Raw genomic sequence first — 225,105 nt, 5'->3', positions numbered from 1 at the left:
CGCGTGGTAGATCGGCGACGGACGGCCGACGAAATGCTTCAGCTCGCGCTCGAATTCGGCGACAAAATCGGGATCGTTCTGGAATTTCTCGTACGCCGCGCGCAGTTCGTCCAGCGCGTGAATCAGCGTCTCGGCGACGAACACGCCGCCATACGGGCCGAAGTGGCCGCGATCATCAGGAAGGTTGTACATGGTGTCACTCTCGATCGGTCGGTGCGTGCCCCCTGTTCCTGGGGGCCGCCACACCGGCATGCATCACCCGGCGTCCGCTTCGCGCACCGCGCGCACGAACGCCGCCATTCGGGCGTGATCCTTCACGCCCTTTGCGCCCTCCACTTCGATGCCGCTCGAGACATCGACAGCGAAAGGACGCAGCTGGCGGATCGCGTCACCGACGTTTTGCGCGTTCAAGCCACCACTCAAAACGGCCCGACGCGCGAGCTCTGCGGGAATAAGTGACCAATCGAAGACCTTGCCGCTGCCGCCGTAGTCCGGCACGAGAGTGTCGAACAGGAGGCCGCGCGCTTTCGAATAATGAAGTGCCGATTCTACCAAATCGGCCGACTGCGTCGAGGGGCCGACGCGCACCGCGCGCAGCCACGGCAGCCGCGCCGCGCGGCCGAGCGCGTCGCATTGCTCGGGCGTTTCGTCGCCGTGGAACTGCAGCAGCGTCAGCGGCACGTCGCGGACCACCGCCTCGATCTCGTCGGCGCTCGCGTTCACGAACAGGCCGACGACCGACACGAACGGCGGCGCGAGGCGCGCAAGTTCCGCCGCCTGCGCGATCGTCACCGCGCGCGGGCTCTTCGGGTAGAACACGAGGCCGATCGCGTCGGCGCCGAGCGCCGCCGCGTGCAGCACGTCGTCGGGGCGCGACAGGCCGCACAACTTGATGCGCGTGCGCGCCGGCGCGGGGGGGATAGAGGCGTGGTCCGTCATGTTTGTGGATCCAGATCAGCCCAGACGCCGCTCCACGGCACGCTGCCGAGCTGCGCGGACGGGACGGCGAATTCCGCCGGGTAGCCGACATGGGCGAGATACAGCCCGTCGGCCATGAATGTGGGCGCCGCGCGATTGCGGTCGCGCCCGGCCAGCACGTCCGCGATCCATTCGGCCGGATAGCGGCCGCGACCGACCGCGACGAGGCAGCCCATCAGGTTGCGCACCATGTGGTGCAGGAACGCGTTGGCCCGGAACCGGAAATGCAGGAAGTGGCCGGCGCGCCGGATATCGATCTGGTACAGGTGTTTGACCGGCGTCTTCGACTGGCATTCCGACGACCGGAACGCCGAGAAGTCGTGCTCGCCGATCAGGTGCGCCGCAGCCGCGCGCATCGCGTCGTCGTCGAGCGGCGTGTGGATCCAGCCGGTACGCCCGTCGAGCATCGGCGAGCGCACCGGATGCACGTACAGCGCGTAGTAGTAGGTGCGCTCGAACGCCGAGAAGCGCGCGTGGAACGCATCCGGCATCGGCTTCGCCCACTGCACCGCGACCGTCGACGGCAGGAACGCGTTGGTGCCGCGGACCCACGAGAAGTCGGCGCGGTCCAGTTCGGTATCGAAATGCACGACCTGCCCGAGGCCGTGCACGCCGGTGTCGGTCCGCCCCGCCACCGTCGTATGCAGCGGCGTCTGCGCGAATTCCGCCAGCGCGCGCTCGAGCACGTCCTGCACGGTCTTGCCGTGCGGCTGCGACTGCCAGCCGCAAAACGCGGCGCCGTCGTATTGGATGCCCAGCGCGATCCGCATCACGCCTCGTCCGCCAGTTTCGCCAGCAGCGCGCGCGCGTCGTCGCGCGTCGCGGCGTCGTTCGCGTCGACCACTTCCTGAAGCAGCGTCCGCGCGCCGGCCAGATCGCCCAGCTCGACGTACTCGCCGGCGAGTTCGAACTTGTTGCGCGCGATGCGCGCCAGCTCGTCCGGCGTGAGCGCCGGCAGCGCCGCGCCGGGCGCGGCCGGCAGGTCGAGATCGAAATCGAGCTTCAGCGCGCCGAACTGCGCGCCGCCGAGCGGCGCAAACGCGGCGGCCGAGGACGTCGCGCCCGAACGGCCGTGCAGGGTCGCGCCGCCATCCCATTCCGGCTCGTCGTCCTGCTCGGCAAGGTGTTCCGGGGTCGGATCCACCGCGCCGATTGGCGGACGCGGGACGGACAGACCGTTAGTTGCGCTCTTGTCGTCGTCAAAAAGCCCAGCCGTCGGGGCCGCTTCGGACTCCGGCAGCGGCACTTCGTCCGACACGCGCGGCGGCAACGGCATATCGAGACTGCCGAGCGCGGTAATCGCGTTCTGCATGAGCGCTTGTTGCGCGTCCGCGGCCGGGGCGGCCGGTGTTTCGCTCGGCTTGTCGGCTGGCGGGTCGACCGGGGCATTGGCCAGTGTGTCGGCCGGCTGCTCGTCGTGGACGGCGTCCGCTGCTTCCGCCACCTCGCCCGCCTCGTGCGCGTGCGGCGTGGAATCGGCATGGACAGGCTCGGCGGACGGCGGCGCCACCTGCGCGTCGCGGGCTTCGTGCGCCGCGACCGTCTCCACCGCCGCGGCGGTCGCGGCCGCCAGATGCACGTCGGCCGCCGCATCGCGCGACACCGGCGTCTCGGGCTGGATCGGCAGTTCCTCCACGACCGACGGCTTCACGTCGGCGTCGCCGGAAACGCTGCGCTCGGCGCCGGACGCCGCCTCGGCAGCGTCGCGCCGCGCGTTGCGACGCTTGCGCCACATGAAACCGGCCACCAGCAGCGCCGCTGCCGCGCCGGCCGCGGAAACCGGGCGCCAGTCGACCTGCCCGGCTGCACCGGTCGTCGCCGCCGGCGCGACCGGACGCACCGGCGGCGTCTGCGGTTGCGCGGCGCTCGCTGCACTGCCGGTCGCCGCGGCCTCGCTGGCTCCCGGCGCAGCGGCGGAAGCGCCTGCGTCGCCAGCGGCCGAACGCGGCGCGGACGGCGCCTGCGCACGCCCTGCATCGGCCGCCGCGCCGGTCGCGGCCGGCTTGCCGATCCCGTGCTTCTGCAGTTCCATCAGCACGCGATTCTTCAGTGCGAGCAACTGCTGCAGACTGGACGGACGCGCCTGCGACGCAGCCGCCGCCGGCGCCGCGCCCGTGGCGGCATGCGAGCCGGCCGCCGGACCACCCGTCGCCGACGGCGCAACCGCTTCACTGGCGGACGACGGCGCGGCCTGGATCGAGCCGCTCCACACGTGCGGCCCGCTCGCGCCGGCTTGCTGCGACGCCGGTTCGGCGCCAGGCCCGGATGCGCCGTGCGCGGCGGACGCGCCGACGGCGGCGGATGCGCCTGCCATTGCCGCCGCCGCATGCGCGTCGCTAGTCTGCGCCGGATGAGCGGCGGATGCCACGGGCGCGCCCTGCGCCGCCGACGCCGGATGCGACGCCGATGCGGGATGCGTTGCGGAAGCCGCGCCGGCAGACGCGGCCGTCGCCCCCGAAGCCACCGGCGCGCCGGACGCGAGCGCCGCGCCCGTCGCATCGAGCGCCGGCACCGTCAGCGTCGCGCCGAGCTTCAGGCGGCTCGGATCGCGCTTCATGAACGCCTGCGGGTTCGCGTCGAACAGCGCGCGCCCGGCTCGGGCGATCACGCCGGGATCGTGCGACTGCGTGGCCGCAATCGCGATGTCGTTGAGGGACTGGCCCGGCTGGACCGTGATCGTGAGCGGCGCGGCAGCGCCGCCGGCGGTCGCCGCGGCGTCGCTGGCGCCGGCCGCCCAGGCCGGCGCGACGGCGCCAAGCGCGAGGATTGCCAGCGCGCCGCACACGGCGCGCGACAGACGGGACTGACGCGGAAACAAGGAAATTCGGGACATCGTTGGCTCTATCGCCACGCTGGCGCGCGGCTCGGATTCGCGTTTGGAAGCGTCAAAAAAAGTCGCCGCAGAAATGCAAAAGCGCCGCGCAAAACGCGACGCTTTCCGCTGGTCTGCGCGTCGTAACCGTGTAGTTTACTTCACGCGCCCGGATTCGGGCCGAATTCGTCCCCGGTTGCCCCACGCCGGGCACGCGCACACGCGGCGTTTCAGACGTCGCCCGACACGGCCCAACGGCGCAATCGAGGCCGCCCCGCCTGCCTGCGAAGCCATCGCCCGCTCCGCCACGGCATCCTCAACGCCACGACGCCGCGCCCAAACGGTTCGCAAACAAAACTTCATCGATTGCGACAATTCCCTACATCAATCTCCCACCGGGAACGAATCGACCGGCTTATACTTCGCGACGCATCCTCTCCTCGTGCCAAAGGAATCGATGCAAGAAAGCCCCGGCCGCGCAAGCGGTTCGGGGCTTTCACGTTTTTGCGCCGGGCATTTCGCGCCCGACCGGCGCCGCATCGCACGCGCCGCCCCAAGCCGCCAGCAAAAAACCCGCAGCCCGAGAATAAAGCGTCATCGCCGCTCTCAATAATTCGCCGCGCTTGCCGTTAATCAAATCACGGCCAAAAACTCAAATAAATTACGCCGCCACACCCAAATCACATTCAAAACAACTTCAATCGATCGATAAGAAGGCAATTCCGCTCTCTAATCGACGAATTGACCATTCATCCGATCAAATCCACCAACCAGCAAGGCTTTCAAGCCCATCAGAGCGACTCCCCATTCTCTAAAAAATTACCTTTCGTTTGCAATTCAGCCACATTACACAAATTTGCACAAATTCGAGAGCGATCGCCATTACGATCAACTTCAAATAAGAATCAGCGCAATTCGGCCATTGCGATCGGCCGGACTGACGCGACGAGATTTCAGGGAGAGTTTTACCGCGCAGTCGCACGACTGCATTCATTTACCAGCTCGTTACGGGGACCGAACATGGGCTATCAGCAGGGCTTAAGCGGGTTGGCCGGGGCGTCGAACAATCTCGACGTGATCGGCAACAACATCGCGAACGCGAACACGGTCGGCTTCAAGCAAAGCCGCGCGCACTTCTCCGACATGTACGCGAACTCGGTCGCGACGTCGGTCAACACCCAGATCGGCATCGGCTCGGGGCTCGCGTCGGTGGACCAGCAGTTCGGCCAGGGCACGATCAATACGACCGGCAACGCGCTCGACGTCGCGATCAACGGCAACGGCTTCTTCCAGATGTCGAACGACGGCGTGGTCACGTATTCGCGCGACGGCACGTTCCATCGCGACAAGAACGGCTTCATCGTCGACTCGCACGGCCGCAACCTGATGGGCTATAACGCGACCGCGGGCGGCGTGATCAACACCGCGGCGACCGTGCCGATGCAGGCGCCGACCACCAACCTCGCGCCGACCGTGACGACCAAGATCACCGGCCAGTTCAACCTGAACTCGCAGGACAAGGTGCCGGCCAAGACACCGTTCTCCGCGACGGACGACACGACGTACAACTACTCGACGTCGATCCAGGTGTACGACACGCTCGGCGGTGCGCAGCAGGTCGACATGTATTTCGTGAAGAGCGCGACGGCCGGCCAGTGGGAAGCGTACGCGGGCGTGAAGGGCCAGCCGACGACCGACCTCGGCAAGGTGACGTTCAGCCCGACGGGCCAGATCCTGAGCACGACCACCCCGGGCGGCGTGGGGACCCCGTCGCTCGGCAAGTTCCCGTTCTCGATCACGACCAGCGACGGCTCCACGACGCCGCAGAACCTGACGCTCGACCTGACCGGCACGACCCAGTACGGCGGCAAGGACGGCGTGACCAACCTCGCGCAGGACGGCTTCGCGAGCGGCACGCTGACGACCTTCACGATTGGCGCCGACGGCAAGCTGAGCGGCAACTACTCGAACGGCAAGAGCGCGGTGCTCGGCCAGATCGCGCTCGCGAACTTCAACAACCCGAACGGCCTCGTGAACCTCGGCGGCAACCAGTACGCGGAGTCCTCCGCGTCGGGCGTGCCGCAGATCTCCGCGCCGGGCAGCACGAACCATGGCGTGCTGCAGGGCAGCGCGCTGGAAAACTCGAACGTCGACCTGACGGTCCAGCTCGTGAACCTGATCACCGCGCAGCGCAATTACCAGGCGAACGCGCAGACGATCAAGACGCAGCAGGCTGTCGACCAGGCGGTGCTGAACATGCGCTGACGCGCACATGAAAAACGCGCCGCGCCGGACCGAGACATCGTCACGGCCGGCGCGGCGCGTTTGTTGCGTGGACCATCCGGCCCGCGGGCCGGATGCCCCTGTCGGGCTTACTTGTCGAGCAGGATGCGCAGCATGCGGCGCAGCGGCTCGGCCGCGCCCCACAGCAGCTGGTCGCCGACGGTGAACGCCGACAGGTATTCGCCGCCCATCGCGAGCTTGCGCAGGCGGCCGACCGGCACCGACAGCGTGCCCGTGATCTTCGCCGGCGACAGGTCGCGCATCGACGCGTCGCGCTCGTTCGGCACGACCTTCACCCAGTCGTTCGCCGACGCGAGGATGTCGTTGATCTCGTCGAGCGGCACGTCCTTGTTCAGCTTGATCGTCAGCGCCTGCGAGTGGCAGCGCATCGCGCCGATCCGCACGCACAGACCGTCGACCGGAATCGAGCCCGGCTCGCCCATCGCCGGCTTGCCGAGAATCTTGTTGGTTTCCGCGCCGCCCTTCCACTCTTCCTTCGACATCCCGTTGCCGAGATCCTTGTCGATCCACGGAATCAGCGAGCCCGCGAGCGGCACGCCGAAGTGGCTCGTCGGCATCGCGTCGCTGTTCATCGCAGCCAGCACGCGGCGGTCGATGTCGAGGATCGCCGACGCCGGGTCGGCGAGTTGTGCCTGCACCGCGCCGTTCAGCGCGCCCATCTGCGACAGCAGCTCGCGCATGTTCTGCGCGCCCGCGCCCGATGCGGCCTGGTAGGTCATCGCCGTCATCCAGTCGACGAGGTTCTCGCGGAACAGGCCGCCGAGCGCCATCAGCATCAGGCTGACCGTGCAGTTGCCGCCGATGAAGTTCTTCGTGCCCTTGACGAGCGCGTCCTTGATCACGTCGAGGTTGACCGGGTCGAGGACGATGACCGCGTCGTCCTTCATCCGCAGCGACGACGCCGCGTCGATCCAGTAGCCGTTCCAGCCGGCCGCGCGCAGCTTCGGGAACACGTCGTTCGTGTAGTCGCCGCCCTGGCACGTGATGATGACGTCGCACTTCTTCAGCTCGTCGACGTTGGTCGCGTCTTTGAGCGTAGTCTCGTTTTTCGCGAACGACGGCGCCTTGCCGCCCGAGTTGCTGGTGCTGAAAAACACCGGTTCGATCAGGTCGAAATCGCCCTCTTCCTGCATGCGCTGCATCAGGACGCTGCCGACCATGCCGCGCCAACCTACGAGACCTACGTTCATGACTAACCCTTTGAATGGAGCTTCCCCGCCATTTCCGCCCCCGGCGTGACCGCGCGGGGAAACAGGCGGGCACGACGGACGATCAGCGTTTAATGATCGTTTTCGTGGTGATGGTTTTCGTGATGACGATGGCGCGCGTAACCGCACGGGCAGTGTTGCCGTGGGGTTTCAGGACCGGGGAGATCAGGGAAATCAGCGCCATCGCACGAGTCTACACAAACCTGTCTGGCCGCACAACGGCCAATCGGGCGCGAACGGGGCCGTTCGATCCGGCCCCGTTCGCGCTTCCTGCTTCAGTCCTGCAGCGCCGCGATCACCGCGTCGCCCATCGCAACCGTGCCGACCGGCCGGCAGCCCGGCGTCGCGATGTCGCCGGTGCGGTAGCCCTGCTCGAGCACCTTTTTCACCGCGCGCTCGATGCGATCGGCCTGCTCCGCGCGGTTCAGCGAGTAGCGCAGCAGCATCGCGGCCGACAGGATCGTCGCGAGCGGGTTCGCGATGCCCTTGCCCGCGATGTCGGGCGCCGAGCCGTGCGACGGCTCGTACAGGCCCTTGTTGTTTTTGTCGAGCGACGCCGACGGCAGCATGCCGATCGAGCCGGTCAGCATCGACGCCTCGTCGGACAGGATGTCGCCGAACATGTTGCCGGTCACGACCACGTCGAACTGCTTCGGCGCCTTCGCGAGCTGCATCGCCGCGTTGTCGACGTACATGTGCGACAGTTCGACGTCCGCGTACTCCTTCGACACGTCGATCATGATGTCGCGCCAGAACTGCGACGTTTCGAGCACGTTCGACTTGTCGACCGAGGTCAGTTTCTTCTGGCGCTTCTGCGCAGCCTGGAACGCGACGTGCGCGATGCGGCGCACTTCCGGCTCCGAATAGCGCATCGTGTCGAAGCCCTCGCGCGCACCGGCGAACGGGCCGTCGGGCGCAGCGCGCACGCCGCGCGGCTGGCCGAAGTAGATGTCGCCGTTCAGCTCGCGCACGATCAGGATGTCGAGGCCCGCGACCAGTTCGGCTTTGAGCGGCGACGCATCGACGAGCTGCGGATAGCAGATCGCCGGGCGGAAGTTCGCGAACAGCTCGAGATGCTTGCGCAGGCCGAGGATCGCCTGCTCGGGGCGCAGCGCGCGCTCGAGCGAGTCGTACTTCCAGTCGCCGACCGCGCCGAACAGGATCGCGTCCGCTTCCTTCGCGAGCTTGAGCGTCGCGTCCGGCAGCGGATGGCCGCTCGCCTCGTAGCCCGCGCCGCCGACCGGCGCTTCCTCGAGCTCGAACGTCTCGCCGAGTGCGTTCAGCACCTTCACCGCTTCCTTGACGATTTCCGGACCGATGCCGTCGCCGGGCAGCACTGCAATCTTCATGCGTTATTCCTGACTGGGTAGGTTGTATATGCGGAGCGGCGCACGCGCGGCGCGCGCCCGCCCGAAGGATGACGTCAGCCGACCAGCTTGTTGTTGAGCCACGGCTGCTTCGCGAGCCGCTCGGCTTCGAACTGGCGGATCTTGTCCGCGTGACGCAGCGTGAGGCCGATGTCGTCGAAACCGTTCAGCAGGCAGTACTTGCGGAACGCGGCGACGTCGAATGCATATTCGCTGCCGTCCGGCGCGCGCACGACCTGCGCGTCGAGGTCCACCGTCAGCTGGTAGCCGTTGAACGCGACCGTTTCGTTGAACAGGTGATCGACCTGCTGCTCGGTCAGCACGATCGGCAGCAGGCCGTTCTTGAAGCAGTTGTTGTAGAAGATGTCCGCGAAGCTCGGCGCGATGATCGCGCGGAAGCCGTACTGCTGCAGCGCCCACGGCGCATGCTCGCGCGAGCTGCCGCAGCCGAAGTTCTTGCGCGCGAGCAGGATCGACGCGCCCTGGTAACGCGGCTGGTTCAGCACGAAGTCCGGGTTCAGCGGACGCTTCGAGTTGTCCTGGCCCGGCTCGCCGTGGTCGAGGTAACGCCATTCGTCGAACGCGTTCGGGCCGAAGCCGGTGCGCTTGATCGACTTCAGGAACTGCTTCGGGATGATCGCGTCCGTGTCGACGTTCTCGCGATCGAGCGGCGCCACGACGCCGGTATGCACAGTGAATTTTTCCATGATCCGTCTCGTTACCCCAGCTTGCGAATGTCGACGAAGTGGCCTTCGATCGCCGCCGCCGCCGCCATCGCGGGGCTGACGAGGTGCGTGCGGCCGCCCGCGCCCTGCCGGCCTTCGAAGTTGCGGTTCGACGTCGACGCGCAGCGCTCGCCCGGCTCGAGACGGTCGGCGTTCATCGCGAGGCACATCGAGCAGCCCGGCTCACGCCATTCGAAGCCGGCGTCCGTGAACACCTTGTCGAGCCCTTCGTGCTCGGCCTGCGCCTTCACGAGGCCCGAGCCCGGCACGACCATCGCGAGCCGTACGTTCGGCGCGACGCGGCGGCCGAGCTTCTTCACGACGTATGCGGCCGCGCGGATGTCCTCGATGCGCGCGTTCGTGCACGAGCCGATGAAGATCTTGTCGACCTTGATCGCCTCGATCGGCGTGTTCGGCTCGAGCGCCATGTAGGCCAGCGCGCGCTCCATCGCGTCGCGCTTGACCGGGTCCTTCTCGCGTTCCGGATCGGGCACGCGGCTGTCGATCGACGTGACCATTTCCGGCGACGTGCCCCACGTGACCTGCGGGACGATCTCGGCCGCGTTCAGCTCGACGACGCGGTCGAACTGCGCGCCGTCATCCGACGTGAACTGGCGCCAGTACTCGACGGCCTGGTCCCATTCCGCGCCGGTCGGCACGAACGGACGGCCCTTCAGGTAGTCGATCGTCGTAGCGTCGACGGCGACCATGCCGGCGCGCGCGCCCGCTTCGATCGCCATGTTGCAGACCGTCATCCGGCCTTCCATCGTCAGCGCGCGGATCGTCGAGCCGCCGAATTCGATCGCGTAGCCGGTGCCGCCCGCGGTGCCGATCTTGCCGATGATCGCGAGCACGATGTCCTTCGCAGTGCAGCCGCGCGGCAGCGAGCCCTCGACCTTCACCAGCATGTTCTTGCTCTTCTTCTGCAACAGCGTCTGCGTCGCGAGCACGTGCTCGACTTCCGACGTGCCGATGCCGTGCGCGAGCGCGCCGAACGCGCCGTGCGTCGACGTGTGCGAGTCGCCGCACACGATCGTCATGCCGGGCAGCGTCGCGCCCTGCTCCGGGCCGATGATGTGCACGATGCCCTGGCGCAGGTCGTTCATCTTGAACTGCGTGATGCCGAACGCGTCGCAGTTCGCGTCGAGCGTGTCGACCTGCAGCTTCGAGACCGGATCGGCGATGCCGTGGCTGCGGTCCGTCGTCGGCACGTTGTGATCCGACACGGCCAGGTTCGCGCTGATGCGCCACACCGGGCGGTGCGCGATCTTCAGCCCTTCGAACGCCTGCGGGCTCGTGACTTCATGCAGCAACTGACGGTCGATGTAGAGCAATGCCGTGCCGTCGTCTTCGGTGTGGACTACGTGGGTATTCCACAATTTGTCGTAGAGAGTCTGTGCCATGGGTATGCGGGGTCGTTGTGACTTACAAGCCTTGCGGATGCGGTCGATTATGCCACGCAGATCGCGCTCCGGCGCACACCGTATGAGAAAAAACCCAATAAAAACAGCAGCTTGGCTGGTAGTGGCAATACCTGTATCAGCATTACCCGGTTCGCGTTGCCCGCGGCCGGGCCGCGCGCCCCGCGAAAAAAGACGGCGCGGCAAGCCTGCTCGCGCCGTCGCAACCGGTCGATGCCCGCTCGCGTCCGCTTCACCCCGCGACCGGCGTTTCCTGCAGATGCCGCCACACGATGCGCCCGCCCGCGTCGCGTCCGAACACGGCCGTCGAACGACGGACCGTGCGCCGCCCCTCACCGTCCGTCTGCGTCTCGCGGTAGCCGATCACGGCGAAATCGCGCGACGTGTGAATGTCGGTCAACGCGTCGATCTCGATCCGCAAGCCGGGACGCGCGCCGTGGCCCCGCGCGAACAGCGCCTCGACACCCGCGTGATCGAGCAGCGTCCCCGTCAGCGCAACCATCGAAAACGCCGGCGAGAAACGGGCGAGCAGCGACCGGAGCCTGCCCGGTTCGGCATCGCCCGACAGCCAGCACTCGATGTCGACGTGCGCGTCGACGACTTCCTGGAAAAAGGGATTCGACAGATTCATGACATGACCTCAGGATCGTTGGGAAACCGGTTGCGCGACCGTCGCGGGACGTGCTGCAAGCCGCGCGACGAGCCATAGCGGGATCAACGTCAGCCCTGCCGCGAGCGCGAAGCTCTGCCGGTAAGGCAGCAGCGCCGGGCCACCCGCGTCGAGCGACAGCAGCCCGTTGAACGCGCTGCCGAGCACCGCGACGCCGACACAGAAGCTCAGTTGCCGGTTCAGGTTCCATAGCGCGCTCGCGTCGCCCATGCGCTCCGCCGGCACGTCGACGAACGCCGCGCTCTGCGCGGTGCTCGTGCACAGGCTGGCGCCGAACCCCATCGCGGCGAACGCGGCCACGCGCCCCGCTTCGAGCGCGGCAAGCGGCGTCGCGAGCAGCACGATGCCCGCGCAGTCCACCGCGATGCCGGCGACGAACAGCGGCTTCGCGCCCCAGCGCGGCAAGCCCCGGCGCGTCGTCGCGATGGCCGCGAACGACGCGATCGCCCACGGCGCCATCAGCGCGCCCGCATGCGTGGCGCTCAGTCCGAGGCCGTTTTGCAGATACAGCGCGGCGACGAGGTTGACGCCCGCGAATACCCCCGGCACGCACAGATAGATGACGACGCCGACGCGCAGCAGCGGCTGCGCAAGCAGGCCGAGATCGAGCAACGGCGCGGCGGCACGGCGCGCGTGCATCACGTAGCCGATTCCGGCGGCGAGCGCGGCCGCGAGCGTCGGCATCGCGAGCCGGCCCGCGCCGGGCTGGCCGGCGAAGGTCAGGCCGAACAGCAGCGCGACGAGCGCCACGGCGCTTAGGGCGAAGCCCGGCCAGTCGAGCGGCTCGGGCCGCGCGCGCACGCCGTCGGGCGGCAGCCACGCGAACGCGAGGCCGCAGGTCGCGGCGGCGAGCGGCAGCATGCCGGCGAAGATCGCCCGCCACGACACCCGGTCGACGACGATGCCGCCGAGCGCCGGCGACAGCGCGGGCACGAGCAGCGCGACCATCATCACGACCGACGTCAGATGCGCGCGCGCGTGCGGCGGGTACGCGCGATACGCCATCGCCTGCCCGACCGGAATCAGCAGCCCGCCGCCGAGCCCCTGGACCAGGCGCCACGCGAGCAGCGCGCCGATCGACGCGGACAGCGCGACGCCGAGGCTCGCGCATCCGAACAACAGCAGCGACGCCGACAGCACCCGCCGTTCGCCGAACCGGCGCGCGAGCCATGCGCCGAGCGGGATCACGACGGTCAGGCCGAGCACGTACGCATTGCCGACCCAGGCGAGCTGCGCAACCGACGCGCGCAGTTCGCGCTGCAGCGCCGGATACGCGGCGTTGAGCATGAACATGTTGGCGAGATCGATCGCAAAGCCGAGCAGATAGACGGCGGCGATCCTGGAGCGGTCGGACATGTCGGCGGAACTCGAACGAAACGCCGCAGTGTAAGGTCCGAAGGCCACGCGGATAAGGCCGGCGACGCGAACGGTCCGGTCGAAAAATTTTGACAATCCGCGCGCGCCACCGCGCATTCCCGGTACCCTTCGATCCGGATAACGTATTTCGCACGGAGATCGACACAACCATGGTGAGCCTGGATCGCTTCGCCGTCTTCCGCGCCGTGGTCGAAGCGGGCTCGTTCACGGCCGCCGCGGCCGCGCTGAACCAGGCGCGCGCGGCCGTCAGCTTCAACATCAAGCAGCTCGAAGCCGAACTGGGCGTGACGCTCCTCACGCGCACGACCCGCCGGGTCGAACTGACCGACGCGGGCGAACGCTTCTACACGCGCTGCCTGCGCGTGCTCGACGAAGCCGAAGGCGCGATCGACGACGCGCGCGGCGAGCACGGCGGCATGCACGGCAGCCTGCGGGTGGCGTCGACGGTCGAATATGCGTCGATGGTCGTCGCGCCTGCGCTGCACGCGTTCACGCAACAGCATCCCGCGCTGCGGGTGCGGCTCGAGACGCATACGTCACCGGTCGATCTGGTGCGCGACCGCTTCGATGTCGCGATCCGGCTCGGACGCGCGGAGCAGTTCGCGGACCTGCCGTATCGCGGCGTGTGTCTCGGCAGCTACGACGTCCGGCCGGTCGCGTCCCCCGCGCTGCTCGCGACGGCCGGCGCGGCGCGCATCGATACGCCCGATGCGCTCGCCCGCCTGCCCCAGCTCGGGCACAGCCAGCTCGAGCGTGTCGCCGCGTGGCCCCTCGTGGGCCGCGACGGCAGCGAGCACGTGTTCCGGCCGAGCGCGAAGCCGCGGCTCGTCGTGGACAACGCGTCGGTGCTGCGCGAGCTGGCCCGGCAAGGCAGCGGCGTCGCGCTGCTGCCGGAATGGCTCGCGCGCGACGATCTCGCGCGCGGCGTGCTGGTCGATGCGCTGCCGGGCTACCGGTTTCCGCAGCAAAGCGTGTACGCGCTGTACGTGTCGACGCGGCACGTGCCGCAGAAAGTGCGCGCGTGGGTCGATTTCATGAAGGCGTACCTGAAGAAAGCGCACTGACGCGGCGGTGTCGGGACGACCCGACATCCTGCGTCAGGTCAACGCTTCACCCCGTGCGCACCGGACGCCGCGTCGACCGCTTCGACGGACCGGTTCAGCCACAGGCCGATCTCCATGCCCTCGTAGCGCACCAGCCGGCTCTTGCAGAATCGCCGATAGCCCCACCAGATCGCGACGAACAGCGGAAAGGCGGCGTTTCAGCGTCATCGTCGACGGCGCGGCCGCCACTTCTGTCGCTTGCAATGCATCCATGTCGTTCACCCTGGGAAGATCCGATTTTTTTATTCGGGATGCAAATTAACTGGCCTGCCTTTTTGCGTCGGCTGCTTGCGGATCCGGATTCGAAGCGGTGCGCGGCGACACGCCCCTCGGCGTTACACGCCGCTGCGCTTGATTACCTGCAGCTCCGCCGTCGTGACGATCTTCTCGATCCTGAAGCGCTTGCTCTCGAGCCATGCGTTCGCGATCCGTCGATACTCGTCGAGATCCTCGCAAGCAAGCCGCACGAGAAAATCGAACGTGCCGCTGACGAGCCAGCAGTCGAGCACCGCCGGGTTCGTGCGCATCTCCTCCTCGAACGGCGTCTGCGAGCGCCCGTGATCGGCGAGCACGATCTGCGCGAGCACGACGATCGACTTCTTGTCGCGCGGCGCGTGGATCACCGCGCGGTAGCCCGCGATGATCCCCAGCGCCTCGAGCCGCTCCACGCGAGCCTGGCATGGCCGCGGCGTCAGGTTCACGCGCTCCGACAGCTGCCGGTACGAGATTCGTCCGTCATTGCGCAGGATGTCGAGGATCCGGAGATCGATCTTGTCGAGCTGCATCTTCTTGTCGGGCATCCGCGTTCGCTCCGGTCGGGTGATGGCTGGCGCGCGCCGCCGCTCCGGCTTCGCACGCGCGCCCCATTATCCGGCCGAACCGGACCGCCTGCCATCCGGTCAGAACCGCAGCGACAGGCAGGTCAGGCCGCCGTCCATCTTGCGGAACTCGCTCGTGTCGATCACGTGCAGCGGCAGGCCCAGCGGTTCGAGGCTGGCATGCACGCGCGGATAGCCGGCCGGCGTGATCAGCGCGTCGTTCACGCGCAGCGTGTTGCCCGCGTACTCGTCGGCCGGCGCGACCACGATCCTGCGGAACCCCACGAACGCGGCATGCCCGGCCAGCGCCTCGTTCACGAGCAGTGTGTCGTCGCCGACGCAGTTGACGGCCGACTTCAAGTGCAGCCCCTCGCCGACCGGCACCGCGACGACCGTATAGCCATACGGCGCGACCAGCGACGCGAATGCCGCGATGCCGTCGGCGTCGGTACGGCCCGTCAGCCCGATATGGAAGCGCTTGCCGACCAGCATCACGTCGCCGCCGTCGAGACGGCCGTCGCGCATCGGCAGCAGGTCGCGATGCGCGGCGAGCGGCGCTTCGATGTGGTCGATTTCGCCGCGCCGCGCGGGCGCACCGGGACGCGTGACAACCGCGAATTCCGGCGTGACCACGGCGACATCTTCGACGAAGTGCGCATCGGGAAACGCGTCGAGCGGCGGCAGCTCGACGAGCGCGACGCCGAGCTTGCGCAGCGTGTCGCAGTACGCGTGGAACTGCGTCAGCGTCCTGTCGTAATCGGGTGCGCCGAGCTGCGCGGTCGTGAGGCCGGCGGCGCAGGATGCGGCCGGGCGGCGAACGATGGCTTGCGTGAACTGCATCGACTCCTCCTTGGTCATGAGCCGCGGCCGGCGCGAAGCGCCGCGCTGCCGCCCTGTGTTCCGGATCATTATCGGGAGTCAAAATAGGCCGGTTGCGTCGATTTCCGCTGCGCGGACAGCCGATTGCGTCGAATTGATACAGGCTCACAGCCGATTCGGCGGTACGCTGCGCGCGCCCGGAATCGCGACCGGCGCCGCATGCAACCACGCGCCGATTCGCCCGATTGCCGATCCGGATTTCGATCTTTTTCGTCGATTGTTTTAACGGTTGAATCGCGACGCGAAACACCCGGAATACCAATTGCCGCGCATGTCATTCGTCTTCAGAATATCGATCGCTGCACCGGACGATTCAAACCATACCAACCGCGCGCCGTAGCGCTTCGGAACAAAGAGACCTCCAGTGGCATCCGACAACCTGACCCTCAGCTTGCTGCGCGTGCTGCGCTATCGCACGCCTGCCGGCATCCCGTTCGACGAGCTTGTCCATCTTGCTTACTCGAACCTGCCCTCACGATCGCGAGACGGTGACGAGCCGTCGGTGCGCACACAAATAATGCGCCTGCGCCATGCCCGCATGATCCTCGACGAGCTGATGGGGCTCGGCATCGTCGTCGAGCGCGGGGAAAACGGCCTGCTGGCACTGGCCGCGTCCATTCCCGACGAGCGGATCGACGGCGGGAACGGCAACCGTCCGCCGCCCGGCAATGACGCCGGCGCGGGCGACGGCGACGGCGACGACGGCGGCAGCGGTCTGGGGCAAGTGCTCGCGCATCCGATCCTGTTCGCATATTCCGACGAGGATTTCGATCAGGCGCTCGACAACGCACTGGAGCGATTCGAATGACCAAGGTGATCAATTCGCTGTCGATGCTGTCGCTCAAGTGTGCGTACAGGACGTTCGACCTGTCTTCCGGCCTGGGCCACGTCAGCATTCGCGATCAGATCGTGCGCGCGAAGCTGCTGATTCGCGACCTGCACCAATCCGAACTCGCCCCCAAGCGGATCCTGATCATCGGCGCGGGCGTCGCCGGCGTATGCGCGGCGGTCGAGGCATCGCGGTCCGACATCGAGGCGCTCTGCATCGACACCAATTCGCGACCGTTCGAACTGCAACACAAGACGTCGCATCGCTACGTCGGCCCGTACATGTACGAGTGGCCCGCGAACATCTGCCGCCCGCAGGATTTCCCGCCCAAGGACTGGCCTCACGACGAGATTCCGTGGGCAGCATTCGCGAGCATGATGGGCTGGGAAAGCGCCGAGCCGCTTAAATCCAGCGACCTGGCCGACCGGCTGACGAGGTGGCTCGAATGGTGGCTCGGCAACGGGGCGACCGAGTTGCGCGGCGGCCCGCCGCGGTTCCTGATGAAGGTCGATCCCGCCCACGTCCGGACCTGGGTCAAGCAATTCGTATCGACCCGGAGCCCGCTTCCACTGGACCTGGACGGCATCGAATGGCCCGGCACGGCCACGCGCCATGTGAAGGACTTCGTCCCGGATTTCGTGATCCTCGCGGCCGGCATGGGCACCGAACGGACCGCGCTCAACAAGAACGTGAAGGGCCTGCCGTTCTGGAAGGATGACGAGTTCAGAGCGCCGAAAACCGCCAATCACGACGTAGGCGTGTTCGGGGCGGGCGATGGCGCGCTGCAGGATTTCCTGCGCGCGCTGACGCGCTACGATCATCCGCTCCAGTTCATCGACGAACTCAATGCGGATCCGGTCATTCATGCGGCCTTCGAGGCGCAGCATGAATATCTGATGCTGGTCGAACACCAGAACAGGATGATGGCGGCCTGGACGCACGGCGGCGAATATCTCGCCGAACTGGATCGCCGTTGCTTCCGCGTGGCCGATGCGCTGTCGAAACAGTACGCGGTGCGCCGCGCCGTCGCGCGAGGTTTGCGAAAGGGTTCGGGCAGCGTCAGCCTGTATTGCCGGGAAAGCCACTTCACCAAGGCCTACCTGCTGAATCGCTTCCTGGTCTACCTGATCTCCCGTTCGCAGCGAAACGGCTCAGACGAATTCGACGAATGCATGGGGTTCTCGATCAATTTCGAACACGAGGTGAAGCATGCGTTGCGCTCGGGGGGAAAGTACCTGATCGACATCGAGCATCGCAACGAGACGGCGCGGTACGACTTCGACCAGATCGCCGTCCGGCACGGCGTCAACCAGGACACGACCGCCGTCAAGCAGATGCTCGGGCTGAAGAATGCCGCGCTCGCCACGAGAACGACGCTGAGCCAGTTGCCGCTGCCGTTGTTCTGCGACAGGAACTGAGTTCCTCGGCCCCGGCGCGACGCGTCGGGGCCGCCGTCGCCCACCGCCGGTCGCCCGGGCCTCACCGGCCAAACCCCATCTGCAGGCGGCCCAACGGCGTCAGATCCCCCTCCCCGCCGCGCCCGTCGAACCCGACCTCGAAGTGATCAGCCGGAAAATCCGGCGGGCTTTCGCCGCGCAGGAACGCCGGCCACTGCCGCCGCAGATACGCGTCGTTCTTCGCGCATCCCGGCGCGGCGGCGATATACATCACGTTGCTGTCGCCGCTGCCGCGATGCGCATCCTCGACCGCGTGCACGACGTCGCCATGCCAGAACACCGCATCGCCCGGCTCCATGTGCGGAATCGGCACCAGCGCGTCGAGCAGCAGCGCGTGCCATTCGGGCAGGATCGAGAGCGCGAGGCCGGGGCGCGCGCCGCACAGGTCGTCATCGGCCACGTCGTCCTGCAGCGCGCGCAGCACGACATAAGCCATCGCGTTCGCGACCGGAATGAGCTGCAGCGTGCCGTCGCCGGGCCCCTGCGGGGTCAGCGCGGTCCAGCCCTGGAACGTGCGGAACATCGAGCACACGGCCGGCGACGGAATCTCCTCGACATCCGGGCGGAACGCCGCATCGAACGGGTCGTACGCGCGCCAGTTGCCGGCCAGCACGTGACGGTAGACCTGCCGGAAGTTCGCGCCGAGCCAGCGCTCGACGGAACCGCCGTCGACGTGCGGCGACAGCCCGAGCGACGTCGAGCCGGGCGGCCGGCGGCGAATCCGGTCCGCATAGGCCGGCACCTGCTCCGGATCGACGTGCGCGCGTGTGCCGTCCGCATGACGCCACAGCCGGTTCAGGAACACCCGCGCCTGCGTGAGCGCCGGCGACTGGCGCGCGGCCACCTGCGGTTTCGACCAGTAGACGCCGTAGATCTGCGGCTTGCCGGACGCGAGGTTGCCGAAGTAGCGGTCTTCGGCACGCGCGTGCAGCCGGTCCGCCAGGCGATTCGCGTCGAGATAGGCGCCGATCTCGTCGTTCCAGTCGCGTGCCTGCTGCGCGTCGAACACGCCGCGGATCACGCATGCGCCGCGCGCGCGGATCGCGTCGATCGCGTGCGGATCGACCCTCCCGTTCGCGATGTGCGCGAACGGCAGCACCGGAATCACGTCGTCGCCGTGCGCGTGCGCGCGGCGAATCGCATCGACCTGCCGCGCGATGTCGCCCTCCAGTGCGCGAAACGCGGTTGCATGGCCGGGCAGATCCGCGCGCAGCGTGAGTTTCGCGGCGCGAATCGCGGCCGGCAGATCGTCGATCGTCAGTGGCATCGTTGTCTCCGTTCTTCTGGTCGGGATGTGACGCCAGCTTAGGGCCGCCCCATCCCGCCGCTTGCCGCGATCCGGTCAACTATCGATACAATCCTGACAACCGGACATCACGCCGGCCGGTGGCAGACCACGCAGAGCTTGTTGCCGTCGGGATCGCGGAAGTACGCGCCGTAATAGTCGGGGTGATAGTGCGGGCGCAGGCCCGGCGACCCTTCGCAGGCGCCGCCGTGCTGCAGCGCAAGCGCGTGACAGCGATCGACGAGCTCGCGCGTGGCGGCGACGAATGCGATCGTCTGGCCGTTGCCCGGCGCAGGCGGGCCACCGTCGAGGGGCCGGCCGAAGAAGAACAGCGGACGGTCGGCGTCGGCCGGCATCCAGCCGCTCCAGCCGTCCGGTTCGCGGAATTTCAGCCGCAAGCCGAGCGCGTCGAACAGCGGCGCATAGAAATCGTAGGCGCGCGCCAAATCGCTGACGCCCACGCAAACGTGTGAAAACATCGGCTTCGCTCCGTCGTGACGATCCCGCACGATCATGCCACGGCGCGACGCATGCCGTCGCCCGGAGGTTGCGATGAAACCGCAATACGAGCACGTGACGTTCGCGCCCGGCTGTTCGATCCGGGTCTATCACCGCAAGCTCGCGCGCATCCCGTTCGAATGGCATCGCCATCCGGAGTACGAACTGACGCTGACGCTCAACAGCCGCGGCAAACGCTTCATCGGCGACCACATCGCGAGCTATGCGGACGACGATCTCGTGCTCGTGCCGCCGAACCTGCCGCACACGTGGTCGTCGAACGGGCGCATCGATCCGGACGCGCCGCAGGTCGCGCTGGTGGTCTGGTTCGACGGCGACTGGGTGCGGCGGCTCGTCGATTGCTGCCCCGAATACGCGCCGCTGCCATCGCTGCTGCGGCGCGCGGCGCCGGGCCTGCGCTTCGGCGTCGACGCGGCCCGCGCGATGCGGGCCCGGCTGCCTCGGTTGCTCGATCCGTCGCCGCGCGAACGACTCGCCGCGACGCTCGACACGCTCTCCGAGCTGGCCGAAGCCGGCGGCGAACCGCTCGCGACCGCGCACGCGTACGACCGGCCCGACGAACGCATGCCCGCTTCCGACGCGCCAGAAGCCGAACGCCTCGACCGCGTGCTCGACGTGATCGACCGGCGCTTCCACGAGCCGCTGCGCGTCGACGCGCTCGCCGCCGTCGCGCACATGTCCGAGCGCACGCTGCAGCGGCTGTTCGTCCGGCATCTCGGCGAAAGCGTCGGCCGCTACGTGCAGCGCCTGCGGATCGCGCATGCATGCCGGCACCTCGTCGGCACCGATTGGCCGATCGCGACCGTCGCCGCGCGTTGCGGGATTCCGAACGCCGCGAACTTCAACCGGCAGTTCCTTGCCGCCCGCGGAATGACGCCCGGCGCGTACCGGCAGTTCTTCCTGCGTCACGGCCATCCGCCAGCGGACGACGCGCCTGCGGATCTCGCCACGCGCCCGCCGTCGCTGGAGCGCGCGGCCACGACGGCAACCACGCCACGCAAATGAAAACACCCCGGCGGGCAAACCCACCGGGGTGTCTTGGCATGGCGATCGCCCGACGCGAACGGCCTGCCGGCCATCCGCGCCGCACACGGCTTAGCGTGCGCTGATCGGGCTCGCTTCGCGCGGCGTGTCGCCGATGAACAGCTGACGCGGACGGCCGATCTTCTGCTCCGGATCCGCAATCATTTCGTTCCACTGCGCGATCCAGCCGATCGTACGCGCCATCGCGAAGATGCACGTGAACATCGACGTCGGGATGCCCAGCGCGCGCTGGACGATGCCCGAGTAAAAGTCGACGTTCGGGTACAGCTTGCGCGACACGAAGTACTCGTCTTCCAGCGCGATCTTCTCGAGCTGCATCGCGAGCTTGAACAGCGGGTCGTCGTGCAGGCCCAGCTCGTTCAGCACTTCGTAGCACGTTTCGCGCATCAGCTTCGCGCGCGGATCGTAGTTCTTGTACACGCGGTGACCGAAGCCCATCAGCTTCACGCCCGAGTTCTTGTCCTTCACCTGCTTGATGAACTCGGGGATGTTGTCCGGCGAGCCGATCTGCTCGAGCATGTTCAGCGCGGCTTCGTTCGCACCGCCGTGCGCCGGGCCCCACAGACATGCGATACCGGCCGCGATACACGCGAACGGGTTCGCGCCCGACGAACCGGCCAGACGGACCGTCGACGTCGACGCGTTCTGCTCGTGGTCGGCGTGCAGGATCAGGATGCGGTCGAGCGCGCGGACGAGCACGTCGTTGACCTGGTATTCCTCGCACGGGTTCGCGAACATCATGCGCATGAAGTTCGCGCTGTACGACAGATCGTTCTGCGGATACACGAACGGCTGGCCGATGCTGTACTTGTACGCCATCGCGACGAGTGTCGGCAGCTTCGCGATCATGCGGATCGCCGACACTTCACGGTGACGCGGGTCGTTGATGTCGAGCGAGTCGTGGTAGAACGCCGACAGCGCGCCGACTGCGGCGACCAGGATCGCCATCGGGTGCGCGTCGCGACGGAAACCGCGGAAGAAGAACTGCATCTGCTCGTGGACCATCGTGTGCTTCGTGACGGTCGCGACGAATTCCTTCTTCTGCGCTTCGTTCGGCAGTTCGCCCTTCAGCAGCAGGTAGCAGGTCTCGAGGAAGTCGGCGTTCTGCGCGAGGTTGTCGATCGGATAGCCGCGATACAGCAGCTCGCCCTTGTCGCCGTCGATATACGTGATCGCGGAATTGCAGGATGCCGTCGACATGAAGCCGGGGTCGTACGTGAACTTGCCGGTCTGGCCGTACAGCTTGCGGATGTCGATCACGTCCGGGCCCATCGTACCCTTGTAGATCGGCAGTTCAACGCTCGGCGAGTTGTCGCTGAACGATAGCGTGGCTTTTACATCAGACGGAGTCATGGCACATCCTCAATCGAAATATAGAAACGGGATTCGATAACGGGCGCAACGCGGTTAGACGTTGCGCAGCATCTCCAACAGCCGGTGTACTTCCGGGCTGTCAAGGTCGCCTTCTGGTTCCTTGCGCGCGAGGAGCAAGTCCATCAGGTCGTTGTCGCTCAGATCGAGCAGGCGCGTCAGCGCGCCTACGTCTGCATCGGTGAGGTCATGCTCGTATCGGCTGAAGAAGCGATCGAAGATCAGATCGTTCTCCAGCAGACCCCGCCGCGCGCGCCAGCGGAGGCGCGCGCGGCGGTGCGGGTCGGCTTGATGCGCGGTGTCGCTCATCTCAAACCGCACGGCGGACCATCAGTTCCTTGATCTTGCCGATCGCCTTCGTCGGATTGAGGCCCTTCGGGCACACGTCGACGCAGTTCATGATCGTATGGCAACGGAACAGACGATACGGATCTTCAAGGTTGTCGAGACGCTCGCCGGTCGCCGTGTCGCGGCTGTCCGCGATGAAGCGGTAAGCCTGCAGCAGGCCGGCCGGGCCGACGAACTTGTCCGGGTTCCACCAGAAGCTCGGGCACGACGTCGAGCAGCTCGCGCACAGAATGCACTCGTACACGCCGTCGAGCTCGTCACGTTCCTGCGGCGACTGCAGGCGCTCCTTCTCGGGCGGCGGCGCGTCGTTGATCAGGTACGGCTTGATCGAGTGGTACTGGTTGAAGAAGTGCGTCATGTCGACGATCAGGTCGCGCACGACGGGCAGGCCCGGCAGCGGGCGCAGCACGATCTTCTGCGGCAGGTCGTTCAGGTTCGTCAGGCACGCGAGGCCGTTCTTGCCGTTGATGTTCATCGCGTCCGAACCGCACACGCCTTCGCGGCACGAACGGCGGAACGACAGCGTCTCGTCGACGGCCTTCAGCTTGACCAGTGCGTCCAGCAGCATGCGCTCGTGCTGGAGATCCAGCTCGTACGTCTGCATGCGCGGCGCTGCGTCCTTGTCCGGATCGTAGCGGTAGATTTCAAAAATGCGTTTTGCCATTTCAGATTCCTTAGACTCGGCTTAGAACGTGCGCGGCTTCGGCGGCACGGAGTCGACCGTCAGCGGCTTCATTTGTACCGGCTTGTAGTCGAGGCGATCGCCTTCGCTGTACCACAGCGTGTGGCGCAGCCAGTTCTCGTCGTCACGGTGTTCGTAGTCGCTGTGCGCGTGCGCACCGCGGCTTTCCTTGCGGGCTTCCGCCGACACCATCGTCGCGCGTGCGACCTCGATCAGGTTCTCCAGCTCGAGCGCTTCGACGCGCGCGGTGTTGAACACCTTCGACTTGTCCTTCAGGTGGATGTTGGCAACCCGCTCCTTCAGGCCGGCCATCTCTTCGACGCCTTCCTTCAGCAGCGCCGACGTGCGGAACACGCCTGCGTGCTTCTGCATCGTCGAACGGATGTCGTTCGCCACGTCCTGCGTGTATTCGCCCGACGACGACTTCTCGAGCTTGTTCAGGCGCTCGAGCGCGCGGTCGGCCGCATCGGCCGGCAGCGGCTTGTGATCGCGCTGGTTCTTCACATGCTCGACGATGTGGTTGCCCGCCGCGCGGCCGAACACCACGAGGTCGAGCAGCGAGTTCGTGCCGAGGCGGTTCGCGCCGTGCACGGACACGCACGAGCATTCGCCCACTGCGTAGAAGCCGTTGATCGGCTCCTTGTGATCGCGCGACGTGCCGACGACCTGACCGTGGATGTTGGTCGGGATGCCGCCCATCTGGTAGTGGATCGTCGGGACGACCGGAATCGGTTCCTTGATCGCATCGACGTTCGCGAACTTCAGCGCGATTTCGCGGATCGACGGCAGACGCTTCATGATCGTCTCGGCGCCGATGTGCGACAGGTCGAGCAGCACGTGGTCCTTGTTCGGACCGACGCCACGGCCTTCCTTGATTTCCTGGTCCATCGAGCGGGACACGAAGTCGCGCGGCGCCAGGTCCTTCAGCGTCGGCGCATAGCGCTCCATGAAGCGCTCGCCGTTCGCGTTGCGCAGGATGCCGCCTTCGCCGCGCACGCCTTCCGTGATCAGCACGCCCGCGCCGGCCACGCCGGTCGGGTGGAACTGCCAGAACTCCATGTCCTGCAGCGCGATGCCCGAGCGGGCCGCCATGCCGAGGCCGTCGCCGGTGTTGATGAACGCGTTGGTCGACGCCGCGAAGATCCGGCCTGCGCCGCCCGTCGCGAACAGCGTGGTCTTGCCTTCGAGGATGTAGACGTCGCCCGTTTCCATTTCGAGGGCCGTCACGCCGAGCACGTCGCCTTCCGCGTCGCGGATCAGGTCGAGCGCCATCCATTCGACGAAGAACTGCGTCTTCGCCGCGACGTTCTGCTGGTACAGCGTGTGCAGCAGCGCGTGACCGGTACGGTCGGCGGCCGCGCAGGCGCGCTGGACCGGCTTCTCGCCGTAGTTCGCGGTGTGGCCGCCGAACGGGCGCTGGTAGATCGTGCCGTCCGCGTTGCGGTCGAACGGCATGCCGAAGTGCTCGAGTTCGTACACGACGTTCGGCGCTTCACGGCACATGAACTCGATCGCGTCCTGGTCGCCGAGCCAGTCGGAGCCCTTGATCGTGTCGTAGAAGTGATAGTGCCAGTTGTCTTCGCTCATGTTGCCGAGCGATGCGCCGATCCCGCCCTGTGCGGCGACCGTGTGCGAACGCGTCGGGAACACCTTCGACAGCACGCAGACCGACAGGCCCGCGCGCGACAGTTGCAGCGCCGCACGCAAGCCGGAGCCGCCCGCGCCGACGATCACCACGTCGAACTTGCGACGCGGGAGGGAAGTTTTGATTGCAGCCATTCTTTACACTCTCCAGAGAATCTGCGCGGCGTAGCCCGCACATGCGAGCAGCCAGACGATGGTCAGCGATTGCAGCAGCAGGCGCACACCGACGGGCTTCACGTAGTCCATCCAGATGTCGCGCACGCCGACCCACGCGTGGTAGAAGAGGGAAAGCAGCGTCACGAAGGTCGCGAGCTTCATCCATTGCGCGGAGAAGATCGACGCCCAGCCTTCGTACGAGAAATCGTGCGCGCCGAAGAACAGCACCAGCAGGATGACCGTGTAGACGGCCATGATCGTGGCCGTGACGCGTTGCGCGAGCCAGTCGCGCAGGCCGTAGTGCGCGCCGACGACGAGGCGCTTCGAGCCGATTCGGTTGTTGGCTGCCATTTTCTTAGAATGCTCCGAACAGTTTGAGGGCCATGGCGATCGTCAGCGCGATCGAGACGACAAAGACGACGACTGCCGTCCGCTTGCCGCTTTCCTTCGTGACGGCGTCGTGATTGACGTCCATCAGCAGGTGGCGAATGCCGGCGCAGAAATGGTGGAAGAACGCCCAGGACAACGCGAGGACGATCAGCTTGACGACGATGTTGGAGAGGAAGGCCTTGAAGACTTCGAAGCTGAGCTCGGAGGTGAGACTCTGGTCGAAGAGGAACAGCAGGAACGGCAGGAACAGGAACAGCAGCGCGCCGCTGACTCGATGGAGGATCGACAATATCGCCGCCAGCGGCATGCGATATTTCATCGTGATATCGCCGAATCCGATGTTCCGGTATTCCGGCCTCGGCTTTCTTACTGCGTCAGTCATGCTAGACCCCTACTTATGTTGTGACACTAATCCGCGATTTTAGCGCCTTTTCATATCGCGCTGCAGCGAAAACCTGCTCAGAAGCGTTACGCAAACGCGAACAAAGGCGGCCCGAAACGTGCTTCGCGGACAGTGTGGGGAGCGCGAATGCACGGGACACGAGCCGATACCCGCATCGTCAGCTCAAGTCGTTCTGATAGTAATACCCGGTTGTGACATACCAGCCGCGTCGCACTTCCACCGGCCGGTCACCATATGTATAGGACACGCGCTCGACCGATAGCAACGGGAAACCGGGCGGCACGTGCAGCAGGTCGGCCACCGCCGGCTCCGCCGCCACCGCGCGGATCTTCTCCGACGCACGGATCATGCGGGTGCCGAACTCCGTCTCGAACATCGCGTAGAGCGGCCCCTTGTACTCGCTGAGCCGCTCGAACGTGAGACCGCGGAACATCGCGCCCGGCAGCCAGATCTCGTCCAGCACCGTCGTCTCGCTGTCGAACTCGAGCAGGCGGCGCACCTGCACCACCGGATCGGCCGGCTTCAGGTCGAGCTGGCGGGCGATCTCGGCCGGCGCTCGCGTGCGCCGGCACTCGAGCAGGCGGCTCACGTGCGGGTGCTCCGCGCCGTCGTCGGCCAAAAGGCGCAGGAACCGGAATTGCGCGCGATCTTCATTGTGCGTCGCAACAAACGTACCCTTGCCCTGCCGGCGAACCACGAGGTTTTCGGCAGCCAGCTCGTCGATCGCCTTGCGCACGGTGCCCTGGCTGACCTTGTAGCGGCCGGCGAGCTCCACTTCGCTCGGAATGATCTCGCCCGGCTTCCATTCGCCCGACTCGAGACTCTGCGTGATCAATGCCTTGATCTGCTGGTATAAAGGGCTGAACGTCGGCGACGGCGAAGGCGCGACCTCGCCCGCGCCCGGCTGCCCTGGGCCGCCTGCGCCGGTCGGATTCGCGTTGTTCGCCTGGTTCGATGTCATGGCGCGCATTTCATCACAAACCGCGCTTTTCCGTCCACTCAAATTCCGCAAAACATCTGTCTTATATAAGACATATGATACCGTTTGACTTTGCGCCTTTCGGCTCCTAAACTCCGGGGCGAGCAAGGGTTCGCGGGTGGCAAAGCGCGTCCCCGGCCACGTGCCTCGGCCCGTCTCCAGGTCCACCGCGCATGCAACCGCGAGTCCTCCGCCCTGCTTCAAAGCAACGCTTCGCGTAACGCGCATAGAATGGCGTTTTCCGGAGCGTCCCACGCTTCACCCGTCCTGGAGATTTTCAATGGCTAAGCCCGCAAAGCGCGTTGCCGTCACCGGCGCCGCAGGTCAAATCGCTTACTCGCTGCTGTTCCGTATCGCGAACGGCGACCTGCTCGGCAAGGACCAGCCGGTCATCCTGCAACTGCTCGACCTCCCGCAAGCCCAAGCCGCCGTCAAAGGCGTCGTGATGGAACTGGACGATTGCGCGTTCCCGCTGCTCGCGGGCGTCGTGATCACGGACGACCCGAAAGTCGCATTCAAGGACGCCGACGTCGCACTGCTGGTCGGCGCCCGTCCGCGCTCGAAGGGCATGGAGCGCAAGGACCTGCTGTCGGCGAACGCCGAGATCTTCACGGTCCAGGGCGCTGCGCTGAACGAAGTCGCAAGCCGCGACGTGAAGGTGCTGGTCGTCGGCAACCCGGCCAACACGAACGCGTACATCGCGATGAAGTCGGCGCCGGACCTGCCGAAGAAGAACTTCACGGCAATGCTGCGCCTCGACCACAACCGCGCGCTGTCGCAGCTCGCGGCCAAGTCGGGCAAGCCGGTCGCGTCGATCGAGAAGCTCGCGGTGTGGGGCAACCACTCGCCGACGATGTACCCGGACTTCCGCTTCGCGACCGCCGAAGGCGAATCGCTGCTGAAGCTGATCAACGACGACGTCTGGAACCGCGACACGTTCATCCCGACCGTCGGCAAGCGCGGCGCGGCGATCATCGAAGCGCGCGGCCTGTCGTCGGCGGCGTCGGCGGCCAACGCGGCGATCGACCACGTGCGTGACTGGGTGCTCGGCACGAACGGCAAGTGGGTCACGATGGGCATTCCGTCGGACGGCTCGTACGGCATCCCCGAAGACATCATCTACGGCGTGCCGGTCGTGTGCGAAAACGGCGAGTACAAGCGCATCGAAGGCCTGGAAATCGATGCGTTCTCGCGCGAGAAGATGGACGGCACGCTGGCCGAGCTGCTCGAAGAGCGTGACGGCGTCGCCCACCTGCTGAAGTAAGGCGCCGGCCGAGCCGCCCGCGGGCGGGCTCGGCTGCGGCGCGGGCCGGCGGCATGCCGCCGGCCCGCTGCGCCCCCGATCCGATCCGGATGCGTTTTGCCGCCGGTGCGCGCTACGCGCCGCGCCGGCCCAGAACGCGCCCGCATCCGATTTTTCCACGCTGGTCCGCCTCCTGGACGTAGAAAAGATGTCCGCGCTCACGCCTGCAGAAGTGTTGTACGACGGTGCGTCCCCGCCCGCGATCCTGCCATGCTGCGATCACTACGCCGGCAGCGAGAAGCTGATGCGCAAGTCGCTTGCGCTGCAGGCCGAGATGGGCCCCGTGTTCGACATCACGCTCGACTGCGAGGACGGCGCGGCCGTCGGCCAGGAAGCCGCGCACGCGGAGCTCGTCGCCGGCCTGCTCGGCAGCGCCGACAACCGCTTCGGGCGGGTCGGCGCGCGGATCCACGATTTCTCCCACCCCCACTGGCGCGACGACGTGCGCATCATCCTGCGCGCGACGCAGGCGCCGGCCTACATCACGCTGCCGAAGATCGCGAACGCCGCCGACGCCGCCGAGATGTGCGCGTTCATCGAAGGCACGCGCCGCGAACTCGGCATCGCGCGGCCGATTCCGGTCGACGTGCTGGTCGAGACCCACGGCGCGCTCGCGCACGCGGCCGCCCTCGCCGCGCTGCCGCTCGTCGGCACGCTGAGCTTCGGCCTGATGGACTTCGTCTCCGCGCATCACGGCGCGATTCCCGACAGCGCGATGCGCTCGCCCGGCCAGTTCGAGCATCCGCTCGTGCGCCGCGCGAAGCTCGAGATCGCCGCGGCCTGCCACGCGCACGGCAAGACGCCGTCGCACAACGTGACGACCGAGGTGCGCGACATGGGCGTCGTCGCGAACGACGCACGCCGCGCACGCGACGAGTTCGCGCACACGCGGATGTGGAGCATCCACCCGTCGCAGATCCGGCCGATCGTCGACGCGTTCGCACCGCGCACCGACGAAGTCGCGCTCGCCGCCGAAATCCTGCTGGTCGCGCAAGCCGCCGACTGGGGTCCGACACGACACGGCGACACGCTGCACGACCGCGCGAGCTACCGCTATTACTGGTCGGTGCTGCGCCGCGCGCAGGCGACCGGCCAGCCGGTGCCTGCCGGGGCGGCGCCGCTGTTCGGCCCGGCCGCCGCGGGAGACGCGCGATGAGCACGCGCCGCCGGCCGGCTGACACACGGATTTCATGCATTCGCCGGGGCGCGAGCCGATCGCCGGTTTGCGAAACGACAAAAAACGTAACGGAGCCTGAAAACCTGAAATATGCGCGGCCAAATAGGTGAAAATAGCGGCCGCTGCGCGCTTCCGGGGCGCGTGCAGTTCAACCCGGCCGGCGGCCCGACGCCACCGGCCATGTCAACTGATTATCGAAAGGTTCTGACTCCATGAAGAAACTCCTGATCGCTACCGCCATCGGCGCCTTGTCCGCCACGATGCTGGTCTCGGCTCCGAGCGCGTTCGCCCAGGGTACGGCTACGACGACTGCAAAGAAGGCAACGGCCAAGCGCCCGGCGCCGGCCAAGCGCATCATCCCGCGCAGCAAGAAGGCACAGGCGCGTGCCGCGGCCAAGGTCGACACGGTGCCGGACGGCGCAGTCAAGTGGGCGTGCAAGGACGGCCTGTCGTTCGACCTCGCCGGCGACATGAAGCGTGACCAGATCGTCACGGTTCACTGGGCGAAGAAGAACTACAAGCTGCCGCGTCAGGCAACGACGACGGGCGCCGACACGTTCTACGATCCGGCGAACGGCTTCAAGCTGGTCGTGATCCCGACCAAGGCAATGCTGTTCAGCGACGCGAACGGCGGCGAGCGCCTCGCGGACGAGTGCGTGACGCCGGAAATGGCGCAAGGCACGCCGGCGCCGACGCAATCGAACGAGCTGAAGAACAACTAAGCCGTTCACCCAGGCCCCTCGATGTCCGCCCCGATCTCCAACGTCCGCCCTGCCCCGGATCCGGTGCTCGTCGACATCGTCGACTACGTGCTGAATGCGGGGATCGACAGCGCGCTCGCGCTGGAGACCGCGCGTCATTGCCTGATCGACACGCTCGGCTGCGGACTCGAGGCGCTGTCCTACCCTGCCTGCACCAAGCTGCTCGGCCCCGTCGTACCCGGCACGATCGTGCCGAACGGCGCGAAGGTCCCGGGCACGTCGTTCCAGCTCGATCCGGTCAAGGCCGCGTTCGACATCGGCGCGACGATCCGCTGGCTCGACTTCAACGACACCTGGCTCGCCGCCGAATGGGGCCATCCGTCCGACAATCTCGGCGGAATCCTGGCGACGGCCGACTGGCTGTCACGCACCGCCGTCGCCGCCGGCAAGGCGCCGCTCGCGATGCGCGACGTGCTGATCGCGATGATCAAGGCCCACGAGATCCAGGGCTGCATCGCACTCGAGAATTCATTCAACCAGGTCGGGCTCGACCACGTGCTGCTCGTCAAGGTCGCATCGACCGCCGTCGTCGGCCAGCTGCTCGGGCTCACGCGCGACGAGCTGATCAACGCGGTGTCGAACGCGTTCGTCGACGGCCACGCGCTGCGCACCTACCGGCACGCGCCGAACACGGGCTCGCGCAAGTCGTGGGCGGCCGGCGACGCGACGTCGCGCGCGGTGCGCCTCGCGCTGATCGCGAAGACGGGAGAAATGGGCTACCCGTCGGCGCTGACCGCGCAGACCTGGGGCTTCTACGACGTGCTGTTCAACGGACAGCCGTTCCGCTTCCAGCGCCCGTACGGCACGTACGTGATGGAGAACGTGCTGTTCAAGATCGCGTTCCCCGCGGAATTCCACGCGCAGACGGCCGCCGAAGCGGCCATGCAGCTGCACGCGCAGCTCGCCGCGGCCGGTCGCTCGACCGACGACATCAGCCGGATCACGATCCGCACGCATGCGGCGGCGATCCGCATCATCGACAAGCAGGGGCCGCTCGCCAACCCGGCGGACCGCGACCACTGCATCCAGTACATGGTCGCGGTGCCGCTGCTGTTCGGGCGGCTGACGGCGGCCGACTACGAGGACGCGGTCGCCGCCGACCCGCGCATCGACGCGCTGCGCGCGAAGACGGTGTGCGTCGAGGACCCGCAGTTCGCGAAGGATTACCACGATCCGGACAAGCGATCGATCGCGAATGCGCTGACGATCGAGTTCGCGGACGGATCGAAGCTTGCCGAAGTGGCGGTCGAGTATCCGATCGGCCACCAGCGACGCCGCGCCGACGGCATCCCGCTTCTGATCGAGAAATTCAGGACCCATCTCGCCCGCCGCTTCCCGGCAAAGCAGCAACAAGCGATTCTCGACGTGTCGCTGGACCAGGCAAGGCTCGAAGCCATGCCGGTCAATGAGTACGTCGACTTGTATGTGATATAGCCGTCATATGCAGGACTATTTGTTTCCTAGACTTGAACCCAGGAAAATCACCATGGCCCACAATCTCCACAAGACCCTCAAGGAATTCGACAGCGGTTCCGGCAAAGGCAAGTTCTACTCGCTGCCGCAACTCGGCAAGGAACTGAAGACGAAGATCGAGCGCCTGCCGGTGTCGATCCGGATCGTGCTCGAGTCCGTGCTGCGCAACTACGACGGCAAGAAGATCACCGAGGAACACATCGAGCAGCTCGCGAACTGGCAGCCGACCGCCAAGCGCGTCGACGAGATTCCGTTCGTCGTGTCGCGCGTCGTGCTGCAGGATTTCACGGGCGTGCCGCTGCTCGCCGACATCGCGGCCATGCGCGGTGTCGCGAAGCGCGCGGGCAAGAACCCGAAGAAGATCGAGCCGCTGGTCCCGGTCGATCTCGTCGTCGACCACTCGGTCCAGATCGACTACTTCGCCCAGAAGGACGCACTCGACCTGAACATGAAGCTGGAATTCCAGCGCAACAACGAGCGCTACCAGTTCATGAAGTGGGGCATGCAGGCATTCGACACGTTCAAGGTCGTGCCGCCGGGCATCGGCATCGTCCACCAGGTGAACCTCGAGTACCTCGCGCGCGGCGTCCACAAGAAGAAGGACGCGGACGGCACGGTCTTCTACCCGGACACCCTCGTCGGCACGGACAGCCACACGACGATGATCAACGGCATCGGCGTGGTCGGCTGGGGCGTGGGCGGCATCGAGGCGGAAGCCGGCATGCTCGGCCAGCCGGTGTACTTCCTGACGCCGGACGTCGTCGGCGTCGAGCTGAAGGGCCAGCTGCGCGAAGGCGTGACGGCCACCGACCTGGTGCTGACCATCACCGAAATGCTGCGCAAGGAAAAGGTCGTCGGCAAGTTCGTCGAGTTCTTCGGTGAAGGCACGAAGACGCTCGCGCTGCCGGACCGCGCGACGATCGCGAACATGGCGCCGGAATACGGCGCGACGATGGGCTTCTTCCCGGTCGACGAGAAGACGATCGACTACTTCAAGGGCACGGGCCGCACGAAGGCGGAAATCGCCGCGTTCGAAAATTACTTCAAGGCGCAGGACCTGTTCGGCATTCCGAAGGCCGGCGACATCGACTACACGAAGACGCTGACGCTGGACCTGTTGACGGTCGCGCCGTCGCTGGCCGGCCCGAAGCGTCCGCAGGACCGCATCGAGATCGGCCACGTCAAGTCGACGTTCACCGACCTGTTCTCGAAGCCGGTCGCGGAAAACGGCTTCGCGAAGAAGGCCGCCGACCTCGACGCGCAGTACACGACGAGCAACGGCGTGGACGTGAAGAACGGCGACGTGCTGATCGCCGCGATCACGTCGTGCACGAACACGTCGAACCCGAGCGTGCTGCTGGCTGCCGGCCTGCTCGCGAAGAAGGCCGTCGAAGCCGGCCTGACCGTGGCGCCGCACATCAAGACGTCGCTCGCCCCGGGATCGCGCATCGTCACCGAGTACCTGACGAAGACGGGCCTGCTGCCCTACCTGTCGAAGCTCGGCTTCGAAGTCGCCGCCTACGGCTGCACGACCTGTATCGGCAACGCGGGCGACCTGACGCCGGAACTGAACGAAGCGATCGTCAAGAACGACATCGTCGCGGCGGCCGTGCTGTCGGGCAACCGCAACTTCGAAGCGCGTATCCACCCGAACATCCGCGCGAACTTCCTGGCATCGCCGCCGCTGGTCGTCGCTTACGCGATCGCCGGCAACATCACGCGCGACCTGATGACCGAGCCGGTCGGCCAGGGCAAGGGCGGCAAGGACATCTACCTCGGCGACATCTGGCCGACGAGCGACGAAATCCACGCGCTGCTCAAGTACGCGCTCGATCCGAAGAAGTTCGAGGACAACTACGCGAAGCTGACCAAGAAGGGCGACCTCTGGAGCAAGATCGAGGGCGAATCGGGCCAGGTCTACGACTGGCCGAAGTCGACGTACATCGCGGAACCGCCGTTCTTCGGCACGGAATTCTCGATGCAGCCGGCCGACCAGATCGTCACGGTCAAGGGCGCGCGCGCGCTCGGCATCTTCGGCGATTCGGTCACGACGGACCACATCAGCCCGGCAGGCTCGATCAAGGAAGACTCGCCGGCAGGCAAGTGGCTGAAGGAGAACGGCGTGCAGAAGGCCGACTTCAACAGCTACGGCTCGCGCCGCGGCAACCATGACGTGATGATGCGCGGCACGTTCGCGAACGTCCGGATCAAGAACCTGATGATTCCGGCGAAGACAGACGGCACGCGCGTCGAAGGCGGCCTGACGATCCACCAGCCGAGCGGCGAACAGCTGTCGATCTACGACGCGGCGATGAAGTACATCGACGCCGACACGCCGACCGTCGTGTTCGCGGGCGAAGAGTACGGCACCGGCTCGTCGCGCGACTGGGCGGCGAAGGGCACGCAGCTGCTCGGCGTGAAGGCCGTGATCGCACGCAGCTTCGAGCGGATCCACCGTTCGAACCTGGTCGGCATGGGCGTCCTGCCGCTGCAGTTCAAGGGCTCGGACAGCATCCAGTCGCTCGGCATCACCGGCGACGAAACGTTCGACATCGAAGGCCTCGGCGACGACTTCAAGCCGCAGCAGGACGTCACGCTCGTGATCAACGGCAAGAACGGCGAAACGAAGCGCGTGCAGGTGCTGCTGCGCATCGATACGCCGATCGAAGTCGATTACTACAAGCACGGTGGTATCCTGCCGTTTGTGCTGCGCTCGCTGCTCGCAGCGTAAGCGCTCCGCTTTTGCAGGTGCCGCACCGCTTCGGCGGCTGCGGCCGATTTGGAAGCCCGGCCTCGCGCCGGGCTTTTTTTCGCCCGCACGCCAAATAGAGCACTCGCTCTAAAGTGGGGGGCCGGACGCGCAACCCGAAAGCCGCCTGCAAGACTGCGCCGCGCGCTGTTCCACCATTCGGCACGCCCCGCCCCTTTCAGACGGATTTCCCCATGCGCCGGCGGCGTCGAGACGCCGTACCAGAAAGCTTGCCGCAAGCCCCGACCACATAGTGCGACGCAGCACCGCGAACGCGGCGCATCGCCCTCGCAGCCGGTCGATGCGGCGCGCGCCGTCGCAACGCGCGCCCCTCCGCCCGCACGGCTGCTGCGTCTGCCCGAACGACACACGCGCTGCCCGCCGCCACGCGATGCACCCGTGAATCGGTTCCGCAGCCTGCCCCGATGCGCCACCCTCCACGCCTGCGCAGCGGGCCCGCCTTGTCAGAACTGACAGCTGATGTTTCTCTCAGCTACCCGAAGCGTTATGGCGTCCTACGCTCCACTGCGCTCGCGGCCCCACAAGGGCCGGGGGTTCCAACAACGTCGTCCCTCCTCAAAAGGACACCCGATGAAAAGGAACACCTGGTTTTCCCTGCCTCTGCCGTCGCCCCGCCGTCTCGCCTGCGCATGGCCGCTCATCCTTGCCGCCGGCGCGGCACACGGCGCGACGGACTGGGTCGACACACACACGAAGGCCTTCCTGACCGGCCCGCAGTTGATGGCGCGCAGTGCGGCGCCGTCGCTCGAATTGGCAGCGGGCGAAACGACCAGCGTCGTGATCAGCCTGAATCTACGTAACGCCGCGCAGCTCAAGCAGCTCGCGCGCGACGTCAACCGGCGCGGCAATGCGCAGTACGGCAAGTTCCTCACGCATGAGCAGTTCCTCGCCCACTACGCGCCGACCGACGCGCAGGTCAAGTCGGTCGTCGACTATCTGCGCAAGAGCGGCTTCGTCGATATCGAGGTCGCGCCGAACCGGCTGCTCGTTTCCGCGCGCGGCACCGCCGGCACGGTGAAGACCGCGTTCAACACGTCGCTCGTGCACTTCCAGTACGCGGGCCGCTCGGGCTTCGCGAACGCGTCCACCGCGCAAGTGCCGCGCGCGCTCGGCGACGTCGTCGGCTCGGTGCTGGGGCTGCAGAACGTCGCGCACGCGCATCCGCTGCTGCGCGTCGGCAACGTCGCGAAGCCGACGGCGCTCGCCGCGGGCACCGCGACCGGCCACTATCCGAAGGAATTCCCGGCCATCTACAACGCGACCGGCGTGCCGACCGCGGCCGGCGTCGCGGTCGGCATCATGACGATCGGCGGCGTGGCGCAGACGCTGCAGGACCTGAAGACCTTCACGTCCAGCAACGGCTATGGCGCGGTCTCGACGCAAACCGTCCAGACCAACGGTTCCGGCGGCAACTACAGCGACGACCAGGAAGGCCAGGGCGAATGGGATCTCGACAGCCAGTCGATCGTCGGCGCGGCTGGCGGCAAGGTCGGCAAGCTCGTGTTCTACATGGCGGACCTGAACGCGTCGGGCAACACCGGGCTCACGCAGGCGTTCAACCGCGCGGTGTCGGACAACGTCGCGAAGGTGATCAACGTGTCGCTCGGCTGGTGCGAGACCGACGCGAACGCCGACGGCACGCTCAATGCCGAGGAGCAGATCTTCACGACGGCGGCTGCGCAGGGCCAGACGTTCTCGGTGTCGTCCGGCGACGAAGGCGTGTACGAGTGCAACAACCGCGGCTATCCGGACGGCTCGAACTATACGGTGTCGTGGCCGGCCTCGTCGCCGCACGTGCTCGCGATCGGCGGCACGACGCTCTATACGTCCGGCGGCGCGCTCTCGAGTGAAACCGTGTGGAACGAAGGGCTCGACGGCAACGGCAAGCTGTGGGCAACGGGCGGCGGCGTCAGCACGATCCTGCCCGCCCCGTCGTGGCAGTCGGGCAGCAACCGCCAGCTGCCGGACGTGTCGTTCGATGCCGCGCAGAGCACCGGCGCGTACATCTACAACTACGGCCAGTTGCAGCAGATCGGCGGCACGAGCCTGTCGGCGCCGCTCTTCTCCGGCTTCTGGGCGCGCATCCTGGCCGCGAACGGCACGGGCCTGGGCTTCCCCGCGGGCAACTTCTATAACGATATCCCGACGAACCCGTCGCTCGTTCGCTACGACGTCACGTCGGGCAACAACGGCTACCAGGGCTACGGCTACACCGCCGGCCAGGGCTGGGACTACACGACCGGCTTCGGCAGCCTGAACATCGCGAACCTCAACCAGCTGATCAAGGCAGGCGGCTTCTGAGCGATGTATGCAAGGCCGGCGCGCGGGGAGATTCACCGCGCGCCGGCTTTTTGTTTTCTTGCTTCCCTGATTCTTCGCATTGACGCAACGGACCGACCGAGCGCCCCGGCAACTGCGGCCCCGCCGTCACTTCGTCGCCCGCTCCGATGCGACCGCCACGCCGGCGCGATGCGACGGCGCGAACATCCGCAGCCCGCTCACGACGCTCGCGGCGCCGGCAAAGCACGCGCCGAGCACCAGCGCAAGCGTCGGCCCATAGCGGCCCGCGATCCCGAACGACAGCGCGACGAGCGCCGCGCCGGTCGCCTGCCCGGTCAGCCGCGCGGTCCCGATGATCCCGCTCGCGCCGCCGCTGCGCTCGGGCGGCGCGCTCGACATCAGCGCCTTCAGGTTCGGCGACTGGAAAAAGCCGAAGCCCGCGCCGCACAGCATCATCCGCCAGCCGATGTCGAGCACGTGCGGCGCCGCCGGCAGCGTGGCGAGCGACGCCATGCCCGCGCACAGCAGCGCGAGGCCGACCGCGCCGAGCAGCCCGGGCGGGTAGCGGTCCGACAGACGCCCCGCGAGCGGCGCCGCGAGCGCGACGACGATCGACCAGGGCGTCATCAGGAAGCCCGTCTCGACCGCGCTCCGATGCAGCACGGTTTCGAAATAGAACGGCAGCGACACGAACGCGAGCCCCTGCGCGGCAAACGCGCAGACCGCGGTCAGCGCGGACAGCGCAAACACGGGCCGGCGAAACAGGTCGACCGGCAGCATCGGCGCCGGATGCCCGGCCTCGCGGCGGATCAGCAGGAAGCCGAAGCCGAGCGCCAGCGTGGCGGCGGCGAGCACGACATGCAGCGGCCCGCGCTGCGCGGCCTCGCCGAGCGCGAAGATCAGCGCGGCGAACGCGACGACGTTGAGCAGCGCGGCCACCGGATCGAATGCGTGGCGGCCGCGCGCCGTCTGCGGCAGCGACGGAATCGCTACTGCGAACGCGCACAGGCCGAGCGGCACGTTCACCGCGAACAGCCACGGCCAGGCGGCGACCGACAGGATCAGCGACGCGATCGTCGGGCCCACCGCGAACGCCACGCCGACGACGAGCGCGTTGAGACCGACGCCGCGCCCGAGCCGGTGCGCGGGATACAGGCTGCGGATCAGCGCGACGTTGACGCTCATGATCGCGCTCGCGCCCAGGCCCTGCACGATCCGCGCGGCCGTCAGCAGCGGGAGCGTCGACGCGAGTGCGCAGCCGAGCGACGCCAGCGTGAAGACCGCGAGACCGGCGATGTACACACGCTTATGGCCGACGATGTCGCCGAGCGCGGCGAACGGCAGCAACGTCGCGACCATCGCGAGCTGGTACGCGTTGATGATCCACACGGATGCGGCGGGCGCCGCGTGCAGGTCGGCGGCGATCGCGGGCAGCGCCGTGTTCGCGATCGCGGTGTCGAGCGTCGCGAGCGCGACGGCCAGCAGCACGGCGGACATCGCGCGCCAGTTGACGGCCGGCTCCGGGGTGCGGGCGGCGGAAGCGGTTTCGGACAAGATGTGACTCTGCTGACGAGCGACGCGATGCGATGCGTCGCGGATGGACCGGCTCGACAGCGCGCGCGTCGTCCGGAACAACCGGTGCGCGCGCCGCCGCGTTCCGTATTGTTGCAGAGCCGCATCGATCCTGCAGGCGGCCGCCTCAATGGTCAGCCAAACGAAAGCCGGTCCACCTTCACTTCGTCACGTCGTCACGTCACCGCCCGCCGCGCATTGCGTCCGCGCAGCCACTCGAGCGCGAGCAGCAGACTCGTCGAGAAGAGGATCAGAATCGTCGCGAGTGCGGCGATCGTCGGGCTGATGTTCTCGCGGATGCCGGTGAACATCTGGCGCGGCAGCGTGGTCTGGTCGGCGCCGGCGAGGAACAGCGTGACGACCACTTCGTCGAACGACGTCGCGAACGCGAACAGCGCGCCCGACATCACGCCCGGCGCGATCACCGGCAGCGTGACGCGAAAGAACGTCGTGACCGGATTCGCGCCGAGCGACAGGCTCGCGCGCACGAGGTTGTGGTTGAAGCCCTGCAGCGTCGCGGCCACCGTCGTGACGACGAACGGCACGCCGAGCGCCGCGTGCGCGCAGATCAGGCCCGTGTAGGTGTTGGCGAGGCCGAGCGGCGCGAAGAACAGGTACATGCCGACCCCGACCACGACGACCGGCACGATCATCGGCGACAGCAGCACCGCCATCAGCAGCCCCTTGCCGCGGAAGTCGGCCTTCGTGAGCCCGATCGCGGCGAGCGTGCCGAGCACGGTCGCGACGACGGTGGCCGACGGCGCGACGATGAAGCTGTTCTTCGCGGCCATGCGCCACTCGTCGGACGCGATCAGGTTCTCGTACCAGCGCGTCGAGAAGCCCGGGATCGGATAGACGAGGAACGTGCTCGACGAGAACGACAGCGGCACGATCGCGAGCACCGGCAGGATCAGGTACAGCAGCGTCAGCACGACGAGCACGCGCAACGCGACGTACCACGCGCGCTCGACGAACGACATGTGCGGCGCGAACAGCGGCCTGGCGAGCAGTTTCATGTTGGAATCCCCTTCCCTGTTTCCCGCGGCTCAGCCGAGGCTCACGTTCGAGCGGGTGAAGCGGCCGTAGACCGCATACAGCACGAGCGTCGCCGCGAGCAGCAGCCCGCCGAGCGCGCACGCCATGCCCCAGTTGATCGTCACGTTCGTGAAGTACGCGACGTAGTAGCTGACCATCTGGTCGTTCGGTCCGCCGAGCAGCGCCGGCGTGATGTAGTAGCCGATCGCGAGGATGAACACCAGCAGCGCGCCCGCGCCGACGCCCGGATAGGTCTGCGGCACGTACACCCGCCAGAACGCCGCGAACGGATGGCTGCCGAGCGACACGGCCGCGCGCTGGTAGGTCGGCGGGATCGACTTCATCACGCTGAAGAGCGGCAGGATCATGAACGGCAGCAGGATGTGCGTCATCGAGATGTACACGCCGACCCGGTTGAACAGCAGCGCGAGCGGATGCGAGATCAGCCCGCTGCCGATCAGCGCCTTGTTGACGAGCCCTTCGCTCTGCAGCAGCACGATCCATGCGGCGACGCGCACCAGCACCGAGGTCCAGAACGGGATCAGCACGAGGATCATCACGAGATTCGCGCGCCGCTCCGACAGCGTCGAGATCCAGTACGCGAGCGGATAGCCGAGCAGCAGCGCGAACAGCGTGACCGCGAAGCCGATCACGAGCGTGCGTCCGAAGATCGCCAGGTAGATCGACTGGTCCGGATCGGCGGGCACGACGTGGCCGAAGCCGTCCTGCTTGTGATCGAGCGACGCGAGCAGGTAGAACGGCGAATACGCGCTGCCGTTCTTCGCGATCGCCTGCCAGTACGCGGGGTCGCCCCAGCGCGCATCGAGCTCGACGAGCTTCGCGCGCTGCTGCGCGGGCGCGAGCGCTTCGCCGTTATCGCCCTTGAGCGGCATCGCGCGCGCGGTCTTCGCGACGAGCGACCGGTAGCCGGGAATCTCGGTGTTCAGGCGCCGCGCGAGCGCGCCCATCGCCTCGCTGTCGGCCACCCGCGTCATGTCGGCGGCGAGCGCCGCGTACGCGGCGTCGGCGGGCGGCGTCTTGCGGTCCCAGCCGGACAGCGCGGCGACCGTCTTCGGCAGCGCGGCCGCGATCTCCGGATTCTGCACCGCGCGCGTCAGCAGCGCGCCGATCGGCACGACGAAGATCAGCAGCAGGAAGATCGCGAGCGGCGCGACCAGCAGCAGCGCCATCGTGCGCTTCCTGGCCTCGGCGGCCTTCAGCTCGCGTTTGAGCGTGGCGGTCGACTGCGTCGACGGAGAAGAAGCGATCGTCATCGTATTCAACGGGTCTCTCCGGCCGGACCGGAGTCCGGCGGCATGCCGCGCGACGCATGCGCATCGCGCGGCCGGTTGCGTCAGGACTGCGACGCGCTTACTTCGACGCCCACGCGGCGAAACGCTGCTCGAGCTCGTCGCTGTGATCGGTCCAGAAGCCGATGTCCTGCAGCACTGCGTTCTTGCCGTTGGCCGGCGAGTTCGGCAGGTTCGCGAGCGTCTTCGCGTCGAGCGACTTGATCGCGGCGAGGTTCGCCGGGCCGTACGAGATGTGCTGCGCGTAGTCCTGCTGCGGCTTCGACGTCAGCGAGTACGCGATGAACTTCTCGGCGAGCGCCTTGTTCGGCGTGCCCTTCGGAATCGCCCAGTAGTCCAGGTCGTAGATGCTGCCGTTCCACACCACCTTCAGGTTCTTGCCTTCCTTCTGCGCTGCGCTGATGCGGCCGTTGTACGCGGTCGACATCACGACGTCGCCGGCGACCAGGAACTGCGGCGGCTGCGCGCCCGCCTCCCACCACTGGATGTTCGGCTTCAGCTCGTCGAGCTTCTTGAACGCGCGATCCTGGCCGGCCTTCGTGCCGAGCACCTTGTAGACGTCCTTCGGCGCGACGCCGTCGGCCATCAGCGCGAACTCGAGGTTGTAGCGCGCACCCTTGCGCATCCCGCGCTTGCCCGGGAATTTCTTCACGTCCCAGAAATCGGCCCAGCCCGTCGGCGCGGCCTTCAGCTTGTCCGCGTTGTACGCGAGCGTGGTCGACCACACGAAGAAGCCGACGCCGCAGGTCTGCGGCGATTCCGGAATCAGGTCGGATTTCTTCGCGATCTTCGACCAGTCGAGCTTCTCGTACAGCCCTTCGTCGCAGCCGCGGTTCAGGTCGCCCGATTCGACCTCGACCACGTCCCAGTTGACGTGCTTCGCCTCGACCATCGCCTTCACCTTGGCCTGCTCGCCGTTGTATTCGACGGCCGTGACCTTGTTGCCCGTCGACTTCTCGAACGGCTGGTTGAACGCGACCTTCTGCGCATCGCCGTTCGCGCCGCCGAAGTTGACGACCGTGATCTCCGCCGCCGACGCGGATGCGCCGAACACGGCCAGCGCCAGCGCGAAGGCGGTGCGGCGCGCGGTAAAGCTTGCTCGATTCATGATGGTTCCTCTCGTGGTGGAAGTGCGCCGTTGTTATGGACGACGTGCTGCAGAAAACCGTGAAGCCGTGTTCAGGCGAACACGCGCAGATGCTCCGGCGCGAACGCGAGGCCGACCGGCGCACCGGGCGAGAACGCGTCGAGCGCGCCGGTGCCGAGCGGAACCTTGACGAAGCATTCGTCCTGCCCCGGCACCGCGCAGCGCATGCGCACGTGATCGCCGAAATAGATGAGGCTGCGGGCCTCGCCAGCCAGCAGGTTGGCGGCAGCACCGTTCGCGTGGCCGTTGCCGTGCTGCAGCGCGAGGCTCATGCGCTCGGGACGGATGCATGCGACCGCGGCCGCACCGGCCGTGGCGTTGCCGATGTTGCGGCCGACGAGCTTCGTGCCGTCGTCGAGCCGGAACTCGCAGAACTCGCCGTCGACGCGTGCGACCGTACCGCGCAGCCGGTTGCTGTCGCCGATGAAGTTCGCGACGAATTCGTTGCACGGCGATTCGTACAGGCGGTCGACGGTGTCGAGCTGCTGCACGATGCCCTTGTCGAACACGGCGACGCGGTCCGACATCGTCAGCGCCTCGCCCTGGTCGTGCGTCACGTAGACGAAGGTCACGCCGAGCTTCTCGTGCAGCGCCTTCAGTTCGTACTGCATGTGTTCGCGCAGCTGCTTGTCGAGCGCGCCGAGCGGCTCGTCCATCAGCACGAGCTTCGGCTCGAACACCAGCGCGCGGGCCAGCGCGATGCGCTGCTGCTGGCCGCCCGACAGTTGCGACGGGTAGCGCTTCGCGAAACGTTCCATCTGCACCATCTTCAGCGCATGCGCGACGCGCTCGGCGCGCTCGCCGGCCACCAGCTTGCGCACCGTCAGCGGATACGCGACGTTCTGCTCGACGGTCAGGTGCGGAAACAGCGCATAGTTCTGGAACACCATGCCGATGTTGCGCTTGTGCGGCGGCACGTGGTTCAGCAGCTCGCCGTCGAGGCGAATCTCGCCGCCCGTCGGAAACTCGAAGCCGGCCAGCATCATCAGGCAGGTCGTCTTGCCGGAGCCGGACGGCCCGAGCAGCGTCAGGAATTCCCCGCGACGGATGTCCAGGTCGAGCGATTTGACGACGAGCGTCTCGCCGTCGTAGGTCTTCCGCACGCCGCGAAAGCTGACGATCACTTCATCGGTCTTCATCGTGGCTGTCCCCTTGCAACGCGACACGCATTATTGAGATGCGACTCACTATACGGCGGACACGGTTCTACAATAGGGAACCATTTCAATATTCCTAGTAGGACCACTTTGGATACCGTGATCCTTGCCGACTGGCTCTCCGCGCGCCTCGACCGCGGCTCGTCCGAGCCGATGTATCGCCAGCTGCTGCAGCTGATGCAGCAGGCCATCCTGACCGGGGAATTGGGGCCAGGAACCAAGCTGCCGAGTTCGCGAACGCTCGCCGCCGACCTGTCGATCGCGCGCAATACCGTGCTGCACGTGTACGACCAGCTGACGGCCGAAGGCTACGTGCTGACGACGACCGGCAGCGGCACCTATGTCGCCGACACGCGCCCGGACGCCGCGGCGATGCAGGCGCCGGGCAGCCCGCCTCCGTCACCTTCCGCCGACGATGCAGCGGCGCAGCAGGACGACGCGCAGGGCGGCCTGTCGATGCGCGGCCGCCAGCTGATCGAACATGCCGGGGTATCGCGCCGTCAGTGGGGCGCGTTCATGCCGGGCGTGCCGGACGTGTCGGAATTCCCGAGCCGCACGTGGAGCCGCCTGCAGGCGCGGCTATGGAAGGAAGCGAACCCGGAGCTGCTGACCTACGCGCCGGGCGGCGGCTACCGCCCGCTGCGGCGCGCGCTTGCCGACTACCTGCGCGTCGCGCGCTCGGTGAAATGCTCGCCGGACCAGTTGATCATCACAACGGGGATCCACCAGTCGATCGATCTCGCGGTGCGCCTCCTGTCCGACATCGGCGATCGCGCGTGGGTGGAAGAGCCCTGCTACTGGGGCGTGCGCAGCGTGCTGCAGGCGGCCGGGCTGACGCTCACGCCGGTGCCGGTCGACCAGGAAGGGCTCGACCCGCGCGTGAGCGACCTGCAGCATCCGCCGCGGCTCGTGCTCGTCACGCCGTCGCACCAGTATCCGCTCGGGATGGTGATGAGCCTCGCGCGGCGCCGGATGCTGCTCGAATATGCGCGGCAGCACCGCTGCTGGATCATCGAGGACGACTACGACAGCGAGTTCCGCTACGGCAGCCGCCCGCTCGCGTCGCTGCAGGGGCTCGACGACGGCGGCCGCGTGATCTACGTCGGCAGTCTCGGCAAGATGCTGTTCCCGGGCTTGCGAATGGGCTACATGGTCGTGCCGGAGCACCTGGTCGACACGTTCCGCACCGGGCTGTCGGAACTGTATCGCGAGGGGCAGCTGATGCAGCAGGCCGTGCTCGCCGAATTCATCATGGACGGCTATCTGACCTCGCACGTGCGGCGGATGCGCACGCTGTACGGCGAGCGCAGGCAGCTCCTGATCGACGCAATCCACGCCCGCTTCGGCGACGCGCTGCCGGTGATGGGCGACGAGGCAGGCCTGCATCTCGTGCTCGGCCTGCCCGACGCCTGCGACGATCGCGAGGTCACGCAGAGCGCGTTCGACGCCGGCGTGATCGTGCGTCCGCTCACGAGCTACTACAGCAGCACGGACGCCGCGCGGCCGGGCCTGCTGCTCGGCTATGCATGCGTCGCGCACGAGAGCATCGGCCCCGCGTTCGACACGCTCGCGACGACGATCGAGCGCCACTTGCCGCGGCAGGCGACGCGCGCGGCATAGGGCCGCTTCACGCCGCGCACGTCACAGCTACTGCGGGGCCGCGGCGCCGCGATCGAGCGACGCCGCGCGCAGCGCGTCGCCCGGTTTCGTGAATAGTCGCTGACGCAGCGCCGCGATCTGCGCGTCGCGCTCCTGCGGCGGCAGCCCAAGGGCGGAGATCTGGTCGCGTTGCGCCGCATAGTCGGTGTAACGGCGCTGCCACGCGTCGTCGTCCTGCTGCATGCGCGCGGCACGCTCCGCCACCTCCGGGCCGAGCGACTGGGTCAGTTGCGCACGCATCGCGTCCGGCGTCGCACCCGACTTCTGCAACTGCGCGATCTGCGCGATCGCGGCCTGCTGCTGCGCGACGCGCTGCCGTTCGGCGCGTGCGCCGGGCGGCAGCTGCTGGTCGAGCGCGGCAAGGCGCTCGGCCTTCTGCGCGTCGGTCAGCGTGCGATCCTGCGCGATCTTCACGCGCGCGAGGTCGAAACGCTGCCGCCACTGCTCGTCGCCGAAAAACGGTTCGTTCCAGTCGCCGAGCGTGCGCCGCGCGATCGACGCGCGCTGGTCGAGCGCGAGTTCCAGCGCGCCGATATCGGACTTGTCGGCGACGGCGCCCGCGGCCGGCAGCTTCGCCAGTTCGGCCAGGTACGTGCGGTACCGGTGCCAGACGTCGAGCGCTTCGGCCTGCGCAACGGTGCCGTCGAGCTGCGCGGCGATCTCGCGCGCAACCAGCGCGTCGAGCGCGGTCGCGCTCAGGTCGCTCTGCGCGCTCAGGCAATAGTCGAAGAAATCGCGCACCGCGCGCGCTTTCGCCAGATGGCCGCCCGCCTCGAGCGGCAGGCGCGGCGCGCTCGAGCCTGCCAGCGACGACGGCAGGCCCGCGCTAGCCGCGTCCGGCGGCAGCGCCGCGGCAGCGCCGCCGGACGTCGTCGCGTCCGCCGGCGCGCGCGCGGAACCCGCGTCATGACGCAACGCGGCGCCGCGCCCGATCCACACGCCGCCCGCGACGACCAGCGCCACGACGGCCACCGCTCCGGCGCGCCGCCACCGCGGCGCGCGATCGTCACGTGCGGCCATCGCTTACACGCCCGCGAGCTTCAGCCGGTTCGCATGCGTGCGGATCACCGCGACCGGGTCCTCCGCGTACGCGCCGCGCACGCCCAGCAGCTGGTTGATCTCGTCGACGTGGTTCCACTTGTAGCTCGTGCTCAGCACCTGCCCGAACAGCGCGCTGCATTTCGACACGACGCCGTCGTTTTCGCCTGCGCCGCGGTTGACCATCACCGTGCCGCTGCCGAGCAGCGCGAGCGTCGACGCGTCGAGCGCATTCGCCGGATCGACGACCGGGATCGTGCTCGTATCCTTCGCGCCCGTCACGCCCAGCACCGAGAACGTCGGCTGGATCGCGGTGCCGGCCCACGAGTAAAGCAGGTGCGTGTTGCCGCCGACCGTCTCCGTCGGCGCACCGCTCTGGCACGAGCCGGGCGCGCCGAGCCCCGCGCTCGGGAAGTTCTGGTTATAGGTCGCGGCCCGCGCCGTGGTCAGCGTCTGCAGCGCGGCGAGCGCATCCTGGTTGGTGTTGTGGGTGCTGCTTGTCAACATCCCGAACACGTTGACGAACGCCGCAATCACCGTCGACGAAAGACCGGTCGGGTCGTACGCGAGCACGCCCTGCACGAAGTCCGCGAATTCCGAGCCGCGGTGCGGCGTGCCGATCGTCGTCACCGACGCGACCAGCTCCGGCGCGACGGCGGCGACATAGCGCGACGACAGGCCGCCCTGGCTGTGGCCGATCAGGTTGACCTTGGCCGCGCCGGTCTGCGCAAGCACTTGCTTCACTTGCGCGAGCAATTGCTCGCCGCGCCCGTCCGGGCCGTCGTCGCTCTGGTAGCCGGACAGGTTCGCGACGTACACGGTCGCGCCGTGCTGTTGCAGGTCCTGCTGGATGCCGTAAAAGTAATCGAGCACGCCCGCGTACTTGTCGGTACCCGTCAGCCCGTGCACGAGAATGATCGGATAACGCGTCGTCGCGTAATCGTCGGCCGGCGCGGTCGCCGCCACTGCCGCACGCGTCGTCGCGGCCGTCACGAGCGCGGTCATGCCCGCGAACGGCGCGGCGCTCATCGCGCAAGCCACTGCCCCTGCCACCACCCTGGAACGCATTGATCTGGCCATGCTTGTTCTCCTGTTTTTATCCTGCTGGTGCGAGAGAGATCGTCTCGGCGCGACAGGCGCCCTCGTCCGGCCCGTGCGTCGAATGCGGGAGTTAAGCACGGCTGACGAACGTTTGCGCCCCCTTTAGACACGGCTCTCTAGTCGGTTGACGCGGGCGGCCGAAACCGGCGGGCCGCCGCCCGCGGTTGCGCATGCTGCGCTGCACACACAGCATGCGCACCGTTCACATCTTCGCGCTGACGCGCACCCATGCCGTGCGCCCCGGCTCGGTCACGGGCGTGTTGGCCGCGTAGCCGAAGCCCGCGTTGCCGGCGAGGTTCAGGTGCTCCGTATAGGCCTTGTCGAGCACATTGTCGATGCCGACCGACACCTGCACGGTCTTGCTCACGTTGTATTGCGCATGCAGCGACAGCACGCCGAACCCGGCGCTCGGACCGAAGTCCTTGCCCACCACGTTGCCCTCGTTGAGCGCGTAGCGATGCTGCGATGCAACGACGCGCCACAGGCCGCCCGCCGACCACGCGCCGCGCGTGTACTCGACCCCGAAGCGCGCCTCGAGCGGCGGCATCTGCGGCAGCGGATCGCCGGTCGCCACGTTGCGCCCCCACGCATACGCGAGCGACGTCTCGACGCGCAACGGCGCGACCGGCCGCCATGCGACGCCGGCCTCGCCGCCCATGATCTGCGCATTGACGTTGGTCGCCTGCGTGGTCGATCCCATCATGCCGGGCACGTAATTGAACAGGATGAAGTCCTGCACGTAGCCCGCGTACGCCGACACCCATGCATCGAGCCGTTCGCTCCGGTACTGCGCGCCGATGTCGAGCTGCGTGGTCTTCTCGGGCTTGACCGCCGAGAACGCATTGACCGCGCCGGCCGGCCCGCGCTTCGCGGAGAACAGCTCCCAGTAGTCGGGAAAGCGCTCCGCATGGCCGATCCCCGCGTACCAGGTAACCGGCAGCGCCGCGAGATCCCGCTCGTAGCGGAGGAAGCCGCTCGGCAGCACGCGCGAGCGGTCGTCGTCGAACGTCGGATTCGGCTTGCCCATCATGCCGCCCGTCGTCGGGCGCTTGTCGCGCGCGCTCGCATAGTCGACGCGCGCGCCGCCGATCACGCGCGACACGTCGCTGGCGTACCAGGTCAGCTCGCCGAACGCGCCCGTGTTCCACATCGTCGTCTGCGCATTCCACGGCTTGTCCGCATAGTTCTGCCGCCCCATCGCCGAGCGCGAATCGAGCCGGTTCGACTGCGCGTCGACGCCCGCGACGAGCGTGAAGTCGTCGCCGAAGCGGAACGTCGCCGCGGCCCGCGCGCCGAGCGTGCGGCGCCGCACTTCCGACGCCATCCGCATCGGCATGCTGCTCGTCGGGTCGGGCGCCCGCAGCGTGTAGTTATCCATCACGTGATCGGCTTCGTTGTAGTACACGCGCGCCTCGATGCGCTCGAGCACGTCGCCGATGTGCTGCTTGTCGAACGACAGGCCGAACGTCTCGCGGCGGAAATGCGCGCCGTCCATCCCGCGCCCCGCGTAGCGCGCATAGCCGTCGCCGCCGCCGGCCGTCAGCTCGACGCGCGTGTGGTCGTCCGGCGTCCAGCCGAGCGCCGCGTCCGCGTTCCACTTGTCCCACTGCGACGGCACGGTGCGGCCGTTGCCGTCCTTGTAGTCATCCGAATGCGCATGATTCGCGGTCACGCGGCCGTACACGTCCGGCGTGCCGGCCGTCACGTCGATGTTCTGGTCGTTGCGCCCATACGAGCCGCCGACGACGCTGCCGTCGAAACGCATGCCGGGCTTGTCGAAGCGCCGCGTCGTGCGCTCGAACAGCACCGTGCCGGCCGACGCACCGGGGCCGTACAGCACCGTCTGCGGCCCCTTCACCACGGTGAGCTTGTCGTAGCTTTCCGGCGCGATGTACGACGTCGGCGCGTCCATCCGGCCCGGACAGGCGCCGAGCGTCGGCATGCCGTTCGCGAGGATGTTCAGCCGCGAGCCGAACATGCCGCGCAGCACCGCGTCGCCGTTCGTGCCGCCGCTGCGGATCGACGCGAAGCCTGGAATCGTCTTCAGGTAATCCGCGCCGTCGCTGGCGGGCAGCGGCTGGCGCGGCGTCTTCGGATTCGTGACGACGACGAGCGGCGTTCTCAGCGGCGACGCGACGACCTCGACGGGCGGCAGCAGGTCGGCTGCGCCGGCCTGCACGGCCGGCCCCGCATCGTCCGCGCGCGCGGCGGCGGTGGCCGCGCAGGCGGCTGTCATCGCGCTGGCGGCCAGCGCAGGCATCGTGAGTTTCAGCATCAGCGGCAGGCGCCGCGACGTGGTGTGACGGGTAATACGCGTGGCATTGCGCGGCGCCGATTGCGCGCGCAAGAGGAAATGCATCATGATCGAAAGCCCGAGTGACGCCCTCCACGCGATCGACGGATCGCACGGATGGCGGCGGAAAGATGAGAACGGAAAAAAACGCGTCAGGCGTTCTCGGGCGGCGCGCGTGGATACGCGCGCGGATAGCGGTCGACGCTCGCGGCGACGGCAACAGGCGTGGCTGCGGACGTGGAGGAAACGACAGAGAGATGCGCCGGCGCGGAGGAAACGCCGCCGATCGCCGGGCTGTGCGTGAAGAAGCCGCAGTAGCCGCACGCATCGAGATGCAGCGCATGGTGCGCACTGCCTGCACCGGATGCACGATGGCCGCCATGCTCTGCACTGCAGACGACCGCATCGGGCGTCGACGCCTCGGCGACGCGCCACTGCGACACCAGCGGTGCGACGATCGCGAACCAGATCGCGAGCATGCCCAGCCAGGCAGTCAGTGTGCGATGTCGGTTCGGCATGCGTGGTGTCGAGTAAGCGGAATGTAAATCAGACGGGATGTTACAGAATGTTCAGCACAATGGCCAGCCTGCGTATGCGCAAGCGAACCGGGGGCGCATGGTTGTTCACGCAACCATGCGCCCCCGGGGCGTCGTGCGGCGGGCCCACCCGCGGATCAGGGCGCCATGCGCTTCAGCACGCCGTCCCGCAGAAAGAAGTGGTGGTAGAGCACGGCCAGCGCGTGCAGGCCGATCACGAAATAGAACGCGTTGCCGATCAGCTCGTGTGCATCCTTGATGGTCGGCCGCAACGCCTTGTCGGGCCCGAACAGCGTGAACGAGATGCCGAGCCAGTCGAGCGAGACCGGCTTGCCGCCCAGGTTGATCATCATGATGCCCAGCAACGGCTGCGCGATGATGAACGCGTACAGCGCGACATGGGTCAGTCTCGCGAGCCATTGCAGCAGCGCGGGCTGCGGCACCGGCGCCGGCACGCGGCTGACCGCCCGCCAGACGATCCGCAGCGCCGACAGCACCAGCACGAAGGTCCCCGCGGTCAGGTGCACGTTCATCCAGAACACGCGGCTGTCGCTGCCCTTCGGCCCGCGGATCTCGATCGCCAGATAGGCGAGCGCCACGAGCAGGAAGATGACCCAATGGAAGAAGATGGCGGGGCTGCTGTAGCGCGCCTGTCTCGCGAGGATGTTTCTCATGCTCGGTCTCGTATCGTATGCGGGGGGTGGGACAGTTGCCGCGGGCCGGCCGGTGCAGCGGCATGCTGCAGCGATTGTAGCGGCACGGGCGGCGGGTTTCGACGGGCAGGATCAAATATCCGACGATTCGGTCGCGCCCGCATCGCGCGACGAGGGTGCGAAATCGTGCGCCGCGCGGATGCGACTGTGGCACGATGGAGTTTTTAGCGTCGTCGTCGTGCAGCACCATGAGCAAAGCGTTCTTCGTTGCAGCCTACCGGCTGACGGCCGCGTTGCTCGCGCTTTCGACGACGCTGCACGGCATTGCAGGCCGCTTGGACATGCCGATGTTTCACGTCGGCAACTACCTCAGCTACTTCACCCAGCTGAGCAGCCTGTACGCGGCCGCGATGCTGTTCGCGGGGCTCCGGCGGGCGGCTCGCATGGGGTCCGCGCGCTACGAGTCGATGCGCGGCGCGGCGGTGCTGTACATGCTGATCACCGCGATCGTCTACGAGCTGCTGCTCGCGCGGCCCGACGCGCTCCTGCACATCACGCCGGCCTACCACAACTGGGTGCTGCACCGGATCGTGCCGCTCGTCGTGCTCGGCGACTGGCTGTACGTGGAGCCGCGCTCGCCGATCCCGTGGCAGAGCGCGGTGACGTGGCTCGGCTTTCCGGTCGTCTACCTTGCGTACACGCTGCTGCGCGGCGCCTGGGAAAACTGGTATCCGTACCCGTTCGTCGACCCTCGGCCGCACGGCTATCTGCCCGTCGCGCTGCAATGCACGCTGATCGCGCTTGGCTCGACCGCCCTCGCGCTGGCGATCCGCTGGCTCGGCAACCGGTCGAAACCGGCCGCCGAAGCGCCGGTGACGAAGGACGGATGAGCGACGGCCGACGCATGCGCACGCTGCGGCGTGCACGCCCCGGCCAGCCCGGTCAGCCGCCGTTCTTCGGCAGGAAGCCCAACGGATCGACCGCCTTGCCGTTCTGCCGGACTTCGAATTCGAACGTCGCCCGCCCGCTCGCATCGGTGTCCATCTCGGCGACCGGCTGGCCGGTCCGAACCGCGTCGCCTTCGTTGACGAGCAGCTTGCCGTTGTGGCCGTAGGCCGTGATCAGGCCGCTCTCGTGCTTCAGGATCACGAGCGGACCGTACGCCTTGACGCCGGACCCCGCATAGACGACCCGTCCGTTCGCCGCGGCGCGCACCGTCCGGTCGGGCCCGGACGCGGCGATGACGATCCCGCGCGTCTTGCCGGCCGAGAACGGCACAACCACGACGCCGGTCGCGGGCCACGCCAGTGTGCCCGGCTGGGCCGCAGCCGCGGTCGCCGGCGGCGTGAGCGACGTGGCGGCGGGCGGCGGCGCAACGCGCAGCACCTGCCCGGGCCTGACCGTATCGGTCGGCGCCATGTGGTTCCAGCTGGCGACGTCCTGCGCGCGCTGGCCGAACGCGCCCGCGATGCCCGCGAGCGTGTCGCCCGGGTTCACGCGGTAGTAGCCCGCAATCACGCTGCCCGTCGTCGCGGCCGGCGTCGACGGCCGGTACGGCTGCCAGGTATCGGTCCACGGCGTCATCGTGCAGCCCGTCAGCGCGACGGCCGCCGCGGCCAGCGCCAACTGCGGCAGCCAGCGTTGCGGGGAAAAGTGGATGGGATTATTTTCTCTCAAGCGTACCTCCCGGATTTGCCTCATGCGCCGCCCACCGCCCTCCGGCGTGCGTTGCACGGTGTCCGGCGCGGCGGCCGGACCAACCAGTATCCGACCGCGGATGCGGCCGGCAGTTTCCAAATCGGGAACGGCGCGCGGGTTCGTGAGCCCGTTTTGCGTCGTCCCAACCGGCAAAGATACCATTTGCGGCGGTCGGGGCTGCGTCCGGCGCCTCCGACCGGCAACAGTCTTGCGGTGCGCCAGGGCGCCCCGCGCGCGGGCCGGCCCGTTCGCGATCCGCCGCCTATACTCACGGATGCCCTGCCCGCCCGTCCCAGTGAGGAGCCCGACGATGAACAACGCGACGTTTCTTTCCGTGCAACTCGACGCCGAGGATTTCGCCGGGTCCAGCAGCCTCGTCGAACTGCTCAACCGGCACCTGCTGTTCGCGGCCGATGTCGCCGAAGCCGCGGATGCGCTCGTTCAGTTGGCCAGCGTCACGCACCTGTCGGGCGGAACGCGCCGCAGCGTCGAGCTGCCCGTCGCGGCGATCGAGCGGCTGCGCGACGCGCTCGACACGCTGAGCGGCTGCGACGAAACCTGGCTGATGGCGCTGGAGCCCGCCGACAAGCTGTTCAAGGAGATCGGCCGCGGCAAGCGGCCGCTGCACTGACACGGCGCGCGCCGTCGCGGCGCAGTCGCACCCGACAAAAGAGAACAGCCCATCGTTCCATATCGTGGAACGATGGGCTGCGGGAGACAACCGGGACGGGGGGATCGAGCCCGGCGGGCAGCCGGTCGCGGCCTCGCGACCGCGTCGATCAACGACCCTTGTAGACCGGCGCGCCGTCGGCGACGCGCTTGATCCCGTTCGGCCAGCCTGCGGCCGGGGTGCCCGACGGCGCGCCCGATTCCTGCTGGGCCGCCGGCTGCGCACCATAGCCGCTCGTGTCGGCCGCGGCGGTGTTCTGCTGCGGATGCACGCGCGCTTCGGCGGCGAGGATGCCTTCCGGATAGTTGTTGCGGTCGTTGCCGAGCTTGTAGCCGGCCTGCTGCAGCGCCGACAGTTCGGCCTTGACCTGATCGCGGGTGACCGGGCCGTTGTTTTGTTGGGCGAACGAGACGGCCGGAACAGCGAGGACGGCAGCGGCAGCGAACGATGCGATCAGCGATTTCATGACTTACCTCCGTGATTTTTTGCTCCGCCGCACACACCATGTCTGCAGCGATGGAACAGAGTCTAGTCCCGAGATCACTTAGGGAAAACCATGAAACCGCGAAAACACTGTTTCGCCGAAACCAACAATGTCACGATCTGGCGCGAAAAAACTCTATCGATACGATAGATTTTCGCAACAATTGCCGCCCTCGCGGGTTCGTTACGACCAGTTCGCGTGGAAGCTGCCCGGCTTGTCGGTGCGCTCGAACGTATGCGCGCCGAAGAAATCGCGCTGCGCCTGCACAAGGTTCGCCGGCAGGCGTTCCGAGCGGTAGCTGTCGAAGTACGCGACCGCCGACGCGAACGCCGGCACCGGCACCCCGGCCCGCACCGCCGCAATCACGACCTCGCGCAGCGACGCCTGGTAGTTCGCGGCGATGTCCTGGAAGTACGGATCGAGCAGCAGGTTCGCGAGCGCCGGATCCTTCGCATACGCGTCCGTGATCTTCTGCAGGAAGCGCGCACGGATGATGCAGCCCGCGCGGAAGATCTTCGCGATGGTGCCCAGATCCAGGTTCCAGCCGTATTCCTCCGACGCGGTGCGCATCTGCGCGAAGCCCTGCGCGTACGAGATCACCTTGCTCAGGTACAGCGCGCGGCGCACGGCCTCGACGAACGCGGCGCGATCGCCGGCGAGCGGCGTCGCGGACGGCCCCGACAGCACCTTGCTGGCCGCCACGCGCTCCGTCTTCAGCGACGACAGCACCCGCGCGAACACCGACTCGGTGATCAGCGGCAGCGGCACGCCGAGATCCAGTGCGTTCTGGCTCGTCCACTTGCCGGTGCCCTTCTGCGCCGCGCGATCGAGGATCACGTCGACCAGGTGCTTGCCGGTTTCGTCGTCCTTCTTGGCGAAGATCTTCGACGTGATCTCCATCAGGTAGCTGTCCAGCTCGCCCTGGTTCCAGTCGGTGTAGACCGCGCCCAGCTCGTCGTTCGTGAGACCGGCGACGTCCTTCAGCACCGCATAGCTCTCGGCGATCAGCTGCATGTCGCCGTATTCGATCCCGTTGTGGACCATCTTCACGTAGTGGCCCGCGCCGTCCGGCCCCATGTACGCGACGCACGGCTCGCCGTCCGCCGGCGCCTTCGCGGCGATCTGCTTGAGGATCGGCTCGACGAGATCGTACGCGTCGCGCTGGCCGCCAGGCATGATCGACGGGCCGCGCAGCGCGCCCTCTTCGCCGCCCGACACGCCGGTGCCGATGAAATGCAGGCCCGATTGCGCGAGTTCCTGGTTGCGGCGGATCGTGTCGGTGAAGTGCGTGTTGCCGCCGTCGATCAGCACGTCGCCCTTCTCGAGCAGCGGCTTGAGCGCGGCGATCGTCGCGTCGGTCGCCGTGCCCGCCTTCACCATCATCAGGATGCGGCGCGGCGTTTCGAGCGACGCGACGAATTCCTCGAGCGTGTAGGTCGGCACCAGATTGCGGCCGGGGAATTCGGCGATCAGTTCGTCGGTCTTCTCGCGGCTGCGGTTGTACACCGACACCGCGTAACCGCGGCTCTCGATATTGAGTGCGAGATTGCGACCCATCACCGCGAGCCCGATCACACCGATTGCTTGTTTGCCCATTAGTCAATTCTCCGGAAAAAACAGGGCGCGACCCAACCGGGGCCGCGCGCACAGGCGAAAGGATAAGGGAAACCCGGCCGCGATGCGCGGGCAAGTGTCATTGGTCGGCGTGCGGCAGGCGCCGGAACACGACGCTCAGGTTGTTGGCGGGCATCTCGACGACCTCGCTGCAGTCGAGCCCGCGATCGAGCCCGAGCGCGACCACCGCGTCGAGATCGCGCACGCCCCACGACGGGTCGCGGCTTCGCAGCTGCGCGTCGAACGCCGCGTTCGACGGCGCGGTGTGCCGGCCTGCGCGGCGATACGGCCCGTACAGGACCAGCACGCCGCCCGGCCGCAACACCCGCGACGCGCCCGCGAACAGCGCTTCGGCGCACGCCCACGGCGCGATGTGAATCATGTTGATGCAGACGATCGCGTCGAGCGCCGCGAACGGCCACGCCGCGTCGCGCACGTCGAACGCGAGCGGCGCGTCGACGTTCGGCAGCCCCGCATGCGCGACCCACGCGGCGATCGAGCGCCGCGCCTGCGCGTCGGGGTCGCTCGGGTGCCAGCGCAGGCCGGGCAGCCCGGCCGCGAAATGCACGACGTGCTGGCCGGTGCCGCTGGCGATTTCGAGCACGTCGCCGCTGGCCGGCAGCACGCGGCGCAGCACGTCGAGGATCGGCCCGCGGTTGCGCTCGGCCGCGGGCGCGGACAGCCGCAGCGATGGATCATCAGGGGTTATGCCGGTCATGGTGCGCAACGCTCCGTTTCGGAATCGGCAATGCCCAGCCGCGCGTTCAGCGCGTCGAGCGCGGGCGCGCAGGGCGCCTCGACCTTCAGCGTCAGCATCGGATCGGCGCGCGTGTGGCCGAGATTGAGCGCGGCGACCGGCTTGTGCTGCGCCTGCGCCCACACGCAGAAACGGTAGCCGGAATACACCATCAGCGACGAACCGACGACCAGCAGCGCGTCCGCCACGTCGAGCGCCGCGGCGGCCACGGCCACCCGCTCGCGCGGCACGTTCTCGCCGAAGAACACGACCGCCGGCTTGAGCAGGCCGCCGCACGCCGGACAAGCCGGGATGCGGAAGGTGTCGAGCGCATGCCATTCGAGATGCGCATCGCCGTCGGCGGCGGGCTGCGCCTGCGCGCCCAGCAGTTCGGGGTTCTCCGCTTCGAGCACGGCCTGGATCGCGGCCCGCGCATGGTGTGCGCCGCAATCGAGACAGGTCACGCCGTTGATGCCGCCGTGCAGTTCGATCGCGTCGTTGCTGCCCGCGCGCTGATGCAGGCCGTCGACGTTCTGCGTGACGAGGCGCTCGATCCGGCCGGCCGCGCCGAGTCGCGTGAGCGCGACGTGCGACCGGTTCGGCCGCGCGTTGCCGACGACCGGCCAGCCGATCATGCTGCGCGCCCAGTAGCGCCGCCGCGCCGCGTCGGAACCGAGGAATTCGTGAAGCTGGATCGGCGCAGACCGCATCCACTGTCCGTTGCGGTCGCGATACCCGGGAATGCCGGAATCCGTGCTGATGCCCGCGCCCGTCAGCACGAGCAGGCGCGGATGGCGCTCGACGAACGCGTGAAGCGCATCGAGCGCTGGCGGATCGATGGAAACGGCGGAAGACGGGCCGGGCGCGGCGGAATCGGTCATGAGACGGCGACGGATGAGCGGGCGGGATCGGCCGGCCGGGGACGCGCACCGGCCAGCCTGCGTCCGCACATGATACCGAACCGCGGCGCGCTCCGTGCCGGCGCTCCCCGACATGTCCGAACCGCCCGCCACAAAAAAAGGCGCCCATCCGCCAAAGGGTGATGGGCGCTTGAACAATTGATCCATCGGGGTTGTGGATCAACTGGAAACCTGGCGTTGCTACGTCCGCGAAGCCGTGCCTGCGGGACGATCCCCGGTCAACGCCAATTCTCTTGTGTCAGATGTGTCAGAAGCGTCGTTGCGCGCTGACTTCCCTCCCTGCTCGATCCGGCTGCCCGGATGCCTGACCGGCGATGCGACGGCCGCACGCGACCCGGCGGCTCTGCGGTGCGAAGCCGCGGCCGGAAAGCGTTCGTCCTGCCTGCACGTCGAATTGACCGTTCATGTCGTGTCGATCGCCGTTTCGTGTCCCGATGCCTTTCAAGGCGTCTCCCTGCGGCCTGCACGTTCGGTTTCGGTTTTGAATCACGCCGTCCCGCCTTCGTGCATCGCGGCCTTCGAGTCCGCTGCACCGTCCGCGAATGCCGCATGCGGCGCATGAGACCCATACCTCATTCATCAGGATGACAAATCAAATTGCCTGCACGGCCATCCGTCGGCCGACGCCGGTTCCTGCCTTCGGTCGCCGCGGGCAAACCGCAGCGGGCCGATCGACCTCGTTCGCAACGTGTGCGCGTGGCGGACGAACGGAATGGACGTGGATGATCGGACGGGGTTGAGTGCCGAACGTGATCAGGTCACTTCGAGCACAAGCGGAACGGGCAGCCGAGATATTCGGCGATTCATGCGTGCAACATGGCGCGTTGCGATTTGATCTTTTTTCATTCTCTTGTCCCCGATTGAAATGCTCCCTGACCGCCGGGGCGCGATCGTCGGAGCCAGCTTCGTCGACGGTCGCGGTGACGGCACGAACCTATATGCAAGGACCGCACCATCCGGCGCAATGCCGCGCCGGGCGGGGATCCTTGCCCGGCGGGCGCGGCGCGCGCACGGTCGACCGGTGCGAATGTTTCAGGATTGAAACGCGGGGGCGGGAAAACTGTTGCGAGAACAGCGGGCGTCGGCGGCAGTGGCGCGACACTCCGCACATCACGACGCAGGCTTACAATTCTCCGACCGCCCCGGCGGCGCGTAGCTCCCACGTGCGCGGGCACCGCACAGCGATCCATACGCGATGCCCCCACGACGCCCCTTCAGTCAGGAACAAAATGACCCCGCCCGCCCCCAGTCGCTCCGGCATTGCGCCCCGCGTTTTCTCCGAAGGCCGGCTCTCGATCGGGCTGACGCTCCCGCTCCTGCGCAGCGGCGACGTCGTCGCGGACTTTCACGAACAGCTCGAACTCGCGGCGCTGGCCGACACGCTCAGCTTTCGCGCGTTGTGGGTCCGGGACGTGCCGCTGAACAGCGCCGACTATCCGGACCCCGTCGGGCATCTCGACCCGTGGGTCCTGCTCGGCGCGCTCGCGACGCACACGCGGCACATCGCGCTCGCGAGCGGCGCGATCGTGCTGCCGCTGCGTCATCCGCTGCATATCGCCAAGGGCGCGCTGTCCGTCGGCATGCTGTCCGGTGGGCGCTTCATCCTCGGCCTCGGCTCCGGCGACCGGCCGCCCGAATATGCGGCCTTCGGCGTCGATGCCGACGAGCGGCGCGAGCGATACCGGCGTCATTGGGACGTCGTCGCGGCCGCGGTCGGCGCCGCGTCGCGCGTGATCCCCGACCACGCGCCGCCCGATGCGCCCGAATTCACGCTGCTGCCGCGCGGCGCCGACGCGGTGCCGATGCTCGCGGTCGGCTCCGGCGGGCAGAGCGTAGACTGGATCGCGCGGCATTCGATCGGCTGGATGACGTATCACCGCGAACCGGACGCGCAGCGCGCCCGTCACGCGATGTGGCGGGCCGCCGTCGACCGGCTCGCGGAGCCGGCCTTTCGCGCGTTCGGGGTCGCGATGCGGCTCGACCTGAGCGCGGATCCGGATGCGCCGGCGACGGCGCTGCCGCTCGGCTATTCGGCCGGCCGGCGCACACTGCTGCGCGTGCTGCAGGACATGCGTGCAGCGGGCACGCATCACGTCAGCCTGAATCCCGGTTCGAACCGGCCGGTGCGCAGCGTGCTCGAGGAACTTGCCGAGCATGTGCTGCCGGCGTTTCACGCCGGCGAGTGAAGAGGAACGCATTGCATCGCGCGCGAGACTGCATGACGTGATTCGTGCGCCGCGAGACGCTGCGTCATCGCGCTCACGCGATCCCGCTTACGGCCGTGTCGCCCATCCGGACGGCTGCTGCGTCGCCCCGTTGGCGTCGATCGCGTGGATCAGGTAGTCGACGAACGATGCGATCCGCGACGAAATCGCCGTGTTCCGGTAATAGACCGCATTCACCGGCTGCCGCACGTCCTGCGTCTGGCGCGCGAGGAGTTGCACGAGCCGCCCCGCTTCGCGATCGTGGACGGTCATGAAGTCCGACAGGCAGGCGATGCCCGCACCGTCGAGCGCGAGTTGCCTGAGCGTCTCGCCGCTCGACGACCAGATCGTCGGCTCGATCCGATACGGCTCGCCGTCCGCGCCGAGGATCGGCCACACGTTCAGCGACTCCGGCTGGTTGAAGCCCAGCAGCGCATGCTTTGCCAGATCCTCGACCTTGCGCGGGTGCCCGTGCGCGTCGAGATAGGCGGGGCTCGCAAGCAGGCGCAACCGGCTGTTGCCGATGTGCCGGCTGTGCAGCGTCGAATCCTTGAGCCGGCCGATCCGGATCGCGACGTCGGTGCGCTTTTCGAGCAGGTCGATGATCCCTTCGTTGCTGTTCAGCTCCAGCTCGACCTGCGGAAACCGCTCGCGATAACCGCGCACGAGCGGCACGATCACATGCAGCATGAACGGCGACGCGGCGTCGACCCGCAGGCGCCCCGACGGCTTCTCGCGACGCGCCGTCATCTGCTCTTCCGCGCTCTCGACCGATTCGATGATCGCGCGCGCATTCTGCAGGAACGCCTGCCCCTCTTCGGTCAGTTCGAGCCGCCGCGTGGTCCGGCGCAGCAGCGTGGTCTTCAGCTTTTCCTCGAGCCGCGCGAGCGTGCGGCTCGTCGCCGACACGGTGAGGTCGAGCTGCTGCGCGGCCGACGTGATCGAACCGGTGTCGACCACGGTCGCGAATGCCTGGAGTTCGTCGAGCGTGACTTTCATTGTTGACCTGAAATCAAAACAATCTCATTTATAGTGCATTTTTTGTGCAAAAGTAAAGGAGGCACGCCGCGTTCAGTCGGGCTCTCTAACGTAGTAGATATCCCATTCCGCGTCTGCGATTTTCACGAAGCCATGCTGCTGGTAAAAGCGGTTCGAATCGCTGCCGCGCAGCGCGCCGACCTTGACCGGCAGCGCTCGCGCATCGGCGTCGGCAAAGATCGACGCGAGCACGGCCGAACCGATTCCCTTGCCCTGGTGCGCGGGCAGTATGTACAGGTGTTCGAGTGCCAGATGCTCGTCGGCCGGCCTCACCACAAGGAAGCCGACGGTTACGCCGTTTGCGAGGATGAACCGGCAGCAGGCAGGATCGAAGGACGACAGGAAACGCGCGCGCGCACGCTGCGGATCGAATCGGCCGACGCGCTCCAGGCTTTCGCGCATCGCGGCGATGCGTATCTGCACCAGCGTCTCGGCATCGTCGTGCGTCGTACTTGCGTATGTCAGTTTCATTCGCCAGCTCTCTTGTCGACCTGTCAATGTGCGATTGACCCGATTCCGGATCCGGCGGAAATTGTCGGCGATTCACGCGCTCGCGTCGACCATGATTAGCATTTCTATATATTCATGTCAGCCGGCGGGCATCGCCGAAAGTTCGCATCGCGCGGCGCGAATCGTCCGGCCGCGCGACGCAGCCGAATCACGCGTCCGGCAGAATCACCACCTTGCCCTTGACCTGCCGGTTCGCCATCCGGGCGATCGCGTCGGCCGCGTCGGCAAGCGGCACGCGCTCGGTGATCACCGGCCGCACCTTGCCCGCCGCAAACCATTCGGCAAGCAGGCGCATGTTGGCCGCGTGCTGCGCCGGGTCGCGGCGCACCGCATCTCCCCAGAACACGCCGAGGATGTCGCGCTCCTTGAGCAGCGCCAGGTTCAGCGCGATCTTCGGAATCTCGCCGGCCGCGAAACCGACCACGAGATACCGGCCGCGCCACGCGGTCGCGCGCAGCGCCGCCTCGCTGTATGCGCCGCCCACCGGGTCGTAGACGACGTCGGCGCCGCGCCCGCCGGTCAGCTCGTCCACGCGGCGGCGCAAGTCCTCGGTCGCGTAGTCGATCGTCTCGTCGGCGCCCGCGTCGCGGCACAGCGCCAGCTTGTCGGCCGTCGATGCCGCCGCGATGACGCGCGCGCCAAGCGCCTTTGCGATCTCGATCGCCGCGAGCCCGACGCCGCCCGCCGCACCCAGCACGAGCAGCGTCTCGCCCGGCAGCAGGCGCGCGCGCTGCTGCAGCGCGTGCAGCGATGTGCCATAGGTCAGCACGAACGCCGCGCCCTGGTCGAACGCCATCCCCGGCGGCAACGCGGCGACCTGGCGCGCGTCGGCCACGCACTGTTGCGCGAAGCCGCCGTGGCCGGTCGACGCGATCACCGCGTCGCCGGGCCGCCACCCGCTCACGCCTTCGCCGACCGCGTCGATCACGCCGGCCAGTTCCGCGCCGGGCGAGAACGGCAGCGCCGGCTTCGCCTGGTACAGCCCCTGCACGATCAGCGCATCGGGGAAATTGAGCGACGCCGCCTTCACGCGAATCCGCACCTGGCCCGCGGCCGGTTCGGGAATCGTCACGTCCTCGATCCGCAACTGGTCGATCGGACCGAATGCGGTACAGAGCAGTGCTTTCATGCTTTTCTCTCTCCTTGCGCGGCCCGGCGAGCCGCTTCCTGTTCCTGCAACTGGCGCCACTGGATCTTGCCCGTGCCCGACTTCGGCAGCGCATCCACGAATTCGACGATGCGCGGCGCCTTGTATGACGCCATGTGCTCGCGCGCCCACGCGACGATCGCGTCTTCGGTCAGCAGCCCGCGCCGCGCCGGGTCCGCCACGACGACCGCCTTGACCGTCTCGCCGCGATACGGGTCGACCGAGCCGATCACGCAGACCTCCTGGATGTCCGGATGGCCGTACAGGATCGCCTCCACCTCCGCCGGCCAGACCTTGTAGCCGGACGCGTTGATCATCCGCTTGAGGCGATCCACCATGAAGAAGTAGCCGTCCTCGTCCATGTAGCCGAGATCGCCGGTGCGCAGGAACGCTTTCCCGTCGATCTCGACGAACGCGTCGCGCGTCGCGTCGGGGCGCCCCCAGTAGCCGCGCATCACCTGCGGGCCATGCACGACGATCTCGCCCGTCTCCCCGCGCGGCATCGTGTCGAACGTGACGGGATCGACGACCCGCGCGTCGACGTCGAACACCGGAATGCCGAGGCATTGCCGCTTCGGCCGCTGCGGCGGATTGATGTGAGTGGCCGCGATCGTCTCCGACAGCCCGTAGCCTTCGATGTAGTCGATACCGACGCGCTCCGCGAGTCGCTGCGCGACCGCATCCGGCATCGCCGCGCCGCCGCCGCTCATCCAGCGCAGGCTCGACAGGTCGAATTCGTCGAGCCGCGGGTTCCACAGGAAGTCGACCGCCATCGTCGAAATCGACTGCCAGTTGGTCACGCGGTAGCGCTCGATCGCCCACGCGGCCGCGTCGCGGTCCCAGCGCGGCAGCACGACGACCGTCGCGCCGCTGTACAGCGGCGCGTTCATGCCGCCCTGCATGCCCGTCACGTGGAACAGCGGCAGCACGGACAGCATGGTCGCGTCCTGCGTGCAGCCGAACCATTGGACGCCGCCCACGGCCGTGCACATCACGCTGCGATGCGTATGCATGCAGCCCTTCGGCTTGCCGGTCGTGCCCGACGTATAGGGCATCACGCACAGGTCGTCCGGTCCGGTCGTGAGCGGCCCCGGCGCGAGCTGCGCGGCCAGTACGTCGCGCCAGTGCGCCACGCCGGGACCGCTCGCGTTTCGCGGCGCCGTGATGAAATCCGGCGGCGTGAGGGCCGGCGGCCGCTTGAGGTAATCGCCGTAGGTCGCGACGACGACGTGTTCGAGCCCGCTCGCGCCGACGAGCGGCCGCACGCGCGGATACAGGTCCTGCGCGGCGAACATCACGCGCGCGCCGCAGTCCTCGACGTAATGCTGCAGTTCGTCCGTCAGGTTCATCGGATTGATCGGCACGACGACTGCACCGGCGCGCAGGATGCCGTAGTAGGCGATCATCCATTGCGGGCTGTTCTGCATGTACAGCAGCACCCGGTCGCCCGTGCGCACACCGTAGCGTTGCTGCAGGAAGCCCGCGATGCGCTCGGCCTCGTCCTTGAACTCGGCGAACGTGACCGCCGTGTCGTAGAAGACGATGAACGGCTTGTCGGGATAGCGCGCCGCCGCCACCTCCGCGTTGTGGAACAGGTTCGTTTCCGGCAACGTCAGATGGCCGGGCAGATGCGCCGGCCAGTTCGGCGACCTTTCGATGGGCATGGTTCGGCTCCTGTTTCAGTGGCGGGTGTGATCAATCGCAGCGCGGACGCCGCGCGGACAGCCGGCCGCCGCGTCCGGGCGGCCGAGCGCATCCTGCACGGCGGCGCCCGCGCGCGCGCCGGACGCTTTCCGGTAGAATCCTCGCAGCCCGCCGCCCGGCACTCGCCGGCCACGCCGGGCCACCTCCATCCCGCACCGCACACGCATGGGTAATCCGAAGCGCGACGCCATCACGCTGCTGTCCGCCCCCAACGAAGACCATCCGCAATTCATCACCGCGCTCGCGCGCGGGATGGCGGTGCTGCGTTGCTTCACGCGCGGCGAGCGCTTTCTCGGCAACCAGGACATCGCGCGGCGCACGCACCTGCCGAAACCGACCGTGTCGCGCGTCACGTTCACGCTCACGCAACTCGGCTACCTGCATTACTCGGCGGAGCTGGAGAAATATTCGCTCGGCATCGGCGTGCTGAATCTCGGGCACGCGTTCCTGCAGAGCAACGAGGTCGTCGACATCGCGCGCCCGTTCCTGCAGTCCTATGCGGAGTACACGCAGGCGGCCGCGATGCTCGGCGAGTTCGACGGCAAGCAGATGATCCTGCTCGACGTGTGCCAGGGCGATCCGCTGTTCCAGCTGCGGTTCGAACCCGGCTCGCGCGTTCCGCACGGCGCGACCGCGCTCGGCCGCGCGCATCTCGCGGCGCTGCCGGACGAGCTGTTCGAGCGCTATCTGCGGACCACCCGCGCGAGCAGCCCGCCGGACCAGTGGCCGCAACTCGAGGCCGGGATCGTCGCCGCGCGCGAAGACTACGAAAAGCTCGGCTTCTGCCTGTCGCTCGGCGACTGGATGCCGGACCTGTTCGCGGTCGGCGTGCCGATGGTGTCGGCCGATCGCTCGCGCATCCTCGCCTTCAGTTGCAGCGGCCGTGTGTCGACCGTCACGCGCGCGCGCCTGGTCGACGATTTCGGTCCTCGGCTCGTCGCGCTGCGCGACGAAGTGTTCGCGCGCGTCGGCGGCCATTTCTAGTTGACGTGCTGGCATCGGCGCGCGCTCAAAACCACCCGTCGCGCATGTCGAGCGTCGTCGTGTCGACGCTCGCGAGCAGGTCGAACTGCGCGTCCACCTTCGGCAATTCCCAGCGAAAGAAGTAGCGTGCGGCGGCGCGCTTGCCGTCGTGGAAGTCATCGGTGCGCCCGTGCGCGGCAAGCGTTACGTCGAGCCACAGCCACGCGACGACGAGATGGCCGAACGCCTCCAGATAGACGCTCGCGTTTGCGAGCCGCACCTGCGGATCGCCGATCGCGCCCAGCTGGCGCGTGACGTCGCAGAGCCTGGCCCAGCGCCGCACCAGCGCATCGGCCTGCGCACCTGCGTCGCCGTCCATCATCCGTGCGCGCGCGGCAGTCGCCGCGATACGCGCGTCGAGCGCGCGCAGCGCGGCGCCGTCGTCCTGCATGACCTTGCGGCCCAGCAGGTCGAGCGCCTGGATGCCGTGCGTGCCTTCGTGGATCGGGTTGAGACGGTTGTCGCGATAGAGCCGCTCGACCGCGTAGTCACGCGTGTAGCCGCAGCCGCCGTGCACCTGGATCGCGAGGTCGTTCGCGGCGAGGCACCACTGCGACGGCCAGCTCTTCGCGATCGGCGTCAGGATGTCGAGCAGACGCGCGGCGTCGGCGCGCGCCTCGGCATCGGCGTGTGCGCGTCCGTCGTCGACGAGCCGCGCGCAGTACAGGATCAGCGCGAGGCCGCCTTCGACATAGGCCTTCTGCGCGAGCAGCATCCGTCGCACGTCCGGATGTGCGACGATCGGCGCCTGCGGCGCGGCGGCATCCTTGCCGGCCGGCCCGAGCGGACGCCCTTGCGGCCGGTTGCGCGCATAGTCGAGCGCGTGCAGGTAGCCCGTGTAGCCGAGCGCCACCGCGCCCGCGCCGACGCCGATGCGCGCCTCGTTCATCATGTGGAACATAGTCGCGAGGCCGTGATTCGGCGCGCCGACCAGATAGCCGATCGCGCCCGCGCGGCCCTCCGGACGATACCGGGTGCCTTCGCCGAAGTTCAGCAGGCAGTTGGTCGTGCCGCGATAGCCCATCTTGTGGTTCAGCCCCGCGAGCACCACGTCGTTGCGCTCGCCGCGCGTGTCGCCGGCGCCCAACAGATACTTGGGCACGATGAAGAGCGAGATGCCGCGCGTGCCGGGCATCAGCCGGCCGTGTTCGTCGGGAATCTTCGCGAGCACGAGGTGGACGATGTTCTCCGTCAGTTCGTGCTCGCCGCCCGAGATCCACATCTTGTTGCCGGTGAGCCGGTAGCGCGGGCCGAGCGGCGAGTCGCACTCGAAGTCCGCGCGCGTCGCGATGTCGGACAGCGACGACCCCGCCTGCGGTTCGGACAGGCACATCGTGCCGGAGAAGCGCCCTTCCAGTTCGGGACGCGCGAACGCGTCGATCTGCGCGGGGCTGCCGTGCGCGACGAGCAGGTTCGCGTTGGCGACGGTCAGGAACGGATAGGCCGACGTCGCGATGTTCGCGGCCTGGAAGAACAGGAACGACGCGGCTTCGACGAGCTTCGGCAGCCGCATGCCGCCGAGCGCCTCGTCATGGCACGCGGCGATCAGGCCGGCGTCCGCGAATGCGCGCACGGCCGGCTCGACTTCGGGAATCAGCGTCACGCGCGCGCCGTCGAAATGCGGTTCCTCACGATCGCCGCGCGCCGCGTGCGGCGCGAACAGGTCGGTGGCAATGCGCTCGCTGGTGTCGAGCACTGCGTCGAAGGTCTCGCGATTGTGCTCCGCGTAGCGCGGCAGCGCCGCAAGCGCTTCGGCATCGAGCCATTCATACAGCAGGAACGCGAGATCGCGCCGCGACATCAGCAGGCTCATTGCGCGGCCTCCTGGCGTGCCGGAATCGCTGCAGACCGTCGCTCCCATCGTGCGCTACGGGCATACGAGTCGGCATGCATGCGCTCGATCGGGGCATGTTCCATCGCTTGTCTCCTGTCGGGCGGCACAGTGGCGTGCCGCCGCGTAGTTCCGTCTGGCAAAACTTATCGATTGGCTTTGCGACTAGAAGTGCTGTCGAAAAAATTTAGCACTGTCGTTCGAAAACCGCAACGCTCGAATCGCGGCAGTGAAATTTACGTTTCCGCAATAATTATGCCGACTCTCTTGGTTGGCCAGCCGGATGCGGCCTGCATCAAGACTTAGTTTTGCCTGTCGAAACTCATGCGCGGTCACTGCGCCGCCGATCACCGTTGCTCGCTGGGCACATCGTGCGGATCGACTCTGGAGAGCCTGTTACGCAGCAGGCCCCCTGCGAAGGCAGTCGCAATCAACGACAGATAGCCGATGACGAGAAAATGTCGCCACGTATCGAGCACGGCGCGGTGCGCGACCAGCACCGCGTCGGGTGCCGGTACGGCGAGATTTCCCGGCGCGATCGCACGCACCATCTGAACGAATCCCGCCGCCGACAACAGCGGCAAGAAGACGAGCATGGCCAGCAGCACAAACTTCGCGCGACGCAGAAGCGCGTGGCGGCGCAAATGAAACCACAGCCCAAGACTGCCGTGCACCCACCCTGGCGCGAGCAGTGCGATCTGCAAGCCCTGCGTGCCGCTCGTGAGCAGCGACACGATGACCCGCTCGTAACTGGGTTCGAAACCGTAGAACGATGTGGCGACGCGCGTTCCGACCACATGGCGTATCAACAGCATGGGCAGGCTGAGTCCCGCCCAGAGGCGCAGCCATTCGGCGGGCGGCAGCGCCCAATGCCGTCGGCTGTAAATGGTGCGAATCGCCAGCGCAAAATGCAGGCCGGCCGCGCCGTATAGCAGGATCGTCCCAGGCAGGCTTTGCCAGAGTCCGATCGCCAGGGCCAGGCCGCGCTCCGCGATATCGATTGACCAGATGCCGAGCGCATGATTGACCAGGTGAATGGAAATATAAAGCCACAGCAAGATGCCCGAACCGAGCTGCAGCCTTCGTGCGGCCTGTCGTATTCCTCCATGCCCCGATGCCGGCTTTCCGGCATCGGGGCCATTCGCGGGCTTCATGAAGCGCAACGGCCGGCGCGCGCTGACGCCATCCCGGACCAGGGACGATCGCAGCCCCCCGCTCACGCCGGGGTCGCCCGCGAAGTCCCGTTGCGGTTGGCCTGGAACATTCCCGGCCGGCCTCTTCTCGTCGCTCATCGGCGTATCCCCCAGTGCTCTCGGCGCCTGATCGACATACCGGAGAGCGGGCCGATTTATTCCAGCGATGTGCGGCGTCCCGCGCATGAAGTTCGCGCCCAACGCGTCCGTCGCGCGTGTTGACGCATCTGCCATGTGCCGGCACTGCGGACTGCATCGACAGGAGGGCGCGTCAAGTTTTGTACAAGCCCGTGGAACTGCCGGAATAAGTGACGACCGTTCCGGGTATACCGTCGTGTGAGCACGCCGGATGACGACTGCAGCGTATCGGTTCCCTCACATTGAAGCGCGCAGAGAAAAGGAGACCGCCGTGTCCAACGTTCTGTCCCACTGGATTCTGATCGGTTGCGAAACATACGACGAGTAATGGAACCCGCTCGTGTTTCCGCACGCCTCCCGCTTCAAAGTCATCACCTTCTCTTCATCTATATCGGAGTCCAAAGTGAATAAGCGAACCATGATTGCTTCCCTGATTCTCTTCGCCGGAGTAGGCATTGCCGTCAGCGCGCCAGCTCAAGAAAAGACCCGAGCGCAGGTACGCCAGGAACTGATCGAAGCTCAGCACAACGGCCTGAATTTCATCACCGACACATCGTACCCCGTCGTTGCACCGATCTTCGAACAGCAAGTCAACAGGCTCAAGCAGCAAAACAACGACAGCGGCATGGGCGCCGCCATGACAGGCGCAAGCGATACCGGCCGCGCCAAACGGCAAGCGCCTCCGTCTGATCCACCGGCCTGCGTCGGACCGGTCAGCTTCTGCAATATCTATTCCGGATCCTGAGCCGCACGCCACCGTTCCTCTCAGCCCATTGAAGACTGAGCGTTCGATTGAAAGGAGTCCTATCATGAAAAAGATCGCCTTGTTGGCACTGACGCTTGGCGTCGTCATCAGTTCCACCGCGACCTTTGCACAGTCCGCGTCCGCCCCGCTCACCCGAGCACAGGTCCGCGCCGATCTCATCCGGCTCGAACGGGCTGGGTACAATCCAGCGGTCAGCGACGAGGCGAACTATCCTGCAGATATCCAGGCTGCGGAGGCAAAGGCAGCCGCCCAAGATGCTGCCAGCAGCGATCAGAAGGTGGCGACTGAATCGATGGGTGGAATGCCGGAGCACGGCGCATCGGAGGCCGGGAAGCCAACGGCGGGGAGTCCGGTGCGGTCCATCTACTCCGGACATTGAGCTTGTCGCGCTCGGGGCGACGTCGCGAGATCGCCCCGGCGCCGCGGCTCAAGGATCAGCCTCGAGGCATCTGCGCCGCCCTCGACAGCACCCGCACGGGTACCGGGTCATCGCGGCCTCTTACGCGCGCGGCAAGCTGCGGCAGACCCGCGGCTGAAATGCCGGCATGCTCGAAGACCAGGTCCGAGACGATCGCCTCGCAAGCGACCTCCTTTGTCAATTGCTCGAGTCGCGACGCCACGTTCAGCGGATCGCCGATAGCGGTGAAGGTGACATGCTCGCGAAAGCCGATCTCGCCCATGACCGCGCGACCGCAATGCAATCCGATGCCGAACCGGATCTTCGCTTTCAACTGCTGCTCGAGCGCGGTGTTGAGCGCGTCGATATTGGCCGCCACCAGCGGCACCGCGTCGAGCGCCTGGCGGCAGGCGGCGGCCGGATCGCTGCTCAGGCCGAATATCGCGAGCACCGCGTCCCCCAGGAACTGGTTCGGCAGGCCGCCGGCCTGGACCACCGCGGAGCTGACTGCGCTCAGGAAGCGGCTGACCACGAACAGGCTGTCGAACGGCAACTGCGCCGCTGCAAGATTCGTGGAATCTCGCATATCCACGAACATGAACGCCGCGAATCGCTCTTGCGGCATGACATCCCGCTGACGCCGCTGCAGGAAGGCGGCAGAGGCCGCCGGCGGCACCAGTGGCCACACGGAGAGATCGTGGGTTGGCCGCAACTGGCAGGCAAGGCGCACGGCCTGCGGATCGGCGCCCAGCCGCTCCAGCACGCGACGCTCGGCGTCGCCAGGCTCGGGCAGCGGCGTATCGCTGAGTACGCGCACCCTGCACAACGTACATCGGGCGCGCCCGCCGCAACTGCTGGCATGGGGAATACTGGCCATGCGGCTTGCCTCGAGCACCGAGAATCCGAGCGGCGCCCGTATCTTTCGTCCATCCGGATACAGGATGCTGAACCGTCCCGCGCGGCGTTCACGCGCCGCGCGCACCAGTCTCGCACCGAGCACCAGCAACAGCGCCCCGCCATCGAAGGTCAGGAAGTCGTTGCGCAACTCGGCGAGCCACCGGTCCTGCGATCCGGTGCCGACCTTTGCCGGCCGAATCGCCTCGGCACGCCAGACCGGGTCCCGCGCGAGCCCGACCACTTCCCGTCCGCCCTGCAGGAAGCCGAGCAGCGCGAGCACCGGGAGCAGAACGGCAGCGCTCAGCAGCACGCTCCGCCATGCGCCAAACCACGGCTTCAATCGCAGCCAGAACCAGACGCCGTAACACCCATGCACCCATGCGACAACCAGGAGCGTCAGCTGCACGCCGCCGAAGAACGGCGAATCGATCCAGAAAGCGTACAGCAGCTGCGCATACCCCTTGTTCAGGCCGAACTCGGCAAAGGCGATCCGCGTATTCACAAGATGGTTGGCGAGCAGCGGCGGGATGCACAGGCCGAGCACGAGTTGCGCCAGTTCGGCCGGCGTCCAGTGCAACGAGCGCCGTTCGTATAGCGCCCATAGACCGAGGAAGAAATGCGTTGCCAGTGAGCCATACAGCGCGGTCGTTCCAAGCCACCCCTGCCAGATGAACTTCTGTACGAGCAGATCGCGCTCCATCCACGCGAGCGAGATGTTCCCCAGCGCATGATTCACCAGGTGCGTACCGACGTAGGTGAACACGACCAGCCCGGTGGTCAGCCGGATCGATCGAATACCCACCTGCCGCAGCCGCTGCCCCATGGGGTCACTCCTTTCCACCGCATCGAGTTACCCCTAAAGCTACCCCCGTTGAACGGCGGAAATCAACGGAGCCGATCCATCATCCGGAGAACCGGGAATGCTCGGAAAGGCTATTGCAGCAAGGGTTTCGGAACCCCATGGCGGAACACTACGGATTGCGGAAGAAGGAGATGGTGGGCCCGGCGGGGTTCGAACCCGCGACCAATCGATTATGAGTCGACTGCTCTAACCGCTGAGCTACAGGCCCTGATGAGGAGAGAAGCGAGGCGTACTGCACGCCACCCGGGCAAAGACGCCGGGCCGGCATTGTATCAATAAAAGGGACAAACGCCACCGGTACCGTATCGATACCGGTGGCGTTCTGAGGGGAAACGCTGGAGATCAGTTCCCTTCGAGGAACGACTTCAGCTTGTCGGAACGGCTCGGGTGACGCAGCTTGCGCAGCGCCTTCGCCTCGATCTGACGGATCCGCTCACGCGTGACGTCGAACTGCTTGCCGACTTCCTCGAGCGTGTGATCGGTGCTCATCTCGATACCAAAACGCATCCGCAGCACCTTCGCCTCGCGCGGCGTCAGCGAATCGAGCACGTCCTTCACGACGTCGCGCATGCTCGCATGCAGCGCGGCATCCGCCGGCGCGACCGTGTTGTTGTCCTCGATGAAGTCGCCGAGATGGGAATCGTCGTCGTCACCGATCGGCGTTTCCATCGAGATCGGCTCCTTCGCGATCTTCATGATCTTGCGGATCTTGTCTTCCGGCATCTCCATCTTCTCGGCGAGCGTTGCCGGATCCGGCTCGAGACCGGTTTCCTGCAGGATCTGCCGCGAGATGCGGTTCATCTTGTTGATCGTCTCGATCATGTGAACCGGAATCCGGATCGTGCGCGCCTGGTCCGCGATCGAACGCGTGATGGCCTGGCGGATCCACCACGTCGCATACGTCGAGAACTTGTAGCCGCGACGGTATTCGAACTTGTCCACCGCCTTCATCAGGCCGATGTTGCCTTCCTGGATCAGGTCCAGGAACTGCAGGCCGCGGTTCGTGTACTTCTTCGCGATCGAGATCACGAGACGCAGGTTCGCCTCGGTCATCTCGCGCTTCGCCTGACGCGCCTTCAGTTCGCCCGCCGCCATCTGGCGGTTGGTTTCCTTCAGGTCCTTCAGCGGCAGCACGACGCGCGCCTGCAGGTCGAGCAGGCGCTGCTGCTGTTCGCGGATCGCCGGGATGTTACGCGACAGCACCGCGCTGTACGAATGCCCTTCGGCTGCGACCTTCTCGGCCCAGTCGAGATCCGTCTCGCTGCCCGGGAAGCGCGCGATGAATTCCGAACGCGGCATCCCGCACTTGTCGACGACGATGTGCAGGATCTGACGCTCGACCTGACGCACCTCGTCCACTTGCGCACGCAACGTGTCGCACAGGCGCTCGACGGTACGCGCGGTGAAGCGGATCGTCATCAGCTCGGTCTGGATCGTTTCCTGCGCCTTCAGGTAGGACTTCGACTTGTAGCCTTCCTTCTCGAACGCGCGGCGCATCTTGTCGAACCATTCGCTGATCTGCGCGAACTTCTCGAGCGATGCGCGCTTGAGGGCTTCGAGCTGGGCAGCGTTGGCGGTCGCCTGCGCGGCGCCGTCATCGTCTTCCTCTTCCTCTTCTTCCTCTTCCTCTTCGGCGTCCTCGTCCTCGTTCTCGATCTCTTCCGCTGCCTTCGCGGAGAAGCCGTCGGTGTCGGTGTCCGACGCATTCGGATCGAGCAGGCCGTCGACGAGTTCGTCGACGCGGCTCTCTTCGTTCGCGACGCGCTCGGCCATCGCGAGGATGTCGGCGATCGTCGTCGGGCACGCGGAAATCGCCATCACCATGTGGCGCAGGCCATCCTCGATCCGCTTCGCGATCTCGATTTCGCCTTCGCGCGTGAGCAGCTCGACCGTGCCCATTTCGCGCATGTACATCCGGACCGGATCGGTCGTCCGGCCGAATTCCGAATCGACGGTGGACAGTGCGACTTCCGCTTCCTCTTCGACTTCGTCGTCAGACGATGCCGCCGGTGCGTTGTCGTTCAGGAGCAGCGTTTCCGCGTCCGGCGCCTGCTCGTAGACCGCCACGCCCATGTCGTTGAACGTGCCGATGATGCCTTCGAGGGCTTCGGTCTCGGTGAAGTTGTCCGGCAGATGGTCGTTGATTTCGGCATACGTGAGGAAGCCGCGCTCCTTGCCGAGCTTGATGAGCGCGCGCAGCTTCACGCGGCGCTCTTCGAGCTCCTCGGCCGTGCCGGGCGTGCTCGTCGCGAACGCTTCTTTCAGCAGCGCCTTTTCCTTGGCGCGCCGATCACGCACCTTGGATTTGCCCGGGGCAGCCGCAACAGGCTGCTCGTCGCTCTGATTTGCGTCGTCATCGACGGATACTTCGTTCAGCTTTTTCGTCATGGAGTTCGCCGTACCGGCTAAATCGACTCGCGGCTGCTGGACGACAGCCGGTTGAACCGTGGGTGCATGAGTAGTACGTACTGCCGTTTCGTCCGCCGCGGCAGCCGTGTCCCTTGCGCTTTTCGCACTTGCCCGCTTCGCCGCCGGCTTGGCCGGCCCGGAGTCGGGTCTGGCGGCAGCCCGTGTTCTGGCTGCCTGCGCCGGCGCAGCCTGAGCAGTGCCGGCCGCGGTTCTTTTTCTTGCAGTGGCCGTCGTGGCGGAAGACATCGTCCTGGCGGAAGAAGCAGACTTGGCCGCTGTGACCTTCTTGGTCGGCTCCGTCGAGCCCTTGCCTGTTGCTTTCTTTCCGCCTGTCGTCTTTGCCATCGCGATTCTCGCCTCTGCTTAGAAAACAAACCGCTGGAAACCTTATATTATAGCACGCTGGGGAGCCCTCTCTTAGCGCCCCGGCGGCCCTACAGCCCGAGCCGACGCTTCATGTCAGCCCGCTGCTGATTCAATTCCGTCAATTCAGCCAGCTCCTCGGGTGTGAAGGTGGATTGCCGCGAAAGCCGGTCAAGCCGGTCGCAACATGCGTCATAGCGCATCTTGAGCACAGCCGCCTGAAGCTCCTCCCCCGCGATCCGTTCCTGGTCACGCTGCCGCTCGGACACCGTTTCGTCCTCCGGATTCTGTAACAGCAGATCGCGGACGTTTTCATCATAGTCCAGAATTTCGCGGAAGATTTCCTCGTAAGTCGCTGCGTTCGAGGACATCCTCAGCACATCCGACAACAATCGGAACTCCGCCCCGTCGCCCAGCGCACGCGCATGGTCGACGACTTCGCCGAACAGCTCGCCGATGCGCGGCAACGTCCGCAGCGTCGCAACCTGCTCGTCGTCGAGCTGCACGGCGACCCGCGGATGCATCACGAGGTTGCGCAACGCACGCTTCTCGTTGTCCGTCACGCGGCGCCGATCGCTGCGCGCGGGCGCCTTGCGCGGCGGCGCGTCGATCCGCGTATCGACGTCGGACAGCCCCGCGACCTCCTCGAACGGAATGTCCAGCCGGTCCGCGAACATATGCATGATCTGCGCGCGCAGCGCGTTCGCCGGCAGCGCCTGCAGCAGCGGCTTCGCGTCGAACAGCGCCTTCGCGCGGCCTTCCGGCTGGTCGAGCGCCTTGCCGGCGATCGCCTCGTTCAGCAGGAACTGCGACAGCGGCATCGCCCGCTCGACCTGCTCGGAAAACGCATCGGCGCCGAATTCGCGCACGTAGCTGTCCGGGTCGTGCTCGGTCGGCAGAAAAAGGAACCGGATCGTCCGGTTGTCCGCCGCGTGCGGCAGGCACGCCTCGAGCGCCCGCCGCGCCGCGCGGCGCCCGGCCGCGTCGCCGTCGAAGCTGAAGATCACCGTGTCGGTCTGCCGCATCAGCTTTTGCACGTGAATCGGCGTGCACGCGGTGCCGAGCGTCGCGACCGCGTTCGGGAAACCGAGCTGCGCGAGCGCGACGACGTCCATATAGCCCTCGACGACGAGCACGTACTTGCGCTCGCGGATCGCGAGCCGCGCCTCGAACAGCCCGTACAGCTCGCTGCCCTTGTTAAATAGTGGTGTTTCGGGGGAATTCAAATACTTGGGCTCGCCGCTGCCCAGCACGCGGCCGCCGAAGCCGATCACCTGCCCCTTCACGTTGCGGATCGGGAACATGATCCGTTCGCGGAAGCGGTCGTAGCGCCGCGCGACGCCTTGCGCGTCGGTCTTCTCGCTGACGATCACGAGCCCGGACTCGACCAGCGCCTCGTCCCGATAATTGGGAAACGCCGTTTCGAGGTTTTGCCAGCCGTCCGGCGCATAGCCGAGACCGAACCGGGCCGCGACCTCGCCGGTCAGCCCCCGTTTCTTCAGATACTGGATTGCCGTGGGCGCGCCACGCAGCTGCTTGCGGTAGTAGTCGCACGCGGCGGCCATCACGTCGGAGAGCGCGGTCGCCACCGATTTCGATACGGCCGGCTGCGACGGATAGTCGCCGCCGCCTCCACCGCCGCCGCGCATCGGCGACGGCTCGTGCGGCACGGTCAGCCCGACCGACTGCGCGAGCTCCTGCACGGCTTCCGGGAACGTCAGCCCCGCATGCTCCATCAGGAAGCCGATCGCCGTGCCGTGGGCGCCGCAGCCGAAGCAGTGATAGAACTGCTTGGTCGGACTGACGGTGAACGACGGGCTTTTCTCGTTGTGGAACGGGCACAGCCCCATGAAATTGGCGCCGCCCTTCTTGAGCTGCACGTACCGGCCCACCACGTCGACGATGTCGACGCGGTTCAGCAAATCCTGCAGGAACGAATGCGGAATCACCGTGGGATCGAGCGGAAAAAAGACATGCGTCGGCCCGGCGCGCACCATCGACGCGCGCCGGGCACGGGGGTTTTACTTCGAGAGCGCGGCCTTGACGAGCGCGGAAACGGCGGTCATGTCGGCACGGCCGGCGAGCTTGCCCTTCAGCACGCCCATCACCTTGCCCATGTCCTGCGGGCCTGCAGCGCCGGTCTGCGCGACAGCGGCCTGGACTTCGGCGGCCACTTCGGCCTCCGACAGTTGCGCGGGCATGTAGCCGCTCAGCACCGTCAGCTCGGCCTGCTCCTTCGCCACGAGATCGTCGCGGCCCGCGGCCTGGAACTGGCTGATCGAATCCTTGCGCTGCTTGATCATCTTGTCGATCACGGCCGTGACGGCGGCATCGTCGAGCGTGATCTGCTCGTCGACCTCACGCTGCTTGATCGCGGCCAGCAGCAGGCGAATCGTCGCAAGGCGCTCGGCTTCCTTCGCGCGCATCGCGGCCTTCATGTCTTCGCTGATCTGCTCTTTCAAACTCATCTTTCACCCGGAGATGGAAACGTGAATCCGACGCCCGCCAGCGGGCGTCAACACAAAAACCCGCTTGGGACTCTGTCTCAAGCGGGTTGCTCGAATCCGGCATCGGCGACTCGCAGGGAACCGCCGGTGCGCCGCTCAGCGAACCGCGCGGCGCTAAATCGTTCAGTACAGCTTTTTCGGCAACATCTGGCTGCGGATGCGCTTGTAGTGACGCTTCACCGCTGCCGCTTTCTTACGCTTGCGCTCGGCCGTCGGCTTCTCGTAGAACTCACGCGCACGAAGCTCGGTCAGCAGACCGTTCTTCTCGATCGTGCGCTTGAAGCGACGCATGGCAACTTCGAACGGCTCGTTTTCTTTAACGCGAATGATCGTCATGACCCGACACGTAAAAAAGTTTGCAGGGAAAGATTTTTGAGTATAGCAGACCCTTTACACAAAGGCACTACCGCGTCAAGCGCCGCGTGAAAACTCCGCGGCCGCCTGCCCGGCCGCCACGCCGGAGGCCCACGCCCACTGGAAGTTGTAACCACCCAGCCAGCCGGTCACGTCCACCGCCTCGCCGACGAAGAACAGGCCCGGCACCCGCGCGCTCATCATCGTCGCCGACGACAGCTCGCGCGTGTCCACGCCGCCCCTCGTCACCTCGGCCTTCTTGTAGCCCTCGGTGCCGTTCGGCGTCAGCGTCCAGCCGCCGAGCGCCTCGCCGACCTGCCGCAGCGCCTTGTCCGGCAGGTCGGCGAGCCGTGCGTCGGCGGCCACGCGATGCGTGTCGAGCCACGCGTGCGCGAGCCGCGACGGCACCCACTCGGCGAGCAGCGAGCCGACCTGGCGCTTCGACGCGTGCTTGGCCTCGAGCAGGTCGGCGACGACGTCGCGCTGCGGCAGCAGGTCGACACGAATCGGCTCGCCGGGCTGCCAGTAGCTCGAAATCTGCAGGATGCCCGGCCCCGACAGCCCGCGGTGCGTCAGCAGCAGATCCTCGACGAATTCGCCGCCGCGCTTCCGGTCGCCGGTCGACACGCGCACCTCGAGCGACACGCCGGACAGCGCGGCGAACGGCGCCCAGTCCTGCTGCGCGAAGGTGAGCGGCACGAGTGCGGGCCGCGTATCGACGAGCTTGTGACCGAACTGCTTCGCGATCCGGTAGCCGAAGTCGGTCGCGCCGATCTTCGGGATCGACAGGCCGCCCGTGGCGATGACCAGCGCGCGCGCCGCGATCGGGCCCGCCTGCGTGTCGAGCGTGAAGCCGTCGGCCGGCGCATGGCGCACCGCGTCGACGACGACCGGCCGGCGCCACGCGATGCCGCCGGCGTCGCACTCGTGCTTCAGCACGTCGATGATCGCGTCGCTGCCGTGGTCGCAGAACAGCTGGCCCTTGTGCTTTTCGTGCCAGGTCACCCGATGGCGCTTGAGCAGCCCGAGGAAATCGCGCGGCGTATAGCGCGCGAGCGCCGAGCGGGAAAAATGGGGATTGGCCGACAAGTAGTTGTCGGGGCCTGCGTACAGGTTCGTGAAGTTGCAGCGGCCGCCGCCCGAGATGCGGATTTTCTCGGCGAGGCGCGGCGCGTGGTCGACCAGCACGACGCGGCGGCCGAGCTGCCCGGCCACCGCCGCGCTCATCATGCCGGCGGCGCCCGCGCCGATCACGGCGATGTCAAAAGTTTCCATGGCGCGGATTGTACCCGGCCCGCGCCGCCGCCAGCGGCGGGGAGCGCGCGCCTGCTATACTTTTCGGTTACGTTGACATTCCGGCGACGCCGCGCGATGCGCGCACGCCCTGCCCCACACCATGCTCGTTCTCGGCATCGAAAGCTCCTGTGACGAAACCGGCCTCGCGCTCTACGACACGCAGCGCGGGCTGCTGGCGCACGCCCTCCATTCGCAGATCGCGATGCACCGCGACTACGGCGGCGTCGTGCCCGAGCTCGCGTCGCGCGACCACATCCGCCGCGCGCTGCCGCTGCTCGAGGAAGTCATCGCGCAAAGCGGCACGCGGCGCGAGGACATCGACGCGATCGCCTTCACACAGGGCCCGGGGCTGGCCGGCGCGCTGCTTGTCGGCGCGAGCATCGCGAACGCGCTCGCGCTCGCGTGGAACAAGCCGACCGTCGGCATCCACCATCTCGAAGGCCACCTGCTGTCGCCGCTGCTCGTCGCGGAGCCGCCGCCGTTTCCGTTCGTCGCGCTGCTCGTGTCGGGCGGCCATACGCAGCTGATGCGCGTGACCGACGTCGGCGTGTACGAAACGCTCGGCGAGACGCTCGACGACGCCGCCGGCGAAGCGTTCGACAAGACCGCGAAGCTGATCGGCCTCGGCTACCCGGGCGGCCCGGAAGTGTCGAAGCTGGCTGAAACCGGCACGCCGGGCGCCGTCGTGCTGCCGCGCCCGATGCTGCACTCCGGGGATCTCGACTTCAGCTTCAGCGGCCTGAAGACCGCCGTGCTGACGCAGATGAAGAAGTTCGAGGCCGCGAAACTGACCGGCGACGCGCTCGAGCGCGCGAAGGCGGACCTCGCGCGCGGTTTCGTCGACGCGGCCGTCGACGTGCTCGTCGCGAAGTCGCTGGCGGCGCTCAAGAAGACGAAGCTCAAGCGCCTCGTGGTCGCGGGCGGCGTCGGCGCGAACCGCCAGTTGCGCGCCGCGCTGTCGGCTGCCGCCGTGAAGCGCGGTTTCGACGTGCACTACCCGGATCTCGCGCTGTGCACCGACAACGGCGCGATGATCGCGCTCGCGGGCGCGCTGCGGCTCGCGCGCTGGCCCGAACAGGCGAACGCCGACTATGCGTTCACCGTGAAGCCGCGCTGGGATCTGGCGTCGCTCGCGCGCTGAACGCGCCCCGCCCGCGTTGCGCACGCGGCTTGCACAAGCAAAAAGAAAAGGCCGCTCGAACCCGAGCGGCCTTTCTGCTTTAAAAGGCGAAGCGGCGCGTTACGCGGCCTGCCGCTTGTCGCGCTCGATCAGCGCATACGCGCTGTGATTGTGGATCGACTCGAAGTTCTCCGCTTCGAGCACGTAGGCCACGATGCGCTCGTCGGCATCGAGCCGCTGCGCGACATCGCGCACCAAGTCCTCGACGAACTTCGGGTTCTCGTACGCGCGCTCGGTGACGAACTTCTCGTCCGGACGCTTCAGCAGCCCCCAAAGTTCGCACGACGCCTCTTCCTCGGCCATCCGGATCAGCGCCTCGACCGGCACGTCCGCCGCGAGTTCGGCATCGATCGTCACGTGCGAGCGCTGATTGTGCGCGCCGTACTGCGAGATCTTCTTCGAGCACGGGCACAGGCTCGTGACCGGCACCAGCACCTTCAGGAACAGCCGGGTCGCGCCGCCGCGGCTTTCGCCCGCGAGCGTCACTTCGTAGTCCAGCAGACTCTGCACGCCCGACACGGGCGCCGTCTTGTTCACGAAATACGGGAACGTCACCTCGATGCGGCCCGCTTCGGCTTCGAGCTTCTCCAGCATCGACGCAAGCATCGTGCGGAACAGCCCGGTCGTCAGCGGCGCGCGATGCTCCTCGAGCAACGCGACGAAACGCGACATGTGCGTGCCCTTCTGTTCGGCCGGCAGATGGACGTCGAGGTTCCAGAGACCGACGGAAGGCTGCACGTCGCCGCTTTCCGTGCGCACCGTCAACGGATGCCGGACCGCCTTCACGCCCACGCGCTGAATCGGAATCTGACGGGTATCCACCGTGCTCTGCACGTCGGGCATCACGAAGGCGGGATTCATCTGGTTCATCTTGTTCAATCCTTTTAAGCCGTGCGCGGGACTTCGCGCGCGCTGCCGCAAACGGCAGGCCGGAAAAACAACATGGGCCCGCAGGCCCATGTTTTCCGCATCAATGAAAGACCGTGCTGCGCCAGTCGCGTCGACACCGCCATCTGGCGGCGCCGGCTTACGCGACGCGCTTGGCCTGGTCGGCGACGTCGGCCGCCGGATCCAGGAAGCGTTCACGAATCGATTTCGCGATGCCCGCGCCGTCGAGGCCGCATTGCGACAACAGCTTCGCGTGGTCACCGTGATCGATGAAGCGGTCAGGGAGGCCCAATTGTAGTACGGGTCGGATAACCCCACTCTCCATCAGGGCTTCGACGCATGCGGAACCCGCGCCGCCCATCACGCAGCCTTCCTCGATCGTGACGAGCGCATCGTGCGTTTCAGCCAGCTCGCGCACGAGCGCGGCGTCGACCGGCTTCACGAAGCGCATGTTCGCGACGGTCGCATCGAGCTCCTCGGCAGCGACGAGCGACGGCGCGACCATCGTGCCGAACGCGAGGATCGCGATGCGCTTGCCTTGCGGCTGCGACGTTTGGCGACGCACTTCGCCCTTGCCCAGCGGGATCTCGGTGAGTTCCTTCACCGTCGCGACGCCCGTGCCCGCGCCGCGCGGATAGCGCACCGCGGTCGGGTTCGGCTGCAGCAGCGCGGTGTGCAGCATCTGGCGGCATTCGTTCTCGTCGGACGGCGCCATGACCGTCATGTTCGGAATGCAGCGCATGAACGCGAGGTCGTATGCGCCCGCGTGCGTCGCACCGTCCGCGCCGACGAGGCCCGAGCGGTCGATTGCGAACACGACCGGCAAGTTCTGCAGCGCGACGTCGTGGATCAGCTGGTCGTACGCGCGCTGCAGGAACGTCGAGTAGATCGCGACGACGGGCTTCAGCCCTTCGGTCGCGAGGCCGCCCGCGAACGTCACCGCATGCTGCTCGGCGATGCCGACGTCGTAGTAACGATCCTTGAAGCGCTTCTCGAACTCGACCATGCCCGAGCCTTCGCGCATCGCGGGCGTGATGCCGACGACGCGCGAATCGCGTTCGGCCTCGTCGCACAGCCATTCGCCGAACACTTGCGTGTAGGTCTTCTTCGCGGGCGTCGCCGACGGCTTGATGCCTTCCGCCGGATTGAACTTGCCCGGGCCGTGGTACAGCACCGGGTCAGCCTCGGCCAGCTTGTAGCCCTGCCCCTTCTTGGTCACGACGTGCAGGAATTGCGGACCGCGCAGTTCCTTGATGTTCTGCAGCGTCGGGATCAGCGAATCGAGATCGTGACCGTCGATCGGCCCGATGTAGTTGAAACCGAACTCCTCGAACAGCGTCGCGGGCACGACCATGCCCTTCGCGTGCTCCTCGAGCTTGCGCGCGAGTTCGAGCACCGGCGGCGCGACGCTCAGCACACGCTCGACGCCCGCGCGCGCAGCCGCATAGAAGCGGCCCGACATCAGGCGGGCGAGATGACGGTTCAGCGCGCCGACCGGCGGCGAGATCGACATGTCGTTGTCGTTGAGGATCACGAGCAGCTTCGCGTCCTCGCTCACGCCGGCGTTGTTCATCGCCTCGAACGCCATGCCGGCGGTCATCGCGCCATCGCCGATCACCGCGATCGAAAAGCGGTCGTCGCCGTTCAGCTGGCTGCCGATCGCCATGCCGAGCGCGGCCGAGATCGACGTGCTCGAGTGCGCGGTGCCGAACGTGTCGTATTCCGATTCCGAGCGGCGCGGGAAGCCCGAGATGCCGTCGAGCTGGCGCAGCGAGTGCATCTGGTCGCGGCGGCCCGTCAGGATCTTGTGCGGATAGGTCTGGTGACCCACGTCCCAGACGATACGGTCGTTCGGCGTGTTGAACACGTAGTGCAACGCGATCGTCAGCTCGACCGTCCCGAGGTTGGACGACAGATGGCCGCCCGTCTTCGACACGCTGTCGAGGACGAACGCGCGCAGCTCGTCGGCGAGCGGTTGAAGTTGGCGGCGATCGAGACGGCGCAAGTCGGCCGGATCGTCGATAGTTTTCAGCAAGTCGTACATCGTCGTTCCATTGTAGGAAATCAAACGCGCCCGCATTCTGTTGCACGCACCGTAGCATGTGCGCGGCGGCGGGCTTTCGCGTCAGCTGACCCGGTTCACCACCAGGTCGGCCAGTTCGGCGAGACGCTGCGCGCGCGCGCCGAAAGGTTGCAGCGCGGCGTGCGCGTCGGCGCGCAGTTGCGCGGCCAGTTCGCGCGACGCATCGAGGCCGAGAATCGACACGTAGGTCGGCTTGTCGTTCGCTGCATCCTTGCCGGCCGTCTTGCCGAGCGTCGCCGAATCGGTCGTCACGTCGAGAATGTCGTCGACGACCTGGAAGGCCAGGCCGACCGCGGCAGCGTAGACGTCGAGCGCGGCCATCGCGTCCGCGGACGGCGTCTCGCCCGCGAGCGCGCCCATCCGCACGGCGGCGCGCAGCAGCGCGCCCGTCTTCATCCGGTGCATCGTCTCCAGCTGCTCGCGCGTGAGCTTCATGCCCACGCTCGCCAGGTCGATCGCCTGCCCGCCGGCCATGCCGATCGAGCCGCTCGCCAGCGCCAGCTCGCGCACGAGCGCGGCTTGCTGCACCGGCGTCAGCGCGTCGGCGTCCGTCAGCGCGACGAATGCCTGCGACTGCAGCGCGTCGCCGACCAGCAGCGCGGTCGGCTCGTCGTACTGCACGTGCACGGTCGGCTTGCCGCGCCGCAGCGCGTCGTCGTCCATGCACGGCATGTCGTCGTGCACGAGCGAATAGACGTGGATCATCTCCAGCGCCGCCGCCGCCGCATTACGCGCCGCCTCGGTGGCACCGGTCAGCTCGCCCGCTGCATGGCACAGCAGCGGGCGCACGCGCTTGCCGCCCCCGAGGACCGCGTAGCGCATCGCTTCGTGGAGTTGTGCGGGCACCACAGTTTCGGCCGGCAGGTAGTGGCCGAGTGCATCCTCGACACGGTCAAGCACAGACCGCATCCATTGTTCGAATGTCATAGATCGTCGTCTTCGCCGTCCGTGGCGGCCGCTCCGGCCGAAAGCGGCTTCAGGGCCGCACCGTCAAGCACGCGCACCTGCTGCTCTACTTTTTCGAGCTGCTGTTGGCAAAACGCAACAAGTGTCGCCCCACGGCGATAGGCCGCGAGCGAATCCTCGAGGCTCAATGCGCCGCCTTCCATCCGGGCAACCAGCGCCTCGAGCTCCGCGAGCGCCATCTCATAATTGTCCGGCAACGGCTCGGTGCCATTGCCGGGCGGCGTGGCGCCTGGGGATGCGGTTTTCGCCATGGACAAAGTGTCAAATTTCAAAACAAGTCGGACATTCTACGGCAAAAGAGAATTTTCCGACCTGCCGACTTGGTGCGTCAGGCGCGCGCTCCGGCCCCGCCTTGGGTGCAAATTGTGCTCCTCAGGATGGACGCCCGACAAAAAATTGACACAAATCAGGCACTTAATACTGGCCTTGCCGAGGGAACCGGGTATAATTCCCCGTTTCCCTAAATCGATTTTTCGATGGTTGGGTTGTTCACTGCTTTCACGCTATCACCGGGAGTGGGAATGTCCAATCTGAGCGATGCGCTTCAGTTGAAGTCGGCTCATAGCCAGCTTCCAGTCACTGCATACTTCGATGAGGCGCTGTTAGCGCGCGAAGTCGAAACACTCTTCAAGAAAGGACCTCGCTACGTCGGGCACGATCTGATGGTGCCCGAGGCGGGGGATTATTTTGCGCTGCCGTCCGAAAAGGAAGGCCGCGTGCTGGTCCGCAACCCGGCGAACCAGGTCGAACTGCTGTCGAACGTGTGCCGTCACCGGCAGGCGATCATGCTGAACGGGCGCGGCCACACGCAGAACATCGTGTGCCCGCTGCACCGCTGGACGTACGACCTGGAAGGCCAGTTGCTCGGCGCACCGCACTTCCCCGACAAGCCGTGCCTGAACCTCGGCAAGTCGCCGCTGCAGAACTGGCAGGGGCTGCTGTTCGAGGCGGAAGGCCGCAATGTCGCGCGCGATCTCGCGAACCTCGGCACGAAACACCACTTCGATTTCTCGGAGTACCAGTTCGATCACGTCGAAGTCCACGAGTGCGACTATAACTGGAAGACCTTCATCGAGGTCTACCTCGAGGATTACCACGTCGTCCCGTTCCACCCGGGCCTCGGCAGCTTCGTGTCGTGCGACGACCTGAAGTGGGAGTTCGGCGACTGGTACAGCGTGCAGACGGTCGGCGTGCACAACGCGCTCGCGAAGCCGGGCAGCGCGACTTACAAGAAGTGGCACGAGCAGGTGCTGAAGTTCCGCAACGGCGTGCCGCCGGAGTTCGGCGCGATCTGGATGGTCTACTACCCGGGCCTGATGATCGAGTGGTATCCGCACGTGCTCGTCGTGTCGTGGCTGATTCCGCGCGGGCCGCAGAAGACGACCAACATCGTCGAGTTCTATTATCCCGAGGAAATCGCGCTGTTCGAGCGCGAGTTCGTCGAGGCGGAACGCGCGGCGTACATGGAGACGGCGATCGAGGACGACGAGATCGCGCTGCGCATGGACGCCGGCCGCCGCGCGCTGATGGAGCGCGGCGAATCGCAGGTCGGCCCGTACCAGAGCCCGATGGAAGACGGCATGCAGCACTTCCACGAATTCCTGCGCCGCCAGCTGGGCGACATCTGACGCCGGCATGCTGTTCAAGCATCACGATGCGTGACGAAAAGACGGGCTGCGACCCGTCTTTTTTTGTTTAGACTTAGAACATCAGGCCGTTTGCTCAATCAGGAGCCGTCATGCCACATACTCATTACACCACGCTCATCTCCGCGGCCAATCTCGCCGAACGCCTCGCGGTCGCGCCCGCCAGCGTCGCGCTGTTCGACTGCCGCTTCGATCTCGCCGACACCGGCGCAGGCGAAGCCGCGTATGCAGCCGGACACATCCCGGGCGCGCAGTACCTGCATCTCGATCGCGACCTGTCCGGCAGGAAGACCGGCACCAACGGCCGCCACCCGCTGCCGACGCGCGACGCGCTCGTCGCCACGCTCGTCAACCGGGGGCTGAAGCAAGGCCAGCAGGTCGTCGCATACGATGCGCAGGGCGGCTCCTATGCGGCGCGCCTGTGGTGGCTGCTGCGCTGGCTCGGCCACGATTCGGTCGCCGTCCTCGACGGCGGGCTGCAGGCGTGGCAAGCGACCGGCCAGCCGCTGACGCCCGAAACGCAGCATCCGTCGCGCGGCGACTTCCGCGCGCAGTCGCCGCTCGAATCGACGGTCGATGCGCAGGCCGTGCTCGCGAACCTGACGTCGCATGCGCGCCTCGTGATCGATGCACGCGCGGCGGACCGCTATCGCGGCGAGAACGAAACGATCGATCCGGTCGGCGGCCACATTCCGGGCGCGCGCAACCGCTTCTTCAAGGACAACCTGGCGGCGGACGGCCGCTTCAAGACCGGCCACGAGCTGCGCGAGACGTTTTCCGCGCTGCTGGCCGGCACTGAGCCGAACCTCGCGATCCTGCAATGCGGCTCGGGCGTGACCGCCTGCCACAACGCGCTCGCGATGGAAATCGCGGGCCTGCACGGCGCGTCGCTCTACCCCGGCTCGTGGAGCGAATGGTGCGCCGATCCGTCGCGGCCGGTCGCGACCGGCCCGAATCCATAAGCCATCTGGCGGGCGCACCTCGGCCGCCGCGTTCCGTTTACATCACGCCGTACTTGTGGAACCACGCGAGCGCGCGCTTCCAGCCATCCTCGGCATCGGCCTTCACATAGCTCGGCCGGTAATCCGCGAAGAATGCGTGACCCGCATCGGGATACACGACGATCTCCGACTCGCGCGCGAGCTTCGAGTCGCTCTTCAGGATCTGCGCCCGCATGTCCGCGAGCGATGCCTGCGTGATGTTCGTGTCCTTCTCCCCGTACAGGCCGAGCACGGGCACCTTCAGCATCGACGCATGATCGACCGGATTGAACGGCGTCATCTCGTCGGTCTTGCCTTCGACGAACCCATACCATGCGATCGCCGCGCGCACGCGCGGATTGTGCTCCGCATACAGCCACGCCTGACGGCCGCCCCAGCAGAACCCCGTCACGCCGACGCGCGACAGGTCGCCGCCGTTCTTGCCCGCCCACGCGAGCGTCGCGTCGAGATCCTCGGTCACCTGCCGGTCCGGCACCTTGCTGACGATGTTGTCGATCACCCCCTGGATCGTCGGATACTTCGACACGTCGCCCTGCCGCGCGAACAGGTCGGGCGCGATCGCCAGATAGCCGAGCTTCGCGAAGCGGCGGCAGATGTCGGCGATATGCGCATGCACGGCGAAGATTTCGTGAATCACGATGACGACCGGCAGGTTGGCCTTGCCCTGCGGCTGCGCGCGGTACGCGGGCACGCTCGCGTCGCCCGAGCGGATCTCGACCGTGTCCACGTCGAGCCCGGCGCTGTCGGTCGTGATCGTCTGCGCCGACACCGGCAGCACCGCGGCCGCGAAAGCGCCGCCCAGCGTGGCCTGCATGAACCGGCGTCGCGAGAACGGAATGTGGGGAACCAGGCTGTCGACTTCGGGTTTCAACATGAATATGCACTCCTCGATTGAGCGCCGCCGGCACACCGACGGCTTCGGCATGACGGGGCATCGCGCCGGCCCGCGACGCGGTTGCCGCGGCAGTCCGCACACGGCCGCAAGCGGAAACCTGCACACGATGCCCAATAATCCGTTGTCACGTCAACCGTCCGAACGCAAGAATCCATCTCGATACGCGCAATCGACGCACTCGGCACGCGTCGCCGGAACGACCAAAGCCGGCTGCGTGCGCACGCTCCAAAACGGCGACGGGCGGGGAATCCGCTCGTCGCGCATTCCCCGCCCGTCAGGACCGCATCACGCCGTCGTCAGTGCAGCTTGACGCGCGGCAGCGTCGTGCGCCGCAGCCAGTGCGCGACGGTATCGAGCATCATCCGCGGATAGCCGTGCAGCGCCGCGATGTGCAGCCGGTACAGCGACATGTACATGAAGCGCGCGAACAGGCCTTCGATGAGCATGTTGCCGCCGATCAGCCCGCCCATCAGGTTGCCCACCGCGCTGAAGTGGCCGAGCGACACGAGCGAGCCGAGGTCGCGATAGGTGAACTCGGGCAGCGGCCGCCCCTCCAGCCGGCACGCGATCGCCTTCATCAGGAAGTTCGCCTGCTGGTGCGCGGCCTGTGCGCGCGGCGGCACGTTGCGTTCGTTGCCGGGCCACGCGCATGCGGCGCAATCGCCGAGCGCGAACACGCTGTCGTCGTTGGCGGTTTGCAGCGTGCGGCGCACGTCGAGCTGGCCGAGCTTGTTGACCGGCAGGCCGTCGAGCTGCGCCAGCACGGCCGGCGCCTTGATGCCGGCCGCCCAGACGGTCAGGTCGGCGCGCACCGACTTGCCGCTCGCGGTGCGCACCACGCCCGGCGCGACTTCGGTCACGCGCTCGCTCAGCATCAGCCGCACGCCGAGTTTTTCGAGCAGCTCGGCGGTCGCGGACGACACACGCTCTTGCAGCGCCGGGAGAATCCGCGGGCCGGATTCGATCAGCACGATGCCGACGTCGTGCCGCGGGTCGAGCTTGTGCAGGCCGTACGCGGACAGCACCTGCGCGGTATTGCGCAGCTCGGCCGACAGCTCGACGCCGGTCGCGCCACCGCCGACGATCGCCACCTGGATGCGCGGCTCGGCCGGCGCCGACGGGTCGCCCGACACTTCCGCCGGTGCGGGATTCTGGTGCTCGGCGCGCATGCACGCGGCGATCAGCCGCTTGCGGAACCGCTCGGCCTCCGCGACGGTGTCGAGTGCGATTGCATTCTCCTGTGCACCTTGCACGCCGAAGAAATGCGTCGTACTGCCGATCGCGATCACGAGGGTGTCATAGTCGAGCGTGCGCTGCGGCAGCAGTTCCTCGCCGTCGCTGTCGTTGACGGGCGACAGCGTGATCCGCTTCGTCGCGCGGTCGAGGCCGATCAGCGCGCCCTGCTGAAACTCGAAGCCGTGCCAGCGCGCCTGCGCCGCATATTCGAGCTCCTGCGTGAAGGGGTCCATGCTGCCGGCCGCCACCTCATGCAGCAGCGGCTTCCAGATATGCGTCGGATAACGATCGACGAGCGTGACGAGCGCCTGCGCGGGACGGTTGCCGCGCGCGCCATACCGATCGCCGAGCCGTGTCGCCAGTTCCAGGCCGCCCGCGCCTCCGCCTACGATGATGATCCGATGCATCTGATTCCCCCTTGCTGTTCAAAACCGGCTGCGACCGCGCGATACCGAGCGCGGCTGCGTGACTCCGTGGCGAACCAGTTCGAACATCATTGATGTGCAGTTCGAACGACATCCACGCACCCGCTCCCGGCGCACGAAGCGCGCCTCGCCTCGCCGCCAGGCGATGCCTGACATGCATTGTCCGGGAGCTTGCGCGTTGACCACAAGCAAACAGTTTCAAGAAGTGACGTCTCTGCAACAATATGTCGCACGTCACAGGGGGCGCGTAGTGGCGCCGGTCAGTGGGCCTCTTCCCAGTTCGCGCCGGCGCCGACCTCGGCGACGAGCGGCACCTTCAGCTTCGCGACGCCGCACATCATTTCCGGCAGTTTCTCGCGCACGCGCGGCAGCTCGGCCTCGGGCACCTCGAGCACCAGTTCGTCGTGCACCTGCATGATCATCCGCGACGCGAGGCCGTCGCGCGTGAGCCAGTCGTCCACCGCGATCATCGACAGCTTGATCAGGTCGGCCGCGGTGCCCTGCATCGGCGCGTTGATCGCCGCGCGCTCGGCCGCCTGGCGGCGCGGGCCGTTGCCGCCGTTGATCTCCGGCAGCCACAGGCGGCGGCCGAAAACGGTTTCGACGTAGCCCTTCTCCTTCGCGATCGCGCGCGTGTCCTCCATGTATTGCGCGACGCCCGGGTAGCGCGCGAAATAGCGGTCGATGTACAGCTTCGCCGCGTCGCGCGTGATGCCGAGGTTCGACGCGAGGCCGAACGCGCTCATCCCGTAGATGAGCCCGAAGTTGATCACCTTCGCGATCCGGCGCTGGTCGGACGTCACTTCGAGCGGCGTCACGCCGAACACTTCCGCCGCGGTCGCGCGGTGAATGTCCTCGCCGTTCGAGAACGCGCGGAGCAGCGACGCGTCGCCCGAGATGTGCGCCATGATCCGCAGTTCGATCTGCGAATAATCGGCCGACACGATCTTGTGGCCCGGCGGCGCGACGAACGCCTCGCGGATCCGCCGGCCTTCGGCGGTGCGCACCGGAATGTTCTGAAGATTGGGATCGTTCGACGCGAGGCGGCCCGTGACCGCAACCGCCTGCGCGTAGTTCGTGTGCACACGCCCCGTTTCCGGGTTGACCATACGCGGCAGCTTGTCGGTATAGGTCGACTTAAGCTTCGACAGCCCGCGATGCTCGAGCAGCAGCTTCGGCAGCGGGTAATCCTCGGCCAGCTTCTGCAGCACCTCTTCATCGGTCGACGGCGCGCCGCTCGGCGTCTTCTTCACGACCGGCAACTGCAGCTTCTCGAAGAAGATCTGGCCGATCTGCTTCGGCGAGCCGAGATTGAATTCGCCGCCGGCCAGTTCGTACGCCTGCGCTTCAAGCTCGATGAGACGCGTCGCAATTTCGGTGCTCTGCGCCTGCAGGCGCGCATCGTCGATCAGCACGCCCGTGCGCTCCATCTTGCGCAGCACGATCGACACCGGCATCTCGATCTCGCGGTACACGCGCTCGAGGCCCGGTTCGCGCGCGACCTGCGGGTACAGCGCGTGATGCAGCTGCAGCGTGACGTCCGCGTCCTCGGCCGCGTATTCGGCGGCCTGCGCGAGCGCCACTTCGTCGAAGCCGATCTGCTTCGCGCCCTTGCCCGCCACGTCCTCGTACTTGATCGTCTTGACGCCCAGATGACGCAGCGCGAGGCTATCCATGTCGTGCGTGCGGTGCGATTCGAGCACGTACGATTCGAGCAGCGTGTCGTGCTCGATGCCGTTCAGTTCGATCCCGTAGTTCGCGAGCACCTGCGCGTCGTACTTCAGGTGCTGGCCGACCTTCTTGCGGTCGGCCGATTCGAGCCACGGCTTCAGGCGTGCAAGCACTTCGTCGAGCGGCAACTGCTCGGGCAAGTCGGGGCCGCGGTGCCCGACCGGCAGGTACGCGGCCTTGCCGGGCTCGACCGAGAACGACAGGCCGACGAGCCGCGCGAGCATCGGGTCGAGCGACGTCGTCTCGGTGTCGAACGCAGTGAGTGCGGCCGCGTCGATCTTCGCGAACCACGCGTCGAACTGTTCCCAGGTCTGGATCGTGTCGTATTCGCGGACGATGTCCGCCGCCACCACCTGCGCCGGCTCGCCGTCCGGCGCGTCGGCGCCGCCGCCTTCGGCGGGCGCGCTGTCGATCTCGCGCAGCCAGGTCTTGAATCCGTAGCGCGCGAAGATGTCGCGCAGCAGGTCGCGCGCTTCGCCGTCGGTCGCGAGCGTCGCCTCGATCGATTCGAGATGCGGCGCAAGATCGCAGGCCGTCTCGACGGTCACGAGCTTGCGGCCGAGCGGCAGGAAGTCGAGCGCACGGCGCAGGTTGTCGCCGACGACGCCCTTGATCTCGCCCGCGTGCTCGATGACGCCGTCGAGGCTGTCGTACTGCGTCAGCCACTTCACGGCCGTCTTCGGCCCGCACTTCTCGACGCCCGGCACGTTGTCGACGGTGTCGCCGATCAGCGTCAGGTAGTCGATGATCCGCTCCGGCGGCACGCCGAACTTCGCGACCACGCCGTCGCGGTCGAGTATCTCGTTGGTCATCGTATTGACGAGCGTGACGGCATCGGTGACGAGCTGCGCGAGATCCTTGTCGCCCGTCGACACGACCACCTTCATCCCGTGCCGCTCGGCTTCGCGCGCGAGCGTGCCGATCACGTCGTCGGCTTCGACGCCCTCGACCATCAGCAGCGGCCAGCCGAGCGCGCGCACGGCGCCGTGGATCGGCTCGACCTGCAACGCGAGATCGGGCGGCATCGACGGACGGTTTGCCTTATAGTCGGCATAGAGGTCGTCGCGGAACGTCTTGCCCTTTGCATCGAACACGCAAGCGCTATACTCTGCACTGACTTCCTTGCGCATACGGCGCAGCATGTTGATGATTCCGTAGAGCGCTCCGGTCGGCTCCCCGCCAGGGCCACGCAAATCAGGCATCGCATGGTAAGCCCGATACAGATAGCTCGAACCGTCAACCAATAGCAGGGTCTTACCTTCCAGATTTCGTTCTTCAGGCATTATGAACAAGAGAAAAGTGATTCCGAGTCTGCGTTCGCTCGCAGATCAAGAACGCGCGACGGCCAAGAAGGCGCGCGCATCGTGGCAGATGTTCACGATTATGGCAGAGTTTATCGAGGCGACCGAGTACCTGTCGGAGATCCGACCGGCCGTCAGCATCTACGGTTCTGCCCGTCTCAAGCCCGATACGCCGCACTACAAGCTCGCGGTGCAGATCGCGCGCAAGCTGTCCGACGCCGGCTTCGCGGTGATCTCCGGCGGCGGCCCCGGCATCATGGAAGCGGCGAACAAGGGCGCGCACGCCGGCAAGGCGCCGTCGGTCGGCCTCAACATCGAGCTGCCGCATGAGCAGGCCGGCAACCACTACCAGGACATCTCGCTGCGCTTCCGCCACTTCTTCACGCGCAAGGTCACGTTCGTGAAGAACTCCGATGCGGTGATCGTGATGCCGGGCGGCTTCGGCACGCTCGACGAGCTGTCCGAAGTGCTCACGCTGATCCAGACGAAGAAGTCGCGCCTCGTGCCGATCATTCTTGTCGGCAGCACGTTCTGGCAGGGGCTGCTGCAGTGGTTCCGCGACCAGTTGATCCCGAACGGCCTCATCAACGCGGAAGACATGGACCTGATGCAGGTGATCGACGATCCCGACCAGGTGCTCGACGCCGTGCTCGCGTTCTACGAGGACCGCGGCGAAGAGGAAGGCGAGGAAGCGCATCCGCCGCGTCCGGAAGAAGACCGGATGTTCTATCTGTAAATCGCCCGGGCCGAGCCTCGCCACCAGGGCTCGCCGGGCACGTGCTGCCGGAATGCCACGTCCGGCAGCGTGCGATTTGCGTCATTTTGTAACGCCGCGTGAAGCCGTTCGGCGCGAAAACGTCAAATCCGGCTGCCGTTCGCCGCATGCTGCGCTACAGCAAATGCAGTATTGCGGCGCGCCACTGTCAAATCACCTCATCCCGCCTGGCCCTGCGTCGGCGACGCGCCGCCAATCTGCGGTAACAGAACCCGTTCGCTTTTCCCGCCGCGCAACGGCACACTGCGATCCAGTGGTGCGCTTCGCCGCGCCGCGAACTCCACACCATTCGGGAAAACAACATGAAACGCTCGCTGCTCGCCACCGCCCTCGCCGGTTTCGGCGTCTCACTGTCCGGCATCGCCCATGCCGTGAACGTCGACGTGAACATCGGCACGCCCGCCCCGGTCGTCGTGGCACCCGCGCCCGTCATGGTCGCGCCGGCGCCCGCGGTCGTGATCGGCTGGCACGGCGAACGCTACTGGGATGGCCGACGCTACTGGGAACGCCGCGAGTGGGAAGATCACGAGCGCCATCGCGGCCACGGCGGCTACCACTGCCCGCCGGGACACGCAAAGAAGGGCGAGTGCTGAGTCGCCGTTGACGTGCGGGCGCCGTGCGCGCCCGATGCGTCAGCAAAAAGGCGCCCGAGGGCGCTAATGCCGTTCGGTTAAGCAACTGAACGGCATTTTTGCTTTGGGGAAAGAAGGTGTTGATCTGGCGCTGCCCAACGAGGCCGTCCCGTTTGTCACCAAGAGTGCCGTGGCGCAGGCGCGCCAACGTGTTTGCGAAGCCCCGCTGGCATGGCTTTTCGAACGAACAGCATGGGCTGTGGACCACGCAGGACGCGGCACGCCATACCTTCAAGGGATTGAGTCCGTGGGCGATGGACGGCACCTCACTGCGCACGGCCGACAGCCCGGCCAATCGTGAGCACTTTGGTGCGCAACGCTACGCCAGCGGCAAGGTGACCAGCTATCCTCAAGTACGAGCGGTGACGCTAACCGCCACTGTCTGGCCGCTCGAATCTTGTGCGGCCTGACGATGAACGGGTGTAACCGCCACTTCCAGATTCCGGCCAAATCCCAACTCAGTGGGAGGTCGTCGATGGTACGACGGACAATGCGATGGTGCGCATACGCGTGTCCCCGCAGACGCGCAAACAATCCGCCGAATTGCCGGAGTTCTGGCAGGTTCGCGCGATCCGCACCATCGATGCGCGCGGCCGTGAGCAGATGCTGCCGACCTCGCTGGACGATCGTAAACGCTTCAAACCGGCCGACATCGTCCCTGCTATGAGCGCCGCTGGCAGGTCAAAACCAGTTACCGGGAACTGAAGCAGTCGATGCTCAGCACGGAACTGACCTTGCGCAGCCGGACCGTCGAAGAGGTATACGAGGAAATTTGGGGCGTGTTGATTGCCTAAAACCTGATCCGTCGCGAGATTGCGAGCGCCGCATGGCAATCGAAGCTCGACCCGACCGACATCAGCTTCGTACGGGCCTTCCACGTCATCCAGCACGAAATGATGTGGGCTACCGTGCCCCCGGCATTCGGCAAAATACCCGCGTGGCTCACCCGCCTGCACGCTCACCTTGCGCTCGAGACCGCTGAAAAACGACGGGGGCGTAAATGCCCCCGTGTGATTAAAGCCCGACCTTAGCATTACTCCGCTCGGCACATCAAAGATGTCTTAACTGAACGGCATTACGGTCACAGTGTCGGGTTTTAAACCGGAGATCGACGAGACCGCGTGGCTCGTGAAGAAGGCAACGCACACGATCAACGGTAACGGTGGATTCACGACCGCGCTCGACCTCGAAATGCGCGACGATCCGACGATCGAGCGGCACCGGTCGCATTTCAGGAAAAGCAGTAAATGAACTCAGACTAAGATCAGCTCGGTTTTGCCCCGAACCAGTGCCCGATCTGATCGCTTCTCAAGTAATAGAGCTTCACCCCATTCAGAACACGTTCTTCACTGTCCCCACCCTCCTTATACTTCGTCACCATATCCATGATTTTGGGTGACACGGATTTGACGGATGTATCAGGAATAGCAGCAGTCAACGCCGCGGCAGCTACCAGTATAATATTTGCTGCCGTATCGGCGGTCCCATCGCTACCAGCAATGAATGTGACTTCGAGAAGCTTCCCCGATTTTTTACTGACACGGCCAATCAATCCCATTCGCTCGTCAAAATCTGCTCGGACCGAATCCACAGTGCTTCCGCTCTTTTTGTTGGTGAATCGAGCCCGGAAAGGTAAGTCCATTTTTTTCATGAGCTTATCGAACTGACCAGCGTACTGATCGGGGGTCACCCCCAAATCTCGAGCATCGGATTCGCTGCCTCCTTCATCGTCCTTGCCGTCCGCGCTAGATGAGGCGACTACCTTCGAAGCCGCCACCGCCGACTGCGCCGTTTGTTTCTCTCCGGACACGTTGCTGATAGGAGCGTCATGGGTAGACGCAGAGGAAGCCGCTGTGGCGCGCGGCGATGCTGTACTGCTCACGGCTTCCTTCTCGGGAGAGAGTGCCCCAAAGAAGATCATCGACACGATGAATCCGACAACGCCCGCCCCAAGATGGGACGTAAATGCACCGCGTCCTTTGCCTCGCCAGAACTTTGCAAGATACCGCCAAATGACACCCCAGATCAGGATCGTCGCAACAAACAAAAGTAACGCTTTCATAAGTTCCCCGGAATATATGGCGCGAATGCGCGCCTGTTAGAAATTTGTATCGGCGGCAAGCAGGATGAATCAGTGTCGTGCCGAGCCTACTTTCTCCCATGCCGCACCATCGGCGGCAACTGCGCACTGGCGACGCGTACCGGCTTGCATGACCACGCTGCCAAGTGAATAGCGATTGCCGCCGTATTCGCAATGCGGTGTCGTGGCAGCCGCTACGCGCTGTACTGACTGACCCGGCCGGAACGCTTGACGTACAGTGCCGCTGCAACCGCAACCGTCGCGGCTACCGCAATTGTTACCGCACGCCGCTGGCGGTCACTGATGTACCGCTTCGCCTTCGCCCCGTTGTGAAGGTGGTTATTGACGTTAGCTTGCGAGTTACTGTCCTTCACATCGCGGCCGGCAATTTGCCCGACCTCACCACTGCACTTCTGATCCATCGCTTTTTTCTCTCCAACGGCTGGCCCTGCCGTTACAACACCACCTATTTAGCTCGGTTCCTTGCCGCGCTTTTTCCGCGCTCGCTTCGTACCTACATTAATTGTGAAGGGGCTCTCCACGTCACGACTGACCTGCCGGTCGATGCTCGCCCCGTTGAAATCTTGCTGATACGTACGCGACGCCACATCCGCCGCAAGTGCCGCAGCACGTACCGCGGCGGGAGCCTCACGGTATCGGCGCACAAGGTCGGTTTCGTTAACGGACAACTCGGAAATGTTGTGCTTCCCTGTAAGGACGTAAAGCACGTCTACGCCATGAGAAGCAACCGCCTCCAGATATGTGGCATCGGGACGCCTAGATCCACTTTCATAGTTCAGTTGCGCGTCCTTGGACACCCCACCCAAGGCGGCGAAAGCTGTCTGGTTCATCCCAAGACGTTGTCGCTCTTCTTTGAGCCTTCGCGAAAAAACGGTCAATTGGCCACCATATCGACTTACAGGTAGTCAAAAGACCGCCATTCTGCTATTGCGCAAGGTTAACGAAGGGAAGTATATCCCCATGTTTCGCAAGATAGTCCCGATCACGCGGTCACCACGCGGCGTGCTGTCAAGCAACCCCGCCCCCATGCGACTCATGCCGGATGAGCGCCCCGCACTCGAAGAACTGTCCGCTGCCCAGAGTCGGTCAACGTCCAGCGTCGCACGTCTGATCTACCTCTAAGGGGTCGAGCGATACCAGGACAAAGCTACCGGCACAACTACACAAGCGCACGTAAATCCCATTGTGGAACGTTGAGCCATGCGAAATCCCGCCCTCATCGAGCCCGCGATGCGTCATGCCCTGCATAGTCCGAAGCGTCACGAAATGCAAACTGCCCTCGGTTGGGACGACTCCGAGGTCAGCCGCTTCCTGAGCGGGGGGCAAGGCGTCGTCATTGACAAGATCGACACGCTCGGCGGCAGTCGGCTTCGTTCTCGTCACCCGCAAATATCTCAACGCCGTTGCCACACCTGGCGAGTGCCGGCGTGCATTGTGAATGCGCACGACGCGGCGACGGCGAGTGCCGCCCTGGGAGGACCGTATGCGAATCCTGAACCGCTGCCGCACTGCCGCGCGCGACCACGCGTAGCAGCCGCGAAATGTCCCAAACGTTCCGGGAAGTCACTTACCAGTACAACAACGTTGAGTGCGACCACATCTACGTTGTGAACATGGAGTTCGCACGCACCCTGTCGCCGTCCGCGCCCCCGGATCTGCCGCTCAACCTGCCGCTCTCGCAGAACGTGCGCGAACGCCTCTCGCAACAACTCGAGCTGCCCGCCTAGCGCCCTAAACAACTTCCCCTGCTTTCCGCTCGCATCGTGCCTATACGGCGCGAGGGGCCTTTTTTGCCCAAAATAAGGAGATCAGCATGACCATCCTCGCTTACGCCACCGTCGTGATGCCGTTCGATCCGCCCCGCCTGTCGCTCGACAAGCGCCGCGAATACCTCCGCGCACTGTGACGTGCAGACGTCGATCCAGTCTTGCTCGTTGGCACCGCCCCGCGCTCGGCTGCCGTTGGGACGCTGACGCCTGCATGCCCGTCCTGACGCCGATCGTTCTGCACTGAACCTAGCACGTGCCCCTCACCGACATCGATCTGCGCACGACTTGCCACCGCCTGCGCATGATCGGCGACTTCGCTAGGTCAAGCCGAGCAGCAGCAACAAACACAAGGCATTGCTGTCGCATGATCTTCGTGCATGCTGTTCGGCGTGGGCTTTGCGACCGAAATCCCGCGCGTGATATCGGCGCGGCCAGGGAAATGAAACGGAATCGCTACATCACGGACGACGCGCTGAACGCAGTGCGGGCTGCCATCGTTACCGGTGCCGACTACAAGAAATCGTCCCCACGGTCGATCCTCTGTCTGATCGACCTGGCGTACCAGACTGCTCAGCGTATCGGCGACCCTCTAGCGCTCAACTGGCAGAACGTGTCCGATGAGGGGATCTCGTTTCATCCAAGCAAGACAGTCAACAGCAGCGGCGTGCGTCTGTTGATTGAGATGACGCCCGATCTACGAGAAACGCTGGATCGTGCCCGCGGCGGCAAGATCACGTCCATCGGGCCAGTGATCTGCACACATGCCGGAGGCCGCTTCACCTACATCGGCGCGTACTCGGGATGAAAACGGGCTTGCCAGCGGGCACGATCGGCGTATGAGAAAAACTGCGAAGAGAAGGGAAGCACACCGGATCCGAAGTAGCTGATCGGCATGCATTTCCACGATCTGCGAGCGAAAGCGCTGACCGATCCGAAGCGCCAGCAGGGGGCAGCCGCAGCTCAATCACTGGCCGGCCACACGACCGAAAGTATGACGGCGCACTACACGAAGTCGCGCGAAGTGGAACGCGTCCGGCCAGTGCCATTGAAGCATGCAAGTTAGACACTGACGCTCATGTTAGACAAGAAGGCTCCCCGAACTTCCCGGGGAGCCTTATACAGCAAGGGTCTGTTACTGGAACGCCACTTCCGCGAAGCTCCGCAGCTTCCGACTGTGCAGCTTGTCGAGCCCGTTGGTCCGCAGGATCTCCATCGCCTTCACGCCGATCTGCAGGTGCTGGTCGACCTGCGCGCGATAGAACTGATCGGCCATGCCCGGCAGCTTCAGCTCGCCGTGCAGCGGCTTGTCGGACACGCACAGCAGCGTGCCGTACGGCACGCGGAAGCGGAAGCCGTTCGCGGCGATCGTCGCGCTTTCCATGTCGAGCGCGATCGCGCGGCTTTGCGACAGCCGCTGCACCGGCTCGCGATGATCGCGCAGTTCCCAGTTGCGGTTGTCGACGCTCGCGACCGTGCCGGTCCGCATTACGCGCTTCAGTTCCGCGCCGTCGAGCTGCGTGACGTCCGCGACCCCGCGTTCGAGCGCGAGCTGCACTTCGGCGAGCGCCGGAATCGGCACCCACAGCGGCAGGTCGGCGTCCAGCACGTGATCCTCGCGCACATAGCCGTGCGCAAGCACGTAGTCGCCGAGGCGCTGCGTGTTGCGCAGGCCCGCGCAGTGGCCGAGCATCACCCATGCATGCGGGCGCAGCACCGCGATGTGGTCGGTGATCGTCTTCGCGTTCGACGGCCCGACGCCGATGTTGACCATCGTGATCCCGCTGCCGTCCGCGCGCTTCAGGTGGTAAGCGGGCATCTGCGGCAGACGCGGCGGCGCCGCGCCTTCCGACGGCTCGCTGCCGAGGTTCTCGTTGTACGTGACGAGATCGCCCGGCTCGACGAACGCGCTGTACTGGCTGCGGTACGCGCGCACTTCGGGATCGTCGCTTTCCGTCATCATCATGCGGCCGAGCTTCACGAACTCGTCGATGTAGAACTGGTAGTTCGTGTAGAGCACGTAGTTCTGGAAATGCGTCGGCGACGTCGCGGTGTAGTGGCGCAGCCGGTGCAGCGAGAAGTCGACGCGCGCGGCAGTGAACAGCGCGAGCGGATGGGGCTCGCCCGGCGCAGGCTCGAACGTGCCGTTGACGATGCGATCGTCGAGATACGACAGGTCGGGCGTGTCGAACACGTCGCGCATCGCGAGCAGGCTGTCGCGGTCGAGCTCGCCTTCGAGGTGGATGCCTTCGGGAAACGCGAAGTGGATCGGAATCGGCTGCGACGACACGCCGACCTCGATCTTGACCTGATGGTTCTTCGCAAGCAGCCGCAGTTGCTCGCGGTAGTAGTTCGCAAAGAGATCGGGGCGGGTCACCGTCGTCTCGAACACGCCCGGGCCGGCGACGAAGCCGTACGAGCGGCGCGAATCGACGTGCGTGTTGACCTCGGTGCGGACCCGCACGAACGGATAGCACGCGCGCACGTGCTCGGTGATCGGTTCGTGGCGGCGATAGCGCGCGAAAGCGTCGCGCAGGAAGCCGGCGTTGGCCTCGTAGATCGCGGACAGCCGAGCGACGGCGGCGATCGGGTCGTCGAATCCTTCGACGGGCGGGCTTTCCGGGGTCAGCATCCGGTGTCTGCGGCTCAAATCGTTCTTCATGTTCATCACCTCGTCTGATCAACCGACATTACCACGGAACCTTGTCACGCAGACGGTCGCGCCCGCCAAGCCGACAGCCGGATGGCGCACAGTATTTGCTAAAATTGAGCGGTTAATCGGGAGAGTCACAATGAAGCCGCTCATTCTCATCGCCGCTGCCGCCGCTTTTGCCGTCGCCAGCGTCGCCTACGCCGCCGGCGGCACGCCGAGCGCCGACGCTCAGGCCCAGGCCGATGCCAACGAAGCCGCCGGCCTGCCGGATCTCCGGAAGATCAACCGGCCCGGCGCCGAAGTGACGTCGAAGGTCGATTTCGCCGACATCCGCCGCACGCCGAGCTTCCACGAAAAAAGCAAGAACGGCACCGAAGTCACCGAATATCGCGATCGCGGCAAGCCCGTCGAGATCGACGTGAAGTCGAACTTCGGCACCCGCTACCAGATGAGCGCATCGCCGGACACGTCGCCGAAGCCGCACGACGCGAGCATTCCGATCACGCGCCTGCCGTCGATCAACCTGCACTACTGACGCTCCGCCCGCGCCGCGCCGGCCCCGGCAGCGGCGCACGGGCTCTCCCTCGCTTCCCTTTTCGCGACGCACGCGGCACGCGTGCCCGCCCAACCTGACTCGACGTATCTCGCATGGCTGTTTTCACCGCTGTTTCCGACTCCGATCTCGCGCACTGGATGCGCCACTACGCGCTGGGCGACGTCGTCGCGTTCCGCGGCATTCCGTCCGGCATCGAGAACAGCAACTTCTTCCTGACGACGACCCGCGGCGAGTACGTCCTCACGATCTTCGAGAAGCTCACGGCCGAACAGCTGCCGTTCTATCTCGACCTGATGCGCCACCTGGCCGGCCACGGCGTGCCGGTGCCGGACCCGGTCCCGCGCAACGACGGCACGCTGTTCGGCGAGCTGCACGGCAAGCCGGCCGCGATCGTCACGAAGCTCGACGGCGCGGCCGAACTGGCGCCGGGCGTCGAGCACTGCATCGAGGTCGGGCAGATGCTCGCGCGGCTGCACCTCGCGGGCCGCGACTATCCGCGCACGCAACCCAACCTGCGCAGCCTGCCGTGGTGGCAGGAGAACGTGCCGGCGATCGCGCCGTTCGTGACCGCCGGGCAGCTCGCGCTGCTGGAAGGCGAACTCGCGCATCAGGCGCGCTTCTTCGCCTCCGCCGACTATGCGGCGCTGCCGAGCGGGCCGTGCCACTGCGACCTGTTCCGCGACAACGCGCTGTTCGCGCATGCGGCGCCGGACACGGGCCACAACGTGCGGCTCGGCGGCTTCTTCGACTTCTATTTCGCCGGCTGCGACAAGTGGCTGTTCGACGTCGCGGTGACCGTCAACGACTGGTGCGTCGACCTCGCAACGGGCGTGCTCGACCACGCGCGCGCGGACGCGCTGCTGCGCGCGTACCAGACCGTGCGGCCGTTCACGGCCGAGGAGCGCCGCCACTGGGGCGACATGCTGCGCGCCGGCGCGTACCGCTTCTGGGTATCGCGCCTGTACGACTTCCACCTGCCCCGTGCGGCCGAGATGCTGAAGCCGCACGATCCCGGCCATTTCGAACGCATCCTGCGCGAGCGTATCGCGCATATCCCCGCGCTTCCCGAGACCCAACCCGCATGCAACTGATCGAAGTCCCCGCGAAGACCGGCTACGTCTGGTTCCGTCAAGGCATCTGGCTGTTCCGCCGGAACCCGCTCGCGTTCATCACGCTGTTCGTGACGTACATGCTGGCCATTGCGCTCGTATCGAGCGTGCCCGTGATCGGCGCGGTGCTGCCGCCGCTGCTCATTCCCGGCATGGCGGTCGGCTTCATGGCCGCGTGCCGCGACACCGTGGCCGGCAAGCATGTGCTGCCGACGATTCTCGTCGACGGCTTCCATTCGTACGGCGCCGTCGCGACCCAACGGCTGCTCGTGCTCGGCGCGATCTATGTCGCGGCGATGGTGCTCGTGGTCGCGGCAGCGTCGATGGTGGACAGCGGCGCGATGTTGCGCGCCATGGTCAGCACGGCGAGCGACACCGGCGCGACCCCGGACGCGCTCGCGGCGCCGGGCACGGTCGTCCCGCTGCTCGTCGCGTCGCTGATCTACGTGCCCGTCTCGATGCTGTTCTGGTTCGCGCCCGTGCTCACCGCCTGGCATGACATCCCGCCCGTGAAGGCGATGTTCTTCAGCATCGTCAGCTGCTGGCGCAACCGGGGCGCGTTCGTCGTCTACGGCCTGGTGTGGTTCGGCGTCATGCTCGGCACGTCGCTCTTCCTGTCGCTGGTATTGCAGGCGGTCGGCGCCGGCATCGATACGCTCAAGCTCACGATGCCGGTGTTGATGGCCATCATCGGCGCGATGGTCTACTGCTCGTTCTACGCGACCTATCGCGGCTGCTTCGGCGTGCAGGAGCCAAACGCGCCGGCCACGCCGTCGTCGGGCCGCTGATCCTCGCCCCCTCCCTTCGGCCGGCCCACCCGCCGGCCGTCCCTCCCCAGGTTCGGGGACGGACAATCGCCCCCGCCCTCGCGCCCCTGTTCAAGCGAATCATTTGCGCGCAAAATCATTTGCATACAAATCTTTTGCGCCAACACCGCACGCCGTATCATGGACCGCCCGCCCACCCTGCCGCAGACGCTCGACGAGCAATTGTGCTTCGCGCTCTACTCGACTTCGCACGCGATGACGAAAGCGTACAAGTCGCTGCTCGACAAGCTGTCGCTGACCTATCCCCAATATCTCGCGATGCTCGTGCTGTGGGAGCGTGACGACATCGCGGTCAAGGACGTCGCCGCCCGGCTCGATCTCGATCCGGCCACGGTCACGCCGCTGCTCAAGCGGCTGGAAGCGCTGGGCTATGTCGAACGCGTGCGCAGCGCGGCCGACGAGCGCGTCGTGAACGTGCGCCTGACGACGGACGGCCGTGCGCTCAAGGACAAGGCGCGCTCGGTGCCCGCCGATCTGTTTTGTGCGATGCAGCAGACGCCGGAATTCCTGATCCGGCTGCGCACGGATCTGAAGCAGCTGCGCGACGCGCTGGCTGCCTCCGCCGACCGCTGACGCCGCGAGCCCGGCCCTGCCGGGCAATTTTTTTGAAATTTGATTTGCACACAAATCATTTGTGTTCTATATTTCATCCGTGGCCGGTGCCAACATGACTGACCGGACCGCTTCCCTCTATCCCGACAGGAGCTGCACCATGAACATTCTGTACAAGACGAGCGCAACGAGCACGGGTGGCCGCGACGGCCGCGCAGTATCCGCAGACAACAAGCTGGAAGTGAAACTGGCCGCGCCGCGCGAGCTGGGCGGCACCGGCGCCGAAGGCACGAATCCCGAGCAGCTGTTCGCAGCAGGTTACTCGGCGTGCTTCCTGAGCGCGATGAAATTCGTCGCCGGCCAGAGCAAGCAGGCGATCCCGGCCGACACACAGGTCACGGCCGAAGTCGGCATCGGCCCGAATGATGCGGGCGGGTTCGCGCTCGACGTCGAACTGCGCGTGTCGCTGCCGGGCCTCGACAAGGCCGCCGCGCAGGCGCTCGTCGACAAGGCGCACCAGGTGTGCCCTTACTCGAACGCGACGCGCAACAACGTGCCGGTGCGCCTGACGGTCGTCTGACGCCCCGCGCCGCCGAATGCAAAAAGGGCGCGTGCGGCATGCAAGCCGCACGCGCCCTTTTTTGCGCAATGCCGGATCGGATGGCCGGCTACGCCCCGCCTGACGATACTCAGCGGATGGTCATCCAGGACGGACGGCCCGACACGCCTTCGCGATCGAGCTTGCGCATGCGGAACTCGAGGTCGTACAGGTCGGAAGCGCCGGCGAGGTAAGCATCGGCGCGCTCCTTGGCGGCCTGCTCGGCATTCTTGGTCAGCATCAGGAACAGACGGCTCAGCATGAACATGATCGATCTCGCAAATCTAAAGGTCTTTGACTAGGGTTTTCCCGAATTATAGGGAAAACCCTAGGTGTTGACCAGCGTCGATCAGACAGTGCGTCGTTCTGCCGCCACAGTGCGGCGATGGGCGTCGAAGAAGGACCAGATCATCTCGCTCGCATCGGGGCCGACCGCCGTATGGAACGGCACGGCTTCGTCGCCGCCCGCCCATGCGTGGTCGAGCCCCTTGACGTGACACAGGCGGACGACGGAGGCGCCGCCGCGGCGATAGTCGCGGACCTGCGCGCCGTGCTCGTTCAGGTCGACCCGCTCGCCGCCCGGCACCGCGCCGCGGCTGTCCGCCAGCCCGTTCAGCCGCAGGAACTGGATCGCAAGCTGATCGGCGTTCTTCGGCGACACCACGTGATCGCCATCGCCGTGCACGATCAGCGCGGGCATGCCGGGATGCGCGTCGTCCGCGCCAACCAGCGCGTCCACGGCCGCGACCGGGTTCTGGCGCAGGCCGCGCCGCATCACGTCCATCCCGGTGATGCCGGAATTCGCTTCGCCGAACGCCGGCCCGGAATGCAGCGCGACCGCCGCGAAGCGGTCCGGGAAATGCAGCGCGAGCAGCGACGCGAGCCCCGCGCCGGCCGACAACCCGGCGACATAGACGCGCGACGCGTCAAAGCCGCGCGCGTCGACCAGCGCGTCGACGAGGGACGCGACCGCGTGCGCCTCGCCGCGGCCCGCGCGCTCGGTGTCCTCGTACCAGTGCCAGCAGCCGTGCGAATGCGCGCGCAGCGATTGTTCGGGATACAGCACCGCGAATCCGTACCGGTCGGCCAGCAGGTTCATCCGGGTGCCTTGCGCGAATCCGTCAGCGGTCTGCGTGCAGCCGTGCAGCATCACGACGAGCGGCATGCCGCCGCGCCGGCGGCCGGGCGGCACGTACAGCGCATACGCGAGCTGCTGGACGAGACGCCCGATCGCGGGCGCCATCGGATGTTCGCCGCGCGTCCACTCGCCGGCCGCCCACGCGGCCGCTCGTGGTCGGACGCGCGACTCGCGCACGGGCGGCAGATCGGCGGCGGCGGGCGACGCGGCGGCTTCGATCACGTCGATCGCCACACGCTGCGCGCCACGTGCCGCGCCTTTGGCGGGCGGGGACAGCATGCGTTTCATGCCGCCCAGCCACATCTTCGTCAGACTTTTAGTCATCGATCGGGCTCGCAGTCAGAAATTGGGGACGCTACAGAGAGCGTATCGTTCGGAGTTTGTGCAATGCACAATAACACTGTTTGTGGGATTTATCCTGCGCAGGGATAGTTCCCGTTCGCGCAAAAATCGGGCTCCATGTGTGCACGACGCTATACTGGTGCTTCGCCGCTTGTATCCGTTGTAGTCGCTCTCCCCGGCTCGCGCGTTAATTAAGCATTCGTCCCGCCTCTGCCCGCTCTCCTTTCCCGATGTTCGACCTGCCGTCTCACCTGTGGATCTCGATCACCGCGTTCGGTGGCGCCGGCCTGACGCTGCCGCTCGCCATCACGATCGCCGTCTGGCTCGCGCTCGGCTATTCGTGGCAGCGCGCCGCCGGATGGCTCGCGGTCCTCGCGTGCGCGATCGGCGTCGTCGCCCTCACGAAGATCGCGTTCCTCGGCTGGGGCATCGGCATCCGCGCATGGGACTTCACCGGCTTCAGCGGCCACGCGATGCTGTCCACGTCGGTCTATCCGGTTGCGATCTTCCTTGCGCTGATTCGCGCACGCACGCCGCTGCGGCTGCTCGGCATCGCGCTCGGGCTGGCGGCGGGCGTCGCGGTCGGCGTGTCGCGCGTTGCGCTCGCCGCGCATTCGCCGTCCGAGTCGGTCACGGGCTGCATCGTCGGCGCGCTCGCCGCGCTGGTCTTCATCGCCGCTTCGTGGCGCGCCGAGCCGCACCGCTGGTCGGTGCCGGCCGTCATCGTGAGCCTCGCGCTCGTCACCGTCGCGCTGCACGGCGTCACCGTGCCGTCGCATCGCTGGGTGACCCAGGTCGCGCTGCACCTGTCCGGTCACGAGCGGCCGTTCGTGCGTGCGCGCTGGAAGGCCAATCCGAACTACCGCCCCGCGTCGCAGCCGTCGTCGCTGCAGCGCACCGACTCGCAGCCCAGCGCACAGCGCGGCACGCTGCACGCGTAACCTGCGGCACGTCGCCGCAGCCGGTGGCGGCCTGCCCGCCGCCGGGCCCGCTTCCCCCTTTCGTAACATGACCATGCCGCCCGCCGCATGTGCATTATGTCGAGCGTTATAACCTGCCCTATATTACGATTACGGTTTCCGTCATCCGAACCAGATTCGCCATGCGCTCATCCGTCCGCCCGCTCCGTCGCACCCTGATTCGCCTGCTGCCGCTCGCCGCGCTCGCCGCCGGCATCGCGTTCAACGCACCCGCCTGCGCCGCCGACGAACTGGTCGTGTCGGCGGCCGCCAGCCTGACGAACGCGTTCAAGGCCGTCGGCGACGCGTACGAGAAGCAGCATCCCGACACCAAGGTGCTGTTCAACTTCGGTGCGTCGGACGTGCTGATGCAGCAGATCGTCAAGGGTGCGCCGGCCGACGTGTTCGCGTCCGCCGACCAGAAGGCGATGGACCGCGCGGCGGACGAGAAGGTGATCGCGCCCGGCACGCGGCGCGATTTCGCGGCGAACTCGCTCGTGCTGATCGTGCCGGCCGACAGCCGTACCGCCGCGCCGGCATCGCTGCACGACCTGACCGCGCCCGGCGTGAAACGCATCGCATACGGCGACCCGGCGTCGGTGCCGGTCGGCCGCTACACCGAAGGCGCGCTGCGCGCGGCGGGCGTCTGGGACGCGATCAGCGCGAAGGGCGTGCTGGCGGCCAACGTGCGCCAGAGCCTCGATTACGTCGCGCGCGGCGAGGTCGACGCCGGCTTCGTGTTCGGCACCGACGCGGCGATCATGCCCGGACGCGTGAAGGTCGCGCTGACGGTGCCGACCCAGACCGCGATCACCTACCCGATCGCGGTGGTCAAGGACAGCCGGCACGCCGCGCAGGCGCAGTCGTTCGTCGATTTCGTCACGTCGCCGCAGGGCCAGAAGGTGCTCGCGACGTTCGGCTTCAAACCGGCCGCCGGCAAGTAAGAAGCGAGCTGCAACATGCATGACGCCTGGATTCCGCTGCTGCTGTCGTTGAAGGTGGCCGGCTGGGCGACCGCGCTCGACATCGTGCTCGGCGTCGCCGCCGCGTTCGCGCTGGCGCGCTGGCGCTCGCCCGCGCGCGACGTGGTCGACTCGCTGCTGACGCTGCCGCTCGTGCTGCCGCCGACGGTGCTCGGCTATTACCTGCTCGTGCTGCTCGGACGGCGCGGCGTGTTCGGCGCATGGCTCGATTCGGTCGGCGTCCAGCTCGTGTTCACGTGGCAGGGCGCGGTGATCGCGTCGATGGTCGTCGCGTTCCCGCTGATCCTGAAGTCGGCGCGCGCGGCGTTCGAAGGCGTCGATCCGCAGCTCGAGCGCGCCGCGCGCACGCTCGGCCTCGGCGAGGCCGCGGTGTTCTTCCGCGTGACGCTGCCGCTCGCCGCGCGCGGCATCCTCGCGGGCGCGCTGCTCGCGTTCGCGCGCGCGCTCGGCGAATTCGGCGCGACGCTGATGATCGCGGGCAACCTGCCCGGCCGCACGCAGACGCTGTCGGTCGCCGTCTATGCGGCCGTGCAGGCGGGCGACGACGGCACCGCCAACCTGCTCGTGCTGGTGACGTCGATCACGTGCGTGGTCGTGCTGCTCGCGGCGGGCCGCCTCGTGCCGTCGCGCGCGTTGAGCGGAGCACGCTGAGATGAAACGGCCCCCACGCTCGCTTTGCCCGCGGCCCCCCGGGGGAGCGGTCAGCCGGCCACAGGCGGCCCGGCGGAGGCTGACATGAGCCTCGTCGTCGACATCCGCAAGACTTACGCAACCGCCGAGCGCCGCTTCGCGCTCGACGTGTCGTTCGCGGCCACGTCGCAGCGCGTCGTGCTGTTCGGGCCGTCCGGCGCGGGCAAGAGCCTGACGCTGCAGGCAATCGCCGGGCTGCTCGCGCCCGACGCCGGCACGATCGCGCTGGACGGCGAGCCGCTGTTCGACGCCGCGCGCGGCATCGACGTCCCGACCCGTGCACGCCGTGTCGCGTACCTGTTCCAGGACTACGCGCTGTTTCCGCACCTGAACGTGCGCCAGAACATCGCGTTCGGGCTGACGCCCGGGCTGCGCAATCCGCGCGCGAAGGCGCTGCCGCCGGAAGTCGCGTACTGGCTACGCGCGTTCGATCTCGAAGCGCTCGCCAGCCAGTATCCGGCGCAGCTGTCGGGCGGCCAGAAGCAACGCGTCGCGCTCGCGCGCGCGCTGATCGCGCAGCCGCGCATCCTGCTGCTCGACGAGCCGTTCGCGGCGCTCGACGGCGCGATGCGCCAGCGGATGCGCCACGAGCTCGCCGAGCTGCAGGCGCGGCTCGACATTCCGATGGTGCTGATCACGCACGATCCGGACGACGTCGCCGCGTTCGGCGACCAGGTCGTGCAATTGAGCGACGGGCGCGTGCAAACGGCGAGCACGCACGCCGCGTGGCCGACGCGCGTCGCATAGCGACGCTCAGGCGTCAGCCCGTCACCGCCAGAATCACGCTCGACGCCTTGAACAGCGCGATCGCCCGCCGCCCGGCGGCGAGCTGCAGCGCGTCGACGCTGTCGTTCGTCACGACCGCGGTCAGCGTCCCGCCGCCGTCGAGCGCGAGCGTCACCTCGCTGTTCACCGCGCCGACCTTCACGGTCTCGACTGCCCCATGCAGCTGGTTGCGCGCCGACACCCTGACGGCCGGCGCGCCGTCGTCGGCCGCGAGCATGACCCACGACGCCTTGACGAGCGCACAGGCGTCCTCGCCCACCTGCAGGCCGAGCGCCTCGGTGCTTTCATGCGTGACTACCGCGACGATCGCCTGGCCGCCGGGCAACGTCAGCACCACTTCGTCGTTGACGGCGCCGCGCCGGACCGACGCGACCTTCCCGAACAGCTGATTGCGCGCGCTGGTTTTCATGCCGATTCTCCCGATCAGCGCCCAGTCGACATCGAAGCCGGACACCGCGGCGCTTGCGGCGTCGATGAAGCGGCGATGCTCGCGCTCGATCGTCCGGAACGCGGCGATCAGTGCCGCCGCGCGCGGCGTCAGCGTCGTGCCGCCGCCACCCTTGCCGCCGGTGGCGCGCAGCACCAGCGGCTCGCCGGCGAGGTTGTTCATCGTGTCGATCGCTTCCCACGCGCCCTTGTAACTGATGCCGACCGCCTTCGCGGCGCGCGTGATCGACCCGGTCTCGCCGATCGCCGCCAGCAGCGCGATGCGCGCCGAGCCGCCGAGCGTCTGCGCGCCCGCGCGCAACCACAGTTCGCCGCCCAGTTCGAGCGGTTCGGTGCGGGAAGGCGGTTGCGGATCGGCGCTCATCGGTCGGCATGGCAAGAACGGGCGGCCATTATAGTCAGCGCCCGCGCCCGGACACCGCCTTGCCGCCGAGCTTCGGCGGACGCAGGCTGGCGAGCAGCGCTTCGGCGTCGTGCACCGCGCGCCGTTCGAGCGCCGCGCCGTAGCCGCGCACGAAACCGGTCTGGTATGGCGGCGCCGCCAGTTGCTCGAGACGATGCAGCGCGACTACCGTGTCGTTCGCCTCGCCCAGCACGCCCTGCACGCGCGCGAGCGTCTTGATCGTCTCGGTGCGCGTGCGGCGCGAGGCCAGCGACGCGAAGAATTCCAGCGCGTAGCGCAGCCGCTTCGCGTCGATCCGCACCTGGTGGCGCGCGGCGGCGTCGAGCGTCGCGAGCGACGGCGCGCCGTACAGGTGGCCGAACTGCCGGCGCACGCGCTTGGTCACGTGCTGCTTCAGCGACGGCGCGTCGTCGTCCGCGGCGGCGGGCGGCAGCACGAACGTGCACAGCCATTCGAGCCAGCCGAGCGTGAGCCGCGCGTACCGCGCCGAATGCAGCCCCTGGCGCAGCTCGACGCGCGCCGCCACGCACTGCGCGCGCGCCGCGTCGAGGGTGCCGGCCCATTCGGCGCTGTCGCCGTCGGCCGCGATCAGCGCGGGCAAGGTTTCCGTCGAGAACACGTCCCAGTCGCGCACCGTGCCGAGCAGCGCGGCGAGCCAGCGCAGGTCCGTCTCGAACGCCTCTTTCCAGCCGCCGTTCGCGTAGCGCGGGAAGAAGCGCATCAGCGTGCGCAGGCGGCGCAGCGCGACGCGCATCTGGTGAACGAACTCGGGATCCTCATGGTCGAGCACGCCGCCTTCGTTGCCGAGCCACTGCGCGGCGATGTCGCCGGACAGCGCGAACAGCGCGGCACGCTGCGTGCGGACCCCGCTCAGGTCAACGAACTGCGCCTTCACCGACGCGGTCTCCGCCAGCGCGCCCGCGCACGCGCGGTCGATCACGCTCGTCAGCTGGACGAACGCGGGCCACGCACCGCTCAGCTCGCGCGCGGCGGCGAACAGCGCGCGCAGCGCGGCGGCGCGGGCGTCCGGCGTCTGCCAGTCCGGCGCGACGAGACGCAGCTCGCAGTACCGCCGGGGTGACGGGTCGACACCGTGGATCGTGACGTCGTCGAGCGTCATCTCGACCACCACGCCGCTGTCGTCGGCCCACCGTCCGCGCCGCCGCTCGCTGACGAGTCGCACGCGCGCGGCTTCGGGCGGGGACGCCACGTCGGCAGGCACGGGGCGTTCACGCTCGACGGCCACGGCGACGTCCGCCGCCTCGGCCTCGCCGGCGTCGGACGACGGGTTCGAATCGGGCGGGCCGGCCGGCGCAGGCGCCGCCACGACGATGCCCGCGTGTTCCGCGTCGAAGACCTCGCGCAGCGTCACGCCGGGCGCGAGCGTGTGCGTGCGCGCCGCGACGACGCGCCGCTCGTGCGCGGTCGATTCGACCCAGGTCCACCAGCTCTCGCCGGGGCTCGGCTCGGCCTCGACGGCCTCGCACGGCTCGATCGTCACGCGTTCATGGCCGCGCTTCATCCTGACCTGCGGACAGATCCGCCATGCACGGCCAAGCTCGGCGCCGAAGTCGCGCTGCGCGCTCCGGGCCCGGCTCGCCGACGCGGCCGGCCAACCTTCCAACGACATGCACAACACGACTTCCAGCACCCGCGACATGGAGGCTCCCGCTCATGATGAAACGCCGGCGTCTCCCGCTGGCTGGCGTCGTTCGTGATGCAGTCTCCATAGTACACGGCGCAAAACCGCGCGCGCGCCGGGCGCGCGGACGGCCGCCTGTCGTTCTTGCCGTGCGTCAGACGACGTATTGCGCGATGCCGTTGCCGAACGACCAGTCCTCCTTCAGCACCTCGACGAGGCTGATGAACACGTCCTGCGGCCGCACGCCGGGCCGCTCGGCAAGGTTGTCGGCGATCGTCCGGTACAGCGCCTGCTTCTGCTCGAGCGTGCGCGTGTTGTTCGCGGTGATCTGGATCATCACGAGATCGTCGCTGCGCTCGATGTCGAGGTAATGGCGGCCGAACACGAAGTTCTCGTTCGCATGCTCCGTCACGACCATGAAGATGTCGTCCTCGGGCACGTTGAAGGTGCGCATCAGCGCGCGGTGCACGCCGTCGACGAGCGCCGCGCGGTATTCGGCCGGCTTGCCTTCGCGCAATGCGATACGGGTGAATGGCATGGTGGTTCTCCTGGCGGTGACGTTGAAGGATGGAAACGCCACGTCAGGTTAAAGACGCCGAACTATAATGAACAGTCATCAATACATATTTCATTCATTTACATCGAAAATGAAAGTACTCGACCTGGATGCGGTGCGGGCGTTCGTGCTGGTTGCGGACCTCGCGAGCTTCACGCGCGCGGCGGACGCGCTCGGCACCACGCAATCGGCCGTCAGCCTGAAGCTGAAGCGGCTTGAAGCTCATCTCGGCAAGCCGCTGCTCGAGCGCACGCCGCGGGTCGTGAAGCTGGCGGCCGACGGCGAGACCTTCCTGCCCGCGGCCCGCGCGCTGCTGGATGCGCACGACGACGCGCTCGGTGCGATCGCGGCCGGCACGCGCCGCCTGTCGCTCGGCGTCAGCGAGCACGTCGCGGTGCCGGACCTGCCGGCCGTGCTCACGAGCCTGCACCGGCAGGACCCGGGCCTGTCGCTCGAGATGCACCTCGGCACGTCCACCAGCCTGCTCGCGCTGTACGACGAGCGCCGCCTCGACGCCGTGATCGTGCGCCACGAGCCCGGCGAGGACCCGCCGCGCGACGACGGCACGGTGCTGTTCACCGAGCCGCTCGCGTGGCTCGCCGCGCCGGACTGGGCGCCGCGCGCGGGCGAGCCGCTGCCGCTCGCAGTGCTGGCCGGCCCGTGCGGGGTGCGGGCCGCCGCGCTGCGCGCGCTCGACCATGCGGGGCGGTCGTGGCGCGAACGGTTCACGGGCGGCGGCGTCGCGGCGGTCGCGGCCGCCGCCGCCGCGGGGCTCGCGGTCTGCCCGCTGGCCCGCCGCGTCGCGCCGCGCACGCTGGTCGACGTCGGCGCGAAATTCGGGCTGCCGCCGCTGCCTCACTCGCAGGTCGTGCTCTATGCGCGCGTGCGCGACACCCGCTCGGCGGCCGCGCTGCGGCGATTTGCCGACAGCCTTGCAATCTCGGCGTAAACTGACGGGTTTCGTCAGTCCTCCCGCTTACATCCCGTCATGACGCCCGCCGCACGCCAACACCTCCGCGCCAACCTGCTGATGCTCGGCGCCGCCGCGATCTGGGGATCGGCCTTCGTCGCGCAGCGGCTGAGCCTCGACGTGATCGGGCCGTTCCTGTTCACCGGGCTGCGGTTCCTGCTCGGCGCGCTGGTGCTCGTGCCGCTGCTGGCGCTCAACGCGGCGTCGCGCACGCACCTCGCCGCGCTCCGCCGCGCGCCCGCGCTGCTGCTGCCGGGCCTCGCGCTGGGCGCGCTGCTCGCGGTGTCGATCTCGCTGCAGCAGATCGGCCTGCAATACACGCGGATCGCGAACGCCGGCTTCATCAGCTCGCTGTACGTCGTGATCGTGCCGCTGATGGGCGCATTCGCGCGCCACCGGATCGGCGCCGGCACGTGGTTCGGCGCGCTGCTCGCGGCGATCGGGCTGTATTTCCTGAGCATCGACGAGCACTTCTCGATCCTGTACGGCGACTGGTTCCAGCTGGCCGGCGCGGTGATCATCGCCGCGCACGTGATGGCGGTCGGCCACCTCGCGCGGCGCCACGATCCGCTCGTGCTCGCGTGCCTGCAGTTCGCGACCTGCGGCGTGCTGTGCGTCGCGGTCGGCCTCGCCGTCGAGCCGGTCAGCGTCGCGATGCTGCGCGGCGCGCTGCCGACGCTGCTGTACGGCGGCCTGCTGTCGGTCGGCGTCGGCTACACGCTGCAGGTGGTGGCGCAGCGCGACGCAGCGCCCGCGCACGCGGCGGTGATCTTCAGCATGGAAGGCGTGTTCGCCGCGATCGCGGGCTGGGCGGCGCTCGGCGAAACGCTGTCGCTGCGCGCGCTCGTCGGCTGCGCGCTGATGCTCGCCGGCCTGCTCGCGTGCCAGTTGCTGCCGCGCGGCGACGCGCAGAAAAAGGACGAGGACGCGGTGCCGGCGTGACACGCCCGATCCCTATAATGGCGGTTCCCGATTCACGTCCAACCGCTTCCGACAGGCCCGCTCCTTGACGCCCGAACCCGCCGACCTGCTGCGCGAACGCGCAGCGCACTATGCCGCGCAGGCGGCGCTGTTCCTCCGCGACCAGGCGCTGTCGACCGCGTCGCACGACCTGCGCAGCCCGCTCAACGCGATGCACAGCTGGGCGTACGTGCTCGAGCGCCAGCTGGCCAACGCCGATCCGGGCCTGCAGCGCGCGCTCGCCGGCATCCGCACCGGCATCGACCAGCAGGTGAAACTAATTGACGACGCGCTCGACGCGCCACGCGCCGAGACGCGCACGCTCGCGCTCGCGCTCGCGCCGCAGCCGTTCGCGCTGCGCCCGCTGCTCGACGATGTGCTCGCGCTCGCCCGCTACGCGCTCGCCGACGCGCGGCAGGTGACGCTCGACGCGACGCTGCCCGACGGCGCGCCGTCGCTCACCGCCGACCGCGAACGACTCGCGCAGGCGCTCTGGACCATGCTGGTCGCGGCGACCGAAGCCAGCCCCACCGGCGGCCGCGTGACGTTCGCGTGCGCGCGCGACGGCGCGCGGCTCGTCGCGCACGTGGCCTGCCGCGTGGATGCCGCGGCGCTCGCCGATCCGGCCCGCCCCCACGTGTTCGAGCCCTTCGCGCGCCGCGAGATGCTGCGCGAGCGCGATGCGAAACGCGTCGCATGGACGCTTGCGCTCGCGCAGCGCGTCGCGCTCGCGCACGGCGGTACGTTCACGCACGACCGGTTCACCGACGGCGCGACGGTCACGCTCGCGCTTGAACTCCCCGGCGAGGCGTCCGTGTAGGCAAGCAACGACACAAAATATTACATTTGCCTTTCCGGCCCTATACTGACGGGCCTGACATTTCCGGAGTGAATCCTTGGTTCAGATCTTCGCGCTGATCGGCGCGTTGTTCCTGGTGGCCCTCAACGGCTTTTTCGTCGCGGCCGAATTCGGCCTCGTCAAGCTGCGCGCGACGCGCGTCAAGACGCTTGCCCGCAAGCACGGCCTGCGCGGCCGCATCCTCGGGATCGTGCACGGGCGTCTCGATGCGTACCTCTCCGCATGCCAGCTCGGCATCACGCTTGCGTCGCTCGGCCTCGGCTGGATCGGCGAGCCCGCGTTCGCAGCGCTGATCGGCCCGCTGCTCGACCTGATCGGCGTGCAGTCGGAGCAGCTCGTGCACCTGATCTCGCTGGTGTTCGCGTTCTCGCTGATCTCGTTCCTGCACATCGTCGTCGGCGAGCTCGCGCCGAAATCGATGGCGATCCGCCAGTCCGAGAAGGTCGGCCTGTGGGTCGCGCTGCCGCTCTACGCGTTCTACTGGGCGATGTACCCGGCGATCTGGGTGCTCAACACCAGCGCGAACGCTGTGCTGAGGCTCGCCGGCCTGTCGACCGACCACGGCGGCGACGCGCACTACTCGACCGACGAGCTGAAGCTGATCCTGCGCAGCCGCCGCAGCGCCGCCGACAACCCGGCGCAGCCGGCCCGCGGCGCGTACAGCAACGACGAGTGGAACACGCTCGCGCATTCGCTCGACTTCTCGTCGATGACCGTGTCCGACCTGATGCGGCCGGCCCACGAGATGATCGGCCTGCGCCGCGACATCCCGCTGCCGGACAACATGGAGATCGTCGCGCGGCACCGGTTCAGCCGCTATCCGCTGTTCGAGGACGCTTCGCGCGAACAGGTGAGCGGGCTGATCCACCTGAAGGACCTGCTGCTCGCGCGCCACGCGGGCGCGGCGCTCGACGACCTGTCCGACTACGTGCGCCCGGTGCAGTACGTGAAGCCGGACACGCCGGCGCTGGACCTGTTCCGCCGCTTCCGCAAGGGCGCGCCGCATTTCGCGCTGGTCGGCAAGAAGGGCGAGAAGCCGATCGGCTACCTGACGCTCGACAACCTGCTCGGCGCGCTCGTCGGCCAGATCCACGACGAGTTCCGCCAGGGCGACTCGGACTGGACCCGCCTCGACGACGGCACGCTGATGGGCAAGGGCAGCCTGCCCGTCGTGTCGCTCGAGCAGGCGCTCGGCATCGACATCGACGAGGGGCGCGCGGAATCCGTCGGCGGCCTCGTGATCCAGGCGCTGAACGACCTGCCGAGCGAAGGCCAGCGGGTGTCGTTCGACCGCTTCGACGTCGTCGTGAAGAAGATGAACGGGCCGCGCATCGTGCTGGTGCGCGTGTATCCGAAGGTCGCGAAGGAAGCCGACGAATGACGGCGCACGCCCGCCGCCCCGGCCGCCGGCGCGTCGCGCGATGAGCACGCCGCTGCCGCCCTGCTGCGTGATCACGCCGGAGCCGGCCTCCGCGTCGGACGCGGACTGCCGCGCATTCCTCGACCGGCTGTCGGCCGTGCTCCCGCGCGGCGAGACGCTCGTGCAACTGCGTGTGAAGTCGTTCGACGCGGCGGCGTTCGCGCGGCTCGCGGCCGACGCGCTCGCGCGCTGTAACGTAGCCGGCGCGCGGCTGGTGCTCAACGGCAGGATCGATGCGCAGGCGCTGACGCAACTCGACAGCGCCGGCTGGCACCTCGACGGCGCCGCGCTGTGCGCGGCCGCACGGCGGCCGCTGCCGAGCGCGCGGCTCGTATCCGCCGCATGCCATACGCTCGACGACCTGAAGCACGCCGAGCGCATCGGCGTCGATTTCGTCACGCTGTCGCCGGTGCTGCCGACGCTCAGCCACCCGGGCGCGCCGACGCTCGGCTGGGCCCGCTTCGCGGAATGGGCCGCGCAGGTCGCGATGCCCGTCTATGCGCTGGGCGGGATGACCCGCGACCAGCTCGCCGACGCGCGATGCCATGGCGCGCACGGCATCGCGGGCATCCGCGGCTTCTGGTAGCGCGTTCGCGCGCGGCGGTACTCAGCCACTCACGCAAGCATCCCGCGCCACGCGCCGTCGTCGATGCGGCGCACATCGTGCGTCAGCGCATACCGGTTGACGTCGCCCGTCAGCCACGCGACGAGCGAATAAGGCGGCAGCTCGCCGCCGTCGACCCGGTCGCGCGCGCGGCCCGGCGTCTCGAACACCACCATCCCCGCCGGCGCGTCGAACGGCACGCCATCCGGCGACAGGTTCAGCGCGATGCTGAGCGTCTCGCCGTCGGCGAGCCGCCACGACGCGAGCAGCGCATCGGCCTCGCCCGTGCTGCCCATGCGCAGCGTGTGCGCATCCTGCGGGCGGCAATCGGCCAGCCGCGGCGCGATCAGCTTCGCGCGCACCGCCAGCGCCGACTGCACGAAATGCGCGCGTTCGAGATCGCGCGCGGTTTCGTCGAAGATCAGCGGAATCTGCGGCGTCAGCAGCGACAGCGCGAGCGCGGCGAGGCCCGCTTCGCGATCCTGGCCGCTGTCCCGCCACGCGCCGTCCGACAGCACGAGCGACGTCAGCGGCAGCGCCGCTTCGGCCGGGCCGCCCTCGCCTTGCGCCGCCGGCTGGAACGCGGCACCGGCAGCCGTCAGCGCCCGCGCGAGCGTATGGATCGACTGATGCGACGAGATTCCTTCATGCCCGGACGCGTCGCGACCGGTCAGCCGGTGCAGCGCGCGTTCGCCGCAGCCGTTCCATTGCGCATCGAAATGCGTGTCGGCGAGATGCGCCGGATGCCGCTCGCTGCCGAGCACCAGGTGGATCAGCCGGTCGGACGGCACCGCCGCGCGCACGCGGTCCGCGATCTCGCGCAGCCATGTGATGCCGATGCGGTCAGCCTCGCGCAGCCGCAGGCCGTCGCAGCGGTATTCGTCGAACCAGTACAGCGCGTTGTCGCAGAAGAAATCGCACACTTCCGGATGGTCGAGCGCGAGCGGCGGCGCCTGCAGCGGATCGTCGCGGGAGTGGAAGAACGGCGCGGCGTAGTGGCGCAATGCGTCCGTGCCGCTGCCGAACCGCGCGTAGTCGAGTTCGAGCAGCACCGCGAGCCCGTAGCCGTGCGCGTCGTCGATCAGCGCCTTCAGCGCATCGGGGCCGCCATCCACTGCAAGTGGCGCGAACGGCAGGCTGTCGTGCGGCGACGCGAGCAGCTCGAGCGCGGTCACGCCGAGATGCGCGAGCTGCGGCAGCCGGCGGCGCACGCCGTCGAACCCGCCGGCCGCGCGCGGCTGGATCGCGTACAACGCGATGTCTTCCCACGGGCGGCCGCGCCAGAACGTGTGCCGCCACGTGAACGCGCGCGGATCGACGACCTCGCTCGGGCCGTTCAGCCCGTCGGGCTGCGAGCGGGACGCGGGATCGGGAATCGAGACCGCGTCGTCGAGGCGATAGCGGTAACGCGCGCCCGCGCCGCAGTCGGCAAAGACCTCGAACCAGTTGGGACCGGCCGGCAACATCGGCACCGGCGTCATGCCGCTGCCGGTATCGAGTTCGAGCTGGACCTGCGTGCAGCCGGGCGCCCATACGCGGAAATGCGTGCGCGGCGACGTGCCGATCGCGCCGCACGGCTGGGCGCCGAACGGCAGGCAATGAATGTAGTGATGCGCATACGGATCGTGCGGACAATCGGACATCATGCGCTCCTCGTGCGTGCCGGGCTGCACGGATGCGCCGTCGCGGCGGCGCAGGGGGCCTGGCATGCGGGTAGCCAAGCGGGAGAGAGTAGATGAGTATGCGCCGCATATTTTGGTGGCGACGCGCGCGGCCGGAGTTTATTAATAGAGTATCGACCCCGGTTGCATGACGCGCACCGCACGCGAATAGAAGTGCCGCTCGACACACGCGCCCACTATGATGGCGTTCCCGCCCCTGCCCCGGCCGCGCCATGCTCACCGTCCACCACCTGAACAACTCGCGCTCGCAACGCGTGCTCTGGCTGCTCGAAGAGCTGGGCGTGCCGTACGAGATCGCGCGCTACGAGCGCGACCCGAAGACGATGCTGGCGCCGCCCGCGCTGCGCGCGATCCATCCGCTCGGCAAGTCGCCGGTCGTCACCGACGACGGCCGCACGTTCGCGGAATCCGGCGCGATCGTCGAGTACCTGGTCGAGCGCTACGGACAGGGCCGCCTCGCGCCGCCGCCGGGCACGCCGGAGCGGTTCGACTACACGTACTGGCTGCACTACGCGGAAGGCTCGGCGATGCCGCCGCTGCTGCTCAAGCTCGTCGCGCTGCGGATCGCGAACGCGCCGATGCCGTTCTTCGCGCGGCCGATCGCGCGCAGGATCGCCGCAACGCTGCAGTCGAGCTTCATCGACCCGCAGCTCGCGCTGCATCTCGGCTATATCGACGACACGCTGCGCCGCACCGGCTGGTTCGCCGGCGACGGCTTCAGCGCGGCGGACATCCAGATGAGCTTCCCGCTCGAGGCGGCCGCCGCACGCGGCGACGGCGGCGCTCACCCGGCGATCGCGCGCTTTCTCGAGACGATCCACGCGCGACCCGCGTACCGGCGCGCGCTCGAACGCGGCGGCCCGTACTCGCTGCTCAAGTGAACCGCGCAGCGCTCAGCCCAGCAGCCCGGCCGCGACGTTGATCGACAGGCCCAGCACCGCCATGTTGAAGTAGAACGACAGAATCGACTGCGACAGCACCGCGCGCCGCGCCGGACGGCTGCCGAGCGCCACGTCGGCGGTCTGCGACGCGACCGCGATCGTGAACGAGAAATACAGGAAGTCCCAGTAGTCCGGTTCGAGCTTCGTGTCCGGAAACCGGAGCGCGCGCTCGCTGGTCGGCGATGCGTAGTACAGCCGCGCGTAGTGCAGCGTGAAGATCGTCGGGATCAGGAACCACGCGCCGAACAGCGTCGCGCCCGTCACCGCGTAGTGGCCGAGCCCCGCGCGAAAGCCCACGCCCTTGGCCGTCGCGAGCTCGATCGCGATCGCCGCGACGCTCGCGACCGTCGCGAAGCAGATGATCGTCAGCACGGTGGTCGCGTTCTCGTCCTCGCGGATCGCGATCTCGCGCACCTGGTGGTGGTGCGCGGTCACCATGCGCACCCACATCAGCACGAGATACAGCCACACTGCGCAATCCCAGCCGACGAGCGCGCGCACGGTCGAGCGCAGCTGAAGCGGCAGCAGCAGCGCGCACAGCACGCCGACGACAAAGGCCGCCACCAGGCGCGGACGGTTGCGTAATACCTGCGGATAAAGGGTCATAGTGCATTTCCGAAAGCGAATGAAAGGCGTCGGTCAGCCCGGGGCGGTCCGACTGGTACCGCCCCGATTATCGCCATTCCGAACGGTCGTGGCGATGATCGCAAGCGCCTAAGATATTGGGATGACTGCGACCCTTGCCCTCTGCCGCCATCCCGCGAACACCGTCGGCCGCGATTTCGTGGTCGGCGACCTTCACGGCTGCCTCGATGCGCTGCGCGCGCTGCTGCACGAGATCCGCTTCGATCCGGCAGGCGACCGCCTGTTCTGCGTCGGCGACCTCGTCGACCGCGGCCCCGAATCCGAAGCCGCGCTCGACCTGCTCGATCGCCCGTGGTGCCACGTGGTGCGCGGCAACCACGAGGAAGTGCTGAGCCTCGTCGCGCACGGCAAGCTGGCGCCCGACGCGTGGCGCGGCATCGGCGGCGACTGGGGCGCGGACCTGCCGCCGCAGCGGCTGCGCGAACATGCGGCGCGCGTCGACGCGCTGCCGCTCGTGCGCGTGGTCGGCGACGGCCCGGACCGCTTCAACGTGCTGCATGCGGAATTCTTCGGGGCCGACGCCGACCTCGATACGGGCCGCTACGCGCCCGACGTGCGCGAGCGGCTGATCTGGGGCCGCGAACTCGTCCAGGGGCTCGCCGACCCCAGCTGGCAGCGCGGGCTGTCGCTCACGTGCAGCGGCCATACGCCGGTGCGCGCGCCGCTGCGGATCGGCGCGCAGTGGTTCATCGACACGGGCGCGTTCGCGCCGGCCGGACGGCTCACGCTCGTCGAGCCGCGCACCGGGAGCAGCTGGTCGGTGACGCAGGCGCAAGCGCGCGAACGGCATGCGGAGCAATGGCCGTTGCCGTGACGCGCGGCCACGCCTGCCCTGCCGGCCGGTGCTACCCGACCTGACTCAGTTCGTACACCGCATCGATGCCCGCGCCGTTCCAGTTGTATTCGAGATAGGCCGCGTGATGACAGTCGCGCAGGATCGTGGTGCGGAACGCCGCCAGGCATTCGCCGAGCGGATCGCGCACCGACGGATAGACGACCCCCGCGCCGCCCGCGTCGCGCACCGCGCGGCCGAGCGCCTGCCCCGCCGCGTAGTTGAGCGGATGCAGCAGCGCCGGATCGCGGCGCGGCCACGTGCGCACGTCGGCCACGTCGCCTTGCGCGGCCACCGTGTACAGCCGCATCTGCTGGCGCATCGGCGGCTCCTTCGTCGCGGCCAGGAACAGCCCGCTGTGGTAGCGGGTCTCGGCGATCGCCGTGTCGCGCGACCGCGCGCAGTAGAACACGCCGTAGCTGCCGTCCGAGAAGCGGCTGCCCTGCGGATTCAGGTGGGTGAACGCGGCCATGATCGGCCCCCAGCCGAGCCCGTAGCGGCGCTCCCCGGGCGGCACCAGGTCGAGCGTGCCGACCTCGTTGCGGATGCGGTCGTTGGTCAGCGATTCGAGCGCGTAGAGCGCGTCGAAGTCGTCCGCCGACGCGACGCGGTCGAACAGGTTGATCGCCGGAAAGCGGGTGGGGATGACGCGATAGGCGGGCGTCCAGTCGAGGGCCGTGGTCGGCCAGTTCATCGACGCGTCGGGAATGTTCACGCCCATCCGCCTCGCATTGCGTCGAGATACTGGCGAACCGCGACGAGATCGCCGACGTTGCCCGCCAGCATGCGGTCCAGCGCGCGCTTGCCGCCGAACGGCGCCGCGTCGTTCGGGCGCTTGACCCACGCGTCGGCGGCGGCCGATTGCGGCAGCAGGATCTGCAGCGCCTTGTAGATGCCGAGCAGCAGCGACAGCCGTTCGAGCGTGTCGCGCGGCAGGCGCGCCGATTCCGGCGCCGACTTCCACTTGAAGAACGTCGACCGGCCGGGCGAGCCGAGCAGCACGATCTGCTCGTCGATCGTCAGTGCCCAGTCGCGCGCGATGTTGAAGAACGCGCGCAAGCCGGCCGCCGACATCTGGGCGACCGAAGCCTGCGGCGGAACGGGATGCGGGACGTGAGCGGGCCGGGACATGAGCGTTAGTCTCAAAACGAATTCACTAACAAGATTAGTCCATATTCGTATTTATGCAAGGGTCGGCACCCGGCGTTCGGCGCCCGCTCGCGCCGAAATGATATTTTTTGTCCATTATGGACTCCGATTTTATTTTCTGCGTTAATGACGGCACGGGACAGCGCGGATGTCTCCCGTCCGCTCCGGAACCGGACAGACCACGCCAAGGAACGCACCATGAAGAGACTGATTGCCGCCGTTTCGATCGCCCTGCTCGCGGTATCGGCAGGCCCCGCCGCCGCGAAGGACTGGACCACGCTGCGCTTCGGCACCGACGCGAGCTACGCGCCGTTCGAGTCGAAGGCGCCCGACGGCAAGCTCGTCGGCTTCGACATCGATCTCGGCAACGAGATCTGCGCGCGCCTGAAGGCGAAGTGCGTGTGGGCGGAGAACGATTTCGACGGGATGATCCCTGCGCTGAAGGCGAAGAAGTTCGACGCGGTGCTGTCGTCGATGTCGATCACCGCGCAGCGCGCGGAGCAGATCGCGTTCACGACGAAGATCTACAACCAGCCGACGCGTCTCGTGGTGAAGAAGGGCTCGCCGCTCTTGCCGAGCGCCGACTCGCTGAAGGGCAAGTCGGTCGGCGTCGAACAGGGCACGACGCAGGAGGCGTACGCGAAGGCGTACTGGGCGAAGCAAGGGGCGAACGTCGTGTCGTACCAGAACCAGGACGGCGTGTATGCGGATCTGCTGGCCGGCCGCCTCGACGCCGCGCTGCAGGACGAGGTGCAGGCCGCGATCGGCTTCCTGAAGTCGCCGCGCGGCGCAGGCTACCAGTTCGTCGGGCCGGAACTCGTCGACGAGAAGGTGCTCGGCGTCGGCGCGGGCATCGGCCTGCGCAAGGAGGACGCGGACCTGAAGGCGAAGATCGACCGCGCGATCCTCGACATGGTCAAGGACGGCACCTACAGGCGGCTCGCGTCGAAGTACTTCGATTTCGACATCTACGGCGGCTGACGCGCCGGCGCGCCCCGCCAAAAAGACGCGGCCGGACAAGCCGGCCGCCTCCCCTCCCCGCCGCCGTGATCCGGCGGCGCCTGTCGTCCGGAATTCTCAGCCGCCGCTCATCGACGCAAACGTCGGCAGCAGGATCCGGTAGATGTGGATGAACGCCGGCCCGAGCAGCACCGTCAGCAGGGCCGGAAAGATGCAGAAGATCAGCGGGAACAGCAGCTTCAGCGCGATCTTGGCCGCGCGCTCCTCCGCGCGCATGCGCCGCCGCGTGCGCAGCATGTCGGACAGCACGCGCAGCGAATCGCCGATGCTCGTGCCGAAGCGGTCGGCCTGGATCAGCATCGCGCAGAACGATTCGATGTCCTCGACGCCGGTGCGCAGCGCGAGATTGCGCAGCGCGGCTTCCTTCGTGAAGCCGGAGCGCATTTCGAGCAGCATCAGGTCGAGCTCGCTCGCGACGACCGGGCTGCGGAACTGCAGTTCCTCGCACACCTTGAGCAGCGCCGAGTCGAGGCTCAGGCCCGCCTCGACGCACACGGTCAGCAGGTCGAGCGCGTCCGGGAAATCCTCGAAGATCACGCGTTGGCGCGACGCGATCTTGCGCGACAGCACGACGTTCGGCAGGTAATAGCCGATCGCGCCGAACAGCACGAGGATCATCGACAGCGTGTAGCGGCTCTCCGCGAGCCGCGTGGTGATCAGCGCCGGCAGCAGCACGGCCGGCAGCACGATCGCGAGCAGCGTCTTGGCGCCGAAATACACGCTTGCCGCGTTCGGCCCGCGCCAGCCGGCGTTCATCAGCCGGACCCGCAGCGGCGACGTCTCCCAGCCCTCCTTCGGCACCGACAGCTTCGAGATCGGCTTCGACATCTCGGCGAACTTCGCGACCCACTCGGACGCGAAGCCGCCCGTCGAGGCGCCGTCGCCGAGCGTCACGGCGGCGCCGCCCGCCTGCTGCAGGCGGCGCTGCATGTTGCGCGGCACGAAGACGAGCAGCGCCACCAGCGCGCCGGCGAACACCGCCGCGAACAGTCCGCCGAGCATCAGGACTTGCATCAGGTTCAGGTTTTGCATGACAACTCCTCGATCAGAGCGTGACGCATCCGGTCACGCCGCGCGTCAGACATGGATCCGGATGATCCGGCGCATCCACAGCACGCCGAACGCCATCGACACCAGCGTGGTGACGACCATCTTGATCCCGGCCGGGTCCTGCCAGAGCACCGCCAGGAATTCCGGGTTCAGCAGCATCATCGCGCCGGCGGTGGCGAACGGCAGCAGCCCCAGCACCCACGCCGACATGCGCCCTTCCGCCGACAGCACGCGAATCTTGTCGAACAACTTGAAGCGCTCGCGGATCAGCGCGGCGATGCTGTCGAGCAGCTCGGCCAGGTTGCCGCCGGTCTCGCGCTGGATCAGCACCGCGATCACGAAGTAGCGCAGGTCGCGCACCGGCACGCGGTTCGCGAGATTCATCAGCGCGTCGTGCAGCGACACGCCGTAGTTGATCTCGTCGAACGTGACGCGGAACTCGGCGCCCATCGGCTCGGAAAACTCGTCGCTGACCATCCCGATCGCGCTCGTGAACGCATGGCCGGAGCGCAAGGCCCGCGCGATCATGTCGCATACGTCGGGCAGCTGGCGCTCGAGCTTGCGCATCCGGCGTGCGCGGTGGCGCATCACGTACAGCAGCGGCAGCACGCCGGTCGACAGCGCGATCAGCACCGCCACCGGGAGCGGCAGCATCGTGAAGGTGAGCGCCACCAGCACGAGCGGCGGCAGCACGAGGCTGATGCCGACCAGCTTCGCGACCGACCAGCTCATGCCGGACTGCTGCAGCAGCAGATCGAGCGAGTGCACCCGCGGCATCGCCATCAGCAGGCGATCGAACGGCTTCGCGTCGTTGAGCATGCGCTCCTTCAGGATCGACAGCCGCTCCTTCTGCACCTGCCCGCCCGCGGACATCGCGCGGATGCGCGCCTCGATGCGCTTCGCCGCGACGCCGTGCCGGGCGTTCCACCACTGGTAGATGCCCTCGAACGCCAGCACGACTGCGACGAACAGGAGAATCACAAACGCGTAGAAGATCGGATCCATGGTCATTCCTTGTCATCGGAGCGCGGCCGGCGCATGCCGGCCGCGCCGTCAGTTCGCCTCGTAATGACGCGACGGGTCGTAGAGCGCGTCCGGCAGGTTGATGCCGAACGCCTGCAGGCGGTCCGCGAACTTCGGCCGCACGCCGGTCGCGGTGAAATGCCCGCGCACCGTGCCGTCCTTGTCCATGCCCGTGCGCTTGAACGTGAAGATCTCCTGCATGTTGATGATGTCGCCTTCCATCCCGGTCAGCTCGGAGATGCTGACGATCTTGCGCTTGCCGTCCGTCAGGCGCGCCGCCTGCACGACGACCGAGATCGCCGACGCGATCTGCTGGCGCATCGTCTTCGGCGGCAGCGACAGGCCGGCGATGTTGATCATGTTCTCGAGGCGCGTCAGCGCGTCGCGCGGCGTGTTCGCGTGGATCGTCGCGAGCGAGCCTTCGTGGCCGGTGTTCATCGCGTTGAGCATGTCGAGCGCCTCCGCGCCGCGCACTTCGCCGAGGATGATGCGGTCCGGGCGCATCCGCAGCGCGTTGCGCACCAGCGTGCGCTGCGTGATCTCGCCCTTGCCCTCGATGTTCGGCGGACGCGTCTCGAGGCGCAGCACGTGCGGCTGCTGCAGCTGGAGTTCCGCCGCGTCCTCGATCGTGACGATCCGCTCGTTCTGCGGGATGAAGCCGGACAGGATGTTGAGCAGCGTCGTCTTGCCGCTGCCGGTGCCGCCCGACACCAGCACGTTCACCTTCGCGCGCGACAGCGCGTCGAGCAGCTCCGCCATCGGCGGCGTGAGGCTCTGGAAGCGGATGAGGTCGTCCATCTTCAGCGGGCACACCGCGAAACGCCGGATCGACATCAGCGGCCCGTCGATCGCCGACGGCGGGATGATCGCGTTGACGCGCGAGCCGTCCGGCAGGCGCGCATCGACCATCGGGCTCGATTCGTCGATGCGGCGGCCGACGCGCGACACGATCTTCTCGATCACCTTCATCAGGTGCGCGTCGTCGTAGAACGTCACGTCGGTCAGCTCGAGCTGGCCGTGCCGCTCGACGTAGACCTGCTTGAACGTGTTGACGAGGATGTCCGACACGCTCGGGTCGCGCAGCAGCGATTCGAGCGGGCCGAAGCCGAACATCTCGTCGTACACGTCGATCGCGAGCTGGCGCCGCTCGATGTCGTTCGCGGGCAGCTTGTCCTCGTCGAGGATGCGCGCGATCAGCATCGTGATCTCGTGGCGGACCTGCTCCTGCGGCATGCGCGACAGGCGCTCGAGCTCGACGCGCTCCAGCACCGCGGCGTGGATCTCGCGGCGCAGCTTCTGATAGGCCTCGCGCACCATCGCGCCGCCAGGGCCGCCGTGATCGGCGCGCGCCGAGACCGGCGGCACCCGTTGCATGGACAACTGATCGCGCAATGACATGATGGACTCCTCGAATGAATTCACATGGACTTGAGTTTCGGCGTCGCGCCGCGGCCGAACAGCCGGGCGATCAGCGGTTCATTGCGTTGCGCGCCGCGCCCCGCGCGCACCTCGCCCTCGACGAGCTGCTTCGCGCAGCCCTGCAGCGCGCGGGCCACCGTGCAGTTGCGCGCGAGGCGCGAAATCGGGTGCCCCTGGTTGACCGACTCGAGCACGGTGACGGGGTCGTCGGGAATCACGTCCGCCGCGTGCAGGCCGAGCACCTCCTCGAGCGCGCAACGCGTGCGCTCGCTCGCGCGCGCGTTGCGGTTCACGACGAGGCGCAGCCGGTCCGACGTATAGCCGAGCGACATCAGGATTTCCTGCAGCCTGCGCCCCGCGCGCACGTGGGGCATCGTCGGCAGCAGCACGAGCTCGATCTGGTCGCTGCGGTCGAGCGCGACCATCGACACCGGATTGAGGTTCAGGCCGACGTCGAAGATCACGAAGTCGTAGCGCGGCGCGGCGACGCCGAGGATCCACTCGAGCGCGTCCTCGCGTATCTCGGCCGCCTTGACGGGGTCGCCCGCGCCGGCCAGCACGTGGAAGGTCTCGCTGACCCGCGCGACGCTCGCGTCGAGAAACGCGCCGTCCAGGCGCTCGAGCTGCGTGCACAGCTGCGGCAGCGTCGACGGCGGCGTCTCCTCGGTGACGAGGAACGCCGCGTCGCCGAACTGCTGGTTCAGGTCGATCAGCAGCACGCGGCGCTTGAAGGTCTCGGCGATCTCGTATGCGACGTTGCTCGCGACGAACGTCGTGCCCGAGCCGCCCTTGCACGACATGAACGACACGATCCGGGTGTCGCCGCCGTCGCGCCGCGTGCTCTGCGCGGCCGCGCGCTGCAGCGCATCGGTGAGCGCATGGACTTCGAGCGGCCACGCCAGCACGTCGCGCACGCCGGCGCGCATCGCGTCGAGCAGCGTGTGCGGCGACGCGTCGGCAGTCACGAGCATGCAGGTCAGGCTCGTGTGCAGCCGGCACATCCGCTCGATTGCGGACAGCTCGGCCGCGTCGAGCGACGCGCCGTCGACCATCAGCACGTCGAACGCGTCGAGCCCGTCGGTGCGATGCTCGATCTGCGACGGCCGGCCCGCCGCGCGCGTGACGCGGTAGTTGCCGCAGTCGGCGACGAGCCGCGCGATCTGCGTCAGACGCCCCGTCTCGTCGGAAGCCACGAGGATGTTGATCATGTTGTACCCCTCGCCAGTTCGGCAGTTCGGTTAATTGCAGACCGTGCCGCCCGTCGAAGACGCAAGGCTTTCGCGCGGCAGCGTCGTCGTGAACGACGGCATCGTGACCTTGACCTTCACGAACGGAATCAGAGTGGTGACGGTGATGTTCGTCACGCTCACCGTCACGAACTCGCAGGTGCTGCGCGCGGTGGCCGCATCGGAATCGCAGCCCGCCGGCGCGTAGCTGAGCGCCACGTTCGCGGACTTCAGGAGCGGCATCAGCGACGTGATGCGCTTCTTGATGACCGTCGCGTCCGCATCGCAGACCGTCGCGGTACGCGCGCCAAGCCGCATCGCCTCGCTCGCGGTGTTCCAGTAGAACAGCACGCGGCCGAACTCGCAGATGCCGATCAGCACGGTGCAGAAGATTGCCGCGACCATCGCGAATTCGACGGCGGTCGCGCCGCGTTGCATGCGACGGCGCAGCGGGACATGAGCGCGCGGTTTCATGACACTTGCCTCATCACGGTGACGATGTTGCCGAAGGTGAAGGCCTGCAACCCGTAGAACGCGGGGATCGGCTGGTACTTGTAGCCCTTGATCTTGACCTCGACGAGGTTGATGCTGCCCGACGGCGTGCCGGTCGACGCGCCGTTGTTCGAGTCGTAGGTCGGCACGTTTGCGAACTGCGCGGGATCGGACGCGTCGCTGCACCCCGTCGTGTGCGCGGAGTCGCAGACGATCACCATCGAAGTCGTCAGGCCGGGCGCGAGCTCGGTGCCCGACGCACCGCAAGTCTCGCTGCCGTAGACGGCGAGACACTGCGCCGACGCGATCGGATAGGCCGGGTCGCTCGGCAGGAAAGTCGACAGGTAGCGTGCGGCATTGCGCGTCGACTTGGTCAGCGATTCGTACTGGTAGATCGCGCGGCCGAATTCCGCGACGCCGGTGACGAGCAGCACGAGCGGGATCAGCACGAACGCGAACTCGACAGCAGCAACACCGCGCGTGCGGGAACGGCGAAGCGGGGATCGTTTCATGATCGTCTCCGTCACTGGATGAGCATCGGCACTTTCGGGCCGGCCGATGTGGAATCGCCCGGCACGCCTTCCGACGCACATGGGTTGTTCGCTGCCGAGCTCGACGAGCCGAGGTATTCGAGGTGCGCGGTGATGCTGCCGGAACCGCCAGCGCTATTCGACTGCACGGGGTCCAGCATCAGCACGCAGTCCCATTGCAGCACGGCTGTCTTGTGAGCACCGCCCGTGCCCAACGACGAGCAATCGACTTCGGGGGCGATCACGATGCGGCGGTCGGCGCCGTAGCTCTGGTAGTCGCTCTTGCTCAGGGCCGTTCCGGCCGTGCTGATGCCGGTGGTCGAATCGCCCTGATAGACCTGGTTCTGCGACCGGTCATTCAAGAAATGCGCATAGGCGTCGGGCGCGGTGTCGGGGTTCGACGTCTGCGAGAAGCCCGTCGCCGCGTTGTACGTATAGCCGGTGAAGTCCGGCGTATTGCCGCTCGACCCGGCCGTCGGCGCCTTGAAGCCATGTCCGTAGATGCCGAAGCGCGTATTCCACGCGTCGGCGCTCGCGGACATGTTCCCGGGCGAGCCGATCTGCGCGGTGCCCGACGGCAGGTCGCAGTAGTTGCCTGTGAGTTCGTTGGTGATCGACGAATTGCTGTTCGATCCGTCGAGCGCCGCCCAGCCGAAATTCCCGCCCGACCACGTCGTCGCGCTGCCCAGCGCGGTGATCCAGTTGCCGGGCGCGTAGCCGCCCGCCTTCTTGCAGATGAACACGGGAATCGCGCAGTTCGTCTGCGCGGGGCCCACCGTCGCGACGGCCATCGCCGACACCGACGCGTTCGCGATGCTCATCCCCGGCATGGCGTTCAACGCCTGCATGAACCAGTTCGCGATGTTGCTGAGCGACGTCGTGCATTTCACGTACTTGATGCTCGACGGCGACCCGACCGAACCCTTCGGCAGGAACGAATTGGTCAGCGAATCGCTGAAGGTCACGTTGGAATCGGTGTTGAGCTGCACCGGCGCGCCCTGGAAAAACGCGTAATTCAGATGACCGGCCGTGATGCCGTCCGCTTCCGCGATCGACAGGTTGAGCGCGCTCGTCAGATCACGCGCAGCCGCCAATGCACAGGCATCGGCGCTGTTCTGCAGCTCGCTGCGCGTGACGTACAGCTTGCCAAGATCCAGCGCGAGGCCGACGAACCCGATCAGCACCGCCAGCGCGAGGGCGACGACGACCGCGACGACGCCGCGCTGGCGGTGGATGCCGCGAGCGGTGATTCGAGGATGTTGAGCGACGCGGGACATGGCACTCTCCCTGATTGGCTTTCGTTATTGGTTGCCGGACTTGCTGATGCCGATCACGAACGTGTTCGACTGCGGCTGGACCGTCTGGAACGACTTGTCGTAGTTGTCCAGCGCAGCCGCCGCGGCGCTGCCCGACACGGCCGGCTTCGGCGCGTGCTCGGCGGCGTGCGGATCGATGACCTGCGCTTGCGTCACAGCGCGCACCGATTCGCCGAAGCGGCCGTCCCACACCGGCGTCGACGACATGCAGCCGGCGAGCGCGGCGGCGAGCGGCACGGCCAGGGCCGCGCGGCGCACGAATACGAGGTAGGCGGATTTCATGAGCTTCCCCTTGAGTGTCTTCAACGATCGGTGGACGACGGCGCGGTGTTCGCGCCGGCAACCTGTTGCGGGTGACGATTCGCCGGGCTCGGCGGGTTCGCCTGGGTCGCCGCGGCGATGCGGGCCGCGGCCGCTTCGATGCGGGCGACGCGGGCCGCCGTCGCGTCGGCGGCGGCCGGTGCGGCGGCTGCGGCCGGTGCCGGGTCGGCCTTCACCGGCGACGGTGCGGCCGCGAGCGGCTTGGCAGGTTCGGCCTTCACCGGCGACGGCGTTGCCACGAACTGCTTGGCCAGCACGGTCTTCACCGGCGACGCCGCTGCCGCGATCGGCTTGGCCGGCACGTCCTGCGTCGTCACCGGCAGCGCCGTCGTGGCCGGCTGCACGGCCGGATCGGCGTGCGGCGCGCGCGGCGCCGGCAGCGCGGCGGAGGCGGCCGGCGCGTCCGACTGCGGCGCGGGCACCGGGGCCGGCACCGGCGCGGGAGCCGGCGCCTGCGACTGTGGCATCGACTGCTGCGCCGGAGCGGCTCCGCTCGCCGGTTCCCTGCCGTGCTTGCGCAGCCCGCCGCGCCCTTCCATGTTGCCGGTCGCGAACACGTCCGCTTCGTTGGTCCGGGTGAAGCTGTCGGTCGGCAGCGGCAAGTCGGCGGTCTGCAGCGGCTTCACGAGGTGCGGCGTGATGATGAAGATCAGCTCGGTGCGGTCCTGCTGGAACGACGTGCTGCGCGCCAGCGCCCCCAGCACCGGGATTTCGCCGATGCCCGGCACCGCCTTCAGCGAGCCCGTCACGTTGTCCTTGATCAGCCCGCCGATCGCGAACGTTTCGCCGTCAGCCATCTGCACCGTCGTCGATGCACGCCGCGTCGTGATGAGCGGCAGGATCGACGCGCCGGCGACGTTGGTCGCGGTGAGCGTGACGCCCGTCTGCGACAGCTCCGACACCTCCGGCGCGACCTTCAGGCTGATGCGGCCATTCGACAGCACCGTCGGCAGGAACCGCAGCGCGACGCCGAACTCCTCTTCCTGCAGCGTGATCGTCGTGCCGCCGCCGGTATTGCTCTGCGGGACCGGGATGAAGATCTTGCCGCCGGCGAGGAACGTCGCCTCCTGGCCGCTGATCGTCACGAGGTTCGGCTCCGCGAGAATCTTGACGAGGTCGTCGGTGTTCTGCGCGTCCACCGCGACGCGGAACGGCCGGTTGTTCGCCTTGTTCGCCATGATGCCGCTCGCGACGCCGGCGAGCAGGTTGCTCACCAGCGCACCGCTCCACGAGCCGAAGCCGCCCTGGATGTTGAACGCCGAGCCGAGCTGGTTGATCAGCGTCTTCGACACCTCGGCGACCTTCACCTCGAGCATCACCTGCTGCGGCGCGGTCACGGTCAGCATGTTGAGCACGGTGCCGCCCTTGTTGTCGCCGTTGGCGCCGCTGCTGCCCGCATTCGCATAGGCCTTCGCGATCGCGGCCGCCTGCTGCGCGGCCTGTGAGCTCGACACGTTGCCCGCGAGCACGATCGTGTCGGCCGCGGTCGACACGTGGATGTCGCGCTCGCCCGGCATCAGCTGCCCGAGCGACGCCTGCAGGCCGCCTGCGTCGGCGCCGACCGCCACGTCGATGATCCGGCACGCGCCGCTCTTGCCCTGCACGATCATGTTGGTCGTGCCGACCGACAGCCCGAGGATGTAGAGCGTCTGCGGCGACACCATCGTCGCCTGAGCGACGGCCGGGTTGCCGATCGTGCGGTTGCGCACGGGCTCCGGCATCGGCACGAGCATCGACTTGCCGAGCGGCACGCTGACGGACGTCGATTCGCGCACCGCGCCGACGCAGTTCGGCCCGCGCAGCGGCCCGTTCGCGGCGGCGGCTGCGGCCCCCGCGGCGGGCGCCGGCGTCATGCTGATCGTCATCTGCATCGGTCCCTTGCCCATCGCCGCCGGCGCGCTCGCCGGGCCGCCCTTGAGCAGGGCGCCCGACTCGGCGCCGACCTGCGCGACCGCGCTGTACACGTTGAACCAGCCGGCGCACAGAATTGCCGCCACCATCGCGCCGTGCAGGGCGCGCAGGCGCGCCGGTCCGGCTCCAGAGCTTTGCGGTTTGATCTTCATTTCGTCTGATCCCCCGAATTCCCGGCGAAGCGCCGGGCTTGACTGTCAAAGGCCACCGCGTGCGGCCAGCGGCCTGGTTGCTATCCGTGTTGTTGATGTATTCAGAAGCATTCGAGACTGCCGGCCACGCCGGTCAGCACGCCGATGCAGTCGCGCCGCACCGCCGGCGCCGCATGCGACGCGACGTGCACGCGCACCGGCCGCGCACGGGCGGGCGCCGGCGGAGCCGACGGCGCCGCGGGCATGCCGAGCAGCGTGAGCTTGGTTGCGCCGTCGGTGTTCAGCGTCTGCTTGTCGACCTGGTTGCGCAGCACGAGCGACAGCGTGCCGACGCTGCGCGCGACGTCGAGCTTCTCCGCCTGTTCAGGCGACACTTCGAGCGTCACCGCGTTGACGACCTTCGGCTGCGTATCGTCGCGGCTGACCTGCTGCGCGACCGCCAGCACCAGGATGTGCTCGAGCACGATCTTCGAGATGCTCTGCTGGTTGTCGGTCTTGCCCGGCTCCTGGGTGTTGACGATCACGTCGACGTAGTTGCCCGGCAGCGCGAAGCCCGCGACGCCGACAACGTCGTTGACCCGCACCGTGATCGCGCGGTTGCCCGCGCCGATCACGGCGGACAGCCCGCCCTTCGTGCCGATCGGCGCGAGCTTCGCCTCGAGCACGGGCTCGCCGCGCGCAAGGCTCGTGCGCACGACGCGCCCTTCGAGCGACTTGGTGTCGGCGAACGTGCCCGGGGGCACGCTGCCCGACGGCCAGCTGACGGTGCGGATCTGGGCCGGCCCGATCGGCTCGCCCAGGTTGAGGTCGGTGGCCGCGACGGCAACTTGCGTCACGGCGCTGGTGGACGTTTGAACGAGCCACCGCGATGCGAACGCGACGGCGGCGAGACCGGCCACCATGGCGATGATCAGCATCGTGATTGCGCGAGTGTTTTTCATGGCAATGCTCCTCGACAGATCGTGAGTGAAACGGCTCAACCGGAAATCAGCGTGCGGCCCATCCGCTCGCCCGCGGGTGAATGCGGGCTGTCCCGCTCGGGGGCGGAGCCGAAGTAGCCGGCCCACGCCTCATGCAGCCCCTCCGGCGTGACTTCCATCGGATCGCCGCGATAGCGCGCCGACGCGGCGACGAGACGCAGCAGATCGCCCGGGAAGCAGGCGAGGAACGCCTTGCCGGTCGGCAGGTGCAGCTTGTGCGCGAGGTAGTCGAACGCGTCGTTGGCCGGCACGAGGCCGAGCGAGCGGCACATCGCGTCGAACACCGCGTGGTAGTCCTCGATCTCCATCGGCCCGACGTAGAGCTTCGAGCCGAGGCGGCGCAGGAATGCGTCGTCGCCGAACTGCGACGGCGCGATGTTGCTCGAGAACACCGGCCACACGTCGAACGGCACGACGAAGCGGTTGCCCGAGCCGAGCGTCAGCAGGTCGACGCCGCGATCGAGCGGCCGCAGCCAGCGGTTGAGCAGGTCGCGCGGCTCGACGCGCTGGCGGCCGAGGTCGTCGACGATGTACATGCCCATGTTGGCCTTCATGTGCGGCGGCGCCTGGTAGCAGCCGGACGTTTCGTCGTGGCGCAGGTCGAGCTCGTCGAGCGTCAGCTCGCCGCCCGACAGCACCATCGGGCGCTCGCACAGCCGCCAGCGGCGGTCGACCGACTGACCGTCCGGCTGCTGCGCCGCGTCGACGTGCACGAGCGGGTCGTAGATCTGGATGATTTCGCCGCCCGCGTAGATCGCGTACGGCACCGGCACGTCGCCGCGCATCAGCGTGCCGAGGCGCTCCGCGAGGAAGGTCTTGCCGCTGCCCGCGGGGCCATGGATCAGCAGCGGCCGGCCCGCGTTCAGCGACGCGGCGGCGGCATGGAGGAGCGACCGGTCGTACACGACGCCTTCGAACGCGGCCATCAGGTCGGCGCGCTCGATGCGCAGCTTGCGGACCGAATGGACTTCGACCATCTCGAGATACGCATCGAGCGTGACCGGCGCGGGGCCCGCGTAGTTGCTGCGCGCCTTCTCCTCGATCGCGAGCACGCGGCCGGCGTCGGTCAGGCGGAACGACACGTCGAGATCGGTCGTGCCGCGGTGCGTGATCTCGACGAGATGTTCGCGCACGAGGAACGCGAGCACGTCGTCGAGCACCGAGATCGGCAGGCAGTGCCGGTCGATCAGATCCGCGTACTCCGAGCGGCCGTGCATCAGCGTCGACTTGAGCACCAGGCCTGCTACGAACGTGTCCTTGAGCCCGGTATCCGCGAGCGTGCGCGGCGCGCGCGGCATGCGCGGCTGGAATTTCGTGTGCGACTCGCGCGACGGCGCCGGATCGGGCAGATGAGCGATCTGCGCGTCGCGTCTCGGCTCGTTGTGGTCTGCGTTCATGATCGCTCCGTGATCAGCATCGATTGCGCAGGCGGCCCGCTTACACGGCGGCCGCGAACAACATCCCCAGCGTGCCCGCGGCGATTGCGACGCCGTACGGCAACGCCCCCACCGACGCGACCTGCGCCGGCATGTCAGCCGCCATGCCCTGCTGCCTGAGCGCGCTGCGCGCGAGCAGGTAGCGGACGTTCGAGAACAGCTGTCGCGCGCGGCCTCGCCACAGCACCACCGCCAGCGCGCCGACGCCACCCGCGACGAAGGTCGCGAGCACGATCCAGACCGCGAGCGAGGGGCCGACCCAGGCGCCGATCGTCAGCATCAGCTTCACGTCGCCGGCCGCCATCCCGTGCATCAGGTACAGCGGCAGCAGCAGCGCGAGCCCGGTCGCGGCGCCGGCGAGCCATGCGAGCGCACCGGCCCAGGGCCCGAGCAGCACGCACTGCGCGGTCAGCGCACCGCCGAGCCCGACCGCGAGCAGCCGGTTCGGGATGCGACGGCACGTCAGGTCCGTGCTCGCCGCAACGATCACGAGCGTCGTGACGCACAGCGGAATCGGATGGGGCGGCATGACTGGCAACATGACTGGCCTCTTCGTGCGTGGGTTGGTTGATTCAGATTCAGGTCGCGGCCGTGATGCGCGCCGCAACGTCCTGGTACAGACCGCCGAGCGACGTGCCGAGCGTCATCACGGCAACGACGATGGCCATCGCGATCAGCGACGCCAGCAGCGCGTACTCGATCGCCGTGACTCCGCCCTCGTCGTCGATCCATCTCATTACCGCCTTGATTCCGGTTTGCATGGCGATCTCCGTTCGTTCCGTCCTCGGACCGTCGCACATGTGCGGCGTGTCTGCCGATACACGTCCGGGCAGGCCAGCCCGGACGCCAGACCGCGCGCCATGTCATGTGCGCTACAGTTCGTTGCCGATGGTCGTGAACACTCCGTTCAGGTCCTGGCCGACGAGCTGCACGGCGCCGATGATCACCACCGCGATCAACGCGGCGATCAGGCCGTACTCGATCGCCGTGACGCCGCTGTCGTCCCGAAGGAAATTCGAGCGGCAGACACGGGCCAGCAGCTGACGCAACCCGCTGGAGTGCTGCACAAGGACTGTCTGCTTCATGACATGCTCCTCATCGCGTACCGAAGACATCACCTGTTGGATAGAAGGAATGACGGGCGAATCAACCGTGAACTCGCCCGTCGGCGGGTTCACAGTTCGTTGCCGATCGTCGTAAAGACACCATTGAGATCCTGGCCGACGATCCGCACCGCGCCGATGATGACGACGGCAATCAATGCGGCGATCAGGCCGTACTCGATGGCGGTCACGCCGTCTTCGTCACGGACGAACTTCTGAACTTGTTGAACGAACTTGGACATGGCTTTTCTCCCTTCGGATAGCTAAACAAAACCCCTTGCCACCATTGACTCGGGGGACCTGCCTGCTGCTGGCACTGCAAAAAATCAGAACGTGAAGATCGGCCGCATCGGCACGGGCGCGCGGGCGCACATGCCCTTGCGGGCCGTTTCGACAGACGAGGAAATGCGGCTCGGGTGCGCATGCGTGGCGATCTGCCGGATGCGCTTGCCGCCCGAGGCGGACTGGAGGCCGGTCGACGCACGCCGGCCGGACGAATGAAGCGCAGTCGCACGGCGTTGTGCCGTTGCGCTGCGTTGGCGGCTCGCGAGCCGCGGCATGGCTTGGTCAATCATTTTTGTTACCCCCGACTTCGTTCCTGCGCTTTGTTCTGGCGACCGGACGATACCGGCGCCCCGCTGTTCAGACGGCGACTTGCCCAGTGAGACCGGATGCGGCGCTGTTCCGCCTGGCTCCGGACTCCAACCCCGTGGGCGGCGCCGGCGTCGATCCTGGTGTAGTCGATGTCTGGATCGGCCGGACGTCGCGTCGTCGACTTCCGCGAGTCAGCTATCGCAAAGAGCGGGCCAGCCTGCGCCGGATCCCGTCCGGACAAGGGGTTCGGGTCGAGCGGCTGGCGAACGGGGGTGGCGCGGCCTGCCGGAAGTTACGCTTCTGATACATCCGCGCCGCCGCGCGCGGCCGCGCAACCCGCGCAGAGCCCCGCCGGACAAGGCTCAAAAAATTTTCTCGGGATTTTCCCGGATCGCACCGGCCCCGCGGGCACGACGGCCCGTGTGCAGGTTTGCATCGGCCGGCCACGCGAAATGTTTCAGGTCCGCAACACCGAAGCCCGATTCGCCCCGTTCCGCACCCGCCGCCGGCCCGTTTTTGCCGGATTCTGCTTTTTTAAACACACGGTTAAACCTGGGGCGATTTGCATCGCCGGGCGTTTTTTTCTATCAATGGAATGGCCGGACGCTGCCAGAAAGCGAACACGCTTCGAAGTCCGTGCGAGACCACACGATACCAACCGGCTGCGTCGACGACGCAGCCCCCACCTGCAGGCGGGGCATCATGTACGTAGCAAATCGGGGAGCGCGCTGGCGCGCGCTGCGCAGCACACAGTGGCTGACGGCCGACCGGATCGTGCCGTACAGCTGCGCGATGCTGTTGCTCATCGCGCTCACGCTGGGCGCATGGGCCTGGACGACGCACGGCTTCAGCACCGACACATCGGTGCGCCCGGGCGTCGACTTCACGGTGTTCTGGACGGCCTCCGACCTGATCCTGCACGGACAGGTCGGCACGATCTACGACTTCAAGCTCTTCACGCAAGCCGAACAGCTGCGGTTCGGCGCGTACCTGCATCACGGTTTCCTGCCGTGGCTGTATCCGCCGACGATGCTGCTGTTCGTCGTGCCGCTCGCTTTCGTGCCGTTTCTGCCCGCATTCGTGCTCTTTTTCGCGGGCAGCTTTCTATGCTATGCGCGAGGCGTCGCCGCCCTGTCCGGGCTGCGCGCGCACCTCGCGCGACCGCGCGCCGTCGCGCTCGCGGTGCTGGCGTTCCCCGGCGTGTTCATCGCGATCGCGAGCGGCCAGAACGGCCTGCTCACCGCCGGCATCGCGGCGTTCGCGCTGCGCCATCTCGAACGGCGGCCGGTCGTCGCCGGCCTGCTCGTCAGCCTGCTCGCGATCAAGCCGCAACTCGCCGTGCTGTTTCCGCTCGTGCTGATCGCGACGCGCGCGTGGCGGGCGTTCGCCGCCGCCGCGGCCGGCACCGCGCTGTTCGCCGCGGCCAGCGTCGCGCTCGGCGGCGGCGCCGCGCTGCGCGGCTTCGCGAGCGGGATGTCGATGGCGCGCGAGATGATCGTCGAGTACGGCGCGACGTACTGGCAGGTGTCGCCGTCGCCGTTCGCGGCGCTGCGGCTCGCCGGCGCGACGCTGCCGGTCGCGTACGCGGCGCAGGCCGCGATCGCGCTGCTCGCCGCGACGGCCGCGGTCGCCGTGTGGCGCAACACGCGCGACATGCGCCTGCGCGGCGCGGCGCTCGCGACCGCGACGCTGCTGATGTCGCCGTACCTGTGGCATTACGAACTGCCGTGGCTCGGCATCGCGGTGTTCTGCGTCGTCGCCTACGGCCTCGACGAAGGCTGGCTGCCCGGCGACCAGCCCGTGGTCGTGCTGGCGTGGCTGCTGCCCGCGTTCGAGTTCGTCAACCGCCTGCTGCTGCTGCCGCAATTCGGCCCGGTCGTGCTGCTGAGCCTGCTGTTCGTCGTGTTGCGCCGCGCGTCGCTCGCGCCGGGAGCCGCATGATGCAGCTCCATCACTCCGGCCGCGACGCGCTGCCCGCCTTCGATGCGCATCCCGAACTGCCGGCGGCCGGCCCGCGCCGCCGGCCCCACTGGCTCACGCTGCGCCGCGTGCGCGCGTATGCGCACGTCGCGCTGTGCTGCTACCTGCTGTTCGCCGGGATCTACGTCGTGCGCCTGCTGGGCCCGCACGGCGACTCGCTGACACCGCCCGCGTCCGATTTCGCGCCGGCCTGGAGCGCCGCGTGGCTCGCCGCGCACGGGCACGCGCTCGACGCATGGCGCGGCGCGGCGCTGCGCGCGGTCGAGGCGCACGCGATTCCGTCGCTGCACGGCGCGTCGGCCGCGATGCCGTGGCTCTACCCGCCCGGCACACTGTGGATGGCGACGCCGCTCGGCTGGCTGCCCTACACGCTCGCGGCCATCCTGTGGCTCGGCGGCGCGTATGCGCTGTTCGTCGCCGTGAGCCGCCTGATCGTGCAGCGCCGGTCCGCAGCGCTGTGTGCGTGGGCGTTCCCCGGCGCGTTCCTCGCGACCCTCATCGGGCAGGACGCGCTCGTCACCGCGTCGCTCGCCGGTTTCGGGCTGTTGCTGCTGCAGCGGCGCCCGATCGCCGCCGGCATCTGCTTCGGGCTGCTGAGCATGAAGCCGCAGCTCGCCGCGCTGTTCCCGCTCGCGCTGCTGTGCGCCGCGCAATGGCGCGCGCTCGCCGCGTGGGCCGCGACCGTCGCCGGCATCGCCGCGCTCGCGACGCTCGCGCTCGGCCCGGACGCGTGGCTCGCGTTCGCGCAGGCGATCGACGACGCGCGCCGGGCGGCCGGCGCCGCCCCCACGCTGCTCGCACGCATGCCGACCGCGCAGGCGATGGCGGTGCTGGCCGGCTGGCCGCCGTTCGTCGCGCAGACGCTGCAGGCCGTGTCGATCGTGTGCGCGGCGGCGGCCGTCGTCTACGCGTGGCGCGGCAGCTGCACCTACGCGCTGCGCGCCGCGACGCTCGCCTGCGCGAGCCTGTTGGCCGGCCCGTCGCTGATCGACTGCGATCTCGCGTGGTACGGCATCGTGATCGCGTGGTACGCGCGTCACGCATTCGCGTTCGGCTGGCGGCGCTTCGACCGCGAATGGCTCGCGCTGATGTGGGCGGCGCCGCTGGCGAGCCTCGTCGTCGCGCATCTGCACGTGCAGTTCATGCCGCTCGTCACGGCCGTGTCGCTGCTGCTGCTCGTCGCGCGCATCGCGCACGAGCGCCACGACGCGCCATGCATGCCGGACGCGCACGACAGCGCGACCGACACCGATTTCACGCACGCCGTGCGGCCGCGCCACGCGGCGCCGCGGCTTCATTGACATTGATATTCATTCGACCGCCCGGCCGCTGCCGTTCGGCAGCCGGCACCGAAGCGGCAATCACAGGGGAAACGTCATGCGGGCTCACCTTCATACACCGCTCGTCTCGTTGGTCGTGCCGTTCTACAACGAAGGCGAGGCCGTCGGGCACTTCTTCGACGTCGTGATTCCGCTGATGGCGGGAATCGACGGGATTCGCTTCGAGATCGTGTGTGTCAACGACGGCAGCCGCGACGACACGCTCGACCGCCTGATCGCGATCGGCGCGAAGGACCGCCGCGTGCGCGTGATCGACCTGACGCGCAATTTTGGCAAGGAAGCGGCCCTCACGGCGGGTATCGACGAAGCGGTCGGCGACGCGGTGATTCCGATCGACGCGGACCTGCAGGACCCGCCGAGCCTGATCCCGGTGATGATCGAGCACTGGCGCAACGGCGCGGAAGTCGTCGCCGCGCGGCGCACCAACCGCGCTTGCGATTCGTTCGCGAAGCGGACCGCCGCGGGCCTCTACTACCGCGTGCACAACGCGCTGTCGGAAGTGAAGCTGCCGGAAAACGTCGGCGATTTCCGGCTGATGGACCGCCAGGTCGTCAACGCGCTGCGCAGCCTGCCGGAGCGGCGCCGCTTCATGAAGGGCCTGTTCGCGTGGGTGGGCTTTCGCACCGTGATCGTCGACTACGAGCGCGAGGCGCGCAGCGCCGGCAAGTCGAAGTTCTCCGGCTGGAAGCTGTGGAATTTCGCGCTCGAGGGCATCACGAGCTTCAGCACGGTGCCGCTGCGCAGCTGGACCTACATCGGGCTCGGCATCGCCGCGCTCGCGTTCGTGTATGGCTCGTTCATCGTCGCGCGCACGCTCATGTTCGGCAACCCGGTGCCCGGCTATGCGTCGCTGATCTCGGCGATGCTGTTCATCAGCGGCATCGAGCTGATCGGCATCGGCGTCGTCGGCGAATATATCGGCCGCATATACTACGAATCGAAGGAACGGCCCGTCTATCTCGTGCGCCGCCGCTACCAGGCGCGCAGCAAGGTGACGGCGCTGCCCGTGTCGCGCGACTCGCTGCGCCAGGCGGCGGCCGCCGCGCGGGCCGACCTTGCGCGCCGCCGCGCGATGACGCGTCAGCGCGTCGCCGCGCACTGAACGCCGCGCATCGAACACTGCCATGGAGCCCCAGGTGATTCGCGCCCTCTACGCCGCCGAACGCGCGCGGCTCGTCCGCTTCGGCGTGTCGGGCCTCTGCTCGACCGCGATCCACGCGCTCGTCGCGTCGGCGATGTTCGCGCTGGCCGATGCGACGCCCGTGACCGCGAACGCGGTCGCGTTCGTCTGCGCGACCGTGTTCTCGTATCTCGCCAACACGCTATGGAGTTTCTCGTCGACCGTGCAATGGAGCAACTTCGTGCGCTTCCTCGCGGTCGCGGTGTCCGGGCTCGTCGAGACGATGCTGCTCGCGCGCGGCACCGAGGCGCTCGGCCTCGCCGCCGGATGGAGCATCGTCGCGGTCGTGCTGTTCGTGCCGCCGGTCACGTTCGTGCTGCACCGGCTGTGGACTTATCGCTAGAGCCTGCATGCCCGATGCGCGCCGCCCGGCGTTGCCGCCGCAGCCGTTCAACCGACCCGGCGGTGGCTCTCGTCGCCTGACGGCGGCTCCGTCGGCGCGCCGCCGTTGCCGTTGTCGTGATCGCTCAGCCCGTGCTCGATCATCATCCGGTACAGCGTCACGCGCGAAATGCCGAGTTCGGCGGCCGCCTTGTTGATCCGGTGATCGTTGCGCAGCAGCGCGTTCTCGATCGCGGTGCGCTCCGCCAGCGCGCGCGCCTGCTCGAGCGTCACGGGCTCGGCATCGCCCGGGGCCTCGAGCCCGAGGTCGTGCGGCGTCAGCAGCCGGCTCTCGGCCATCACGATGCCGCGCCGCACGCGGTTGATCAGCTCGCGCACGTTGCCCGGCCACTCGTAGCGCCGCATCGCGTCGAGCGCGGCCGACGTGAAGCCGCTGATCTTGCGGCCGCTGTCCGCCTTGTATTTCTGCAGCACGAAATGCGCGAGGATGTCGATGTCCTTGCCGCGCGCGCGCAGCGGCGGCTCGTGGATGCGCAGCACGCACAGCCGGTGATAGAGGTCCGAGCGGAACCGCCCGGACTCGACCGCGCCGTCGAGATCCACGTGCGTCGCCGACACGATCCGCACGTCGACCGGAATCGATTCCTGGCCGCCGAGCCGTTCGATCTTGCCCTCCTGCAGGAAGCGCAGCATGCTCGCCTGGCTCTCGAGCGGCATGTCGCCGATCTCGTCGAGGAACAGCGTGCCGCCATCGGCCGACTCGATCCGCCCGGCGCGCCGCTGGCTCGCGCCGGTGAACGCGCCGCGCTCGTAGCCGAACAGCTCCGATTGCAGCAGGTGGTGCGGGATCGCGCCGCAGTTGATCGCGACGAACGGCCCCTTGGCGCGCGCGGAACGCTCGTGGATCGCGAGCGCGGTGAGCTCCTTGCCGGTGCCGGATTCGCCGGAGATGAACACGCTCGCGTCGGTCTTCGCGACCTTGCGGATCGTGCTGAACAGCTGCTGCATCGGCTCGCAGTTGCCGATCATCCCGTGCTCGCCGATCGCCGCCGCATAGGCCGCGCCGTCGACGCGATCGAGCGCCGCCATGCCGCGCGCATGGCCGAGCACGTGCGAGATCCATTCGTAGGGCAGCGGCAGCGTCACATAATCGAAACAATAGCTGCGGATCAGCTCGCGCACCGCCTGGCCGATCGTCACGCCGGCCTGCGCGACCGAGATCCAGCCGATCGCCGGCAGGCTCAGGCACGCCTTCAGCGCGGGGAAATCGCGCGACGTGAAGCCGGTGAAATCGATCAGCCCCGCCGCGACGCCCGCGCTGGACGTCATGTTCTGCGCGGCGCCGGCCGACTTCGCAATCGAGATCTCCCAGCCGAGCGAGCGCAGCTGCGCGAGCAGCGGCTCGTCGGGCGACTTCGCGATCACGAACAGCTTGCGCCCGGCCTCGGGCGCGGTGATGGATACCGGCGACGCGTCGGATGCAGCGGACGCCGCTCCCCTGGTTGCATCGGGTGACTTTGACACCATCGTTGTTCCCCGCTCTGCGTTGGTATCGCGCTTCGGCTCGCCGCCGTGGCGCGCGACAGACCAGACGATCGAACCGACATATTCGCCGTATTTCCGTCTGAATAAAATACCCCGGCGCGATAATTGCGTCGGTTCGAAGCCTGCCTTAAGCGGTATATCGGCGCCGGCACGGTGCGGCTAGATGGGTGTAATCCCGGTGGCACGGCCGCCGCAAAACGGGCTGGCGCCGCGCGCAGGCGGGCCGGGCATGGGGGTCGGAAACGAGTGCGGGGGCGCGGGGCCGGCAGCCGGCGCCGGCCGCGATACGCCGGGCATGGCGGCTGCTGCCGGGCATGCCCGGCCGGCAACCGTCGATTTCGGGTCTGATCCGGCGCATGCGAATGCGATCGGGGGCGGATCGCGACGATTGACCGAGGTCAATCGTCAGACGCAGCCGACTGATGTGCGGGCGCAACACGGCGCCCGCGGCGGTCCAGTGCCGGTCAATGCACGTCAGCGCCCGGACGTCAGCGGCGCGAGCGCGTTCGCGCGGCCACGGCCGGGCGAGGTGTCGTCGTGCTCCCCGTACGCGGCGACGAGCGCGTCGACGCGGGCGAGATGGTGGCGGTTGTCGTGATCCCACGGATGGAAACCGGGCCGCAGGAAGCTCAGCCATTCGCGCGCGATGCGCGGAAACAACCCGTGGCGCGGCCCGTACAGGAACGCGATCATGCTCAGCGTCCCGCGCACACGGTGGCGCCGGGCGGCGGGGTCGCGCCGCAGCAGCGCGCGGTGCATCAGGTACACCGTCGGCCAGAACGTCAGCGTCGTCGCAAGGAACACGCCGATGCGCACGAAGTAGCGCCACGGGCCCGGCTTCATCACCGTGTTCCACACATCGAACGACACCGACTTGTGCTCGGTTTCCTCGAGCGCATGCCAGACCCACATCTGCCGGTAGCCGTCGACCGAGCCGGCCAGCCGCGACGGGTCGCGCAGGATCCAGTCGGCGAGCATCGCGGTGAAATGCTCGGCGGCGACCGTGTGCGCAAGCTGCACCGAATGCGGCAGCGTGCGCTTCAGGTAGTCGAGCACCACCCAGACGCGCTTGTCGAGCTTGCGCGCCGGCAGCCGGTTCGCCTGCAGCAGCTCGTTGTATTCGACGTGCTCGCGCGTGTGCATCGCCTCCTGGCCGATGAAGCCGAGCACCTGGCGCTTGAGCACCGGATCGTCGATGCGGTCGCGGTAATGGCGCACCGAATCCATGAAGAAGCGCTCGCCCGCCGGAAACAGCAGCGACAGCGCGTTGAAGAAATGGGTGACGTGCGGCCCCTTGCCGTGCCAGTCCTTCGCGCGCTCGACCGGCAGGTCGAAACGCAGGTCGCGGCGCACCGGCATCACGTTGGCCGCGGTGGCGGAAGCGGCTGATTTCATGTTGGTTCGTCTCCTGTCCCATGCTTCGTGCACGGGTCTCGTGCCATGCCGTTCCAGGCCGGTCCACGATATCGAAAATCTTGACATTGACAAATGTAAAGATAGGTCGCGGCGACGCGCACACGCAAGCCGCGCGGTAGACGCGCGCTTCCAAACACCTTGCGGCGCAAACGACGAAAAAGACGGCGCCGAAACGGCGTGCATCGACCGTGGCATTCGAACGCGATCCGGCGTCGCCGGACGGCTCGCGCAGGCGCCGCAAGGGATGCACGCGCCCATGCGGAACCGGATTCATACGCGCGCCCCGGCCGTGCGCCGCGATGCGGGCCATGCGGCCGCCGATCGATCCGGATCGATTCAAACGGGCCCGTCGAGCGCCGTGCCGGCACACGGCGGCGAGGGAACCGCCGACCACGCACGGACGCCCTGCCCGCGCGCGCGGCGGCGCGGCGTCCGCTCGCCTACAATAGCGGTTTTACCCAACCCCATTCAGGAGCAGTCATGGCAGTCATCACGACCGAAACGGGCCTCAAGTACGAAGATCTCACCGAAGGCACCGGCGCCGAAGCGCAAGCGGGTCAGACGGTCAGCGTGCATTACACCGGCTGGCTGACCGACGGCCAGAAATTCGATTCGAGCAAGGATCGCAACGACCCGTTCGCGTTCGTGCTCGGCGGCGGCATGGTCATCAAGGGCTGGGACGAAGGCGTGCAGGGCATGAAGGTCGGCGGCGTGCGCCGCCTGACGATTCCGCCGCAACTCGGCTACGGTCCGCGCGGCGCGGGCGGCGTGATTCCGCCGAACGCGACGCTCGTGTTCGAGGTCGAGCTGCTCGACGTCTGACGCCCCACGCACCGCCATCCGCCGTCCGCCCGATGGAACGCGTCGCGTCCCCCACCGTTGCGCTGCGCCGCTACGATGCGTCGGAAGCGTCGGACCTGCACGACTTCCACCAGGTCGTGCTCGGCGTCGACGGCGCGATGGTGATGGCGGTGGACGGCGTCGGCCAGCGCATCGACCGGCATGCCGCGTGGCTGATTCCGGCCGGTTCACGCCACGATTACGCGGGCCTCGGCGAGAACCGCCAGCTCGTGCTCGACCTGCCCGCGTCGTCGCTCGCGGTGCCGCAGCGGCTGTTCGACGGCGCGCGCGCCGTGTCGATCGATCCGGGCCTGACGGCGCTGGTCGCGCGGGTCGCGGCCGCCGCCGCACAGCTCGACGATCCGGCCGGCGACGCGCAGCGCGCGGCCGCGCATCGTTTCCAGTGGCAGGCCGCCGCGCGGCTGTGCGGCGCACTGCTCGGCGACAGCGGCCTTGCAGCGGCAGCGCCCGCGGCGGGCCTCGATTTCGCGCGCATCGACCAGTGGCTGCGCGCGCGGCTCGCCGAGCCGCTGCGCATCGCCGATCTGGCCGCGCATTGCGGCTACGGAATGCGCCGGTTCCATCAGCTGTTCGTCGACGCGTTCGGCGAAACCCCGCACCGCTACCTGCAGCGGCTGCGTCTCGACGCGGCGGTGATCCTGCTCGCCGACGGCCGGCACCCGCTCGCGGACATCGCCGGGCAGGTCGGCTTCGCCGACCAGAGCGCGTTCACGCATGCGTTCACGAAGCGGTTCGGCGTCGCGCCGGGCCGCTGGCGCGGCGATCGTCATTGAGCGGCTGATTCGCGCGTTGGCGTGGCGTAGAAACTGCGGATAAATCGCGGCGCCTCGTTCTCCATCGACCCCGCCCCTGACGACGTATCGACACTTCGCGCCAGCGTGAAACTTCGTGCGTACGTGCGTCTTACGACATCGGCGCGACGACGACATTTCAGGTCAGCCGGGACCGCGACAGTCGATTTGACGACGATGTCATCGGGCCTGGCCGTCGCCGCCGACCTTCCTGACGACCGTCTCCGCCGCCTTCAGCGGCCGGCCGTCGTCGTGACGCAGCGCCAGCTTGCGGATCGCGCGGCCGGTGTTGCGGTCGACCAGCACCGAATGCGGCTCGCCGCGCGCGAACAGGTTCGCTTCGCCCCACTGGCGCAGCATCACGATCACCGGAAACAGCCCCTCGCCCTTCTTCGTCAGCGCGTACTCCTGGTACGCGGTGCCGTCCGACGCCGGCACGACCTCGAACACGCCGGCCTCCACCAGCATCCTGAGCCGGTCCGACAGGATGTTGCTCGCCACGCCGAGACTCGCGCGGAAATCGCCGAAGCGGCGCACGCCGTCGAACGCGTCGCGCACGATCAGGAGCGCCCACCGATCGCCGACGATGTCGGTCGCCCGCGCCACCGGGCATGGCGAATCCGCGAGACTTTTCTGCTTGGCCATCCGTTCCTCCGCTCACACGTCAACAAGTTGCATTTTAAAACTTCTTTTCCTACACTCACACCAGTTTTAAATTGCAACTACATTGCATGAGGAGCAACGATGGATACTTCCGTCACTTCAGCGACGGCCCGCCCCGCGCCCGACGACGCTGCCGCCGGCGCCCGCCTGTCGACCGCGCGCGTCGCGCTGCTGGCCGTCTGCTGCGCGGCGAGCGTCGCGAACGTCTACTACGCGCAGCCGCTGCTCGATTCGATCGCGCGCGACTTCGCGATTCCGCATGCCGAAGTCGGCGGCGTCATCACCGCGACGCAGCTCGGCTGCGCGCTCGCGCTGCTGTTCGTCGTGCCGCTCGGCGACCTGCTGAACCGCAAGCGGCTGCTCGCCGTGCAGCTGGCGCTGCTGGCGGCCGCGTGCATCGGCGTCGCCGCATCGTCGTCCCGCGTCGGGTTGCTGGCCGGCATGGCCGGCGTCGGGCTGCTCGGCACCGCGATGACCCAGGGCCTGATCGCCTGCGCGGCGGCGCTCGCGGGCGACGGCGAGCGCGGGCGCGTGGTCGGCGCCGCGCAGGGCGGCGTCGTGATCGGGCTGCTGATCGCGCGCTCGGTGGCCGGCCTCGTGACCGATCTCGCCGGCTGGCGCGCCGTCTATCTCGCGTCGGCGGCGATCGCGATCGCGATGGGGGTCGTGCTGTCGCGGCTGCTGCCCGACGCGCGCGCACCGCAAGCCCGCATCGGCTACGCGGCGTTGCTGGCATCGATGGGATCCTTGCTGCGCCGCGATCGCGTGCTGCAGGTGCGCGGCATGCTCGCGCTGCTGATGTTCGCGGCGTTCAGCATCTTCTGGAGCGCGCTGGTGCTGCCGCTCAGCGCGCCGCCGCATGCGATGTCGCATACGGCCATCGGCGCGTTCGGCCTCGTCGGCGCGTTGGGCGCGGCGGCCGCCGCGCGCGCGGGACGGCTCGCCGATCGCGGCCTCGGCCAGGCGACGACCGGCGCGGCGCTGGTGCTGCTCGTCGCGTCGTGGCTGCCGCTCGCGTTCACGACGTCGTCGCTTCCGCTGCTGATCGTCGGCATCGTGCTGCTCGACATCGGCGGGCAGGCGATTCACGTCGTCAACCAGAGCATGATTCTCGGCGCGCGCCCGGATGCGCACGCGCGCCTCGTCGGCTGCTACATGCTGTTCTATTCGGTCGGCAGCGGGCTCGGCGCGATCGCGTCGACGCTGGTGTATGCACGCGCCGGCTGGGCCGGCGTGTGCATGCTCGGTGCGGCGGTCAGCCTCGCCGCGCTCGCGTTCTGGGCGGCGACGCTGAAACGCGCGCGCTGACGACGCGCGCAGCGGCGCTCAACCGGCCTGGATCGCCTCGTCGTAGACGCCGGCGACGCGCCGCGCGATCACCGCGTTGTCGAAGTGATCGCGCGCATAGCGCTTGCACGCGCGTTCGTCCGGCAGCGTGATCGCGCCCGACAGCGCCGCGCCGAGCCCTTCCGCGATCGCGTCCGCGCCCGTCGACGGCAGCACCAGGTCGTCGGACAGCCCGGCGACCGCCTCCGGCAGCCCGCCGACCGGCGTGACCAGCACCGGCGTGCCGGACGCGAGCGATTCGACGGTGATCAGCCCGAAGCCTTCGAGCGCGACCGTCGGCACGACGCTGACCGTCGCCGCGCGATACAGCGTCGCGAGATGATGGTCGGGCACGAAGCCGAGCAGCTTCACGTTGTCCTGCAGCCCCGCCGCGTCGATCCGCTGCTGCAGCTCCTCGGCGAGCTTGCCCTTACCGGCGATCAGCAGCAGCACGTCCGGATGGCGGCGCTTGACGAGGCCGATCGCGTCGATCAGGTCCTCGAGCCCCATGCGCCGCACGAGCCGCCGCACCGCGAGCACGATCGGCCGGTCCTGCGGCAGCTGCAGCCGGTGCCGCGCCTCGGCGGGCGCGAGCGGCGTGTCGAACTGCGCGGTGTCGACGCAGCCCGGGATCACGCGCACGCGTTCCGGATCGATATCGTAGCGGCTCGTCAGGATCTGGCCGAACGCCTGCGACAGCACGATCAGCCGCGACGAGCGCACATACACGGCATGCTCGAGATAGCGCTTCGCGCGCTGCCCGAGCGACGCGGCGCCCTCGACCTGGCTCTCGTCGGCCCACGGCCCCTGGAAATGCGACACCTGCGGAATCCCGCGCGTGACGTCGAGGCCGGGGAACGTATAGAGCGCGAAATGCGACGAGATCACGTCGGGCCGCTCGGTGCGGATCACTTCGCGCAACGCGCGGCGCGCGGCCAGCATCCGGCGCGCGAGCGGCTGCTCGGCCGGGCCGAAGCCGCGGATCGCGCCGCCGGTGTCGTTCGCGACCTGCTCGGAACCCGCGACGAGCCCGCGCACCGTGACGCCCGCGCCGGGCAGCGCGCCGACGAGCGAGTAGTACATCCGGTCGAGGCCGCCTGCACGTTCGGGAAACCAGTGCATGCCGATCTGCAGCGATTTGATCGGCCGGGTGGAATGAGACATCACGATTGCTCCTGCGTGACCGCATGCTCGACGTGCCCGAAGGCGGTCGGCTGCGAGGGTTGGCCGATGCGCCGATAAAGCGCGACATACTGGGCGCCCATGTGCGCCCAGCCGAAACGGGACATCAGGTCGCGCGCCGCCGCGCCCATCGCGCGGCAGGCGTCGCGCGACGCGGCGAGCGCGCCGATCGCCTGCGCGAGCGCGGCCGGATCGTCGGGATCGTCGAGCACGATCCCGCACTCGCGCGTGATGATCTCGGCGCCGCCCGCGGTGCGCGCGGTGACGACCGGCAGGCCGGCCGCCATCGCCTCGAGCAGCGACAGGCTCATCGCCTCGTAGCGCGACGGAAACACGTACGCGTCGACCGAGCGCATCAGCGTCGGCATGTTCTTGACGAGCCCGAGGAAGTGCACGCGCTTGGCGATCCCTAGCGCGCGCGCCTCGTCCGGATACGGGCTGCCGGGCAGGTAGCCCGCGACCGCGAGATGCACGTTCTCCGGCAGCTTCGTCAGCGCCTTCAGCACGGTGCCGAGGTTCTTGCGCGGCGTGCGCAGGTCGCCGACGAACAGCAGCAGGAACGGATCGGCCGGCAGCGCGAACGCCGCGCGGTCGGGCTGCGCATCCGCGAACGCGCCGGCGTCGACGCCGTTGTAGATCACGCTGATCTTGCCGCCGTCGATGCCGAGCCCGCGGATCTCGTCGGCGACCTTCTGCGACACCGCGGTGATCGCGCGCGAGCGCCGGTACGCCCAGCGTTCGAGCGCGGTGTTCACGCGCGTGTAGACGTACTGGTAGGCGGACCACAGGCCCTTGGTCAGCCCGAACGGATAATACGGACTCTTGAACCAGCCGCCGTGCACGAAGTGCGCGGTGTTCACGTCGGCCTTGATCCACGAGATGAAGCCGTTGACGTGCAGCACGTCGTATTCGGCGCGATGCGCGCGCAGCCACCGCGCGCTCTTCAGCGCGAACACCTGCTGCTTGACGAGGTTCGACGGCCAGAAGCGGCCGACCTTCACGGGCACCCAGCGCACCCGGTGGTTCGCGAGCAGCTCGGGCGCGACGTGCGACGCGACGAGCGTCACCTCGTAGTCCTCGGCCAGCGCCGCGCGGGCGATCTCGTAGTTGACGCGGCCCTGCCCGTCGTTATGACGCACGACATGCGTGACGATCGCGATTCTCAATGGTCGGCTCCCGTTAAGGTCGCGGCGGACAACTGGCGCTGGGCCTTTTGCCAGTGCGCCGCGGAAAGAATCGAAAAAATGGCTGTGAACATCAGCAGGCCGCCCGTGCCGATCAGCGAATTCGTGAACACGAGCATCGCGAACGTCGACAGGCACAGGCTCAGGCAGGCGCCGACGAACTTGTCCTTGCGCAGCTTGAACGCCGCGCGCAGCGTGCGGCCGAACAGCATCGCGACGCCGGCGAGGTACAGCAGCGTGCCGGGCCAGCCGAGCACGAACGGCACGTTCATCACGCCGCTGTCGAAACTGCCGTACTTGCCGAGCTCGCCGCTGTCGCTCGACAGCTTGGTCGACGCGCCGGTCGCGCCCATCCCTTCGCCGGCCACGTCGGTGAACGCCGTTTGCGCGAAGGTCGCGTAGAACTTGTTGCGGTCGTCGTAGCTGCGGTCGTCCTTCAGGTTCGTGATCGACTGCAGGCGCGCGCCGAGGCGGTCGGCCACCGGCCCGACGGTCAGCAGCGGCACGCACAGGCCGACCAGCACGACGCCGCTGATGAGGATCCGCATCCGCACGCGGTTGCTCGACTGCACGAGCTGGATCGCGAGCGCGATCACCCAGCCGCCCCACGTCGAACGCACCAGACACAGCGCGAACGAGATGAAGCCGGCCGCCCCCGCGAACCAGCGGATCTTCTGCGGCGCCGCGAACACGAACACCAGCGCGCCCATGATCGCGAACGCGAACGGCCCGGACGAGTTCATCGTGCTGAATACCCGCACGCCATACGGCACGGGCTCGCCCTGCGAACCCATCTGCGAGCCGATCATCCACAGCACGTCCCACTGCGGCATCAGGAAGTACTGCACGACGCCGTATGCGCCCATCACGAGCATGCCCCACATGAACGTGGACAGCAGCACGTCGCGGTACTCGGGGTAGTCGCGCGCATTGACCATGATGTGAAAGCCGATCAGCACCGGGTACACCCAGTTCGCGAGGTCGTAGGTCGCGGCCATCACGCCGCTCGACACGACGCCGACCAGATACGCGTAGGTCAGCCCGAACAGCATCAGCAGCACGGGAATCCCGCGCCGCTGCGCGAGCACGCGGTAATGCCTGAGCAACCCGAACCCGGCGATCATCGTCACCGCGAGCGGCGCGACCTGGATCAGGCTGGTCGGCGTGAACGCGCCCTTCGACCAGTCGGCCAGCCGCCGCACCTCGGGGCTCAGGAACCACACCCACCACATGAAGCCGACATAGCGCGCCGGGCTCTTGAAATACAGCCAGATGCCGACCGCGATGGCCAGCACCGGAAACGCGAGCGTCAGCACCTTGCCCTGGTGCGCGGCGATCAGCGCGGCCGTGACGGTCCACAGCCCGGCCTGCCCGGCCCAGTGCTTCGGGTCGGCAAGCCAGCGGTGCGCGCGGGACGGTTCGTCGGCGGCGATCGATGTACTCATCGCACCCGTGCTCATCGCGACGACGACGGACGGGAATCCGCGAGCGGCAGCGCCAGGCCGGCCGCCGCCGGCGTGCGGCGCTGGCGCAGCAGCTCGCGCGTGATCCGCACGTGCTGCGCGGCGAACGCCTGCGTCGTCAGGTCACGCTCGCGCAAGCGCGCCGCCGCGGCCTGCGCGGTCGCAAGCGCGCGGCGCGGGTCCGCCGCCAGGCCATCGGCCGCCTGGCGCATCGCCCGCGCGTCGAACGGCGGCACGTAGGCGGCCGTGTCGTGCGGGAAGTAGTCGCGCAGCCCGCCGACGTCGGACACGATCATCGGCTTGCCGAGCGCGGCCGCCTCGAGCATCACCGTGATGCCCGACGCATGGAAGTTCGGCCGCAGCGGCACGACGATCACGTCGGCCCACGCATACAGCTCGTGCTGCTTCGCGAGCCCGGACGCCGAGCCGATCTTCACGTTCGGCGCATGCCATTCGCGCGGCACGCGCCGGCGCGTCGCAAGCCGCACGTCGTAGCGCTCGTCGCCGCCGAACGCGGCGAGGAAGGTTCGCCAGTCGCGATCGCGGTCGTTGCCGATCGCCGCGATGCGCAGCGGCCGGCTCGGCGTCCACTGCCGCGGCTCGACGATCGGGAAATCCTGCGTGCTGAGCCCGTAATAAACGAACTGCGCATCGCGCCGCAGGTAGCGGCGGCACAGCTCCGCGTTGTCGCGCGCGAGCGTCGTCAGCACGTCGGCGCGCGCGAGCAGCTTGCGATACAGCCAGCGGCGCAGGCGGCCGTAGCCGCCCCACCTGTCGTACAGCCACACGCTCTGCGCGAGCAGCAGCGGGCGCCTGCCCTGCTGGCCCGCCAGCTTCAGGATCAGCGACGCGGCGAGGTGTTCCTGCTCCGTGTGCGTCCAGATCACGTCGGTGTTGAGCAGCGCGGCGCGGTTGCGCCACGCATGCACGACGTCGAAGCCGAGCGCCGCCTTCAGCGCGCGGCGCGCGACGCTGACGACGCGGTTCTCGCGCGCGTCCTGCGAATAGGTCAGCGTGAATTCGTCCGATTCGGCGTGGTGATAGCCGTACAGGCAGCCGATGTCGTCACCTTTGCGGTACGTGCGCGGATCGGCGCCGTAAAACAGATGGACGTGCACTTTCGTCGCAGTCATGTCAGCCTCCGCCGGGCCGCCCCAAGGAGTCTGACCGCCCCCTCGGGGGGCAGCGAACGCAGTGAGCGTGGGGGTCGTTTCAATTCAAGTCCTCCGGGTTTGGCCGCGCGAGACGCGCGCGGGCCGTTCAAGACGTCACCGGCGGCATCGCCGCGCGGTGGGAGGCCAGGGTCGCGCGGCGGGCGTCGCGTGCGCCGCGGCGCACCGCGCGCCAGTGGTCGCGCACGCGGTCGCGCTGCGCGCCGGGCAGCGCCAGCAGCAGGTGCGCAAGCCCCGGATAGACGCGGGTGCCGACCAGCATCCACCACCACCACGCGATCTCGCGCCGGATCGGCGGCAGATGCTCGCGCAGCGTCAGATGCAGGTTGTACGCGCCGTTGCTGATCGCGTTCAGGGATGCGGCATCGCGCCGGTCATCGTCGAAGCGCTCGGCCGGAAAGTGATCGACCGCGATCGCCGGGTCGTAGACGAGTTTCCAGCCGTCGCGCTGCACGCGCATGCTGAATGCGGTGTCGTTGTGGGTTTGCGCGCCGGCGCCGCGCAGCCGCGTATCGAAGCGCAGCCGCTCGATCGCCGCGCGCCGGTAGCTCATGTTCGCGCCCTTCAGCGTGTCGACCTCGCGCATGCCGCCGACGCCGAGATGATGATTGCCGATGATCTTGCCGGACAGCGTGAGCTGGCCGACGAGCTCGCGCGATTCGTCGAGCAGGCGGCCTTTCTCGTGCACCCAGTCGCGCCCGCCGACCGCGCCGACGCGCGGATCGGCCAGGAACGCGGCTTCGATGCGCGCGAGCCAGTCGGGATGCGGCGCGGCATCGTCGTCGGTGATCGCGACGATATCGCCGTGCACCGAGTCGAGCCCCTTGTTCAGCGCGGCGACCTGCCCCGGCACGTCGACCGGCACGACGCGCAGCGGCAGCATGCCGCCGACCGCCGGGTCGGCGAGGCGCTCGTGCGTCGCGTCGTCTTCCGGGCGCGCGACGACGATCACCTCGTCGGGCAGGCGCGCCTGGCGCTGCAGCGCATACAGGCAGCGTGCGAGATCGGCCGGGCGCCGGTAGGTCGGGACGAGCACGGAAATTTTCATCGTCGATCGCTCCATCCGGTCAGGCGCTCAGGTATTCATGCACGGCCGCATAGCCGCGGCCATAGCCGCGCGACTTCGGCGGCACGCCGTTGAAGATGCCGCCCTGCAGGTCGACGCCCGCGGTGCGCAGCCGCTTGATCGCATCGCCGATCTCGCCTTCGGTATGCATGCCCGAGCGCAGCACGAGGAACGTCGAGCCCGCCATGCGGCCGAAGATCGTCGCGTCGGTCACGGCCAGCACCGGCGGCGAATCGACCAGCACCACGTCGTAGCGCTTGCCGAGGCCTTCCAGGTACTGCGGCAGGCGCGACGACATCAGCAGCTCCGACGGGTTCGGCGGACGCGTGCCGGCCGGGATGAACGACAGGCCCTGCACCGGCGTCTCGCGGATCGCATCCTCGATCGCCGACTGGTCGCTCAGCAGCTCGGACAGGCCCGGCTGCGACGCGAGGCCGAAATAGCGGTCGAGCAGGCCGCGGCGCATGTCGGCGTCGACCAGCAGCACGCGCTTGCCGGAGTGCGCGAGCAGCACCGCGAGGTTGACCGCGAGGAAGCTCTTGCCGATGCCCGGCGTCGGGCCGGTCAGCACGATCACGCGGTTCTTCGCGTCCATCAGCGCGAACTGCATCGCGGTACGCAGGCTGCGCAGGCTCTCGACGCTCGGGTCCTTCGGACGCAGGCTCGCGAGGATCGACCGCGCGCGGCTGCCGCTCTTCTCGGCCTGCGCGTCGAGGCGCAGCTGCTCGGCGCTTTCCGGCACGAGCCCGTACAGCGGCAGGTTGAACATGCGCTCGACGCGGTCCGGATCCTCGATGCCCTGGAACATGTTGCGGCGCAGGAACACGATGCCCGTGCCGAGGATCAGCCCGAGGAACACCGCGGCCGACAGGATCAGCACCTTCTTCGGCTTGACCGGGGCGCCCGGACGCAGCGCCGAGTCGATCAGGTGGATGTTGCCGCCCGTCCCCGCCTTCTGCACCGACAGTTCCTGCACGCGGTTCAGCAGCAGCACGTAGATGTCCTCGGCCACCTTCGCGTCGCGCTGCAGCTGGACCGCCTTCACCTCGGTCGCCGGCAGGCTGCGGAAGCGGTTCGAGAACTTGTCCTTCTCGGCCTGCAACTGGCCGAGCTGCTGCTTCGCGGCGATCACCATCGGATGCGAATCGGTGAAGCGCTGCGCGAGCGACGCGAGCTGCAGGCGCTGCGCGGCGATCTGCTGCTCGTACTGCACGCTGCCCTCGAGGTAGACCTTCGCCTCGTCGCTCGCGTTGATCGAGCCGGACGTGCGCTGGTACTGGGTCAGCGCGGCCTCGGCGCGCTCGAGGTCCGCCTTCAGGCGCGGTTCCTCGCCCTTCAGGAAGTCGAGCATCTTGGTCGCCTCGGCCTGCTTCGCGACCACGTGCTGGTTCAGGTACGACTGCGCGAGCGCGTTGGCGATCGCCGCCGTCTGCTCCGGGTCCTGGCCTTCGAGCGAGATCTGCACGACGCCGGTCTGCTTGCCCTGCTCGGTCACCTGGATGCCGGTCTGGAACCCGGTGATCGCGTCGAGGTCGTTGTACCGGACCACCGTGAACTGCGTGCCCGGGCGCGCGGTCAGCTTCGACACCATCAGCGTCACGCCGCCGCCCTGCTCGGCCTCGCCGACGCGGCCGGAGAGGATCCGGCCGCCGTTCTCGTCGGCGAGCGTGTAGCTGCCGTTCGGCCCCGCGGTCAGCGTCAGCTTCTTGCCTTCGAGCGCCGGCACGACGTTGACCGTGTCGATGTCGGCGATCTCGCCGCCCCACGCGTACGACTTCAGGCCGAGCCACGGCCTGGCCGGTTCGCCCGGCGTCGCGAGGCGCGCGGCCAGGCTGCCGAGCAGCGGAATCGTCTTCGGCGTCACCGAGAAGTTCAGCTTGAACTGCTCGACCACCGGCGCGACGACGCCGCGGCTCTTGATGATCTCGATTTCCGCGTCGGTCGGCGCCTGCTGCGGGCCGCTGTTGATGACGGCGCCCGTCTGCGTCTGCGTGAGCGCCTGCGACGTGTTGTCGTTGCCCTCGACCCGCACGTGCACGTCGGCCTGGTACACCGGCTTCGCGATGAAGCAGTAGAGGCCGGCGAGCGCGACGACGGTCACCGCGATGCCGAGCAGCGTCCAGAAATCGTCGAAGATCACCTGGATCAACTGACCGAGCACGACGTCTTCTTCCTCGGTCTTCGCGGTCATGCCCGCGTAGGATTGTTTCGCTTGCGTGTTCACCATACGTTCCCGCTTGAGTTGGGCCGGGGCGATGACGCCGCCCCGGCGGTGGGTGCGCCGCCGGGATGCTTCCCCGGCGCGCCGTCCCACGATTCGTCAACGCACGATCTGCCTCATGTAGAAGATCGTCTGGATCGTCGGCAGCACCTGCTGCAGCACGCGGTTGAACTGCACCGAACCCGCCGTGTCGACGTACACGACATCGAGCGGCTGCAGCTGGAAGCGGCTCGACAGCATCAGCGCGTCAGGCTGCGTCATGTCGAGCCGGAACACTTCCGGTTTGGTCGGGTTGTCGCGCGTGCCGCGCATCACGTAGATCTTGCGCGGGTTCGCGTCGGTATCGAGGATGCCGCCGCCCGACGTCAGCGCGTCGGCGATCGTCAGCTTGCCCTTCATCATCGGCACCGCGACCGGCGTCTTCACTTCGCCCATGATGTACACGCGGCTGTCGCTGCGGTCCGGCACGTTGACGATGTCGCCCGGCTGCAGCATCACGTTCTGCGACACCTCGCCGCGATCGAGCACGCCGTTCGCGTCGAGCGTGTAGAACTTGCCGTCGCGCGTCAGGCGCACGCGCTGCAGGTCGGCCTCGGTGGTCGAGCCGCCCGAGCGCGAGATCGCGTCGACGAGCGTGAGCGGCACGTCGCTCACCGCGAGCGGGCCCGGCTGCTTCACCTCGCCGGTGACCTGCACCTTCTGGCTGCGGAACGACAGCACGCGCACGTCGATCTGCGGATTCTTCACGTAGCGCGCGAGGCTCGTGGCCAGCTCTTCGCGCACCTGCGCGATCGTCTTGCCCGCCGCGCGGATGCGGCCGACGAACGGGAAGAAGATCGTGCCGTCCGCGCCGACCGTCTGGCCGTACGGATCGGCCTGGCCCGGCAGCGCCGTCGTATACGGCTGCTGCAGCGCGCCGGCGACCGTCTGCGTCGTGTTGCCGCCGCTCGAGAACGACTGGCCCTGCGGCGTCGTCAGCTCGGGGTGGTCCCACACCGTCACGCCGAGGATGTCCTGCGGCCCGATGCGGTACACGTATTGCGACGGGTCCGTGAAGCGCGACGGCGGCAGCGGATGCGACACGCGCTGCTGCTGGAGCTGGTCCATGATCAGCTTCGCGTCGATGTAGTGGACCGTGTAGGTCTCGGACGGTTGCGCGCGCTCTTCTTCCTTCAGGCGCGACGCATCGAGGTAGTTGCCCGGCGCGGTTGCGCAGGCCGACAGGAACGTCGTCAGCGCAACGGCAAGCGCCACGGGGCGCAGCGTACGATTCAGCATAGTTTTTGCAGCCATCCTTGAACCAGACGTTCGATCAATGTGTAGCTTCGGCGATAGCCGGCTTCGGAGCCGCCATGCGGATCGGCGATCTCGGCGTCTTCCCACTTGCCGAGCAGATGCACCTTGCCGCGCGAGAACCGGTCGATCGACTCGACCGCCGCGATCTGCGGGCGCTCGCTGACGAGGATCAGGTCGGCGTCGCGCACGAGGTCGCGGGACAGGCGCCGCGAGCGATGCGTCGTCGCGTCGACGCCGCGCTCGGCGAGCAGCCGGCACATCACCGGATCGATGCCGTCGCCGACGTTCGCATCGACGCCCGCCGAGTGGAATGCCACACGCGGCCCGCCGCGCGTGGCGGCATGCGACTTGAACAGCAGCTCCGCCGCCGGACTGCGGCAGACGTTGGCGTGGCAGACGATCAGGATGTTTCGGAACATGGCGTATGACCGGCCTCACGCGTTCGCGCGGGCGGCTCCGGAAATGCGTGCGGCGAGCGCCTGGCGCGAGCCAGGCCGGCCGATCGGGTGATATTCGATGCCCTGCTCGCTCATCGCGTCGGGCTCGTACAGGTTGCGGCCGTCGAAGATCACGGGCGACTTCCACAGCCGGCCGAGCGCGGTGAAGTCCGGGCTCTTGAACGCCTTCCATTCGGTGACGATCACGAGCGCATCGGCGTCGCGCGCGACCTGCGATTCGTCGTCGACATACGCGAGGCGTTCGAGCCAGCTCGGGTGGCTCGCGAGATCGAGCGCGATCACGCGCTGCGCCTCGTGCTGCGCGACCGGGTCGTACGCGCTCACGCGCGCGCCGCGCGACAGCAGCTCGGCGATCAGCGCGCGGCTCGGCGCCTCGCGCATGTCGTCGGTGTTCGGCTTGAACGCGAGGCCCCAGATGCCGAACGTGCGGCCCGTCAGGTCCTCGCCGAAGCGCGCGACGATCTTCTCGGCGAGCACGCGCTTCTGCCCGGCGTTCACCGCCGACACCGCCTTCAGGATCTGCAGCGACTGGCCGTGGTCATCGGCGGTGCGGATCAGCGCCTCGACGTCCTTCGGGAAGCACGAGCCGCCGTAGCCGCAGCCCGCGTACAGGAAGTGGTAGCCGATGCGCGGATCGGAACCGATCCCGCGGCGCACCGCCTCGATGTCCGCGCCGAAGCGGTCCGCGAGGTTCGCGAGCTCGTTCATGAACGAGATGCGGGTCGCGAGCATCGCGTTCGCCGCGTACTTCGTGAACTCGGCCGAGCGCACGTCCATGTACAGCGTGCGCTCGTGGTTGCGGTTGAACGGCGCATAGAGCTTCTTCATCAGCTCGCGCGCGCGCTCGCCCGGCACGTCGTCGTCGCAGCCGATCACGATGCGGTCCGGCCGCGTGAAATCGTCGACCGCCGCGCCTTCCTTCAGGAATTCCGGATTCGACACGACCGAGAACATCTGGTCGCCGCCGCGCTTCGCGAGCGCCTCGGCGACCGCGGCGCGCACGCGCTCGGCGGTGCCGACGGGCACGGTCGACTTGTCGACGATCACCTTGAAGCCGGTCATGTGGCGGCCGATGTTGCGCGCGGCGGCGAGCACGTACTGCAGGTCGGCGGAGCCGTCCTCGTCGGGCGGTGTGCCGACCGCGATGAACTGCACGTCGCCGTGCGCGACCGCGGCCTCGACGTCGGTCGAGAAGCGCAGGCGGCCCGCCGAGCGGTTGCGCGCGATGATCTCCTTGAGGCCCGGCTCGTGAATCGGCACGCCGCCGTCGTTGAGGATGTCGATCTTGCGCTGATCGACGTCGAGACAGAACACGTCGTGCCCGATGTCGGCAAGACAGGCGCCGGTGACGAGACCTACGTAACCGCTGCCGATGATAGTCAGATTCATGATGTGTCGACCTCTTGACCAGTGATTCGAAATTCGGAGCAGGCAGCCTGCCCGCTCAATACGCGTTGCTGCCGGTGAAGCCTTTCCAGAGCGTCAGCGCGACGATCTTGATGTCGAGCCAGAACGACCAGTTCTGCATGTAGTAGAGATCGAGCTTCACGCGCCCCATCATCTTCTCGATCTGGTCGGTCTCGCCGCGAAAGCCGTTGATCTGCGCCCAGCCCGTGATGCCCGGCTTGATCCGGTAGCGGAACATGTAGCCCCGCACCAGATCCTTGTAGATGTCGTCATGCGCGAGCGCGTGCGGGCGCGGGCCGACGACGGACATCTCGCCCCTCAGCACGTTGATGAACTGCGGCAGCTCATCGAGGCTCGTGCGGCGCAGGAAGCGGCCGACCGGCGTCACGCGCGCGTCGTGCTTCGTCGCCTGGGTGACCTGGCCCGCATGCTCCTGATGCACCTTCATCGAGCGGAACTTGTAGATCTCGAACTCGTTGCCGTCGATGCCCTTGCGCTTCTGCCGGAAGAACACCGGCCCCGGCGAGGTCGCCTTGATCAGCAGCGCGATCAGCAGCATCACGGGCGCGAGCACCACGAGCGCGTTCAGCGCGAACAGCCGGTCGAACACGAACTTCGGCAGGATCCGCAAGTCGGTGATCGGCGACGCCGCGAGGTTGATCGCCGGCACGCCGAGCAGGTCGACGACTTCCTGGTTGAAGAACGACACGGCGCGCACGTCCGGGATGAAGCGGATGTTGACGAAGTCGTCGCGGAACACCGTCACGATCCGGTTGATCTGCGGCTCCTCCGACAGCGGCAGCGCGAGCCACAGTTCGCGAATCGCGCGGCTGCGCACGAGGCGCACGAGCGTGTCGAACCGGCGCTCGATCGCCACGTCGTCGAGCGTCGCCTCTCCGGGCGGCGCGCTTTCGTCGTACACGCACACCGGGTTGAAGCCGGCCTCCGGCCGTGCGCGCATCTGCGCGATCAGCCGCCGCGTCGCGGGCGCGTCGCCGACCAGCGCGACCGCGCGCCGGTTGTAGCCGCCGCGCCGCAGTTGTCGCAGGACCGCATGCACCCCGGCCTTCGACGCCGTGAGCAGCGCCATCGTCGCGAGCGCCCAGTAGCCCAGCCAGAGCCGCGACAGCTGGCCCGACTGGTGAAAACTGAAGCTCATCAGGATGCCCGAGAGCTCGACCACGAGCCACGCGAACGCGACCCGCCCCATCAGTCCGACAAGCCGCTTGCCGCGCCACGACTGGTAGATCCCGAACGCCGGGAAAAACACGACGACGAGCACGCAGTCGAACAGCACCATCGTGCGTTGCAGGTCGTCGAGCCATACGCTGCGCCCGTCGTGCAGCGCGGCGGCGATCACGGCTCCCGCCACGATCATCGCGATATCGATGATTCTCGCCAGCACGCTCAACATGTTCGCTTCCCCTCTGGACAGCCGTTTGCCGAACCGCTCCTTGCGCAGCCCGTGCCGCGCATTCGCTTCAAACATTGCATGGTGCTATTGAACAGGTAAGAAAATTCCTCCCGCAAGCGCACAAGTATTTCGAAAATTAATCGGAAATTCTTGCCCACCCGAAGACGATTTATATCGGCACCTTTTCCCGGGCCGAGGAAAAATATAGATGTTCACCAATCTGCGAGACAGCCGTCCCAGCCTTGCTGGACGGGAATCAGACCCGAATTTTCCGAATTATTTTTTTATTTTTTATTTGCGCCTTCCGGCATCCGGAAAATTCTTCCCTTGCAGGCGCTTGACGAATATCAAGCGCGCCTCCACGGTTTTATTGTCGATTTACTTCATGCTACAACGGCAGGCATTGACATCAATCGAGGAGTGCGATCATGAATGCTCCGGCCACGACAGCCGATACGCGCCAATCTTCTTCCGCCGCCGCGCCCGCCGGCACGCGCGTCGCGGTGCAGCCGGTGATCCTTGCCGGCGGCTCCGGGACGCGCCTGTGGCCGATGTCGCGCGAGCACTTTCCGAAACAGCTGATCGGCCTGCTCGGCGACCATTCGCTGCTGCAGGCGACCGCATGCCGCCTCGACGGCCTGTCGACCGGCCATCCGCTCAGTGACGACGTGCTGGTCGTCTGCGGCGAGGACCATCGCTTCACGACCGCCGAACAGTTGCGCCTGACGGCCAAGCCCGCGTCGATCGTGCTCGAGCCGCTCGGCCGCGACACCGCGCCCGCGCTGACGCTCGCCGCGCTGCGCATCGTCGCCGACGGCGGCGATGCCGTGATGACCGTGATGCCGGCCGACCATGCGGTCGCCGACCTGCCGCGCTTTCACGCGGCCGTCGCCGCCGGCGTGCGCTGCGCGGCGCAAGGCAAGATCGCGACGATGGGCATCGTGCCGGACCGCGCCGAAACCGGCTACGGCTACATCCGCGTCGGCGCCCCGCTCGGCGGCGACGCAGCCGGCGACCTCGACGTGCGGCGCCTCGACCGCTTCGTCGAGAAGCCGCATCTCGAGCTCGCGCAGCAGTACGTCGCGTCCGGCGAATACTGGTGGAACAGCGGGATCTTCATCGTGCGCGCGTCGGTGTGGCTGAAAGCGATCCGCCATTTCGAGCCGGCGATCCACGCGGCCTGCGAACAGGCGGTCGCGCAAGGCAAGGCCGACGGCGACTTCTTCCGCGTCGATCGCGATGCGTTCGCCGCGGCGCCGTCGAACTCGATCGACTACGCGGTGATGGAGCCGCTCGCGACCGAGCAGCCGGTGTGCGAGAGCGTCGTCGTGCCGCTCGACGCGGGCTGGTCGGACGTCGGCTCGTGGGACGCGATCTGGCAGATCCTGCCGAAGGACGCCGCCGACAACGTCGGCCGCGGCCACGTGCTGTTCGAGGATGCCGCGTCCACCTACGCGCATTCGGAAGGCCGGCTCGTCGCCTGCGTCGGCACGCAGAACCTCGTCGTCGTCGAGACGCCCGACGCGGTGCTCGTCGCCGACAAGTCACGCGTGCAGGACGTGAAGAAGATCGTCGGCCGCATCAAGGCGGCGCGCGGCGCGGAAGCGACCGATCACCGCAAGGTGCATCGTCCGTGGGGCCACTACGATTCGGTCGACACGGGCGATCGGTTCCAGGTGAAGCGCATCGTCGTGAAGCCCGGCGCGCGGCTGTCGCTGCAGATGCATCACCACCGCGCCGAGCACTGGATCGTCGTGCGCGGCACCGCGCGCATCACGCGCGGCGAGGAAACGTTCCTGCTGTCGGAAAACGAATCGACGTACATCCCGCTCGGCGTGTCGCATCGACTGGAAAACCCGGGCAAGATGCCGCTCGAACTGATCGAAGTGCAATCGGGCGCGTACCTCGGCGAGGACGACATCGTGCGCTTCGACGATACCTACGGACGGCAGTGACGACTGCGGGATGAACAAGGGCGCCGTCGACGACGGCGCCCTTTTTTGTTCCGGTCTCGCGCGCGGCACGCAATGCGCCGCGCGCGGGACTCGACGCTTAACCGACTCGGTATGCGAGCCGGTCGCTCTGCACCGGATCGTTGCGGCCGTCGGTGAGCGACGCCGAGTGGCGCTCGGCGATGAAGCGCTTGATGTCCGATTCTGCCCGCGCGAGCGCGGACAGCCCGGCAAGCACGGGCACGCTTTGCGGCGCGCGCGCCGGCTCGTCGCTCGCGCCGTGCCGGTCGATCCACTGCCGCGCCCATTCGAGCGCGTACTGCTCCGCTTCCTCGGCATCGGTGAAACGCGGGCCGATCAGGCCGGAACGCTCGACGCGCCGCTCGTCGTGCACGATCTCCGCCCACGCGCGATACATCAGGTTCTGCACCGGCTGCGCGATGCCGTAGACCGTATAGCCGCGATACTCGTCCACCTGCGGCTCGGTCGCCGTGAAACTCGCGGTGGATGCGCGCGAATGCGTTCGCTCGCTCAGGCCCGCGGCCGGATCGGCCGCGGCAGACGCGCCGGGCACGATGAACGCCGCATGTGCCGGCACGTCAGTATCGCCGCGCGACGTCGTCGCATTGTCGTGGTGCCAAACGTTTGCCTGTACAACCGGCAATTGCCACGATTCCGGGTTCTGCCAGAACACGCCGCGCAGGCGGTCGTTGTCCGGCGCGGGTTCCGCGCGGCGCGCGGGCGCGACCGGCACCGGCGGCGGCGGAACGTACGCGAACGTACGGCCGCTGAACTGGGTCAGCACGTCGATCATCTGCAACAGCGTTCCGTTCGCGAGCCACTCCTCGTAGCGGCGGCGACACGTGGGCCCGGACGGATAGCGACCGGGCAGCTTGGACCATGCCTCGCCGGTCGTCAGGATCCAGAGCACGGCATTGGCGACGACGCGCGGTTCCGCGCGCGGACGGCCACGACGATTCAGTCGGATCGGTTCATCGGCGATCAGCGTCGAAAGACGAACCCACTCTTCATCGTTTAGCTCATCGAAGAACATAGTAGATCTCTCCACGCAGCCAGGCCGGGCTGCGATTGGCGGCGCCGTCGCGATCTCTCGCGGGGCGGCCAGGTTGCACGTTATGGTTGTTCGGGTGTGCATGCCATCACGACACGCACTAAGGTGGTGCCGCGAATCTCGGCAATAACGCACGAATCCCGGTCTCACTCCATTGCGGAAAAATTTGTGGACGAAGCATACCATCCCTAGGGTTTATCTCAATATGACAATGAGTTTATGTTACGCAATGAAACAACATGAGATCGATGCAAGATCAATTTATGGATGAATTTTTTTACGCAAGTTTTATTCAGAAGCCTGCGAATCCCCGCCTGGCGGGGCCGTCCCGGGAAGCCGTCCGGCCGCGCGTCCGGCATGGTTCCGACCCTTTCCAGCAATATTCACCGGATCAATGGCGCAAAATCGGTAATTACCGGAAAATTCGTAACGAGATATTTTCCGATCGGTAATTCATTCGAATGCGCTTGATTGAACTTTCCCTTGTGCACAATCTTTATATTGTTTCTCGCCGGACAGTGACAAGGATGTGACGCCGCATGCGTCGTTGCAGGTATGTGAATGTAACGAAGCGTCACCGCATGTTTCGATGCAGTGACGCGCAGGCGCTCGCGACGCGTCGCGCCTTGTCGCGCAGCTAGCGCAGATCCCCGACGAGCGATGCCGCCACGTCGTCTTCGATGCGCCTTGCCGGCACTGCGTAGCCCGGATGATCGCAGCCGATCGACAGCGCCGCGCCCTGCTTCAGCGCCGCACGCATCGGCGCGTCGAACTCGAAGCGGACGAAGTGCACCGCGGAGGTCTTCTCATCCGTCTCGCGATCGAGGTCCTCGTCCGCGATCGCATAGACCGGTGCGTGGCGGTCGACCTGCAGGAACACGCGATCCTCGACGCCGATCAGCCGCTTGAGCGCCGCGCGCCGCTCGGCCTCGTGCGCGTATTCGATCTGCATCGTCGCCTTCAGGTTGGTGCCGTCGGGCACCAGCGGCCGATACGCGTCCAGTTCGCCCTCGATGCCCGCTTCGTCGAAAATCCTTTCGATGTGCAGCATCTCCTGAACCTGATAGCGGATCGTCGCCTCGTCCTCGAACAGGAAGCGCAGGTGATTGCCGAGCTGCACCGCGCGCCGTCGCTTGTGCTCGATGAGCCGCGCATGTTCGGCCTTGCGGATCTTCGCGTACGCTTCGAGCGTCAGCAGGGAATCGCGGGTGAGCGTCATGAGTTGTCCTTCGTTGATCTCGAATTGATCTTTGGTTGATCTGGATCAAATTCCGTACGCGCGACGCAGCAGCGTGAGCGGATGGGCGAGCGGCGCTTGCGCGAGGCCCGCCTCGTCGATGCCCTGCACGATGTGATGGCCCGCGAGCGCGCAGTCCGACGACACGAAGTCCGGCTTCGGCTCCGCCATCGCCTTGAACACCGGCCCGCCGATTCGCATCGCTTCCGCGTGGAATTCCTTCTTCACGCCGAACGTGCCCGCATGGCCCGAGCAACGCTCGACGACGTTCACGCGCGTCTCGGGCACGAGCGACAGCACGTCGGCGGTCTTGCGGCCGATGTTCTGCACGCGCGCGTGACACGGCACGTGGTACGACACGGTGCCGAGGCCGGTCTTGAAATCGGTCTTCAGCAGGCCGTCGCGATGCCGCGCGATCACATATTCGAACGGATCCCAGAACGCGTCGGCGACCGCGCGCACTGCGGCGTCGCCGGGAAACATCAGCGGCAGCTCGTTCTTGTACATCAGCACGCAGCTCGGAATCGCGCCGATCAGCGCATAGCCGTCGCGCGCGTAGCGTTCGAGCACGGGGATGTTCGTGTCCTTCTTCGCGGCGACGCCCGCGAGATTGCCCTGTTCGAGCAGCGGCATCCCGCAGCAGGCCTCGCTCGTCACGAGCTCGTACGGAATGTCGTTGTGCGCGAGGATCGCGAGCAGGTCGTGGCCGATGCCGGGCTCGTTGAAATTCACGTAGCACGTCGCATAGATCGCGACCTTGCCGGGCGTGCGCTCGCCGTCGCGCACCGGATGGCCGTCCGAGCGCTTGGCCGCGCGCCGGAACTTGCGCGGCGCGAAGTCCGGCAGCCAGGCCTTGCGGTCGACGCCGAGCGCGGCTTCCAGCGCGTGCCGCGCGGGCGGCGTGCGGTTCACCGCGTTGACGGCCTGCGTGACGATCGGGATGCCCGCGAAATGGCCGAGCGCGTCGGTGTTCGACAGCAGCTTGTCGCGCAGCTTCACGTCGCCGCGCCGGTAGCGCGCCGCCTTGCCGCGCAGCATCAGGTGCGGGAAATCGACGTTCCACGCATGCGGCGGCACGTACGGGCATTTCGTCATGTAGCAGAGGTCGCACAGGTAGCACTGGTCGACGACCTTGCCGAACGCGTCCTTCGGCACTTCGTGGATATCGCCCGTCGGCGTCTCGTCGACGAGGTCGAACAGCGTCGGAAATGCGCCGCACAGCGACACGCAGCGCCGGCAACCCGCGCAGATGTCGAACACGCGGGTCATCTCGGCATCGATGGCCGCCTGGTCGTAGAACGTGTCGGACTGCCAGTCGAGCGGATGCCGGGTCGGGGCTTCGAGACTGCCTTCCTTGTGTGGCATGGGGCGCTCCAGCGGGACGGGAAGGCGCGCGCCCACGCGCCGCCCGCGTCACGCGAGCGGCGGGGCGGCGGACGGCAAACGGCGGGCCGCAGTAGGTGAACTCCGACCGCGCGGGTCAGTCGACGAGCGCGTCGAGCGCCTTCGTGTAGCGGTTGGCGTGGCTGCGCTCGGCCTTCGCGAGCGTCTCGAACCAGTTCGCGATTTCGTCGAAGCCTTCTTCGCGGGCGGTCTTCGCCATGCCCGGATACATGTCGGTGTACTCGTGCGTCTCGCCGGCAATCGCGGATTGCAGGTTCAGCCGCGAGGAACCGAACGGCAGGCCGGTCGCCGGATCGCCGACCGCTTCGAGATACTCGAGGTGGCCGTGCGCGTGGCCCGTCTCGCCTTCGGCGGTCGAGCGAAACAGCGCGGCGATGTCGTTCTGCCCTTCGACGTCCGCCTTCGACGCGAAATACAGGTAGCGGCGGTTCGCCTGCGATTCGCCCGCAAACGCATACTTCAGGTTCTCTTCGGTTTTGCTGCCCTTGAGTTGAGCCATCTGCGCCTCCGTGCATTGCGCCCGCGCAGCGTGCGTCGGACCGGATGATCGATTGTGGGGAACGATGCGCGCAGCGCGCTACCTGCCGCCGGCATCGTGTTGTGTAATCTAGGCGCTCGGGGGAGCATCCCCCAATTGGCTTTTTCAATGCAGCCGATAGCGATCGCCCGATATGCGGCACGAACGATCGTGCGAATGTGCGCGCGACACGATGTGCCGCCGATAGCGAATCGCGCCGGAGCAATGCAATCATGCTCCGGCGCGATTCATGTTTCAGAAGGCGTCGCCGGCTGCGCGACGCCCCGTTTGCCCGGCCCTGTGCGAGCCGGGCAAACGACGTTTACCGGACGTCGCCGGCAAGCAACGGACGCACCATGTAGCTGACGGTACGACCCGGCCCCGACACGCGCCCCAAGGCCGACACGTTGCCGTAGCTGCTCGCGACACCGGACAACCCGTTGTACAGGCGGCCCATCACGAAGACCGAATCGCCGCCGTGCAACGCGCCGTTGTTGGTCACGTTGCCCATCGCGAAGACCGACTTCTCTGCGCGCAGCGCGCCGGTGTTGGTCGTACTGCCCATGACCCGAACGTTGCCGCCCTCGATCGTGCCGTCGTTGGTCACGTTGCCCATCGCGGAGAGCAGCTTCTCCGCGCGCAGCGTGCCGGTGTTGGCCGTCTTGCCCATGACTCGAACGTCGCCGCCCTCGATCGTGCCGTCGTTGGTCACGTTGCCCATCGCGGAGAGCAACTTCTCCGCGCGCAGCGTGCCGGTGTTGGTCGTACTGCCCATGACCCGAACGTCGCCGCCCTCGATCGTGCCGTCGTTGGTCAGCGCGCCCATGAGCTTCAGTGACCCGGCGCCGCTCACCGCCCCGTTGTTGACGACGTTACCCATGACCTGAATGTCACGCCCGCTGACGACGCTGTCGGCACCGTCGTTGGTCAGGCGGCCTCCGATTTCGAGCGTGCCGTCGCTGTGCAGCGTGCCGGCATTGGCCGCATTGCCAGCGATCCTGACGCTGCGCCCCCGAACGGAACCGGCGTTGTCGAGGTGACCGGTCACGCTGACGGTGCCACCACTGACCGTGCCGTGATTGTCGAGCGCGCTCGGAATCGACAGCGTCTCCGCTTGCAGCCGCCCGCCCGACTCGATCCTCGCCTTGCCGCTCGATGCGAGCGACACGTTGCCGGCCGACGCGTCGACCGTGCCGGCGACCCTGACGCCGGTTTTCGCCGATGCGCCGACCAGCGTGATCGCATCCGCATGCAGGCCGCCCGATCCGGACACATCGATCGCCACGTCCGGCGCCGTGCCGCTTGCCGGGCCGGAGCGCGTCTGCAGGTTCGACTGCTCGATCGCCGCCGTCCCCTGATGAGCGATCGCCACCAGCTTCTTCGCGCGCGCAGCCGCATCGACATTCAAGCTGCGCGACACGAGATCGAGCTGGTTCGCGTCGCGCGCGTCGAGCCCGTCGCCGTCGATCGCGATGCGGCCGTTCTCGGTCCGGAACCGTGCGACACGGCCCAACGCGTCGAACTCCGTCGTGCCCGCGACGAGCGACACGCGGTTCGCGTTGATGAAGCTGGCACCATTCACGCTGATCCCGTTCGGGTTCGCGACGATCACACGCGCATTCCGTCCCGCGACTTCGGTCGCGCCTGCCAGCACCGACGCGTTGCCGCCCGTCACCTGGTTCAGGATCACCTGTGCCGAACGGCCGCCGAGCCGCGCGTTGCCGTCGATGCTGCCCGCCAGTTGAGTGTTCGTGCGGCCCACGCTGTTGTTCAGCACGAGGCCGCTCGAGCCGACGTTGTAGTCGAGGAAGCGGTTGGTCGAAATGCCGGCGAAATTCGGTGCGTTGATGTCGACGATCGGTGTGCCGTTCGATGCGACGTCAAGACCAGGGCGGTTGGCCTCGGAAGGATCCACGACGAGTTTCGGGTTCGTTTCGGCAACCGGCGGCTCCGGATTCACCGGCGGCTTCGTCTCAGCAACCGGGGGTTCCGGGTTCACCGGCGGCTTCGTTTCCGCGACCGGCGGCTCCGGGTTCACCGGCGGCTTCGTTTCCGCGACCGGCGGCTCCGGGTTCACCGGCGGCTTCGTTTCCGCGACCGGCGGCTCCGGGCTCACCGGCGGCTTCGTCTCAGCAACCGGCGGTTCCGGGTTCACCGGCGGCTTCGTTTCCGCGACCGGCGGCTCCGGGTTCACCGGCGGCTTCGTCTCAGCAACCGGCGGCTCCGGGTTCACCGGCGGCTTCGTTTCTGCGACCGGCGGCTCCGGGTTCACCGGCGGCTTCGTTTCCGCGACCGGCGGCTCCGGGTTCACCGGCGGCTTCGTCTCAGCAACCGGCGGTTCCGGGTTCACCGGCGGCTTCGTTTCCGCGACCGGCAGCTCCGGGTTCACCGGCGGCTTCGTTTCTGCTACCGGCGGCTCCGGGTTCACCGGCGGCTTCGTCTCTGCGACCGGCGGGTCCGGATTCACCGGCGGCTTCGTCTCTGCGACCGGCGGCTTCGTCATGTTTTCGTCGATCGTTCCGGAGCCGGTCGTCTTCCCCAACACCGACACCTTACCGTTGGCCCCTACGACCCCTGGTGCTTCTTGATGGAGGTTACCCAGAATCTCGACGCCGTTACGGCCGTAAATCGATCCGCTGTTGTCCACATCAGCCAAGGCAAGGACTTTGCCGTCCGCGCGCAAGGTGCCCGTGTTCGCGACGCCCTTGAGCAAAGTCAACTTGCTGCCGGTGATCGTGCCGGCGTTCTCCAGCTTATCGAAGGCACTCAATTCGCCGGCCGCCGTGAGGTTGCCGTCCGCCGACACCTGGATCTTGCCATCCGACATCAGCGTGATCTTACCTGTCAGCGCTTCAATCTTGCCATCAACGTTCACGCCAACGCCAGTGGATGCGCCATGCATCGTAATCGATTCCGCATGCATGCTGCCAAGCTTCGACACATCGATCGCGACATCGACCGCCCCGCTATCCGGCGATCCCTTGACTATCTCCAGGCTAGGATACTCGATCGCTGCCGCGCCCTTTTGCGCGACCACGAACAGCTTCTTCGCCTGCACGGCCGCGTTCACCTTGAGAGTGCGCGATACGAGATCCAGCCGGTCCTGACTGCTCGCGTCGAGGCCATCTCCGTCGATTGCGATGTGTCCGTTTTCGGTCCGGAACTGCGTGATGCCGCCGTTTTGATCAAACTCGACCGTTCCCGCGACAAGCGACGCACGGTTCGCGTTGATGAAGCTCGCGCCGTTCACGCTGATCCCGTTCGGGTTCGCGACGATCACTCGCGCGTTTTGCCCTGCGACTTCGGTCGCGCCTGCCAGCACCGACGCGTTGCCGCCCGTCACCTGGTTCAGGATCACCTGCGCCGAACGGCCGCCGAGTTGCGCGTTGCCGTCGATGCTGCCTGCCAGTTGCGTGTTCGTGCGGCCCACGCTGTTGTTCAGCACGAGGCCGTTCGAGCCGACGTTGTAGTCGAGGAAGCGGTTGGTCGAAATGCCGGCGGCATTCGGTGCGTTGATGTCGACGATCGGCGTGCCGTTCGACGCGACGCCGAGACCGGGGCGGTTGGCCGCGGACGGATCCGCAACGAGCGCCGGTTGCGCGGAAGCGGTCTGCATCGCAAGGATCGGCATCACGACCGTCAGCGCCGCGGCGAGCGCGGTGCGCGCGAACGGCGTCGCCGCGCGATGGCGCGGATATTGTTGTTGATGTTTCATGGTCTTTTCGGTTTCCAGAAAATGAATGAAGCGGCGTGGCACAAGCCGCGCCGATGACGAACGAGCGTGCGTGCTTACATGGCTACTCCCCCCGTGACGTACGGCGGGCGCGGGCGCGCCCGCAACGATCAGAAACGCGCAGTGAGCGATACGTCGAGCGTGGGTCGCGCGGTCTGCAGCGCCCCGGGCTTGCGAAGCGGCACGCCGAGCGCGACGTCGTAGCCGATCATCCGGTAGCCGCCGCGCACGCCGAGCGCGGCGCCAATCAACGTGCGCCCGTCCCGGCCCGCGCCTTCGCGCGAGCCCGCGCCCGTGACCGCGCCGGCGTCGAGAGCGACATAGGCCTCGTGCGAGCTGAACAACGGCGTCGCCAGTTCGTTGCGCCAGAACCAGCCGCTGTCGCCGGCGAGCGTCTGATTGCCGTCGAAGCCGCGCACCGTGTAGCGGCCGCCGATCTGCAGGTATTCGGTCGATGGCAGCGCACCGGGCGCGTACTGAAGCTGGAGCAATCCGCGATAGCCGAACGCACGCGCGCCGATCCGGAACGGCGCATCGGCGCCGAGCGTCGCGCTGTACACGCGATAGCGGCCGTCCCATTCAGGCCGGCCGTTGACGCGCCCGGGGAAGGCGCTCAGCCCGGCAAGGCTCGCGCGCATGCCGATGCTCGCGTCGACCGTCGCACGCGCGAGCTTCTCGCGATGCGATGCGCCCACTTCATAACTGACGATGTCGTGGCGGAACACGTCGAGCTCGACGGGACCGAACCACGAACGGTCCTCGCGGCGAGCGAGCCTGAAGCGCAGCGTCGTCTTGCCGTGACCTGAGCGATACGGCACGTAGCTCACGCCGGCTTCGTAGCGGCGGGTCCGCTGGCCGAGCGGCGGCATGACCTCGCCTGGCAGCTCGGGCGCGAGCGTCTGCCGGCTCGTCCACTCGCTGATGCCGAGCGAGAACGACGCATATCCGACCGGCACGTTCCATGCCGCGCTTTTCGCTTGCGAGCCGAGCGACTTGTTGCGCAGCGCGGCGTCGGTGTTGTAGGTGACGATCAGTTGATCGTAGAGCCCCAGCGGCGAATCGATCGCGACGATCGCGCCGAGCTGGTTGCGGCCGGTGGCATCGAGCCCGCCGTTGTCGGCGGTCGCGACGAAGCGGACGCGGCGCGCATCGTCCGGATGCCGAACGACGATGTCGGTGTCGCCAAGCGACGCGCCCGGAACCAAGTCGAACGCGGCGGCCGACTGACCGGGCAGGCGGCGCACGTTCTCGAGCGCCTGATCGAGATCGCGCACGTTCAGCAATGCCTGCGCGCCGCGCGGAAACACGATGGGCGTCCAGCCGATCCCGCCGCGCGCATCGTCGATCGCGCCGATGCGGCCGGGCAGCACGTCGATGATCAGGCGTCCGGTCGACAGATCCTGCGGCGGAATGCTCACGAGCGACGTGATAAAGCCGCGCGCGACGAGATGCTGCCCGACCCATTCGCGCAGCAAGCTCAATCCGTTCTGTCCGATGCATGCGTGTTCGAGCGGCACGGCATTACGCAGCCACGGGAATGCGTCGGCGCCGCGCCATTCGATTTCGTGAATATCGAAACACGGCGTTTCCGCAGGAAAGCGCAACGCGCCTGATTCGCTCGACGGTTTCGCGGACAGCACGTCCGGCTGGTCGAGCACCTGCTGCCTGAGCTCGTCGAGTTGCTGGGCCTGATGACGCTGCGCACTCTGCGGCTGTGCGCCGGACTGGGGTGCCTGTGCGACTGCGGCAACGGCGAACGTCAGCAGATTCGCGGCGCACAGCAAGCGCCCGGCGTTCACCGGCCGCACGATAAAACCCGCAAAGCGACTGGCGCGATCGAATCGCACCAGTCCGCGCGACGACGCGTGCGATGCGCGTGACCGTCGAACAGGGCCACGCGGTGCATATTGGCGACCCTGATCAGCCCATCATCTTTTTTGTTAAATATACTTAACACTTAGATTCCACCAATCTCGCGACACGTCAATCAAGCGCTGATTATGCGAAATCCAATTATCGAATTTCAATTAAAAACAACATTCCGACATTAAATTCGTACTCGTCTCATTATTTTTAATCGGTAAATTGGGATTTTTCATTAAACTCATCAAAATATCGGCCCATCTTATCGAGATGACTCGACTCCTTCGCATCGACTCACCGCGCACCGTGCTGCCCCGCGTGACGTGGCACGCTGCCGCTCCCCTGGAGACACGACCGAACAGCAACACGCATCGAGCGATGCGATGAATTGCCCGAATGACGGAATATGTCTGAATGGCCGACCCTTGCCGGCTTCATGTTGCATATGGCGTGGCGAATTGCTCACCGCAATCGTCATCTCACCCGGCCCGCTCGGGCTAGTCAGCATTTCGCCCGGCGGCGCGCCGCGACGGCGCGCACTTCAATTCACGCATCGGCCGCGCGCTTCAGCAGCAATTCGCGTTCGCGCGCGTTGCGGGTCAGCTCCGCCGCGCGGCGGAATTCGGCCTTCGCCTCGTCGGCGCGCCCGAGCTTCGCGAGCAGGTCGCCGCGCACGCTCGGCAGCCAGTGATAGCGCGCGAGCGCCGGGGCATCGCACAGCGCGTCGACGAGCTCGAGCCCCGCGGCCGGCCCGAACGCCATGCCCACCGCCACTGCGCGATTCAGTTCGACGACGGGCGACGGCGCGACCTCCGCGAGCGCGTCGTACAGCGCGACGATCTGCGCCCAGTCGGTTTCCGATGCCTGCCGCGCCCGGGCATGACAGGCCGCCAGCGCCGCCTGCAGCGCATACGGCCCGCGCACGCCACCGAGCTTCGTCGCGCGTTCGAGCGCCGCGAGGCCGCGCCGGATCAGCAGCGGATCCCAGCGGCTGCGATCCTGCTCGAGCAGCAGCACCGGGCGGCCCTGCGCGTCGGTGCGCACACGCGTGCGCGACGCCTGCAGCTCCATCAGCGCGACGAGGCCGAACACCTCGCTCTCGTCCGGCGCGAGCCCCGCGAGCACGCGGCCCAGTCGCAGCGCTTCGTCGCACAGCGCGGGACGCATCCAGTCGTCGCCGGCGGTCGCCGCATAGCCTTCGTTGAAGATCAGGTAGATCACCTCGAGCACCGACGCGAGCCGCGCCGGCCGCGCGTCGGCCGCCGGCACCTCGAACGGCACGTGCGCCGCCGCGAGCGTGCGCTTCGCGCGCACGATCCGCTGCGCGATCGTCGGCTCCGGCGCGAGGAACGCGCGCGCGATCTCGTCCGTCGTCAGCCCGCCGAGCAGCCGCAGCGTCAACGCGACGCGCGCGTCGGTCGACAGCACCGGATGGCACGCGGTGAAGATCAGCCGCAGCAGGTCGTCGCCGATGTCGTCGGCCTGCGCATCGGCGAGCGCCTCCGCGATGTCGGGCACCACGTGCACGCCGAGCGCGTCGAACTCGCGGCCGAGCTGGTCGCGCTTCGCCGCGTGCAGCGATTCCTGGCGGACCCGGTCGAGCGCGCGGCGCTTCACGGCCGTCATCAGCCAGGCGGCCGGGTTGTCCGGCACGCCGTCGACGGGCCAGTGCTCGAGCGCCGCGACGAGCGTGTCCTGAGCCAGTTCCTCCGCGACGCCCACGTCGCGCACCACGCGCGCGGCCCGCGCGATGATCTTCGGCGCCTCGATCCGCCAGACGGCCTCGATCGCGCGGTGCGTGGCCGCCTGCGTCACGACGCCGGCCCCTGCGCGGACGCGTCCTGCGCGACATGCATCAGTTCCCACACGTGGCCGTCCGGATCGGCGAACGCGTGGCCGTACATGCCCGGATACTCCAGCGGCGGACGCGGCGTCGCGCCGCCCGCCGCGCGCGCCTTCGCGACGACCGCGTCGACCTCGGCACGGCTCTCGCACGACAGGCACGGCAGCGCCTGCACGTGGGTGGCCGGATCGACGATGGTCTTGTCGGTGAAGGTCTGGAAGAACGGCCTGACGAGCAGCATCGCGAAGATCGCGTCGCTGATCCGGATGCAGGCGGCCTGGTCGTTGGTGTATGCCGGCACCGGCTCGAAGCCGAGCGCCGCATAGAACGCCTGTGCGCGCGGCAGGTCGGCCACCGGCAGGTTGATGAAGATCTGCTTGTGCATTGCTTGCGCTCCTCGTGACATTGCGCTCAATGACCGAAGCCGCGAGCGGCCTGAAGCTCGCGGAACCGCTCGACCGCGTCGCTCGGTGTGAGATCGTCCAGTTCCATCAGCTGGCGCACCTCGATCTCGCAGTCCAGTTCCGCGCCGAATGGCGCCGGGAAGCGGCGCGTCCATTCGAGCGCCTCGTCGCGCGAGCGCACCTGGATCAGCGTGTAGCCCGCGATCAGCTCCTTGGTCTCGGCGAACGGGCCGTCGATCACCGTCCCCTTGCCGCCCACGTAGCGCACGCGCCAGCCCTTCGAGCTCGGGTGCAGGCCCGTCGCGTCGAGCAGCACGCCGGCCTTCGCCAGCTCCTCGTGATAGACCGTCATCGCCTCGACCAGCCGGTCGTCCGGCAACGCACCGGATTCGCTGACGGCATTCGCCCGCACCATGATCATGTATCGCATCGTCTGCTCCTTGTTTCGCTAGTCCGAGACGCCGCTCGTCGGCGCCCTATCCGAACGACGCGCGAGTCGCACGCGGATCGACGCGCGGCACGACGAATCAGGGTAAACACCCGGTTTCGGGCGACTCGCCCGGACTCAGAGGAAACACGGGCCGACCGCACGGACCTCGACCGTGCACCATTGCGCGGCGGGGCACTGGCGCGCGATCTCGACCGCTTCCGCGTGCGTGTCGACGTCGACGAGAAAGAAGCCGCCGACCATCTCCTTCGCCTCGGCGAACGGCCCGTCGATCAGGCGCGTCTCGCCGTCGCGCACCTGCACGCGCGTGCCGCGCTCCGACGTTTCGAGGGACTCGACCGCGCGCAGCACGCCGCGCGCCTTCAGGCCCCTGGCGAAATCCTGCATCCGCGCATAGAGGGACTGCCCTTGCGCAAGCGTGCGCCCGGCGCGCTGGCCGGTCGGTTCGACAATCAACAGCATGTACGCCATGAAATTCTCCTCTGGCAAGTCCGGCGGTGTGGCGGCAGGCGCGGAGCCCGCCGGATGGTCCGCTTCAACGTTGGCCCGCTATTCTGGGCCGGCGACGCCCGGCGGTCCATTCGATCCCGCCCGGCGCGGACGCCCGAACGCCGTCACGCGACAGCATTGCGCCATTCTCCGCCGGACGGTCACCGCCCGACACCTGTCCGAACGGCCTATTCCGGCCACTTCATTACAACTTCCTGTCACCATGCGCCCCTGGCTTTCCGATTTTTTCAGCCGAGTCACGCCATGCATCGTTCATTGCCGTCGTTCGTCCTTGCCGCTTCACTCGTCACGTCCGCCCCGGCGCTCGCGGCCGCGCCGCCCGTCAGCGCCGGCTGCGGCGGCGCGACGACGCCCATCGCCGCGATCCGGGGCGGCCCCGGCCCGTCACCGCTGGCCGGGCAGACGACGTCGATCGAAGCCGTCGTCACCGCAGACTTCGGCGGCGCCGACGGGTTCGGCGGGTTCTTCGTCCAGCAGGCGGACGCCGAGCGCCGGCGCCGGCCGGGCGTGTCGGAAGGCCTGTTCGTCTATGCGCCAAAGGCGCGCGCAACGGCCGGCGACGTCGTGCACGCGACCGGCAGGATCGAGGAGAAATACGGCCAGACGCAGCTCACGCTGTCGGGCGGAATCGCCGTCTGCGCGCGCGGGCGGACGGTCACGCCGGCGACGCTCACGCTGCCGGTCGACGCCGCGTCCGTGTTCGCCGCCCACGAGGGCATGCTCGTGCGGCTGCCGCAGACGCTGACGGTCAGCGATACCTACGAACTGGGCCGCTACGGCAGCATCGTGCTCAGCAACGGCCGGCTGCGCACGCCGACGCATCTCGTCGCGCCGGCCCGGGCCGGCGCGCAGGCGGACGCGAACGCGCGCAACCGCATCGTCCTCGACGACGGCTCGAACAAGCAGAATCCCGCGACCGTGCGCTACCCGCCGCCCGCGCTGAGCGCCGCGAACACGCTGCGCGCCGGCTACACGGTGCGCGGCGTCGAAGGCGTGCTCGAGCGGCGCTACGACACGTGGCGGCTGCAGCCGGTGCCGGGCGCGGCCGCACCGGTATTCGAGCGCGCCGCGAATCCGCGCACCGGCGCACCCGCGCGGCATCCGGACGCCGACGTACGGGTCGCGTCGTTCAACGTGTTCAATTACTTCAACGGCGACGGCCGCGGCGGCGGCTTCGACGCGCCCGCCAATCGCGGCGCGAAGACCCCGGCCGAATTCGCGCGGCAGGAAGCGAAGATCGTCGCGACGCTGCGGGCGCTGCGCGCGGACGTGATCGGCCTGATGGAGCTCGCGAACAACGGCTACGGCGACGCCAGCGCGGTGCGCCGCCTGGCTGCGAAGCTCGGCGACGGCTGGCGCGTGGTCGCGCCGGGCGCCGCACGCCTCGGCAGCGACGCGATCGCGGTCGCGCTGCTCTACGACAGCCGCACGGTCGAACCGGCCGGGCGCGCGGCGACGCTCGAGATCGGCAACCTGAACCGCCCGCCGCTCGTGCAGACCTTCGCGCGCATCGGCGGCGCGCGCGCCGTCACGGTCGCGGTCAATCACCTGAAATCGAAGAACTGCCCGAACGCAGCGGGCGCCGATCTCGATCAGGCCGACGGCCAGGGCTGCTGGAACGCGACGCGCACGCGCGCGGCCGAACGCATCGCCGGCTGGCTCGCGGGCAATCCCACCGGCGTGACCGCGGAAGGCGTGCTGCTGATCGGCGACCTCAACAGCTACGCGAAGGAAGATCCGATCCGTGCGCTCGAAGCGCGCGGCTATGCGAACCTGGTCGCGCGTTTTCTCGGCGACGACGCGTACAGCTACGTGTTCGGCGGCGAAGCGGGCTACCTCGACCACGCGCTCGCGACGTCGACGCTCGCCGCGCGCGTGAAGGCCGTGCACGCATGGCACATCAACGCCGACGAACCGGTCGCGCTGCAATACACGCCGGGGTTCAAGACGCGCGAGCAGCAATCGCGCTACTACGCGCCCGATCCCTACCGTTCGTCGGACCACGATCCGCTCGTGATCGATCTCGCGCTCGAGGATCGCGACACGCCGACCGCAAGCGGAATTTACCTGCACACCTTACAAATTCCGTCACTTTTACCTGAATAGCGAATCCGCCCGCATCGGGCACGCGTCATTCACGCCACGCCGGCGTCGCAGGCGAAAAAAATTCTCCTGCTGTCGCGCCATGCCTGGCGGGGCTTCGCGCACCGTGCGCCGACGAAACCGAAAGCATCTGACGAAACTCCCCCGCATCGGGCGAATCACACAGGCTGCAGCGATTTTTCCTGTCTTCAAATCTGCTTGGTTCAAGGAGGATGAACATCATGGCGCTCACCGACTCGATCGAACACAAGCTTGACCGCGGCCTGTCCGACATCCGCCGCACCGGCCGCCGCGTGGGACGCAGCACCCGCTCCGCCGCGCACAACCTGCACGCGGATGTGCAGGACGACCTGCGCGAACTCGTCGACGAACTCGAGGATTTGTTGAAGCACGATGGAGACGGCGACATCGCCGCGTTGCGCAAGCGCGTGCAGTCGCGTCTCGATGAAGCGCGCAGCACGCTCGACGTCGCATCGCATTCCGCGGCCGCCCGGCTGCGCGGTTCCGCCGAGCGCGTGTCGCAGGTCGTGCACGACAACCCGTGGCAGACCGCGGGCGTCGTCGCGGGCCTCGCATTCGTGGCGGGCCTGCTGCTCGCCCGTCGTTGATCCCGGTCGGCCATTACGCCGCTCTCAACCCGACAACGAAGGAGAACACACATGCGCAAGACTCTCGCGATGCAAGCCGCTGCCGCCGTCATGCTCGGCAGTCTCGCCCTCGCCGGCTGCACCACCACCCCCGACAAGAACCCGCCCGCGGCGGCGAACGCGTCGAAGCGCGAATCGATCGACGCGAGCGTCAACGCGACGCTGTCGCGCCTCTATTCGACGGTGCCGGGCTCGCGTGAACTCGTCGCGAAATCGCGCGGCGTCCTCGTGTTCCCGAATGTGCTGCAGGCGGGCTTCATCGTCGGCGGCCAGTCCGGCAACGGCGCGCTGCGCGTCGGCGGCAGCACGATCGGCTACTACAACACGTCGTCGCTGTCGGTCGGCCTGCAGGCCGGCGCGCAGTCGAAGGCGATCGTGTTCCTGTTCATGACGCAGGACTCGCTCGATTCGTTCCGCAAGACGGACGGCTGGTCGGCAGGCGCCGACGCGTCGGTCGCGGTCGTCAAGGTCGGCGCGAACGGCGCGGTCGACACCAATACGGCCACCGCGCCGGTCGAGGTGCTGGTGCTGACCAACGCCGGCCTGATGGGCGACCTGTCGGTGAACGGCACGAAGGTCACGAAGCTCAACCTCTGACGCCGGGCGGCCGGGCGCCGCATCCGCGTTCCGCCAACGCCGCGTGGCTTGGGGCCTGTTCACGCTAATAACGGGCTTGCCCTGGCCCGCGGCGTTTCCATGCGCACGCCGTCCGCGGCAACTATGACTTCCGCGCCTTTGCGGGCATACTCCGGTTCGGGCCGTCCCGGACACGCGCCGGGCCGACAGATTTCACCCTCACGCGGTTGCCATCATGGTTAGCGGAAACGACCACCAAAAATTCTTCTATCTGCTCCTGTTCGTCGTCACCGTCGGACTCTGCTGGATTCTCACGCCGTTCTTCGGCGCGGTCTTCTGGGGCACCATTCTGGCGATCCTGTTCCAGCCGGTGCAGCGCTGGCTCGCAGCGCGCTTCGGCAAACGGCGCAATCTCGCCGCACTCCTGACGTTGTCCCTGATCATCCTGATCGTGATCCTGCCGCTCGTGTTCGTCGCCGCGACGCTCGTGCAGGAAATCGCGTACGTCTACCAGGAGATCAAGACCGCGCAGCCGAACTACACGCAGTACTACCAGGACATCATCCATGCGCTGCCGACGTCGATCCAGCGGCTGCTCGCGAAATACGGCGTGACCAACCTCCCCGGCATCCAGAAGAAGCTGACCGACGGCGCCGCGCAGATCAGCCAGTTCGTCGCGGCCCAGGCGCTCGTCATCGGCCAGAACACGTTCCAGTTCGTGATCAGCTTCGGCGTGATGATGTACATGGTGTTCTTCCTGCTGCGCGACGGCGGCGAGATCGGCCGCCGCGTGCGCCGCGCGCTGCCGCTCGACGACGAGCACAAGCACCTGCTGCTGTCGAAGTTCACGACGGTCGTGCGCGCGACCGTGAAGGGCAACATCGCGGTCGCGCTCGTGCAGGGCGCGCTCGGCGGGCTGATCTTCTGGGTGGTCGGGATCGAGGGCGTCGTGCTGTGGGGCGCGCTGATGGCGTTCCTGTCGCTGCTGCCCGCGATCGGCGCGGGCCTTGTCTGGGTGCCGGCCGCCATCTATTTGCTGATGATCGACGAGATCTGGAAATGCGTGATCCTCGTCGCGTTCTGCGGCGGCGTGATCGGGCTCGTCGACAACCTGCTGCGGCCGATCCTCGTCGGCAAGGACACCAAGATGCCCGACTGGGTCGTGCTGCTCTCGACGCTCGGCGGGATGGCGCTGTTCGGCATCAACGGCTTCGTGATCGGGCCGCTCATCGCCGCGCTGTTCATGGCAAGCTGGGACATCTTCGCGCGCGCCGAACAGGGCGAATGACGCAAGCCGCGCCCGCGAGCGCGGCTTGCAGCCCATTATCGCCGGCCGGTTGCGAATGACCGGCCGCGCAATGCGATATCGACATCCGGGTTAGAAATTCGGGTAAGCCCCGCCCGTCACGGATGGAGAATCTTCATCACGATCGGCCCGGCCGCGTCGCCATCCGACGCCGCGACCGTCATCGTTCCGCCATGCGGCCCGACCCGATACGCACCGTCGGCACGCGGCGGCACGATCCGCCGGCTGGCCGCATCGCGCCACGTCGCGCGAATGCCGGACACTTCCTGCTGCATCAACGGCGCGCCGCGCACATCGGCCAGCACGATGCGCGCGCCCGGCAAGCGCCGGTCATGCGCATCGAACGTCACCGCCACTGAAGCGTCTCGTGCATCGACATCGGCTGCCGGTTCGCGCATTGCGACGGACGGCGCCGCGAGCGTGACGTCGTATTGCGCGACGATCGCGCCGGCGAACCGCACCTGCCCGGCCGCACATGCCCCCGATGCGAACAGCGCGGCGCACATGCCCGCCAGCAGCATGCACAGCGTGCGGTGCCGCGTTGCCGCATCCTTTGGGTTCGTGATTGCCGTTGCTTCCCGCCGCCGCGCTGCCTGCATCTGTCGCCTCTCCCTGTGCCGTTCATCCGGAAACGGCGGCGTGACGCCCGGGTCATGCCGCCTTGCATATCGGCATTCACTTTAGGGAGAAGCGTCGGGACAACATATCAGACCAGTCCGAAAACGATATCGGACAATACAGACAACGTCCAAATATGACGTTTTATGACAATCTCGCCATCGCGGCGGCACGCGCTCACGCGCCGTCCGCGGCGCATGCGACTCACGCGTGCGGATCGACCCGCAGCACGAGTTTGCCCCGATGATCGCCGTCGAACAGGCGATTCAGCACGTCGGGGGCGTTTTCGAGACCGTCGGCGACGGTTTCCTCGGCCTTGAGCCGGCCGTCGCGCAGCCAGCCGGCGAGCGTCTGCACGGCTTCGCGGCTGTTGCGGTAGTCGAGAATCAGGAAGCCGCGCATCGTCAGGCGCTTCGAGATCAGCACGCTGACGTCGTCGGCCGCGCGCCCACTGTTGTAATTCGCGATCGTGCCGCACAGTGCGATGCGCCCGCCGATCACCATCCGCGACAGCACCGCGCGCATCACGTCGCCGCCGACGTTCTCGAAGTTCACGTGCACGCCGTCCGGCGTCGCCGCCTTCAGCTGCTGCCGGAAGTCGTCGGCCTTGTAGTCGACCGCAGCGTCGAAGCCGAGCGTCTCCGTCAGGTAGCGGCACTTGTCCGGCCCGCCCGCGATCCCGACCACGCGCGCGCCGTGGATCTTGCCGATCTGCCCGGCGATCGACCCGACCGAGCCCGCCGCGGCCGATACGACGAGCGTCTCGCCCGGCTGCACCGGCGCGATCTCGGTCAGGCCGTAGTACGCGGTCAGCCCGCTCATCCCGCACGCGCCGAGCAGCGTCGGCAGCGGCAGGCCCGCCTGCGCGGGCAGCTTGACGAGCTGCGCGGCCTGCGCGGCCGGCACGACCGCGTAGTCCTGCCAGCCGACGAGCCCTTGCACGAGATCGCCTTCCGCGAACGCCGCGGCACGCGACGCGACGACGCGCCCGATGCCGAGCGCGCGCATCACCTCGCCGATCGCGACGGGCGGCAGGTACTGCGGGACGTCGCTCATCCACACGCGGTTGGTCGGGTCCATCGACAGGAACAGCACGCGCACGAGCACTTCGCCTTCGGCGAGCGCCGGCACCGGCGTGTCGACGAACGAGAAGTGTTCGCGGCCGACGCGCCCTTCCGGACGCGTCTTCAGCAGCAGTTGGCGGTTGACGAGCGTCGACACGAGGTTCTCCTCCTGGGTGTTCAGATCGGGCGCGATGCGTGCGCGCCCGTGCGAATCCATGCGAATGGCGCGCGTCAGACCGCGCACATGCCGCCGTCGATCACAAGTTCGGCGGCGGTCACGAAGCGGCTCTCGTCGGACGCGAGATACACGGCCGCATGCGCGACGTCGTCCGGCTCGCCGAGCCGCCGCATCGGAATGCCGCGCGCGAGCCGGCGCGTCGCGTCGCGCTCGCCGAGCTGGCGGAACAGCGGCTCGACGATCCCCGTGCGGATGAACGCCGGATGGATCGAATTGCAGCGCACGTCGAGTTCCTTGCGCGCGCAATCGATCGCGACCGACTTCGTGAGGCTCGCGACCGCCGCCTTCGACGCGTTGTACGCGGTGAACTCGGGCTCGACCTTGAACGCGGCGACCGACGAGATGTTGATGATCGACGCGGGCCGGCTCGCGCTCAGATACGGCAGCGCGTACTTGCAGCCGAGCACGATGCTCTCGACGTTGATCTCCATCACGCGCCGCCACTCCTTCAGCTCGAGCTGGTCGAGCGCGCCGATCGAGCCGACGCCCGCGTTGTTGACGAGCACCGACAGGCCGCCCATCGCGTCGTTCGCCTGCGCGAGCAGCGCCTGCCAGCGCGCGTCGTCGCGCACGTCCTGCGTCGCGGCGAACGCGACCGGCGCATCATGCCCGGCGTTGAGTTCCTGCGCGAACGCGTCGAGCACCGCCGCGTCGGCGACGTCCGTCAGGAACACCCGCGCGCCCTGCTCGACCATGCGCCGCGCGATCGCGCGGCCGAGGCCGCCCGCCGCGCCGGTGATGTACGCGCACTTGCCTGCGAGGCGTGAAGAAATCACTGTCATCTGTCCGACTCCGTAAATGATCCGGCGACGCCGCAGCCCGCGCGCAGCGTGCGCCCGGCAGCCAACGCACGGCCAGCGTACGCGAACGCCGCAGATCGATGAAATGAATATTCGTTATGGCCAGTCATAGGCCATGTTCATGACCGACGAAGCGGTGCCCCCCGGGCCGCCCCGCCCGCGCTCACCCGGCGACGCCCGTGATCAGCAGCAGGTTCGTGCCGGTGATGACCGCGAACAGCGCCCACGCGGCCACCTGCATCCCGCGCCCGATCGCGTGTTCGCCCATCGCCGCGCGATCGCTGACCGAGCGGATCAGCGGCCACATCGCGAACGGCAGTTGCAGGCTCAGCAGCACCTGGCTCCAGATCAGCAGCCGGCCGACCGAGCCGTCGCCGAGCCACAGCACGCCGATCAGCGCGGGAATCAGCGCAAGGCCGCGCGTGATCAGCCGGCGCTGGTAGCACGGGATCTTCATGTGCAGGAAGCCGTCCATGATCACCTGCCCGGCGATCGTGCCCGTGAGCGTCGAGCTTTGCCCGGACGCGAAGAGCGCGATGCCGAACAGCAGCGCGGCCGCGCCGCCGACGATCGGCGTGATGAGCCGGTACGCCTGCTCGATGTCGGCGACGTCGGTGCGGCCCGTCGCATGGAACGCCGCGCCCGCGAGGATCAGGATCGCCGCGTTGACGAGCATCGCGACGAACAGCGACACGCAGGTATCGATGCGCACGAGCGCGAGCGTGTCGCGGATCATGCCGCGCGCGCCGCCGACGACGCGCCGTGTCTGCACGACCGACGAATGCAGATACAGGTTGTGCGGCATGATCGTCGCGCCGACGATGCCGAGCGCGAGCACGATCGCGTCCTTGCGGTCATGGCCCGGATCGCCGGGCACGAGCCCGCTGAACACCGCGTGCCAGTCGGGCGGCATCATCGTGACCTGCGCGACGAAGCAGAACGCCATCGTGCCGATCAGCCCGAGCACGATCGCCTCGATCTGGCGGAAGCCCTTGCCCTGCAGGCCGAGCACGATCATCGTGTCGAGCGCGGTCAGCACGATCCCCCATGCGACCGGCACGCCGAGCAGCAGCTTGAACGCGAGCGCGCAGCCGAGCACCTCGGCGATGTCGCACGCGATGATCGACACCTCGGCGGTCACCCACTGGACGACGCGGCCGAACGGGCCGTAGCGGTCGTAGCTGGCCTGCGCGAGATCCTTGCCGGCGACGAGCCCGAGGCGCGCGGCGAGCATCTGCAGGAAGATCGCGGCGAGGCTGGAGAACGCGACGACCCACAGCAGCGAATAGCCAAACTGCGAACCGGCCTGGATGTCGGTGGCCCAGTTGCCGGGGTCCATGTAGCCGATCGCGACGAGCAGGCCGGGGCCGAAGAAGCGCCTGAGCTTCGTCAGGCGGGACGCGCGGGCGTCGATCGTGATGCTGCCCTTCACTTCCGACGGGCAGAACGGGGCGGTGGCGGTGGTGGGAAAAAAGGGCATGGCGCAGCGTCACTGAGACCGGAACGCCGTGATTGTACGAAAGCCGGCCCGCCCGGTGCCAGCGCCTCGCCGCCTGCCCCTCGGGGCGAACGTCAGGCGCGATGATTCGACCTCCTTCCCGTCTCGCGGAAAGCGCCGTGAAATCCGTGCGGCCCGACCTCGATCAGGCCGCGAACCGCTTCGCCCCCTTCAGGGCGCCAGCCCGCAGGACCGCTGCATTTGCGGCGTGTACGCCAGTGCGATGCCGACCCGCGAGATCCGCGCGCGCTCGCTGGCACGGTATTCGGTCGGCGACATCGACAGACGCTGACGAAACAGCTTCGCCATGCGCTCGCCGCTGCCCAGCCCGATGCGCCGGGCGACCTTGTCGGCCGGCAGGCTCGTATGCACGAGCATGTGGCACGCCCGCTCGAGGCGCACATGCAGGACGAATTCCGTCGGCGTCACGCCGACTTCCTTCTTGAAACGCCGCAGGAAATTGCGTTCGCTCATGGCCACCGCCTGCGCGGCGCCCGCGATCGAGATGCGGTTGATGCTCTGCGCGCGCAATTGCTGCATCGACGTGCGGATCGACGGGCTGGCGCTCAGTTCCCGGATCGCCCACATCGACTGGACGAAGCGCTCGTCGACCGGCCGCGAGATGTGGCGGGTGATGTCCTCCACCGCGCCGTCGCCGAGATCGTGGCGGAACATGTCCATGACCGCCGACAACACGTCCGCCCCTTCCCCCGACGGCTCGGCGTCCTTCGCCGCCGATACGAGGCTTGCGGTGCTGACCGACGCGGCGTCTTCGCGTGTGCTCGCCCACTTCGACGTCGCGATCGTCGCGAGCCTCATCCCGTCCGCGACCCAGCGGGCATTCGCCTGAAGGTCCCGCAGCCGACGCAGCAAATCCTCGTTCCACGCGACGAGCGCGTGATCGCCGTGCAGGTGAAAGAATGCATAGGCGTATCTGCCGTGATCGTCGTCCAGCGCATCGGTCGCGACCTGCACGCCCGATGACGACTGGAGCAGTCCGCCGCTCGCGGACACGAATCTCAGCTGATACGCCGCGCAGACGGTCTGCAAGCGGTTGGCGAGATTGAAGGCCTCGACCAGGCGCGCGGCCTGTGCCATCGAAAACCCCGCGCTCAAAAAAATGACGACTATGCGTTGATCATTTGCTTCCACTTGCCGAGCCCCCGACTCTTACTGCCTTCTCTCTCAGACACGCTTGTGTATTTTTCGAAGCTTGCGCGCGACAGCCACCTGTTCTAAAGCGTTCGCATCATATCTTCTGAGGTACGTTTCTTGACAGTACTGTCCGACCCGGACAGGGTTATGGCGGATTGAAACAAGCCGCCCCACCACCTGAATTCCGCCATTCCACTATGGGCAGGAAGCAGGCGCAATCCAATATCCCGTTCCACCGCTGCCCAATATCGATGCAACCGAGGCCCCACGGCGCAAGGACGAATCCTTCCATTCAACTTAACAATCTCAACATTTCTTAAACACAATCCATCCGAAAGCATCCTTCATTTAAATCAATTCCCATTGATCAATTAATCCCACGACGCAATCGCAAACGTTGTCGCATGAAAATTGAAAGTCATTTGAATACACATTGCACGGAATCCCGTCCATGCATTGTCGGAATGCGACAGGACGTCGACATATCCGTGCCCGCACGTCGCTTTTATACTCGCTGCGCCGATCCAGCCCCATCTGGATCGGCTGCATATCCTATGGATATCTGGCCTGGGTTCCGGCTCGTCCCTCGTGCGGTCGGGCCCCATTGCGCCGACCGGCAGCCGGTCGGCTTTTTTTTGTCCGCCGAGCCCACACCGAGCGCGCCGAACGCGTCGAACGCCCGCGCGGCGTCACGACGCGCATCCATTAGAATCGACCTCCGCGATCCACCACTTCCGCGCCCCGTGCCCGCCGATCACCGCCTCGATCTCAACCTGTTCCGCGTGCTCGACGCCGTCTACGTGCATGGCGGGATCAGCGCCGCGGCCCGCGCGCTGCACCTGACGCAACCCGCGATCACGCATGCGCTCAACCGCCTGCGCGCCCAGTTCGACGATCCGCTGTTCGTCCGCCAGGGCAACCGCGTCGTGCCGACCGAGCGCACCCGCGCGGTCATCGCGGACGTCCAGCGTCACCTGAAAGGGCTGCAGGACACGGCGCGCGCGCAGCCCGAGTTCGACCCGGCGACGCTCGACCTGAGCTTGGTCGTCGGCCTGCGCGACGTGCTCGAATCGATCGCGCTGCCGCGGCTCGTTGCCGCGTTCGCGCAGGAAGCACCAGGCTTGCGGCTCGTGAGCCGGCGCGTGCCGATCCGAGATATCGAACGCGAGCTCGCGGCGGGCGATCTCGATCTCGTCGTCGAGCGCCGCCTGCCGGCCGGCCCGCGCATCGCGAGCGAATACCTGCTCGACGAATCGCTCGTCGTCGCGATGCGGCGCGATCATCCGCTCGCGAACGGCCCGCTGCGGCGCAACGACTACTTCGCGGCGCAGCACGTCGCCGTGTCGTCGCACGGCGAGCCCCCCGCGATCGACGTGCTGCTCGGCAACGACGGGCGCCTGCGCCACATCCAGCTCGTTTGCCAGCACTACTTCGCGGCCTGCCAGATCGCCGCGGCGGGCGACCTGCTGCTCACGCTGCCGCATTCGTACGCACTGCGCATGACGGACCTGCTGCCGATCGCGGTCCGGCCGCTGCCGCTGCGGCTGCAGCCGTTTCCGATCCTGGCGTACTGGCATGAATCGCGCGATGCGGACCGCGCGCATCAGTGGTTCCGCGAACGCGTGAGCGCGCTCGTGCGCGGCTGCGTCCCGGAGGCGCGCCCCGCGCGCGCCGGCACGACGCGCGCGTGAACGGGTATGCTGGCGGCTCCGGCCGCCGCGCAGCGCGGCCGCTTTTCGTTTCTCGCCACCGGAGCTCCGCCATGCCGCTGATTCACGCCGCCGCCGTCCTCGAAGCCGACGCGCCCGATTACGTCGTCAACCTGCAAGCCGGCTCGCATGCGCTGACCGGCGACGAAGCGGAACGCGAAGGCGGCCGCAACCGCGGGCCAGCCCCGTATGAATTCGTGCTGGCCGGGCTCGCGCAATGCACGGCCGCGACGCTGCGGATGTACATGGAGCGCAAGGCATGGCCGGCCGCGCGCGTCGACGTGCGCACCGAGCTGCATGCCGACCGCGAGGGGCTGCAGTACGTGCGCCGCGTCGTGACGATCGACGGCCCGCTCGACGACGCGCAGCGGCAGCGTCTCGCCGAGATCTGCGAGAAGACGCCGGTGACGCTGTTCATCAAGCGCGGCACGCGCATCGAGACCACGCTGCGCTGACGCTCAACCGGCCGCACCAATGAAACGGGCGGGCCGCGCATCGCGCGCGGCCCGCCCGTCAACTGCGTCGCGCGGCGCTTACAGGCCGAGCGCGGACAGGTCCAGCTTGCCGTCCTTCATCGGCGGGCACCAGAAATACGCGCCGGTCAGCGGCCGCGTGAAGCGGAACAGTCCGTCGACAATCCCGTCGTCCGCGCCGCTCATCCGGCGCATCTGCACCTCGAACGCGCGGAACGAACGGCCGAACGCGACGAAGTACAGCCCCGCGCGGCGCGCATCCGACCACGGCGCCGAGCGGCGCAGCATGAACGCTTCCGGCTCGAAGCTCTCCTGCGCGGTGCGCTTCACGTGCGCAAATTCCGGCGCGTCGTCGAGCTCCTCGTTGTCCGACTGGCGGCGCCCGATGATGTTGTCCATGTCGTCGGACGCAATACGCTCCATCCGGTCGAAGTCGTGCAGCCACTGCTGGACGGCGACGAAGCTCGCGCCGTCCAGCCCCGCGCCCTGCCCGGACACGATCGCCGCCGCAACCGCGTCGTCGCCGGTCGGGTTCTCGGTGCCGTCCTCGTAGCCTGACAGGTCGCGATCGTTCGCGTAGCGGAACGCATCGACCGCGTCCTGCAGCGCAAATGCGGGCGCGAGCAGCCGCTCGATCGCCCGCGCGCGCAGCGTGATCTCGCCGCGATCGTCGGAACGCAGCCAGACCCACACGTCGGCCGGCGTCGCCGGCAGCGGCCGGTCCTGCACCGCGAAGGCCGGAAACGCGGTCAGGCCCGCGATCGAGCGACCCAGGCCCGACGCGAGCGAGTGGCCGAAGCCGACGACGGTCTCGCGCCCGTCGACGACCTCGCGCAGCGCGGCGAGCGCCGCCGCGACGTTGTCTTTGTTGGAAATCGTGAAAGTGAGGTATCGGGCCGCCGCATCGATCGGAGCCAGAATGCCTTGCTGAACGTCGCTCATCGTTTCCCCAGGAATGTGTCGTGAATCTGCGATGGCCGCTTGGGCCGGCGCGCGCCGGGCCGTGGTCCGGCCTTCGCACGGCGCGCAGCCACGCAGTGTAATCGATGCGGACGCGCACCGGCCCGTGGCCCGGTTCGGCCGGCCGAACCGGGGCGGAAGCGGGACCGCCCCCGCGCACGACGCCCGTATCGACGCGGCAATGCAGCATTCGTCAGACATTGCAACCGCCTTACGACTGCTGATAGAATCGCTCCACGTCTTTTCGACGCCTTTTCAACCATTCACTTCAGGGAGGTGCTGATGTTCCGAATGCAGTCCGCCTTCCCGAACGTGGTCTCACGGCTCAGCTGATCCAGCCAGCCGTCCGCGCAGGCGCCTGACGGCCCGCGCATCTTCCCGACAGCCCGTTCCTTTCGATCCGCGTCGCGCACGCGGGTCCGGCTGTTGCGTTTTCGACGTTCTCTGATCCGGAAAGTCCCGTCGCGCGATGCGCCGGGCAATGACACATGACCAGAAAAACCACCCAACCGGGCGGCCATGCGTTCCAGGCCGTCTTCGGCTTCACGTTGCACTACTGGCGCCGGCAACCGGCGCGCATCTCCGTCGTCGTCGCGTTCTCGCTGCTCGCCGCGCTCGCCGACGTGCTCACCCCGCTGTTCGCGGGCCGCCTCGTCGATGCGCTGGCACTCGGCCTCACCGACCGGACGGCCGCCTGGCACGCGGCGCTGTCGGCGTTCGGCGTGCTCGCCGCGCTCGGCATCGGCGCGACGCTGCTGCGGCAGGGCGTCTACCTGAACATCATCACGCTCACGCTGAAGATGATGGGCGAGATCGCGACCGCGTCGTTCCATCGCGTGCAGCGCTTCTCGACCGACTGGCACGCGAACAGCTTCGCCGGCTCGACGGTGCGCAAGATCACGCGCGGGATGTGGGCGCTCGACCTGCTGAACGACACGCTGCTGATCGCGCTGCTGCCGTCGCTGACGATCCTGGTCGGCGCGACCGCGCTGCTCGGCTCGCACTGGCCGACGATGGGGCTCGTGGTCGGTCTCGGCTCGCTGCTGTACATCGCCGTGACGGTTGCGATGTCGCTCGGCTTCGTCGCGCCCGCCGCGCGGCTCGGCAACCTGTGGGATACGCGCATGGGCGGCGCGCTCGCGGATGCGGTCGGCTGCAACGCGGTCGTCAAGGCGTTCGGCGCGGAAGTGCGCGAGGAAGCGCGGCTGTCGCGCGTAATCGGCAAATGGCAGAAGCGCACCCGGCGCTCGTGGATGCGCGGCACCCTCAACGGCGGCCTGCAGGGCGCGATGCTCGTCGCGATCCAGGCGGCGATGATCGGCGTCGCGCTGACGCTGTGGGCCAGCGGCGCAGCGAGCGTCGGCGACATCGCGTTCGCGCTGACGATGTTCTTCATGCTGCAGGGCTACCTGCGCGACGTCGGCATGCACATCCGCAACCTGCAGCGCTCGGTGAACGACATGGAAGAGCTCGTCGCGCTCGAGCGCCAGCCGCTCGGCATCGACGACAGGCCGGACGCGCAGCCGCTCCGGATCACGCGCGGCGAGATTCGCTTCGAGCACGTGACGTTCCGCTACGGCAGCCACCCGGTCGCGCTGTACGACGACTTCTCGATGCGCATCGCGCCCGGCGAACGGGTCGGCCTGGTCGGCCATTCGGGGTCGGGCAAGACGACGTTCATCAAGCTGATCCAGCGCCTGTACGACGTGTCGGGGGGCCGCATCACGATCGATGGCCAGAACATTGCCCACGCGCGCCAGGATTCGCTGCGCGGCCAGATCGCGATCGTCCAGCAGGAGCCGGTGCTGTTCCACCGCACGCTCGCGGAGAACATCGCGTATGCGCGCCCGGACGCGAGCCGCGCCGACATCGAGCGCGCCGCGCGGCTCGCGAGCGCGCACGACTTCATCGCGGCGCTGCCGGACGGCTACGACACGCTGGTCGGCGAGCGCGGGATCAAGCTGTCGGGCGGCGAGCGGCAGCGCGTCGCGATCGCGCGCGCGTTCCTCGCGGATGCGCCGATCCTGATCCTCGACGAAGCGACGTCGAGCCTCGACAGCGAAAGCGAGGTGCTGATCCAGCAGGCGATGGAGCGGCTGATGGAAGGCCGCACGACGCTCGTCGTCGCGCACCGGCTGTCGACCGTGCGCGCGCTCGACCGGCTGCTCGTGCTCGATCGCGGCAAGGTGATCGAGGAAGGCAGCCACGACGCGCTGATCCGGATCGACGGCGGCGTCTACCGGCGGCTGTTCGAGCGGCAGGCGCTGGAGCTGGCGAAGGGGCTCGCCGACAACACGCCGGGCGGCCATTCGTTCGACGGCGCCGAACCGCGCGGGCAGCCCGCCGAAGCCTGACGGCAAGCCGGACGTGACGCGGGGCGGCGATGCAGGATGCCGCCCCGCCGCTCACTCGCCCGGCCCGTGCACGCCCTTCCCGACGGCCACGCGCTGCGCGCGATAGATGCCCGCGTGCCCGGAGAACAGATACGCGACCACGCACGCGACGATCGCGTACACGCCGATATCCGCGCCGAACAGCTCGATCGCCATGATCGTCGACGCGATCGGCGTGTTGGCCGCGCCGGCGAACACCGCGACGAAGCCGAGCCCGGCCAGCACCGGCACCGGCAGCGCGAGCACCTGGCCGAGCGCGTTGCCGAGCGTCGCGCCGATGTAGAACAGCGGCGTCACCTCGCCGCCCTTGAAGCCCGACGCGAGCGTGACGACGGTGAACGCGAATTTCCCCGCGAAGTCGTAGACCGGCAACGGGCCGTGGAACGCCGCCTCGATCGTCGGGATGCCGAGGCCGAGATACTGCGGCACGTTCAGCGCGGTCGCCGCAATCGCCACGAGCAAACCGCCGACCACCGGCTGCAGCGGCGCATACCGGATGCGCCGGCGAAACAGCGCCGACAGCGCGTGCGTCGCATGCGCGAACAGCCGGCCGACCACGCCGAACGCGATGCCCGCGACGACCGTCGCGCCGAGCCCCGCCGCGCTGACAGGCGGCACGAACGGAATCCCGTACGCGGTGTGATGCACGCCCCACAGCCGGCACACGACGTCCGCGACGATCGCCGACGCGACGCACGCGAGCAGCGCGTCGTAGCGCACGCGCCCGATCGCGAGCACTTCGAGCCCGAACACCGCGCCGGCGAGCGGCGTGCCGAACACCGACGCGAAGCCGGCCGCGATGCCGGCCATCAGCAGCACGCGCCGGTGCTCGCGGTCGAGCCGCAACGCGTGCGTGACGCGATCGGCGAGCGCGCCGCCCATCTGCACGGCGGTGCCTTCGCGCCCGGCCGAGCCGCCGAACAGGTGCGTGACGACGGTCGCGACGAGCACGAGCGGCCCCATCCGCTTCGGCACGAGCGCCTTCGGATCATGGATTTCGTCGATCAGCAGGTTGTTGCCGCGCGCGACCGACTGGCCGAAGCGGTGGTAGATCCAGCCGGTCGCGAAACCGGCGGCGGGCAGCCCCCAAAGCAGCCACGGATGCGCGACGCGCGTGCCGGTCGCCCAATCGAGCGCGATCAGGAACAGCGCGGACGCCGACCCGGCGAGCGCGCCGAGCAGCGCCGAAAGCGCGAGCCAGCGGCACACGTAGCGCACGGTCGCGAGGAAGTCGGCAGAAGTGTTGAACATCGAGTGATTTCCAGATTCGACGGAAGATCAAACCTGGGCGGCAGGACACCGCATGAGACGGCCTGCGACCTCCCGAAACCCAGGAACGCGCAGGCATCATCAGCCGGACGACCGGCGGTTGCGGGCGGGGCGCGCTCGTCGCGAGCGGGCCCAGGCCCCGGGGAGGCATGCCATCTCCGAAGCGCGCATTGTACGCGACGGCCGACGCCGCCCGCAATGCGCGCGGTCAGCCGTGCGACGGGCGCGTCACGCGCGCGATCAATTGCGGCGCGATCCGGTCGAGCGGCAGGATCACGCTCGCCGCGCCGATCGCGGCGGCGGCCTTCGGCATGCCGTAGACCGCGCTCGTCGCCGCATCCTGCGCGATCGTGCAGCAGCCCTTCGCGCGCATCGCCTTCAGGCCGAGCGCGCCGTCGCGCCCCATGCCGGTCAGCAGCACGCCGATCGCGTCGCCGCGCCAGCCGTCGGCGACGCTGTTGAAGAACACGTCGATCGACGGCCGGTACGGCGTCTCCGCCGGATGCCGCGTATAGCCGAGCACGCCGCGCGGCGTCAGGCACAGATGGTCGTTGGTCGCCGCGAGCAGCACCTCGCCCGGCTGCGGCGCGCTGCCCTGGCGCGCGACGCGCACCGGCAGGCGCGTATAGCCGTCGAGCCACTGCGCCATGCCGACCGCGAACGCCTGGTCGACATGCTGGACGATCACGATCGCCGCCGGGAAATCTTCCGGCAGTGCGCGCAGCAGCGCGGTGAGCGCGGTCGGCCCGCCCGCCGACGCGCCGATCGCCACCAGCGTCGGCTGGCCGCGCGCCGGCGCGGATACGGGCGGCGCGAGCGCCGTCGAGCGGCTTTCGAGCATCCGGCCGATCTGGTCGATCTTCGCGAGCAGCGGCTGCGCCGCGTCGACGCTCAGGCCGAGCGCCAGCGTCGGCGTGTCGGCCGCGTCGAGCGCGCCCGCCCCCATCGCCTCGTAGACGGACGACGTGCTCGCGCTGACGCTCGCCGTCACGATCAGGATCGCGCACGGCGCGCGCGCCATGATGCGGCGCGTCGCCGCGACGCCGTCGAGCTTCGGCATCACCAGGTCCATCAGCACGAGGTCGGGCGGCTGCGCGACGCAGAAATCCACCGCCTCGTCGCCGTCGGTCGCGACCCACAGCACGCGATGCTCCGGCCGCTGCGCGATCGCTCGCCGCAGCGCCTCCACGGCGAGCGGCAGGTCGTTGACGATGCCGATGTTCATCCCTGCGCGTCCCCGATCAGGTCGTGCACGGCGTCGAGCAGCGCCTCGTCGTGGAAGCTGCCCTTCGCGAGGTAGTAGTCGGCGCCGGCGTCGAGCCCGCGGCGGCGGTCCTCGTCGCGATCCTTGTACGACACGATCATCACCGGCACGCGCTTGAGCAGCGGATCGTTCTTGATCAGCGTGACGAGCTCGATGCCGTCCATGCGCGGCATGTCGACGTCGGTGACGACCAGGTCGAACGCATCGCTGCGCACCGCGTTCCAGCCGTCCATCCCGTCGACCGCGATCGTGACGTCGTAGCCGCGCTTCTCCAGCAGCTTGCGTTCGAGCTCGCGCACGGTCAGCGAATCGTCGACGACGAGCACGCGCCGCCGCCGGTCCGCGAGCGCATGCTGCGGGTCGCGCACGAGCTTCGCGAGCTGCCCGCCGCGCACGAGCTTGTCGACCGAGCGGATCAGGTCCTCGACGTCGACGATCAGCACCGGGTCGCCGTTCTCGAGCAGCGCGCCGGCCGCGATGTTCTGGATCTTGTGCAGGCGGCTGTCGAGCGGCTGCACGACGAGCATCCGCTCGCCGAGGAAGCGGTCGACCGCGACGCCATACAGCTCCGGCTCGCCGCCGACCACCACCACCGCCGTGCGCGCGCGCGACGCATCGGGCTCGCCCGCGTCGAGCAGCTGGTGCGCGGCGACGAGCCCGGCGCGCCGGCCATCGAACGGGAAATGCGGCTGCCCTTCGAGCACGTCGATATCGGCGCGCTCGAGCTCGAGCGTGCGGCGCACGTGCGCGAGCGGGAACGCGTATGGCTCGCCGCCGACCTCGACGAGCAGGCTGCGGATCACCGACAGCGTGAGCGGCAGCTGCAGCACGAAGCGCAGGCCGGCGCCCGGCTCGTTGAAGATCCGCACCGCGCCGCGCACGCTGCGCACCATTTCCTGCACCGCGTCGAGGCCGACGCCGCGCCCCGACACGTCGGTCACCGCATCGCGCATCGAGAAGCCGGGCAGCAGCAGGAATTCCAGCAGCTCCTGGTCGGACAGCCGCGCGGCCGTCTCGTCGTCGGTCAGATGCTGGCGCACCACCGCCGCGCGCAACGCGTCGAGATCGACGCCCGGCCCGTCGTCGCTGACGCTGACGAGCAGCGACCCGGCGCTGTGGCGCGCCTCAAGCGTCACGCTCGCGGCGGCCGGCTTGCCGCGCGCGCGCCGCACGTCGGGCGGCTCGACGCCGTGGTCGAGCGCGTTGCGCAGCAGGTGGCCAAGCGGCGCGTCGAGCAGGTCGAGGATGTCGCGATCCACCTGGGTCGCCTCGCCGACGATCGAAAACCGCACCTGCCGGCCGAGCGAGCGCGCGAGGTCGCGGACGATGCGCGGGTACGCGCGCGTCGCGTCGCCGAACGGCCGCATCCGGCATTGCAGCGCCTCGTCGTACAGCTGCTCGGCGATATGCGTGCTGCGCCGCTCGAAGCGGTCGAGCGCGTCCATCCGCTCGGCGAACGAGCGCTGCAGGTCGTTGAGCATGTGCCGCACTTCGCCCAGCGACGCGAGCGCCCCCGCGTCGAGCTCGCCGGCGAAGCGCTCGACCAGCGTGTCGAGCGAACGCGCCGCGTCGCGCTGCGCGCGCTTCACGCGCAGCATCGATTCGGCGAACGGCTTGAGCCAGCGCGACTCGACGAGCGATTCGCCGGACAGGCTCAGCAGCCGGTTCAGGCTGTCGGCGCGCACCCGGCGAATTGCGCCCGTATTTGCGCCTGCCCCGCGCGCGGACTGGGCCGGATCGGTGGCGCCCGCAACCGCGGGCGGCGCGGCTTCGCCGCCGAATGGCGCCGCCTTGCGCGCCGGCTGGCCGGATTCGAACGGCGCGTCGCCGGGCGGCGGCGCCGCCGTAAACGTTTGCGTCGCGCCCGGATCGCCGGCCGCGGCCAGCGCCGCAGCGAACGTCTCGATCTCGGCCGGCGCGACCGGCTGCATCTGCGGATCGCCGACCCGCACGAGCAGATCGACGCCCGCCAGCAGCGCATCGACGTGCGCGGCCGTCAGCGCCGCCGCGCCGCCCTGCGCGGCGACGAAGCACTCTTCCATTCGCCCCGCGATGTCGACGCCCTGCGGCACGCCGACGATGCGCGCGGCCCCCTTCAGCGAATGCGCGGCGCGCATGCAGGCCTCGAGCGCCGCCGGATCGGGCGCGCCGGATTCGAGCGCGAGCAGGCATTCGGACAGCGCCTGGGTCTGCGTGCGCGTCTCCTCGCGATACAGTTCGAGCAGCGACAGGCGGCTCAGGTCGTCATCGGCGCTCATCGCATGCTCCGCGTCACGGCATCGAACAGGCGGTCGTCGTCGAGCAGGCCGATCGACTTGCCGCGCCACGCCAGCACGCCGCGCGACAGGCCGGCGCTCGCGCGCCCGACCGTCGCCGGCACCGGCACCCACTCCGACGCGCCGAAGCGCACCACGCCCTCCACTTCGTCGACCGGAAACACCACCGGCTCGCCGTGCTGCGCGACGACCAGCAGCCGCGTGAAGCCGCCGTCGGCGCCGCCGGCCGTGCCGAGCCCGAGCAGCGCGCCGAGCGAGATCGCGATGCGCAGCGTGCCGCGGATGTTGACGACGCCGCGCACCGCCGGGTGGCGGCGGTGCGGCAGCGAATGGATCGGGCGCGTGTCGGCGATCTCGCGCAGCACGCCGATCGACAATGCGAGCCATTCGTCGGCGACGCGGAACGCGAGTGCCGCGTGGCGCGCGTCGGCGCCGGTGTCGCCACGCTCGCGCACTGCGCCGTTCGTGCCCATGCGGCGCGCGGCGTCGGCCATCTCGGCGTCGCCGAGCGGCCGCTCCAGCAGCTTCGCCGCGTGATACGCGTAGACGGGACAGTTCAGGCAGCGCAGGTACTCGGTCAGCCGCTCGCACGTCCGGTCGCCGCGCGTGCCGATCCGGTTCCAGCAGTCGTCGACGTCGATCGTCATGTCGGTGGGGTCAGCGGCCTCGCCGTTCATCATTTCCTCTTGTCATGCCAGGGTCGTATTATCCCGCCGCGCGCCGCGCGCGCTCGAGCATCCGTTGCGCGCCCGCGCGGTCGCCGCCGACGTCGAGCAGCGTCGCGAGATGCGTCAGCGCCTCGTGGTGCGTCGGCCGCAGGTACAGCGCCTTGCGGTAGAAGTCGCCCGCCTCCGCGGCCCGGCCGCGCGCGTCCGCGATCAGCCCGCGCAGGTAGAACGCGTCGGCATGCAGCCCGGCGCGCGCGGTGAACCGCGCGAGCGCGCGCTCGGCTTCGTCGAACGCACCCGCGTTCGCGAGCGCCTGCGCATGCTCCAGCGTCGACGGGGCGCCCCCGGCCGCCTGAGCCTGCACATCGCTGCCATGGCCGCCGTCCGCCGCCCGTTCCGGCGCGGCGGCAAGCGCGAGCGGGCGCGCCGCCGCACCGGCAAACCACCCGGACGGCGCCGTGCGCGGCGCGGCGACGCGCGCCGCCGCGGACCGGTCGGCGCGCCACGGCCGCACGGCAGGCGGCAGCGCCGCGGCGAGCCCGTCGGCCAGCCGCTCGGCGACGCTCGCGCGCTGGAACGCGAACGCGAGAGGAATCCGCGCGGAACACATCCCGTGGCGCATCGCGACACCGGTCTCGGCCGGGCCGACGAACAGCATCCCGTCGTCGGTCAGGCAGCGCTGCAGCGACTGGATCACGCGATCCTGCGCGTCGCGCTCGAAATAGATCAGCACGTTGCGGCAGAACACGAAATCGTAGCGCGTGAGCGCGTCGCCGACCGGCTCGATCAGGTTCCCCTGCCGGAACTGCACGCACGCGCGCACGCGCTCGTCGAGCTGCCAGCCGTCCGCCACCGGCGTGAAATGCCGCGCGCGAAACTCCAGCGCGTGCCCGCGGAACGCATTGCGTCCGTAGCGGCCGAGCCGCGCCTGCTCGATCGCGTTGTCGCTGAGATCGATCGCGTCGATCGTGAAGCGCGCGGGATCGAGCCCCGCGTCGAGCAGCGCCATCGCCGCCGAAAACGGCTCCTCGCCGGTCGAGCACGGCGCGCTCAGCACGCGCACCACGCGGCCGGGATGCGCGGTGAGACGTTCGACCGCGAGCCGCACGAGCGTCGCGAACGCCTCGCGGTCGCGGAAAAACCAGGTTTCCGGCACGACGAATCGCTCGATCAGCGCGCGCCGCTCGTCGCCGCTGGCGTTCAACCGCTGCCAGTACGCGTCGAGCGCGTCCGGCGGGACGGGCGGCCGCGCGGCGCAGGGCATCCGCCCGCCGTCCGCCGCCTGCGTCGCGTAGATGCGCTCGGTCACCGCGCGCATCAGGAAATCGTGGCCGAGCGAGTCGGGATCGATGCCGGTCTCGCGCAGGAGCCATGCGCGAAAACGCGAAGCGATGTTTGTCACGCCGGCGCCCCTCCGTTGGCCGATGCATCGTCGAACAGGTGCAGGCTCGCGACCGAATCGATGATGTCGCGCACCGACACCTGCTGCACGATGCCGTCCGGCGTGCTCGCGACCGGGCCGAGCCAGCGCGTGCGCGGCGTCGCGACGCCGCTCGCGCGGAACGCGCCGCACTCGATCCGCATCGTCCGGGTCGCGCGCTCGACGATCAGGCCGAGCACCCGCTCGCCGGCGTCCGCTTCGTTCGCGCAATCTCGGACCCTGTATCGAACCATCACGAGCCGCGTCGAGCGCAGCGCGTGCGCGGGGCGCCCGAGCGCCAGCATCGGCACGTCGACGACCGGCACCGGCGCGCCGTCGCGCATCAGCAGCCCGGCGACCCACGCGGGCGCGCCGGGCACCGCCTTCGCAGTCGCGAGCGGCAGCACCGCGTCGATCGAGGCGGCGTCGAGCGCATAGCGTTCGCCGTCCAGCTCGAACAGCAGGAACAGCGCCGGTGCGCCGTGCAGGGCGTCCGCGCGCGTCACGCGTCCACCTTGAAGCGCGACACGCTGGTGCGCAACTGGTTCGCGACCAGCGTCAGGTCGTCGATCGCCTGCGACGACTGGCGCAGCGATTCGGCCGTCTGCTGCGCGGCTTCCGATAGTTGCGACAGCGCCTGCGTGATCTGCTCCGCGCCGGTCGCCTGCGTCTGCATCCCTTCGTTGACCATCTGGAAGCGCGGCGCGAGCGTCTGCACCTCGGCGATGATCTGCGACAGCTGCCCGCCGACCTGCTGCACGTCGAGCATCCCGCGGCGCACTTCCTCGGAGAACTTGTCCATCCCCATCACGCCGGCCGACACGGCCGACTGGATCTCCTTCACCGTCTGCTCGATGTCGTAGGTCGCGACCGCCGTCTGGTCCGCGAGCCGGCGGATCTCGGTCGCGACGACCGCGAAGCCGCGGCCGTATTCGCCGGCCTTCTCCGCCTCGATCGCCGCGTTCAGCGACAGCAGGTTGGTCTGGTCCGCGACCCTGGTGATGGTCGCGACGACCTGGTTGATGTTGAGCGCCTTCTCGTTGAGGATCGCGAGCTTCGCGTTCACCGAGCCGGCCGCGTCCATCACGCTGCGCATCGTCTCGCCCATCCGCGTGAGCCCGCTCTGGCTCACGCCCGCGAGCGTCGCCGACTGCTCGGCGACCGACGACACCTCGTTCATCGTGTGCAGCAGGTCGCGCGACGTCGCGAAGATCTCGCGCGAGGTCGCGCCGATCTCGGTCGTCGTCGCGGCGGTCTCGTTCGCGGTGGCCTGCTGCTCGCGCGACGTCGCCGCGATCTCGGCCACCGACGTCGTCACCTGCAGCGACGACTGCTGCGCGCGCCCGACCAGTTCGGTCAGTTCGTCGGCCATCCGGTTGAAGCCCGTCTCGAGCGTGCCGAACTCGTCGTAGCGGTTCAGCGCGAGGCGGCGCGTGAGATTGCCGGTGCGCATCACGTCGTGCACTTCGACGAGCCGCGCCATCGGCACCGTGATCGCGCGATACAGCACATAGCCGAGCGCAAGCGCGGCCAGCAGCACGACGGTCAGCGCGACCGCCAGCACCACCACGGTGCCCTGCACCGATTCGCGGATCAGCTTCGCGGACTGGTCCGCGAACGTACGGTTCTCCTGGACCATCGTATTCGCGTGGCGCACCACTTCCGCCCACGCGGGCAGCACGGTCGCATACGCCGCGGCCGCTTCGCCGCGCGACCCGAGGCTCTTCTGCACGGCGTCGTTCAGTAGCGGCAGATAGCGATCGTAGGCGGTGCGAAACGACGAGAAGCGCGCGCGGTCGTCTTCGCGGAACGTCGTGTTCTGATAGTCGACCAACAGCGTGTCGATCTCCTTCGTCACGTCGGCGATCTTCGCGAGGTCGCGGCGCGCGGCGTCCGGATCGGAATCGACGAAGACCGCCCGCTGCAGCAGCATGAACGACTCGTTGACCGCGCCGCGCAGCGACGACGCGAGATATGCGCCAGGCAGCGAATCGCGCTCGATGCTGACGGCTTCGCCGTTGATCGCGCGCAGGCGCTCGTAGGACAGTCCGGCCGTCAGCAGCATCAGCACGAACAGCACGCCGAAGCTGAGCAGGATGCGGTTGCCGAGGGTCAGCCGGGCGGCGCCGATCGTCGGGTGCAAGCTTTCATTGGTCGCGCGAGGCGTCACGGTGGCCATGTTCGTTGTGGGCTTTCAAAGTCTGCGTTGAAAAATATCCGCGCCGGCCGGCGCCCGCCGGAGGCGGTGCGACCGGCGCGCGTGGGGAGCGGGCGCGCACGCGCGCGGCATGGCCGTGGGGCGCCGCCCGCATGCCGGGCGAGGCCGCGCGACCTGCGGATTCACCGCTGCGCTTGTGCGGGGAGCCGGAGCGCGACCATGAAGCCGCGCGCGGTATCGCGCATCAGGATCTGGCCCCGATGCCGCGCGGCCGTCGCGCGGACGAACGCGAGCCCGAGGCCGAAGCCGCCGCGCGCCGCGCCGTGCGCGGGCTCGAGCCTCACGAACGTCTCGGTCGCCGACGCGCGCTGCGCGGGCGCGATGCCGGCGCCGCCGTCCTCGACGCCGATCAGCCACGCGCCGTCGTCGCCGCCCAGCGTGCAATGCACGTCCGTTCCGGCCGGGCCGTACTTGAGCCCGTTGTCGATCAGGTTGGCGACCGCGCGCGTCAGCATCATCCGGTCGCCCATGGTCACGCATTCGGCGTCCGGCACCTGCGCGACGACCCGGCTGCCGAACCCGGCGGCCTTTTCCCACAGCTGGTCGACTGCGTCGAGCACGATTTCGTTGAGGCTGACGACCTCGTGCGCGCGGCGCTCCGACTGCGCGCGGGTCAGGTGGATGAAGCCGTCGGCCAGCGCGAGCGCGCGCCGCGCGTGGCCGGCGATGCGCTCCATGATCGGCGGCATGTCGCCGTGCTCTGCCCGGTACACGTCGAGCAGCGCAAGGATCGACGTCTGCGGCGAACGCATGTCGTGCGACAGGAAATCGAGCGCTTCGTCGCGCTGGCGCGACATCAGGTAGGAATTCGAATGGTAGCGAATGCGTGCCGTCAGCTCCATCGCGTCGGGCAGCTTGACGAGATAGTCGTTCGCGCCGGCGACGAACGCCTCGCGCTTGACGACCGGCTCCTCCTTCGCGGACAGCACGATGATCGGCACGCGTGCGGTGGCCGCGTCCGCGCGCCACGCGCGCACGAGGTCGAGGCCGTCGATGTCCGGCATCACCAGGTCCTGCAGGATGACCGTCGGCTTCACGTCGCGCGCGACGGCCATCGCCTGCTGCGCGTCGGTGCAAACATGAAGATCGATGTCATGTTCGCTGCGCAACGCGCGGCGAATCACTTCGCCGACGAACGCTTGATCGTCGACAAGCAGGACCGATAAACCGGACTCGAGGTAATCCGATACCTTTTCACCACTCGATTCTTTCATAACCGTTGTTTCAAACGCGGAATCTCCAATCGATTCATTCATGGGAGTTGATTATCCGACTTAAGCGCGATCTTATTCTTGCGGAGGAATGATCCGCCTGCTGACGCCGATCGGGCCCATCGGCGCTGGCGCGCAAGGCCATCGGATGCCGAGTTTCCCCGTCGACACCCGGTGCTCGCCCCGCACAATCTCTCTCAATAAATATAAGCAGCTGATTCTAAATGAAATTAGAGCACAGTATCTATCCGCTTCCTGTTTAGTTAAGCCAAGCAGTCAAAAAGACCGGCGTCGGAATAAATCCGATCATTTACAGGATGGAAATGGGCAGGCGAATGCGGCAGGCGCGCGTGCCGCCAACCGGCGGGGCGGGAATGGGCGGCCGCGGGCCGGCGTCGCGGCCGCGACAGCGGGCGTGACGGTCGAAAGACGGCGGGCGCCGGCGCGCCCGGCGTTCATCCGCGCGCGTGCTGCGCGGCGACTTCCTGCAGGTCGAGATCGCGTTCGAGCGCGTGCAGCATTTCGTCGTGGATCTGCCCGGAACGATGCAGGCGCAACAATTCCGCGCGGCCGGCCGCGATCGCGGCGAGCACGACGTCGTAGTGCGCGGCGCGCTCGCTGTCCGGAAACGCGGTCTCGTGCTGCAGGCGCTGCGTCAATTCCGCGCGATACGTGTACTGCTCGAGCAGGCGCGGATGGATCACGACGCCGTTCTCGTCACGCACGAGCGGCTGGATCGCCGCGAGCTGCGCGGCCTCGACGCGCGCCCACGCCTGCGGCTCGGTCAGGTGATGCGCGGCATGCCCGAACTGCTGCGGCAGGCGCAGCAGCCGGATCAGCGGGCCGATCGTCGTGCCCTGCAGCAGCACGGTGACGAGAATCACCGCGAACGCGGCGACGAGGATCAGGTCGCGGCCCGGCATCGCGTCGGGCAGCGACAGCGCGATCGCGAGCGTGACGACGCCCCGCATCCCGGCCCAGCTCATCACGGTCGCGGCCCGCCAGTCCGGCCGGCACGCGCCGCGCGTGAACCGGCGCGTCGGCCCTTTCAGCCCCTCGACCGCATAGATCCACAGGAAGCGCGACACGACCACCGCGGCCAGCACCGCGAGCACGGCCGGCATCATCGTGCCGATCACCTGCTCGAAACCGCCGAGCCGGTGGATCACGGCACGCAGCGACAGTCCGATCAGCACGAACACCAGCGCCTCGAGCAGGAACACGACGACCTGCCAGAATGCGGTGGCGCGCGTGCGCACCGCCGCCGAGAACACCTCGTGCTGGTGCCAGCCGAGCATCATGCCGACCACCACGGTCGCGATCACGCCCGACACTTCGAGCATTTCGCCGGCGATATAGCCGATCCAGCCGGAGAGCACCGCGACGGTGATCACGAGGTAGTCGTCGTCGAGCAGCTTCAGGAAGCGCACGACGAGCCAGCCGATCACGAAGCCGACCACCACGCCGCCGACGCCCAGCTCCGCGAAGCCGACGAGCGCGTGCTGGAAGCTGAACGCGCCGGTCAGCGCAGCGACGACCGCGAAGCGGAACAGCACGAGGCCCGCCGCGTCGTTCAGCAGGCTCTCGCCTTCGAGCAGCACCATCAGCCGGCGCGGCAGCGCGACGCGTTCGAGCACGGCCTTCGCCGCGACCGCGTCGGGCGGCGACACGATCGCGCCGAGCGCGAAGCAGGCGGCCCACGGCAGCGACGGCACGACCCAGTGCACGGCGAGCCCGACCGCGAGCGTCGTGAACGCGACCGCGCCGATCGCGAGCAGCAGGATGCCGCCGAGGTTGCGCTTGAACTCCTCCCACACGGAGAAATACGCGCCGTCCATCAGCAGCGGCGGCAGGAACACCACCAGCACGAGATCGGGGTCGAGGTTGATCGGCGGCAGGCCGGGAATGAACGCGATGCCGACGCCGCCGACGAGCAGCGCCGCGGCGGGCGGCAAGCGCAGCCGCTTGGCGATGCATTCAAGCGCGACGATCGCGAGAAAAGACAACAGAACCAGCTTGAATGCCGATACGGGGGACATGAATCGACCTCGTGAAGAAATAATCCGCCGGCGGGCCGGGTGTCGTACCCCGGCCCGCCGTGTCGCGCGATTACATCACGATGCCGTGCGTGCAGTCGAGACCGTTCGTCGGATGGGCGGCGCCTGCGCGCGCCGCCGGGTTTCCTCCGCGCCGCACTACCTGCGCCGCACCACCATCAGGCGCGGCTCGGTCATGTCCTCGATCGCGTAGCGGATCCCTTCACGGCCGAGGCCCGAGTCCTTCACGCCGCCGTACGGCATGTTGTCGACGCGGAACGACGGCACGTCGTTGATCACGACGCCGCCCACGTCCAGTTCGTCCCACGCGCGCTGCGCATGCGCGAGCGAATCGGTGAACACGCCGGCCTGCAGCCCGAAATCGCTGTCGTTCACGCGCGCAAGCGCGTCGTCGAAGTCGTCGAACTTCTCGAGGATCGCGACCGGGCCGAACGCTTCCTTCCGGTACAAATCCTGCTCGCGGCCGACGTTCTCGAGCAGCGTCGCCTCGAACATCGCGCCGTCGACCTTGCCGCCCGCGACGACCTGCGCGCCCGCCGCGACGGCCGCGTCCATCCAGCCCGCGAGCCGGCGCGATTCGGATTCGGAGATCATCGGGCCGACGAAGGTCGCCGGATCCTTCGGATCGCCCATCTTCAGCGAGCGGGTTTTCGCGATCAGCTTCTCGCGCAGCGCGTCGTAGAGGCCGGCGTGCACGATGATCCGCTGCACGCCGATGCAGCTCTGCCCCGACTGGTAGTACGCGCCGAATGCGAGCCGCTCGACCACGTAGTCGAGCCGGTCGCGCTGGTCCGCGTCGACGATCGCCGCCGCGTTGCCGCCCAGCTCCAGCACGACCTTCTTCTTGCCGGCCTTCTCCTTCAGCGCCCAGCCGACCGCGGGCGAGCCCGTGAACGACAGCAGCTTGAAGCGCTCGTCGCTCGTAAACAGGTCCGCGCCGTCGCGATGCGCGGGCAGCACCGAGAACGCGCCCTTCGGCAGGTCGGTTTCCGCAAGAATCTCGCCGATGATCAGCGCGCCGATCGGCGTGCGGCTCGCCGGCTTCAGCACGAACGGGCAGCCGGCCGCGAGCGCCGGCGCGACCTTGTGCGCGGCGAGGTTCAGCGGGAAGTTGAACGGCGAGATGAACGAGCACGGACCGATCGGCACGCGCTTGGTGTAGCCCGTGTAGCCCTGCGCGCGCGCGGAAATTTCGAGGTTGATCACTTCGCCGTCGATCCGCACCGACTCCTCGGACGCGACGCGGAACGTGTCGATCAGCCGCGTCACTTCGCCCTTCGAATCGTTGATCGGCTTGCCGGCCTCGATGCACAGCGCCTCGGCCAGCTCGTCGAAGCGCTCGCGAAAGCGCGCGACGCAGTGGTCGAGCACCGCCTGACGCCTGTACGCGGGCAGCTCGCGCATCGGCTTCGCGGCGGCGACCGCCGCGCCGATCGCCGCATCGATCGCCTTCGCGTCGGCCAGCGCGACGCGCGTCGCGACCGCGCCGCTGTACTTGTCCGTCACGTCGAGATCGGTGTTCGCGTATACCGCTTCGTTGGCGAGGTAGTACGGATAGGTTTCCTTCAGCATGGAACGTCTCCTTCCGGTGAATTCAGAGTTGCGCCGACAGGCGCTTGATCTCGCGGTTCAGCACGCGCTCGTTGTCCGAGTAGTCGATCGGCACGTCGATCACGTGCACGCCCGGCGATGCGAAGCAGTCGCGCAGCAGCGGCTCGAGATCGTCGGCCGCGTCGACCCGGTGGCCGTGCGCGCCGTAGCTCTGCGCGTACGACACGAAATCCGGGTTCTGCAGCGTCATCGCGAAGTCGGGGAAATTCATGTTCTCCTGCTTCCAGCGGATCATCCCGAACGCGTCGTCGCGCAGGATCATCACGACGATGTCGAGCTTCAGCCGCACTGCCGTCTCGAGCTCCTGCGAGTTCATCATGAAGCCGCCGTCGCCGCACACGGCGATCACCTTGCGCTGCGGATGCACGATCTTCGTCGCGATCGCCGACGGCAGGCCTGCGCCCATCGACGCGAGCGCGTTGTCGAGCAGCAGCGAGTTCGGCTCGTGCGCGCGCCAGTAGCGCGCGAACCAGATCTTGTACATCCCGTTGTCGAGGCACACGATCCCGTCGGCCGGCAGCGCGCGGTACAGGTCGTTGACGATGCGCACCGGATACATCGGGAAGCGCGGGTCTTGCTGCCCCTTCTGCAGGTGCGCGTCGAAATGCTCCTTGATCATCGCGAAACGCGCGAAATCCCAATGCGGCTGCGGCGCGAGCGCCTCCTTCATCTGCCACACCGCGTTCGCGATGTCGCCGACCACCTCGATCTGCGGGAAATAGACCGGGTCGACCTGCGCGCCGAGGAAGTTCACGTGGATCACGGTCTTGTCGTCGGCGCGCATGAAGAACGGCGGCTTCTCGATCACGTCGTGGCCGACGTTGATGATGCAGTCCGCGTGCTCGATCGCGCGGTGCACGAAGTCGCCGTCCGACAGCGTCGCGTTGCCGAGCCAGAGCGGGTGCGTCTCGTCGATCACGCCCTTGCCCATCTGCGTCGTGAAGAACGGGATGCCCGTCTTGTCGACGAATTCGAGCAGCATCTTGCAGGTCGTCTTGCGGTTGCCGCCCGCGCCGATCATCAGGAGCGGATGGCGCGCGGCCTGGATCGCGTCGACCGCGTGCGCGACCGCCTTCTCCTCCGCGACCGGGCGCCGGCTGTAGCTCGCCGGGATCGGCTTGCCGTCGCCTTCCTCATGCGCGATGTCCTCCGGCAGCTCGAGGTGGGTCGCGCCCGGCCGCTCCTCTTCCGCGCGCCGGAACGCCTCGCGCACGGCCGACGGGATGTTGCCGATCGACACGATCTGCCGCGTGAACTTCGTGAGCGGCTGCATCATGTCGACGACGTCGACGATCTGGAAGTGACCCTGCTTGCTGGACTTGATCGGCTTTTGCCCGGTGATCATCAGCATCGGCATCCCGCCGAGCTGCGCATACGCGGCCGCCGTCACGAAGTTGGTCGCGCCGGGGCCGAGCGTCGCCAGGCAGACGCCCGTCTTGCCCGTCAGGCGGCCGTAGGTGGCGGCCATGAAGCCGGCCGCCTGCTCGTGCCGGGTCAGCACGAGCTTGATCCGCGATCGCCGCAGCGATTCGAGCAGATCGAGGTTTTCCTCGCCGGGAATGCCGAACACATACTCGACGCCTTCGGCTTCCAGCGCCTTCACGAACAGATCCGATGCTTTCATGGGGGGACTCTCGGTTGATGCCGCCTGCCCGGCCTACGGGCGTGCGACGCTCAGGACGCACGCCGGCCTACGGCGCGCGGACGCTTTACCTACCAGACACTGACCACACTGCACGTGCCCGCCGCGCAGCGCGCGGCGGCGTCTCCGGAAACCGGAGGACGAACGGATCCGCCGGCGCGCAATGAACGCGCGCCGGCGGCAAAGACGCTTTCGATTGTAGACGGAATCGGACATTCCCGACTTCGGTCGCTGCTCCGTCCGATCGTCGCGGAGGGATCGTCCGAACGGCCAATCGGACCGTCAGGCGAGGTGGGCGGCTCTATAGTCAGACATCGCGCCGCCATCCGTCCGATGGAAAAGCGACGCGACGCTCCACCGACAATCTGTGAACCATGGTTGACACACTGCTATCGATGCCCTACATTCCTCCTGTATTCACCATCGGAACCACCGAGTTCTTCGACGCATGGTTCGACGCGCTGCAGGATCGCGTCGCGAAGCGCCGCATCCAGGCGCGCATCGACCGGCTGGCGACGGGCAACCCTGGCGACTGGAAGTCCGTCGGCGCGCCGGTCGTCGAAATGCGCATCGACCATGGCCCGGGCTATCGCGTCTACTATGCGCAGCGGGAATCGGCATGGGTGATCCTGCTGTGCGGCGGCGACAAGTCGACGCAACAGGCGGACATACGGGCTGCGCATGCGATGCTCGAGCATCTCGATACGGAGTAGTCGATGGACAAGATCAAGACCCGGCCATGGGATTCGGCCGAACACCTGAAGACCGAAGACGACATGGCCGAGTACTTCGAAGCCTGTCTGCAGGAGGCCGGCGACGATCCGGCCTTCATCGCGCACGCGCTCGGCGTGATCGCGCGTGCGCGCGGCATGTCACAGGTCGCGCGCGATGCGGGCCTGTCGCGCGAAGGCCTGTACAAGGCGCTGTCGCACGACGGCAACCCGAGCTTCGGCACGATCCTGAAGGTCATCAAGGCGCTCGGCCTGCAACTGCACGGCTCGAAAGCGCACGTCTGATCCGGGCGCGCGCGACGTCGCGCCTTTTCCCGCCGGCGCCGGCCGCCTCAATGCAGCCAGCCGCCCGCCCAGCGCGGCGCAAGCGACACGAGATACAGCCCGAGCCCGATCAACCCGCCCACCAGCGTGCCGTTGATGCGGATGTACTGAAGGTCCTTCCCGATGTTCAGCTCGATCTGCCGCGACATCTCGCGCGCGTCCCAGTTGCGCACCGTGTCGCGGATATGCCGCATCAGGAAGTCGGCGAAATCCGGCGCCATCTCGTACACGGCCTTCTCGACATGCTCGTTCAGCGATGCGCGCAGCGCCGGGCTTTCCACGAGCCGCGCGCCGAGCCAGCCGCCGAGCGTCGCGGCCTGCCGGTGCAGCGTCGAGTCGGCGCGCGCGAGATCGGCCTTCAGCCACGTGCGCAGCTGGTCCCACAGATCCAAAAGGTAGGTGTTGAACGCATCGCCGTCGCGGATGTAGCGCTTGATATCCTCACCCTTCTCGATGAACACGGGGTCGTGCTTCAGGCGCTCGACCAGCTTGACGACCGTCGCGTCGAAGCGCTGCCGCAGTTCGTGCTCCGGGTCCGCGGCGACCTGTTCGAGCACGCGGTTCACCGCGTTCGCGATCAGCTCGGCGCCGTTCTCGCCGAGCCAGTTCGTCGGCAGGATCTTCTCGACGGTCGGGTACTGGCTCTTCAGCCAGTCGACGATGTAGGCCGCGATCACCGTGCGGTTTTCCGGCTGGTCGAGCAGGTTCGTCACCTGCCCGATCGCGTCGTCGAGCAGCGCCTGGTGGCGGCCGTCCTTCGTCAGCGTGTCGAGGATCGCGCCGGCCGATTGCGACAGGTCGATGCGGTCGACCAGCGCGCGGAACGCGTCGTGCACGAACGACTGGATCCGCGCATCGTCGGTCATGTCGAGCGCGAAACTCATCAGCTTCGTCGCGTAGCTGCCGAGCGCGTCGGTGTTCGCGGGCTCGCCGAGCCATGCGCCGAGTTTCTGTGCGGGATCGTGCTGACGGATCTGCGCGGCGAGCGCGTCGGGGCCGAGGAATTTTTCGCGGACGAACACCGCGAGGTTGTCGGCGATCTTGTCCTTGTTCTGCGGAATGATTTCGGTGTGGCGCGACACGAACGGGATCGGCACGCGGCGGAACAGCGCGACGACCGCGAACCAGTCGGCGAGCGCGCCGACCATCGCGGCCTCGGCCACGGCCTTGATCCCGTCGATCCAGATGCCGCGCGGCAGGAAGATCGTCGTCACGAATACCGCGACGGCGACGAGCAGCAGCGACAGCGCGCGGCGCTTGCTGCGGTTCAGTTCGAGGGCTTTGTCTGGCGTCATGGGCGACCGGTGAGGGCAGGAGGCGAATCGGCGATGCCGCTAATATCCCCGAATTCGCGGCGGCCGACAAACGCGCAGGCGCCGCCGCGCCCCACCGTCAGAGAAACGCCTTCAGGTTCACCGCCGGGTCGGCCAGCCGGTCCGGATCGGGCGCGGCGCCCGCCGCGATCATCCGGCGGCATGCGCCGATGTCGCGCCCCGCGTTCACCGCCGCGGCCGCGACGAGCCTGCCGTCGTCGCCCAGCCCGAACACCGCGAACGGGCCCTTCGACGGATCGCCGCGCACGACCGTCGTCCGCTCGCCGCCGAACAGCCCGAGCATCTGCAGGTTGCAGTCGTACTGATCCGACCACAGCCACGGCAGCTCGGCATAGGCCTCGTCCGCGCCGAGCGCGTTCGCCGCCGCGACGGCCGGCTGGTTCTCCGCGACCTGCCACGACTCGATCCGCACGTGGCGGCCGAGCAGCGGATTGAAGTGCAGCGTCACCTCGCCCGCCGCGAAGATCGCCGGATCGGCCGTGCGGCAGCCCGCGTCGACGCGCACGCCGTTGTCGACGTCGAGGCCCGCCGCCTGCGCGAGCTCGACGTTCGGCACGACGCCGATCCCGACGACCACGATATCGGCCGTCACGTCCCCGCCCTCCGTCTCGACCACCGCGTCGCCCGACGCGCCGCGCCGGATCGCGCGCGGCAGCGCCGACAGCCGGAATTCGACGCCGCGCCCGTCGTGCAGGCGCCGCGCGAACGTGCCGACCACGTCCGGCAGCGCGCGCTGCAGCAGGCGCGCGGCCGGGTCGATCACCGTCACCGCGCAGCCGAGCTGACGCGCGGCCGCCGCGACTTCGAGGCCGATGAAGCCGCCGCCGAGCACCGCGACGCGCCGGCCCGGCGCGAGCGCCACACGCAGCGCCCGCGCATCGGCGACCGTGCGCACGTAATGCAGCGGCACGTCCGCGTCCACCGGCCCGCCGAACCGGCGGACCCGCGAGCCGGTCGCGAGCACGAGCCGGCGGTACGGCAGCGTCGCGCCGTCGTCGAGCCGCACGCGCTGCGCGTCCCGCTCGATCGCGTCGACCCGCGTGCCGAGCCGCAGCGCGATCCGCTGCGCGTCGTACCACGCGGCGTCGCGCACGAACGCGCGCGCTTCGCCGCCGTCGCTCAGCAACGCGTCCTTCGACAGCGCGGGCCGGTCGTAAGGCAGCTCGCGCTCCGCGCCGATCATCACGATACGCACGTCGGGGTCGTGCGCGCGCAGCGCTTCGGCGGTGCGGCGCGCGGCATGGCCGGCGCCGACGATCACGACAGGATCAGCCGACATTGACTTCCACCTGTCCGTCGACGACGCGGATCGGATAGGTCCGCACCGGCTCGGTGATCGGCGCGCATTTCGGCGCGCCGGTGCGGATGTCGATCAGCCCCTGATGCAGCGGGCATTCGACACAGCCGTCCTCGACATAGCCTTCCGACAGTCGCGCGTGGCCGTGCGTACAGAGGTCGTGCATCGCGAACAGTTCGTCGCCGATCCGGAACACCGCGATCGGTTTCTGTCCGGCGACGCGCGCCGCCGGTTCGTCTTCGGAGAATTCGTCGAGGGTGCCGAGCGGGTGCCACTCGGTCAGCGTTGCTTCAGTCATGTCGTTCCTCACATTCCGCTCAGATCGGGGTCGCCAGCAGCGTCTGCACGCGCGACGTGTCGTAGATCACGCGCTTGGTCCTGTAGCGCAGGCCGTCGGGCGTGCGCACCACCGTGTCGTAATACTTGCCGGCCTGGTACACGTTCGATTCACCGTTGCTGCGCGTCTGCACGACGACGTAGCTGCTCTCGGTGTCGATCTCGCCGTCGCGCTCGGCGACGACCATCAGCCCCGACGTCATGTGCCGGTACGTGTGCTCCTCGTAGATGTTCGCGTGCCGCAGCGACACGACGCGATCGCGCAGCATCCGCCGGTTCGTGCAATGCACGATCCCGACCGGCAGCCCGAGGTCCGCGTTCTCCTTCGGCACGATCTCGTACGTGCAGTCCTCGGTGAACAGCTCCGGCCACTGTTCGAGCCGGTTGTTGTCGAGATGGCCGATGTAGCGGTTCTGCAGCATCGTGATCTCGAACCACGTCTTCATGTCTTCCGTCATTTCGCGCTCCCGCTTCAATAGCCCATCAGCTTCTGGTAGCCGACCCAGAACTTGCGGATCAGGCTTTCGGTGATCACCGTGTCCTGCTGGTCCGGATTGCCGCGCGACATCTCGATCACCGACGTCGCGTCGCCGTCGCGCACCGTGCCGCGCTGCACGAGCTCGGTCGCCTCGGTGTCCTCCATCGAGATGTAGCCGGCCGGCCCGACGAGGTTCGCCTGCTTGATGCGCAACGCGCGCAGCTCGGGCGTGTCGTCCGTGTAGCCGAAGAAGTGGAAGATCAGCTCGAAGTTGTCCGGCCCCTTCGGCAGGATCTGCCGCGCCACCAGCGTGTTGTGGATCTGCTGGATCACGAGCTGCGGGAAGATCGGCTGGATGTGGTTCGTGCAGTCCTCGTCGTATTCGGACACGAGATCGAGGATCGATTCGTCCTCCAGATGAAAGCCTTCGTCGAACGAGCGGATGTGCTGCTGCTTGTAGGCCGCCGACGTGTCTTCGCCGGTCTTCGTCACCGTGATGATGCTGTGCAGCCCGTGCGTCGCGTCGGGAATCGAGCGCGCCTTCATGCCGACGCGGAAGATGTTGAAGGTCGTATGGAACAGGTGCAGCATGCTCGCGTGATACGGGTCCTTCACGTTCTCCAGGTACAGCTTCCAGTTCGATTTCGAATACTGGCGCGTGCAGCCGAGATATTCGACCGGCTTGTGGAAGATCCGGTCGATCCACGGGCGCATCTGCTCGCCGAGGTAGTCGGGCAGCGGTGCGACGTCGTCGCTGAAGCTCGCGAACACGAGGCCGCGATAGCTGTCGACGCGCAGCTTGCGCAGCCCGTGCTGCTTCGGATCGAAGTCGGCCGGCATCCCGGTCATCCCCTTCTGGCCGCGCCGGAACGGCACGCCGAGCAGGTTGCCGGTATTGTCGAAGCTCCACTGGTGATACACGCACGTGTGCGAGCTCGCATTGCCGCGCGCCTTGCGGCACACCTGCGCGCCGCGGTGCGCGCAGCGGTTCACCCACGCGGCGAGCGCGCCGTCCTCGGCGCGCGTGACGACGACCGGCGTGTCGCCGACGAACGTGCTCTTGAAGTCGCCCGGGTTCGGGATCTCCGCTTCCAGCGCGACGAAATTCCACGTCGGACCGCGGAAGATGCGTTCCTGCTCGCGGTCGTAGACGGCGTGCGAGCTGAACACCTTGTACGGCACGCGCGAGCCATCGTCGTGCGGAAACCTCACGTCGGACGCGTCTTCACGCGCCGCGAACAGGACTGGCGATTCTGTCTGCTCCATGTCGGACTCCTTGTCGATCCGGTTGGGATGTCTTGATGGAGCCGATTTTTGAAAAGCTAAAATTCGCCGTCTATCCGGAATCTGCAATTGCGGCGGCGCAGTATCCACTTCCGGCAGGTTTCTGCGCTAGGATGGCGACAAACGTGACGCCCGAGTGCGATCCCACCCCATTCGTCGGATCGAAGCGCGCGTCCCAAAACCAGACCGATGCCCATGCCCCCAACGTCGTTCGAGCCGCTCGCGCTGCGCGCGCACCGGCTGTTCGAATCCCGCGATCTCGACGAGACGCGCGAGCGGATTTCGCGCGTGATGCAGCCGCACGCGCTGCTGCCGAGCGGCCGCGTGCACGGCGCGTCGCACATGGACTTCGTGCGGATCGGCGGGCTCGGGATCGGCACGATCGCGTTCGGCGAACCGATGCGCGTGCAGGTCGACGCGGTCGACGGCTATTACCTGCTGATGTTCTGCCTGTCCGGACAGGCCGACGTGCGGGCGATGGGCCGGCAGGTCGGCGTCGACGGGCAGACCGGCGTGCTGTGCGCGCCCGGCGAGCGCTTCGATGCGCAGCTGTCCGCCGATTGCGAGCAGTTCGTGCTGCGCATCGATGCGGCCACCGTCGGCGCGCTGACCGGCGATCCGCGCGCAATGCTCGACCCCGTGCTGCGCGTGAGCGACGCGGCGCTCGCCGCGTGGCGCCAGCAACTGATGCTGGTCGCGGGCTCGCCGGCCCTGCTCGAACGCGCGAGCGCGAATCCGCGCGTCGCATCGCAACTCGAACACCTGCTGATCGACCTGCTGATCGAAGGGCATCCGCCGTCGGTCAGTCCCCCGTCGCGCCACGACCCCGTGCCGGGCTTCATGCGGCGCGCGCAGGAATTCGTCGCGGCCCACTACGCGCAGCCGCTGCAGCTCGCCGACATCGTCGGTGCGGCCGGCGTGCCGGAGCGCACGCTGCGCGATGCGTTCATCCAGTTTCGCGGGATGAGTCCGATGCAGTACCTGCGCCACGCGCGCCTCGCGCATGCGCGTGAACTGCTGCGCGCCGCGGGCAGCGAGCGGCGGATCGCCGACATCGCGCTCGATTGCGGCTTCACGCACCTCGGCCGGTTTGCGATCGCGTATCGGGAGACGTTCGGCGAACTGCCGTCGGAGACGCTCGACGGGAAGCGCTGAGGCGGCGTGCGGGTCCAATTTCCTGCACGCTTTCGGCCACGGCGTTCACGTTCTTCATCACTTTGCTCGCCTGTGCCTCGCCTGCAAGAAGAGGCTGTGAAATTGACAGTTGGTCGCAATCCACGGCGCAGAAAAAACGGTCGTCAGCCCGCCGGCGCGATCATCGCGCGGGCGATCGCGCAGAACGCCGCCGTCGCGGGGCTTTCGTCGTGCACGCGGCGACTCATGATGATCGGCGACGTCGCGACCGGTTCCGGCAACCGCCGGTAGACGACGCCCTTCACCCGCACGCCCTCGACGCTTTCCGGCACCAGCGACACGCCGACCTTCGCGGCCACGAGCCCGAGCGCCGTCTGCAGCTCGCGCACCTCGTGAACGGCAGCCGGTGTGAGGCCGCCGTCCCGCAGCGCAGACAACTGCTGATCCGCGAAGCTCGGCCGCGGCGTGCTCGGATAGACGATCAGCGTCTCGTGCGCGACGTCTGCCAGCGCGAGCGGCCGGTCCGGATCGGCCAGCGGATGCCCCGCCGGCAGCGCCGCGATCAGCTTCTCCTCGATCAGCGCCTCGCGCACGAGCTGGTCGTCGTCGAACCGCAGGCGGCCGAACCCGACGTCGATCCTGCCCCCCTTCAGCGCGCCGAGCTGCTCGAGCGTGAACATTTCGATCAGCGACAGCTCGACGTCCGGCCGCGCTTCGCGGAACGCGCGGATCACGTCCGGCAGCGCGCCGTACAGCGTCGACGGCACGAAGCCGATCACGATCCGCTCCGACATCTGCGCGAGCCGCCGCGTCAGGGGCCCCAGCTCGTCCGCCTGGTCGACGAGGCGCTTCGCCTGCGCGTAGAACACCCGGCCCGCCTCGGTCAGCTTCAGCGGCCGCCCGCCCCGCTCGAACAGCGGCAGGCCGATTTCGTCCTCGATCGCCTGCAACTGGCGGCTCAACGGCGGCTGCGTCATGTGCAGGCGCTCCGCGGCCCGCGTGATGTTCATTTCCTCGGCGACGGCAATGAAATACCGGAGCTGACGCAATTCCATTGCATACCTCGAAAGTATGGAAGTAGTCGGAAAGAGTGTTGGACGCCGCCGGGCGGAAGTTCCTACCATGTGCACCAACAGGAGGAATCGCATGATAGCAACTGCCGCCACCATCGACCGCGTCGAGACGCTGCTCGTCGACGTGCCGACGATCCGCCCGCACAAGCTGTCGGTCGCCACGATGAATTGCCAGACCCTCGTGCTGATCCGGATTCGATGCTCGGACGGTATCGAAGGCGTCGGCGAAGGGACGACCATCGGCGGCCTCGCATACGGCGAGGAGAGCCCGGAAAGCATCAAGGTCAACATCGACACCTATTTCGCGCCGCTGCTGCAGGGCATGGACGCGACCCGCCCGGGCGCCGTGATGGCACGCGTGCGCAAGCTGTTCCAGGGCAACCGCTTCGCGAAGTGCGCGCTCGAGACCGCGCTGTTCGACGCGCAGGCGCGCCGCCTCGGCGTGCCGCTGTCCGAGCTGTTCGGCGGCCGCACGACCGACGCGGTGGACGTCGCGTGGACGCTCGCGAGCGGCGACACGCAGCGCGACATCGCGGAAGCCGAGGCGATGCTCGACGCGCGCCGCCATCGCACATTCAAGCTGAAGATCGGCTCGAATGCGGTGGCCGACGACGTCGCGCACGTGATCGCGATCAAGCGCGCACTCGGCGAACGCGGCGACGTGCGGATCGACGTGAACCAGGCGTGGACCGAAACCGATGCGATCTGGGCCGGCCCGCGTCTTGCGGAAGCGGGCGTGAGCCTCGTCGAGCAGCCGATCGCGGCAGCCAACCGCGCGGGCCTGCAGCGCCTTACGCAGCTCGCGCAGATTCCGATCATGGCCGACGAGGCGCTGCACGGCCCCGTCGACGCGTTCGCGCTTGCGCAGGACCGCGCGGCCGACGTGTTCGCGGTGAAGATCGCGCAGTCGGGCGGCCTGCAGGGCGCGGCGAGCGTCGCGGCGATCGCGTCGGCGGCCGGCATCGGCCTGTACGGCGGCACGATGCTCGAAGGCGCGGCCGGCACGATAGCGTCCGCGCAGCTGTTCAGCACGTTCGGCGCGCTGCAATGGGGCACCGAGCTGTTCGGCCCGCTGCTCCTGACCGAGGAAATCCTCGTCGAGCCGCTGCGTTACGAAGATTTCAAGCTGCACCTGCCGGCCGCGCCCGGCCTCGGCATCACCTTCGACTGGGCCCGCATCGAACGGATGCGACGCGACGCCCGCTGATTCCCCGCACGACACCCGATATTGGAGACACGCATGAACAAGGACGCCATCGACGCGCTGCTGAAGACCTTCGACGATGCGGCTGAGAAGCCCGGCAACCCGCGCGTGCGCGCGATCGTCAACCGGATCGTGAAGGACCTGTGCTACACGATCGAGGATTTCGACGTGCAGCCGAGCGAGTTCTGGACCGCGCTCAACTACCTGAACGAGGCCGGCCGGGAATTCGGCCTGATCGCCGCGGGCCTCGGCCTCGAGCGCTTCCTCGACGTGCGGATGGACGAGGCCGAAGCGAAGGCCGGCATCCACGGCGGCACGCCGCGCACGATCGAAGGGCCGCTGTATGTCGCGGGCGCGCCGGAATCGGTCGGCCACGCGCGCCTCGACGACGGCACCGATCCGGGCCAGACGCTCGTGATGCGCGGCCAGGTGCTCGGCGACGACGGCAAGCCGCTCGCGAACGCGCTCGTCGAAGTGTGGCATGCGAACCATCTCGGCAACTACTCGTATTTCGATCAGTCGCAGCCGGCGTTCAACCTGCGCCGCTCGATCCGCACCGACGCCGAAGGCCGCTACAGCTTCCGCAGCGTGCTGCCGGTCGGCTACAGCGTGCCGCCGGGCAGCAAGACCGAGCAGCTGCTCGACCAGCTCGGCCGTCACGGTCATCGTCCCGCGCACATTCACTTCTTCGTTTCCGCGGACGGTTATCGTAAGCTGACGACGCAGATCAACATCGAAGGCGATCCGCACATCTGGGACGATTTCGCATTCGCGACGCGCGACGGGCTGATTCCGAAGATCAAGCAGGCTGAAGGCGCGCAAGGCAAGGCGTATGGCGTCGACGGTCAGTTCGCGCTGATCGACTTCGATTTCACGCTGGTCAGGGATCGTTCGAACGTGCCTGAGAGTGAAGTCGAACGCGTGCGCGCGCAAGCGTGACCGGCTTCGCGGCAAAACGATAACGCAAGGAGCGTGTGATGCTGTTTCATGTGGAAATGACCGTCAACCTGCCCGCCGACATGGATACGGTGAAGGCAGCGACGCTGAAGGCCGAAGAGAAGGCCATGTGCCAGCGTTTGATGCACGAGGGAGTCTGGCGACATCTGTGGCGGATCGCGGGCAAGTATGCGAACGTCAGCATCTTCGACGTTCAAAGCGTGCAGCAGCTGCATGACGTGTTGAGCCAGTTGCCGCTGTTTCCGTACATGCACCTCGAGGTGCGGGCGCTGTGCAGGCATCCGTCGTCGATTCGGGATGACGATCGATGAGTGATGCGCGGCCCGTGCCGCCGGATGTCGGGTGCATGGGCCGCGAAACGTCACGCCGTGTGACGCCGCGCGCGACTATTCGATTGCCAGCAACGTCCCGGCAAATTCGGCGCCGTCGCCGACCTGATCCAGCGTCCAGCACCGTTGCGTGCGCAACTTCATCCATTTCGTGTGCTCGCCGTCCTTGAATGCGCTCCCTGTCGACACCTTGGCCTTGCCCGTCGAAAAATTCACGCTGAGCGTGCGCATGGCGCCCGAGTTGCGCATTACCGAGCTGTCGTCGTAGCCGATCAGCATGAAATTCCCGCCCTGCCACCGGAACGTATAGGTGGTCGATCCCATCTCCCAGCTCCCCGCGCTGGAAAAGCGGCTCAGCGTGATGCGCAACGCGCCCCGGCTGATGCTCACGCCGCCGTCTTGCAGCACGTCGTCCATGCACGGGGTATCGCGGGTCGGGATCAGCGTTTCGTTGCGCAGCGCCAGCGCATAGCGGCCATCCGGCTGCGCAAAGGCAACGACGAGGATGCGCGGATTCGCGTCGAACGGGTTCTCGCACATGCCGTCATGCGATATCACGTTGGCGGGATCGTTGTCGCGCAGGACCAGCACGAGATCGTCACGGCCGTCGCCGTTCAGGTCGCCCTTCGCCTGAAGTTCGAGCTTCCAGCCTTTGGGCACGAAGTCTTCGGGCTTTTCCGCCAGTGTTACGAGACGCGGGGATGGCGTGTCCTGAACCGCCTGCGCCGACACGTGAGCCGGCGACATTGCGAGCATCAGGCCGACTGTCAGGGTTAGCCATCTCGACGGCGGGACGAGCCCACTTGCGACCTCTTCGTGTTGAATGTCCTTTCTGCTCGTCATGGGGCGATTGGTCTTGTGGGTTGCGTTGATTGGAAGTTGCACGATCGGGCAGGCAGGCATTGCATCGCGCCCCCGCTTACGGGGCATGTGCTATCGGCTCTCCATCTATGCCGATGTTATTCATTGGGAGAACTCGAAGCGAGGCAGGTCTCCCGCCGCTCGCATCTCGCTCGCAAACAATTCAAGCCGCAGCGGCTTGTCTGCGTCAAGCCGCTTCCTTTCAACGACGCGTTTCCAGTTTTCATCGCTTCCCGGTTTGCGGTACAGCACGACGACCGCGACATACTTCGCGTCCCGTTGCATCGTCTGCGACAGACTTGCCGACGCGCCCGGATTCACTGTCGTCGACATGCTCGCCTCCAGATCCTGCGCGAGCACAGTCTTGTCGTTCTTCAACAGGTCGTCATACGAAGCGCCGTCGAACAGCTTACGATCCTTCAATTGATAGACGCGCACGGCGACAGAAGTCGCCCGTCCCGCATCGTCCGGATTCAATGCGGCGCGAGCCGTCAGATCAACGTTAAGCACCTTGACCTGCCTGAAGAACACCGCGCGATAGGCGCTCGACGACGCGTCCGAGACGGTCTGCCACGCGCCGCAGGCCGACAGCAGCAAGACGGACGCGACAGTTGAAACGGTGAAACGGATAGCCATTTGTGTTCCCCGGTCAGGCATGTTGAGTGAGGTGCGGATTAGGCCCTGGCGTCGGAAAAGCGTGACAAACCCCAAGCGCGATATTGATCAGGCGCTCTTCATCGGCAGGCAGCACCGTGGTCCAGCCGAGACGCGGCGCCGAACCTGCGCGGGCCGCGCTGATCGCCGGTTGCGGCGCATGCCGGGACGACATCTCCATCCGCAGATGTACGTCGGCCTTGACACCGACATACAGCTGAACGGTTGCCATCAATTCGCGATGCAGCCATGCACCCGGCAGCAAGTCATGCGCCTGCTGCACATCTGCTGGCCGCAGCGTCACACGAACCGCCCGGCCGCGATATGCCATTCGTTTCCCGAGCACATAGCCCCCACCCAGCCCCTTGCGCTTGCCATTCTCCGATGCCATCGCGATGCAGCCGACCGACGTGAGCGGCTGCGGCCGACCGGTCGACGTCACGACAGGCCAGAACTCGTCAACTCGTACGCCAACGTGCGGAATCGCCAGCGCAACCACACCCGTCAGTCCTTCCGGCGTGCGAGTCCGCTGAATCAACAGCCCCAGCAGCGCCAGCATTCGCGAGTCGGGCAATCCGGCTCGCTTCGGCTTGTCGCCCCAACCGAACCCGGCCAGAGACAACAGGCTGCGCGAATGCGCATCGACGCCGCCCGGCCGGAAGCTCTCCGGATAGCGGTACTTTTTCCACGCGCGGTACAGCAGCGTGACGAACCGATGATTGAACTGGTCGAGAAATGCCTCGACGACCTCGTGCCCCTCCTCGCGCAACGCGATCTCGTCGATCATGTGCGACGGTACCGCCGCGTCGACACCATATAGCCCCATGAACGTCGTGCGCAGGGTCGGTGGAGCATCGAGGCGTTCGTCATCGAACTCGACCGACGCGACTTCGCCAGCCGGAAAGCCCATGCGCGGCCTCGGTCGGAAACGCACCGGCTCATGCTCGATGGCATCTCGCATGCCGAAAACCGGCTGGTCCGACACACGCAGTTCGAGCAATCGGCACAGCTGCATGAAGCTCATGCGCGGCGCGCGCGCCAGCAGCGACGCAACCAGCGGATCGAGATTGGGCAATTCGACCGATCTCATAGCGGGGCCCGCTGCGCCTTGCTGCGCGGCCATTCGATCCTGGCCTGCATCGGCAGGCTGATGATCGCGAGCTTCGTGAACAGGTTGATATCGGCATACAGCGCGAAGAACCGGTGCAGCAACTCGCCGAACAGCATGACGTCGCCCTCGCCTGCGAATGCATGACTGTCGAGCGTGACCTCGATCAGCGCGCCACGCTCGACCGAGCCGCCGGACACCTCCTCGATCATCTCCTGCGATACCCAGAGAATTCCGGCGAGACGCCGGCGATTCAGTTCGTCGCTCGTCCAATCGTAGAGCGCGAGTGCGCCGCGCAGCATCTCTGCATCCATCATCGACAGGAAGTTCGGCGCTAGGTGCGACAACACGCGCCACTGGAACCGGTCTCCCGTGGGCGGATACAGCGGCAACGTCGGCGACACGAGATTGCGCACGCCGGCAACGTTCTGTGTGCTGACCGCAATTTCATTGAGGCTCGCCTCCCGCAGCCCCTTGCGCGGCAGCATGCCGTTCGTGCCCGTTACACGCAGCGACAGGCTTTCCTCGGGCAGCGTGTCCATGCTTTCCCACGCATGGCCGCCGAGAATCACCCACGTTTCGTGCAGCCCGGACACGCCCGGTCGTACACGCGTGTGAAAATAGCGCTCCGGCGCCTCATGCCGCAGCATGCCGCCGCGGTGCCGGAACGTCGCGAATGGAACGTATTCGTATCGCTCGGCCGTGTCGTGGTCGAACGTCGCGATCGCATCGACCGAGTAGGTTTCGACATGCTCGCCCTGATGGCCTGCCGGCACCACGCGATACTCGGTTTCGTGATGGTCGATCTCGATCGGTTCGGCATCGAGTTCGAACAGGTTGATCACGGGGCTGCAGAACAGCCGCACATTCTCCGAGCTGAATCGCTGGTCGGACGGCCACGCATGTTTCAGCACGATCTCCAGCTCGAAACGGGTCGATTTTTCGGGCAGTTTCGCGATGTCCAGGCCGCACAGATCGACGAACAGGAATTTTTCGCGGAACGTGAAGTACTCGAGCAATAGCTGATACCCGGAGAAAGCCGCATCGGCCTTTGGCCATAACCGTTCTTCGGCCGAGAAGCCGGCGGGCTCTATCGCGATGCCGGCGAGCGGAATCGCTTCGCCGTCGCGGATTTCCGGAACGCGCCAGTGGACCGCATCGACCTGCCGCGTGAGCGCGAGATGCATCGCGAACGCGGTCGGCAAGTCCGCGTTCAAATGCAGCCGCAGCCGCGACAGATCCGTTTCCGTGCGGAGCGCAGATCCCTCGACCGCGAAGCCGAGCCGGATCACCGAACGGCCGTCGTGGCGCACGGCCGGCCCGGCGTGCGTGATCACGACAGGCTGCAGCGCGACGGCTTGCGTGGTCCGGTACAGACACTGGACTGTTCGCGGTGTTGTGCCGTCAGTACCGCCCGGGGATGGCACGTTGATCGGCGCGGAACGGACAGGCACGCCCGCCGGCACGACCTCGGTCTTCTGCAATTTTTCCGCGGGCGGGATCAGCTCGACGATCGACAGCGACGGAATCATCCGCAGATAGTGCGGCCACAGAAGGCTCACGAGCCCCTCGGTAAGTTCCGGCAGTTCGTCGTCGAGCTTCTGTCTGAGCCGGCCGGTCAGGAACGCGAAGCCTTCGAAGAGCCGCTCGACATAGGGATCGCGATCGCCGACGCGGTCGAGATTGAGCAGGCGCGCACGGTCGGGGTGCGCTTTCGCGAATTCCTTGCCGGACTCGCGCAGGTAGCGCATTTCCGCTTCGTAATAGCGCAGGATGGGATCGTTGTTTTCCATTGAATACCGTTACGAAAGAGTCAGCGCGCGTGCCGGATCGAGCACGGTCAGTTCCGCCTGCAATTCGACGATGCGGCGGGCGAGCGTCGGTTTGTCGGCATCCTTGCGGTTGCTCATCGCCTTCAGCGCCCGGACCAGCTGCTGCTTGACCTCGAACACCAGCGCCGGCTCCCAGCGCATCAGCGGCAGCGATCGGGATGACGCATCGAGTTCGGCGAGCAGCGCGAGCGCCGTATCGGGACGGCCTACATGATCGGCGAGGCGCGCCATCACGAGCCGTTGCAGATAGCGATGGCGATCGGTCTTCATGCCCGGCAGTGCTTCAAGCCAGCCGAACGCAGTCTCGACGCCATCGCGCGCTGCCAGTTCCCGCGCCTGCGTCTCGATTTCCGGCCAGTCGCCCGCGGCATCGCCTTCGCTGTCGGCCGAGACCGGCAGGGGCGCAACCGTCTCGCCCGCCTCAAGGTCGCGCACGACGGCGTGCCGCGCGATCCATTCGAGCGTCGCATCATCGGCGAACGGCGTGCCGTCGTTGAACGCCAGCCGTTCAATGCCGGGCAGCCGTTCGAGGAACAGCGCGAAGTCTGCGCGCAGCAGTTCGCGCCACGTGTTGTAGGGCGCGCCGATGTGGTCGAGCGCGACGTGCTGGAAGTACTGCAGGTCGAACCACAGGTGATTTACACCCTCCATGAACGTGGCCTCGACGCGCTCAAGCAGTTCATGCCACTGCTTCTGCAACACGAGCCGCTTCATCTGCTGGCGCAGCTCGCCCCGCGGCGGCACGAGACGCGTGCGTGCCGCCGCGTCCGACGGTGGAACCTCGTGAAGCGTGTCCCAGCGAACGCTGCGCACCAGCCGCACCGAGGGCAGATAGCCGCTTTCCTGATCGCGTAGCCAAACTGCCATCCTGCGCGCCTGGTCAAGCAGATCGCGCGTCGATGCGATTGCGCTGGACGACGCGGGAGCCGTCGCGGTGGACGACGCTAGCGGCGCCGGGGCCGTATTGCATGTCGATTCATCGTTGCGCGCGAACCGGGAAACGAGTGGCTGGAGGTTCGGGCGCGCGGCTTCAGGCCAGGTAGCCATGCCGGCCGACAACACATCGAGCGCGGCGAGCGCCCGCTCGAGATCGGCCGGCGCAACCGCGCCGCGGCTGTCGAGCAGATCGAGCATGCGCGTCGTCGCCAGCATCTCGAGCGCGCCCCTCTTCGCCTCGCCGCGCGCGGGCAGCACATCCTCGCCGAATCGGTCGACGAACGCGGCCGCCAATTCGAGTGCGTCCGCGAAACCGGCGGGCCCATCTTGTCTCAGCCGTGCGAATGCGTAGTAGCCGGCCAGTCGCAGATCCTTTCCGGTTTCCTTGATCAGTTGCTCGCAGGATCGGATGATCAGTCCGTCGTCAATGCCGGAGAGCTTTTGCGTTTCATCCCGCAATTCAAAGAATGCGTCCTCGTATCCCGGGTCGCGACCGACGCCGGAGTCGCCCGCGAGTGGTTGCAGCCACGCATCCCACGCGTCGAGCCGCGCTTTTCCAACGGAATCGTCGCGATTCCCGCCGACGAGCGTTTTGACAAAATTTGCAAGCGTCATGGGAGACCTCAATAAACCAATACGTCGCCCAACAGCCGCAACGCGTGTCCGAACGGCGTGGACAATGGCTCTGCCGACGCGGAAGTCGTCGTCAATGATGATGTTGCGCGCGGCTGTGTGTTCTTCGGAGACGTGGCGTCCACGACAGTACCGCGCGCGGTTGGTTGAGCGATTTCCTTGGCTGCCGCAGCCGACGACAGGTTGTCCGATACCGTCAATCCGCCGGGAAGGCCCGGCGGTAACGGCACCGCAGCATGTTGCGCCGCCGCGATCGCCGACGGCGGCAGCGGCGGCGGATTGATGGCGGATAGATTGGGACCGCCCGTTGCCGCCCCCGTCACGAATACCCGCTTCGGCAGTGAAAAATTGCGCAACTGGAGCACGTCGAGGGGCCCGGCCCCCGCTTCGCTGCGCAGTTGGACCTTGAGCGGAATCCCCTGACTCGTATCCGGCGTCCAGGTCAGCAAATAGCGTGCGTTATCCTGCTGCGACACCTTCGCACGCTCCAGCAGCCGGATCAGGCCGAACCGGCCCTGTGAATCGAGCGCGGTACGCAAGCCGCCTTGCTCGGTCTGCCATTCGATATGCGACAGGTTTTCGAGCGACTGGCCCGGCCACTCGAACGGCACCCATTCCTGCTTCTGGTTGAAATAGTGCAGTTCACGTCCGGACAGCACGAACTTCATGTCGGTGACGCCCGGTGTCTGCACGGCCTGCAACTCGTAACGCACCCGCGCGTCGCCCGCCGGGAACAGCACGGTTGCGATGCGCGTGAGTTTGTTCAGTCCGGTCAGGAACGCCGGATCGATCGTCAACGCGCCGTGGTTGGCGCCCTGCGCGACGACCCAGCGGTCCCCTTGCCGTTCGATGACGCCAGCGAGCTGGGTCGCCACGAATTGCGTGATCACGCCGTTGTCCGGCCGCATGAAGCGCGCCATTTCGGGCAGCGATGCGTCGTTATCGGAGTCCGCAAACGGATACCGGCCGCCGAACGTCTTGTTCCAGTCGGCCGCGATTGCGGTGCTCCAGATTTCGTTCAGGCTCGATGCGGCCGGTCGCACGACAACCTGCCAGGCCTGATCGAATGGCGCACGGAACAGCGCGCCGAAACCCGACCATTGCTCGCCGAGGCTCGCGGCCAGGCGGCTCGCATAGTCGCGGCTGTCGGCAATGTCGGACGTCTTGCCCTGCAGCACCGACTGTGCGGCCAGCCGCGCCATCGCATCCGGATCGGCATTGGAAACGATCTGCGACGCCTTGAGACGCATGGCCGTGACGCGCTCGAGGTAGCGTGCGAGACTCAGGTCGCCTGTCGCGGCTAACTGGGTGGCGGCCTTGCCGGTGACGGGAGCGCCGGAAGCCAAGTCGCTGCCGGTCAAGCGGAGGATCGGGCCGAAAGCGGCCGCCAGCGGCGCAAGCTGCGGCTGAGCCTGCTTCGACGGATCCTTCTCGTCAGCGCCGACGAGTTGTTGTGCCTTGCTGATCAAGGTGTCTGACAACGATTGCGCGGTCGCGCCCGCTCCGGCCTGGTAGACAATCGCGTTCATCAACGCGACAAGCGGCGAGCGTTGCGCGTCGCCCAGCAGCGTCAACTGATCGGCCGTCGCCGACAGCGTCGGCGCCTGTTGCCAGCGCAGGCTATTGAGGAACTGGGCCCACGCCCGTGCGTAATCGTCGAAGTAGCGCTGGCGGAGTTCGGCCTTTAGCGTCGACGGAGCCTGATTGCCGGTTTTCGCGTCGGAGAGCACCCAATCGCCTGCCGTGTTGTGCTGCCCGCTCGCGTCGTCGATCGCCTTCGAGATCCGCTCATCCCACGCGGCGCGCGTAAACACGCCGGGAACGCTCGCTGTCGTATTGAACAGACCCCGACTGGTCGTATCGCCTAGCAGCGTGGCGAGTGACACCGGCGGATACTTCGGCGTCGCGTCGTCGAGGATTTGTTGGTAAACCGCGTCGGTCGAGTTCTGGATGCCGCGCACACCGATGACCGTCTGGCGCGTTGAAGCGATGAGTCCGAGATCCGGAGCAATTGCGAGCAACTTACCTTGGCCCAGGTGATTTGCGAAGAATGCGATCGTGTGCTGGCGGAGGTCTTCCCAAGCGCCCGGCGACAATGGTGAGTTGGTCGGACGAGCGGGCGCGGCCGTCGCCACGAGCTCCGGCGTCAGGAAGGAAGCGACGGCGCGTTCGGGCTTCGCGAGCATCATGTAGGCCTTGAGCGTGTCGTAGGCGGCCTGTACCTGCGCATTACCGCCACTGGCGATCTCGGCGTCCGACAATGACGCGAGTTGATGCAGGCGTTGCTCGAGCTTCTCGCGGATTGGCGTAACGAGGATGCGGTTCGTGGCCAGGGTGTAGCTCGGCCATAGCGCGTCGAGCAGCGCGCCGTCGCGGTTCAGGCCGAAACGTGACGTCAAGGGTGCGCCGTCGCGCTGATGGACTTCCAGTGTATCGATCTGCCGGTCGAGGCCGTCGAGGGCTTGCATGGCTTGCGTGCGGTTCTGCACGGCGGACAGTGTTGCGACCGTGTCAGCCGCGCTTTCGATCGTTCCGCGGTTCACGAATCCGGACAGCATCGTGCCGGCCATCCAGCAGCCGATCAGGACGGTGGTTGCCCATGCGACCGTGGTCGACAGTGAGAAGCCAACGCGGCGACCGCGAACCTTGCGGCTGTGCTCGGCGACGGTCTGCCAGATCGTTCGGTGCTGAGGAGCGAGAGGCGGTTCGTCGTCGCTCGTCCCGCTGGACGACGGAGGCGCCAGCTCCCGCTCCTTGAACAACGGAGCGAACAGGAGGCCGTGGACTGCGTGCCGCCAGACGCGGGACTGGGTGGTTTGCAGCACGAGATCCGAAAGCGCACCTCGGAGATTTGCAATGTGCTGCGACAGTTCAGCGGGATAGCGGTCATGCGCATTGCTGGCGAGGCGTACGACGCCTGTTTCGGCAAGATTTCCGGAAAGCGCTTGCAGCGACTTATCGATGTCGTCTGCGTTCATCTTCACGTTTGACCAGGTGAAACCGGTGGCTTCGTCCGCATCCGATGATTCGCCACCGAAATCCGTCACGTTGAGCAGATAGGCCGGCGCGGCCCAACGCAGCGCGCGCGCATGGCGGGCGAGCCTTTGCGCAAGACCGTCAAAATCAAACGATGGCTTGCCCGAGCTACGATTGCGCGTCAGCGCCACGATCGCGTCGACCGGGCGACGGCGGCGCAGACGCCGGATCTGATCGAGCCATTCCGTATCTAGTGTGCTGCTCGTTTGCCTCGCATAGAGCAGGACTGCATCGCCGGTGATCGCGTAACCGGCGTCGGTGAGGCCAGGCGCGAGGCGCTTGACCAGCGGTTCGTCCCCGGCGACCAGCACCCATCGTTCGCGATAACGCCAGCGCAAGCCGTGGCGGTCACGCAGCACGCTACGCAACGCGGCAGCGCGCGACCGTCCTCCATCCGGGGCTACGCTATCGTGTCGCTTAGTCGATGAATCAATCTTTTTCTCGACCCAATGCATAACGCGCCGCCATGCAACGGCCGGGCGAGACGACGAATCGTAGCTGGACCACAGAAACAGCACGACGAATGCAATGCAAAGCACGACGATCCATGCCGCACGCTTTTCGGCTGAATGCAGGCCGATCCAGGCATCACCTCTGAACCAGATTATTAGTCCGGGCAGAATGACCAGTGTGACGATGCTCAGAATGTCGATCCGGAACTTGCGAAGCATATTGAATAGAGATTGAATCGAGATTGCTCATGCGGACACTGCCGCACGTCCCGCAGGTTAACGACGTGACCGAAACCCTCTTGGCTCAGGCGTTCCGGCTTCTGCTCAAGCATCGACATAAGATGAATGC

At 67.7% G+C, this 225,105-nt stretch carries 203 protein-coding genes, 1 tRNA gene and 5 pseudogenes (2 of these 209 cut by a window edge); 68 read left to right on the top strand and 141 right to left on the bottom strand.

Annotated elements, in window-relative coordinates; all coding sequences use genetic code 11:
- The 4 genes from trpB to B7P44_RS22740 form a co-directional block, all read right to left on the bottom strand.
- A protein-coding gene (gene trpB, locus B7P44_RS22755; RefSeq protein ID WP_084908248.1) for a tryptophan synthase subunit beta crosses the window boundary here: on the bottom strand, positions 1-192 show its start. 1,002 nt of this gene lie to the left of the window's left edge; the window shows 192 of its 1,194 coding nt (coding positions 1-192); the start codon lies at positions 190-192; the stop codon falls past the left edge of the window.
- Between the two features lie 63 nt (positions 193-255).
- Positions 256-939: a phosphoribosylanthranilate isomerase gene (locus tag B7P44_RS22750; RefSeq protein WP_084908247.1), complete on the bottom strand. Its 684-nt coding sequence runs from the start codon at positions 937-939 to the stop codon at positions 256-258.
- Positions 936-1,748: a tRNA pseudouridine(38-40) synthase TruA gene (gene truA / locus B7P44_RS22745; RefSeq protein WP_084908246.1), complete on the bottom strand. Its 813-nt coding sequence runs from the start codon at positions 1,746-1,748 to the stop codon at positions 936-938. The genes B7P44_RS22750 and truA overlap by 4 nt, the downstream gene beginning before the upstream one ends.
- The gene (locus B7P44_RS22740; protein ID WP_084908245.1) at positions 1,748-3,811 is read right to left on the bottom strand and encodes a FimV/HubP family polar landmark protein; all 2,064 of its coding nucleotides are present in this window, start codon (positions 3,809-3,811) and stop codon (positions 1,748-1,750) included. The genes truA and B7P44_RS22740 overlap by 1 nt, the downstream gene beginning before the upstream one ends.
- A 999-nt stretch (positions 3,812-4,810) precedes the next feature.
- Between B7P44_RS22740 and flgE the strand changes: the two genes are divergently transcribed.
- Positions 4,811-6,055, top strand: a complete 1,245-nt coding sequence (gene flgE / locus B7P44_RS22735; RefSeq protein ID WP_084908244.1) for a flagellar hook protein FlgE — start codon at positions 4,811-4,813, stop codon at positions 6,053-6,055.
- A 107-nt stretch (positions 6,056-6,162) separates the two neighbouring features.
- On the opposite strand, the gene asd is transcribed toward flgE, so the two are convergent.
- The 7 genes from asd to B7P44_RS22700 form a co-directional block, all read right to left on the bottom strand.
- A complete protein-coding gene (gene asd, locus B7P44_RS22730) occupies positions 6,163-7,284 on the bottom strand; it encodes an aspartate-semialdehyde dehydrogenase (protein ID WP_084908243.1) in 1,122 nt (373 codons plus the stop codon).
- 82 nt (positions 7,285-7,366) lie between these two features.
- The gene (locus B7P44_RS37575; RefSeq protein WP_084908242.1) at positions 7,367-7,486 is read right to left on the bottom strand and encodes a 3-isopropylmalate dehydrogenase; all 120 of its coding nucleotides are present in this window, start codon (positions 7,484-7,486) and stop codon (positions 7,367-7,369) included.
- Positions 7,487-7,577: 91 nt separating this feature from the next.
- Positions 7,578-8,651, bottom strand: coding sequence for a 3-isopropylmalate dehydrogenase (gene leuB, locus B7P44_RS22720; RefSeq protein ID WP_084908241.1), 1,074 nt, complete (start codon positions 8,649-8,651; stop codon positions 7,578-7,580).
- 74 nt (positions 8,652-8,725) lie between these two features.
- Positions 8,726-9,376: a 3-isopropylmalate dehydratase small subunit gene (gene leuD / locus B7P44_RS22715; RefSeq protein ID WP_084908240.1), complete on the bottom strand. Its 651-nt coding sequence runs from the start codon at positions 9,374-9,376 to the stop codon at positions 8,726-8,728.
- Positions 9,377-9,387: 11 nt separating this feature from the next.
- Positions 9,388-10,797 (bottom strand): 3-isopropylmalate dehydratase large subunit, encoded by a 1,410-nt coding sequence (gene leuC, locus B7P44_RS22710; protein ID WP_084908239.1) that lies wholly within the window; start codon positions 10,795-10,797, stop codon positions 9,388-9,390.
- Positions 10,798-11,047: 250 nt separating this feature from the next.
- The gene (locus tag B7P44_RS22705) at positions 11,048-11,446 is read right to left on the bottom strand and encodes a DUF4440 domain-containing protein (RefSeq protein ID WP_084908238.1); all 399 of its coding nucleotides are present in this window, start codon (positions 11,444-11,446) and stop codon (positions 11,048-11,050) included.
- Positions 11,447-11,455: 9 nt separating this feature from the next.
- The gene (locus B7P44_RS22700) at positions 11,456-12,841 is read right to left on the bottom strand and encodes an MFS transporter (protein ID WP_084908237.1); all 1,386 of its coding nucleotides are present in this window, start codon (positions 12,839-12,841) and stop codon (positions 11,456-11,458) included.
- Positions 12,842-13,011: 170 nt separating this feature from the next.
- Between B7P44_RS22700 and B7P44_RS22695 the strand changes: the two genes are divergently transcribed.
- A complete protein-coding gene (locus tag B7P44_RS22695) occupies positions 13,012-13,926 on the top strand; it encodes a LysR family transcriptional regulator (RefSeq protein WP_084908236.1) in 915 nt (304 codons plus the stop codon).
- Positions 13,927-14,300: 374 nt separating this feature from the next.
- Here the strand turns inward: B7P44_RS22695 and B7P44_RS22690 are convergent, their stop codons facing one another.
- Both B7P44_RS22690 and B7P44_RS22685 read right to left on the bottom strand, forming a co-directional pair.
- Positions 14,301-14,765, bottom strand: coding sequence for an Lrp/AsnC family transcriptional regulator (locus B7P44_RS22690; RefSeq protein ID WP_084908235.1), 465 nt, complete (start codon positions 14,763-14,765; stop codon positions 14,301-14,303).
- A gap of 99 nt (positions 14,766-14,864) precedes the next feature.
- Positions 14,865-15,623: a dimethylarginine dimethylaminohydrolase family protein gene (locus tag B7P44_RS22685; RefSeq protein WP_084909973.1), complete on the bottom strand. Its 759-nt coding sequence runs from the start codon at positions 15,621-15,623 to the stop codon at positions 14,865-14,867.
- On the opposite strand from B7P44_RS22685, the gene B7P44_RS36595 reads away from it, so the two are divergent.
- The 3 genes from B7P44_RS36595 to B7P44_RS22675 all read left to right on the top strand — a co-directional run bounded on the left by B7P44_RS36595 (position 15,613) and on the right by B7P44_RS22675 (position 17,909).
- Positions 15,613-15,888 (top strand): hypothetical protein, encoded by a 276-nt coding sequence (locus B7P44_RS36595; protein ID WP_157721092.1) that lies wholly within the window; start codon positions 15,613-15,615, stop codon positions 15,886-15,888. The two genes, B7P44_RS22685 and B7P44_RS36595, sit on opposite strands and share 11 nt — an antisense overlap.
- 165 nt (positions 15,889-16,053) lie before the next feature.
- Positions 16,054-16,470, top strand: a complete 417-nt coding sequence (locus B7P44_RS22680; protein WP_133117872.1) for a hypothetical protein — start codon at positions 16,054-16,056, stop codon at positions 16,468-16,470.
- Positions 16,467-17,909, top strand: a complete 1,443-nt coding sequence (locus tag B7P44_RS22675; protein ID WP_084908233.1) for a hypothetical protein — start codon at positions 16,467-16,469, stop codon at positions 17,907-17,909. The genes B7P44_RS22680 and B7P44_RS22675 overlap by 4 nt, the downstream gene beginning before the upstream one ends.
- Positions 17,910-17,970: 61 nt before the next feature.
- On the opposite strand, the gene B7P44_RS22670 is transcribed toward B7P44_RS22675, so the two are convergent.
- The gene (locus B7P44_RS22670) at positions 17,971-19,215 is read right to left on the bottom strand and encodes a DUF1479 domain-containing protein (RefSeq protein WP_084908232.1); all 1,245 of its coding nucleotides are present in this window, start codon (positions 19,213-19,215) and stop codon (positions 17,971-17,973) included.
- Between the two features lie 107 nt (positions 19,216-19,322).
- Positions 19,323-19,712 (bottom strand): VOC family protein, encoded by a 390-nt coding sequence (locus B7P44_RS22665; protein WP_084909971.1) that lies wholly within the window; start codon positions 19,710-19,712, stop codon positions 19,323-19,325.
- 73 nt (positions 19,713-19,785) lie between these two features.
- On the opposite strand from B7P44_RS22665, the gene B7P44_RS22660 reads away from it, so the two are divergent.
- Positions 19,786-20,757, top strand: a complete 972-nt coding sequence (locus tag B7P44_RS22660; RefSeq protein WP_084909972.1) for a helix-turn-helix domain-containing protein — start codon at positions 19,786-19,788, stop codon at positions 20,755-20,757.
- A gap of 90 nt (positions 20,758-20,847) precedes the next feature.
- Here the strand turns inward: B7P44_RS22660 and gltA are convergent, their stop codons facing one another.
- The 7 genes from gltA to B7P44_RS22625 all read right to left on the bottom strand — a co-directional run bounded on the left by gltA (position 20,848) and on the right by B7P44_RS22625 (position 26,751).
- Positions 20,848-22,149: a citrate synthase gene (gene gltA, locus B7P44_RS22655; RefSeq protein WP_084908231.1), complete on the bottom strand. Its 1,302-nt coding sequence runs from the start codon at positions 22,147-22,149 to the stop codon at positions 20,848-20,850.
- Positions 22,150-22,203: 54 nt separating this feature from the next.
- Entirely contained in the window at positions 22,204-22,476 is a 273-nt protein-coding gene (locus tag B7P44_RS22650; protein ID WP_084908230.1) for an FAD assembly factor SdhE, read from the bottom strand.
- A 1-nt stretch (position 22,477) separates the two neighbouring features.
- A complete protein-coding gene (locus tag B7P44_RS22645) occupies positions 22,478-23,179 on the bottom strand; it encodes a succinate dehydrogenase iron-sulfur subunit (RefSeq protein ID WP_017330018.1) in 702 nt (233 codons plus the stop codon).
- 21 nt (positions 23,180-23,200) lie between these two features.
- Positions 23,201-24,976, bottom strand: a complete 1,776-nt coding sequence (sdhA, locus tag B7P44_RS22640; RefSeq protein ID WP_084908229.1) for a succinate dehydrogenase flavoprotein subunit — start codon at positions 24,974-24,976, stop codon at positions 23,201-23,203.
- Between the two features lie 3 nt (positions 24,977-24,979).
- Positions 24,980-25,348 (bottom strand): succinate dehydrogenase, hydrophobic membrane anchor protein, encoded by a 369-nt coding sequence (gene sdhD / locus B7P44_RS22635; RefSeq protein ID WP_006399546.1) that lies wholly within the window; start codon positions 25,346-25,348, stop codon positions 24,980-24,982.
- Positions 25,349-25,352: 4 nt separating this feature from the next.
- Positions 25,353-25,769: a succinate dehydrogenase, cytochrome b556 subunit gene (gene sdhC / locus B7P44_RS22630; RefSeq protein ID WP_084908228.1), complete on the bottom strand. Its 417-nt coding sequence runs from the start codon at positions 25,767-25,769 to the stop codon at positions 25,353-25,355.
- A gap of 178 nt (positions 25,770-25,947) precedes the next feature.
- Positions 25,948-26,751 (bottom strand): GntR family transcriptional regulator, encoded by an 804-nt coding sequence (locus B7P44_RS22625; protein ID WP_193834301.1) that lies wholly within the window; start codon positions 26,749-26,751, stop codon positions 25,948-25,950.
- Between the two features lie 298 nt (positions 26,752-27,049).
- Here B7P44_RS22625 and B7P44_RS22620 point away from each other — a divergent pair, with 298 nt between their 5' ends.
- The 6 genes from B7P44_RS22620 (at position 27,050) to B7P44_RS22595 (ending at position 36,554) form a co-directional block, all read left to right on the top strand.
- Positions 27,050-28,033 carry a malate dehydrogenase gene (locus B7P44_RS22620; protein ID WP_059566007.1) on the top strand — a complete coding sequence of 328 codons (984 nt, stop codon included), beginning with the start codon at positions 27,050-27,052 and terminating at the stop codon, positions 28,031-28,033.
- Positions 28,034-28,220: 187 nt separating this feature from the next.
- Positions 28,221-29,228, top strand: a complete 1,008-nt coding sequence (locus B7P44_RS22615) for an HpcH/HpaI aldolase/citrate lyase family protein (RefSeq protein ID WP_084908226.1) — start codon at positions 28,221-28,223, stop codon at positions 29,226-29,228.
- A 233-nt stretch (positions 29,229-29,461) separates the two neighbouring features.
- Positions 29,462-29,971, top strand: coding sequence for a hypothetical protein (locus B7P44_RS22610; RefSeq protein WP_084908225.1), 510 nt, complete (start codon positions 29,462-29,464; stop codon positions 29,969-29,971).
- Between the two features lie 21 nt (positions 29,972-29,992).
- Complete coding sequence (locus tag B7P44_RS22605) at positions 29,993-31,444, top strand: bifunctional 2-methylcitrate dehydratase/aconitate hydratase (RefSeq protein ID WP_084908224.1); 1,452 nt, start codon at positions 29,993-29,995, stop codon at positions 31,442-31,444.
- A 52-nt stretch (positions 31,445-31,496) separates the two neighbouring features.
- Complete coding sequence (acnA, locus tag B7P44_RS22600; RefSeq protein ID WP_084908223.1) at positions 31,497-34,214, top strand: aconitate hydratase AcnA; 2,718 nt, start codon at positions 31,497-31,499, stop codon at positions 34,212-34,214.
- Positions 34,215-34,823: 609 nt separating this feature from the next.
- Positions 34,824-36,554, top strand: coding sequence for a S53 family peptidase (locus tag B7P44_RS22595; protein ID WP_084908222.1), 1,731 nt, complete (start codon positions 34,824-34,826; stop codon positions 36,552-36,554).
- Between the two features lie 126 nt (positions 36,555-36,680).
- On the opposite strand, the gene B7P44_RS22590 is transcribed toward B7P44_RS22595, so the two are convergent.
- The 5 genes from B7P44_RS22590 to B7P44_RS22570 form a co-directional block, all read right to left on the bottom strand.
- Positions 36,681-38,087: an MFS transporter gene (locus tag B7P44_RS22590; RefSeq protein ID WP_084908221.1), complete on the bottom strand. Its 1,407-nt coding sequence runs from the start codon at positions 38,085-38,087 to the stop codon at positions 36,681-36,683.
- A 194-nt stretch (positions 38,088-38,281) separates the two neighbouring features.
- Positions 38,282-39,121, bottom strand: a complete 840-nt coding sequence (locus tag B7P44_RS22585) for an ABC transporter permease (protein WP_084908220.1) — start codon at positions 39,119-39,121, stop codon at positions 38,282-38,284.
- Positions 39,122-39,151: 30 nt separating this feature from the next.
- Positions 39,152-40,423 carry an ABC transporter permease gene (locus B7P44_RS22580; protein ID WP_084908219.1) on the bottom strand — a complete coding sequence of 424 codons (1,272 nt, stop codon included), beginning with the start codon at positions 40,421-40,423 and terminating at the stop codon, positions 39,152-39,154.
- 88 nt (positions 40,424-40,511) lie between these two features.
- Positions 40,512-41,558: an ABC transporter substrate-binding protein gene (locus B7P44_RS22575; protein ID WP_084908218.1), complete on the bottom strand. Its 1,047-nt coding sequence runs from the start codon at positions 41,556-41,558 to the stop codon at positions 40,512-40,514.
- 71 nt (positions 41,559-41,629) lie between these two features.
- On the bottom strand, positions 41,630-42,736 hold the full coding sequence (locus B7P44_RS22570) for an ABC transporter ATP-binding protein (RefSeq protein WP_084908217.1): 1,107 nt from the start codon (positions 42,734-42,736) through the stop codon (positions 41,630-41,632).
- A 108-nt stretch (positions 42,737-42,844) separates the two neighbouring features.
- Between B7P44_RS22570 and pdxR the strand changes: the two genes are divergently transcribed.
- Positions 42,845-44,374, top strand: coding sequence for a MocR-like pyridoxine biosynthesis transcription factor PdxR (gene pdxR / locus B7P44_RS22565; protein ID WP_084908216.1), 1,530 nt, complete (start codon positions 42,845-42,847; stop codon positions 44,372-44,374).
- Positions 44,375-44,401: 27 nt separating this feature from the next.
- Here the strand turns inward: pdxR and B7P44_RS22560 are convergent, their stop codons facing one another.
- From B7P44_RS22560 to B7P44_RS22540, 5 genes are all read right to left on the bottom strand, one after another.
- The gene (locus B7P44_RS22560) at positions 44,402-45,433 is read right to left on the bottom strand and encodes a lipase secretion chaperone (protein WP_084908215.1); all 1,032 of its coding nucleotides are present in this window, start codon (positions 45,431-45,433) and stop codon (positions 44,402-44,404) included.
- Positions 45,434-45,436: 3 nt separating this feature from the next.
- Entirely contained in the window at positions 45,437-46,531 is a 1,095-nt protein-coding gene (locus tag B7P44_RS22555) for a triacylglycerol lipase (protein ID WP_084908214.1), read from the bottom strand.
- A gap of 223 nt (positions 46,532-46,754) precedes the next feature.
- On the bottom strand, positions 46,755-48,914 hold the full coding sequence (locus tag B7P44_RS22550) for a TonB-dependent copper receptor (protein ID WP_084908213.1): 2,160 nt from the start codon (positions 48,912-48,914) through the stop codon (positions 46,755-46,757).
- An 83-nt stretch (positions 48,915-48,997) separates the two neighbouring features.
- The gene (locus B7P44_RS22545) at positions 48,998-49,363 is read right to left on the bottom strand and encodes a DUF2946 domain-containing protein (RefSeq protein WP_084908212.1); all 366 of its coding nucleotides are present in this window, start codon (positions 49,361-49,363) and stop codon (positions 48,998-49,000) included.
- Between the two features lie 155 nt (positions 49,364-49,518).
- Positions 49,519-50,055, bottom strand: a complete 537-nt coding sequence (locus tag B7P44_RS22540; RefSeq protein WP_084908211.1) for a cytochrome b — start codon at positions 50,053-50,055, stop codon at positions 49,519-49,521.
- A 227-nt stretch (positions 50,056-50,282) separates the two neighbouring features.
- Between B7P44_RS22540 and B7P44_RS22535 the strand changes: the two genes are divergently transcribed.
- On the top strand, positions 50,283-50,924 hold the full coding sequence (locus B7P44_RS22535) for a Pr6Pr family membrane protein (RefSeq protein ID WP_084908210.1): 642 nt from the start codon (positions 50,283-50,285) through the stop codon (positions 50,922-50,924).
- Positions 50,925-50,976: 52 nt separating this feature from the next.
- Here the strand turns inward: B7P44_RS22535 and B7P44_RS22530 are convergent, their stop codons facing one another.
- Positions 50,977-51,711, bottom strand: coding sequence for a peptidoglycan DD-metalloendopeptidase family protein (locus B7P44_RS22530; RefSeq protein WP_084908209.1), 735 nt, complete (start codon positions 51,709-51,711; stop codon positions 50,977-50,979).
- A gap of 331 nt (positions 51,712-52,042) precedes the next feature.
- Between B7P44_RS22530 and B7P44_RS22525 the strand changes: the two genes are divergently transcribed.
- Positions 52,043-52,363 carry a hypothetical protein gene (locus B7P44_RS22525; protein ID WP_084908208.1) on the top strand — a complete coding sequence of 107 codons (321 nt, stop codon included), beginning with the start codon at positions 52,043-52,045 and terminating at the stop codon, positions 52,361-52,363.
- 148 nt (positions 52,364-52,511) lie between these two features.
- On the opposite strand, the gene B7P44_RS22520 is transcribed toward B7P44_RS22525, so the two are convergent.
- The 4 genes from B7P44_RS22520 to B7P44_RS22505 all read right to left on the bottom strand — a co-directional run bounded on the left by B7P44_RS22520 (position 52,512) and on the right by B7P44_RS22505 (position 56,117).
- Positions 52,512-52,868 (bottom strand): DUF4148 domain-containing protein, encoded by a 357-nt coding sequence (locus B7P44_RS22520; RefSeq protein ID WP_084908207.1) that lies wholly within the window; start codon positions 52,866-52,868, stop codon positions 52,512-52,514.
- Positions 52,869-53,069: 201 nt separating this feature from the next.
- Positions 53,070-54,482 (bottom strand): NADP-dependent phosphogluconate dehydrogenase, encoded by a 1,413-nt coding sequence (gene gndA, locus B7P44_RS22515; RefSeq protein WP_084908206.1) that lies wholly within the window; start codon positions 54,480-54,482, stop codon positions 53,070-53,072.
- Positions 54,483-54,579: 97 nt separating this feature from the next.
- On the bottom strand, positions 54,580-55,218 hold the full coding sequence (locus tag B7P44_RS22510) for a DUF938 domain-containing protein (protein WP_084908205.1): 639 nt from the start codon (positions 55,216-55,218) through the stop codon (positions 54,580-54,582).
- Positions 55,215-56,117 (bottom strand): NAD-dependent protein deacetylase, encoded by a 903-nt coding sequence (locus B7P44_RS22505; protein ID WP_084908204.1) that lies wholly within the window; start codon positions 56,115-56,117, stop codon positions 55,215-55,217. Before B7P44_RS22505 ends, B7P44_RS22510 begins: the two co-directional genes overlap by 4 nt.
- Before the next feature lie 193 nt (positions 56,118-56,310).
- Here B7P44_RS22505 and B7P44_RS36590 point away from each other — a divergent pair, with 193 nt between their 5' ends.
- The gene (locus B7P44_RS36590) at positions 56,311-56,718 is read left to right on the top strand and encodes a hypothetical protein (RefSeq protein ID WP_133117870.1); all 408 of its coding nucleotides are present in this window, start codon (positions 56,311-56,313) and stop codon (positions 56,716-56,718) included.
- Between the two features lie 667 nt (positions 56,719-57,385).
- Positions 57,386-58,342 (top strand): LLM class oxidoreductase, encoded by a 957-nt coding sequence (locus tag B7P44_RS22500; RefSeq protein ID WP_084908203.1) that lies wholly within the window; start codon positions 57,386-57,388, stop codon positions 58,340-58,342.
- Positions 58,343-58,429: 87 nt separating this feature from the next.
- Here the strand turns inward: B7P44_RS22500 and B7P44_RS22495 are convergent, their stop codons facing one another.
- The 4 genes from B7P44_RS22495 to B7P44_RS22480 form a co-directional block, all read right to left on the bottom strand.
- Entirely contained in the window at positions 58,430-59,359 is a 930-nt protein-coding gene (locus tag B7P44_RS22495) for a LysR family transcriptional regulator (protein WP_084908202.1), read from the bottom strand.
- Positions 59,360-59,431: 72 nt separating this feature from the next.
- Positions 59,432-59,869 carry a GNAT family N-acetyltransferase gene (locus tag B7P44_RS22490; protein ID WP_084908201.1) on the bottom strand — a complete coding sequence of 146 codons (438 nt, stop codon included), beginning with the start codon at positions 59,867-59,869 and terminating at the stop codon, positions 59,432-59,434.
- A 187-nt stretch (positions 59,870-60,056) separates the two neighbouring features.
- Positions 60,057-61,037 carry an NADPH:quinone oxidoreductase family protein gene (locus B7P44_RS22485; protein ID WP_084908200.1) on the bottom strand — a complete coding sequence of 327 codons (981 nt, stop codon included), beginning with the start codon at positions 61,035-61,037 and terminating at the stop codon, positions 60,057-60,059.
- Positions 61,034-62,719, bottom strand: a complete 1,686-nt coding sequence (locus B7P44_RS22480) for a long-chain fatty acid--CoA ligase (RefSeq protein WP_084908199.1) — start codon at positions 62,717-62,719, stop codon at positions 61,034-61,036. Before B7P44_RS22480 ends, B7P44_RS22485 begins: the two co-directional genes overlap by 4 nt.
- 205 nt (positions 62,720-62,924) lie before the next feature.
- Here B7P44_RS22480 and B7P44_RS22475 point away from each other — a divergent pair, with 205 nt between their 5' ends.
- The gene (locus tag B7P44_RS22475) at positions 62,925-63,743 is read left to right on the top strand and encodes an IclR family transcriptional regulator (protein ID WP_084908198.1); all 819 of its coding nucleotides are present in this window, start codon (positions 62,925-62,927) and stop codon (positions 63,741-63,743) included.
- 25 nt (positions 63,744-63,768) lie between these two features.
- Here B7P44_RS22475 and B7P44_RS22470 read toward each other — a convergent pair whose 3' ends face one another.
- Together B7P44_RS22470 and B7P44_RS22465 are read right to left on the bottom strand one after the other, a co-directional pair.
- Complete coding sequence (locus tag B7P44_RS22470) at positions 63,769-65,595, bottom strand: acyl-CoA dehydrogenase (RefSeq protein WP_084908197.1); 1,827 nt, start codon at positions 65,593-65,595, stop codon at positions 63,769-63,771.
- 365 nt (positions 65,596-65,960) lie between these two features.
- A complete protein-coding gene (locus tag B7P44_RS22465) occupies positions 65,961-66,905 on the bottom strand; it encodes a hypothetical protein (protein WP_321970407.1) in 945 nt (314 codons plus the stop codon).
- 457 nt (positions 66,906-67,362) lie between these two features.
- Here B7P44_RS22465 and B7P44_RS22455 point away from each other — a divergent pair, with 457 nt between their 5' ends.
- Both B7P44_RS22455 and B7P44_RS22450 read left to right on the top strand, forming a co-directional pair.
- Positions 67,363-67,689: a DUF4148 domain-containing protein gene (locus B7P44_RS22455; RefSeq protein ID WP_084908195.1), complete on the top strand. Its 327-nt coding sequence runs from the start codon at positions 67,363-67,365 to the stop codon at positions 67,687-67,689.
- Between the two features lie 64 nt (positions 67,690-67,753).
- Positions 67,754-68,089 carry a DUF4148 domain-containing protein gene (locus B7P44_RS22450; protein ID WP_084908194.1) on the top strand — a complete coding sequence of 112 codons (336 nt, stop codon included), beginning with the start codon at positions 67,754-67,756 and terminating at the stop codon, positions 68,087-68,089.
- Positions 68,090-68,144: 55 nt separating this feature from the next.
- On the opposite strand, the gene B7P44_RS22445 is transcribed toward B7P44_RS22450, so the two are convergent.
- From B7P44_RS22445 to B7P44_RS22415, 7 genes are all read right to left on the bottom strand, one after another.
- Positions 68,145-69,827 carry an adenylate/guanylate cyclase domain-containing protein gene (locus B7P44_RS22445; RefSeq protein ID WP_084909969.1) on the bottom strand — a complete coding sequence of 561 codons (1,683 nt, stop codon included), beginning with the start codon at positions 69,825-69,827 and terminating at the stop codon, positions 68,145-68,147.
- Positions 69,828-69,998: 171 nt separating this feature from the next.
- Positions 69,999-70,074, bottom strand: a tRNA-Ile gene (locus tag B7P44_RS22440).
- A gap of 134 nt (positions 70,075-70,208) precedes the next feature.
- Complete coding sequence (gene rpoD / locus B7P44_RS22435) at positions 70,209-72,620, bottom strand: RNA polymerase sigma factor RpoD (protein ID WP_084908193.1); 2,412 nt, start codon at positions 72,618-72,620, stop codon at positions 70,209-70,211.
- A gap of 89 nt (positions 72,621-72,709) precedes the next feature.
- The gene (gene dnaG / locus B7P44_RS22430) at positions 72,710-74,587 is read right to left on the bottom strand and encodes a DNA primase (RefSeq protein WP_084909968.1); all 1,878 of its coding nucleotides are present in this window, start codon (positions 74,585-74,587) and stop codon (positions 72,710-72,712) included.
- 72 nt (positions 74,588-74,659) lie between these two features.
- A complete protein-coding gene (locus tag B7P44_RS22425) occupies positions 74,660-75,106 on the bottom strand; it encodes a GatB/YqeY domain-containing protein (protein WP_084908192.1) in 447 nt (148 codons plus the stop codon).
- 162 nt (positions 75,107-75,268) lie between these two features.
- Complete coding sequence (rpsU, locus tag B7P44_RS22420; RefSeq protein ID WP_004190342.1) at positions 75,269-75,481, bottom strand: 30S ribosomal protein S21; 213 nt, start codon at positions 75,479-75,481, stop codon at positions 75,269-75,271.
- A 75-nt stretch (positions 75,482-75,556) separates the two neighbouring features.
- The gene (locus tag B7P44_RS22415) at positions 75,557-76,783 is read right to left on the bottom strand and encodes a BaiN/RdsA family NAD(P)/FAD-dependent oxidoreductase (protein WP_265341361.1); all 1,227 of its coding nucleotides are present in this window, start codon (positions 76,781-76,783) and stop codon (positions 75,557-75,559) included.
- Between the two features lie 112 nt (positions 76,784-76,895).
- Between B7P44_RS22415 and tsaD the strand changes: the two genes are divergently transcribed.
- Entirely contained in the window at positions 76,896-77,936 is a 1,041-nt protein-coding gene (tsaD, locus tag B7P44_RS22410; RefSeq protein ID WP_084908190.1) for a tRNA (adenosine(37)-N6)-threonylcarbamoyltransferase complex transferase subunit TsaD, read from the top strand.
- A gap of 99 nt (positions 77,937-78,035) precedes the next feature.
- Here the strand turns inward: tsaD and folE2 are convergent, their stop codons facing one another.
- From folE2 to B7P44_RS22390, 4 genes are all read right to left on the bottom strand, one after another.
- Positions 78,036-78,845 carry a GTP cyclohydrolase FolE2 gene (gene folE2 / locus B7P44_RS22405; protein WP_084908189.1) on the bottom strand — a complete coding sequence of 270 codons (810 nt, stop codon included), beginning with the start codon at positions 78,843-78,845 and terminating at the stop codon, positions 78,036-78,038.
- A 157-nt stretch (positions 78,846-79,002) separates the two neighbouring features.
- Positions 79,003-80,907 (bottom strand): 1-deoxy-D-xylulose-5-phosphate synthase, encoded by a 1,905-nt coding sequence (gene dxs / locus B7P44_RS22400; RefSeq protein WP_084908188.1) that lies wholly within the window; start codon positions 80,905-80,907, stop codon positions 79,003-79,005.
- 81 nt (positions 80,908-80,988) lie between these two features.
- Positions 80,989-81,873, bottom strand: coding sequence for a polyprenyl synthetase family protein (locus B7P44_RS22395; RefSeq protein ID WP_084908187.1), 885 nt, complete (start codon positions 81,871-81,873; stop codon positions 80,989-80,991).
- Positions 81,870-82,163 (bottom strand): exodeoxyribonuclease VII small subunit, encoded by a 294-nt coding sequence (locus B7P44_RS22390; protein WP_084908186.1) that lies wholly within the window; start codon positions 82,161-82,163, stop codon positions 81,870-81,872. The genes B7P44_RS22395 and B7P44_RS22390 overlap by 4 nt, the downstream gene beginning before the upstream one ends.
- Before the next feature lie 270 nt (positions 82,164-82,433).
- Here B7P44_RS22390 and B7P44_RS22385 point away from each other — a divergent pair, with 270 nt between their 5' ends.
- A complete protein-coding gene (locus B7P44_RS22385) occupies positions 82,434-83,540 on the top strand; it encodes an aromatic ring-hydroxylating oxygenase subunit alpha (protein ID WP_084908185.1) in 1,107 nt (368 codons plus the stop codon).
- Between the two features lie 110 nt (positions 83,541-83,650).
- The gene (locus B7P44_RS22380) at positions 83,651-84,520 is read left to right on the top strand and encodes a sulfurtransferase (RefSeq protein ID WP_084908184.1); all 870 of its coding nucleotides are present in this window, start codon (positions 83,651-83,653) and stop codon (positions 84,518-84,520) included.
- Between the two features lie 37 nt (positions 84,521-84,557).
- Here the strand turns inward: B7P44_RS22380 and B7P44_RS22375 are convergent, their stop codons facing one another.
- The 3 genes from B7P44_RS22375 to polA form a co-directional block, all read right to left on the bottom strand.
- Positions 84,558-85,433, bottom strand: a complete 876-nt coding sequence (locus B7P44_RS22375; RefSeq protein WP_084908183.1) for a dienelactone hydrolase family protein — start codon at positions 85,431-85,433, stop codon at positions 84,558-84,560.
- A 317-nt stretch (positions 85,434-85,750) separates the two neighbouring features.
- The gene (locus tag B7P44_RS22370) at positions 85,751-87,097 is read right to left on the bottom strand and encodes an NAD(P)/FAD-dependent oxidoreductase (protein ID WP_084908182.1); all 1,347 of its coding nucleotides are present in this window, start codon (positions 87,095-87,097) and stop codon (positions 85,751-85,753) included.
- A gap of 278 nt (positions 87,098-87,375) precedes the next feature.
- Complete coding sequence (gene polA / locus B7P44_RS22365) at positions 87,376-90,129, bottom strand: DNA polymerase I (protein ID WP_084908181.1); 2,754 nt, start codon at positions 90,127-90,129, stop codon at positions 87,376-87,378.
- Position 90,130: 1 nt separating this feature from the next.
- Here polA and B7P44_RS22360 point away from each other — a divergent pair, with 1 nt between their 5' ends.
- The 4 genes and pseudogenes from B7P44_RS22360 to B7P44_RS36585 form a co-directional block, all read left to right on the top strand.
- A complete protein-coding gene (locus B7P44_RS22360; protein ID WP_084908180.1) occupies positions 90,131-90,883 on the top strand; it encodes an LOG family protein in 753 nt (250 codons plus the stop codon).
- 341 nt (positions 90,884-91,224) lie between these two features.
- Positions 91,225-91,515 carry a hypothetical protein gene (locus tag B7P44_RS22355; RefSeq protein WP_084908179.1) on the top strand — a complete coding sequence of 97 codons (291 nt, stop codon included), beginning with the start codon at positions 91,225-91,227 and terminating at the stop codon, positions 91,513-91,515.
- A gap of 112 nt (positions 91,516-91,627) precedes the next feature.
- Positions 91,628-92,585: pseudogene (locus B7P44_RS22350) on the top strand (transposase); the annotation flags it as partial.
- Between the two features lie 49 nt (positions 92,586-92,634).
- A pseudogene (locus tag B7P44_RS36585) lies at positions 92,635-92,805 on the top strand (phage late control D family protein); the annotation flags it as partial.
- Positions 92,806-92,818: 13 nt separating this feature from the next.
- On the opposite strand, the gene B7P44_RS37570 reads toward B7P44_RS36585, so the two are convergent.
- The 3 genes from B7P44_RS37570 to B7P44_RS22335 all read right to left on the bottom strand — a co-directional run bounded on the left by B7P44_RS37570 (position 92,819) and on the right by B7P44_RS22335 (position 94,533).
- Entirely contained in the window at positions 92,819-93,616 is a 798-nt protein-coding gene (locus B7P44_RS37570) for a hypothetical protein (RefSeq protein WP_231716815.1), read from the bottom strand.
- Between the two features lie 212 nt (positions 93,617-93,828).
- On the bottom strand, positions 93,829-94,056 hold the full coding sequence (locus B7P44_RS37565) for a hypothetical protein (RefSeq protein WP_231716814.1): 228 nt from the start codon (positions 94,054-94,056) through the stop codon (positions 93,829-93,831).
- Between the two features lie 48 nt (positions 94,057-94,104).
- Positions 94,105-94,533 carry a helix-turn-helix domain-containing protein gene (locus tag B7P44_RS22335; protein WP_084908178.1) on the bottom strand — a complete coding sequence of 143 codons (429 nt, stop codon included), beginning with the start codon at positions 94,531-94,533 and terminating at the stop codon, positions 94,105-94,107.
- A gap of 322 nt (positions 94,534-94,855) precedes the next feature.
- Between B7P44_RS22335 and B7P44_RS22325 the strand changes: the two are divergent.
- The 3 pseudogenes from B7P44_RS22325 to B7P44_RS22315 all read left to right on the top strand — a co-directional run.
- A pseudogene (locus B7P44_RS22325) lies at positions 94,856-95,151 on the top strand (DNA-binding protein).
- Positions 95,139-95,382: pseudogene (locus B7P44_RS22320) on the top strand (ogr/Delta-like zinc finger family protein). Before B7P44_RS22325 ends, B7P44_RS22320 begins: the two co-directional pseudogenes overlap by 13 nt.
- A 406-nt stretch (positions 95,383-95,788) precedes the next feature.
- Positions 95,789-96,465: pseudogene (locus B7P44_RS22315) on the top strand (tyrosine-type recombinase/integrase); the annotation flags it as partial.
- A 91-nt stretch (positions 96,466-96,556) separates the two neighbouring features.
- Here B7P44_RS22315 and B7P44_RS22310 read toward each other — a convergent pair.
- Positions 96,557-98,083 (bottom strand): AMP nucleosidase, encoded by a 1,527-nt coding sequence (locus B7P44_RS22310; RefSeq protein ID WP_084909966.1) that lies wholly within the window; start codon positions 98,081-98,083, stop codon positions 96,557-96,559.
- 130 nt (positions 98,084-98,213) lie between these two features.
- Here B7P44_RS22310 and B7P44_RS22305 point away from each other — a divergent pair, with 130 nt between their 5' ends.
- The 5 genes from B7P44_RS22305 (at position 98,214) to B7P44_RS22285 (ending at position 101,698) form a co-directional block, all read left to right on the top strand.
- A complete protein-coding gene (locus B7P44_RS22305; protein ID WP_084908177.1) occupies positions 98,214-98,609 on the top strand; it encodes a hypothetical protein in 396 nt (131 codons plus the stop codon).
- 113 nt (positions 98,610-98,722) lie between these two features.
- The gene (locus B7P44_RS22300) at positions 98,723-99,721 is read left to right on the top strand and encodes a homoserine kinase (protein WP_084908176.1); all 999 of its coding nucleotides are present in this window, start codon (positions 98,723-98,725) and stop codon (positions 99,719-99,721) included.
- Positions 99,712-100,527, top strand: coding sequence for a BPSS1780 family membrane protein (locus B7P44_RS22295; RefSeq protein WP_084908175.1), 816 nt, complete (start codon positions 99,712-99,714; stop codon positions 100,525-100,527). The genes B7P44_RS22300 and B7P44_RS22295 overlap by 10 nt, the downstream gene beginning before the upstream one ends.
- A gap of 159 nt (positions 100,528-100,686) precedes the next feature.
- On the top strand, positions 100,687-101,139 hold the full coding sequence (locus B7P44_RS22290) for a MarR family winged helix-turn-helix transcriptional regulator (protein ID WP_084908174.1): 453 nt from the start codon (positions 100,687-100,689) through the stop codon (positions 101,137-101,139).
- A gap of 139 nt (positions 101,140-101,278) precedes the next feature.
- On the top strand, positions 101,279-101,698 hold the full coding sequence (locus B7P44_RS22285) for an organic hydroperoxide resistance protein (RefSeq protein ID WP_084908173.1): 420 nt from the start codon (positions 101,279-101,281) through the stop codon (positions 101,696-101,698).
- A 109-nt stretch (positions 101,699-101,807) separates the two neighbouring features.
- Here the strand turns inward: B7P44_RS22285 and B7P44_RS22280 are convergent, their stop codons facing one another.
- Both B7P44_RS22280 and B7P44_RS22275 read right to left on the bottom strand, forming a co-directional pair.
- A complete protein-coding gene (locus tag B7P44_RS22280) occupies positions 101,808-101,984 on the bottom strand; it encodes a DUF3563 family protein (protein WP_084908172.1) in 177 nt (58 codons plus the stop codon).
- A gap of 81 nt (positions 101,985-102,065) precedes the next feature.
- Positions 102,066-103,178: an extracellular catalytic domain type 1 short-chain-length polyhydroxyalkanoate depolymerase gene (locus B7P44_RS22275; RefSeq protein WP_084908171.1), complete on the bottom strand. Its 1,113-nt coding sequence runs from the start codon at positions 103,176-103,178 to the stop codon at positions 102,066-102,068.
- 248 nt (positions 103,179-103,426) lie between these two features.
- Between B7P44_RS22275 and B7P44_RS22270 the strand changes: the two genes are divergently transcribed.
- The 4 genes from B7P44_RS22270 (at position 103,427) to B7P44_RS22255 (ending at position 106,575) form a co-directional block, all read left to right on the top strand.
- A complete protein-coding gene (locus tag B7P44_RS22270; protein WP_084908170.1) occupies positions 103,427-104,137 on the top strand; it encodes a phosphatase PAP2 family protein in 711 nt (236 codons plus the stop codon).
- 161 nt (positions 104,138-104,298) lie between these two features.
- Positions 104,299-105,099 carry a molybdate ABC transporter substrate-binding protein gene (gene modA / locus B7P44_RS22265; protein WP_084908169.1) on the top strand — a complete coding sequence of 267 codons (801 nt, stop codon included), beginning with the start codon at positions 104,299-104,301 and terminating at the stop codon, positions 105,097-105,099.
- A gap of 15 nt (positions 105,100-105,114) precedes the next feature.
- Entirely contained in the window at positions 105,115-105,789 is a 675-nt protein-coding gene (gene modB, locus B7P44_RS22260; protein WP_084908168.1) for a molybdate ABC transporter permease subunit, read from the top strand.
- A gap of 84 nt (positions 105,790-105,873) precedes the next feature.
- Entirely contained in the window at positions 105,874-106,575 is a 702-nt protein-coding gene (locus B7P44_RS22255; protein WP_084908167.1) for a sulfate/molybdate ABC transporter ATP-binding protein, read from the top strand.
- 13 nt (positions 106,576-106,588) lie between these two features.
- Here B7P44_RS22255 and B7P44_RS22250 read toward each other — a convergent pair whose 3' ends face one another.
- The 3 genes from B7P44_RS22250 to B7P44_RS22240 form a co-directional block, all read right to left on the bottom strand.
- A complete protein-coding gene (locus tag B7P44_RS22250) occupies positions 106,589-107,425 on the bottom strand; it encodes a TOBE domain-containing protein (RefSeq protein ID WP_084908166.1) in 837 nt (278 codons plus the stop codon).
- Between the two features lie 34 nt (positions 107,426-107,459).
- Entirely contained in the window at positions 107,460-109,124 is a 1,665-nt protein-coding gene (locus tag B7P44_RS22245; protein ID WP_084908165.1) for a CHAD domain-containing protein, read from the bottom strand.
- Between the two features lie 136 nt (positions 109,125-109,260).
- A complete protein-coding gene (locus tag B7P44_RS22240; RefSeq protein WP_059610835.1) occupies positions 109,261-109,644 on the bottom strand; it encodes a tautomerase family protein in 384 nt (127 codons plus the stop codon).
- A 109-nt stretch (positions 109,645-109,753) separates the two neighbouring features.
- Here B7P44_RS22240 and B7P44_RS22235 point away from each other — a divergent pair, with 109 nt between their 5' ends.
- From B7P44_RS22235 to B7P44_RS22215, 5 genes are all read left to right on the top strand, one after another.
- A complete protein-coding gene (locus B7P44_RS22235) occupies positions 109,754-110,611 on the top strand; it encodes a LysR family transcriptional regulator (RefSeq protein ID WP_084908164.1) in 858 nt (285 codons plus the stop codon).
- Between the two features lie 39 nt (positions 110,612-110,650).
- On the top strand, positions 110,651-111,574 hold the full coding sequence (locus B7P44_RS22230) for a DMT family transporter (protein ID WP_084908163.1): 924 nt from the start codon (positions 110,651-110,653) through the stop codon (positions 111,572-111,574).
- Between the two features lie 64 nt (positions 111,575-111,638).
- Positions 111,639-112,412: a sensor histidine kinase gene (locus B7P44_RS22225; RefSeq protein WP_084908162.1), complete on the top strand. Its 774-nt coding sequence runs from the start codon at positions 111,639-111,641 to the stop codon at positions 112,410-112,412.
- Between the two features lie 76 nt (positions 112,413-112,488).
- Positions 112,489-113,832 (top strand): hemolysin family protein, encoded by a 1,344-nt coding sequence (locus B7P44_RS22220; protein WP_084908161.1) that lies wholly within the window; start codon positions 112,489-112,491, stop codon positions 113,830-113,832.
- A gap of 40 nt (positions 113,833-113,872) precedes the next feature.
- A complete protein-coding gene (locus tag B7P44_RS22215) occupies positions 113,873-114,457 on the top strand; it encodes a thiamine phosphate synthase (protein WP_084908160.1) in 585 nt (194 codons plus the stop codon).
- Positions 114,458-114,486: 29 nt separating this feature from the next.
- On the opposite strand, the gene B7P44_RS22210 is transcribed toward B7P44_RS22215, so the two are convergent.
- Positions 114,487-116,118: a DUF3459 domain-containing protein gene (locus tag B7P44_RS22210; RefSeq protein ID WP_084909965.1), complete on the bottom strand. Its 1,632-nt coding sequence runs from the start codon at positions 116,116-116,118 to the stop codon at positions 114,487-114,489.
- Between the two features lie 251 nt (positions 116,119-116,369).
- Between B7P44_RS22210 and B7P44_RS22205 the strand changes: the two genes are divergently transcribed.
- Positions 116,370-117,038, top strand: coding sequence for a glutathione S-transferase (locus B7P44_RS22205; protein WP_084908159.1), 669 nt, complete (start codon positions 116,370-116,372; stop codon positions 117,036-117,038).
- A 12-nt stretch (positions 117,039-117,050) separates the two neighbouring features.
- Here B7P44_RS22205 and B7P44_RS22200 read toward each other — a convergent pair whose 3' ends face one another.
- Positions 117,051-117,704, bottom strand: a complete 654-nt coding sequence (locus B7P44_RS22200; protein ID WP_084908158.1) for a DUF1345 domain-containing protein — start codon at positions 117,702-117,704, stop codon at positions 117,051-117,053.
- 121 nt (positions 117,705-117,825) lie between these two features.
- On the opposite strand from B7P44_RS22200, the gene B7P44_RS22195 reads away from it, so the two are divergent.
- On the top strand, positions 117,826-118,557 hold the full coding sequence (locus B7P44_RS22195; protein WP_084908157.1) for a metallophosphoesterase: 732 nt from the start codon (positions 117,826-117,828) through the stop codon (positions 118,555-118,557).
- 31 nt (positions 118,558-118,588) lie between these two features.
- Here the strand turns inward: B7P44_RS22195 and B7P44_RS22190 are convergent, their stop codons facing one another.
- Together B7P44_RS22190 and B7P44_RS22185 are read right to left on the bottom strand one after the other, a co-directional pair.
- Positions 118,589-119,296: an RES family NAD+ phosphorylase gene (locus B7P44_RS22190; RefSeq protein ID WP_084908156.1), complete on the bottom strand. Its 708-nt coding sequence runs from the start codon at positions 119,294-119,296 to the stop codon at positions 118,589-118,591.
- Entirely contained in the window at positions 119,287-119,706 is a 420-nt protein-coding gene (locus tag B7P44_RS22185) for an MbcA/ParS/Xre antitoxin family protein (protein WP_084908155.1), read from the bottom strand. Before B7P44_RS22185 ends, B7P44_RS22190 begins: the two co-directional genes overlap by 10 nt.
- A 216-nt stretch (positions 119,707-119,922) precedes the next feature.
- Between B7P44_RS22185 and B7P44_RS22180 the strand changes: the two genes are divergently transcribed.
- Entirely contained in the window at positions 119,923-120,705 is a 783-nt protein-coding gene (locus tag B7P44_RS22180; protein ID WP_084908154.1) for an ABC transporter substrate-binding protein, read from the top strand.
- A 96-nt stretch (positions 120,706-120,801) separates the two neighbouring features.
- Here B7P44_RS22180 and B7P44_RS22175 read toward each other — a convergent pair whose 3' ends face one another.
- The 17 genes from B7P44_RS22175 to B7P44_RS36580 form a co-directional block, all read right to left on the bottom strand.
- Positions 120,802-121,776 (bottom strand): type II secretion system F family protein, encoded by a 975-nt coding sequence (locus B7P44_RS22175; RefSeq protein ID WP_084908153.1) that lies wholly within the window; start codon positions 121,774-121,776, stop codon positions 120,802-120,804.
- Between the two features lie 45 nt (positions 121,777-121,821).
- Positions 121,822-122,799: a type II secretion system F family protein gene (locus tag B7P44_RS22170; protein WP_084908152.1), complete on the bottom strand. Its 978-nt coding sequence runs from the start codon at positions 122,797-122,799 to the stop codon at positions 121,822-121,824.
- Positions 122,800-122,847: 48 nt separating this feature from the next.
- Positions 122,848-124,215 (bottom strand): TadA family conjugal transfer-associated ATPase, encoded by a 1,368-nt coding sequence (locus B7P44_RS22165; protein WP_084908151.1) that lies wholly within the window; start codon positions 124,213-124,215, stop codon positions 122,848-122,850.
- A 20-nt stretch (positions 124,216-124,235) separates the two neighbouring features.
- Positions 124,236-125,444, bottom strand: coding sequence for a CpaE/TadZ family protein (locus tag B7P44_RS22160; RefSeq protein ID WP_084908150.1), 1,209 nt, complete (start codon positions 125,442-125,444; stop codon positions 124,236-124,238).
- A gap of 30 nt (positions 125,445-125,474) precedes the next feature.
- A complete protein-coding gene (locus B7P44_RS22155; RefSeq protein WP_084908149.1) occupies positions 125,475-125,936 on the bottom strand; it encodes a TadE/TadG family type IV pilus assembly protein in 462 nt (153 codons plus the stop codon).
- The gene (locus tag B7P44_RS22150) at positions 125,933-126,466 is read right to left on the bottom strand and encodes a TadE/TadG family type IV pilus assembly protein (RefSeq protein ID WP_084909964.1); all 534 of its coding nucleotides are present in this window, start codon (positions 126,464-126,466) and stop codon (positions 125,933-125,935) included. The genes B7P44_RS22155 and B7P44_RS22150 overlap by 4 nt, the downstream gene beginning before the upstream one ends.
- Positions 126,467-126,477: 11 nt before the next feature.
- A complete protein-coding gene (locus B7P44_RS22145; protein ID WP_084908148.1) occupies positions 126,478-127,761 on the bottom strand; it encodes a pilus assembly protein TadG-related protein in 1,284 nt (427 codons plus the stop codon).
- A gap of 24 nt (positions 127,762-127,785) precedes the next feature.
- Positions 127,786-128,082, bottom strand: a complete 297-nt coding sequence (locus B7P44_RS22140) for a hypothetical protein (protein WP_084908147.1) — start codon at positions 128,080-128,082, stop codon at positions 127,786-127,788.
- Between the two features lie 20 nt (positions 128,083-128,102).
- Positions 128,103-130,184, bottom strand: a complete 2,082-nt coding sequence (locus tag B7P44_RS22135) for a type II and III secretion system protein family protein (RefSeq protein ID WP_084908146.1) — start codon at positions 130,182-130,184, stop codon at positions 128,103-128,105.
- 101 nt (positions 130,185-130,285) lie between these two features.
- Entirely contained in the window at positions 130,286-131,125 is an 840-nt protein-coding gene (cpaB, locus tag B7P44_RS22130; RefSeq protein ID WP_084908145.1) for a Flp pilus assembly protein CpaB, read from the bottom strand.
- A gap of 35 nt (positions 131,126-131,160) precedes the next feature.
- Positions 131,161-132,561, bottom strand: a complete 1,401-nt coding sequence (locus B7P44_RS22125) for a DUF8689 domain-containing protein (RefSeq protein WP_084908144.1) — start codon at positions 132,559-132,561, stop codon at positions 131,161-131,163.
- Between the two features lie 40 nt (positions 132,562-132,601).
- Positions 132,602-133,141 carry an A24 family peptidase gene (locus B7P44_RS22120; RefSeq protein WP_084908143.1) on the bottom strand — a complete coding sequence of 180 codons (540 nt, stop codon included), beginning with the start codon at positions 133,139-133,141 and terminating at the stop codon, positions 132,602-132,604.
- Positions 133,142-133,178: 37 nt separating this feature from the next.
- Positions 133,179-133,361, bottom strand: coding sequence for a Flp family type IVb pilin (locus tag B7P44_RS22115; RefSeq protein WP_084908142.1), 183 nt, complete (start codon positions 133,359-133,361; stop codon positions 133,179-133,181).
- Positions 133,362-133,472: 111 nt separating this feature from the next.
- Positions 133,473-133,685, bottom strand: coding sequence for a Flp family type IVb pilin (locus B7P44_RS22110; RefSeq protein ID WP_084909963.1), 213 nt, complete (start codon positions 133,683-133,685; stop codon positions 133,473-133,475).
- A gap of 89 nt (positions 133,686-133,774) precedes the next feature.
- Positions 133,775-133,945 carry a Flp family type IVb pilin gene (locus B7P44_RS22105; RefSeq protein ID WP_084908141.1) on the bottom strand — a complete coding sequence of 57 codons (171 nt, stop codon included), beginning with the start codon at positions 133,943-133,945 and terminating at the stop codon, positions 133,775-133,777.
- Positions 133,946-134,029: 84 nt separating this feature from the next.
- Positions 134,030-134,263, bottom strand: coding sequence for a hypothetical protein (locus tag B7P44_RS22100; protein ID WP_231716811.1), 234 nt, complete (start codon positions 134,261-134,263; stop codon positions 134,030-134,032).
- A 396-nt stretch (positions 134,264-134,659) separates the two neighbouring features.
- Positions 134,660-134,839, bottom strand: a complete 180-nt coding sequence (locus B7P44_RS36580; RefSeq protein ID WP_133117878.1) for a hypothetical protein — start codon at positions 134,837-134,839, stop codon at positions 134,660-134,662.
- Between the two features lie 160 nt (positions 134,840-134,999).
- Between B7P44_RS36580 and B7P44_RS22095 the strand changes: the two genes are divergently transcribed.
- From B7P44_RS22095 to B7P44_RS22080, 4 genes are all read left to right on the top strand, one after another.
- Positions 135,000-136,238, top strand: a complete 1,239-nt coding sequence (locus B7P44_RS22095; RefSeq protein ID WP_084908139.1) for a glycosyltransferase family 87 protein — start codon at positions 135,000-135,002, stop codon at positions 136,236-136,238.
- Positions 136,238-137,578, top strand: coding sequence for a glycosyltransferase family 87 protein (locus B7P44_RS22090; RefSeq protein WP_084909962.1), 1,341 nt, complete (start codon positions 136,238-136,240; stop codon positions 137,576-137,578). The genes B7P44_RS22095 and B7P44_RS22090 overlap by 1 nt, the downstream gene beginning before the upstream one ends.
- 76 nt (positions 137,579-137,654) lie before the next feature.
- Positions 137,655-138,719, top strand: coding sequence for a glycosyltransferase family 2 protein (locus B7P44_RS22085; protein WP_084908138.1), 1,065 nt, complete (start codon positions 137,655-137,657; stop codon positions 138,717-138,719).
- 22 nt (positions 138,720-138,741) lie between these two features.
- On the top strand, positions 138,742-139,140 hold the full coding sequence (locus tag B7P44_RS22080; protein WP_084908137.1) for a GtrA family protein: 399 nt from the start codon (positions 138,742-138,744) through the stop codon (positions 139,138-139,140).
- A gap of 47 nt (positions 139,141-139,187) precedes the next feature.
- Here the strand turns inward: B7P44_RS22080 and B7P44_RS22075 are convergent, their stop codons facing one another.
- Both B7P44_RS22075 and B7P44_RS22070 read right to left on the bottom strand, forming a co-directional pair.
- Entirely contained in the window at positions 139,188-140,666 is a 1,479-nt protein-coding gene (locus tag B7P44_RS22075; protein ID WP_084908136.1) for a sigma-54 dependent transcriptional regulator, read from the bottom strand.
- A 492-nt stretch (positions 140,667-141,158) separates the two neighbouring features.
- Positions 141,159-142,079: a metal-dependent hydrolase gene (locus B7P44_RS22070; RefSeq protein ID WP_084908135.1), complete on the bottom strand. Its 921-nt coding sequence runs from the start codon at positions 142,077-142,079 to the stop codon at positions 141,159-141,161.
- 501 nt (positions 142,080-142,580) lie between these two features.
- Here B7P44_RS22070 and B7P44_RS22065 point away from each other — a divergent pair.
- Positions 142,581-142,922: an FKBP-type peptidyl-prolyl cis-trans isomerase gene (locus B7P44_RS22065; protein ID WP_084908134.1), complete on the top strand. Its 342-nt coding sequence runs from the start codon at positions 142,581-142,583 to the stop codon at positions 142,920-142,922.
- A 32-nt stretch (positions 142,923-142,954) separates the two neighbouring features.
- Positions 142,955-143,734 (top strand): AraC family transcriptional regulator, encoded by a 780-nt coding sequence (locus B7P44_RS22060; protein ID WP_084908133.1) that lies wholly within the window; start codon positions 142,955-142,957, stop codon positions 143,732-143,734.
- Between the two features lie 198 nt (positions 143,735-143,932).
- Here the strand turns inward: B7P44_RS22060 and B7P44_RS22055 are convergent, their stop codons facing one another.
- Complete coding sequence (locus B7P44_RS22055) at positions 143,933-144,397, bottom strand: winged helix-turn-helix transcriptional regulator (RefSeq protein WP_084908132.1); 465 nt, start codon at positions 144,395-144,397, stop codon at positions 143,933-143,935.
- 99 nt (positions 144,398-144,496) lie between these two features.
- Here B7P44_RS22055 and B7P44_RS22050 point away from each other — a divergent pair, with 99 nt between their 5' ends.
- On the top strand, positions 144,497-145,723 hold the full coding sequence (locus tag B7P44_RS22050) for an MFS transporter (protein ID WP_084908131.1): 1,227 nt from the start codon (positions 144,497-144,499) through the stop codon (positions 145,721-145,723).
- Positions 145,724-145,741: 18 nt separating this feature from the next.
- Here the strand turns inward: B7P44_RS22050 and B7P44_RS22045 are convergent, their stop codons facing one another.
- The 10 genes from B7P44_RS22045 to B7P44_RS22000 form a co-directional block, all read right to left on the bottom strand.
- Positions 145,742-146,905 carry a glycosyltransferase family 4 protein gene (locus B7P44_RS22045; RefSeq protein WP_084908130.1) on the bottom strand — a complete coding sequence of 388 codons (1,164 nt, stop codon included), beginning with the start codon at positions 146,903-146,905 and terminating at the stop codon, positions 145,742-145,744.
- Positions 146,905-148,089, bottom strand: a complete 1,185-nt coding sequence (locus B7P44_RS22040) for a glycosyltransferase family 4 protein (protein WP_084908129.1) — start codon at positions 148,087-148,089, stop codon at positions 146,905-146,907. The genes B7P44_RS22045 and B7P44_RS22040 overlap by 1 nt, the downstream gene beginning before the upstream one ends.
- Entirely contained in the window at positions 148,086-149,552 is a 1,467-nt protein-coding gene (locus tag B7P44_RS22035) for an O-antigen ligase family protein (protein ID WP_084909961.1), read from the bottom strand. The genes B7P44_RS22040 and B7P44_RS22035 overlap by 4 nt, the downstream gene beginning before the upstream one ends.
- 11 nt (positions 149,553-149,563) lie before the next feature.
- Positions 149,564-150,703, bottom strand: a complete 1,140-nt coding sequence (locus B7P44_RS22030; RefSeq protein WP_084908128.1) for a glycosyltransferase family 4 protein — start codon at positions 150,701-150,703, stop codon at positions 149,564-149,566.
- A 127-nt stretch (positions 150,704-150,830) separates the two neighbouring features.
- A complete protein-coding gene (locus tag B7P44_RS22025) occupies positions 150,831-151,790 on the bottom strand; it encodes a glycosyltransferase family 2 protein (protein ID WP_084908127.1) in 960 nt (319 codons plus the stop codon).
- Between the two features lie 19 nt (positions 151,791-151,809).
- Positions 151,810-154,035, bottom strand: coding sequence for a polysaccharide biosynthesis tyrosine autokinase (locus tag B7P44_RS22020; protein ID WP_084908126.1), 2,226 nt, complete (start codon positions 154,033-154,035; stop codon positions 151,810-151,812).
- Between the two features lie 93 nt (positions 154,036-154,128).
- A complete protein-coding gene (locus B7P44_RS22015; protein ID WP_084908125.1) occupies positions 154,129-155,307 on the bottom strand; it encodes a polysaccharide biosynthesis/export family protein in 1,179 nt (392 codons plus the stop codon).
- Positions 155,301-155,744 carry a low molecular weight protein-tyrosine-phosphatase gene (locus B7P44_RS22010; RefSeq protein WP_084908124.1) on the bottom strand — a complete coding sequence of 148 codons (444 nt, stop codon included), beginning with the start codon at positions 155,742-155,744 and terminating at the stop codon, positions 155,301-155,303. Before B7P44_RS22010 ends, B7P44_RS22015 begins: the two co-directional genes overlap by 7 nt.
- A 15-nt stretch (positions 155,745-155,759) precedes the next feature.
- The gene (locus B7P44_RS22005; protein WP_084908123.1) at positions 155,760-157,172 is read right to left on the bottom strand and encodes a UDP-glucose dehydrogenase family protein; all 1,413 of its coding nucleotides are present in this window, start codon (positions 157,170-157,172) and stop codon (positions 155,760-155,762) included.
- A gap of 55 nt (positions 157,173-157,227) precedes the next feature.
- Complete coding sequence (locus tag B7P44_RS22000) at positions 157,228-158,604, bottom strand: undecaprenyl-phosphate glucose phosphotransferase (RefSeq protein ID WP_084909960.1); 1,377 nt, start codon at positions 158,602-158,604, stop codon at positions 157,228-157,230.
- A gap of 428 nt (positions 158,605-159,032) precedes the next feature.
- Here B7P44_RS22000 and B7P44_RS21995 point away from each other — a divergent pair, with 428 nt between their 5' ends.
- Complete coding sequence (locus tag B7P44_RS21995) at positions 159,033-160,559, top strand: mannose-1-phosphate guanylyltransferase/mannose-6-phosphate isomerase (protein ID WP_084908122.1); 1,527 nt, start codon at positions 159,033-159,035, stop codon at positions 160,557-160,559.
- A 97-nt stretch (positions 160,560-160,656) separates the two neighbouring features.
- On the opposite strand, the gene B7P44_RS21990 is transcribed toward B7P44_RS21995, so the two are convergent.
- The 10 genes from B7P44_RS21990 to B7P44_RS21945 all read right to left on the bottom strand — a co-directional run bounded on the left by B7P44_RS21990 (position 160,657) and on the right by B7P44_RS21945 (position 173,548).
- Complete coding sequence (locus B7P44_RS21990; protein WP_084908121.1) at positions 160,657-161,610, bottom strand: DUF6566 family protein; 954 nt, start codon at positions 161,608-161,610, stop codon at positions 160,657-160,659.
- A gap of 655 nt (positions 161,611-162,265) precedes the next feature.
- Entirely contained in the window at positions 162,266-162,847 is a 582-nt protein-coding gene (locus B7P44_RS21985) for a DUF3501 family protein (protein ID WP_084908120.1), read from the bottom strand.
- A 45-nt stretch (positions 162,848-162,892) separates the two neighbouring features.
- Positions 162,893-164,230 carry a heterodisulfide reductase-related iron-sulfur binding cluster gene (locus tag B7P44_RS21980; RefSeq protein ID WP_084908119.1) on the bottom strand — a complete coding sequence of 446 codons (1,338 nt, stop codon included), beginning with the start codon at positions 164,228-164,230 and terminating at the stop codon, positions 162,893-162,895.
- Positions 164,231-164,345: 115 nt separating this feature from the next.
- Positions 164,346-164,768, bottom strand: coding sequence for a rubrerythrin family protein (locus B7P44_RS21975; RefSeq protein ID WP_010089086.1), 423 nt, complete (start codon positions 164,766-164,768; stop codon positions 164,346-164,348).
- Between the two features lie 340 nt (positions 164,769-165,108).
- On the bottom strand, positions 165,109-168,501 hold the full coding sequence (locus tag B7P44_RS36565; RefSeq protein ID WP_084908118.1) for a two-partner secretion domain-containing protein: 3,393 nt from the start codon (positions 168,499-168,501) through the stop codon (positions 165,109-165,111).
- Positions 168,502-168,629: 128 nt separating this feature from the next.
- Positions 168,630-170,318 carry a ShlB/FhaC/HecB family hemolysin secretion/activation protein gene (locus tag B7P44_RS21965; RefSeq protein ID WP_231716810.1) on the bottom strand — a complete coding sequence of 563 codons (1,689 nt, stop codon included), beginning with the start codon at positions 170,316-170,318 and terminating at the stop codon, positions 168,630-168,632.
- Between the two features lie 610 nt (positions 170,319-170,928).
- A complete protein-coding gene (locus B7P44_RS21960; RefSeq protein WP_084908116.1) occupies positions 170,929-172,197 on the bottom strand; it encodes an RNA polymerase sigma factor in 1,269 nt (422 codons plus the stop codon).
- Positions 172,194-172,610, bottom strand: coding sequence for a VOC family protein (locus B7P44_RS21955; RefSeq protein WP_084908115.1), 417 nt, complete (start codon positions 172,608-172,610; stop codon positions 172,194-172,196). The genes B7P44_RS21960 and B7P44_RS21955 overlap by 4 nt, the downstream gene beginning before the upstream one ends.
- 26 nt (positions 172,611-172,636) lie before the next feature.
- Positions 172,637-173,059: a YciI family protein gene (locus B7P44_RS21950; RefSeq protein WP_084908114.1), complete on the bottom strand. Its 423-nt coding sequence runs from the start codon at positions 173,057-173,059 to the stop codon at positions 172,637-172,639.
- A gap of 135 nt (positions 173,060-173,194) precedes the next feature.
- Entirely contained in the window at positions 173,195-173,548 is a 354-nt protein-coding gene (locus B7P44_RS21945) for a YciI family protein (RefSeq protein ID WP_084908113.1), read from the bottom strand.
- 282 nt (positions 173,549-173,830) lie between these two features.
- On the opposite strand from B7P44_RS21945, the gene B7P44_RS21940 reads away from it, so the two are divergent.
- A complete protein-coding gene (locus B7P44_RS21940; RefSeq protein ID WP_084908112.1) occupies positions 173,831-175,693 on the top strand; it encodes an ExeM/NucH family extracellular endonuclease in 1,863 nt (620 codons plus the stop codon).
- Positions 175,694-175,718: 25 nt separating this feature from the next.
- On the opposite strand, the gene B7P44_RS36560 is transcribed toward B7P44_RS21940, so the two are convergent.
- Positions 175,719-175,913, bottom strand: a complete 195-nt coding sequence (locus B7P44_RS36560) for a hypothetical protein (protein WP_133117877.1) — start codon at positions 175,911-175,913, stop codon at positions 175,719-175,721.
- Between B7P44_RS36560 and B7P44_RS21935 the strand changes: the two genes are divergently transcribed.
- The 3 genes from B7P44_RS21935 to B7P44_RS21925 all read left to right on the top strand — a co-directional run bounded on the left by B7P44_RS21935 (position 175,912) and on the right by B7P44_RS21925 (position 178,201).
- Positions 175,912-176,298 (top strand): ElaB/YgaM/YqjD family protein, encoded by a 387-nt coding sequence (locus tag B7P44_RS21935; RefSeq protein WP_084909959.1) that lies wholly within the window; start codon positions 175,912-175,914, stop codon positions 176,296-176,298. The genes B7P44_RS36560 and B7P44_RS21935 overlap by 2 nt on opposite strands.
- Positions 176,299-176,349: 51 nt before the next feature.
- Positions 176,350-176,934 carry a BPSL1445 family SYLF domain-containing lipoprotein gene (locus B7P44_RS21930; RefSeq protein ID WP_084908111.1) on the top strand — a complete coding sequence of 195 codons (585 nt, stop codon included), beginning with the start codon at positions 176,350-176,352 and terminating at the stop codon, positions 176,932-176,934.
- A gap of 214 nt (positions 176,935-177,148) precedes the next feature.
- Entirely contained in the window at positions 177,149-178,201 is a 1,053-nt protein-coding gene (locus tag B7P44_RS21925; protein ID WP_084908110.1) for an AI-2E family transporter, read from the top strand.
- A gap of 116 nt (positions 178,202-178,317) precedes the next feature.
- Here B7P44_RS21925 and B7P44_RS21920 read toward each other — a convergent pair whose 3' ends face one another.
- The 5 genes from B7P44_RS21920 to B7P44_RS21900 form a co-directional block, all read right to left on the bottom strand.
- A complete protein-coding gene (locus B7P44_RS21920; protein ID WP_084908109.1) occupies positions 178,318-178,818 on the bottom strand; it encodes a hypothetical protein in 501 nt (166 codons plus the stop codon).
- Positions 178,819-179,041: 223 nt separating this feature from the next.
- Positions 179,042-180,058: an NADP-dependent oxidoreductase gene (locus tag B7P44_RS21915; RefSeq protein WP_084909958.1), complete on the bottom strand. Its 1,017-nt coding sequence runs from the start codon at positions 180,056-180,058 to the stop codon at positions 179,042-179,044.
- 74 nt (positions 180,059-180,132) lie between these two features.
- Positions 180,133-180,921, bottom strand: a complete 789-nt coding sequence (locus B7P44_RS21910; RefSeq protein ID WP_084908108.1) for an SDR family oxidoreductase — start codon at positions 180,919-180,921, stop codon at positions 180,133-180,135.
- 181 nt (positions 180,922-181,102) lie between these two features.
- The gene (locus B7P44_RS21905) at positions 181,103-182,419 is read right to left on the bottom strand and encodes an Nramp family divalent metal transporter (RefSeq protein ID WP_084908107.1); all 1,317 of its coding nucleotides are present in this window, start codon (positions 182,417-182,419) and stop codon (positions 181,103-181,105) included.
- A gap of 189 nt (positions 182,420-182,608) precedes the next feature.
- Positions 182,609-183,535 carry a helix-turn-helix domain-containing protein gene (locus B7P44_RS21900; RefSeq protein ID WP_084908106.1) on the bottom strand — a complete coding sequence of 309 codons (927 nt, stop codon included), beginning with the start codon at positions 183,533-183,535 and terminating at the stop codon, positions 182,609-182,611.
- Positions 183,536-184,335: 800 nt separating this feature from the next.
- Here B7P44_RS21900 and B7P44_RS21895 point away from each other — a divergent pair.
- Together B7P44_RS21895 and B7P44_RS21890 are read left to right on the top strand one after the other, a co-directional pair.
- The gene (locus tag B7P44_RS21895) at positions 184,336-185,283 is read left to right on the top strand and encodes a LysR family transcriptional regulator (protein WP_084908105.1); all 948 of its coding nucleotides are present in this window, start codon (positions 184,336-184,338) and stop codon (positions 185,281-185,283) included.
- A gap of 71 nt (positions 185,284-185,354) precedes the next feature.
- Positions 185,355-185,756 (top strand): OsmC family protein, encoded by a 402-nt coding sequence (locus tag B7P44_RS21890; RefSeq protein WP_084908104.1) that lies wholly within the window; start codon positions 185,355-185,357, stop codon positions 185,754-185,756.
- A gap of 78 nt (positions 185,757-185,834) precedes the next feature.
- On the opposite strand, the gene B7P44_RS21885 is transcribed toward B7P44_RS21890, so the two are convergent.
- Positions 185,835-186,716 carry a Dyp-type peroxidase gene (locus tag B7P44_RS21885; RefSeq protein ID WP_084908103.1) on the bottom strand — a complete coding sequence of 294 codons (882 nt, stop codon included), beginning with the start codon at positions 186,714-186,716 and terminating at the stop codon, positions 185,835-185,837.
- Between the two features lie 506 nt (positions 186,717-187,222).
- On the opposite strand from B7P44_RS21885, the gene B7P44_RS21875 reads away from it, so the two are divergent.
- Positions 187,223-189,088 (top strand): ABC transporter ATP-binding protein, encoded by a 1,866-nt coding sequence (locus tag B7P44_RS21875; RefSeq protein ID WP_084908102.1) that lies wholly within the window; start codon positions 187,223-187,225, stop codon positions 189,086-189,088.
- 51 nt (positions 189,089-189,139) lie between these two features.
- Here B7P44_RS21875 and B7P44_RS21870 read toward each other — a convergent pair whose 3' ends face one another.
- The 11 genes from B7P44_RS21870 to B7P44_RS21820 form a co-directional block, all read right to left on the bottom strand.
- A complete protein-coding gene (locus B7P44_RS21870; protein ID WP_084908101.1) occupies positions 189,140-190,378 on the bottom strand; it encodes a voltage-gated chloride channel family protein in 1,239 nt (412 codons plus the stop codon).
- A 226-nt stretch (positions 190,379-190,604) separates the two neighbouring features.
- Positions 190,605-191,621 (bottom strand): chemotaxis response regulator protein-glutamate methylesterase, encoded by a 1,017-nt coding sequence (gene cheB / locus B7P44_RS21865; RefSeq protein ID WP_084908100.1) that lies wholly within the window; start codon positions 191,619-191,621, stop codon positions 190,605-190,607.
- On the bottom strand, positions 191,618-193,918 hold the full coding sequence (locus tag B7P44_RS21860) for a hybrid sensor histidine kinase/response regulator (RefSeq protein ID WP_084908099.1): 2,301 nt from the start codon (positions 193,916-193,918) through the stop codon (positions 191,618-191,620). Before B7P44_RS21860 ends, cheB begins: the two co-directional genes overlap by 4 nt.
- Entirely contained in the window at positions 193,915-194,613 is a 699-nt protein-coding gene (locus tag B7P44_RS21855; protein ID WP_084909957.1) for a chemotaxis protein CheW, read from the bottom strand. The genes B7P44_RS21860 and B7P44_RS21855 overlap by 4 nt, the downstream gene beginning before the upstream one ends.
- Positions 194,614-194,641: 28 nt before the next feature.
- Positions 194,642-196,006 (bottom strand): CheR family methyltransferase, encoded by a 1,365-nt coding sequence (locus B7P44_RS21850; RefSeq protein ID WP_084908098.1) that lies wholly within the window; start codon positions 196,004-196,006, stop codon positions 194,642-194,644.
- Positions 196,003-196,530: a chemotaxis protein CheW gene (locus B7P44_RS21845; RefSeq protein WP_084908097.1), complete on the bottom strand. Its 528-nt coding sequence runs from the start codon at positions 196,528-196,530 to the stop codon at positions 196,003-196,005. The genes B7P44_RS21850 and B7P44_RS21845 overlap by 4 nt, the downstream gene beginning before the upstream one ends.
- Positions 196,527-198,203 (bottom strand): methyl-accepting chemotaxis protein, encoded by a 1,677-nt coding sequence (locus B7P44_RS21840; RefSeq protein WP_084908096.1) that lies wholly within the window; start codon positions 198,201-198,203, stop codon positions 196,527-196,529. The genes B7P44_RS21845 and B7P44_RS21840 overlap by 4 nt, the downstream gene beginning before the upstream one ends.
- A gap of 161 nt (positions 198,204-198,364) precedes the next feature.
- On the bottom strand, positions 198,365-199,498 hold the full coding sequence (locus B7P44_RS21835; protein ID WP_084908095.1) for a hybrid sensor histidine kinase/response regulator: 1,134 nt from the start codon (positions 199,496-199,498) through the stop codon (positions 198,365-198,367).
- A 410-nt stretch (positions 199,499-199,908) separates the two neighbouring features.
- The gene (locus tag B7P44_RS21830) at positions 199,909-201,492 is read right to left on the bottom strand and encodes a Na+/H+ antiporter (RefSeq protein ID WP_084908094.1); all 1,584 of its coding nucleotides are present in this window, start codon (positions 201,490-201,492) and stop codon (positions 199,909-199,911) included.
- Between the two features lie 156 nt (positions 201,493-201,648).
- Entirely contained in the window at positions 201,649-203,082 is a 1,434-nt protein-coding gene (locus B7P44_RS21825; protein WP_084908093.1) for an aldehyde dehydrogenase family protein, read from the bottom strand.
- Between the two features lie 22 nt (positions 203,083-203,104).
- Positions 203,105-204,745 (bottom strand): acetolactate synthase large subunit, encoded by a 1,641-nt coding sequence (locus tag B7P44_RS21820; protein ID WP_084908092.1) that lies wholly within the window; start codon positions 204,743-204,745, stop codon positions 203,105-203,107.
- Between the two features lie 413 nt (positions 204,746-205,158).
- Between B7P44_RS21820 and B7P44_RS21815 the strand changes: the two genes are divergently transcribed.
- Both B7P44_RS21815 and B7P44_RS21810 read left to right on the top strand, forming a co-directional pair.
- Positions 205,159-205,476: a type II toxin-antitoxin system RelE/ParE family toxin gene (locus tag B7P44_RS21815; RefSeq protein WP_321970408.1), complete on the top strand. Its 318-nt coding sequence runs from the start codon at positions 205,159-205,161 to the stop codon at positions 205,474-205,476.
- Positions 205,477-205,479: 3 nt separating this feature from the next.
- The gene (locus tag B7P44_RS21810) at positions 205,480-205,779 is read left to right on the top strand and encodes an addiction module antidote protein (RefSeq protein WP_059851409.1); all 300 of its coding nucleotides are present in this window, start codon (positions 205,480-205,482) and stop codon (positions 205,777-205,779) included.
- Positions 205,780-205,826: 47 nt separating this feature from the next.
- On the opposite strand, the gene B7P44_RS21805 is transcribed toward B7P44_RS21810, so the two are convergent.
- The 5 genes from B7P44_RS21805 to andAc form a co-directional block, all read right to left on the bottom strand.
- Positions 205,827-207,113 carry a DUF445 domain-containing protein gene (locus B7P44_RS21805; RefSeq protein ID WP_084908090.1) on the bottom strand — a complete coding sequence of 429 codons (1,287 nt, stop codon included), beginning with the start codon at positions 207,111-207,113 and terminating at the stop codon, positions 205,827-205,829.
- Between the two features lie 97 nt (positions 207,114-207,210).
- Positions 207,211-208,431, bottom strand: coding sequence for an anthranilate 1,2-dioxygenase system ferredoxin--NAD(+) reductase (andAa, locus tag B7P44_RS21800; protein ID WP_084908089.1), 1,221 nt, complete (start codon positions 208,429-208,431; stop codon positions 207,211-207,213).
- Positions 208,421-208,747 carry an anthranilate 1,2-dioxygenase ferredoxin subunit AndAb gene (gene andAb / locus B7P44_RS21795; protein ID WP_084908088.1) on the bottom strand — a complete coding sequence of 109 codons (327 nt, stop codon included), beginning with the start codon at positions 208,745-208,747 and terminating at the stop codon, positions 208,421-208,423. Before andAb ends, andAa begins: the two co-directional genes overlap by 11 nt.
- Positions 208,748-208,766: 19 nt before the next feature.
- Positions 208,767-209,243, bottom strand: a complete 477-nt coding sequence (andAd, locus tag B7P44_RS21790; protein WP_084908087.1) for an anthranilate 1,2-dioxygenase small subunit AndAd — start codon at positions 209,241-209,243, stop codon at positions 208,767-208,769.
- A gap of 14 nt (positions 209,244-209,257) precedes the next feature.
- On the bottom strand, positions 209,258-210,529 hold the full coding sequence (andAc, locus tag B7P44_RS21785) for an anthranilate 1,2-dioxygenase large subunit AndAc (RefSeq protein WP_084908086.1): 1,272 nt from the start codon (positions 210,527-210,529) through the stop codon (positions 209,258-209,260).
- Between the two features lie 213 nt (positions 210,530-210,742).
- Here andAc and andR point away from each other — a divergent pair, with 213 nt between their 5' ends.
- Complete coding sequence (gene andR / locus B7P44_RS21780) at positions 210,743-211,702, top strand: anthranilate 1,2-dioxygenase regulatory protein AndR (RefSeq protein ID WP_084908085.1); 960 nt, start codon at positions 210,743-210,745, stop codon at positions 211,700-211,702.
- Between the two features lie 143 nt (positions 211,703-211,845).
- On the opposite strand, the gene B7P44_RS21775 is transcribed toward andR, so the two are convergent.
- On the bottom strand, positions 211,846-212,736 hold the full coding sequence (locus tag B7P44_RS21775; RefSeq protein WP_084908084.1) for a LysR family transcriptional regulator: 891 nt from the start codon (positions 212,734-212,736) through the stop codon (positions 211,846-211,848).
- A gap of 91 nt (positions 212,737-212,827) precedes the next feature.
- Between B7P44_RS21775 and B7P44_RS21770 the strand changes: the two genes are divergently transcribed.
- Genes B7P44_RS21770 through catC form a run of 3 tightly spaced genes read left to right on the top strand, consistent with a single transcriptional unit; the run spans position 212,828 to position 215,226 of the window.
- A complete protein-coding gene (locus B7P44_RS21770; RefSeq protein WP_084908083.1) occupies positions 212,828-213,961 on the top strand; it encodes a muconate/chloromuconate family cycloisomerase in 1,134 nt (377 codons plus the stop codon).
- A gap of 33 nt (positions 213,962-213,994) precedes the next feature.
- Entirely contained in the window at positions 213,995-214,897 is a 903-nt protein-coding gene (gene catA / locus B7P44_RS21765) for a catechol 1,2-dioxygenase (RefSeq protein ID WP_084908082.1), read from the top strand.
- A gap of 38 nt (positions 214,898-214,935) precedes the next feature.
- On the top strand, positions 214,936-215,226 hold the full coding sequence (catC, locus tag B7P44_RS21760; protein ID WP_084908081.1) for a muconolactone Delta-isomerase: 291 nt from the start codon (positions 214,936-214,938) through the stop codon (positions 215,224-215,226).
- A 75-nt stretch (positions 215,227-215,301) separates the two neighbouring features.
- On the opposite strand, the gene B7P44_RS21755 is transcribed toward catC, so the two are convergent.
- The 7 genes from B7P44_RS21755 to B7P44_RS21725 all read right to left on the bottom strand — a co-directional run.
- A complete protein-coding gene (locus B7P44_RS21755; RefSeq protein ID WP_133117876.1) occupies positions 215,302-216,174 on the bottom strand; it encodes a hypothetical protein in 873 nt (290 codons plus the stop codon).
- A gap of 33 nt (positions 216,175-216,207) precedes the next feature.
- Entirely contained in the window at positions 216,208-216,741 is a 534-nt protein-coding gene (tssJ, locus tag B7P44_RS21750) for a type VI secretion system lipoprotein TssJ (protein ID WP_084908079.1), read from the bottom strand.
- A gap of 13 nt (positions 216,742-216,754) precedes the next feature.
- A complete protein-coding gene (tssG, locus tag B7P44_RS21745; protein WP_193834303.1) occupies positions 216,755-217,882 on the bottom strand; it encodes a type VI secretion system baseplate subunit TssG in 1,128 nt (375 codons plus the stop codon).
- Positions 217,846-219,660: a type VI secretion system baseplate subunit TssF gene (tssF, locus tag B7P44_RS21740; protein WP_084908078.1), complete on the bottom strand. Its 1,815-nt coding sequence runs from the start codon at positions 219,658-219,660 to the stop codon at positions 217,846-217,848. Before tssF ends, tssG begins: the two co-directional genes overlap by 37 nt.
- 9 nt (positions 219,661-219,669) lie before the next feature.
- On the bottom strand, positions 219,670-221,250 hold the full coding sequence (tssA, locus tag B7P44_RS21735; RefSeq protein WP_084908077.1) for a type VI secretion system protein TssA: 1,581 nt from the start codon (positions 221,248-221,250) through the stop codon (positions 219,670-219,672).
- An 8-nt stretch (positions 221,251-221,258) separates the two neighbouring features.
- Positions 221,259-224,975: an ImcF-related family protein gene (locus B7P44_RS21730; RefSeq protein ID WP_193834302.1), complete on the bottom strand. Its 3,717-nt coding sequence runs from the start codon at positions 224,973-224,975 to the stop codon at positions 221,259-221,261.
- Between the two features lie 105 nt (positions 224,976-225,080).
- Positions 225,081-225,105, bottom strand: the 3' end of a protein-coding gene (locus B7P44_RS21725) for a PAAR domain-containing protein (protein ID WP_084908076.1). Its footprint extends 266 nt past the window's final position; 25 of the gene's 291 nt are visible here — the last part of the coding sequence; its start codon lies beyond the right edge, outside the window; it ends in the stop codon at positions 225,081-225,083.

It is taken from the genome of Burkholderia ubonensis subsp. mesacidophila (assembly GCF_002097715.1).
Taxonomy (GTDB): Bacteria; Pseudomonadota; Gammaproteobacteria; order Burkholderiales; family Burkholderiaceae; genus Burkholderia; species Burkholderia mesacidophila.
Note: the sequence above shows the minus strand (reverse complement) of the source record. Positions and strands in the feature narration are given on the sequence as shown.

What these genes read in the sequence shown, in the direction of transcription:
- catC (WP_084908081.1), top strand. Translation starts at nt 214,936, where the DNA reads ATGCTGTTTCATGTGGAAATGACCGTCAACCTGCCCGCCGACATGGAT.
- B7P44_RS22210 (WP_084909965.1), bottom strand. Translation starts at nt 116,118, where the DNA reads ATGTCCGATTGTCCGCACGATCCGTATGCGCATCACTACATTCATTGC.
- B7P44_RS21930 (WP_084908111.1), top strand. Translation starts at nt 176,350, where the DNA reads ATGCGCAAGACTCTCGCGATGCAAGCCGCTGCCGCCGTCATGCTCGGC.
- B7P44_RS21840 (WP_084908096.1), bottom strand. Translation starts at nt 198,203, where the DNA reads ATGGCCACCGTGACGCCTCGCGCGACCAATGAAAGCTTGCACCCGACG.
- B7P44_RS22535 (WP_084908210.1), top strand. Translation starts at nt 50,283, where the DNA reads ATGAGCAAAGCGTTCTTCGTTGCAGCCTACCGGCTGACGGCCGCGTTG.
- B7P44_RS22155 (WP_084908149.1), bottom strand. Translation starts at nt 125,936, where the DNA reads ATGAAACCGCGCGCTCATGTCCCGCTGCGCCGTCGCATGCAACGCGGC.
- B7P44_RS21975 (WP_010089086.1), bottom strand. Translation starts at nt 164,768, where the DNA reads ATGGCTCAACTCAAGGGCAGCAAAACCGAAGAGAACCTGAAGTATGCG.
- B7P44_RS22390 (WP_084908186.1), bottom strand. Translation starts at nt 82,163, where the DNA reads ATGGCGAAAACCGCATCCCCAGGCGCCACGCCGCCCGGCAATGGCACC.
- B7P44_RS22385 (WP_084908185.1), top strand. Translation starts at nt 82,434, where the DNA reads ATGTCCAATCTGAGCGATGCGCTTCAGTTGAAGTCGGCTCATAGCCAG.
- B7P44_RS21925 (WP_084908110.1), top strand. Translation starts at nt 177,149, where the DNA reads ATGGTTAGCGGAAACGACCACCAAAAATTCTTCTATCTGCTCCTGTTC.
- B7P44_RS22035 (WP_084909961.1), bottom strand. Translation starts at nt 149,552, where the DNA reads ATGAGTACATCGATCGCCGCCGACGAACCGTCCCGCGCGCACCGCTGG.
- B7P44_RS21855 (WP_084909957.1), bottom strand. Translation starts at nt 194,613, where the DNA reads ATGAACGGCGAGGCCGCTGACCCCACCGACATGACGATCGACGTCGAC.
- B7P44_RS21805 (WP_084908090.1), bottom strand. Translation starts at nt 207,113, where the DNA reads ATGACGCCAGACAAAGCCCTCGAACTGAACCGCAGCAAGCGCCGCGCG.
- B7P44_RS22480 (WP_084908199.1), bottom strand. Translation starts at nt 62,719, where the DNA reads ATGCCCATCGAAAGGTCGCCGAACTGGCCGGCGCATCTGCCCGGCCAT.
- sdhC (WP_084908228.1), bottom strand. Translation starts at nt 25,769, where the DNA reads ATGACTGACGCAGTAAGAAAGCCGAGGCCGGAATACCGGAACATCGGA.
- B7P44_RS22675 (WP_084908233.1), top strand. Translation starts at nt 16,467, where the DNA reads ATGACCAAGGTGATCAATTCGCTGTCGATGCTGTCGCTCAAGTGTGCG.
- B7P44_RS22445 (WP_084909969.1), bottom strand. Translation starts at nt 69,827, where the DNA reads ATGGGGCAGCGGCTGCGGCAGGTGGGTATTCGATCGATCCGGCTGACC.
- B7P44_RS22485 (WP_084908200.1), bottom strand. Translation starts at nt 61,037, where the DNA reads ATGAAAGCACTGCTCTGTACCGCATTCGGTCCGATCGACCAGTTGCGG.
- B7P44_RS22380 (WP_084908184.1), top strand. Translation starts at nt 83,651, where the DNA reads ATGCCACATACTCATTACACCACGCTCATCTCCGCGGCCAATCTCGCC.
- leuD (WP_084908240.1), bottom strand. Translation starts at nt 9,376, where the DNA reads ATGGAAAAATTCACTGTGCATACCGGCGTCGTGGCGCCGCTCGATCGC.
- B7P44_RS22195 (WP_084908157.1), top strand. Translation starts at nt 117,826, where the DNA reads ATGACTGCGACCCTTGCCCTCTGCCGCCATCCCGCGAACACCGTCGGC.
- B7P44_RS22355 (WP_084908179.1), top strand. Translation starts at nt 91,225, where the DNA reads ATGAAACGCTCGCTGCTCGCCACCGCCCTCGCCGGTTTCGGCGTCTCA.
- B7P44_RS22650 (WP_084908230.1), bottom strand. Translation starts at nt 22,476, where the DNA reads ATGAGCGACACCGCGCATCAAGCCGACCCGCACCGCCGCGCGCGCCTC.
- B7P44_RS22270 (WP_084908170.1), top strand. Translation starts at nt 103,427, where the DNA reads ATGTTCGACCTGCCGTCTCACCTGTGGATCTCGATCACCGCGTTCGGT.
- B7P44_RS22120 (WP_084908143.1), bottom strand. Translation starts at nt 133,141, where the DNA reads ATGTTGCCAGTCATGCCGCCCCATCCGATTCCGCTGTGCGTCACGACG.
- B7P44_RS22055 (WP_084908132.1), bottom strand. Translation starts at nt 144,397, where the DNA reads ATGGCCAAGCAGAAAAGTCTCGCGGATTCGCCATGCCCGGTGGCGCGG.
- B7P44_RS22450 (WP_084908194.1), top strand. Translation starts at nt 67,754, where the DNA reads ATGAAAAAGATCGCCTTGTTGGCACTGACGCTTGGCGTCGTCATCAGT.
- gndA (WP_084908206.1), bottom strand. Translation starts at nt 54,482, where the DNA reads ATGGGCAAACAAGCAATCGGTGTGATCGGGCTCGCGGTGATGGGTCGC.
- B7P44_RS22285 (WP_084908173.1), top strand. Translation starts at nt 101,279, where the DNA reads ATGAACATTCTGTACAAGACGAGCGCAACGAGCACGGGTGGCCGCGAC.
- B7P44_RS22670 (WP_084908232.1), bottom strand. Translation starts at nt 19,215, where the DNA reads ATGCCACTGACGATCGACGATCTGCCGGCCGCGATTCGCGCCGCGAAA.
- B7P44_RS22585 (WP_084908220.1), bottom strand. Translation starts at nt 39,121, where the DNA reads ATGAAACTGCTCGCCAGGCCGCTGTTCGCGCCGCACATGTCGTTCGTC.
- andR (WP_084908085.1), top strand. Translation starts at nt 210,743, where the DNA reads ATGCCCCCAACGTCGTTCGAGCCGCTCGCGCTGCGCGCGCACCGGCTG.
- B7P44_RS21875 (WP_084908102.1), top strand. Translation starts at nt 187,223, where the DNA reads ATGACCAGAAAAACCACCCAACCGGGCGGCCATGCGTTCCAGGCCGTC.
- B7P44_RS22100 (WP_231716811.1), bottom strand. Translation starts at nt 134,263, where the DNA reads ATGCCGCGGCTCGCGAGCCGCCAACGCAGCGCAACGGCACAACGCCGT.
- B7P44_RS22085 (WP_084908138.1), top strand. Translation starts at nt 137,655, where the DNA reads ATGCGGGCTCACCTTCATACACCGCTCGTCTCGTTGGTCGTGCCGTTC.
- B7P44_RS22520 (WP_084908207.1), bottom strand. Translation starts at nt 52,868, where the DNA reads ATGAAATCGCTGATCGCATCGTTCGCTGCCGCTGCCGTCCTCGCTGTT.
- B7P44_RS22090 (WP_084909962.1), top strand. Translation starts at nt 136,238, where the DNA reads ATGCAGCTCCATCACTCCGGCCGCGACGCGCTGCCCGCCTTCGATGCG.
- B7P44_RS22500 (WP_084908203.1), top strand. Translation starts at nt 57,386, where the DNA reads ATGACCCCGCCCGCCCCCAGTCGCTCCGGCATTGCGCCCCGCGTTTTC.
- B7P44_RS22605 (WP_084908224.1), top strand. Translation starts at nt 29,993, where the DNA reads ATGTCCGCCCCGATCTCCAACGTCCGCCCTGCCCCGGATCCGGTGCTC.
- acnA (WP_084908223.1), top strand. Translation starts at nt 31,497, where the DNA reads ATGGCCCACAATCTCCACAAGACCCTCAAGGAATTCGACAGCGGTTCC.
- B7P44_RS22080 (WP_084908137.1), top strand. Translation starts at nt 138,742, where the DNA reads ATGGAGCCCCAGGTGATTCGCGCCCTCTACGCCGCCGAACGCGCGCGG.
- leuC (WP_084908239.1), bottom strand. Translation starts at nt 10,797, where the DNA reads ATGGCACAGACTCTCTACGACAAATTGTGGAATACCCACGTAGTCCAC.
- B7P44_RS22305 (WP_084908177.1), top strand. Translation starts at nt 98,214, where the DNA reads ATGAAGCCGCTCATTCTCATCGCCGCTGCCGCCGCTTTTGCCGTCGCC.
- B7P44_RS22570 (WP_084908217.1), bottom strand. Translation starts at nt 42,736, where the DNA reads ATGAAGACCGATGAAGTGATCGTCAGCTTTCGCGGCGTGCGGAAGACC.
- andAb (WP_084908088.1), bottom strand. Translation starts at nt 208,747, where the DNA reads ATGACTGAAGCAACGCTGACCGAGTGGCACCCGCTCGGCACCCTCGAC.
- B7P44_RS22540 (WP_084908211.1), bottom strand. Translation starts at nt 50,055, where the DNA reads ATGAGAAACATCCTCGCGAGACAGGCGCGCTACAGCAGCCCCGCCATC.
- B7P44_RS21890 (WP_084908104.1), top strand. Translation starts at nt 185,355, where the DNA reads ATGCCGCTGATTCACGCCGCCGCCGTCCTCGAAGCCGACGCGCCCGAT.
- B7P44_RS22165 (WP_084908151.1), bottom strand. Translation starts at nt 124,215, where the DNA reads ATGTCATTGCGCGATCAGTTGTCCATGCAACGGGTGCCGCCGGTCTCG.
- B7P44_RS21885 (WP_084908103.1), bottom strand. Translation starts at nt 186,716, where the DNA reads ATGAGCGACGTTCAGCAAGGCATTCTGGCTCCGATCGATGCGGCGGCC.
- B7P44_RS22615 (WP_084908226.1), top strand. Translation starts at nt 28,221, where the DNA reads ATGTCCGCGCTCACGCCTGCAGAAGTGTTGTACGACGGTGCGTCCCCG.
- tssG (WP_193834303.1), bottom strand. Translation starts at nt 217,882, where the DNA reads ATGGCCGCGCAGCAAGGCGCAGCGGGCCCCGCTATGAGATCGGTCGAA.
- B7P44_RS22125 (WP_084908144.1), bottom strand. Translation starts at nt 132,561, where the DNA reads ATGAACGCAGACCACAACGAGCCGAGACGCGACGCGCAGATCGCTCAT.
- B7P44_RS36565 (WP_084908118.1), bottom strand. Translation starts at nt 168,501, where the DNA reads ATGAAACATCAACAACAATATCCGCGCCATCGCGCGGCGACGCCGTTC.
- B7P44_RS22575 (WP_084908218.1), bottom strand. Translation starts at nt 41,558, where the DNA reads ATGAATCGAGCAAGCTTTACCGCGCGCCGCACCGCCTTCGCGCTGGCG.
- B7P44_RS22160 (WP_084908150.1), bottom strand. Translation starts at nt 125,444, where the DNA reads ATGATCAACATCCTCGTGGCTTCCGACGAGACGGGGCGTCTGACGCAG.
- B7P44_RS21990 (WP_084908121.1), bottom strand. Translation starts at nt 161,610, where the DNA reads ATGTTCTTCGATGAGCTAAACGATGAAGAGTGGGTTCGTCTTTCGACG.
- B7P44_RS22425 (WP_084908192.1), bottom strand. Translation starts at nt 75,106, where the DNA reads ATGAGTTTGAAAGAGCAGATCAGCGAAGACATGAAGGCCGCGATGCGC.
- B7P44_RS21830 (WP_084908094.1), bottom strand. Translation starts at nt 201,492, where the DNA reads ATGTCCCCCGTATCGGCATTCAAGCTGGTTCTGTTGTCTTTTCTCGCG.
- B7P44_RS21860 (WP_084908099.1), bottom strand. Translation starts at nt 193,918, where the DNA reads ATGAGCGCCGATGACGACCTGAGCCGCCTGTCGCTGCTCGAACTGTAT.
- B7P44_RS21920 (WP_084908109.1), bottom strand. Translation starts at nt 178,818, where the DNA reads ATGCAGGCAGCGCGGCGGCGGGAAGCAACGGCAATCACGAACCCAAAG.
- B7P44_RS22075 (WP_084908136.1), bottom strand. Translation starts at nt 140,666, where the DNA reads ATGGTGTCAAAGTCACCCGATGCAACCAGGGGAGCGGCGTCCGCTGCA.
- B7P44_RS22095 (WP_084908139.1), top strand. Translation starts at nt 135,000, where the DNA reads ATGTACGTAGCAAATCGGGGAGCGCGCTGGCGCGCGCTGCGCAGCACA.
- B7P44_RS22010 (WP_084908124.1), bottom strand. Translation starts at nt 155,744, where the DNA reads ATGTTCCGAAACATCCTGATCGTCTGCCACGCCAACGTCTGCCGCAGT.
- B7P44_RS22700 (WP_084908237.1), bottom strand. Translation starts at nt 12,841, where the DNA reads ATGTCCGACCGCTCCAGGATCGCCGCCGTCTATCTGCTCGGCTTTGCG.
- B7P44_RS22030 (WP_084908128.1), bottom strand. Translation starts at nt 150,703, where the DNA reads ATGACTGCGACGAAAGTGCACGTCCATCTGTTTTACGGCGCCGATCCG.
- B7P44_RS22545 (WP_084908212.1), bottom strand. Translation starts at nt 49,363, where the DNA reads ATGCCGAACCGACATCGCACACTGACTGCCTGGCTGGGCATGCTCGCG.
- B7P44_RS22685 (WP_084909973.1), bottom strand. Translation starts at nt 15,623, where the DNA reads ATGCAGTTCACGCAAGCCATCGTTCGCCGCCCGGCCGCATCCTGCGCC.
- tsaD (WP_084908190.1), top strand. Translation starts at nt 76,896, where the DNA reads ATGCTCGTTCTCGGCATCGAAAGCTCCTGTGACGAAACCGGCCTCGCG.
- leuB (WP_084908241.1), bottom strand. Translation starts at nt 8,651, where the DNA reads ATGAAGATTGCAGTGCTGCCCGGCGACGGCATCGGTCCGGAAATCGTC.
- B7P44_RS22105 (WP_084908141.1), bottom strand. Translation starts at nt 133,945, where the DNA reads ATGTCCAAGTTCGTTCAACAAGTTCAGAAGTTCGTCCGTGACGAAGAC.
- B7P44_RS22660 (WP_084909972.1), top strand. Translation starts at nt 19,786, where the DNA reads ATGAAACCGCAATACGAGCACGTGACGTTCGCGCCCGGCTGTTCGATC.
- B7P44_RS22310 (WP_084909966.1), bottom strand. Translation starts at nt 98,083, where the DNA reads ATGAAGAACGATTTGAGCCGCAGACACCGGATGCTGACCCCGGAAAGC.
- B7P44_RS22690 (WP_084908235.1), bottom strand. Translation starts at nt 14,765, where the DNA reads ATGCCCGACAAGAAGATGCAGCTCGACAAGATCGATCTCCGGATCCTC.
- B7P44_RS22110 (WP_084909963.1), bottom strand. Translation starts at nt 133,685, where the DNA reads ATGAAGCAGACAGTCCTTGTGCAGCACTCCAGCGGGTTGCGTCAGCTG.
- B7P44_RS37575 (WP_084908242.1), bottom strand. Translation starts at nt 7,486, where the DNA reads ATGGCGCTGATTTCCCTGATCTCCCCGGTCCTGAAACCCCACGGCAAC.
- B7P44_RS22050 (WP_084908131.1), top strand. Translation starts at nt 144,497, where the DNA reads ATGGATACTTCCGTCACTTCAGCGACGGCCCGCCCCGCGCCCGACGAC.
- flgE (WP_084908244.1), top strand. Translation starts at nt 4,811, where the DNA reads ATGGGCTATCAGCAGGGCTTAAGCGGGTTGGCCGGGGCGTCGAACAAT.
- B7P44_RS22470 (WP_084908197.1), bottom strand. Translation starts at nt 65,595, where the DNA reads ATGAGCCTGCTGATGTCGCGGCGCGATCTCGCGTTCCTGCTGTATGAA.
- B7P44_RS22070 (WP_084908135.1), bottom strand. Translation starts at nt 142,079, where the DNA reads ATGAAATCAGCCGCTTCCGCCACCGCGGCCAACGTGATGCCGGTGCGC.
- B7P44_RS22595 (WP_084908222.1), top strand. Translation starts at nt 34,824, where the DNA reads ATGAAAAGGAACACCTGGTTTTCCCTGCCTCTGCCGTCGCCCCGCCGT.
- B7P44_RS22170 (WP_084908152.1), bottom strand. Translation starts at nt 122,799, where the DNA reads ATGGATCCGATCTTCTACGCGTTTGTGATTCTCCTGTTCGTCGCAGTC.
- B7P44_RS21995 (WP_084908122.1), top strand. Translation starts at nt 159,033, where the DNA reads ATGAATGCTCCGGCCACGACAGCCGATACGCGCCAATCTTCTTCCGCC.
- B7P44_RS22250 (WP_084908166.1), bottom strand. Translation starts at nt 107,425, where the DNA reads ATGAGCGCCGATCCGCAACCGCCTTCCCGCACCGAACCGCTCGAACTG.
- B7P44_RS21980 (WP_084908119.1), bottom strand. Translation starts at nt 164,230, where the DNA reads ATGCCACACAAGGAAGGCAGTCTCGAAGCCCCGACCCGGCATCCGCTC.
- B7P44_RS22625 (WP_193834301.1), bottom strand. Translation starts at nt 26,751, where the DNA reads ATGACATCGAACCAGGCGAACAACGCGAATCCGACCGGCGCAGGCGGC.
- truA (WP_084908246.1), bottom strand. Translation starts at nt 1,748, where the DNA reads ATGCGGATCGCGCTGGGCATCCAATACGACGGCGCCGCGTTTTGCGGC.
- B7P44_RS21870 (WP_084908101.1), bottom strand. Translation starts at nt 190,378, where the DNA reads ATGTTCAACACTTCTGCCGACTTCCTCGCGACCGTGCGCTACGTGTGC.
- B7P44_RS22060 (WP_084908133.1), top strand. Translation starts at nt 142,955, where the DNA reads ATGGAACGCGTCGCGTCCCCCACCGTTGCGCTGCGCCGCTACGATGCG.
- B7P44_RS22180 (WP_084908154.1), top strand. Translation starts at nt 119,923, where the DNA reads ATGAAGAGACTGATTGCCGCCGTTTCGATCGCCCTGCTCGCGGTATCG.
- B7P44_RS21900 (WP_084908106.1), bottom strand. Translation starts at nt 183,535, where the DNA reads ATGGCACAGGCCGCGCGCCTGGTCGAGGCCTTCAATCTCGCCAACCGC.
- B7P44_RS21730 (WP_193834302.1), bottom strand. Translation starts at nt 224,975, where the DNA reads ATGCTTCGCAAGTTCCGGATCGACATTCTGAGCATCGTCACACTGGTC.
- rpoD (WP_084908193.1), bottom strand. Translation starts at nt 72,620, where the DNA reads ATGGCAAAGACGACAGGCGGAAAGAAAGCAACAGGCAAGGGCTCGACG.
- B7P44_RS22205 (WP_084908159.1), top strand. Translation starts at nt 116,370, where the DNA reads ATGCTCACCGTCCACCACCTGAACAACTCGCGCTCGCAACGCGTGCTC.
- modB (WP_084908168.1), top strand. Translation starts at nt 105,115, where the DNA reads ATGCATGACGCCTGGATTCCGCTGCTGCTGTCGTTGAAGGTGGCCGGC.
- B7P44_RS22145 (WP_084908148.1), bottom strand. Translation starts at nt 127,761, where the DNA reads ATGTCCCGCGTCGCTCAACATCCTCGAATCACCGCTCGCGGCATCCAC.
- B7P44_RS22295 (WP_084908175.1), top strand. Translation starts at nt 99,712, where the DNA reads ATGCAACTGATCGAAGTCCCCGCGAAGACCGGCTACGTCTGGTTCCGT.
- B7P44_RS37565 (WP_231716814.1), bottom strand. Translation starts at nt 94,056, where the DNA reads ATGGATCAGAAGTGCAGTGGTGAGGTCGGGCAAATTGCCGGCCGCGAT.
- B7P44_RS22375 (WP_084908183.1), bottom strand. Translation starts at nt 85,433, where the DNA reads ATGTTGAAACCCGAAGTCGACAGCCTGGTTCCCCACATTCCGTTCTCG.
- B7P44_RS21945 (WP_084908113.1), bottom strand. Translation starts at nt 173,548, where the DNA reads ATGGCGTACATGCTGTTGATTGTCGAACCGACCGGCCAGCGCGCCGGG.
- B7P44_RS21950 (WP_084908114.1), bottom strand. Translation starts at nt 173,059, where the DNA reads ATGCGATACATGATCATGGTGCGGGCGAATGCCGTCAGCGAATCCGGT.
- B7P44_RS22495 (WP_084908202.1), bottom strand. Translation starts at nt 59,359, where the DNA reads ATGAAAGTCACGCTCGACGAACTCCAGGCATTCGCGACCGTGGTCGAC.
- cpaB (WP_084908145.1), bottom strand. Translation starts at nt 131,125, where the DNA reads ATGAAAAACACTCGCGCAATCACGATGCTGATCATCGCCATGGTGGCC.
- B7P44_RS22255 (WP_084908167.1), top strand. Translation starts at nt 105,874, where the DNA reads ATGAGCCTCGTCGTCGACATCCGCAAGACTTACGCAACCGCCGAGCGC.
- B7P44_RS22560 (WP_084908215.1), bottom strand. Translation starts at nt 45,433, where the DNA reads ATGGCCGCACGTGACGATCGCGCGCCGCGGTGGCGGCGCGCCGGAGCG.
- B7P44_RS22200 (WP_084908158.1), bottom strand. Translation starts at nt 117,704, where the DNA reads ATGACCCTTTATCCGCAGGTATTACGCAACCGTCCGCGCCTGGTGGCG.
- rpsU (WP_004190342.1), bottom strand. Translation starts at nt 75,481, where the DNA reads ATGACGATCATTCGCGTTAAAGAAAACGAGCCGTTCGAAGTTGCCATG.
- B7P44_RS22740 (WP_084908245.1), bottom strand. Translation starts at nt 3,811, where the DNA reads ATGTCCCGAATTTCCTTGTTTCCGCGTCAGTCCCGTCTGTCGCGCGCC.
- B7P44_RS22020 (WP_084908126.1), bottom strand. Translation starts at nt 154,035, where the DNA reads ATGGTGAACACGCAAGCGAAACAATCCTACGCGGGCATGACCGCGAAG.
- B7P44_RS22290 (WP_084908174.1), top strand. Translation starts at nt 100,687, where the DNA reads ATGGACCGCCCGCCCACCCTGCCGCAGACGCTCGACGAGCAATTGTGC.
- B7P44_RS22150 (WP_084909964.1), bottom strand. Translation starts at nt 126,466, where the DNA reads ATGAAACGATCCCCGCTTCGCCGTTCCCGCACGCGCGGTGTTGCTGCT.
- B7P44_RS22230 (WP_084908163.1), top strand. Translation starts at nt 110,651, where the DNA reads ATGACGCCCGCCGCACGCCAACACCTCCGCGCCAACCTGCTGATGCTC.
- B7P44_RS22465 (WP_321970407.1), bottom strand. Translation starts at nt 66,905, where the DNA reads ATGAGCGACGAGAAGAGGCCGGCCGGGAATGTTCCAGGCCAACCGCAA.
- B7P44_RS22475 (WP_084908198.1), top strand. Translation starts at nt 62,925, where the DNA reads ATGGGTAATCCGAAGCGCGACGCCATCACGCTGCTGTCCGCCCCCAAC.
- B7P44_RS22525 (WP_084908208.1), top strand. Translation starts at nt 52,043, where the DNA reads ATGAACAACGCGACGTTTCTTTCCGTGCAACTCGACGCCGAGGATTTC.
- andAd (WP_084908087.1), bottom strand. Translation starts at nt 209,243, where the DNA reads ATGACGGAAGACATGAAGACGTGGTTCGAGATCACGATGCTGCAGAAC.
- B7P44_RS22455 (WP_084908195.1), top strand. Translation starts at nt 67,363, where the DNA reads ATGATTGCTTCCCTGATTCTCTTCGCCGGAGTAGGCATTGCCGTCAGC.
- B7P44_RS22610 (WP_084908225.1), top strand. Translation starts at nt 29,462, where the DNA reads ATGAAGAAACTCCTGATCGCTACCGCCATCGGCGCCTTGTCCGCCACG.
- B7P44_RS22015 (WP_084908125.1), bottom strand. Translation starts at nt 155,307, where the DNA reads ATGCTGAATCGTACGCTGCGCCCCGTGGCGCTTGCCGTTGCGCTGACG.
- B7P44_RS22185 (WP_084908155.1), bottom strand. Translation starts at nt 119,706, where the DNA reads ATGTCCCGGCCCGCTCACGTCCCGCATCCCGTTCCGCCGCAGGCTTCG.
- B7P44_RS22240 (WP_059610835.1), bottom strand. Translation starts at nt 109,644, where the DNA reads ATGCCATTCACCCGTATCGCATTGCGCGAAGGCAAGCCGGCCGAATAC.
- B7P44_RS22065 (WP_084908134.1), top strand. Translation starts at nt 142,581, where the DNA reads ATGGCAGTCATCACGACCGAAACGGGCCTCAAGTACGAAGATCTCACC.
- B7P44_RS21825 (WP_084908093.1), bottom strand. Translation starts at nt 203,082, where the DNA reads ATGCTGAAGGAAACCTATCCGTACTACCTCGCCAACGAAGCGGTATAC.
- modA (WP_084908169.1), top strand. Translation starts at nt 104,299, where the DNA reads ATGCGCTCATCCGTCCGCCCGCTCCGTCGCACCCTGATTCGCCTGCTG.
- tssJ (WP_084908079.1), bottom strand. Translation starts at nt 216,741, where the DNA reads ATGGCTATCCGTTTCACCGTTTCAACTGTCGCGTCCGTCTTGCTGCTG.
- B7P44_RS22135 (WP_084908146.1), bottom strand. Translation starts at nt 130,184, where the DNA reads ATGAAGATCAAACCGCAAAGCTCTGGAGCCGGACCGGCGCGCCTGCGC.
- B7P44_RS22025 (WP_084908127.1), bottom strand. Translation starts at nt 151,790, where the DNA reads ATGAAAATTTCCGTGCTCGTCCCGACCTACCGGCGCCCGGCCGATCTC.
- B7P44_RS22695 (WP_084908236.1), top strand. Translation starts at nt 13,012, where the DNA reads ATGGTGAGCCTGGATCGCTTCGCCGTCTTCCGCGCCGTGGTCGAAGCG.
- B7P44_RS22370 (WP_084908182.1), bottom strand. Translation starts at nt 87,097, where the DNA reads ATGCATCGGATCATCATCGTAGGCGGAGGCGCGGGCGGCCTGGAACTG.
- B7P44_RS22550 (WP_084908213.1), bottom strand. Translation starts at nt 48,914, where the DNA reads ATGATGCATTTCCTCTTGCGCGCGCAATCGGCGCCGCGCAATGCCACG.
- B7P44_RS22750 (WP_084908247.1), bottom strand. Translation starts at nt 939, where the DNA reads ATGACGGACCACGCCTCTATCCCCCCCGCGCCGGCGCGCACGCGCATC.
- sdhA (WP_084908229.1), bottom strand. Translation starts at nt 24,976, where the DNA reads ATGGCTGCAATCAAAACTTCCCTCCCGCGTCGCAAGTTCGACGTGGTG.
- B7P44_RS21810 (WP_059851409.1), top strand. Translation starts at nt 205,480, where the DNA reads ATGGACAAGATCAAGACCCGGCCATGGGATTCGGCCGAACACCTGAAG.
- B7P44_RS21775 (WP_084908084.1), bottom strand. Translation starts at nt 212,736, where the DNA reads ATGGAATTGCGTCAGCTCCGGTATTTCATTGCCGTCGCCGAGGAAATG.
- B7P44_RS21935 (WP_084909959.1), top strand. Translation starts at nt 175,912, where the DNA reads ATGGCGCTCACCGACTCGATCGAACACAAGCTTGACCGCGGCCTGTCC.
- B7P44_RS22275 (WP_084908171.1), bottom strand. Translation starts at nt 103,178, where the DNA reads ATGACTAAAAGTCTGACGAAGATGTGGCTGGGCGGCATGAAACGCATG.
- cheB (WP_084908100.1), bottom strand. Translation starts at nt 191,621, where the DNA reads ATGAACATCGGCATCGTCAACGACCTGCCGCTCGCCGTGGAGGCGCTG.
- B7P44_RS22620 (WP_059566007.1), top strand. Translation starts at nt 27,050, where the DNA reads ATGGCTAAGCCCGCAAAGCGCGTTGCCGTCACCGGCGCCGCAGGTCAA.
- dxs (WP_084908188.1), bottom strand. Translation starts at nt 80,907, where the DNA reads ATGTACGACTTGCTGAAAACTATCGACGATCCGGCCGACTTGCGCCGT.
- B7P44_RS21835 (WP_084908095.1), bottom strand. Translation starts at nt 199,498, where the DNA reads ATGAATGAATCGATTGGAGATTCCGCGTTTGAAACAACGGTTATGAAA.
- B7P44_RS22000 (WP_084909960.1), bottom strand. Translation starts at nt 158,604, where the DNA reads ATGTTGAGCGTGCTGGCGAGAATCATCGATATCGCGATGATCGTGGCG.
- tssF (WP_084908078.1), bottom strand. Translation starts at nt 219,660, where the DNA reads ATGGAAAACAACGATCCCATCCTGCGCTATTACGAAGCGGAAATGCGC.
- polA (WP_084908181.1), bottom strand. Translation starts at nt 90,129, where the DNA reads ATGCCTGAAGAACGAAATCTGGAAGGTAAGACCCTGCTATTGGTTGAC.
- andAa (WP_084908089.1), bottom strand. Translation starts at nt 208,431, where the DNA reads ATGTCGGCTGATCCTGTCGTGATCGTCGGCGCCGGCCATGCCGCGCGC.
- catA (WP_084908082.1), top strand. Translation starts at nt 213,995, where the DNA reads ATGAACAAGGACGCCATCGACGCGCTGCTGAAGACCTTCGACGATGCG.
- B7P44_RS22235 (WP_084908164.1), top strand. Translation starts at nt 109,754, where the DNA reads ATGAAAGTACTCGACCTGGATGCGGTGCGGGCGTTCGTGCTGGTTGCG.
- B7P44_RS36560 (WP_133117877.1), bottom strand. Translation starts at nt 175,913, where the DNA reads ATGATGTTCATCCTCCTTGAACCAAGCAGATTTGAAGACAGGAAAAAT.
- B7P44_RS22555 (WP_084908214.1), bottom strand. Translation starts at nt 46,531, where the DNA reads ATGGCCAGATCAATGCGTTCCAGGGTGGTGGCAGGGGCAGTGGCTTGC.
- B7P44_RS22505 (WP_084908204.1), bottom strand. Translation starts at nt 56,117, where the DNA reads ATGACCGATTCCGCCGCGCCCGGCCCGTCTTCCGCCGTTTCCATCGAT.
- B7P44_RS21985 (WP_084908120.1), bottom strand. Translation starts at nt 162,847, where the DNA reads ATGACGCTCACCCGCGATTCCCTGCTGACGCTCGAAGCGTACGCGAAG.
- B7P44_RS22665 (WP_084909971.1), bottom strand. Translation starts at nt 19,712, where the DNA reads ATGTTTTCACACGTTTGCGTGGGCGTCAGCGATTTGGCGCGCGCCTAC.
- B7P44_RS22245 (WP_084908165.1), bottom strand. Translation starts at nt 109,124, where the DNA reads ATGTCGCGGGTGCTGGAAGTCGTGTTGTGCATGTCGTTGGAAGGTTGG.
- B7P44_RS22705 (WP_084908238.1), bottom strand. Translation starts at nt 11,446, where the DNA reads ATGAATCTGTCGAATCCCTTTTTCCAGGAAGTCGTCGACGCGCACGTC.
- B7P44_RS21905 (WP_084908107.1), bottom strand. Translation starts at nt 182,419, where the DNA reads ATGCCCTTTTTTCCCACCACCGCCACCGCCCCGTTCTGCCCGTCGGAA.
- B7P44_RS22175 (WP_084908153.1), bottom strand. Translation starts at nt 121,776, where the DNA reads ATGCAAAACCTGAACCTGATGCAAGTCCTGATGCTCGGCGGACTGTTC.
- B7P44_RS22645 (WP_017330018.1), bottom strand. Translation starts at nt 23,179, where the DNA reads ATGGCAAAACGCATTTTTGAAATCTACCGCTACGATCCGGACAAGGAC.
- andAc (WP_084908086.1), bottom strand. Translation starts at nt 210,529, where the DNA reads ATGGAGCAGACAGAATCGCCAGTCCTGTTCGCGGCGCGTGAAGACGCG.
- folE2 (WP_084908189.1), bottom strand. Translation starts at nt 78,845, where the DNA reads ATGAACCAGATGAATCCCGCCTTCGTGATGCCCGACGTGCAGAGCACG.
- B7P44_RS22360 (WP_084908180.1), top strand. Translation starts at nt 90,131, where the DNA reads ATGAACAAGAGAAAAGTGATTCCGAGTCTGCGTTCGCTCGCAGATCAA.
- gltA (WP_084908231.1), bottom strand. Translation starts at nt 22,149, where the DNA reads ATGACTCCGTCTGATGTAAAAGCCACGCTATCGTTCAGCGACAACTCG.
- asd (WP_084908243.1), bottom strand. Translation starts at nt 7,284, where the DNA reads ATGAACGTAGGTCTCGTAGGTTGGCGCGGCATGGTCGGCAGCGTCCTG.
- B7P44_RS22045 (WP_084908130.1), bottom strand. Translation starts at nt 146,905, where the DNA reads ATGTCTCATTCCACCCGGCCGATCAAATCGCTGCAGATCGGCATGCAC.
- B7P44_RS22510 (WP_084908205.1), bottom strand. Translation starts at nt 55,218, where the DNA reads ATGACCGGCATAACCCCTGATGATCCATCGCTGCGGCTGTCCGCGCCC.
- B7P44_RS22300 (WP_084908176.1), top strand. Translation starts at nt 98,723, where the DNA reads ATGGCTGTTTTCACCGCTGTTTCCGACTCCGATCTCGCGCACTGGATG.
- B7P44_RS21940 (WP_084908112.1), top strand. Translation starts at nt 173,831, where the DNA reads ATGCATCGTTCATTGCCGTCGTTCGTCCTTGCCGCTTCACTCGTCACG.
- B7P44_RS37570 (WP_231716815.1), bottom strand. Translation starts at nt 93,616, where the DNA reads ATGAAAGCGTTACTTTTGTTTGTTGCGACGATCCTGATCTGGGGTGTC.
- B7P44_RS21820 (WP_084908092.1), bottom strand. Translation starts at nt 204,745, where the DNA reads ATGAAAGCATCGGATCTGTTCGTGAAGGCGCTGGAAGCCGAAGGCGTC.
- B7P44_RS21815 (WP_321970408.1), top strand. Translation starts at nt 205,159, where the DNA reads ATGCCCTACATTCCTCCTGTATTCACCATCGGAACCACCGAGTTCTTC.
- sdhD (WP_006399546.1), bottom strand. Translation starts at nt 25,348, where the DNA reads ATGGCAGCCAACAACCGAATCGGCTCGAAGCGCCTCGTCGTCGGCGCG.
- B7P44_RS22490 (WP_084908201.1), bottom strand. Translation starts at nt 59,869, where the DNA reads ATGAAACTGACATACGCAAGTACGACGCACGACGATGCCGAGACGCTG.
- B7P44_RS22395 (WP_084908187.1), bottom strand. Translation starts at nt 81,873, where the DNA reads ATGACATTCGAACAATGGATGCGGTCTGTGCTTGACCGTGTCGAGGAT.
- B7P44_RS22140 (WP_084908147.1), bottom strand. Translation starts at nt 128,082, where the DNA reads ATGAAATCCGCCTACCTCGTATTCGTGCGCCGCGCGGCCCTGGCCGTG.
- B7P44_RS22215 (WP_084908160.1), top strand. Translation starts at nt 113,873, where the DNA reads ATGAGCACGCCGCTGCCGCCCTGCTGCGTGATCACGCCGGAGCCGGCC.
- tssA (WP_084908077.1), bottom strand. Translation starts at nt 221,250, where the DNA reads ATGACGCTTGCAAATTTTGTCAAAACGCTCGTCGGCGGGAATCGCGAC.
- B7P44_RS22190 (WP_084908156.1), bottom strand. Translation starts at nt 119,296, where the DNA reads ATGGGCGTGAACATTCCCGACGCGTCGATGAACTGGCCGACCACGGCC.
- B7P44_RS21770 (WP_084908083.1), top strand. Translation starts at nt 212,828, where the DNA reads ATGATAGCAACTGCCGCCACCATCGACCGCGTCGAGACGCTGCTCGTC.
- B7P44_RS22005 (WP_084908123.1), bottom strand. Translation starts at nt 157,172, where the DNA reads ATGAATCTGACTATCATCGGCAGCGGTTACGTAGGTCTCGTCACCGGC.
- B7P44_RS21755 (WP_133117876.1), bottom strand. Translation starts at nt 216,174, where the DNA reads ATGCCCCGTAAGCGGGGGCGCGATGCAATGCCTGCCTGCCCGATCGTG.
- B7P44_RS22280 (WP_084908172.1), bottom strand. Translation starts at nt 101,984, where the DNA reads ATGTTCATGCTGAGCCGTCTGTTCCTGATGCTGACCAAGAATGCCGAG.
- B7P44_RS22115 (WP_084908142.1), bottom strand. Translation starts at nt 133,361, where the DNA reads ATGCAAACCGGAATCAAGGCGGTAATGAGATGGATCGACGACGAGGGC.
- B7P44_RS21910 (WP_084908108.1), bottom strand. Translation starts at nt 180,921, where the DNA reads ATGACAGTGATTTCTTCACGCCTCGCAGGCAAGTGCGCGTACATCACC.
- B7P44_RS21955 (WP_084908115.1), bottom strand. Translation starts at nt 172,610, where the DNA reads ATGCACAAGCAGATCTTCATCAACCTGCCGGTGGCCGACCTGCCGCGC.